The sequence below is a fragment of the Pseudoalteromonas ulvae UL12 genome, assembly GCF_014925405.1.
GTDB lineage: Bacteria > Pseudomonadota > Gammaproteobacteria > Enterobacterales > Alteromonadaceae > Pseudoalteromonas > Pseudoalteromonas ulvae.
The window spans coordinates 57,672-255,040 of the sequence record NZ_AQHJ01000033.1 but is presented as its reverse complement, the minus strand read 5'-3'; the positions used below and the strand labels follow the sequence as shown (position 1 = coordinate 255,040).

Below are 197,369 nucleotides of genomic sequence, written 5' to 3'. Positions count from 1 at the left end.
TTGGAGCGGCACACGAGGCTCGAACTCGTGACCTCAACCTTGGCAAGGTTGCGCTCTACCAACTGAGCTAGTGCCGCTTCATAAAATAGTCAGTATTTTGACCGTTGGAGCACAACCTTAGGTTGTGTCTAACATTCTGGCAACTGAGCCAGTGCCGCTTCATAAAATAGTCAGTAATTTGACCGTTGGAGCACAACCTTAGGTTGCGTCTAACATTCTGGCAACTGAGCTAGTGCCGCTTCATTTGTCAGTTAAAGTTTATTTAGCAGTGCAGTTAAACAAACAGGTTATTTAAAACCTTTTTACTGACGGTTATCTTATTTATTTGGTATTAAATAAGATAACTGCTTATAAAAACGCCCCGCAGGGAGTCATCCTAAGCGGGGCGAGATTCTACAATAAAGAAGTTGCTTTGCAAGCACTTTTTTATAAAAAATTAAAGATTGAAAAATTCTGTACGATAAACCTTCAATTCAGCAATTGATTCATGAATATCTTCAAGTGCTAAATGTACACCTTTCTTTTTAACTTTCTTTAAAACGTCAGGCTTCCAGCGTCTGGCTAATTCTTTAATTGTACTAATATCTAGATTTCGATAATGAAAATAATCTTCAAGTACTGGCATATACGCATTTAAAAAACGGCGATCTTGACCAATTGAATTACCACACATCGGTGATGCACCTTTAGGCACCCACTTTTCTAAAAACTTGATAGTTTGCTCAATTGCATATTGCTCGTCAAAAACACTTTGGCGACAGCGCTCTGTTAAACCTGATTGCCCATGCTGATTAACACACCATTCATCCATGCCATTAAGTAATTCATCAGATTGATGAATCGCTATTACAGGCCCTTCAGCTAATATATTTAAATCACAATCCGTAACAATCGTCGCGATCTCAAGTATTTTGTCTGTTTTTGGTTCTAAACCCGTCATTTCGAGATCTAGCCAAATCAAATTTGATTCATGAAAAGACATAAATTACCTTAGCGGTGCTTTCCTTTCGATTTAATGCAATTACATATATCATATTACGCTTCGAGCATGGATAAAACGCTTTTTTTAAAAGCAAACCATTTATTTAAGTTATAGGCGAAAAGTGACAAAACGAAAGAAACTAAGTAAAGGCCAATCCCGAAGGATTCAAGCTAACCATGAAAAGCGCTTAAATACGGCAAAACAAAAAGCCCCGAGTAGTGATATTTCATGGCAAAACGATAATTTAGGCGACACAGAAAATGCGTTAGTTATCAGTCGTTTTGGTCAGCACGCCGACATTGAAGCATCCAATGGTGATGTGCTGCGTTGTAATATTCGCCGTACTGTCAGTAACATTGTATGTGGTGATCGCGTTGTTTTTCGCCGCGCCAAAGTAAGTACAGGAGATTTAGCCGGTGTTATTGAGGCGGTAGAAGATCGTACCAGCCAACTTACCCGCCCTGACTTTTATGATGGTGTGAAAGTAGTTGCCGCTAATATTGATCAAATTTTAATGGTTTCTGCTGTTTTACCAGAGTTCACACCCAACATCATCGATCGCTACCTCGTCGCATGTGAAGACATGGGGATTGAACCAATTTTAATTCTCAATAAAACCGATTTACTCGATGACGAATCATTAACGTATATCAACTCTATACTCGATATTTATCGAGATATTGGTTATCAAGTATTCCTAATTAGTACAAAAACAGGGCAAGGTATTGATGAACTGAAAAAAGTTCTGGTCGATAAAAACAGTATTTTTGTTGGCCAAAGTGGTGTTGGTAAATCAACATTGGTGAATAGTTTATTACCTGATAGCCAAATCCTGACTCAAGATGTATCACAAAACAGTGGACTGGGTCAGCACACTACCACCGTTTCCCGCTTGCATCATTTACCCAGTGGCGGCAACTTAATTGACTCTCCAGGGATCCGTGAGTTTGGTTTATGGCATTTAGAACCTGATCGCGTCACTTGGTGTTTTAAAGAGTTTCGAGCGTTTTTAGGCGGTTGTAAATTTCGCGATTGCAAACACCTGAATGATCCTGGTTGCCTATTAATCGAGGCCCTTGAGAGTGAGAAAATTACTGAGCTGCGGTTTGATAGTTACCATCGCATTTTATTATCGATGGAAGATGGCCGTGCAGGAGCGCGAAACCCTCGAGTCTAAAATACATTGGTCTAGCGCAGATTTTTCGCTAGTATTAGCAAAATTTTATTTGGAATGAACGACGTGAGTTTGGATAAATTTAAAATAGCAATGCAGTATGCAATGCCAAAGCACTTAGTGTCACGTGTTGTCGGAAAATTAGCCGCAGCAGAGGCTGGCTTTGTCACCACTGCATTAATCAAAGCATTTATTAAGCAGTATAAAATTGATATGTCAGAAGCAGAGCAAGAAAGCCCTTCTGCTTATAAAAGTTTCAATCAATTTTTTACTCGCCCGCTCAAGCCAGGCTTACGTCAGATTGCATCTCAGAGCGACATCATTGCTCACCCTGTTGATGGTAAAATAAGTCAATTAGGGGATATTTTAGATGACCGCCTGATACAAGCTAAAGGCCATGACTTTAGTTTAGAAACCCTGTTAGGCGGTGAAGCAAGTGTTGCCACTCCTTTTCAAGGCGGAAAATTTGCCACTATTTATTTAGCACCAAAAGACTATCACCGCATCCATATGCCGATGGATGGCACACTCAGTAAAATGATTTACGTCCCAGGTGACTTATTTTCAGTTAACCCGCTTACTGCGCAAAATGTCCCTAATTTATTTGCCCGAAACGAGCGGGTTGTAGCCATATTTGAGACTGAAATTGGCCCACTTGCCATGGTATTAGTTGGCGCTACGATTGTGGCCAGTATTGAAACCGTTTGGGCTGGTACTGTTACTCCACCAGCAGGGAAAAAAGTCTTTAGTTGGGATTACCCCACATCAGGTGCGGACACTATCACTCTGAAAAAAGGTGAAGAAATGGGCCGGTTTAAACTGGGCTCTACCGTGATTTTAGCTTGGCCTCAAAATGCCGCTGAATTCTTACCTTCTGAAGTCGCAGAAACAGTCACCCGAATGGGTCAGCCCTTTGCTAAAATCACCGAAGCAGGCCCTGCAGAAGTATTGCAAGAGTCTTAACACGCGTTTTAACATCCATAAAAAAGGTCTGCAGATGCAGACCTTTTTTATGGATAATTTAAGCTTATTTTCGTAATCGAGAAAACACAGCCAAAAAACCAAGAGCTAACCAACCAAATGATCCCCCTGACTTTTTCTCTGGAGGCTCCACCACAACAGGAGGCTCTACGATGACCACTGGAGCTGTTAGCACCACTTGTGTTTCTTTTAGTGATATTTGGCCATGCTCATCAGTGACTTTAAGCTGTACATCATACGTACCTGCTTGGCTAAAGTCATGGCTGAATGAAGCGGCTTCAGATTCCACTTTCGCATTTATTTTCCACTCGTAGTTAAGCCCTAAACTATCTTCATCCGTACTCAACGCACCATCAAATTGACACACATATTCCTGACATGACTCACTGTAATCAGCAACCGGTTCAAATAATTGATCGACAAGGACATCAAGCTCTTTACTTTGCGTCACTCCAAATTGATTGGTTAATTGATACGTCACTTTGTTCACACCAATTTGCGGCATAACAGCTAAAAACTCAGCTTCAGTGCGGCTGTCACTGTCACTTAAACGCCACAAGTATGAGAAGCCCCCTAGCGAATTGCCCGTCTTAAACGCACACTTTGCCCCAGTACATTCAACTTGTGCATTTAATTCAGGCAAACGAGTGTCAACTTTAAACGCAGAAACAGGCCCAACTTGCCCACCACTATCTTTTGCTTGGACATACAAGGTAACTTGCCCGTCAATCAAATCAGTTTCATCAAAAGTAATAATTGCATTTTCAGTTGGAGAATCAGCACTGCCATCACTTATTTCAGCTATTCGAGTATTGTCTGCCTCAGGATAAGCATTAAGGCTAAAATGAACCTGCGCAATATTATCAGTCGCTAAATTTCCATTTAATCGACTAAAACGCTCCTCTGTCGCCCGAGCTTGAATACGAATCTGACCATTTTCGGTACTGAGTCCTTCGATGGATTCGATATCAGGGCCTTGGCTCAATAAATAAGGTGCTTCGACCACTTTCGCTGCATAAAGTAACGCTTCGATATTATCAGGCTTTAGTACGGTGTCGTAATAACTGCACGATTGAAAAAACTCAGTACCTAACTCAAAAGTAATGTGCGCAACCCCGAGTTCACCATAAGCTAAATTATCCGACGTACCATCAGTTGCATACAAGCCAATGGACTGCTGCGGCATGTATTTATTGAAATACGCTAATTTTTTGCCCAATGCTTCAAGACCAGCTTGATTTGGCGCAGGTGCATTGGTATGCCCCCATGGCCATAAAATTAATCGACTATAGCTGTGAATATCTAAATATAAACCTGGTGTTGTTTCAGGGGCTGCATCGCTGTCATTTGGACCTCGTACATCAGGGTAGAGACTTCTAACATAATTTTCGATAGCCGCGACTTCAGGTTCAGATCCCGCACTGGGCCCTCGATATGTTTCTTGGCAAGCTTGCCCACTTGAACCACCCGAGACAGAGTTCCAACCAAACGAATAATTACGGTTAAGATCAACACCTACGTTACCATTCGCACAATGGTTTTCGTTGTTGTTTTTTCGGTGTAAGAACCCTTTTTCGGCGATTTTACGTCCGTCAGGATTGCTTTGAAATAGAATATGTATTTGATGGCGGTCTAAAATCCAAGCAATGTCGGCATCGACTTTCGCATCTTCCAATAACAATTTAGCAAAATCTAATGTCAATCCAGCTGTCGCCAGCTCGCGTGCATGCAGACCACTTTGGATAAATAACACAGGTGGATTAACTAAGTTTTTATTTCCGATTTTTAGCACATTAAGATCGTAGCCTTCACCGCCATTCTCTTTTTGCCAGCTGTCACCAATATCTTGCCAGTCGGTTAAATCCGGATATTGTTCAAGCAACATTTGCAACTGTGCAAATGTTTCTTCTACCGTACTGTAACAAGGAAAACCGGGGATTCCAGCTTGTTGGATATTCAGGGAAGTCTGCTGATAACTTAGCTCTCTTGCTTTTCGTTGCCACAAATCATCAGCGGCGCTCAGTGTGATCCCTTTACTTTGTAACTTGAGCACTTCATCATTTGTTAATTGCAGTAATATGCCATTTTTTTCATCCGTCAATAATGCATGATGAAAGCTAATACGCGTTTGTATTTCTTGTTGTTTATTATCAAACTTTGCCAAATAAACGGGGTTTTCGACTCCCGCCATAAACAAGGTGCTTGCCAATAAAAGTGGGCTGAGCAACGCCATCCTAGAGAACCAATGTTATAGAAATAATTATTAATGAAAATATAACATTTAAAGAACAATTAAAACATTCTGTTACCAGTTAATTGTCAAAAATTGTAAAGCTACTTCTTATTACATATCTTACAGGCTGGATCTTGCTTAAAATCAAAGCGAGACTGCTGAAAATTTAGTGCATCAAACGCAATAAAGCAGTTTGAAAATGCATGCCCTAACAAATAGTTTAAGCATTGCTGTGCTTGCATCGAGCCTATCACACCGAGTAAAGGCCCAAATACGCCAGCATTACTACAATTGAGGGCTGTCTCAGCATCTGAAGGTGGAAAAACACATTGGTAGCACCCACCCACTTGGTCAGATTGGCGGTTATCCACACAAATCAACTGCCCTTTATTGGCAATCGCCGCACCTGAAATCAGAGGAATGTGCGCAGCAACACAAACCCGATTAACTAAATAACGAGTGTTGAAATTATCGCTGCAATCGAGAACAACATCATGATCACCAATCAACGAATGTGCATTTTGTTCAGACAAGCGCTCTGATACGCTCGTGATTGTTATTTGATTATTCACACTGGTCAACGTTTTTGCTGCTGCAGATACCTTCCCTTGTCCAAGGTGATTAATTTTATACAGGATCTGTCTTTGCAGATTGGATAAGTCCACTTTATCATCATCAACCAAGCTTAAATGACCCACCCCCGCAGCAGCCAAATATAAAGCAACGGGCGAGCCGAGCCCTCCCACACCAACAATCAGTACACGACTTTGCTTGAGGCGTTGCTGCCCTTCAAAGCCGACATGCGCCAGCATCAACTGGCGACTGTATCTCACTTGTTCTTTATCTGATAATACTGTCATCAACGTTAGTGCTGTCTTTTTATAGCTGCTTGTAACAAATTGATTGCCTGCGAAGGATCTGCCGCTTCTGTAATGGCACGGACCACGGCAACACTACCAACCTGAGTAGCCGCCACTTCTGGCGCTCGTGCCAAGTCAATTCCGCCAATGGCGACGGTTGGATAGTCCTCCATGAGTGGTACAAAATGTTTGAGCTTTTCAAGCCCCTGTATTTGACCTGTCATATCTTTAGTCGTTGTTGGGTAAATCGCGCCAAACGCTAAATAACTCGGTTGATAATTATGCGCTCTGAGCATTTCGAAAAAACCATGAGTCGATAACCCAAGTCGCAAACCAGCTTGTTTAATCGCCGCTAAATCAGCGCTATCGAGATCTTCTTGGCCCAAGTGCACTCCATACGCACCGTGCTCAATAGCCAGTTGCCAATGATCATTGATATAGACCTGTGCGCTAAACTCTTCCCCTAACGCTATGGCGGTTTTCACTTGCTCGGATAAATCTGGCGCCTCACTATTTTTAATTCGCAGCTGAGCGGTTTTAATGCCGTTTTCAAGGCATATTTTGAGCCATTCACAACTATCAACCACAGCATATAACCCTAGTTGCTGGGTTTCTGATGCCGCAAAACCTGAAATGACAGGGCGATCCCAAGGCTCTAACTCCAACTCTTTACCTAACCAACTTCCCGCCTCAATGACTTCGGGGAAATCAGCTAAATTTTGGGGAAACCCACAGTGAGATACAGGGCCAATACCTTGACCGATACGAACCGATACTTTTAATCCTTGATTAATATAGGCTTTAGCTAAAATAAACGCATCTTTGAGCGGATAACCTAACCCCAAGCAAGCTGCAACACTTGATGCAAAACTACACCCTGTACCATGGCTATGGGGCGCAATAATTTTTTCATTTCCTAACCAATACTCTTGACCTGGCACTGCGCAATAATCAATACAATAACCTTGCGGATAATCCCAATGTCCGCCTTTAATCATAGCGGCACCAACACCCAGATTAAAAAACGCTTCACTGGCATCACGTACAGCACTGGGACCGATTAAGTAATGCCCAGTCAGAATTTGTGTTTCTTGTGTATTTGGGGTAATCACATCCACCAGCGGTAACAAAGTACTTTTGAGTGTAGGAATAATGTCGTCTTCAGTCAGAGCTTCGCCGCTTGATGCCACTGCAACAGGGTCATATACCACAAGAGGAGGTGTTTCCCATTGCGCTTTAAAATGCGCCAATTTAGCGGCAATAAACTCAACCTGTTGAACATTCGCCAGCAAGCCTATTTTAATGACGTTAGCAGGCATATCACTTTCTAGGGCTGAAAATTGTGATTCAAGTACCTCAATACTCACCGCATTAATCGCGTCGACACCCATGCTATTTTGCGCTGTTAACGCAGTAATAATGGTACATGCATGACCACCAAAGCTTTCGATTGCTTTGATATCAGCCTGGATCCCTGCACCACCGCTACTATCTGAGCCTGCGATTGTCCAAATAATACTTTTCAAAATTAACTGCTCACTCTTACCAATTTGATCATATAAATACGACGTTAATGCTGTTTAATTCTGATGCCAAAATGGCATGCCCAATGTTGGCGTCGATGGTTTTGCGAGTTCTTTTTCTGGCATCGCTTGCGCTAAATACCCTGCGCGACCAGCAGCTACCGCTGCAGCAAACCCTTTTGCCATCATAACCGGATCGCCCGCTTGTGCGACGGCAGAATTAAGTAATACCGCATCATACCCTATTTCCATTGCTTGGCAGGCATGCGATGGTAAACCTAACCCGGCATCAACCAATAAAGTGGTATTCGGCAAGCGCTCGCGGATCACTTTTAAGTTATAAGGATTCAGCAACCCTTTACCTGTACCAATCGGCGCGCCCCATGGCATGAGTACTTCACAGCCCAGCTCAACTAATTTTTGGCAAATAACTAAATCATCCGTGCAATAGGGCAATACTTCAAACCCATCTGCAATTAAAATCCGTGTCGCTTCAAGCAGTGCAATGGGATCGGGCTGTAAGTTATATTCATCGCCCAGTAACTCCAACTTAATCCAATTGGTTTGAAACACCTCCCGGCACATTTGCGCTAGGGTTACTGCCTCTTTAACGTTGTAACACCCGGCAGTATTAGGCAAAATATCGCGCTTTGTTTGTTTGATCAGCTGCCAAAAATCAGCCCCAGCCTCAACGGTGCCTTGACGACGCAATGACACAGTTACTACAGAAGCATTCGATGCCTCAATTGAATCAAGCATAACTTGTGGAGAAGGATATAAAGCAGAGCCGATAAACAAGCGGCTGCTAAGTGTTTTACCATAAATTGTCAGAGGTTTATCCAGTAACGCCATCGTTATCCCCCTTGGATAGGCGAAAGAAGTTCAACGCTATCACCAGCTTGGAGCTGATAGCCATCACATTGACTGCGTGGCACAAATGTTTGATTGACCGCAACAGCAAACGGCTCTTGCGCCCCTTGCTGTTGGAGTAACTGAGTTAAATTAATCTCTGATGTCGCCAAAGTCAGCACTTGGCCGTTAAAGATAATATTCATGTTATTGTTTACTTTATCCATGTTACCAACTCAGCGATATGCTCACTGGCTGGCACAAAATCTGATTCGAGCAACCGATGACGAGCTTGACGCACTACTTCATCCACTAGCACAGGCGCCAACAAATACCCATGCCGATAGAGACCATTGATACAAATTAACTGCTGATCGAGCGTGATCTGTGGTCGGTTATCGACAAAACTCGGTCTTAGGCCACTTTTTAAACTCAAGATCTGCGCTTCCGCAAACCCTGAATCTATCGTATAAGCTGCAGATAACAGCTCTAGGGTTGAGCGCACCGTCACAGCACGTTCATCTTGAGATTCTATTTCTGTCGCACCAATCACAAACTCATGATTCGGTTTGGGGACTATGTAAATAGGATAACGAGGATGCATCAAGCGCACAGGCCGTGATAACGTTACTTCTGGAGCATGCACGCGGGCGACTTCGCCCCGCACTCCTCGAAGCCCAGAACATTGTGATTTTGCTCCCAAGCCTCGACAATCAATCACTAAATCAAAGCTTTTTCCTGCAACCTGCTGACCATCGATGGCCACCTGCTGACCAAAAAACCATTCAATCTCTTTTTGCAATAAGGTCTGGTAGCTCGCTTGATAAAAAGCAGTATTATCGAGTTGCCCCTCGCAAGGTAAAAACATCCCTTTTTGAAAACGCAGACCCAATCCAGGTTCTAATTGATTGATCTGCTCGCCGTTCAGCCATTGTGCTTGTTGCTGCTGCAGAGGCTTTAAGCGATTGGAAAAGAGTTGTAAGTCGGCAAAATCTTGTTGATGCGCAACAATCAGCGCACCTTGTTGTTGAAAAAACACATCACCATTTAAGTGCTTGATAATCTCAGGCCAACGGGCAATAGATTGCAAACCAAGTTCCGCCAAATCAGGCTCACAAAGCACAGATTCAGCCAGTGGTGCAAGCATTGCGGCAGCTACTGCTCCTGCGCTTTGGCTTGCATCAAAGTCACTGGCTTCAAAAATACTGAGCGAGAACTCATCCGCTAACTGCAGCGCAGCTAATCGCCCCGTTAAGCCAAAACCAACAATCGCAATGTGTTTTTTCATCGTTTTGCTCGCTTAGTTAGCCAACTGGGTGATAAAGCTCAGAGCCAGTTTGTTTAAACTCTTCTGATTTAGCTTTCATTTCCGCTTCAACATCAATCATTTTAATGGTGATGGCGTCCCCTGCATTATTAGGATCTATGCCACGGGCTTCGAGATCATTAGCGTAATCACGAACTTCTTGTGAGATTTTCATTGAGCAGAACTTAGGCCCACACATCGAGCAAAAATGCGCCACTTTACCGGACTCTTGCGGCAAGGTTTCATCGTGATATTCTCGGGCGCGATCCGGATCAAGTCCAAGATTAAACTGATCGTGCCAACGAAACTCAAATCGCGCCTTAGATAACGCATTATCACGCACTTGCGCCCCCGGATGGCCTTTGGCTAAATCCGCCGCATGAGCCGCTATTTTGTAGGTTATAAGTCCTTCTTTTACATCTTCTTTGTTCGGTAAACCTAAATGCTCTTTTGGCGTGACATAACACAACATCGCACAGCCATACCACGCAATTTGCGCGGCACCAATGCCTGAAGTGATGTGATCATAACCCGGCGCTATATCAGTCGTCAGTGGACCAAGAGTATAAAACGGCGCTTCGTCACAATGCTTAAGTTGCTCTTCCATGTTGGCTTTAATCATGTGCATTGGCACGTGACCAGGCCCTTCAATGAACACTTGCACATCATGTTTCCATGCAAGCTTTGTTAATTCACCTAAAGTACGCAATTCAGAAAACTGCGCTTCATCGTTTGCATCGGCAATTGAACCCGGGCGCAGGCCATCACCAAGGGAAAAACACACATCGTATTGCTTCATGATTTCGCAAATGTCTTCAAAATGCGTATAGAGGAAGTTTTCTTTATGATGCGCCAAACACCATTTAGCCATGATTGAACCACCACGAGAAACAATACCGGTCACCCGTTTTGCGGTCATTGGCACATAGCGCAATAACACCCCAGCATGAATCGTAAAGTAATCAACACCTTGCTCCGCTTGCTCAATCAAGGTATCGCGGAAAATCTCCCACGTTAGGTCTTCTGCCACGCCATTTACTTTTTCAAGTGCTTGGTAAATTGGCACGGTACCAATTGGCACTGGCGAGTTACGCACCACCCATTCACGGGTTTCGTGAATATAACGACCGGTTGATAAATCCATCACGGTATCGGCGCCCCAGCGGGTTGACCAGACTAGTTTTTCAACTTCTTCTTCAATTGATGAAGTGACTGATGAATTACCAATGTTAGCGTTTACTTTGACTAAAAAGTTACGCCCGACAATCATCGGCTCTGATTCTGGGTGATTGATATTGTTTGGTAAAATCGCGCGACCACGGGCAATCTCATCACGAACAAATTCAGGGGTAATAAATTCAGGAATACTGGCACCAAATGATTCACCAGCATGCTGCTGCGCCAAAATTTCCTCGCGCAATTGTGCACGGCCCATATTTTCACGGATCGCAACATATTCCATTTCAGGCGTGACAATCCCTTGGCGCGCATAGTGCATTTGCGTGACATTTTTACCCGCTACAGCGCGGCGAATTTTTGGTAAATGTTCAAAACGAATATGATCGAGCCCTTCGTCAGCCATACGTTGCTGCGAAAACTGTGAGGTGACTGAATCGAGTAACTCGGTATCGTTGCGGTCTTGTATCCATTGCTCACGAAATTTGGGTAAACCATGGCGAACATCAAGGGTAAAATCTGGGTCGGTATACGGGCCTGAAGTATCATACACACGCACCGGATCGTTTTTCTCTAAAATTGGATTGTCTTCTGTACCACCTTTGAAACTATCGCCTAAGGTGATTTCGCGCATACCAACATTCACCCCTTTTTGCTCACCAGCGACATACACTTTGGCAGAATTTGGGAAAGGTTGACCGGTTAAGTTATAGATAAAATCTGACGCAGCCTGACGCGTTTCGCGACGAGAAGGCTTGCTTGCATTGCTGTTATTTTGTGACATGACGCACCTCATTAAATATGAATGACGGTCTTGTCAGAGATCTTTGGCTTTCAAGATGTGTGCATAAACACTGAAAAAAGGTTCAAGGTGACCGAAGTCATTGCATCATTTTAGTGGAGAGTGCACGTTTTTCGAGTGCACAAACACACCCGAATGAGGGCAGCTTGTTTCCTACGCAGATATGAGTCTGTTCAGGTTCACGGATCCCGCTTTCGCGATCTCAGCCTCCGTTAGATTACTAACATTGGCACTCCGACAAGTAACTGACCTTAGTGTACTGATCCTCAATTTGAGACGCAAGGGAGAAAAATTCAATTATCCAAATAATCTTTTACTACTAGGTTAGGGGCTGTTGATCTTTCGTGGTTAAATTTTGTTCGAGATAAAAGCGTTTTTATCGCCCCGAGCTGTGTGTAGCCTAGTCATTCTAAGCAAATACTGCTCAACAAAGAGAAATGCGCTTTTAGCCGAATCCTTCGGGCAGCGTTTGTTGGCTATTTCTACGGCGTTATCGCTTTTTCGTGTAGCTCGCTACACCACAAAAGCGCTGCCTTGTATAAATACCCAACAATTCGCTGCAAAAATCATCACGAAAGATCAACAGTCCCTAAATAATTGCTGCAAATCATTAACTAAATTGCCACAGCAGAAGGATGAAAAAGTTGCTATGATCTAATTTCGTTCCAATTTTGAGTCTTTTCATGAAATTAGCCGCCATTATTGTCTGTTTTTCTCTGTTTTTTTTAATCGGTTGCCAATCGACTCAAACGACTATCACGCAACAGTTAACACCGCACACTTTTCAACTAATGAGTGTTGATCAACATACTCTCGCTAATCCAACACTCACATTGCGTTTTAACGAAGGCATGCGAGTCAATGGTTTTGCAGGTTGTAATCAATTTTTTGGCCAAGGCATTATCAGTGATGATGGTTTTCGTGTTGAGCAACTGGGTATGACTCGAAAAAGTTGCTCTACAGAGATAAATGAGTTGGAGCAATTGTTTTTTTCAATGTTGAGTCACACCTCAACTCTTAAACTCAACCAAGACACCTTAATGCTTAATGGCGATAATCAGCTTAAGTTTATAAAAGTGACGACTCACACTGAATAATCACAGATATTCAATCACTCTATCTGCAATGGAAAAACCTGATCGATTTCGGCTGAAACAAACGGACGCCCTCGCTCATTCACCGAAGTACCAATGATCACAGCCGAAACCACCAGCTTATCGTCACGAGTGCGATAAATCTGCTGCTCAAACGCAAATTTCAATTTCGATGTACGCTTTGGTGTCACAAGGATATAAAACTCATCACCCGGCATTAACGACGCTTTAAAATCAATTTCACTGCGGATCACCACTAGATTAATTTTATCGGCTGCAAGTTTGGCAAAATCAATTTGATTGGCATGTAAAAATTCATGACGAGCATGCTCTAAGTAATTAAAATACACTCCATTATTTACAATCCCTTGTAAATCACATTCATAATCACGCACTTTTAAGTCTATTCGGAAGCTCATTAGGGTTCTCTGTTTGAGTTTTTAGGCTTTATAACACACTAATTGATTGCACATGGTATGACGACTGTATAGCAACGACTCAAAAAGCAATCCATAATCATTGCTAATGAGTATAATGCTAACAATACGTTTTAATTATATAACATAGCCAGACAAGCTCTGAATTGGGTATGCATTACCTTTATAAAATACTGACTTTTTAATACACTACAGCCCTCAAATAAGGACAAGTGAACTTTAATGAATCTACGTACCTCTTTAATAGCCATCGCGATCAGTCAAGCAATCTCATTACCACTCCTTGCTGATGAAAGCGAAATTGAACGTGTTGTAATTAATGGTGATTTCAAAAATGAAAGCATCCAAACGCTTAGTGCCAGCGCATCTTTGTTTACTGACACTGAAATTAACCAACGCAATGCGACTTATTTGGATGAAATTTTAGCTGCCGCTGCAAACGTTAACTTTACCGCGGGTGCATCACGTGGTCGTTTTGTGCAAATTCGCGGTGTCGGTTTGCGTTCTCAATTTGTTGACCCGATCAATCCTTCCGTCGGCGTGATTATTGATGGCATTAATTATTCAGGATTAGGTGGCGCGGCACTATTATTTGACGCGCAACAAGTCGAAATTTATCGCGGCCCTCAAGGCACACGCTTTGGTGCCGATGCACTAGCTGGCATGATTAATATCACTACCGCCGAACCAACCCAAGAGCAGCACCTGAAAATTAAACTGGGTGCCGGCACATACAACAGCTCAGAGGCAGGCTTTGCATTTGGCCAAGGCCTAACAGAATCAACTGCGGCACATGGTAGTGTTTACCAATCAAAAAGTGATGGCTTTGTTAGCAACCCGTACTTAGGTGTTGAAGATAGCCAAGGGCGCGATGAGGTCGTTGGCCGCTTTAAAGTCGCCCAGCAGTGGAGCGATGAGTTTTCGAGCTTAGCAACGGTACATTACACCGACATTAATAACGGCTACGATGGCTTTACCCTTGATAATAGCCGCACCAGTGTGGCTGATGAGCCAGGGCAAGATAATCAACTCAGTAAAGCGCTTGCATTAAATAATGTGTATACGGGTTTGGCCTCTGCCGATATCGCATTTAACCTGACCGCAATGGATTCAGAACTTCTGTACAGCTACGATGAAGACTGGGTCTGTAATGATGCAGCGCAACCTGTGTTATGTGAAGCGGGTTTACATGATTGGGGTTATAGCTCTACAGATGCGTATTATCGCGATCGTACTGATCACACGGCTGAACTCACCTTCTCTGGCAAAGATCAAAGTTGGATTTCGGGGCTTTATTACCAAAGCCGTGATGTTGATTTAACGCGTCAATATACTTGGCAATCGCAAGATTTTACTTCAGCTTATAAAACAGAAAACTTTGCTTTATTTGGTCAATATATTCATAACCTTGATGAGCAAACCCGCTTAATTTCAGGGCTGCGCTTGGAGCATTACGAAGGGAACTATCAAGACAATAATACTGTCAACGATACGACTTCTGATACTATGCTTGGCGGAAAATTAGCGATTGAACATGATGTCAAAGACCGCACCATGATTTATACCAGCCTATCACGCGGCTATAAAGCTGGCGGAGTCAATGGAGAAGCATTAGCCAAAGCACAAGACGAAGGCCTCGAAATTGATCCGAGTAATCATTACTTTGATCCTGAATACCTCTGGAATGCCGAGTTTGGTGTCAAAGGTACCTCTCGAGATAATCGCACAGTCCTGCGTTTAACTGCATTTTATATGTACCGTGAAGACATCCAGCTTAAAAATTGGAAAGTATCAGGGCAGAAATTTGCAGGTTACCTCGATAACGCAAGCTCAGGCACAAACTACGGCTTAGAAATTGATGGCTCGTACCAGATCACCGACCGCATCAGTCTCACAGGCAGTGTCGGCTATCTCGAAACCAAAATTAAGGACTTTGTCACTTCATCTGGTTTAGATAAAGATGGTGACGAGCAAGCGCAAGCGCCTAAATATCAATATGCCTTCAATGCTCATTACATCTTAACCGATCACATATCAGCGAATATTGGCATCGAAGGGAAAGATGATTATTACTTCTCTGATAGCCATTATTCAAAATCGGATAGCTACAACCTCGTCAATGCGCGAGTCGCCTATCAACGTGACGATTGGGAAGTGAGTGTTTGGGCACGCAACGTCTTTGATAAAGACTATGCAGTCCGTGGCTTTGAGTTTGGTAACGATCCGCGAGATGGCTATGAAACCCATACTTATGTTCAGTATGGCGAACCTCAAGTCGCAGGAATTACCTTCAACTATGGCTTTTAAAAGCCTATAACCAGAATAAAGAGGTAAGGTTCGCTTACCTCTTCTTTTAATGAGAATAACGATGCAATTATCTGTCGAAATCAGTAAATACCCCCTTCACCAAGATTATATTCCATTTATCAAAGGGTTTATCGATCGCTTAAACGAGCACACAGAGCTCAAAGTGCTCACCAACACCATGTCAACCCAAGTATTTGGCGAGTATGATTTAGTGATGAATGTCCTTAGCCAAGAAATTAAACGCTCTTATCAGGAATTTGGTAAAGCCATTTTTGTCTGTAAATTCATCAGTGGTGATTTATCACCCGAGCAAGAATGAACGACTTTTTAACTAGTACACTCAGCGGGTTTACCGCCATGTCTTACTGGGAATACCTCGCGGTTGCCCTATCGATGGCTTACCTGCTGCTGGCGATAAAAGAAAGCTTATGGTGTTGGCCTGCGGCCTTTTTTAGCACCATCATTTATACATTACTGTTTTGGAATGGTGCGCTGCTAATGGAGTCCGCACTCAATGTTTACTACATGCTGATGGCGATTTATGGCTGGGCTATTTGGCGCTATGGTAATCAACATAGTAAGCAAGGGAAACTCATTCAAAGCTGGTCAGTCCATCGCCATGTCAATATTATTTTGGTGACGTCACTGGTGTCAGTGATATTTGGTTTTATAATGCAAAATTATACCCACGCGGATTTTGCCTATCTCGATAGCTTTACCACCTGCTTTGCCGTAGTGACCACCTACTTAGTGGCACAAAAAGTACTTGAGAATTGGATTTATTGGATAGTCATTGATGCCGCATCGATGTATTTGTACTTCGAAAAAGGATACTACCCGACTCTGGTGTTATTTATCTTTTACACGATAATGGCTGCATGGGGCTTTAAAACTTGGCATCAACAATATCACCAACAAGACCGGATTAATGCACCCATTTAATTGCTCTGAAACAGGGCCTTTTCCTGCCATTGTTACTGAAATTTTCACTGAATACCTACCCCAAGAGTCAGTGCAAAGCCTCACTTACCAGCCTCAAGGACTCAGTAACGACAACTATTGTTTAGTCACCGATAAGCATACCTATTTGCTGAAGTTTTATCGTCACCCCCTACCTGCGGCGCAATTAAAAACACAACAAACCTTATCGCAACTCGATCTTTGCCCTCAGGTCATCGCCGTTGATACGCACAATAATGCTGCATTATTTGACTACTTCGAAGGTGAAAAATGTACTCACTTTGAAGTAAATAAACTGGTAAACCTACTCAGTACCCTTCACAAACATCGGGATTCGGGCCAACCCTTAATTGTCTGCGATAACTTTAAACACTATCAACACCTTCCTGAATACGCATTTTTTAACGAATTAATCTCTGAACTGAAAAGCTCTCTCAGCCAATATCCGGTGCAGATTGGTTATTGCCACAATGATTTAGAGCTCAGCAATATACTCAGATATCAAAACGGACACCATGACAGATGGTTTTTAATCGATTTTGAGTATGCTCACAATAATGATGTTTTTTTTGACTTAGCAGCAATGAGTGTGAGTTTTTCACTCACGGATACTCAAAAAGATGAGTTTCTAAGGGCTTATTTAACTGCTAACAATATTGAGTTGGATTTTCTGCAGGCACAAAAAAAGCTGGTAACATACCAACTGATTTATTTATTGCTGTGTTATTTTTGGTATGTATCACGTCAACTTGATAGTCAAGCAAAGCTGACGTGGACACAAATCACACAACTGCAAAATGCGCAGAATTAAATCCCACCGATGCGTTCGGCTAACTCTTTGTAACGCTGTACATCTTGATCGTTAAACATTGGGTTACCAGCATCGTCTTTGTCTTTGCTGGTTAATAAGCTCTCGCGCTCTAAGCGCTTTACACGTTCTACTTGTACACCTAAAAACTCAGCCACTTGTTCAATTGTCATTAGTGCCATTAGGCTCTCCTTCAATAAAAGTCATAATTAGAGATCTCTGTTCTCATAATTAAAGCCCAATCGGCTAAAATTGCGAGCAATTATACTAACATAGCAAATAAAAATTGAAATATCGCCGAATTATTAAGCATCTAGCATTTTCACGCTAGTAATTCCCAGAAGATAGATTTATTATTGCCCCTGAGCTTATCGCTCATCATCTCGACTCGCTCTCGTGGTGAAATGGATATCACGTGGCCCTCCGGAGGCCAAGTTCTAGGTTCGATTCCTAGCGAGAGCGCCAGTATAATAACCCCCTACAAGCGCCCTTTCAAATAAAGACCTATATATTCTACAAGCCTTCCTTGTCTGAACAAGCGAGATGGCTGGCTGAGCAATCTATATAGCCATTCCAAATTTAGCAATCTAAACATTTTTGGAGCTCGTTTCACGTTATTCGTAAATACATCATAAGTACCGCCTACACCCATAAAAAATACATCAGGCATAAACTTTTTACATTCAAATATAAAAAGCTCTTGTTTTGGAGAACCTAGTGCTACTGATACTATTTTTGCTCCCGAATCTGAGATAGCCTTAATAACCGATTCAGGATTTGAATGATCAAAAAAACCATTCTGATAGCCGACAACATTAACCCCTTGTGAAATAAGCTTTTCTTTTGTAGTAGAAATAACCTCTTCACTCGCACCAAGAAGATATACGGGCACTTGTGTTTCGGCAGAGCGATACATTAGTCGTTCCCACAACTCACAACCAGGGATCCGGGGAACTTTTTTATTAAGCTTTTTACTCATAACAAAAGCGACACCAGCACCATCTGGATATTTTAAAGTAGCCTGATTAAGAATCTGCATGATCGAGAAATCATGTCTTGCAGCGATCACTTTCTCTGGGTTAATTGCTATCGCCACCCCTGGTTTTATACCGGTATCTAAGATAATTTCTTTTTCTATTAAAGAGTCTATTGAATCAAAACTTGAAACCTCAATTTCACCAATATTCACATTATTCGTCATTGTCATTACTTTATAATAAGTCGTTATAAATAGTTATCAATTCATTCGTTATGTTTGATAATTTATGTCGTTGTGCCGATTCGGCGGCTTTTTGAGATAAAATTTTATACTTCAGCTGATTGCTATTAAGCACTTGTTTGATAATTGCCACACCATCATCTTGTAACCATTTGCAGTCATTTTTTAATAAGAAGCCATTCTCATTATCACTAATTTGTGTTGCAGCACCATCTGTCTGAGTAGCAATTACAGGCACTCCTTGAGCCATCGCTTCAGTTAAAACGAGCCCAAATGACTCATTTCTTGATAAATTAAGTAAGAAACGGCTTTGCGAATAGATTTCCTTCAACCTATCGGGCGTTTGGGGGCCTAAATATGCAATGCTTCCATTATTAATATACTGATCTAAAACAGTAGAATCACCTTGACCAACAACTGCAATTCTAACAGAATTTTCCAGGCTATCAGCAAGCTTTAAAAGACGGTCAATTCCTTTGTTAAAATCTAAATGACCAACAAATAATAAGTCATATTTTTTATCTTTCTCACTCGTTAATTTATAAAATAGGTCGAGTGCACCTGCCGAAATAACTCGCCCATCAACTGCTTTATAAAAGCGCTTTTTAAGTTCTGAGCTCACAAAAATATATTGATCAACAAATAGAGAGAAAAAACGATAACTGCTCTTCGCAGGAGTATAGTAATAAATATCGCTGCCATGAAATGTCACGACAATACGCAGCTTTCTGTTTCGCAATAACTTATACAGTGCAGCCAATATAATATTGGGATAATAAAAATGCACATGGATTAAGTCTATTTTTTTGTGATTAAAAATATACTTAGAAATAAACTGCCATAAAAATAAAGGGTAACGCAAAATCTTTGCTAAGCCGTGCTTTTTATCTTGAGTTAAATAAAAATAATCAAAAGATAACTCTTTATTTTTTCTAAGTTCATTATATTGATTTGCAATAAAAATACCTGAATTAGGGTGCTGTTCACTAGGCCCCATATTGGAAATTAATAAAATTGATTTCAATTACTCACCTTTTTTTATATCTCGGCTTAATTTAACACCGTAGTTAGCTCTAGATGGAATAAAATGAAACATCATGCGGTAAGTAATTTGAACAATAGGAATCAAAAAACGATTACTTCGAGGTGTGTAACCAGACTCAACTTTTACCTCACTATACTTTTTTGCTACCTTTGACCAAAGTTGATGCATTGTTTTATAACTTAATGCATTTTTGAAGTCATGATTTATTAGTGAGTTAAATACTGATATATCAGCAAACGGCGATACAACAGTAAATAGCTGAGCTGCAAGCACATTGCTGCCGAAAATAGTGTAGCGCCCTCCCCGCCCAAACAAAAACTCATAATAAGTCACTTTCTGTAAATCATTTAATTTAAGGGATTCAGTCCACTTCAAAAAATCAGCGTACACTAGGTCAAACTCTAATGCAGATAACTCTTTATATCGCCACTGCAAAATACGTTTTGCACTAAAAGGGTATAATCGGTAAATAAATGGGAAAATTTTGAATAACTCCCCTAACTTACCTTTAAAACCGACATAAGTTCCCCTTTGGAGCACATCTCCTAAATAACCATCAAAAAAGGCGTTCGATTGCGGGAACAGCTCCTTCGCATAAATATAATTCGTTAATAGCCTCGGTATCGGAGTTAAGATACCAAAAGACAATTCATCTAAAATAGCGGGTTCATCGTCATGTAAAGGTTGCTCACTATAGTCGAATGATTTGTATTGCGAAAAACAAGCTCTGAAATGTCCGGCAATGTTTATCTCTGGCGAGTTTTCGGGGCCATATGTAAAGCCTGATTTGAATCGACCATTCGCTAATAGAAATCGCGAGTCTAAACCACTACTTAAGGGTAAAATTCTAGAGTCATAGGGCCAATTTTCGACTAACTTTTGAACCTTCCCGCCAAGTAAAGCAATAGGTTCAAGCTCTGTTTCAAATGAATAATAAAAACACGCTTCTTTAGTTGATTCTTGCTTATAAGAGCCTGGAGACAACCTCTCAATGCCATTATAAAGCGTATAATTACCAAACAAATGATGTTTTTTTCCTAAGATAGAGTTAAGTGTGTCATTTAATGTATGAACACTCTCTTTGTACAAGACCTTTACACTCGGTGCGACTGTAATTCTATCTGACTGCGTATCAATAAAATGAGTTGATAACCCGAAAGGATCTACAATAACAGTTTTCTCATCAGGGCTTACCCATAATAAAACAAAAGAACCTGATGTAATGTGACGTAATACTTCATAGCCACAATCCACTAAATCACTGGCTAGTAGTGATAGATTATTTCGTTGATTCTTATAAATAAACCATCCTGATAAAACAAAATGATTACTTCCAAGACTCAACATAGGTGCATTGTGCCACTCTTGAGGATTGTAAATAAGCATCCCATTTCCGTATTGCTCTGGCAATACTATTTGCTTGCTATAAACACTCGCTAGTTGAGAAGAAAGGCGTAGTTTTGAGTTGTCACAATTAATATATAAGCCTCTCATTCTGAAACCTTTTTAGATGATTTATCTTGTCTATATTGTAAATATGACTCCAATGGTTTTTTACCACACAATCCACCAATTAATAACTTACATAATAATCTTGGATTAAATGGTGATAAGCATAGCCCTTTCCAGTAACTAGATATTGCTTTGATACGCTGTGAACTGCGCAACTGAAAATCACCTAAACTCTCAAACTGGCGCGATAACCCTTTATGAAGGCCCAACGATAGATACTCTGCTTGGTACTTATTTATTATTCCTTGATGGCCTTTCACTTTTGAGTCAGGGTTACATGAAATACCATCTTCAGCCAACTGATAAATTAATAATGCTTCTGGTATATGAACCGCATCAAAGGCCTTACTCAATCGCAGAAGTAAATCATAATCTTGCATACTTGGAAGTGAATCATCAAAACCACCAATTGCATTGAGCGCTTCCCTTTTGATTAATAGCGCTGAAGTACAAATACCAAACCCTTGATTCAAAAGACGTAAGTAAAGATTTTTATCTGGGACACAGGAAAAGTATTTGATTCTCCCCTGATAAGAAAGCTCCATATCTGAGTAACAAAATGAAACTTGCGAAGCAAGTAAGGCATTAACTTGCTTTTCTAACTTTTCTTGATGCCACAGATCATCGTCATCTAAATAAGCAACATAAATACCGCTTGCATGGTCCAACCCAGTATTACGCGCAGTGCATGCACCAAGATTTTTTTCATGCTGGATATAGCGGATATTAGCATCGTCAGTAAATCCAGCCATTACACGTTCAGTTTCTAATCGCTCAACAGACTCAGGATGGTTATCATCTACAATCAATAGCTCCCAATTAGAATATGTTTGCGCTTTAACACTCGAGATAGCTTGGGGCAATGCGCTCGCACGCTTGTATGTAGGTATAATAATGCTGACTAACTGAGCCATAATGAAAACGCCATTAAATTTAATAATAATTCCACATATTACTTATTTCTGTAACCATCGTAATAAGTAATATCTTCAATAAGATAGGTTTTAAAATGCCTTACATGATCTACACCATTAAATTCTAATGGGTGTTTTTCCAAAGGGGCAAGATAATAAAAGTTACTTTCATTTATCCAAATGACATAAGTAAATGCAAATAGCAGGAAACTAATCAATCCAACAATAAAAACATATAACAGAGGCTTTGGATTTAAATACTCACAGGCATAAAAAAGCACTAAGGGGTAAAGAAGATACAAAGGTAATAAAATACGATGCAGCTCATCCCCAATTACAAAAATGGCACACAAGCACAAAAAATTAATGAAGCTGAAAATGTTAAATACTCTAAAAAAGTGAATATTTGAAGTGCGTAAGTAACCAGGTATTGCAGCAATGTTGATTATCAACATAAACAGGAAGGTTGGCGCTTTAGCAAAGCTCGGCTCGAATACCAGCCGTGTTGCAATTTTATTGAGCATATAATTACTTGTTGTAGCGCTAAGGAGCTTAACTGATAATACAACACCTATTACAGCCCCAAAAAAGAGTACTAAAAACTTAATAATGTCAGCAGCCTGCCACTTTTTGTCTAAATAGCGACCTAAAAGTAACAGAGGAAACAACATAAAAAATGTCGAGAAATGAAATAAACCACCAATTATAAATATCAAAAAACCTTTCTTAAAGTTATTCCTTGCGAGCAAAATTCCAGATAACAGAATTGGAATAGCCATACAGGCACGAATTAAGTGCCACTGACTTTGGAAAAGCTTATAAAACAGGACTGTTAATAAAAAACACAAAAAGGGGTTTGCTACACCTGTCATTTTAAAAAAGCACCATATCAGCACATAAGTAAGGAATAACGTTACGAAGTAATATATAAACGCATGATTATCACTTACTGCGGCAACAGCCCAACTAAACAAACCAAACAAAAAATCCGCATGTTTTGCATAAATTAGCGAAGTAGCCAGCATACCTGAATAGTCTCTATAATTCTGATAGGCCATAAAATAGGAAGGCATATCATCAGCTCCTCCCCATAAAAAACCAACATACCGACTAGAAACTAAAAATGCTAAGGTAGCAGATACCACCAAAGCAAGCGTGTTGCTTCGATAAGATTGATGAAAAGATAATGCAAATAGGAATGTTAAAGCGAGCCAAAGAATAGTAGGGACAATAAACCATAGAATAAGTAATACCGAGACCCCAAAGCCACACAACGCCAACCTGTTACGGATACTATCAACAGGGCTTAATTCTCGGATAGCAAGATTATTCACAAATATTACTTATTATAAAAATTTGATAAACGCTCATATTAAGCTGTTTTGAAACTTCTATAAAAATGAAGCACCAAACAAACTAAACAACTAATTAAGCCGCCAAATAACAGTGATGCGATACAAATAATAGCTCTATTAGGTGAAGACTTTCGCTCCTCAACAATTGGACTATCAATGACCTTGAAAACAAAGTCTTTTCGTACTTCAGCCAAAAGCATCAACTTAGTTTGCTCTTCTATAATGCTGTAAAATACATTTTTCATTTCAGCTATGCTGGTTTTAGTTAGCTGCATACCTAAAAATTCAATGCTTTTTTGCTTATCATTAATCTCTGTTTGTCGCATGAGTTCATTAATATCAGCAACAATTAAGTCTAGAATATTTTTTGCTACGCTCGGTGATTGATGCTCGAACTCAATCGTAACCAAACCCGTCGTTTTATTTTGGAAGATAGATAAGAGCTTTAAAAATCGCTCATAAACATCATATTGTGAGGGCTCAAAACTTTCATTTTTCTCATTATTGATTTGCCAAACATGCAATTGGCCATCATAACGCAGCTCATCAAAAATTAATTGTTCAGTATTTTTATCCCACTCTTTGACCGCAAACAGCAAAGGTGCAATATTATGCTTATTAAAAAAGTCATATAAGAAGTCTTTTGACTTAATAATTTCAATATGCATCGCAGTATCATTATTGCCACCTGCCAAATTTATTCCCGCAACACTTGCCAATCCACCAAATTGCCCAGCTAAACCAGACAGACCTGAATCCTGAGACTCCTGAGGTGACAGTAAAACACTCGATTTATAAATATTTGGTAACTGAAGTGAATATACGACCGCAGCACAAGTAAAAGCTATCGTAAAACCGATAATACTCCATTTACTGCGCCAAAGAACTAACCATAGTGCAATTAAATCTAGAGGCTGATGATCAGCTTGTTCTGCCGAGTTGTTTGCTTGACTCATTAACAGTGATTCCCTTTGACTAAATGCAATAAATATTGGCCATACTCTGTTTTAGCGAGTTTTTTTCCTTGTGACTCGACTTGCTCTTTTGTTAGCCAATTTTGCAAGTAAGCGATTTCCTCTAAACAAGCAATTTTAAATCCTTGTCTTTTCTCAACCGTTTGCACGAATAATGAAGCTTCCATTAAGCTATCGTGAGTGCCAGTGTCAAGCCAAGCAAAGCCACGACCTAAGATTTCTACTTTTAAATTCTTTTGCTCTAAGTACGCTTGATTAACCGCGGTAATCTCAAGTTCCCCACGAGAAGAGGGTTTCACCTTTTTTGCTATTTCTATCACCGAGTTATCATAAAAATATAAGCCAGTCACAGCATAGTTTGATTTTGCATGAAGTGGTTTTTCTTCAATAGAAAGCGCATTGAAGTCGCTATCAATTTCAACAACACCAAAACGTTCAGGATCATGCACCTGATACGCAAAAACTCTTGCACCAGTTTCAAGTTGAGCAGCAGCTTTCAGTTTTGGTGAAAAATTCGCACCATAGAAAATATTATCCCCTAAAATCAAGCATACATTGTCAGAACCAATGAAGGACTCGCCAATTGTAAACGCTTGAGCTAACCCCTCTGGTTTTTCTTGAATCGCATAACTGATTGATATACCAAACTCACTACCATCACCAAGTAAATTTATGAACTGAGATTTATCATCAGGGGTTGTAATAATTAATACTTCACGAATGCCAGCCAGCATAAGAACTGATAATGGATAATAAATCATCGGCTTATCATAAACAGGCAATAACTGTTTAGATACACCTTTCGTTATAGGAAACAAGCGAGTACCACTGCCACCAGCAAGAATAATTCCTTTCATTTTATTGTGCTCCTAAGCGCTCTCGTTGATATTTCCCCGACTGAACATTTTTACACCACTGCTGGTTACCTAAATACCATTGAACTGTTTTGAGCAACCCTGATTCAAATGTCTCTTCAGGTTGCCAATTTAGTTCCTGTGATATTTTACTTGCATCTATTGCATAGCGTAAATCATGGCCGGGTCTATCAGCCACAAAGGTAATTAACTCATTGAAAGAGCTAAGACCATTAGGTTTTTCGGTGACTAGCTCATCTAAAATACTACAAATAGTTTCTACTACTTCGATATTCTTTTTCTCGTTATGTCCGCCAATATTGTATGTTTTCGCAATATCCCCTTCCAATGCAACTTTAACCAAAGCCCGAGCATGGTCTTCAACAAATAACCAATCTCTGATTTGAGAACCGTCACCATATATAGGTAAGGGCTTCCCTTCTAATGCATTAAGAATAACTAGAGGAATAAGCTTTTCTGGGAAATGAAATGGCCCATAATTATTTGAACAATTAGTAATGACAGTAGGTAAACCATAGGTTCTTTGCCATGCCCTCACTAAATGATCTGAGCTGGCTTTACTTGCTGAGTATGGTGAGCTGGGATCATAAGAGGTCTCTTCAGTGAAGAGCAAACCAGAGTCAGCTAGATCACCATAGACCTCATCTGTTGAAATATGATGAAAACGAAAGGCTGTTTTATTATTCTCGTCTAACTGCATCCAGTATTTTCGAGCGACCTCTAACAATGTATATGTTCCTACAATATTAGTTTGAATAAAGTCACCCGGTCCATCAATAGAGCGATCAACATGTGATTCAGCAGCTAAATGCATAACAATATGAGGCTGGAAGTCCAAAAATACCTGCTCTATTGCAGCTCGATCACAAATATCAGCTTGAATAAATTCATATCTATCGTGAGTACTCACACTCTCAAGAGATTCTAAATTCCCAGCATAAGTGAGCTTATCAACATTGATCACTTTATTCGGAGTCTCATTTATTAAATAACGAACGACTGCACTACCAATAAAGCCTGCACCGCCTGTTACGATGATTGTTTTCATTAAAAATCCTATTAGTGTCTATTTAGCTGCTAAGTGAGATATAAACAGAAGAAAACAGCAAAAATCGCTGCGAATTATCGCAAAATAACAACCATTTTGCTATTAAAGACATCGCTAAATGGTTATTTATATACCTAAAAACACAGGTCAATTACACCGTTTTTTTGCGTAGAGACAATTGCTTGAAGTAGATTTCTAACGTTAATAAGCTGCCAATTGTCTCAGCTTTTAGATCTTCTTTGCCGCTATAAAACTGCTGCAAGATGAGTTCGATTTTATCGCGCCCTAGCAATGTCGGTAACATAGCCTGCTCTGCGAGTAATAGCTGGCGTGTGTACTCCTTAAACTGCGGGCGTCGTAACCAATCATCATAAGCAACATAGTGGTGCTTTTTTGATAGTTTGCGATATAGACGCCTAGCCACACTTTCAACAACAGAGCCGCGAATAATATTTTTTAGCTGCTGCTTCAATCCTGATGCAGCGTGATAACTTTCTGAATCCGCTAGGCTGATCGGTTTTCCTGTCTGCTGCCAAGGGATCTCAGCAAAAAAATCAGGATAATACTTTAAGAGCATATGATGATAAAGGCGTCCATTCTCACGCATTTCTTGAGGAAGCGAATACAAAAAATCCACAAAATCATTGTCCATAAATGGTTTAAAATTATTGAGGTGATTGCTCAACAAATCACTACCGACCGAAATAAAACGCATACCACGGTTGAAAATAAAAACTCCATCGCTGCTCGAGCCTTCAAAATAATCAGGATCAAACAGAGCTTTACTAGCGTGCTTTCCATAACGAATAGTGGCCATATCAAGTAAGTTAGTCTGTGCTTTATTTGCAATCAGATAGCTACCACCTGCTGTGACGTCACCTAAAAAACCATTCAATAAATAATTAGAATGTGTCGCAATACTCGAGACAGAACTAAGAGCATGCATATGCAATACATTTTTTAGCCCATCAGTAAGCCACACACCTTCTTCCCTACCATCAAACCAATTTTGACCATCAATAGGAGTGAATTGATTATCCACCCCTGCAAAATCAGCGACCTGAGCAGCAATTAAGGCATCCGCACAGCCCTGCTCGCCAAATGTATAAGTTTTGATTTCACCGTCAAAATGCTGTCTTGCAGCTGCAAGTAAAACCCGAGAATCAAGACCACCACTTAACGTGATAGCCAACTGCTTGTTTTCACATGTCGCTAATGCGCGCTTAATTGCCTGATCAAAAAGCTCATAAGCCTTATCAATAGCGTGATCAAAATCGATTTCTTTATCGATGCCTATCTCGGACCACTGCCAATACCGTTGTTTGGTCATCAGCCCAGAAGTTAACGAAACAGTCAGCACTGTTGCCGGAGGCATGCGTTTGACATCAGTGAATAAAGTTTCTAACCCTAAGAAATGCCCAACATCGATAAATGTCTCAAGTGCTGAACGATCTACCTGTTGTTGATGCTTCGGGTGTAAAATAATCCCTTTAAGCTCACTCGCAAAACCATATAACAACGAATCCTTAGACCATATATAAAGAGGTTTCATTCCATAGCGATCATTAATCAACGTGAGTGTATTGTTTCGTTTATCCAGCACACTAATTACGAAATAGCCATTAAGTTTTTTGGCAAAGCTGGCCACTTCATCACTTAAAAGTGCATGCTCTATGATGCGAAATAAATCGTCGAACCCACTACTATCGAAGGACAACACATCTCCCCAAATATCGACACAAAAAAAGTCATTTGAATAATTGTGATGAGCAATAGAGGTTTTTTGCGCGTTCATTTGTACTTGGCAGCCCAACTCTTGCCATTGAGACACCTTTTGACCAGCTAACTGCGTGAAACAATCTGCAGTCCAATTGTTTATTTGCATCTCATTGATAAAGCCAACAAAACCGGGCATTAGTAAGACTTCCTTATAAACTTAAAAATTCTAAATAAAATAGGCGAACTCGCAACACAGTAAAAAAATGCGATCACCATTAAAACCCAAACAGTATCGAGTAAGTTAAAATATTCGCCGAGTAACAATGTCAAAAATAGAGCTATTGTGTAAGTTATCACTGGCGGCATTACAACAGATATAAAACGGATAAACGAAAGTGAAATAATGGGGCGGATTAACACTATGTAATGCAGGCAGAAAAATAACACTTGAGTCACCACCAATACCTGCACTAACGTCACAATGCCAAATGAAATTGATGCAAAAATCGCTATTGGTCTCACAACAGTGACAAACATATTCCACCAAAACCCTCTTTTGACTTCACCAGTCGATCTCAGCAATACACCTATCGGATTCATGACCGAAATGATCAGCATATACAAAGCTAACCAACGTAATAACTCGGCTTGCTTTACCCAGTCTTCACCGAATGCAAACAACAGGACTGGCTCAGGAAAATAAGCAATTGTTAAATATAAAGGCACATTAATTAAACTCAGAAGCGCGATAATATTACAATAAATATCTTTTAAATCATGACTCGATTTAAAGTTAACCATCAAGGGAAAAGCGACTTTATTGACTATCGGATTGATCAATTGCAATGCAGGCCTAAACACTAACGCTTTGATATAAGCATACACACCCAACACTTCAGCCCCGAGTATCTTACCGATCAATAGCTGATCAAATTGTGCACTTAGGAAATTAATTAAACTCTCACCACTTTGGTATAAGCCATACCTGACCGGTTCAATGATTTCATGCATGTTTAATCGAGTATATGAAGGACGTAATTGAGCATAAAGACAAAACAGCATGGCTGAAATCATACATGCACCGGCTAATTGAGACCAAATCACAGCCTCTAAACGCACATCAAATTCAAGCAACACAACCAATAAAATAAAGCTACTCACAGCAGCCAGCACTTCTACTTTAGCGATTTGATTAAATTGCATTTGTTGCTGCAATAAGGCCATTTGTTGCTGCGCCAAGCTGCGGATTAAAAATATCGGTGATAACATCATTAACAAGAAGCTTAAGCCATCCATTGCAAAGAATAGCTCTATCGGGTACGCCAATAAAACAACGAATAAAGAGACGCACACCCCTAACAAAACATTAATTACATACAATTGATTGAGTTGTCGTTTTTCTAAATCTTTATGAAAAATTAGCGCATTGGATATCCCTGCATCACCAAAAATTTGTGCAAAACCAACGACCAGATTAATTATCGCTAATAAGCCCAGTTCTATAGGAGTTAACACCCGCGCAAGAATAATTAACTGCGCAAGCTGCAAGCCGCCTTTAATCAAGGTCGCACTAGCCGTCCACGACAATCCTGACAATGCAGACTTTACTATCAACATTATTTGCTTCCCAGCAATTGATTGAGCATATCGCTCCACTTTGGCGCCAATGCTTGCTCAGTAAAATGCTGTTGCATCAATCGTTGATTTTGACTATTTATCTGTGCAGTCAACACATCGAGTTGATTAAATTGATACTCTGATAAACTTTGTGATGCAAACACCTCAAACCCTAAAGACTGTAGATTAGAGTAGCTAGTCGTATTATCCATCAAAAACATCGGCTTGCCCATTAAGAGCATCGCATAGGCAACATACAAACCTTGCTGCCTATCTTGAGCAAAGACGGTACAAGAGACATCATTTAATAACTGATCATACTCAGATTTAGGTAGCATGTGTGTGATAGGCTTAAATCTATCAGCAAAGAGCTGCGTTCCTAGCGAGATTATTTCTTCAATATATTGCTGGGTTCCTGCATAGTTTAGGGGTACAATCACTTCAATATTCTCATTACCTAAATGCTTTATTTGCTCAAAAGCCAGAGCGTGATTATTACTAGCTGAAGCAGAATTGCCGACCAGTATTTTTATCGGATCGCTGTTTTTACGAGGCAATGAACTGGTCGCTTCTACGCCAATGAGCGGGTAAGGGAGTACATTTGCATCGCTGCGTTTTAAAAGCTTACTCACTAGATCAGCATCACCTGGTGTCAACGTGTACACACCAGCCAAACGGCGCATGAGTAATATGTGCAAGCCATGAACTAACCACTCTTTCCAATTTCGATCTGCTTTCCCATGTCGGTACAATTCGGCCCCCCAAATCACACAGGAGCTGCGCTTAACAATTGGATTGACCAGCAACTTGCGCCAAATGTGCATATCAAACAAGCCATGAAATACAATTTGGGCATCAGCTGGCAATAAACTCAACAGCTGAAATAACTCAGTGTTATTAGCATAAACCGTAAAGTGTTCGGCCAATTTACTTTCTTTAGTGGGGGATTTAACCCAAAATTGTTGTTCAGCATTGATGCTACAACGCTCTGAAAAAAAACGCCTCATCGGTTCAAAGTGATGGGGCGTATCAGCAAAAACATGAATAATCATAGATACTAATTTAGTTAAACAGCGCATTCCAGCGCTGGTAAGGGTTATAAATAAGTGCTTATAAGCAAGTAGTTATTAAAACTTAACGCGATTGCTGTAAAAACGCATCTGCGAGCATTAATAAATCATTTTTCCGGTGTTTAATAAATTTAGCAGGCTGTCCTGCAACAATTTGCCATGGTTCAACACTGCGATTAACCAAGCTTAGCGCACCAACAGCAACACCCAACCCTAATTTAACCCCAGGCAATACTACTGAGCCACTGCCAATAATCACATGCTCAGCGATTTCAACGTCCGCATGCTCAACACCAGTAAATTCAGCACTCACCATTGGATTGGTCATGTACTCACCGGAATAATCATCACTGCTCGAGTAAATCGACACCCGTGACGAGATATTAGCAAAATCAGCAATACCAATATGACCCGCACCAATTAAGCATGTATAAACAGCAATATGAACATACGAGCCAATCTTGATCCCCCCCGCACCTGCCGACAATACACAAAAGTCATCAATACGCACATGATCACCTAAATGAATCCGCGAAGCACCATAAATAGAAGCTAAACGGGACACCCGCACATCCTCACCGATACTAGCAAATCCAAGCGCACGTAATTCTTCGACAGAATAAATCGCCATTAACGATTTCCTTCAGCTAAAATCGTCGTTAAGGCATCGCATATTTCACGCACGCCATCCAGCGTTAAATCGGTATAAAGCGGCAAACACAAAATGCGCTTACTAATATCATTTGCAACAGGGGTTACTCCGCATTGACCATATGCAGGTACTTGCGACAAGCTCGGATAAAAATAACGGCGTGTTTGAATCCCTCGTTCAAGCAAAGTGGCACTAACACGCTGTAACTCCATCTCCGATGGCAATACAACAGGCATGTAGGCGCCATTGTTCAGCCCATCAGCATGCCACTGTTGCAGCTGAACCACACCCGATAATAACCGCTGATATTCTTGCACTAAGGTTTGACGATGAGTTAATACTTGCTCAAACTCATTAAGTACGCACAAACCCATTGCCGCGTGCACCTCACTCATTTTCGCATTAATACCAACATACTCTGGAAACTGCTCAGCATCAAAGCCAAAGTTAACCATTTGCTTAGCTTTAAGGTAAGTGGCTTTATCTTTAAAAATAATCGCCCCGCCTTCAACGCTATGAAACAGTTTAGTGGCATGCAAACTGAGTGTTGCAGCATCACCAAAACACAGCGCACTTTTATCGCCTACAGGGCTTGCAAAAGCATGGGCTGCATCATAAATCACTTTCAGTTGATTTTGCTCCGCAAACTCATCAATGGCGATGACATCACAGGGGTTACCAAATACATGCACCCCTAAAATAGCACTGGCCTTTGCAGCTTGTTCTGCCGTTATTAAACTCACATCAAGGTTGTAGGTGGATGCATCAATATCAATGAATTGCGGGGTTAACTTTTCCCAGCATAACGTACTGGCCGTGGCGGCAAATGAAAAGGGCGTAGTCAATACAGCTCCCTGAATGCCAAGTGCAGCATAAGCCAACTGCAATGCCACAGTGCCATTACTAACCAACAATAAGTACTCAACCCCTAAATAGTCAGTTAACTGTTGCTCAAGCGCTTGAACACATGGCCCATTATTGGTTAACCAATTGCGCTGATAAATAGATTCAAGCTGCGCTTGATAAGCAGCAAAGTTAGGCAAAAAAGGTTTATTGATTGGGTAGTTCACGGCGCACTCAACATTCAAATTCGATGCGCAATCATAGCAAACTCACCGACTAGGCGCTAGCGTGTAACTAATGAGGATACCAGCAAAGTATTGAATCAAGCAGGAAGGCAAGTAAAAAACATCAAACTGTAGAGAAGCACTCGCCACACTAAGTAGCACGCAATAAAAAAGCGAGCCTAAGCTCGCTTTTAATCATAAATCACACTGATTTATTGGTGAAAACTCAGTATTAGTGAGTTAATACGCGGTCAGCAGATGCTTTATGGTAGTAAACACCTTTAACACCAATGTTAGCAGCTGGAGCATTAACAACAACATTTACATGTGCATTACCAGTGATACCTGAAGCAGCAGCAAAAGCAGCAACTTCAAGACTGATGTTAGTTACAGTGTTAGCTGTAGCTACTGCATCTAAAGTCTTAACATAAGTTGAACCATTTGCTTTAAGAGTAACAGTGATAACACCTTCAACAGAGCTAGTATTAGCTACAGTGATAGACTGAGCGTACTCAGAACCGAAAGGCATTAACTCGATGTTATCTGATGAACCATCAAGAGTCCAAGAACCAGCTGAAACAGTTGCTTGAGCTGCAGGAACAGTTGCACTTGCAGGTGTAGATTGAACAGTGAAAGACTGTGGAGCAACTAGTACAGAACCTTTCGCTGTATTACCAACTACATTGAATTGAACAGTAGTTGATGCTGATGGAATATCAGCGTCAGAAATCGTAATTGTATCTAGCGCTGTGTTCACTGCTAAAGTTGGAGTAGTCATACCTGTAATAGTTAAAGCATTTGCTAATTCAGCAGCTTCAACAACACCATCAGCATCACCACCGTTGGCAGCTAAATCATAATCCGCAAGGTAAGAGAAGTTACCTTTGATTACGTGAGTTTCTTTAGTGAATGTAATTGGATCAACACCACCAGTAGCATTATCAGTATAACCAAGAGTTAAAATATCTTTTAAAGTTGAACCTGTGTTTGTAAACTCAGCACGGCCTTTAGAAGTTGAAACTTCACCATCAAGCTTAGTAATAGCATAAGTTACTTGGTTTACGAACTTACCAGCTTCAACGGCAGGAGAAGCATCGTAGTTACCGATTAATGGGTTAACTGAAATTGCATTAGAAGCAAATTTAACTAAACCATTGTTTGCAGGAGTACCAGACTTAAGTACATAACCAGCAAAAGTGATATCATTAGCAGCTAAATGATTAGCTGTAGATACACGGAAACGAACAGTGTTGTCATCAGAGAAGTCAACAAAAGTAAACGTTGCACCACCAGCAGTAGGAACAGCTGTAGGTGTTGCTGTTTTATCGAAAGTAGCACCAGACACTGTGAATACAACTAAATCGTTAACGATATAGTCAGAACCAACGTTTAGAGTAACAGCACCAAAATCGGCAGCTTGAATTAAACCATTACCAAGTGTTGCAGCGGCATTACCTTCGATAGAGATATTTTTTGAACCACCAGTTACAGTGATTACACCTGCGTTAGCAGCACCAGCAACAGCAGTTACTGCTAAAGCTAATAGAGTTTTCTTGAACATTTTCCATTCTCCAAAGTTTCATGAAACAGGAACGCAATTATTTTTGTTCCATTTTAGTTTTAAATGATCTCGCACTAAGGCCGTCACCTTAGTGACATCCGATCAAATCAATCGTTAGTCTAATCAAAGCTTGTATATTGTCAAGCATTTACATCGAGTTAAACCAACATTTCTATGTTTATTTTCAGGGGCTTGTCAATCATTGTCAAGCCCAATTTGGCGCATTATAAAAAACACCAACACACACCTTAACACACTGAAAAAAAACATAAAAAAACAAGCTAAGCACTTATCTATTAAATATCTTATAAGCTAACATACGCCTAAAAATCGCCATTAGATGTAAACATTTAGCTAACATCTAAGCCTATAGTATTAACATTTTTTCTAATTTTCCACTGCATACTTATTATTAATTTTAATGTTAAGCTTTTTGCTTATTTTTCAATCTGTAAATCAGAAAGAGTTTGCTGAAATTGCCCAAATACCGCCTGCCACTCGTTGGTTGATTCGATTATTCGTGGCGTCACTAACACAACCAATTCTGTTTTACTGCTATTATTATCAGTACCATCAAATAAATTACCTAAAATAGGAATACTAGAAAAGAACGGTACGCTGCGATCGTTTTCTGTGCTGCGTTCGCTAATGAGCCCACCTAACATAATAGTTTGCCCATTGCCTGCAATCACTTCGGTGCTAATTGAACGTTCAAATAAGGTTGGATTACCTTCAAGGCTTGAGCCGCCACTGGCTTGATTACTAATTTTTTGGGCTATTTCCATTAAAACTGCACCTCGCGCATTGACCGTTGGCGTCACTTGTAACTCAATACCTGTATTAAGATAAACAACCGATGTACGTGATCCATTAACGGGATCGGTCACAATTTCACCGACGGTGGGAATTCTATCACCCACGGTAATCGAGGCTTTAACGCCATCTCGTACTGCAAGTGAAGGTCGAGAGAGTACATTGACATTTGAATTGGTTTCGAGCAAATTCAAATTAATATTACCCATCGTGCCAGTTAAAATATAACTTAAACCGGTTTTATCAACCCCTAGCTTATACCCACCGACTTTATTCGCTCCTTGATTGGTCAATGCAAACTCAACCCCTTGCTGAAATACATCCGTTAAGCTTACCTCTGCAATCATCACTTCAAGCACCACTTGTTTTGGCATTAAATCAAGGCGTTTAATCAGAGGTAACAAGTCACGATAACGAGCACCAGAAGTATAAAAAATTAGCGAGTTTGAACGCTCATCAACCACCATTTTTAAATCATTGCTGTTGACACTCACATTGCTGGCTTGTGTTTTTGTTTGTGACGCTGGGCTATTACTGGCACTATTTTGTTGCTCTGCAGACGTACTATTTGATAAACCTGCGCCTTGGCCTAGCAGAGCTTGTAAGCTTTGCCCTAAATCAATGGCACGGGCAAATTGTGGTACAAACATAAAATATTGTTGCTGGTTACCATCGGCCGGTTTATCAAGTTGTTTCGCCCAAAAATCGACTCTACTGAGTAGTTGTTGGTTGTTAGTAAAAAAAACTAACGAATTGGTGCGCTCAATTGGCACCATAGTCACCGCTTGCTCTGATGAGGTTTGAATACTAACGCTAATACCTTCCTGTTTTAACAACTCTGACAGTTGCTTGCTCAACTCATCAACAGAAATATACGCAGCTTGAAATAAGCCTACTGAACGATTTTTAAATACCGGTTGATCCATCAACTGCATAAACTCAAGCGCCTTAATAACATCTGCTCGTTTGCCTCGGATCATAATAGCTTGCTGCTCGAACACTTGGCGAACATCGACATTAGTCAATTGTTTAATTGTATTTGCTAGAGAGGCCTGAACACCATTATTAAACGGCGCAAGTTGGATAATGTCATTTGAGGTATTCGGCACATCGTCATAACGATTGCCATAGCCATAGACTATTTGCCCTGCCGCACCGCCTTCACTTTGGTGGATGTAATACACATCGTCGGCCAAACGTACGGTGATGCCACGCTCTTGTAATAATTGCTCGCTTAAAGCAAATAACTTTTGTTTACTGATTTTTTCTTGTAGGTTCAGTGTAATGGTTTGGTTGCTGGCGGTCACATCGTCAGCGACGATATAACTGACCTTTAATACTTCACCAAGCACATAATGAAGGTAGTCCGTTATCGGAAGTGCATCTGCTGTTAGGCTGACTAATTCAGAACGGCTAAATTGAGTGGCTAATTCAATATTTTGCCCTGTCACTAAAGTATTTGCACGCAATGCTGGTAAAACTTGTAGTTCACCCGCTTTTTTATCCGACTCACTCACTTGATTCGATTGGGTTAAGAGTTGCGCTTCATCTGCTTGGCCGTCTGCGCTAACCAAGGTTGTATTATTATTTAAATATGATTTTTGCGCTGTGAATTTACTCGGTGAGCTGTTACAAGCGGTCAATAAGCCCACCGATAAAAGGGTCAATAAAATAGGATTAAGCTGTTTCATGTTTTTTCCAGAATCCGATGCCAATAGAGCCATTATGCAGCACCTTTATACATCATTAATGAGATATGTTGATTGTTATTTGTAAGTTCAACTTGAGTGTTTGATTGTACGCTGATTACATATCCAGACAGCTCAGCGCCATTGGCATACTTGACGACCTCTTGCTGACCTGTTTTTAGATTTTTCTGAGCAATCAGTACGTATTGTTGTGCATCATTAATGACTGCTTTTAACGTCAGTGCATTATCACCTGCAAATACAGTTAACAGTCGCCCTTGTTGAGCTGCTTGTTGCTCTGCTGTTGGTATGGCAGTGCCTGGCTGTGTATTTTGCTCTGTCTCTTCACTTTGAAAAGAGCCATACATTAACTGTAAAGCGTCAAAACTTGCTTGACTTAATAGAGGAACTTGCAACGCCTGAGGTAATTCAATCTCGATCGTTGTGGTTTTATGTTGATCTGTTGAAATAAATCGTTGATTAAAATCGTTCAAAATCAGTAGCGCCGAGATACTCGCAATACATAACGTTAGCTTATTCATTCCCCCTCCCGCGCTTGCTGTTTAGCCGTGTGAGTTTGCTGGACATAATAAATCAGCCTGAGACTACCATTCACTCGTCCAAGAGATGTGTCATTTTGCCCTTTTAAACTGACATTAAACTCAGCGACTTCAATATAAGGCTGCACGCGTTCTAGTTGCTGTATAAATCCGACAAAGTCTATCGATTTACCACTTACATTTAATGTCAACTGCTGACGTAGTAAAGGTGTATTCGGTAAAACAAAAGCGGGTTGCCAACCAATATTCGTTAACGATAAATGGGACTGTGCAATGAGCTTTTCAATCGCTTGCTGCTGCGTTAAACGAAATTGAGATTGTTCTTGGTAAGGGTAATAAAACTGTTGCAGCTGTACAAGCTCTGTTGATACTTGATCGGCTGCGCTCTGGAGTGCAGTTTGCTGATTAAGTAACTGAGCCGTTTTATGCACTTTTTTCGCTAATGTTTGATTATCTACTAACTGTTGATTTTGCCAGTTAATAATAGGTTCAACCAATAGCTTCGCAATTAATAACACTGCTAATATTATTAATAACAGTTGGTTATTTTCGATTTGCTCTTTGAATGATGACATAGATTACTGACTCACTTGTTGTAATGAGGCTAATTGGTGAGTATCTTGCTGGCTATGGAGCACAAAACTAATCACAAACTGTTCTCGCCCACGTTGACTTCGCGTTGGAAAATCAAACTTTGCATCCTTAACACGTGAGTTGTTTGCAACGGTTTGTAAAACCTGTGTCGCTTGCTGAGCATCACCTCTTAAAACAAAGCGCTCATTTTCGAAACGAATATTATCAAATCGCGCTAAAACAAATAAATCTCGCAATACATAAAAAACCGGCGATAAAATACTTTTTGCTTCGGTAAAATCAACCAGCTGAGTAAAAGTGAGCTTATCGCTTTCATATCTATCAAGTAAATCAAACACCTGATTGACTTTATCTTTTTGCATTTCAGCTTGGGTCGATAACTGGTAATGGGTAAATTGTAAATAACCACTTGTCAGTGTGAGGTAGCCAAGTAACATTGCGGCAATCACTTTGCTGGGACTTTTGAGATCTTTGGCTTGAACTCGTAAAGATGCAGGATTAATAAATGCGACTAATTTGTTTTTAGGTAACGCAGCCAAACCGCTGAAAAGAGCCTTAATATAATCAGCTCCCTCTGCAATGACTGTACTTGTTTGGTGTGGGATCCCGACAGTATTAGCAAATCGCGCGGCTGAATTTATTAGCTGGCTTTTAAGTGCGCTATACGTGGTATTTTGTAAGCGGGCAACAAAATATGGTTGTTTACTCTCGACCTCTTGAATGCAACCGCTACTTTCTTCGTTAAGAATATAACTTAATAATAACGATTCAGGTAACTGTATGAAGGCCTTTGGGACATTTGTACTGATTTGCCACATATTGACTTCACTTTGCCCAGCATCAATTTGTGTTACCAAATGATAACTCTGAACGTTATCATTATTTGACACGTTCAGCTTTAATAATGTGTTTAACTCTTTTTTATTATCTACAGGAAAACGTTGATTAAATTCACTGTAATGCTTACGCGCTATAATTTGAATTAACGTTGATTTAGCCTTAGGTTCCGCATCAACTAAAACAAATTGCCCTTGCTGATTGAGTTCGAAATGATAAGTTTTGTCGGCATAATAACTGACAAAATAACAAATACTTTTTTTAAACCACGTTGTAAGCTTATGTTGTAACATGTCACTCTTCTATTGATTTTCTACGGCAGCCACATTAACGGGTTGACCTTTGGTTGGTTCTAATTGCCACGTCACTTTTTTTATTACTCTCGCATTCCCAACTTGACTGTTTATTTGTGCAACAAACATGTTAGAGGGGTATAAAATAATTTTTTCACTGTCGTAAATACCAGTCAATTGTGAAAATAACTGCGGTGTAAGTTGTTTATTTTTTCGTAATCTTAACACATGTTCAGCGACTTCAGGCGCTAAAATCGACCTAAGTAAAAACTCAGGTGAGTTCATAGGATTAAACCCACCCTTTTTATAAATTGTTGTATTATTGGATAACTCAGTTAACAGCTCTGAAGGGATATCTAAATGCATTAATTCAGAGGCATCTTGTACTGCGCCATTTCTATAAGCTTGCTCAGCCAGCCCATAACGACTGCGCTGATCGGTATCTTGCCAATCCAAAATTTTATTTGTTAGTAAATCAGCATCATAATTACTTAAGCCGTAGAAGGTCAATAAACCTTTTAACCTTTGCGAATTCGGGTAATGTAAATTCAATACCCCTCGTAAATCTTGCAAGGTAATGGTTATACCATTTTTGAACTCAAACGGGACACCATAAAAATTCCACATCATAAAAGGGTGATTTATTTTCTGTTGCGCTTCTAAATTTGGGTTTTTATCTTCAGTTAACAATGCAAATAACAGCTTGGCTTCTGTATCATGTAAATTGATGATTGCTTGGGCGTGCTCAACTGCGGAGCGCGCTTGATATATCTGCAAACGCGCTGTTTGACTAAAATACAACGCCAGTACAGACAACACAGCTGTAATAATCAACACTTGCACCAACGCGATGCCTCTAGACTGGATAATAGTCAAAATCCAACCTCAATATAATGTTTGTACCAATCATTTGCATTTATGTCTAAGATTGAAAATAAGTTAAGCTCTTGACCATTTTTTACTAAAGTTAACTTAATTTTTTCAGGTGTAATTAGGTTATCAATGCCAGAATAACGAGAAAACCAAGCAGGTTTAATTGCAGGATCCAAACTGGTTTTAGCCGCCAGATCCGCCCAACCAAAATAGCTAAATCTCACTTCATCTAAGTCTGTCAATAAAGTTAAGCGATGAGAGAATTCGATTTCTTGATCACTGGTGAGTAACAATAAGTCCTTAGTGCTTATTGCTTGGTAAACCAAATCAAACTTTCTATTTTCATTTTCTAGAGCGCTAATACGAAAAAATTCAGGGTATTTATCTGAAATAATGCCTCTTTTAGTACTGGCTAACAAACTCGTATTTGCGCCGATAAAGAGAAAAACAGGTTTTTTCTGCTTATTTCGAACAATATAAGGCTCGACGCCTTGTAACGCGTGTTGCAGCCAATTTAAAGACTGAGCACGCTGTGCTGTTTTGTCAAACTGACCTAACTCTTTGTCCCACCGTGAAGCTAACTGACTATAAACGTAGTTACCTGTAAACATAAGTAAAGATAACAAGGTAATACTAATTAATAACTCTATCAGGGTAAAACCTTTATTATTCATCTAACCAGCTCACTTCAGAGAATAAATACTCACGAACGATGCGCCCTTGACTAAGCTCAAGTTCAACTTGCCATAACTTAAACTCTTTTTTTACTGCATTACTTTCACCAAACTCAAGGCTTGATACGTTATCGATGACACTTTTAGTTTCAATAACTTTCGCTTTCCATTCATAATGAACCTGCCACACTTGCCCTGAAGCTTCGGTATGACTTAGCTCAAAAGGCAGTGCTCGAATGTGGTACTGAATTTCACTCAGTAACGCAGGTAAAACCCCTACTATATCCATGTGATTATTTGCTTTTTCACTCGCAATAAAGGCGCCGCGATAAATCAATGAAACCGTAGTGATGACGGAAAACAAGATAAGACTGGCCACAAGCAACTCAACAAGAGTAAAAGCGCGATGTTTATTCATTCGCTATCTGCTCTGTTAAGCTTAGCTGCCAAATTTGTGACCGATAGCGCCCTTCTAGTATCGTTGGTTGAGCGACACCTTTAGAGTTAATGAATATCGTTTGCTGTGGAAAACTCAAAGACAAAAACTCTTTAATTTGGATAGGAGTGGTTAAATTATTCGCCGAAAAAACCTTAACCTGATTGTCATTTAGTTTCAAAATGACAGTATTTGAAGAAATATACGCTTGGTAAGACAGTTGTTTCAACCACTTTTTAGCTGATAACAACTCAGTTTTTGCTTCTGATTTTTCTAATGTACTGATCGATACTGGGGCTACCACGGTTAACAACAACCCAACCAAACTCAATACTACAACGAGCTCAAGCAATGTGAACCCATACATAGGAGTGCACTTTGTCATTACAGAGACTTGTTTGTATTTAGTTCGCTTAGAGTCCAATATCATTAATCGACACCATGCTCATTAGCATCATTACCACCACCCCACCAACGAAACCTCCCATGAATAAAATCATTAAAGGTTCAATTAATGTGGTCATATTATCCGTCCAAGTCTCAAAATCTTGTCGTGAACGATTAGCTATCTCATCAAACACACGCTCAAGATTCCCTGATTCTTCACCTACTTCTAACAAGGAAATATAAAATGCAGGATATAAAGAGGTTTGCTGTAATGCCGGTGTTAATAAATTACCTCTTTTTACTTTTTGTCGAGCAATTTGCATTTCTCTATTTAAATATTGATTTTTTATATTGCCTGCTGATAGCTCTAACGCTTGATCAATAGGTACCCCAGCCTTCACCATTAAACTCAAACCACTATTAAAACGGATTCGCTCAACAGTAATAATTGCTTTGGCCACGACAGGAAGTGTTAATGCAATGCGCTGCCACCACTTTTGAAAACCACTTTGTTTTGAGAGCCAAATAGAAAATACAACAAGCGCTATCATTGCCAAAATGAGTAACCCCTGATATTCAGTCATCCAAGCACTAATCGACAACATGGCTTGAGTGTACCAAGGTAGCAATTCAGCATCACTGAACATATCAGCCATTTTTGGGATTATAAAATTAAAAATAAAAAATATACTTAATAAGCAGACACTTAAAATAACCAAGGGATAAGTTAAGGAGCCTATTATTTTTCTCTGCAGTTCCCTTTTAAATTTTAGGTCTTTAGCCAAGCCAGCAAAAATTTCACTTAAATTCCCAGATGCTTCACCTAATTCAATAAGATTACAATACAGGCCATCAAACACATCGGGATGAGCACGACAAGCAGCTGATAAGCTAGCTCCTTTTTTTATGGCATGACTGATTTCTGACAACATTTTCGCAAGCGCTGGTTTAGCTTTAGTTTTACGAATAATATCTAAACCACGGTCGATTCTTACCCCAGACTCCAGTAAGAGACTCAACTCAGAAGTTAGGAACTCTAAATCAGCTAGATTAATTTTTTGCTGAAAAGCAAACAATCCAACCCCTGAGTCATCAAAGGCTTTTATTTCATAGGCTAATAAGTGTTGCTTTTTTAATAATTGAATTGCATTTGATTGATCTGCTGCTTCTATTTGGCCATCAACTTTTGCACCCGAATTATCATATGCCTTATAAATGAATAACGGCATTAACCTGCAACCCTTACAACTTCTTCAATTGTAGTATGTCCCAAGATAGCCTTAAACAAACCATCTTCTAACAAAGTTCGTCTGTTAAGGCTATTATTATGTGCTTTAGCTTTGGGTATAAAATCAGAATCTTTTGGCATGCCCTTTATTGCATCATCACAACGCAGATACTCAGTCACAGCCATTCGCCCTTTGTAACCTGTATGTGAGCAAGCGTTACAACCAACGCCTTTACTTAATTTAATATTTTCTATATTGAATTTTTTGGCAAAGTTAATGAGATCGTATTTCGCGATAAGGTGTTCTTGATCAGGATGCGGCTGGCTGCAGTGTGTGCAGACTTTACGAGCCAAGCGTTGGGCAACAATAGATACTAAGGCAGCATTGAGTAAAAATTCTTCTACACCTAAATCAAGTAGACGTGTATAGGCACTGGCTGCATCGTTAGTGTGCACGGTAGAGAACACTAAATGACCGGTTAATGCTGACTGCAATGCAATTTGAGCGGTTTCTTTATCACGTATTTCGCCAAGCATAATAATGTCAGGATCTTGCCTCACGATACTTCTTAAACCAGCCGAAAAATCAAAGCCTATTTCACTTTTCACTTGGACTTGATTAATACCTGGTAGTTGGTACTCAACAGGATCTTCTAGCGTGATAATCTTAACATCGTTATTATTTAAGGCATTTAAAAAAGTATAAAGTGTAGTCGTTTTACCTGAGCCTGTTGGCCCAGTTAAAAGCACAACACCAGCTGTCGTTTTAATATCCTCTCTTATCATAGATTCAATGTCAGCCGATAAACCAAGCACACTCATATCATATTGAACGTTTTCTTTTCGTAGAAAACGCATCACCATTGATTCACCATCATTTAAAGGAAGCGCAGACACACGGATATCCAACTCTTGATTTGCAATTTTCATTTCAATCTTACCGTCTTGCGGGCGTCGCTTTTCAGCAATATCCATTCCTGATAAGATTTTTAATCGAGTGACTATTGGTAACTGCATTCTCGCAGAAATAGATTCAACTTCATGCAACACACCATCTATCCTAAAACGTGCTCGATAGCGCCCTTGAAATGGCTCTAAGTGCATATCTGATGCACCTTGTCTCAATGCGCGGCTAATTAAAGAGTTCAATAAATTCACTGTAGGTGCTTCTGTCGCAAGCTCTTTTAGTCGCTCTTCTTCATCTCCCGAAAAGTTATCTTCTAAATTTGTTAAATCTGATTGTTCATATTTGCTTATTAAAAACTGAATATCACTTTCTGAAGCTATAAATAATTCACAAGTTTTATTGTGGAGAGTTAGCCATTCATTAATTTGTAAATTCAGAGGGTCTTTACAAACAAAGACAAAACCATTCTCGATTACTCTGATTGGTACCCAAGCATTACTGATAAACAAATCTCTGTCTTCGTCAGATAATTCAATAGGTTCAAAATCAACATTTTGCTTGTAAATAGGCACATCTAGATACTGACTGAGTAATGGGGCGACTTGGTCATCAGGTAAACTCCCCATGTTGACCAAGATTTGCTCTATGCGTCCGCCATATTTTTTTTGATAGCTTAAAGCTCGTTCAATATCATTCGGTGGAACTTTGAACTGCTCTTGAAGTAGTGATTGAATTTTCATTATTGATGAATAATATCTGCGTTATTATCCGCACCACCTTCTTTACCGTCACTTCCATAGGATTTTAACTCGTATGGATTATTATCAGTGCCTGGGACTTTGTAAATATAAGGATTTCCCCAAGGATCAAGCGGTATATCTTTTGGTAGATATGGGCCATCCCAGCGAGGCTCGTCACTTTTTCTTAATTGCGATAACTCAGTCGGGTATTTACCTAAGTCTAATCGATAAGTATCGATTGCTGTTTCAAAAGCAGCCATTTGTGCCGCAGCTATTTTTCTTTCCGATGAACTTAATTTTGAAAAGAACTTTGGCGCAACCAAAGACATTAATAATCCCAATATAACAATAACAATCAGAAGTTCCATCATAGTAAAACCTGACTGCCTACAACTTTGTTTATTTTTCATAATACAAATTAATCTTTAAATATGAATTGAAAGCGATGGGCTTGATACTATCAACATTGATAATTGCTGTCGATGGGAGAAGAATCATTGAAACAAGTTTCTACTATTTAATATATGCCCTTACCTATAGCTAAAGCACGTTACAAAAACCTATTTTTTGTAACGTCTTAAAAAACGAGCTACTCTCCAGCAATGTTGAATGCACGCTGAGTACGCGATAAAAACTAATACAAAAAAGCTCAACATGATTATATCAGGAATCAACAGCAACTCACCGAGAATACCAATGCCACTCATCACCATGGAAAACATTATAATCACAGAAAGCGCTCTGCGTGGGCTAAACCCAATACGCATAAAGACATGATGTAGATGATCTCGGTCAGCCATAAAAGGAGATTGCCCTTTGCGCAACCGGCGAATTATGATTGCCATCATATCCATCAGTGGAATTGCAATAATCCATAATGCGGTAACTGGTCTAAAAGCAATGCTTTCTCCCTGAGTACAAACCATCAAAAACCACACCACGCTCAAGCCAATAAACATTGAGCCAGCATCACCCATAAATATTTTTTTATTCCGATGGCCTTTTACACCTAAGTTAAAAGCCAGATAAGGAACTATCGTGGCTATAATAATCAAAGGAAGCGATGTAATAGAAAAGCTACCGCTAAACAACATTAATAAAAATACAGATACAAGGGTTGAAATACTTAATGAGCCAGCTAAACCATCAATTCCATCGATCATATTAAATGCATTGATAGCCGCGATAACGCTAATAATAGTGAATGGAATACCGATCCAAGCAAGGTCTATATCACCTGTTGCGAATAAATCACCTAAGTTATGGATATAAATATCTGAACCCCACATCATTACAAGTGCAACTAAAGTCTGAATACATAATCGAATCTTCACACCTAATTGGCGGTAATCATCAATCACACCCAACATTACAATCGCACCTGCACAAACGAGGTAGCTAACTAAAGGCTTATCAAGAGGAAAAAAAATCAAAACGGATATTAATACCGATGCAAATATACTTACTCCACCGATTAATGGAATTGACCCGATATGCTTTTTTCGACTGCAAGGCTCATCAACAAGGCCAACTTTTATTGCCAAAGGTTTGATAGTAATGATCGCGATATATGATGCAAGAAAAGCAAAAAAGACCGTTAATGTTTCTGTAAACATAATATAAAATACAATTCCAATTGTGGTTAATATTGTAATGCAGGTAATGAGAAATACAAATTTATAAAATAAAATTAGTAAAAAACAGCACCTTAAAGTACCTAAATAGAGACTAACGCACGAAAAAACCATTAATCTCTATTTAATCGAACAAAAGTTTTAAAGCCTAGAATACTCTTAACTCAAATAACCTTATTCATCGTTTTTAAAATGCCTGTAACCTTATTTTATTAGTACTGATAACGACGCAGCTGCAGTACCTAAGTTATAGATAATACTCGTTACAGTACTCCATAATGTAAGGCTATCCATATGTTCCGCATCGAGCGGAACAACAATTGTATCACCAGCTGCAAGTGTATAATTTGAAGAGACAGAAAACCAACGCCCTTCATTTGGCATTTGTACCGACCCATTAGCTTTTATAATATAGACTCGCTCTTCATCAGCTCTCTGTTTGAAACCACCACTAGCTGCAATATACGATTCTAAGGTCATCTCTTTATTATATAAGTGAGAAGTTGCTAAATTAACCTCGCCAATCACATTAATCGTATTTTGAACCGCTGGTACATATAAAGCATCGCCATTTTCAAGTTCAAGTGATTGCGAACCGTTGTAAATCTCATTAATATCTATAACTAGACGCCCTAGAGCCTCCACTTCAGATAAGTCTTCTAAAAGTTTATTGGTATCATCATAGCTCAATGATGAATCTGTCACTGAATTTTGAAAACTTCGTGATGCAATTTCGCGGCGTAAATCCTCTGATAATTTTTTTAGCTGTGCCCGTTCTTTTAAACGTATTGATTCTCGAGTAAAAATAGCACCTTCCGGAGCCGAAAACTCGGTAAAACCGCCAGCCCTGTTCAGCACACTATCAAGCGTTTCACCACGTTTAATTGAATAAGTACCTGGAAAACGAACTTCACCAATCAACTGTACTGACACTTCCTCTTGCCAATTGGGCACTGAAAAAACATTCAGTGAATCCTTACTCTGAAGACGATATTGATTATCTGACTTATTGTTAAGTGCGGATTCAATACTGAAGTCAATGTGTTGTACTTTATTAACGCTATTTTGTGATAAGCGAGTTATTTCGGCTCTATCTAAAAACGCAGATTCTAGTAATCCACCTGCGGCAGATATAGCATCTGCAACATGAGCATTTTTTACTAGCGGGTACACCCCTGGAAAACGCACTTTGCCATTCACTGCAATCAATTGTGCTTCATTTCCTGAGGAAGCTTGTTGTTGCAACTTAAGTAAAATCGGTTTCAATAATAACTGACGGCTAAAGAGAGAGTATTCATCTTCTTTCAGCTCTTCTTTTTCACCCTTTAATAACTGAGTCAGGCTATCTACATCTTTTTCTTTAAGCTCTTTCTCTTCAATATAAATACCAATGTACTCTTGAAATTTTCGATTTTCATATTGCTGCCAAAGCTCAACTTTTTCTTGTAATGCTATTTGATCTTCGGTGTATGCCATATTTGAAAGCACGCGTTTTTCATCCACTTTCTCTTCAAAGCGACTAAGAACTACAATCACATCTCGAGGCTGTAATTCTATATCAAATGAAGGATCTTTGTTTGCTTCCAACAATGAAAATTGTAAAACCTCTATTTCTCCATTGATATTTTTCTCGCGAACAATTAAAGAATAATCAAAATCAGCAATAGGCAGTACATCAGTCTTTAAAGATGAAATAAGGCTTGATACACGATCTCCTTTTTGCCAAGCATAATTTCCAGGATGTGCCACAGCTCCCATTAAGGTGACTGCGTTTTCAAGTTCTTTGGATGAAGCCTGAATTTTAATGGCATCCCCATCTTGCGGATAATAATCAACTGGTTTTTGTGAGAAATCGAGAGTTAAAACCGTTTTAAAACTATTGCCAGTGTAGCGCTCCACCAAGGTTTTTTGCGGGAAGGCCTCTGCTTTAAACCCACCAGCCATTTTAATTAAATCTTCAGCTGTTTCATTGTCTTTTAATTCAAAAATCGCAGGGCGTTTCACCAAACCTGAAATAGTAACTTGCTTACCAACAGCTGGCACAAAAACCACATCACCGGCTTTAAGCATCACGTCATTTGAACTATCACCTCGGATTAATAAATCATAATAATCCAATGTTGTAATCGTTACTCCAGCACGTTTTAGTTGAATGTTTCGTAGCGACCCAATATCACTGACGCCGCCCGCAACAAACAAAGCATGACTCAAAGACGACAAAGAAGAAACAGTATATGAACCAGGTTTATAAGCTTCGCCTAAAACCATTACTCGCATTGAGCGTAATTTACCAAGCGATACAAAAGCCTTTACACCGATTATTTCTTGAGTGATTTTAGTTTTTATCAGCTCTTTAACTTCAGCAAAACTAAGCCCAGCTACGTGGACAGGCGTTAAATCAGGAATGGCTAAGCGTCCTTCCCGATCAACAGCCACGTCATACATTTGATTTTCTTTACCGTATAAGTTTATTTGAAACTCATCACCACGTCCCACAATGTAAGTGTCTGGTACAGCCGCTGTCTCACTTGGTGTAAAAGACATCGGTTCACCTGCAAAAAGCTCATACCCAAATGGCTTCAACTCTTCGACTTCTGGCTTAAATTTTTTATCTAGCTTTTCTTCTTCTGTATCGAGCTCTTCGATTCGAGGAAAAACAGTTTGAGTATCAACTCCTGACCCAGGTTCATCGCCACTTGATTTTTTATTAAGCGAATCTAGGTCAATACCATATTGCTTTGCGAGAACTTTTTGTTGAGATTTCGGTAACTTTTTAAACTGTTCTAATTGCTGTGGTGTAGGTGATGCAGCATAAGCGCTATTAATTGTACCTATGAGTACTAACGTAGAAAAGATTAAGCTTAAAAATTTCACGCAAACCCCTTATATCAAGAATAAAAGTCAAAACAAAGGCAGCCATTCTACCTGACTTTGAATATAAAAAAAAAGGGAGCTAATGCTCCCCATTACAAATAATAACAATTTATAGCTTAGAAATTGTAAACTAAGGTTAAAACAGTCTCTGTATCTGTGTTTTCTTTGTCATCAGATACATCACTATTGTGAGTCACGTTAAAGCCAACTTTCATTTGCATTGAGCCATTGATCTTCGTGAGCAACGCTGTTTCTGATTTAGTTTTAGTATTGGTGTCACCATACTCAACTTGCACTAGTTGCGTGAAACGAGCACCTTCACTAATTTGCCACTTAAAGTTAACCATACCTAGCGCAATCGCTTCGCCATCAGTTTCACCGGCGACTAAATTACCCTTAGAGTCTTTCGCTGTACTTGTCTCTGAGTGTTTGAAATATTTATAACCAGGACCAATTTCAGCATCAAGTTTCATTGTGCTCGTTTCATAAAAACGCGCGCCATAACCGAGCGATGCTAATGTTTCATGGCGGTATGCACCAAAATAATCAGACACGTGCGATCCATACATGAAAAAATGAGAGTGTTTTTCGCCTACTTCATAGTTTCCTTTCGCAGATGCTGAGTATTTTTCATTGGTGCGCTGAGTTTCTTTTGCACCAGAATCAAGCGTCACTTCATCTTCTTTGTATAAACCATCAAGCTTATACTCATTGATCCAGTTTTCTAAATTATGTTGCGCGGTAATCGCGCCTTTTAGTGTGTTGGTTTTTGTATTACCACTTGTGGCAATTAGACCTAACTCACTGGATACTTCCCACGTTTTGTCAGCTTCTTCAGCATAAACGGATGTCGCAGAGGCCAAAATTGCTGTGGCTAATAATAACTTTTTCATTTAAAACCTTTTTAAATCTAAATTGAGTCTATGCGTCTTTATGTACATGCACATCCATTTGAGGATATGGAATTGCAATGTTGTTCTCGTCTAAAGCAATTTTGATATTTTCCATTAATGCAAAATAAGTTGGCCAGTAATCACCGCTATTCACCCAAGGGCGCACAACAAAGTTAACACTAGAATCAGCCAGCTCTAAAACAGCAACTGTATAAGCAGGCTCTTTTAGTACACGCTCATCAGCGTTTAATACATTCTCTAGCACTTGCTTAGTTTGCTTTAAATCAGCTTCATAGCTCACACCAATCACTAAATCGATACGACGTGTTGCTTCACGAGAAAAGTTTGTGATTGCTCCCCCCATAATTGCTGAGTTCGGCATAATAATGACTTTGTTATCAGGCGTACGTAATTCTGTAGAAAAAATTTCGATTTTTTGTACGCTACCTGACTTACCACCCGCTTCAACAAAATCACCCGCTTTAAATGGTCGAAGAATAATAATTAATACACCAGAAGCGAAATTAGACAGTGACCCTTGTAGCGCCAAACCAACCGCCAAACCTGCAGCACCTAAAATAGCCACAAACGATGTTGTTTGAATGCCCAGCTGAGATAAAGCCATCAAAATGACAGCTGCAAACACTAATGCATAAATAATGCTTGATAAAAAGCTCGATACAGCTTTGTCTACATTGCGTTTTTCTAATCCTTTAGCGGTTAGTTTACCGGCAAAATGAGCTACTTTATTACCAATAATAAAGATAACTATTGCAAAGATAGCTTGAATACCATAGTGCAAGAGTAAATCCGAGTTATTCGTTAACCACTCAATCGCTTTATCCATGTTTTATTCCTGATGTATCAAATTTAGGGATGGTAATTATATCGAACTTTATTTATGCAGTAATGAAAAAAACAATAAATTTTTATTCTATTTTTAAATAAATCATCAATTCAGTCAGCGAAGGTTCACAATCCCCCTCTAGTACCTTAGTGTGAGCTCGGTCGAGTCCAAATAAATAACAGCACCAATAACATAACAATAGAGACAGCAATCTTTAACCACAACGCAAATGGCAAGTAAAATAAAGGATACGAAATCATCGCCACCATCGAAAACGTAGCGATTAACTTCGCCCGAAAGCTAATCACACCATATTGCTGCCAATCAGCAATCAGCTGACCGAATAAACGATGCTCCAATAACCATGTATGTAAGCGAGTTGAACCTTTTGAAAAACAAAATGCAGCCAATAATACAAATGGCGTGGTCGGTAATAACGGTAATACAACCCCAACGATACCAAGCATCAGGCTCAATAAGCCAAAAAACAACCAGAGTGTTTGTTTTACCACCAAATAAATACCTTTATCTATTTTATTTAAAAAAAGAGTATCACAACTCTTCCCATCTACTGTTATTTTATGTATTATGCGCGCCACACCAAACATGGTGTTAGTGGCGGTTGTAGCTCAGTTGGTAGAGCCCCGGATTGTGATTCCGGTTGTCGCGGGTTCGATCCCCGTCAATCGCCCCATTATTTACTCCCTCTCTAGAAATAAAATTCACCTTATTAAATATCTCATTTTTACTACAAAACCATTCGCTAAATGATATTATCTGCCAAATTTATTTTTTGGACAGTTATCACCATGTTAAAGACCCTAATTCTTCCTGCACTCTGTCTGCTGAGCACCTCAAGTTTTGCCCATTGGCAAATTGATAACGCGCAAAGCCGTGTAAACTTTGTATCGATTAAGAAAGATACCATTGCAGAAACCCATTTTTTTAAGTCGCTCTCAGGTGAAATAAAAGATAACGGTCAGTTTAGTATGAATATTGATCTCACTAGCATCGAAAGCAACATCGCAATCCGCAACACTCGTATGCAAGAGTTTCTATTTGAAACAGCTCAGTTTCCTCATCTTACACTTTCAGCCAATGTTTCATCTGCCCTAAGCAGCGTCAAAAAAGGCCAATCAACGATGATGAGTCTGCCAGCGAATATTTCTCTGCACGGGGTTGATAAAACGATCAATGTCGATGTATTGATTACACATCAGATCACAGGTGACTTAATTGTGGCTTCAATGATGCCTGTATTGATCAATGCCGCTGATTTTGGCTTAACGGCTGGCATTGATAAATTACAGCAGCTTGCTGGTTTGCCCTCTATCGCAAAAGCAGTGCCTGTGTCATTCGTATTGACGTTAGAAAAACATTAATCAATGGATTTAGTCGCGCTCAGTCATCATATTGAAGGGAAACGGCCCGATTTAGACAATTGGCATCCTCCTTTTTGTGGTGATATCGATATACATATTCAATCAGATGGGCGTTGGTACTTTCAAGGTACTGAAATTAAGCGAATAGAAATGGTAAAACTATTTGCATCTGTGATGATCAACGAAGGAAATCAATATTTTTTAAAAACCCCAGTCGAAAAAGTCAGAATAAAAGTTGATGATGCACCTTTTTTAATTGTTGATTACACCGAAAAGCACACAGATCAAGGATTAGCGTTATGTTTGCTCGACAATCTCGCGCGTACCTTTGTATTATCTCCAAAGCATCCTTTAGTTTTACAGCAGCATTCTGGGCAAACACTCCCCTACTTGCTACTTGACCATGGCTTAAGCGCTAAATTAAACAGAAATGTTTATTATCAATTGGCCCAACAAGCCACCGAGGAAGATGGGTTATTTATGATTAAATCTGGTAATCACGCCTACCGCTTGGGTTAAATTAACGAAGGCGTCGCTTAAATAAACATTTAATCACAAATGACGAGCACAAAAAAAAGCACCCTTAGGTGCTTTTTTTTGGACAATAACAACAAATTATTTTTTGCTGCTAAGTGCGCCAAAACGCTTGTTAAAGCGATCAACACGACCACCTGTATCAAGAATTTTTTGCTTACCAGTGTAAAACGGGTGACACTCAGAACATACGTCTAAGTGAACGTCTTTACATAAAGTAGAGCGAGTAGAAAAACTGTTACCACATGAACAAGTGGCATTGATTAATTCGTACTTAGGGTGGATATCTTTTTTCATAGTAACCTCAGGTAAGGCCGTATCGCTCTCCAAACCCGAAGTCTGGCACCATACGTAGTTAAACAAATGTAGTTAGGGCGCGTATTTTAGACAAATCAGTACACCGACACAAGCGTTATCTTCCATCAAACAAACATTATCTCTCTCACTTTGATTCTTTTAATTAAAATGCACAAGCGCTGCGCGCAAGTATTTTGCGGCAGGTGCTCTAATTACTATCGATATTCAGCCAGTATCATACTCATGAACCCAAATCATTTTCGAGTTAACGGCTACCTCAATGCAACTCGCATCTTGCGCTATGTTAGGTATATAATCACGCTAAGTGATTGGTCAGGCTGATTTTCAAATCAATGAACATAGTAGAAGTTGCAATTAAAGTTCCACTCAATCGAACGTTTGATTACCTAGTGCCTGATACAGTGATGGAGCAGATTGCACCGGGTATGAGAGTGGAAGTCAACTTTGCGAATCAAAAGAAAATTGGCATCGTTTTAGCTCAAAAAGATCACAGCGAATTTGCTATCGAAAAACTTAAACCCATCAATAGCCTGCTCGATACAACACCAGTATTCCAAACACAAATTCTCAACTTACTTAAATTTGCAAGCCAATACTATTGCTTTCCCTTGGGAGAAACGCTGCAGCTGGCCTTGCCCAGCTTACTCAGAAAAGGCCAATCACCAGACAAAACCAGTGTCACTTACCTAGATCTAACCCAAATAGGGCAAAACACTGACTCACTGCGTGGCGCAAAACAGCAGGCGTTACTGACTCACTTAAAAGAATCAGGCAAAACACCGCTTACAGAAATGAAAACGCTTGGTTTTGCTAGCCCCACAATCAAAAGTTTATTAACGGCCAACATTGCTCATCAATTCATTGAATACGACAATCAATGGCAACAACACGCCCTAGAAATCCACAACCCACTGACCCTCAATGCCGAACAAGCTGTGGCATGTGCCGCAATTAAACAAGCGAAGGGCTATCAGACTTTTCTGATTGAAGGGGTAACGGGTAGTGGAAAAACAGAAGTGTATTTGCAAGTACTGGCCGATATTCTCGCAGCTGGAAAGCAAGCATTGGTATTAGTACCCGAAATAGGCCTCACACCACAAACCGTTAATCGCTTTCGACGCCGTTTTCCAAACACGCCAATTATGCTTTGGCATTCAGCACTGAACGATAGTGAGCGCCTGCAAACTTGGCGTTATTGTGAACAAGGTAGCTGTGCGATAGTTATTGGGACTCGCTCTGCTATTTTTACCCCTTTTCAGCATTTAGGCATGATCATTGTTGATGAAGAACACGACAGCTCATTCAAACAGCAAGACAGCCTTCGTTACCACGCCCGAGATTTAGCCGCATTTCGGGCTCATCAAGCAAATATTCCTTTGGTACTTGGAACCGCGACACCCGCACTAGAAACATTGCACAAAGCACTCACTAACAAATACCAACTTTTAAGCCTTAATCAACGCGCACAAACAAGTACCGACAACCACTATCAACTAATTGATATGCGCGGCCAAAAAGATCAAGCGGGCATTGCCAATAGTTGCCTTCCCGTTATCGAGCAACATTTAGCTAAGCAAAAACAAGTGATGATTTTTTTAAACCGAAGAGGGTTTTCACCTACTTTAATTTGTCACGAATGCAGCTGGGTCAGCAATTGTAATCGCTGTAGCACCAGTGCAACCTATCATAAAAACTCTCGTGCTTTGATTTGTCACCACTGCGGAGAGCACGCCTCCCCACCAATGCAGTGCCCTGATTGTGGTAGCACGCAAATATTTCCCGCTGGCAAAGGAACCGAACAAGTCGAAGAGTTTTTAGCTCAGACATTTCCTGATATCCCACTTAATCGCATCGACCGAGATACCACTCGTAAAAAAGGCAGCCTTGAAAGCGCCTTAAATGACATCAATACCCCCGGGGCTCGGCTGCTAATTGGCACACAAATGCTCGCAAAGGGACATCACTTCCCAGATGTCTCATTAGTGGTTATTTTAGATGTCGATTCAGGCTTATATTCATATGATTTTCGAGCCACAGAGCATTTAGCTCAATTGATTACGCAAGTATCAGGACGCGCAGGACGAAGCGGTGAGCCAGGTACCGTTTTACTTCAAACCCATTTTCCTGAGCATCCATTGTTACAAGACTTAATCAATAACGGTTATCAAGATTTTGCCCGCTACGCCTTAACAGAAAGGGAGCTTACGACATTTCCTCCCTACTCGCAGATTGCTTTGATCCGTGCGCAAGCTCACAACTCACAGCATGTCTTAGCATTTTTACATGATCTTGTTCCAAGCGAGCTACCTGAAGGGATTGAATTACTGGGCCCACTCCCCGCTCCACTTGAAAAAATTGCGGGGCAATACCGCTATCAACTCCATATCCAAGCGAAAAATAGAACCTCATTACACAGCTATTTACAACAACTCACCGCTTACCTAAATAAAAGTAAGCTTGCAGCTAAAGTGAGATGGCACATAGATGTCGATCCCATAGATCTCAATTAAGAGCCTGTGCAGTACATTAATTACGCTTTACTTAAAAAAGTAAGCTTTCATTTCAAATGCACTAATACATACGCATAGAAATGTATTAGACTATCGGCCTAATCCCACGCTCTTGTACTAATTTTTTAATAAGTAATATTTTTTATGGCTCAACACGACTTCATCAATAAAAAGCGACCTAGTAAAAAAGCCCCCCCTCCAAAAGCAAAACTTCCTATTGGCTTATTGTTATTAGCCATCGTTTTAGTGAGCGGGCTGAGCTATGGGCTTTGGTATATCACCCATAATAAACCGACAGTTAAAACAACTGAGCAACCGAAGCCGACCGTCAAAGCGCAAAAACAACCTGAAGTGAAACCACAACCACCTAAATTCATTGAAGAAATAAAAAGCCACGAAGTAGAAGTAGAAGTAACAGAACAAGAACAAAAAGGGCCTTATGCATTAATATGTGGTTCGTTTAAAACCAGTGAACGTGCTGAAGCGCAAAAAGCCATGATTGCATTTCAGGGGATCAGCTCAGATATTCACTTATCAAAAAATGGCTATTATCGAGTCAAATTAGGCCCATACAGTACCAAACGCTTGGCTGAAAGTGATCGCAACAAATTAAAACGAGCTAACGCAGCGCGGTGCCAAATCCTTAACTGGTCTTGATTTTAATTCAACAACCCCCATCTCCCTCCTTAAGATAAATAAACGAGTGGCATCACTGCCACTCGCGTTTAAGGAATAACTATGACCACGATTGTGTCAGTTCGCCGAGAAGGCAAAGTAGTCATCGCTGGAGACGGTCAAGTCTCACTTGGAAATACAGTCATGAAAGGCAATGCACGTAAAGTGCGTCGTCTTTATAACGGCAAAGTACTCGCAGGGTTTGCTGGCGGCACTGCAGATGCATTTACATTATTCGAACGATTCGAAAGCAAGCTTGAGATGCATCAAGGTCACTTAACTAAAGCTGCCGTTGAAATGGCCAAAGACTGGCGAAGCGATCGCGCCCTTCGCAAACTTGAAGCATTGCTAGCCGTGGCCGACCATACCGCGTCCTTTATTATTACGGGTAATGGTGATGTTGTTCAGCCAGAAAACGATTTAATCGCAATTGGTAGCGGCGGAGCCTTTGCCCAATCAGCCGCAACAGCACTTCTTGAAAATACAGAATTAAGCGCCAAAGAAATTGCTGAAAAAAGCTTAACTATCGCAGGTAATATCTGTGTATTTACCAACAACTTCCACACAATTGAAGAGCTTTAAGAGGATTTATACATGTCTGCGATGACCCCAAGAGAAATAGTCCACGAACTGGATCAACATATTATTGGCCAAGCAAGCGCCAAAAAAGCCGTCGCTATCGCCCTTCGTAACCGCTGGCGTCGTATGCAATTACCTGAAGACTTACGTGCCGAAGTTACGCCAAAAAATATTTTAATGATTGGCCCAACAGGTGTAGGTAAAACTGAAATCGCCCGCCGCTTAGCCAAGCTCGCCAATGCGCCTTTTATTAAGGTCGAAGCGACTAAATTCACTGAAGTAGGTTATGTGGGGAAAGAAGTTGAAACGATCATCCGTGATTTAGCGGATATCGCAATCAAAATGACTCGCGAACAACATACTAAAAAGGTAAAACACCGCGCTGAAGAAGCCGCTGAAGAACGCATTTTAGAAGCTTTATTACCTAGCGCAAAAGACAACTGGGGAGACAGCCAAGAAACACGTGATTCTTCCACGCGCCAAGTGTTTCGTAAAAAGCTTCGCGAAGGCCAGTTAGACGACAAAGAAATTGAAATTGATATTGCCCAGCAGCCTATGGGCGTTGAAATCATGGCTCCTCCTGGAATGGAAGACATGACTAATCAATTACAAAGCATGTTCCAAAACCTCGGTTCTGATAAACGCGCCAAACGTAAATTGAAAATTAAAGATGCCTTTAAGCTGTTAATTGAAGAAGAAGCTGCAAACTTAGTAAACCCTGAAGAGTTAAAAGAGCAAGCGATACACGCAGTTGAGCAAAATGGCATTGTATTTATTGATGAAATCGACAAAATTTGTAAACGCGGCGACTCATCAGGCCCAGACGTAAGTCGCGAAGGTGTACAGCGTGATTTACTGCCACTGGTTGAGGGTTCAACCGTCACCACAAAACACGGCATGATTAAAACTGATCATATTTTATTTGTTGCATCTGGTGCATTCCAGATGTCAAAACCTTCAGATTTGATCCCTGAGTTACAAGGCCGACTGCCTATTCGTGTTGAATTAGAAGCTCTAACCGCTAATGATTTCAAACGAATTTTAACTGAACCTCATGCATCTTTGACAGAGCAATACCATGCACTGATGGGCACAGAAGGTGTCAAAGTTGAATTCAGTGACGATGCAATTGAGCGCATTGCTGAAGCTGCTTGGCGTGTAAATGAGAAAACTGAGAATATTGGAGCCCGCCGCCTACACACTGTGATGGAAAAACTCATGGAAGAAATTTCATTTGATGCCTCAGAAAAATCAGGTGAACATATGCGCATTGACGCTGAGTTTGTTAACAAACATTTAGGCGCATTGGTTGAAGATGAAGATTTAAGCCGTTTCATTCTTTAATTTTTAAAGGGCTAAGGGTCAAACCTTAGCCCTTGAACATTGCTTTAATAGGAACCTTTCATGCTCGTTCGCAAAGTGCATTATCATCAACAAGCCAAAACCTTAGATGTTTATTTTGATAATGGTGCTATGGTCAGTTTTAGTGCTGAGTTTTTAAGGGTTCTTTCTCCCTCTGCTGAAGTGAAAGGCCACAGCCCTGCAACAGCAACGTTAGTCGCCAACAAAAAACAAGTCGTTATCAGTAAAATTAACCCTGTGGGTCATTATGCATTACGGTTAGTGTTTGATGATGGGCACAATTCAGGATTGTATAGCTGGCAATACTTTGAGCATTTAGCCAATAACCAAGAGGCTCTTTGGCAAGATTACTTAAAAAAACTCTCCAGCAGCAATGCCACTAGAGAGTCCTTGATTAATATTAAAACCCTTTAAACTTTAAATTTAGCTATCGCACTGTGGAGTACTTTAGCTTGCTCTGAAACCTCTTCGCTGGTGTGAGCATTTGTTTCTGAGTGACTCGCGGCTTGCTCTGCAATATCTCTGATGCGAACCACATTTTTATTTACTTCAGAAGCGACTAAGTTTTGCTCATCTATCGCTGTGGCAATTTGAGTACTCATATCCATGATAGTCTGCACATTTTCAGTAATGAATTCCAACAACTCACCGGCTTTTCTGGCTTGATTGGCACTTTCATCACCTTGAGTACGACATTTGTTCATAAGACTCACCACTTCTTGAGTACGTTGTTGCAAGGTATGAATAATGCCTTCTATTTCTTGAGTTGAATCTTGCGTTCTTTGTGCAAGGGAGCGCACTTCATCTGCAACAACTGCAAATCCTCGCCCTTGCTCACCCGCCCGAGCAGCCTCAATCGCCGCATTTAACGCCAATAAATTGGTTTGTTCAGCAATTGCACGGATTACATCCAATACTGAGCCGATTGTTTCGCCATCTTTTTCGAGCAAAGAAACAACCTCTGACGCGCCTCCTAATGAGTCAGTTAATTGCGATATTTGCGCAACGGTTGAATCAACTTCTTTTTTACCGGCTAAGGCACTTTCATTGGTTGTTTCTGCTTTTTTAGCGGCTGCTTCAGTATTAAAAGAGATATCTTGAATTGTGGCTTGCATTTGTGTCGCCGCAGTGGCCACCATATCCGCTTCGTGTAACTGTTCTCTCATCCCATCACTGGTTGCTGCTGTCGTGTTCGCTAAGTTTTCTGTTGCGACTCCTAAAATACCCAGCGCCGTATTCACTTCGAAAATAAGGGTCTTGAAATCACCAATCAAACTGTCAAAATCATCGGTCATGATTGATATTTCATCTTGACCTGACGACTTCACATTAATAGTCAGGTTATTTTCGCCACGTATTTTATTAATGGTCTCACACACTTTGTTAATCGGTGTAATGATGGATCTGCTGGTAAAGAAAACCAAAAACATCACAATTGCACTGGCAACAACGAACACAGCGATACTTAAAAATTTAGCCGCAGCAAGGCCATCATCAATACGTTGCTCATTAAGCTTTACTAGACCCTGAATAAACTCATCATTATCATTGGCACTTGCAGTTAACTCACCCAGTTTGGCACTTTCTAAGGTTAACCCTAACGCTCGTTGCGCCTGAACTAAGTCAGAAAATTTTTGATGGTACACTTTGAGCAATCCATTTAACTTAGTTTTATAATCAGAAGGTAAATCACTCTGTGCAATTGCTTTTGAAAAGCTCGCTACATTATCGTTAAATTTTGCTAAGTATTTATCATCCAAACGGAGCATGAAGTCTTTTTCATTTCGTCTTAATTGCAACATCGCACTGAGCAACTCAAAATTACTTTGCTCTTTGAGTAGCGTTTCGACTTCATGCACTGCGGCTCTCAGTTGCCCATAAAGTGCATCTTTAGGGTGAAGCCCGATTGTTTTTTGTAGCTCAACAACTTCGGTAAAAACTGTATTGTATTGTGTAGTTAAGCTATCTAGCTTTTTAATATCACTAATGTCATAACTTAAATCAGATAAAATTTGATTTAATCTGGCAGACTTATCCTCTAGCTTTTTGAATTTTTCTGAAAATAATGCTAATTCGTCTTCTGACTTAAAAAACAGGAAGTTTTTTTCGTGTTTACGTAACTCAAGCTGAGTAATACTCAGCTCTTCAGTGACTTTAATCGCTTCGGTTAATTTGGCCATACTGTTCGTTTCATAAATCAATACAGCCAGCATAACAATCATGGCGATCGCAATGACCAAAGCATTTAGTTGTAACCGCAGCTTAATTGAAAATCGCTGTAACAAATCCATAGCACTCTAACCTGTTTTATTGATATTAGATAAATTATAGAAGGCTCTGATAAAACTGCGAATTCGGGGCGCTATAATTTCACGTCCTGCCATAACTGAGCACTTAAATGGCCCATATCATGCCATTGTTTTTGCTTAAGCCATTCGATTAATGGGTGGGGATCTGACGGGAAGTTTACTTGCTCTCTATTTGGAATAAGCAACCAATCTTCGAGTGCATCTGGATCTAAAAACTGCATCACTTTTGCCAAACCGATATTGCTTAACATATACGCATTAGAACTTTGCTCAAATTGCCCCTCTAACGGCTTTAGCAATAATTTTTTACCAAAACAAAGTGCCTCACTAGATAGCTCAAATCCGGCGTTGGCAATCACACCGCTTGAACTACATAAATCGGTTAAAAAACCACTACGAGACGGTTTTCGTAAATGAATATGCGTCACTGACTCTTCTTGAGCGTCTGGGTGATAACAATAAAATTCAAAGTGTGGGAAACCTTTAAGCAATTCAACCACTTTGCCCAATGATTCAAACGGAAGATAAACAAGCACTTTATTTTTGATTGTAATTGGCGTACTTGCATGGTGATCCTGACTAATAAAAGGAGGAATAATATTGCTAGCAAAAGGTTGCCAATGCACTCCTAAATAAAAATCAGCAGGTGCAAATTTACGGATCATGGTACGTGTTAAAATATTGCTCCCTATCACTGGTACTTTAGGTGACAAAAATGCCGCTTGATGACTCATGCCAATGACTGGTACCTTTTGTTTTTTCGCTGCCCAAGCAGATATAGGCTCAAAATCATTGAAAACAAAATCATACTCACTTAAATCAAGCTCTTTAATATCTTTAAAAAATTGCTTAACTTTTGCTTGTTTTACGGTTTGCCAACCGTTTACTTTCCCCGCTTGAGTAACGAATGTAAGACCTGTCCTTGTTTGATAGTTCCCGAATGCTTCCATATCAAAATAGTCAGATGCCTCTCGGCCAGAAAAGAGATAGTCAACTTCGACATCATGCTGCTCGAACGCTTTGGCCATGACTCTTGCACGCGTGGTGTGGCCATTACCAGTCCCTTGTACTCCATATAAAATTTTCATAACACTCCTGTGATTTGCATACTTAAGTGTGCGCATCCATAACCCATAAATGAACCAAGCACGATATCTAAAGGGTAATGCACCCCCAACATCACTCGTGATAAAGCCACCAAACTCGCCCAAGTAAACAACAACACTTCATACTGAGGCAAAAAACAAGCCACGGACACGGCAAACACCCAGGCGGCGGCACTATGACCTGAGGGTAAACTAAACTGATCGCTGGGAATGATAAACGATATCCCTCCCTGCCAATGGCATGGCCGCGTTCGTTTAAATACATTTTTAAGTGCATAATACAAAGGACGTTCAATCAGAAAGCCAAGCAGTAACACATTGAGCAAACTCAAAGACTGCGGGCTGTTGAGGTAGAGTAATATCCCAGCAAACGCGATATAAACGTAGCCATCGCCAGTTTTTGATAGGTTAACAAATAAAATTTGCCACCATTTTGGGGCGTTTGGCTTAAATAGCCCACGAAAAATTGCGTGGTCCAACTCAGTGATTTTGACAAATATCATGACTCACTCCCTTGTGTTTTACTTAAGCCTAATTGGGTCAAGTAACAATTACATGAAGATTTCAAGACATTAATATTTCTATCGAAAATCGGGATTTATTTGATTGTATTGCGTCCAGACAAATGTATACTGAGACACAACCTCATTAGCTAACACCTAAGGATCAGCTCATGCAATACAATACATCTGAGTTATGTGACCAATTTGCCGAAGTAGTCGATGTTCTCGAACCTATGTTCGTGAATTTTGGTGGCAGAACTTCATTTGGCGGACAAATAAAAACCATCAAATGTTTCGAAAGCAACCAACTGATCCGTGATGCACTAGCTAATGATGGCACAGGATTAGTGCTGTTAATTGATGGCGGCGGTTCAACAAGACGAGCACTCATTGATATTGAACTCGCAGAAATTGCACTCGAAAATAACTGGGAAGGCATTGTCGTGTACGGTGCGGTCAGACATGTTGATGAGTTAGATGAACTCGACATAGGGATTCAAGCTATTGCGTCTATTCCTGTCGGTGCAGATGATAACAATAATGGTGAATATTCAGTCCCAGTAAACTTTGCTGGCGTCTCTTTTTACGAAGATGATTACATCTATGCCGATAGTACGGGGATTATAATCTCAGGTGAAGACCTTGAAGCAGATGACGATGACTTTGACTCTGAAGATGACTTTGATTCTGAAGACGAGCTTGATTCAGAACTTCGCTAAATTATGCCCTACAAGTTAAACATCTATTCAGAAAGTGATATTGCGCCATTTTTCAGCCTCCGTGAAGGAGAGCAGAAAATTGGCCAATCTCTCTTTTTTATCAATACCCAAGTCGATTTTAATCAAGCTCTGAATGATGCCGCTCAATTTGGCATTAAATATGTCTTAGTTGGTATTCCTGAAGACATTGGTCCTCGGGCAAATTGTGGGAATGGTGGCTCAGAGTTAGGTTGGCAAGCATTTTTGAGTCGCTTTTTAAATATGCAGGCAAACCGCTTTTTTGCTAGTGAGCAAATCTTACTGCTCGGTGAAATCGATGTTGCCAGTATTCAGGCTCAAAGTATAAACCTTGATGCACGCTCAACTCAAGATTTAAGTAAATTAAGACAACTTTGCGGCGAGGTTGATGATGCTGTAGAGCCCGTATTAACTGCAATATTTAATGCTGGCCTCGAACCAATTGTAATTGGCGGCGGCCATAACAATAGCTATCCTTTATTACAAGCACTTGCGAGCAGTACACATTCTCAAGTCAACGCGGTTAATCTCGACCCACATGCTGATTTTCGTTCACTGGAAGGTCGTCACAGCGGTAATGGGTTCCGTTATGCCTATGAAAATGGCTATCTTAGCAATTATCATGTCATTGGTTTGCACGAGCTGAAAAACAATGAAGCTATTTTTAACGCCCTAGAAAAAGCACATTTCACTTTTGATTCCTATCAGGCTATTAAAGTGCGCCAATCTCTGACTTTGCAGGACAGCTGCAGCCGCTTTAAATCAAAAGCGATAAAACAAGGCTTGCCATTGGGGATTGAAGTTGATGTCGACAGCATTTCACATATGCCGGTGAGTGCATTTACAAATTGCGGTTTTAGTGTCAGTGAAGCTGAGCAATTTGTGTATAACATGGCAACGTTGCCATTGAGTCGATATTTACATTTGTGTGAAGCCGCACCTCAAACTCACCCAGTGAGCCTCAATCAAGGAATGAATGAAGCAGGGCAAATCTTAAGCGCCTTGGTGTATGCATATTTAATGGGTAAACAAGCTGGCTAGCCACACTTATTTAGTATGGCAACTGTTCGGCATCTAACTTATGCTGCCACTGGTTTAACCAAGCAGTGATGCCAACAACGCTTAAAGGCCGAGCAAATAAATACCCTTGAGCGCCGTCGCATTCTAAGGTTTCTACAAATTCAAGTAGCACATTAGAGGCGACGCCTTCTGCAATCACCTTAGTATCTAAATTGTTGCACATACTGATAATGCCACGCAAAAGGTTACGTGAATTAGTATTTTGACTAAATTCAGCAATCAAAACATCATCTAGTTTTACATAGTGCAATGTTAATTTAGGTAGCTGAGTTAACAATAACGGACTGACCCCTAAATCATCTAAACACACCGGTGTGCCAACATTCTTGAGCCTTTTCAATATCGCCGCCCCTTTGTCTTCTAAATCAAGCAAAACGCCTGCAGGGCATTCGATAATTAAATATTTAGGGTTTAAATGATGGACAGCGATCAATTCAGCCAAGTACTCAACCATTTCGTCTTGAAATAGTTCAGGGCCAAATAAATTCACACTGACTGGTACTTGTATGTTTTCGACTTTAAGCATTAACGAGATCTCTGCTGCTTTTTCCAAGACCCAACGTGTTACCTCGTATGATAATCCTGCCATGCGTATTTCATTCACAAATGCAGCCGCATCAAGCAGCCCTTTTTCTGGGTGTTGCCAGCGCAATAATAACTCGATAAATAAAACCTTATTGGTTTTTAAATCAATGACTGGATGGAAATATAACTCAAATTCTTGGTTAAAATCAGCGTTCGATAAACGCATAATTTTTTCTAACTGCGCTTCTCGCGCATCAGACAGTTCTGCATGGTAATCAACAAAGGTTGCTTGCTGCTTCACCGCCATTTCAAGTGCTAAATACGCGTGTTTAAGAGTTTGTTCTGCATCGATAGGCTCTTGCGTTTGAGCAATCGGCACCATAGCTGCTTTTAGCTCTGTATTGAGCGTACAGCCCTTAATAATCACTGGTTGACTTGAAATACGGGCAAGCTCATTTATTAATTGTTGATAACGATACTGCTGAGATAAGTCTTTAACAATAAATGCAAACTCAACACTGTTAAGGCGAGCAAATCTGAAATCTTGGGTTTGACTCAACACTAAAAGTGCTTCGTCACTCAAGACTGCCTTAATGCGAGCAACAAGCTGAACCAATAACAAATCACCAAATTCATGCCCAAGCTTATGATTAATGTCACTAAAACCATCAAACTTAAACAGCACTAGCTGACAGCTCGTCAAACGAGACTGTGCCATTAAGCATTGTTTGAGTATCGCCCGATCAGGCACAACATCATGTTGGATTACTGGTTCAGGCAAATGGGTGTCTGTCGAAGTGGTCACATCCTGTTTAATGCTCAAATCGATTAATAAACATTGCGATAAGAAAAATGCGATTGGCCCCAAAGCCAAATAATCAATACTGAGTGAAAAACCAACCACCCCAATTGCAACAAGCAACATGCAGCCCAAAGCGATATAACCTGCAACAGCACTTTGACTATACCGTCGGTTATCTTTTAGCTGAAAAATTAACTCGGCAATAATGGCGAAAATAGGTAAAGCGATGAGTTCTATTTTATGAAAGCTCAAAAAAGCCAGCGATGTGACCCCCGCGGCTATATTTAAGACTCGAGTGATTACTCCCTGATTCAGTTGCGTACACAACAACCAAGAAATCAATAACATACCAGCAACAAAGCTTGTAGGGTTAAAAACATTTAGCTGCTCACTTGCCGATAACCCCAAAGAGCAGAGGCCTAACGCAGTAATTGTGAACCATTTCAAAAGACTCATGTTTCTTCCTATTCAAACTATGTTGCATGTATAGATGCACGTTGGCATGTTGGCCGTCAACTTAGAGTTAGACGTTCAAACGATGCTTGTACAAAAGTATCAGTATAAGATCTACAACGTTAACCAATCATGAACAGACAATTAACGAATGACCATCGATTGCCCTTCAATCCAAAGATCAGACAAAGGGTTAACTCCATACTGATAAGCAAGCTCTGCTGGGTGCTCAATATCCCATAAAGCTAAATCGGCATTCATGCCCACTTTTAGTATCCCGCGGTCATGTAAACCAAGTGCCGCTGCGGCATGCTTAGTGACTCCCTCGAGCACTTGTTCGGGTGTCATCCTAAAAAGAGTACATGCCATGTTCATCATCAATTTTAATGAGCAAATAGGTGACGTACCCGGGTTAAAGTCTGTCGAAATCGCAATTGGTACTTGATATTGCTGCAAGAGCGCTAAGGGGGGAAGCTGCGTTTCTCTTAACACATAAAATGCACCAGGTAACAAGACAGCCACAGTACCCGCATCGGCCATTGCTTTGACACCCGATTCATCTAAGTATTCAATATGATCGGCAGATAACCCAGAAAACTCAGCCACCAGCTGCGCACCAGCTAAATTAGACAACTGCTCAGCATGAAGCTTAACAGGTAAGCCTAAGGCTTTTGCTTTCTCAAAGACACGTCGTGTTTGTGCATTACTAAAACCTACACCTTCACAAAAAGCATCAACAGCATCTGCTAAGCCTCGCTCTGCGACCTCAGGTAACATGACCTCGCATACATAATCTATATACTCATCCGCTCGGTCTTTAAATTCAGGTGGAACAGCATGGGCACCTAAAAATGTCTTTTGCACATTTATCGGGTGATGTTGATCAAGCAACTGCGCCACTTCCAACATTTTGAGCTCATTTTCAAGATCTAAACCATAACCTGATTTGATCTCAACAGTCGTCACCCCCTCTTTAAAAAGGGTCTGTAAGCGCTTATTAGCAGCCACAAAAAGCGTCTCTGTACTTGCACTGCGCGTGGCTTTTACGGTTGAGATTATGCCTCCGCCTTGTGCGGCAATCTCTTGGTAAGAAACACCTTGTAGTCGCATTTCAAACTCTTGCGCTCTTGAACCACCAAAAACTAAATGAGTATGACAATCAATGAGGCCCGGCGTCATCCATTTACCTTTCGCCGATAAAACAGGTGTCGATAACGCATCAAAATCAGGTAAATCTTGCTGCTTTCCCAACCAAGCAATTTTCCCGTCTTTTAACGCGATAGCGCCGTTCGTAATAGCGCCATATGCGGCATCAACCGTGTTATCTAGCGTCGCAAGGTTCACGTCAATAATGACCTGATCGAAAATATGCATGTGAGAAATCCAAAATAAAAATAATTTAATCAAGTCTAACAACACGCCTTGTATATACAAGATCTCTGTGTCATCTTTGTTAACTAAGCTTCAAGTATATGGCAAGTTCGCCAATTAAACACAGGAAATCCTATTATGTTGGAACCTAAATTTGCTCAAATAAAACAACACATTATTAGCAAAATTAAGTCAGCGCAATGGGAAGAACACTCTAAAATTCCATCTGAAAATGAATTTGCAGAACAGTTCTCTGTCAGCCGCATGACCGCTCGCCGTGCCTTAACTGAACTCTGTGAGGCCGGTGTTTTAACCCGTAATCAGGGTTTGGGAACCTTTGTTGCCAGCTTTAAGTCACAATCCTCATTACTGGAAATTCGCAATATTGCCGATGAAGTAAAAGAGCGCGGCGGCCAATACAGCTGCTTACCCATTACTCTTGAGTCAATGTCAGCCATTGCGCCTATTGCGATTGCTTTAGGTGTTGAAATCGATAGTCAAGTCTATCATTCGGTTTTAGTGCATCTCGAAAATGAAATCCCTCTGCAAGTGGAAGAGCGCTTTGTGAACCCAGAATTTGCACCTGATTATTTACAACAAGATTTTGAATTAACAACACCACATGAATATTTATGTAAAGCAGCGCCTCTGACTGAAGCTAAACATACCGTGGAAGCCATCAGCCCCAACACTGAAATGTGTAATTGGCTCGCCCTTTACAATGAAGAACCGTGTTTACAAGTGATCCGCCGCACTTGGTCATCAAATGGCATTGTCAGTTTTACCCGATTAGTTTCGCCTGGCAGTAAATATCGCCTGGGTGGGCATTTAACGTTTAAAAGAAATAAATAAAAAAAACCCATCGCGTATTCTCGCCATGGGGTTTTTTATCTTTCAATCAATTAAAAACTATAATTGATTCCAACATAAAGGCGACGACCCGCCCCCACATAATTAGAGGTGATTTCACCTGTTTGCCAGTTAGTTCCCGCCACATTAGTGACATAATCTTTATCAAATGCATTCTCTAAACGCGCATTTAGTTTGATGTTGTCAACAATGTTATAGTTTGCACTGACATTCCAAAGCGTATATGACTGCAACGGCGTTTGGTAATAACTTAAACGATCTGAACGATATTGCATTTCAACTGCAAGATATAAAGCATCAATTTGTTTTGACACTGTCCAATTCACCGCATGCTTAGGTCGTAAGACTAACTGCGTACCAGTATGCTCATCTTTAGCATCTAAGTAAGTAAAGTTCGCATTGTTGTCGAATCCAAATAAGCTAAACTGACCACTGATTTCAACCCCTTCAAAGACGGCTTTAGCGACATTTTCAGGCCCTTGTACCCACTGGATAAGGTTGTCTATATCATTTTTAAATACCGCAACATCAAACTGGCCTTGCGCTAAATTCAGATTAAAACCAAGCTCAGTATTGGCTGATTCTTCTGGCTGTAGATCTGGGTTTGTGCCCCAAATTGAACTGGCATTGTTAAATGTCGGCGCCTTAAAACCTGTGCCATGGGTGGCTCTAAACATACCAATATCAGAAACAGGCAAACCAACCGCTACATTGTAGGTATTATTCACCCCAAAATCAGAGTTATCATCACGACGTACAACCGCGTTCACATTCAAAGCTTGCGAATCAAAATATCCGCCCACATACACACCTAAGTTGTCACGTGTTTCATCGGTAAAGCCTGATTTTGGTTGTTCTGGGCCAGCCCATGCATTGACTGAGTCACTTAAATCTTCATGGTTCCAATCGATACCACCAGCTAGATCCCATTGAGAATTAACATTAACAGCGAGCTGATAGTTGGCTTCTTCACGATTAGTTTGATAGTTACTCGGCTTATGCCACGCTGTTGGAACCTGCATCGTATTGAATTCTTTATCTTTGCTTTGACTCAATTGCAATTGATGATCAAACGAACCCACGGATTTTGTCCAACCTAATAAAGTGTGAAACTTTTCGAATTCTTGAAGATCGTCGCCACTGCTATCATATTCAACTTCACCTTCGCTATATTGCGTAATGAATTTGAATTCACCAAAGTCAGCGGTTTGAAAACGCGCATTAATACCCACATTTTGATTTTCATAGCCGTCGCGGTCTAAATCTTGATTGGTTGTTACATCAAAACCATCGGTTTTTTCAGCACCCGCATTTAAGACAACAGCGTAATTCTCACCGTTAAGGGCACCTGAAAATTGCAAATCGGTGTAATTATCCGCACCACTGGTAAATGCCACTGATGAGCTATCACCCGTGCGAGTGATAATATTGATGACCCCAGCTAATGCGTCAGAACCATACCAAGCAGCACGTGAGCCCTTCACGATTTCAACGCGTTCAATTGAATTAAGCGGCACAGTCGATAATGATTTATAACCCAAAGAAGCTGAGCCGACACGGATACCATCAATCAACACTAAAGAGTGGCTAGAGCTAGCACCACGAATAAACAAGCTCGTATTTTGACCTTGACCGCCGTTACGGACAATATCAATGCCACCTAGGCTTTGTAATAAAGTGGGTAAATCACGCGCATTCGCTTTATCGATATCGTCACGAGTAATAACATTTACAGTGGCTAAAACATTTTCAATTGATTGCTCAATTTTATTGCTGGTCACTGTGATCGTTTCGATTGCGTCTTGCGAAAATACAGAAGTTGAAAAAAAAGAAGTAATGGCGGCCGCCACTGCTAAGGTAGCTTTTGATTTGTAAAACATGGTATCTCCTTGTGCCCACCGCACAAATGGTAAGTAACTGAATGACAATTAAGGCCGGTCTCCGGACTGTCGGATAAATATTTATTTATCACGCTCACCGTTGCGGGGGCAGTGTTGGATATGAACTCACCAACTTCCCGATTATCCTCAAAAGCTTACATAATAAAATGAAGCTTCATTGGCACCTTAATTAAAGGTTCTGCTTAACTATCAGCATCCAATAAATAACTAATAGTGGCAATTTACGCGTATTGTGATGATCTTAAGGAAGAATGTCAACGGACGTATAGAAGTCCAAAACAGAAAGGCAAGCTAAGTAAGTTAACTTGCCTTTTGAGTAGCAGGTAATTTAATCGCGAAAGTTCTTAAATTGAAATGGCTGACCTAAATCAGCAGTACGAATAACTTGCATGGCTTCTTGCAAATCATCACGTTTTTTACCTGTCACGCGCACTTCTTCACCTTGGATAGAAGCCTGAACTTTGATTTTCGAATCTTTAATCGTTTTGACTATTTTCTTAGCCATCTCTTTTTCGATTCCTTGCTTTAGAGCAACATTACGCATTACATTTTTACCTGCTCGTGTAATATCTTGTAACTCTAAGCTTGCGACATCTAAACCACGTTTAGAAATTTTATTTGCTAAAATATCAAACAATTGCATAACTTGTGGATCAGCTTCAGCTTTTAGCTTAATCACTTTATCGTTTAATTCGATTGATGCATCCACGCCGCGAAAATCAAAACGCGTTTCTAATTCACGGTTAGCATTATCAACCGCATTCTTCGCTTCACTCATTTCAACTTCAGATACAATGTCAAAAGATGGCATAGTTTTCTCCTCAAAAATATTGCAGCGATTATACCCAAGTCACGTTGAAATGCGAATATTCCGGCATGTACGCGTCAAATGATTATTGCTAATTGAGTTACAAAAAAGCAGCAGCGTCGCTCACTTAGTTTGATATACTGACCCATAAGTTAAATCAAGAGCCAAAATTGTGAGTCGTCGAGTTTACCAATTAGTGTTTTTTATTGCTGTGCTATCGTTTACAGCGTTATTTGCCAAGGAAGTAAAAGGTGGGATCATGTTATTCCCACACATAGATAAAGTGGCACATTTTGGCATATTTTTCATTTTAGCAGGGTTGCTTGCCCATGCGATCAAAGCTCCGATTTGGGTGTATATTCTCGTCCTTGCAAGTTATGGTGGCATTGTCGAAATCATGCAACATAACCTACCCCATCGCCAAGCCTCAGTCGCTGATTTTATTGCCGATACTTTAGGTGCCTTAAGCTATTTTGCAGCTTCTTATTGCTGGCACAAATATGTGAAAAAAGATGCCTGATATTCATATCATAGGTAAAGGTGCGATTGGCTTATTATATGGTTACTATTTACAACCACATTATGCCGTTACACTGTGCTTACGCGCTCAGCTGCCACATTCTCACTTCAATTACTGGCGTAATGATGAATGCACAGCCTTTACACCCAAGATTGAAGATATTGAAAGCCAAGATAAAATAGAATGCGTAATTATTCCGACCAAAGCCTTTAGTGTTTTAGATGCTTTTAACGCAATTAAACCTAGATTAAGTAAGCACGCAGTCATTATTTTAAGCCACAACGGTATGGGCAGTATTGAGCTTATCGCGCCTTTACTAAGTGGTCAGCAACAATTGTTTTTCCTCACTACCACGCAAGCAGCCTATAAACGCTCACAGCAAGACGTGATTCATACTGGCCATGGAATGAGTAACCTCGGAGCGGTCAATGCTGCCGCCAAAGCGAATCAAGCAAAGGTGTTTAAAAATTTAAGTGTGGCTATCCCTGATTTACACCTTGTTGATAATATCGAACAACTTTTGTGGCAAAAACTCATTATCAATGTTGCGATTAACCCGCTGTCTGCCATTAATCAAGTGAAAAACGGCCAGCTCACCCAGCCCAAATACGCTAGCCAAGTGTTGCATTTAGTCCATGAAGCCTATCAACTGGCTTTAGTCCAAGGCGTGAAGATAGAACTGCATAAAGTTCTGTATTTAGTCTACAAAGTGATGCGCGACACTGCAGACAACTTTTCATCTATGAATCGAGATATCGCAGCCGGGCAGCCATCAGAAATAGAAGCAATCTGCGGTTACATTGTGCAATTAGGGCAACAATATAATCTAGCAACACCGTACAATATGGACATGCTCAAACAAATTAATCATGATGCAAATGCAAAAAAAAGCGCACCAGATGGTACGCTTTTACATTGATATTTAACTCTTTAGCGTGTCTTCCTGATATCGAAAACACGCTGATATGTAAGCATTTTTATGGACGATATACTTTCACATTTCCATAGCCATTTTCATGTAAAATCAACGCTTGCAGCTGACTCATCACACCTTTGGCACAATACAAATAATATTCTTTATCTTGAGGTAAATCCCCAAACTTAGTGGCTAAGCGAAAAAACGGCACATGGACAACTTCAACCCCTTCAAGTTCTAACGGGTTGGCATCTTCTTCTTCTGGAGAGCGAATATCAACAACCACAGCGTCAGCAGGTAAATCAGACACTGATTCAGCCTCTTTAACCTCTTGCTTAGCTTCAACTTCAATATCTCGAATATCCATGATCCGTGCGTTATAAACAACGGTATCTAAAATCTCAAAATCAAATTTTGCCTCTTCTTCAATGATTTTTTCTAGCTTCGCCTTCACCGTTGGCTTTTTAGAAATCACTCCACAATATTCAGGCATGGCTTCTGCCATTTCAGAAGTGCCTATTTGCCGAGCTATATTGATGATTTCTTGTTTATCATGCTGAATAAGCGGTCGTAAAATTAAGGTATCGGTTACTTGGTCAATCACACTTAAATTCGTCAGTGTTTGACTCGACACTTGCCCTAAACTTTCCCCCGTGACTAATGCTTCTACACCCATTTTTTTAGCGACCATGCTGCCTGCACGCATCATCATACGTTTGAGCACCACACCCATTTGGCTATTTTCAACATTTTCTAATATTTCAGCGACAACAGGTTCAAAATCAACACTGATAAATTTCACTTTGTGCGTTGAACTAAATTGCTTCCAAATATAGTGGCTTGCTTGCTTAACACCGATTTCATGCGCAGCGCCCCCTAAATTAAAAAATAAGAAGTGTGTGCGAGCTCCTTTACGGATCATTTGATAACTGGCAACACCCGAGTCAAAACCACCTGACATCAGTGAAATGACATCTTCTTGTGTCGGCAGAGGGAATCCAGCCATACCAAAGTGAGTTTGGGTAATAATGTAGGCCCGTTGATCTTTAATTTCGATTTTTACAGTTTCTTGCGGAGCCTTTAGTTTTACTCTGGCACCCGGTACATTTTGATTTAGCCCACCACCGACATAACGCTCCACATCGCTAGAAGTAAAATCATGCTTACCTTGGCGTTTACAACGTACACAAAACGTCTTTCCTGCTACCACGTCATAATTAAGTTTCAAGGTCGCTTGGTAAATATCGTCGAGAGTCTCGAAGGCAACTTCTTGCACTTCAATAAATTGCACAATGCCCGGAATGCGCTTTAGCCCGCCAATGAGTGCATCTCGTATCGCTAAATCTTCACTATTTGATACTACACTCACGTTATCGTAGTTATTCACAATTTTGACTTTTTCGTCAATTCTACGCATAACGATTTTAACGTTATTTTCTAATAATTTAGTAAAACGCTTTCGGACTGAACGACTCTTAATAGAGATCTCAGGGTGCAATTTAACAATAAATTTAAACATCTCATTTACTCACTCGGCGACAAGCGCGCGATTATAGCAAATATGGCCCTGCGTAGGAAATATGTTGTGCTATATAAGCCAACTCCCTCCCTCTTGAACATTTGCTTAATACTTTCTATTACAATCTATTCAGTTATTAAATACAGACCGCATGTCAAAATCTATTTACATCGAGGGAGGTATAACACAACGACAACTTGAACGTTTTTCATACATAACTAATTAATTGTTCCTATACTGATTATTGGAACAAACATTAGATGTATTCAACAAAAAGGGAATTGGCATGTTTCACTTCTTCAATCAACTGACATTACAGAAAAAACTAACCTCTTTACTAATTTTTATTGGTGTATGCCCTGCCATTTTTTTAGCCATAATGGCACTTTATAATTCAACAAATGCAATACACAACATCAAAGGGGAAAACCTTTCTGCCATTGCTAGCCTCAAAGGGGACGCTATAGAACGTTATTTTACTCAAGCCACCCAACAACTTAAAAACCTTTCACATCAATCTTCACTTAAGCAAGCCATCACTGATTTTCAAGCCGGATTTGCACAAAACAAACTTATCGATGATTCATCTTTAAATCAGTTTTATACACAAACGTTTGCTTCCTCATACCAAAATAAGACTAACCAAGCAATTGATGGCAACAGCTTGTATTCTGCACTCTCCCCCGAGGCAAAACAGCTGCAAAGTACATATATTAGTGCGAACCCATACCCTCTTGGCAAAAAAAATAAATTAGTTCAGACCAATCAAACTGGGCTCTATGAACAAGCCCATCAGTTATATCATCCCGACTTTTCTACATTTGTGAGTGATTTTGGTTACTACGATTTATTTTTAATTGATGCCGGCAGTAGTAATGTGATTTACAGCGTGTATAAAGAAGTCGACTTTGCGACGAATTTAGCCAATGGTCCATATCAAACAAGTGGTTTAGCGCAAGCTTTTAAACAAGCATTAACAAAAAAACCAGATGAAATTGTAATGATTGACTACCAACCTTACATCCCATCATATTCAGCTCCGGCAAGCTTTATAGCCACTCCAATTTATCAAAACTCAACTATTATTGGTGTACTTATTCTGCAACTGCCATTAGATCAAATCACCCAAGTAATGCGTTCTGATTATGGGTTAGGGAAAACAGGTGAATCCTACTTGGTTGGGGCGGATATGAAATTGAGATCAGATAGCTTCTTTGATCAAACCATGACTGTGACTCAGTCTTTTTCACAACAACAAAATAAACTCGAAAGTTTACCCAGTATTCGCAATGCGTTAGCTGGTAACAATGGCGTGTTAAATACTGTGAACTATCAAAATCAAGATGTCATTACTGCGTATCAAAATGTTGATGTTGCTGGCACCCAATGGGCGCTCATAGTCGAGCAAAGTCAATCTGAAGCCTTTACTTTAGTGAATAACCTCACCACTATTTTTGTGATTAGTTTATTAGTCGTGACAGGATTAATTGCTCTTTTAGCCTTCAAGTTTGCCGCAAGTATTGCAATGCCAATCAAACAGTTGGCTGAATTTTTACTCACGCTCAAAGAAAAATGGCAGTTCTCGATGCGCGCGCCTGTGCATGGTAACGATGAAATAGCTCAAGCAACCAAAGCCTTAAATGAAATGCTCAGCTCTCTACACAGTGCCGTTGGCGATATAAATCAAACTATGTCTCAACTGGCTGATGGTGAATTTAAATCCCGCGTTACTGTCGAGGTCGATGGCGATCTCAATACACTTAAATCAACCATAAACACCTCAGCTGCCAGCATTGATTGCGCTATCGATGAAATCAACGATGTAATGAAGACGATGCGAAATGGTCACTTTGACAAAACCACTACAATCCAATGCCAAGGTCAATTAGCGAGTCTGACCAATAACGTTAATTTAACCGCGCAAGCGCTCGGACAATTTATTAAGCAGGGATCTTTTGTCATGCAGCAAGTCGAACAAGGACTTTATACTCATCGAGTTGAGTTATCTTGTCAGGGCGACTTAATGCATTTTAAAGAAGCCATCAATTTATCAGTTGCCAACACCGAGCGCGTGATCAAAGAGATTGTGAACGTGATGGCAGCCATCGAGCAAGGCGACTATAGCCAATCAATCACCTGTGAAGCGAAAGGTCAGTTAGCACAGCTAAAACAAGCGATTAACGAATCAGCAAGTAGTACTTCTACAGTTATTTCTGGGGCGGTTAATGTGATGCAATCTCTTTCACAGGGTGACTTTAATGTCAGTTTAGATACGCCGTGTAAAGGGGAATTAAAAACCCTGCAAGATTGCATTAATCGAGCGGCCCATGATACCGACAAAGTGATCTCGGATATTATTTCTGTCATGAAAGAAATCGAGAATGGCCACTTTGATAGCCAAGTAGAAAGCCCAGCTAATGGACAACTGGCAGAATTAAAAATTGCAATTAATACCTCAGCTTCCGCGACATCATCATTCATTACTGATGCAGTGATTGTGATGCAATCATTATCGCAAGGAAACTTTACACACCACTTAACCGTCCCAGCCAATGGTGATTTAGCGACTTTAAAAGAGTGTATCAACACCGCCGCAACCGACACAAATACGGTGATATCTGACATCATTAGTGTGATGCAAAAAGTATCCAAGGGCGAATTCGAGCAACAAGTCGCTGTTGCAGCAACAGGTCAATTGCTCGATTTAAAAAACAATGTCAATCATGCGGCGGCACAATGCGATAAAGTCGTTCATGCCGTATCAGAGGTGATGCAGGCTCTGGCAATAGGCGAACTCGATAAGCGTATTCACATCCAAAGCGATGGGGATTTTGACAAACTATTTACCGCGGTAAATACCACTTCAGATACTCTTTCAACCGTATTTGGCCAAACAAAACAAGTGATGGAAGCGGTCGCTAAGGGTAATCTGACTCACACCATCTCATATAACAGTCACGGTGAATACAACGCGGTTAAACAGAGTATTAATGAAACAGTGACAAATCTCGTGGCGATGATTGAAGACATTCATCATACCGCCGACATTGTGACCAAAAGCGCACAGCAGTCTTCTCATGAAACAGCAGAAATAAACCAAAGTGTCTTTCAACAAGTCGAAAATCTTCAAACTATCAGTAATGCCATGAACGACATGAACCAAGCAATCAACAATACCGTGGCGCAAACCGAGCAATCAATGAACTTGTCTATTAAAGCCTATGACTATGCAAACAATGGTGAGCTGGTTGTTGCAAGAGTGGTTGATGCTATGCAAGATATCAATCAATCAGCTCGTAAAATGTCGAGCATTATCAGTACCATTGATGAAATAGCCTTTCAAACCAATTTACTCGCTTTGAATGCGGCCGTTGAAGCAGCTCGCGCAGGAGAGCAAGGACGAGGATTTGCGGTGGTGGCCTCTGAAGTAAGAAACCTCGCGCAACGATCAGCAGCGGCCGCAAAGGAAATATCTGTCTTAATAAAAGAATCTGCAAGTAAAGTTAAACTTGGCGTTGAGCTTGCTACTGAGTCCGGCAGTATCTTAAAGCAAATAACGGTTTCGAGCCATGAAGTTAAGGATGTGATTGACTCAGTAACACGCGCTATGCAACAGCAATCAGGCCAAGTTGCATCCGTTGCACAATCGGTTGTTAGAGTAGACAGTGGCGCACAAGAAAACGCATCTTTGCTTAATAATTTAGCTAACAATTTTGAACAAGTACAAAGCCAAGCTGACGCATTACAAGCATTAATCAACAAATTTAAGCTGATGGAGCATGACGTTATTTCGCTCGATTCCCCTCGTTTGAGCCACACGCAAAAACTCTTAGCCTAATTGGATTTATCCACATGGCGTCAGTTATGGCGCCATTTTTTTGCTTACTGAACACTTTAAAACCATACTTACTATTCACTCACCCAAGTGCATCGTTAGTAAAAAGCATGCGCTATATTTAAATTCAACATTCAATAATGAGGAGAAAAAATGAAGTGGCTATTTTCTCTGTTATTTATTCTCAGCTCATCAGTCTCCTTAGCTAAAGAGCAAATAAATTGGTTGATTATTGATTTTCCTCCTTATTATTTTAATACCGATGATAAAAAGCTTTTAGGCCGAGATAGAAGTGTCATTGCGTTGTTGCAACAGCAATTACCTAACATAGATTTTACTTACCAAACTATTCCAGGAAGTCGATTAATTCATGATCTCACTAACCCTTCTAATCAATTTTGTTTTTTGTCGTTATATAAAACACCTGAGCGACTACAAAAGATTGTATTTACACAGACCTCATCGACATTTGGTATGGCTCCAACAGTCATGATGCTGAAAGAAAAAGCGGTGAAATTAAACTTAATGTCGCACACGCACGTTTCTTTAAAAAAGCTACTCATTATTGATCAACTGACACTCGGATTATCGCCCAACCGATCATTTGGGAATAATCTTGATGTGATTATAAATCAAGCTATATCTGCTCAGATCATTAACCGAGCTGGAATGGATATTTTAGAAAATCTAGTCATGATGCTGCACAAAGAGCGGCTCGATATTGTACTAGGTTACCCCGATGAAGAAATGTATCTTGCTCAAAAGCATCTTATCAATGAAGACCTACGGATATTTCAATTAGATGAAGCCCCTACTTATAGCCGTGGTTATATTGGCTGTACTAACACACCTAAAGGAGCCGAGCATATCGCATTATTGGACAACGCCTTGCTGAATATTTATCAAACGGATGATTACCAACGCGTATTAACGCGCTGGCTTCCACCGTTATTCCACCAGCAGTTTAACGAATTTTTATTAAAAGCGACCCGAACGGCCCCCACCAAACAATAAGTAGGTGACCCTCGTTACTGAGTCATCGACTTACCTATTACTGCTTTATTCCTTCAATATGCAACTCAATATCAACGTGAGTGGATGCAGACCCTAAATCATAGTCAATACCATAGTCGGCAAGCTTTAAACGTGTTTGCCCCATAAAGCCAGCACGATATCCCCCCCAAGGATCTTGACCTTCTCCTACTTTTTCAATCTCAAAGTCGATTGATTTACTCACACCATGCAAGGTAAACAAGCCTGTTACGACACCTTTTTGCTCGTTATCAAATGTGATGCTTGTACTTTTAAATGTGGCCTTTGGATATTTACTCACATTCAAAAAATCTTTCCCTCTAAGATGCTTGTCACGTTCAGCATGATTAGAGTCAATACTCGCTGTATCTATTTCTATCGAAATGGCCGCTTCATTCGCCTTGCTGACATCGTAACTAAATTGGCCATCAAAAGTATTAAATCGACCATGTAACCAACTGTAGCCCAAATGCTTTATTTTAAAATTTATAAAAGCATGCGCCCCTTCTGTATCAACTTTGTATTGCGCACCATAAGCTTGCTGGCTGTTAAGGCCCAATAATGTGACTGCCGCTAACGATAGTCCTACTAAGGTATTTTTCATTACAATCACTCCCACTTATTTTGTTTTATATTTACCATTCGCAGCAATGTGCGATCTTTATCAAAAAAATGATGTTTAAATGCACCTAAAGCATGAACTGCAATCAATGTCATTAAACTCCACGCCAACCAAAAATGAATCTCACCAGCCACATCTTCTTGTTGTTCAATCGAAAAAGGCAGCGCTGGTATGGATAACACGCCAAACACGTCAATTGCTCGCCCGTCAGCTGTCGAAATTAAAAAGCCTGTTAGCACAATTAAAAACATTAACGCATATAAAAGCAGATGAACATAATGAGCAACACTTGCGAGTACCTTTGCAGAAGGTTGCTCAGAATGGATGGGCTCGGGCACGACATTAAAAAAACGCCAAGCAACTCGTGCTAGTAATAGTAAAAAAACACTAATCCCAATACTTTTATGTAAATCAAGAGAGCCTTTATACCAAGCGTCGTAATAAGTTAGTTCGACCATATACAGACCCAGCGCAAATAAAAATACGATGGCAGCAGCCATTAACCAGTGCAATACAATTGCAACTGTTCCATATTGGTGTGATGAATTTTTTAACATGTCCCCTCCCAAGTTTATATAGCCAGTTTACGGAGATAAAATATTAAAAAAATAGCGAAATTAGAAAAACAATTGTGCATATTTGCACAACTATTTACACTGATGTTATTCATTTTGATGAGGAGTTCCCATGCCACAGGTTAGCTGGGATGATTATAGAATCGCTTATCAGGTTGCCTTAGATGGCAGCTTAAGCAAAGCTGCGATTAGCTTAAACATTAATCACAGCACAGTGTTACGTCATATCAATCGCTTAGAAGAGCATTTAAAAGTGACTCTTTTTATCCGCCACCAGCGAGGCTACCAGCTAACAGATGCTGGGTTTGTTTTACTCAACAAAATGCCGACCTTTGAAAGTAACTTCGCTCAGCTTCATAATTTACTCAATGAATGCGAACATGAAATTAGAGGAAAGCTGCGCATAACGACAGTGTTAACTTACTCCACTGAGCTCAATCCTGCATTGAAAGCGTTTATTGAAGCGCACCCTCACCTGCGTATCGAGATCATCGCTACAGATGAAATTGTCCCCTTAAAAAGTGGCAGTGTTCATGTATCAATCCGGATAGGTAAAAAACCCAGCGAACCCGATATTATTGCCAAACATTTAGCTGATATCGAAATTGGCTATTACGCAGCCCAAACTTATATTGATAAACATGGTACACCCAGTCAGCCTGATGAATTTCAAAATCATGCTTGGGTTTTACCCAGCGGAGGAAAGCGTGCTATTCCATTTGTAGATTACATCAATCAACACATTAAAGAAGATAATATCATTTATCAAAGTAATCATTTTCCTGATGTACATCAAGCTGTTATTGATGGTTTTGGGATTGGCCCTCTGGATAAAAAACAAACTATTTTACATCCTCATTTGCAACCAATCCAATCAATAAACTTGGCACCTGCTGAGTCTGTATGGTTTGTTTATCATCGAGATTTAAAGCACAGTCATCGTGTAAAATTGCTCTACCAATTTTTGCAAAGCCACTTATTTACCTAAGATGTACTGTGCTCTCCCTTAAGTATGGAGATTTTACCTGTTCGCTATTTGCTGGCTTACGTATTGTATAAATTTAAGAGGCTAACCTCTTAAATTTATCACCCAATCTAAGGTTTACTGTTTATAATTTATTATCCCTCAGCTTACTTCCAAGGAAGACATTGAAGATGAACCTTATTAAATCTTTAGTTATTTGTTTCTTTGTCTTTTTAAAGTGTGCGCCTGCAAACGCGATTTCAGTGGTATTTATAAACCCTGGGCACCAGCAAGAAAATTCGACTGGCCACTTCTGGCTTAATGTTGACCGTTTTATGCAAGCTGCTGCGGATGATTTTAATATCGATCTCAAAACTTTTTTTGCAAATCGCGATCATATTTATATGAAATCTCTGCTGCTGCAAGCTATTCGCTTAAAACCCGACTTCATCATATTGGTAAATGAAAAAGGGGTCGGTTTAGAAATGCTAAAAATGACCAATCAAGCAAATATTCCCACCTTGTTTCTATTTAATGGCTTAAGGGATGAAGATTGGAAAAATCAAAGCCACAATATCACCGAATACCCTTTTTTAGTGGCCAGTATTGAACCCGATAATTATCAAGCAGGGTTTAAGCTGGCACAAGAACTCCTCAAACAACACCAAATTCGTTCGAATGACCCAGCAAAAATATTAGCCCTTCATGGTGACTACAATACTTATGCCGCCATCGATCGGAAAAAAGGGATGACAGATGCTTTTAATGCAGCAACAATTGCTGTGGAAATAGTTGGTGAAGATGTTGCCAACTGGTCACAAGCTCAAAGTGACACTCTCAGTCAGGCTTGGCTAACACGATTTTCTGATATTAATCTCATTTGGGCAGCCAATGACCCGATTGCATTCGGAGCCAAAAAAGCGTCATTAGAAAATTATCAAAGCCGAGTGATCGGGGGAATTAATTGGGATAAAAAGCCTGACTTTGCCAAAGATCTCATTTCAATAGGAGGTCATGTCACACTTGGGGGATATGCGATGGCTTACATTAATGATTACTACCATCAACTCCTACCACGACAAGAAATCGCATTACAAGTGGATATTTTTGAAAGAGAGTCGAAGCAATCGAGTAAAACCCTCATTTCACTGCAAAATAAACAGCAACTACACAAAATTGATTTTACAAAGTTTAGTTTACAACACCGCACTAGACTAATTTATACAATCGATAACCTAGTGAAGGCTTACAAGCATTAATCAGTTATTCTACGCTGCTGTAATTTTAGCATTTCTGCCTTTATTTCTTGTAGATAGGGGTCATCATACCCGAGCTTTTCAAATTCGTTTATACAGGCTTGATATTGCCCTATCACATCATTATCGAGTACGGTTGGCTTATCTGCCTTTGGGTTAAATGTAAAATCCATCTCACATATCCATCTTGTTGTTTGTGCTGTAATTATATAAAGCTGGGATAGGTAAACATAGGCATGATTATTTAAGTTTTTATGACAGTACTAAATATAAAAGCAGACGATAATGAAAAATAGCTAATATAAACAGTTTGATAGGGAAATAAAAAGAGTTTTGACTCTAAAATAATATTGCTATTTGTACACATTGCAACAACAAACTAAGACAATGTCTCACACTGAATGTAGCTAAATCGGCACTGTTGATAAGCAAGAGTTAGTTTTAAACACAATAAAAAAGAGCAATCACTCCAAATGACTAACAATTTCCCTTCTTGACCCGACTAAGCAATAGCGACTCAAAACCAGCATCCCCAATAACAATTACTTTTGGTCTGGTAAGGCGGTCTGATAAAAATCATATTTATTAATCAGTGCTTGGTAAGCAAGAGTGGTTTTGAAGTCAATTAATGCGCGATTGAATTGTGCTTTTAAGGCTATGTCTTTAAACCCTAAATGATAATGACTGGTTGCAAAAAGTGGATGGATATCAACATTGTCGATATGAGCTTGCTGCATAACAGAACGGCTTATGTAATTAAATATATTCACATCCATCACCACTGCATCAACACGCCCCTTAAGTAACATTTCGACTTGGTGAGTTTGATCGGGTAACTCAAAATAAAATGGACTACGAGTAGTCACTTTGGCATACCTTTCGCCCAACACTATGCTTGCATTTTGGAACCCCACAAACGAAATAGAAGCTAAATCATCAATCGACGTAAAACTAAACCCCCTTCCTTTTAAGGTGATAACCGCATTGTGATAATTAATGTAGCTTTCACTTAATTGCTCCGCACTAATTTTCATACGAGGGCTCAATGTCATCGCAACATCAATTTTACCTTTTTCAAGTAAGTAATGGGAACGGGCAAACGGAACGTAAATAAAATTCAGTCTATAGCCCATTTTGTTAAAAATGGCACGAATTAATTCAATTTCAAATCCTGTATCGTTTTCTTCTATTACATAAGGGGGTTTGTTCCAGCCCACACTGACAGCTAAGGTCGCACCATTGGCTTTACCACTTAAACTAACAGCAAGCACAAACATTAAACTCAATAACCAACACAATCTGAGCATCAACCAAAACCTAATCACGTAACCTTATATGCAGTGTAGCTAATAAAATCTTATCACTGTGATTTTTGATGTTCGAAAAATAGCTCTCTTGCTATGTTTTGATCACTCAGCCAATAGTTTATCTAGAATAACCTGATTAGCTTCTGGAAATTGATAATTCTGTAATTCATGCAAATCTACCCACAATCCTTGCTGGCCTTCGAGTCCTTTTGCTTCGCCGCTAAAATCCTCAACTAAATGAACATCTAAGAACACCGCTTTATCACCATAATCATGGTGGATTTCCATAAATGGGGTTGAGCATCTCACGACTAAATCAACTTCTTCTTTTAACTCTCGCTGGAGAGCTTGTGTTACTGTTTCAGCAGCTTCGACCTTCCCACCTGGAAATTCCCATTTCCCGCCTTGATGCTTATCCTCAGGCCGTTTACAAATAAAGATAGCGTCATTTCGCTTAATCACTCCAACTGCTACATGAACAATTTTTTTCTGTTGAACACTCATTATTCCCTCTCATATTTTTGTTAATCGGTATTTATAGCCCATACACTGACTGAACCAATTAATGTTCAAAAACTAAAAAAGCGACTTTACGTCGCTTTTTTAGTGTTACCACAGCTAATTACTTTAATTTGCCGTGACATTGCTTGTACTTAAGCCCTGAGTCACAAGGACATGGATCATTGCGACCAACTTTGGCTTCAGCTCGAACCATACTTGGTGCAGCAGGTGCTTCACCACCTACTTGCTCGGCTTCTGCATGTTGATATTGTTTTTCAACATTTTCAGCGCGACGACGTTGCTCTTCAACAGCTTCAACATCTTCTTCAGCACGGACTTGTACTTTACTTAAAATGCCCACTACATCGACTTTTAAGTTTTCAAGCATTTCGGTAAAGAGTTCGAACGACTCACGTTTATATTCTTGCTTCGGATTCTTTTGCGCATAACCACGTAAATGAATACCTTGACGAAGATGATCCATAGCCGCTAAATGATCTTTCCAGTGCTGATCTAAGCTTTGCAACATAATCGATTTTTCGAACTGGCGCAGTACTTGTGCACCCACCATTTCTTCTTTTTGCTTATAAGCATTATCGATTACTTCTTCGATACGCTCGCGTAGCTTTTCTTCAAACAATTTATTGTCTTCATCAAGCCATTGCTGTACCGGAATTTCAATTAAGAAATCTGCTTTTAAGCACTCTTCCAAGCCAGGAATATCCCACATTTCAGCTAGAGATTGTGGCGGAATATACAAATCAATCTTGTTATTAAGCACATCTTTACGAATAGCAGTAATTGTTTCTGAAATATCCCCTTCATCGAGTAACTCGTTACGCTGGGCATACACAACTCGACGCTGGTCGTTTGCAACATCATCAAATTCTAATAATTGCTTACGAATATCAAAGTTTCGCGCTTCGACTTTGCGCTGTGCATTTTCGATCGCACGGTTAACCCACGGATGCTCAATCGCCTCACCTCGTTCCATCCCTAATTTACGCATCATATTTGTCATGCGCTCACCAGCGAAAATACGCATCAATGAATCTTCCATTGATAGGTAGAAACGGCTTGAACCTGCATCGCCTTGACGACCAGAACGACCTCGTAGCTGATTATCGATACGACGAGACTCATGGCGCTCGGTAGCGATGATATGAAGACCGCCTGCAGCAATAACATCATCATGAGTTGCTTGCCATTCTAGCTTAATTTGAGCAATTTTTTCGTCAGATGGATTATCTAACTTCGCAATTTGAGCTTGCCAGTTACCACCTAAAACGATATCAGTACCACGACCAGCCATATTGGTCGCTATCGTTACTTTGCCAGGTAAGCCTGCATCAGCAACTATATCGGCTTCTTGTGCATGGAACTTCGCATTAAGCACATTGTGCTGTATTTTTTCTTTGCGTAAAAACTGCGATAAATACTCAGAGCTTTCGATAGAAATGGTACCAACTAACACTGGCTGACCGCGTTTTTGACAATCAATTATGTCTTTTAAAATGGCTTCGTACTTTTCTTCTTGTGTTAAATAAACAAGATCAGCACGATCATCACGGATCATTGGCTTGTTTGTTGGAATTACGACCGTATCCAGCCCATAAATAGATTGAAACTCAAATGCTTCAGTATCAGCTGTACCTGTCATACCTGACAGAGTGTTGTATATTCGGAAGTAGTTCTGGAAAGTGATTGACGCTAATGTTTGGTTTTCATTTTGAATGTTTACCCCTTCTTTTGCTTCAACAGCTTGGTGTAAACCTTCAGACCAACGACGGCCTTCCATTGTACGGCCGGTATGTTCATCAACGATGATAATTTCGTTGTCTTTTACAACATAATCAACATCTTTTTGGAATAATTTGTGTGCACGTAATGCAGCATAGATATGGCTTAACAGTGTAATATTAGCAGCTGAGTACAATGACTCACCTTCTTGCATTAATCCGCGCTCAAGAAGTAATTCTTCGACCTTAACTTGGCCACGCTCTGTTAAATGGATTTGCTTACCTTTTTCATCAATAGTGAAATCACCATCGCCTTCTATACCTTCTTCGTCTTCTTTTTCTTGACGTTCGAGTAACGGAACGATTTTGTTAATTTCAATATACAGTTCAGAGCTATCTTCTGCAGGGCCAGAAATAATAAGAGGAGTACGTGCTTCATCAATCAGAATCGAGTCAACTTCATCGATAACAGCAAAGTTTAGCTCACGCTGAACACGCTCTTCCGGTGAGAAGGCCATGTTATCGCGAAGATAATCGAAGCCAAATTCGTTATTGGTTCCATAAGTAATATCAGCTAGGTATGCTTGCTTTTTATCATACGCATTCATACCCGGTACATTACAGCCAACCGATAAGCCTAAAAACTCAAATAAAGGTCTATTTGTTTCAGCATCACGTTTAGCAAGGTAATCATTCACAGTAATAACATGGACACCTTTGCCACTTAAACCGTGTAAATAAGCGGGTAGTGAAGCCGTTAAGGTTTTACCTTCACCGGTACGCATTTCAGCGATACGACCTTGATTTAGTACCATCCCACCGATCATTTGCACATCGAAGTGACGCATATTAAATACACGCTTAGATGCTTCACGAACAACAGCAAACGCTTCTGGCAGAATATCGTCAAGCGTTTCCCCATCATCAAAACGCTTGCGGAATTGTGCCGTTTTTGCTTTTAATTCTTCGTCTGTTAATGCTTCTATTTGTGATTCTAGAGCATTGATCAACGCCACTGTTTTTCTTAAATTTTTAATGGTGCGATCATTGCGACTACCAAAAATTTTGGTAAGTAAATTAGCTATCATGATAAAACCGTTACAACCCTTGTTTTTGTCAGCCTATGCTAACGCCTAATTTGCACGTGTGCGATATACAGTTCGTAGTGGATTGGTCTGAATGCCTTTGTTGAGCACCTCATAATGCACATGCGCGCCAGTCGAACGGCCCGTATTGCCCAATTCCGCTATCGTCTGCCCTTTTTCAACTACATCACCTACTTTGACTAATAAAGTACGATTATGGCCATATCGAGTTGAGATCCCATTGCCATGGTCAATTTGGACTAAATTACCATAACCTGAGCGCTCTGCAGACCATGTTACCACACCTGCGCCTGTTGTGATGACTGGATCACCCTCAGAACCTGCAAAATCAAGTCCCTTATGCATTGCTGCTTGACCGGTAAATGGATCGTTTCGCATACCATAGTACGAAGATAACCATCCCTGCATAACCGGTTTACCAGAAATTTGTGAACTTTCTTTTATATGGTGATTCATTAACACAGATTCAAGTAGCGACATTTTATGCGCTTGATCTGTCAGCGCCAAGTCTATTTGATCAATTTCTGCCAATACTGACCCAAGCTTTGCTTCTAATGATTGATATTGATCACTGACAGGACCACCTTGGGCCATATTTTGCAACACATCGTATTCATTTTCAGGAATGTTGGCAACCTTTGCAAGTGTCAAACCCAACGCGTTAAGTCTATTCACTTCGCTGTGTAATTGAGCTAACTTTACTTGATAGGATACGAGGTGATCGTCAGCTTTATGACGTAAATCACTCATCATTGCTTGTTGCTGCTGGTAATCTAGCTTGACTTTTAACAAGCTTGCGGCAACATGCTCTCGGTCTGATTGATAGTGATGCCACTGATACAGATTAAGTACTACACTTACAGACAGTACGGCTAAGCTCAATACAGCAAGTGCCATACCTTTATTAAAGCGACATTCAGTCACTTTATTTATTTGATTAACTTTCATATTAACTACTAATACCCACTATGGCTAAAGACAGATACGCACCAAAAACCTTGGATGATTTAATGGCAAACATGTCTAGCCGAATGTCATCTTATGTTGGGAAAAGCCAACAGCTTAACCAGCATCAAGAACTACTGACACAGTGTGTCGGCGCTACTATGGCGCAAAAATGTCGCATAAGCAACTACCGTGATTCTATCTTAGTTATTGAAGCAGAATCGGCAGCCGTGGCAATGCGTTTAAATTATATGAAGATGAGCATCTTATCTGATTTACGAAAAAATGGACTGGCTGATTTATGTCAAATAAAAATCCAAACCTCTCCTCGCGCTGCCGCAGATCAACAAGCACAAAAAAAACGCTCCGAGCCAATTCATAACTCTAGAATACTCAGCCAACAAACTGCCGATGCTTTACTTGAAGTCGCCGAGCATGCTCCAGCTTCTTTAAAAGCAAAACTCGAAAAGCTCGCAGCTCTGAGCAAAAAAAATAAATGACCATATTTTAGATATAAAAAAAAGCTGACTAAGTCAGCTTTTTTTTATATGTCTTTGTTTATGCTTTTACGAGCTCTAAACCTGGCGCTGGCATCGAGACCGTCTCATCAAACGTAGCCCATTGCCAAGCTGATTCTGTTGCCATTAGTTTACGCAATAATTTATTGTTCAAGTCATGGCCTGATTTAAACGCTGTTACTTTGCCCAATAAGTTATGACCTGTCATAAACAAATCACCCACACAATCTAAGATTTTGTGTTTTACAAACTCATCAGGGTAACGAAGGCCATTCGGATTAAGTACTTTGTACTCATCCAAAACAACCGCGTTATCCATGCTACCACCTAGCGCTAAATTATTGGCATGCATATACTCGATATCTTTCATAAAACCGAAAGTACGCGCGCGACTAATTTCTTGAGTAAAGCTTTGCGCAGTAATATCAAGGCCAATGCGTTGACGGCTATCATTGATTGCAGGATGATTAAAATCGATTTGAAAATCGATATGAAAACCATCATATGGTTCAATTTCAGCCCATTTATCACCATCTTCTACGCGTACTTTTTCAGTAATACGGATAAAACGTTTTGCAACTGCCAATTCTTTGATTCCCGCTTTTTGCAACAGGTAAATAAACGGCAATGCACTGCCATCCATGATCGGCACTTCAGGACTATCGAGTTCAACAACTAAATTGTCGATTCCTAATGCAGCAATAGCTGCAATTAGATGCTCTGTAGTCGATAAGCGAACACCGTCTTCGTTAATCAAACAGGTACATAGCTGAGTATCGCCCACGGCTTCAGGTGTCGTGTAAAAATCCACAACCGGATCAAGGTCCACGCGACGAAATACAATCCCAGTATTCGCAGCGGCAGGTCGGAGAGTAATAGAGACCTTTTCTCCCTTATGAAGCCCAACTCCAACGGCACTTACTAACTCACCAATCGTACGTTGTTTAATCATAGGCAATGCTTCGCTTATATTAATTAATAAAATGACGGCAGATCTTACCACAAGTAAGACCAGCTGACAATTCGATTGATTACTTATTAATCAGCTTGTTTACGTAAAAAAGCTGGAATGTCAAAATAATCGCCTTCTGCTGGTTTCTTTGCAGCTGGAGCATGCTCTTTTGCTGCCGTTTGTTCCGTATGATTTTGCGTCACAGCCTCATCACTTTGTGATGTTTGGTTAGCAAAACTCGGTACAAACACACCAGGATTAGTTGCTACATTGCTCGCAACATCTGAACCCGACGCTTTCTTTAAGTTATTTTCAACAATCCCAAATTGTGGACGACGATCGCCACCTAGGCCTGTTGCAACAACAGTTACTCGTAATTCATCGCTCATATCAGGATCAATTACCGCACCAACAACCACAGTCGCATTTTCAGATGCGAGTGCTTTCACATGATTACCGACCGTTTCAAATTCTTCGATCGCAATATCCATACCGGCAGTGATATTAACCAAAATACCTTTGGCACCAGTTAAATCAACATCTTCAAGTAATGGGCTTGAAATAGCAGCTTCCGCCGCTTCTTGAGCACGATCAGGGCCTGAAGCCGAAGCTGTTCCCATCATCGCCGTACCCATCGCTGACATAACAGTACGTACGTCCGCGAAATCCACATTGATCAAACCTGAGCGAGTGATAAGTTCTGCAATACCTTGTACCGCACCATATAAAACATCATTCGCTTTTGCGAATGCGTCTAATAATGTCGTACCTTTACCCAAAACTTTAAGTAATTTATTGTTCGGAATTGTAATTAAAGAATCAACAATCTCAGAAAGCTCAGCAATACCTTGGTCTGCAGCTGCTGCACGTTTCTTACCTTCGAAATCAAACGGGCGTGTCACAACTGCAACAGTCAAAATTCCCATTTCTTTGGCCAGTTTAGCCACAACAGGCGCTGCACCTGTACCTGTGCCACCACCCATACCAGCAGCAATAAAGATCATGTCAGCCCCTTCAAGGCTTGCACGAATTGTTTCTGCATCTTCTTCAGCTGATTCTCGACCAACAGCAGGGTTTGCACCGGCACCTAGGCCTGATGTAATTTTAGTCCCAAGCTGCACAGTGACATCTGCAGACGACTTACGTAATGCTTGCGCATCCGTATTTGCTGTTATAAAACGCACGCCTTCAATTTGGCGCGTTACCATGTGCTCAACAGCATTACCGCCACCACCACCGACACCGATGACTTTAATGACAGCTTCTTCGCTGTGCTGCTCCATATAATCAAACATATTCACTCTCCGACTAGAGTTTAAAATTCACCTTGGAACCATTTAGTAACGCGGTTCCACCAATTTGTGCTAACACTCTCTGTTGACTTTCTTGCATTTGCGACTTGCATTGTTCGGCCATATTGTAACAAGCCTACAGCTGTCGCGAATGAAGGATCATCAACATAGTCAGACAGCCCAACCATCCCGATTGGACTACCAACACGTGCTGGCATCTGAAAAATTTCTTCTGCTACTTCCAACGCATGGGCCATTTTTGCTGTACCGCCAGTTAATACAACCCCAGCAGCAATTTGTTCTTCGAGCCCAGAACGACGGATTTCTTCCATTGCTAATTCAAATAATTCTCTAAAGCGAGGTTCAACCACCTCCGCTAACGTGTGGCGGGACATAATTCGAGCAGGTCGACCACCAACACTAGGAACCTCTATAGTATCCTCTGTGCTAGCCCTTTGGCTACTTGCACATGCATATTGCACCTTAATTGCTTCAGCGTGCGAGATAGGGGTACGGAATATCTTCGCGATATCACCTGTTACCTGATTACCTGCCACGGTAATAACCGCTGAATGGCGTAAAGAACCATTGGTATAAATCGTAATATCCATGGTCCCTCCACCGATATCAATCACCGCTACACCTAGTTCTTTTTCGTCTTCCGTTAACACTGAATAGCCAGACGCTAACGCAGAAAAAATCAGCTGATCAACATGCAAACCACAGCGTTCAACACACTTTTCAATATTTTTTGCCATGTCATTTGAGCAAGTAATAATGTGTGCACGCGCTTCCATTCTTACACCACTCATACCCAAAGGGTTTTTAATTCCCTCTTGCATATCAATGCTATATTCTTGCGGCAAAGCATGGAGCATTTTTCGTTCAGCAGAGATAGGTACAGATTTAGCAATATGAATCACATTTTCAACATCTTCAGAGCTAACTTCTGCATTATTAATCGCGACAACACCATTCTCATTTTGACATTGAATATGCTTACCAGAAATTCCTAAGTAAACAGAGCTAATCCGACAATCTGCCATGATTTCAGCTTCATCAACAGCACGCTGAATCGACTCAGATACTAGGTTTAAGTCATTCACACCACCTTTATCCATGCCGTGCGAAACTTGAGTTCCAACACCAACAATACTTAATTTGTTATCTGCTGTTATTTCGCCAACCGTTGCAACGACTTTTGATGTACCTACATCAAGTCCAATCACTAAATTGCGTTCTGCCGACTTTGTCATGCTTTACTCTTTTGTTGTTGTAATTGTTGTGACTGAAGTTGCTTCCAACTCACTGCCAGCCCAGTATCATATCTTAAATCGACCACATCGACCTCTGCATCCTTGCGTTTTAATAAATAAGGGTATAAATCAATAAATCGTTGTACCCTTTGTGCTTTTTCTTCACGGCCTAAATTTAATTTAATGCCATTATCTAACCAAAGTTGCCATGAAAATCGCTCTGACAACGCTAAGCTGGTTAACTTAAAATTATTGATGTAAAACAATTCATGAAATTGCTGAAATGTTTGCCATGCCTCTTGCTCACTCCCCTCAGGACCAAATAAATCGGGCAGTGGCTGAGTAATATTTTTTTTAGGGGCTTGAAATGCCTCCCCTTTATCATTCAATAGCTGATCGTCATTCCACACCGCTACCGGCACATGCTCTACCACAAAAACCTTTAATGTGTCAGGCCACTGTTTACGAATAGATGCACTAGCAACCCAAGGTAAATCAACCACTAAATCTTGAACTTGATTGACATCAAGTTCAAAAAAGCTCGATAAATCAGCTTTTCTAATCGCTGACAAAATCTGTTTTTCACTGGTGTAAACAGGCGCTCCGAGCACGACCACTTGTTTAATTTGGCTGTTCTTTTCACTTGCCATCCAATTACTTACGGAGACAAAGCTGTGTACTAATCCAATCAACACCAATAAAAAGAAACCTAAGCCAAAAAACAACGACCAATTAATGCGTTGTTTTATCTGACTCAGTGTTTCCAGAAATTGTTTCATACTAAAGCGTTTGCTCCAATATATTTATAACTAATTGGTTGAAATTTATACCATTCGCTTTCACAGCCATCGGTACAAGTGATTTTTCAGTCATGCCCGGTACAGTGTTTACTTCTAGCAAATAAAACTGACCGTCTTTGTCTTGCATAGCATCAACGCGCCCCCAACCAGATGCGCCGACTAGCTTAAAAGCTTGCTGTGCGAGCTGTTGCAAATAATCAGTTTGATCCGACGTCAGATCTGCTGGACAAAAATACTGCGTGCTATTCGCTTGATATTTTGCTTCGTAATCATAAAAACCACGAGGCGTAACCATTTCGACAATCGGCTGTGCAATTCCTGCAATCACAGTCACAGTAAACTCTCGACCAGTAATCCACTTTTCAAGCATCACCGTATCATCAAAACGAAATGCATCATTAATTGCTTGATTCAGCTGCGCTGCAGTATCAGCCTTTGCCATCCCGATACTTGAACCTTCATGGGCAGGCTTAACCATAACCGCACCGAATTGAGCAATAATTTGTTCAACGTCAAAATGCGCGCCTTGCTCAACAACTAAAAAATCCGCAGTGCTCAAATTTCGTGCTTTGAATAATTCTTTGCAACGCACTTTATCCATGGCCAAAGCCGAGCCTAATACGCCACTTCCTGTATAAGGCAATCCAAGAAACTCTAGTGCTCCTTGAATCGTGCCATCTTCGCCACCTCGGCCATGCAAGGCGATAAAAGCACGATCGGTGTGCAAACTTTTTAAATCAAATAAATTACGCTCAGCGGGATCAAATGCAAATGCATCTACGCCTTGCTCTGATAACGCATTAAGCACTGCTTGACCAGAACGAAGGGACACTTCGCGTTCTGCTGAACTTCCGCCCATTAACACGGCCACTTTACCAAACTGCTGTGGATTCATGCATTCACCTGCTTTAACTTCTCAATATCTAACTGGGTATCAGCCAGTACTTTAACTAATTGGCCGATATTACCGGCACCTTGTGTCAGCACTAAATCATCGCCATGTAACACTTCACTAAGCACTTGTGGTAAATCCGCAGGGCTAGCAATATAAAGAGGCTCTTTACCTCTTTGACGTAAGCTCCGACAAAGACTTTTACTATCAGCTCCTGGAATGGCTTGCTCTCCTGCAGGATACACCTCAAGCAACAGTAATAAATCAACATCCGCTAACACCTGCACAAACTCTTCGTAAAGATCACGGGTTCTGGTATATCGGTGTGGTTGATACGCCATCACTAAGCGTTTTTCAGGCCAGCCCTCTCTTACCGCTTTGATTGTCGCGGCCACTTCTGATGGGTGATGACCATAATCATCAACCAGCATCACGTCACCACGCTCAGTTGAAAATTGCCCATAATGCTGAAAGCGTCGACCAATTCCTTCAAACTCACTTAACGCTGCGATAATAGCGTCATCCGCAATCCCTTCATCTTTTGCGACAGCAATTGCCGCCGTAGCATTAAGTGCATTATGAAGGCCAGGCATATTCAAGTTAACAGCTAAGGCATGCCCTGATTTATCTGTGACAGTAAACGTACTTGTATTACCTGATTGGCTAAAGCCAGTCATTCGATAATCAGCATTTTCAGCTTGACCATAGGTTAAGAACTTGCGGCCAAATCTTGGCTGTAATTCTTCAATCACGGCATCGTCTGCGCAAACAACCGCTAAACCGTAAAATGGTAAGTTATGGATAAACTCAATGTAGGTGTCTTTCATATTTTCAAAGTCACCTTGGTACGTATCCATATGATCAGCTTCAATATTGGTTATCACTGACACCATAGGCTGAAGATGCAAAAATGACGCATCGCTTTCATCAGCTTCAGCAATCAAAAAGCGGCTTGAGCCCAATTTTGCATTAGTCCCAGCACTATTTAATAACCCACCGATTACGAACGTTGGATCTAATTCAGCCTTTGCAAAAATGCTGGCGATTAAACTGGTTGTCGTTGTTTTCCCATGCGTTCCAGCAATGGCAATTCCATGGCGAAAGCGCATTAATTCAGCCAACATCTCTGCACGACGTACAATAGGTGTATGATTTTGCTGGGCCGCTATAATTTCTGGGTTGCTATGATCTATCGCACTTGAGACTACTACCACACTCGCATTTGCTACATTACAGGCCTCATGGCCAATATAAATTGTCGCCCCTAACGCAGATAAGCGCTCTGTCATTGAGTTTGCAGCGATATCTGAGCCGGTAATTTTATAGCCTTCGTTCGCTAACACTTCAGCAATTCCACCCATACCCGCACCACCTATACCAATAAAATGGATAGATTCGACACGTCTCATTGCGGGTAACTTACTTATTTGATTCACTAAATTCTCTTTATTTACTTAATTGTTCACAGTACATAGCCATTTGCTCTGTCGCATCTAGCTTTGCTAGCGCTTTGGCTTGTTTAGCCATGTCACTGATTAATTCTTTATTCTCAACATATGGTTGCAATAGCGCAACCAAACGCTCTGTATTCATTTCGTGCTGCTGGATTAGCAAAGCAGCATGACTATCGACTAAATAGCCCGCATTTGCCGTTTGATGATCATCCACAGCATGAGGGAACGGCACAAATACGGCCATTTTACCTGCCGCTGCAATTTCACTAACGGTTAATGCACCTGCTCGGCAGATCACCAGATCCGCCCATGCATAAGCTTGATCGATATCATCAATAAACTCACTCACATTAGCGGTCAATGCAAGCGATTGATATTGCGCTGTTACGCCACCAACATGCCCCTTGCCTGTTTGATGCCAAACAGACATCGGCTTAATCTCATTTAATTTTGCAAACACTTCTGGCAGTGCATCGTTAAGCGCAGCAGCCCCAAGGGATCCACCTACGACCAAGACTTTGCATTTTTGTTCATCAAAGTGGTGAATGATCTGGCTAACACTGGTGCGTACAGGATTTCCCACCAGTGTGGCTATACCTTGTTCAAATGCAGCCGGAAACGCCGCACATACTCGGTTAGCAAACTTGGCGAGCAGCTTGTTACTCACTCCAGCAACCGCATTTTGCTCATGAATAATTAACGGAATGCCAAGAGTTTTTGCTGCTATACCAGCGGGGCCGGTTACATACCCCCCCATCGCTAGCAACACATCAGGCTGCTCTTGTTGCATAATTTTACGTGCTGTAAAAATCGCTTTTAACACCATAAAAGGAGCGGTGAATAAGCGTTTTAAACCATTTCCACGTACGCCTTTAACCTTAATAAAGCGAATATCAAAGCCATGTTTTGGTACTACGCTTGCTTCCATTCTGTCAGCGGTGCCAAGCCACACGACTTGCCAGCCTTGTGCTTTTAAATACTCAGCCACAGCAATACCAGGAAAAATATGCCCGCCCGTTCCACCAGCAACCACCATCAGCTTCTTAGTCATTTTTTTCGGCCTCCTGTGGCTTGTTTCGTGGCCATTTTAACTTCAAAATCAACACGTAATAAAATCCCTGCGGCGAGCGTCATGATCATTAAACTTGAGCCACCATAAGACACAAAAGGAAATGTCAGCCCTTTGGTCGGGAGCATTCCTGCGCTTGCGCCAACATTAACGATGCTTTGAAACGCAAACCAAATACCGATTGCCAAGGCAAAGTAGCCTTCGTACTCTTTACCAGCTTTAAGCGCCCGCTGCCCAATAGAAAATGCGCGATAAACCAAGGTCGCAATGACCAATAAAATACTTAACACGCCAATAAAACCAAGCTCTTCGCCTATCACTGCAAAAATAAAATCATTATGCGCTTCAGGTAAATATTGCAGCTTCTGCACACTGTTGCCGAGTCCCTGACCAAACCAACCACCGCGGCTGTAAGCCATTAACGACTGAACTAATTGATAACCCTTGCCAAAGGGATCATCCCAAGGCTCTAAAAAGCCGACTACTCTCGCCATTCGGTATGGTTCAAAGACAATTAAAATCACCACCAAAAAAGCCGCGGTTACAAGCAATGCAAAGAACTGCCATAATTTAGCCCCGGCAATAAACAACAATCCTAGAGTCGTGACAAACATCACTAACACAGTCCCTAAATCCGGCTGTTTAAGAATCAGCAAGGCATAAATAGCAAACACAGCTATTGGCTTCGCAAACCCTTTTAAGTTCTCTTGTACCTCAGCACGCTTTCGAACTAAATAGCCCGCGATATAACTGAAAAAGCATAATTTTGCGACTTCAGCGGCCTGCAAACCAACCGGCCCAACCGGGATCCAGCGTTTCGAACCATTCACTTCGCGACCGACAATAAGCACCAACACTAACAAACCAAGCCCGATAAATAACAACGGCATATTGGCTTTTTTCCACCACTCCATTGGCACAGTTGTACTAAACCAAAATAACAAAATACTCATGCCTAAAAACATGCTGTGGCGAATGGTGATATGAAACGGGTTATCATACAAACGCTCAGCCACTGGCATCGACGCACTGCTGACCATTACAAAACCCAAACCAATCAAAAGCAGCACGCAATATAAAAGTTTGATATCAAACAGTGGCTCGGGTTTATCCGAGCTAAATCGCCGTTGAAATTGCTCTACAAGCGTCATAGAGATGCTCCTGTCACGCACTGCACAAACTCTTTTCCTCGTGCCATGTAATTAGGATACATATCTAAACTGGCACACGCTGGTGCCAATAAAACTCGGTCGTGATGAGTCGCTAACGACTTCGCAAGGCTAACGGCTTCAGCCATGCAGGTCACTAAATGCGCCCCATCTTTTAACGCTGCGATTTGCTTGGCATCTTTACCAAAACAAATGAGTTCCGCAACGTACTGATTGAGGTAGTGAGTCAATGGCGAAAAATCCGCCCCTTTACCTTCGCCGCCCGCGATTAAAATTAATCGTCCAGTTTTTCTGGCTAATCCTTCAATTGAGCTAATCGTCGCCCCAACATTGGTGGCTTTTGAATCATTAAAAAACTCCACTCCATCTTGCTCAGCAACAAATTGGCAGCGATGCTCTAAACCTTGAAAAGACTGAAAAGCTTTATGGAAAATATCACTGCTTAACGTAAATGGTGACAGTAAGGCCATCACAGCTAATGCGTTGAGTTGATTATGTTTACCCACAGCACGCAGCGCCGATACCGGCAACACAACTTGAGAATGAGCACTAAAAAAGGACTCAGTATTAACCTCACTTAAATGAAAATCAGCATCATAAGCACCAAAGCTGACACTTTCTTGCTGATTAAGTGGGTGAGTTAGCACATCATCAACATTAAATACCGCTAATTGGGCACCTACATAGATGCGTTGCTTGGCAGCGCAGTAACTTTCCATTCCTGTATAACGATCCATATGATCTTCACATAGATTCAAAATACAGGCGGAGACTGGCGTTAAACTGGAGGTTGTTTCTAACTGAAAGCTCGATAACTCCAGTACAAAAATATCAATGTTTTCATCAATCACATCTAGCACTGGGGTGCCAATGTTACCTGCAAGCGCAACTTTTTTACCCGCAGCTTCAAGCACTTCGGCAGCTAATGTAACCACTGTCGATTTACCATTCGAGCCGGTCACAGCAACAACAGGCTTAGTATTTAAACGTGCAAATAATTCGATGTCGCCAATCACTTCCACTTCGGCGGCAAGTGCTGCTTGAACTTGTGGTGTGGCAAGCGCTATACCTGGGCTTATCACTATCAAATCACAGTTAGCTAAATCAGCACCATCAAGATCGCCAAAATACGTGTCTAAATGTGGCCACTGTAGCGCTAGTTCCTCACTACCAGCAGGATTTGGACGACTATCGACCACTTTAAAGTTGATATTTTTGCTTTGCAGAAAACGCACAGTGCTCAGGCCGGAAACTCCGAGCCCAAGCACAATAATTCGTTGTGATTGTAACTGCGTTAAATAACTCATTTATCGTATCTTTAAAGTCGCTAAACCAGCCAAAACTAACACCACCGAAATAATCCAAAACCTTACAATTACACGAGGTTCAGGCCAACCTTTAAGTTCATAATGGTGGTGGATCGGTGCCATTCTAAATATTCGCTGGCCACGCAATTTATACGAGCCAACTTGTAAAATTACAGATAACGCTTCCATAACAAAAACTCCGCCCATAATGATGAGTACTAGTTCTTGTCTTACTAAAATCGCAATAATCCCCAGCGCTCCACCGAGTGCTAGCGAGCCCACATCACCCATGAAAACTTGTGCTGGGTAAGTGTTAAACCATAAAAATCCTAACCCTGCGCCGACAATCGTCATGCACACAATCACTAACTCACTTGTCAGAGGAATATGTGGCAGGTGTAAATAAGTCGCATAATTAATGTTACCCGTCACATAAGCAATGAGCGCTAACGCAGCTGCCACTAAAATGGTTGGCACTATTGCGAGTCCATCAAGACCATCGGTCAAATTGACGGCATTAGAAGTACCGACAATGACAAAATAACTCATCACAATGAAGAAAATACCCAGTTGTGGTAAAAGCTCTTTAAAGAAAGGCACCACTAATGATGTTTCTGCGCTTAAGGTTGCCGTGCTGTATAAAAAGACCCCCGTTGCGATGGCAATAACGGATTGCCAAAAATATTTCCAGCGAGCGATTAGGCCTTTACTGTCTTTACGTACAACCTTGCGGTAATCATCGACAAAACCCACAACCCCCAATGAACCAATCACAAATAACGTGACCAACACATATTTATTGCTCAAATCTGACCACAACAAAGTACTTGAGAATATCGATACTAAAATCAAAACCCCACCCATTGTCGGTGTGCCCGATTTAGATAAGTGCGACTCGGGGCCATCATCACGAACCGTTTGTCCGATTTGCATGCGCTGCAAATAGCGGATCACTTTAGGACCGAAATACAAAGAGATAAATAAAGCGGTCAACACCCCTAAAATAGAGCGGAATGTCAGGTAAGAAAAAACATTAAACCCTGAATAATACTGTGTTAAGTATTCCGCTAACCAAACTAACATGACTGTGCTCCATTATTTTTATTTTGAGCATCTGCGACAATCTCTTGCACCAACAACTCCATACGTGAACTACGCGATCCTTTTACTAAAATGGTAATTGGACCCTCAACGCCAGCCATATCTGATGCTATGGCTGCTAATAACTGACTGCGTGATGAAAAGTGCAATCCAGGTTGTTCGTAAACATCACTGGCATAACGACTTAACACCCCTAAACTATAAAACGAGCTAATGCCTTTTTGTTTAGCATATTCACCCACTTCTTGATGATATGAACGCGCCTCTTCACCCAGCTCTCCCATGTCACCAAAAGCAAAAATTTTATGCCCATCAATGCCAGCCAATAAATTTATCCCAGCTTTAACTGACTGAACATTGGCGTTGTAAGTATCATCAATTACTGTTAAATCTTGATTGACTTCAATGAGATTTACACGCCCTTGAACCATTGGCATTGTCGCTAAACCTTTAGCGACTTGTGCTAAAGTCACCCCAAAAGGCAGTGTTAAAGAAGCAGCGATTAACGCGTTGGTGACATTATGCTCACCTGGGATCGTTAATTTAACTGCAACTTGCTCGCTACCGCAACATAAGGTAAACGATGCTCGGCCAAATCGATCGAGTGTGATCTGCTCAGACCAAACATCTTTTTGCTCGGTCGCTGAGAACTGAGTCACTTGGCTCTCACCTAAGCTGCTGAGCCAATAGTCAGCATAAGGACTATCGGCGTTTACTACGGCGATTCCATCTGGTTTTAAACCGGTGAATATTTCACCTTTGGCTTGCGCCACACCGTCTAATGAACCAAACCCTTCTAAATGCGCAGCTGCAACATTACACACCACCGCAACATCAGGCTTAACCAATGAAGTGGTATAACCGATTTCACCAATGTGATTCGCTCCTAACTCTATCACTGCATATTCATGCTGTGGCTCAAGTCGTAATAACGTCAGTGGCACGCCAATGTCATTATTGAAGTTCCCTTTTGTTGCGAGTACGTTGCCGTGATTTTCCAAAATCGCTGCACACATTTCTTTGACAGTCGTTTTACCAACACTGCCTGTGATCGCTATTGTTTTTGGTTTAACTTGCGCCATGACAGCCGCACCTAACTGACCTAAGGCTAAACGAGTGTCGGGCACAATAAACTCAGGAACTTGAACCGTCACTGAATGATCAACAATCACTGCGATTGCGCCTTGTGCTATGGCTTGTTCAACAAACTTGTGGCCATCAAAATTAGGCCCTTTTAAAGCTAAAAATACTTCACCCGGTTTGATCGTTCGAGTATCCGTATTGATATTAAGCACCGTATCGTTTTGACCTTCATACGATGTTGATAAAACTTGTTTAATCCAATTAAAATCCATTGGGATCATCAGCATTGCCCTTTTAACAGCTGTTGGACCCACGCCCTATCACAAAAGCGTAAAACCTGATTTGAGATGATTTGATAATCCTCATGACCTTTTCCGGCGATTAAAATAACATCATCAGCAGAGGCCTGAGTAATGGCTATTTCAATGGCCTTTGCACGATCGGCTTCTAAAACAACCTGACTGAGATCGCTCAGTCCTGCTGCTACATCAGCAATGATGTGCATCGGATTTTCACTACGAGGATTATCACTTGTTATTATTATTTTATTGGCATATTGCGCCGCAGCTTTTGCCATCAGTGGGCGCTTACCTTTATCTCTATCGCCACCGCAGCCAAACACACACGTCACTTTACCAGGCACGTGCTGTTGTAATGCTTTGAGTGCCAGCGCGAGGGCATCGGGTGTATGAGCATAATCAACTACGCAAGTTGGTTTATTTGGGGCACTAAATGCCTGCATGCGCCCAGAAACAGGCGCTAAACACTTAATTGCGTCAACTAACGCGCCCAACTCAAACCCTAAACTTAATAATGTCGCGATAGCTGCGCTTACGTTGTATAAATTAAACTCACCAAACAGCGGACATTGGATAGCAATATTTCCCCAACTAGTGATCAATTGGGCATGTAATCCTGTTGCGTGGTATTGCACTGATGCAAACAGCACATAATGCTCAGATTCAAGGCTTGAGATATCTAGATCGTGCGGCGCTTTTCCATAGACAACACAGCGATTAAACTCGTTATTAGCTAACCATGCTTTTGCGGTGAGATCATCGCGGTTAAATACGCAGATTTCTGGTTGGTAAGATTTAAACAGCGTCAGCTTTGCATCAGCATAACTATCCATATCACCATGATAATCAAGATGATCACGCGACAAATTACTAAACACAGCGACTTTAAAGCGATTTTCAGCGGTGCGACCTTGCACTAAACCATGTGATGACACTTCCATCGCGACTAACTGGGTATGTTGCTGATGGAGCTGACTCAAAATTTGCTGAAGTTCAACACAGGAAGGCGTGGTATTGTCTAAAGAAGTTAACGCATCTGGCTGACCCCACCCTAAGGTACCAATTACAGCACTTGATGAATGACACGCTTTGGCTAAGTGAGCGATCATGCTCGTTATAGTCGACTTTCCATTGGTGCCGGTTACCCCAATTAAGTCTAATTTTTCACTCACTCGTCCATAAAAATCAGCACTAATAATTGCGAGCTTTTCATTTAGATCATCGATTAATACGATTTTTTCATCCGTAATGCTAAGCGAGCAGTGACTATCGACCAATGCGAGCACGGCTCCTTGTTCAAATGCTTTTGCGACATATTGACCGCCATCTTGGGCATGACCCTGAATAGCGATAAAAACATCTCCGGGCTTAACTTTACGACTATCGAGTACTAAGTCCTGTACATTTACATCAGGAATTTCAATGGCAAACTGCGCCATAATTTGCTTAAGATCAGACATCATTACTCTCCTGATCTTCTAATGTGGCATAATTTTCAAGGTCTGGTGCTACATTTAAAATACGTAACGCGCCCGACATAATTTCTGCAAATGCAGGTCCTGAAACCGCGCCACCATAATACACATCGCCACCTGGTTCATTGACCATCACAACAACCGCTAAACGCGGTTCTGACACCGGTCCAACCCCTGCAAAATAACCAACATATTCGTCACCATAACCGCCGGCTATCGCTTTTTTAGAAGTACCCGTTTTACCTGCAACACGATAACCATCCACTTTTGCATTCGGTGCCGTGCCGCCTTTTTCAAAAACACTTTCCATCATCTCAACCACGGCTTTGACATTGTGCTCTTGCATAATGCGCTCGCCAGGCATTGGCTCTGATTGCTTTAAAATAGTCAACGGACGTGAAATTCCCCCCGAGCCAAGCGTGGCATAAACTCGCGCTAACTGTGCCGTACTTACAGAAACCGCGTATCCATACGATAATGTCGCAATTTCAAAATCAGACCAACGACGATCGGGGCGATATAAACCGCTGCTTTCTCCGACCATATTGGTACCAGTATCTTCACCAAAACCAGCTTTTTGATAAAAGCGGACTAAGTAATCTTTTGGTAACGTTTGTGCGATTTTGGCAACACCCATATTGCTCGATTTTTTTAAAATCTCACGCAGGCTCATTTCTTTATTATTACGAGGATCAGTCACCACTCGACCGCCCACACGCATCCAGCCTGGGTGGGTATCAATCACTTCGTCTGACACAATCGACCCATATTCGAGACCCGCCAATACAGCCAAAGGTTTTACCGTTGATCCAGGTTCAAATAAGTCAGTGATAGCACGATTGCGGCGTTTATGTGGGGCCGCATTGGTTAAATTATTCGGATTAAATGAAGGGCTGTTTACCATAGCTAAAATTTCACCCGTTTTAACATCCACCACCATCGCCGATCCTGACGTCGCTTTATAACTTAATACTGCTGATTTTAACGCTTTATAAGCAATACCTTGAATGCGTTGATCAATGCTCAGCGTTACATCTTGTGGTTCGACTCGTTCACGCTCGTCGAGTACTTCAATTTCGCGGCCTCTAGCATCTTTTCTAACTGTTCTGCGCCCATCCGCTCCGGTTAGCGCTTGATCGAATAAGTTTTCAATTCCTTCAATACCCTCACCATCAATATTGGTAAAGCCGACGACATGGGCTGCAACTTCACCAGCTGGATAGTAACGTTTTGATTCATCGAGTAAGTGAATACCTGACAGTTTTAAATTGGCGATATAATTGGCGACCGCAGGAGTGATTTGACGCTTGAGGTACACATAACGGCGACTTGGATCATCACGAAGACGTTGATTAATTTCACTTTGAGAATCATGCAACACATCGGCAAGCTCGCGCCAACGAGGATCGTTTTGATAAACAATGTTTTTACGTTTATCAAGCTCAGCCTGATCTTTTTGCAATAGCTCCATATTTTCGCCTTGCTTACGCGCAGCTTTTAAAACTTTCTGTTCAAGTGATTTATCGAGTGCCTTAGGATCAGCATAAACACTCACCACAGGCACGCTCACTGCCAACTCGTTGCCATGACGGTCAAAAATCATCCCTCGTTGAGCATGAAGCGCCTCAACACGTAATGTGCGTTTATTGCTTTCATCAATAGCCATATCCGGCTCAATGATTTGAATATAGGCCGCACGAGCAGCCAGTGCGATAAACACTGCAAGCATAACAAAGCAGACGAGAAAAAATCGCCAAGCGATAAAGCTATTTCCTACCTTTTTCCTTTGACCATCCGTCATGGTAAAATCACCACTTGTTCATCTTTGCTGTCTGGGCGTTTCATTTGTAATTTTTTACTCGCGATATCTTCAATGCGCGCATGCTGAGCGTAAAACTCTTGCTCCACCAGCAAGTATCGCCACTGCAAATCATACTCATCACGTTGTTGTAATAATTTATCTTGCTGAATCAACTCTTGGCGTGACAAGTGTGTCACTTGAACCACAGCCAACGCTGATACCAAAATAAGAAAAAGCAGCCCCGAAGTGAACTTCTCCCTAAAAAGTCCCCCCACTATTTCAGCAAAGAGATTGGGTTGCCTCATTATAGGTTTTTGGCTCACCCTAACCTCTGTGCTATGCGAAGGACGGAGCTGCGCGCACGGCTATTTCGGGCAAGCTCTTCAGCGCCCGGTTTAATGGCTTTACCTACCGCCTTTAACGTCAATTTTTGTTGTAACTGCGCATCCGTTAATGGCAAACCGCGAGGTAAAGCTTCGCCTTTACTTTGCTTTTTAATAAATTGTTTAACAATTCGATCTTCTAGTGAATGAAAAGAAATCACCACCAAACGTCCACCAGGCTTAAGCACTTCAAGTGAAGCATGTAACGCTGTTTCAATTTCTTCTAATTCGCTATTGATATAAATGCGAATGGCTTGAAACGCGCGGGTTGCAGGGTGTTTGTGCTTATCTTTGACCGGCACAGCTTCATCAATTAACTTCGCTAATTGCGCTGTTGAAGTGATAGGCGTGTGCTCACGTGTTTCAATAATTTTATGAGCAATGCGACGGCCAAACTTCTCTTCACCGTAGGTTTTTATCACCCATGTAATATCTTCTAATTCAGCTTCAGCCAACCACTGTGCCGCACTTCGCCCTGCATTGGGATTCATACGCATATCAAGGGGGCCATCTTTCATAAAACTAAAACCACGCTCCGCATCATCTAGTTGCGGTGAAGACACGCCTATGTCGAGCAAAATGCCATCGACTTGACCAATTAAACCCGCTTCTTCAGCAACTTGTTTGATTTCAGAAAAGGTGTTGTACGCAATAGAAAAACGGTCATCATCGGCATATTTCTCAGCAGCTTTAATCGCTTGCGGATCACGATCAATGGCTTGTAAACGACCTTTCTCGCCTAACTTTTTCAGTATTTCACCCGAATGGCCGCCACGGCCAAAGGTGCCATCGATATAAATGCCATCTGGTTTGATTGCCAATGCATCAATGGTTTCATTCATTAATACTGATATATGTTCAAAGTTATCTGACATTAGTCGTTTTAAGCCTTATTTATTAATGTTTGTTATGTTTGACTGTGTTAAAAAGAAAAGTCTTGTAACCGCTCTGACAGTTCAAAACTCCCCTGCTGCTCTTGGGCGATATCAGCCTGCATTTGCTGCTGCCAACTATCTTCATCCCACAGCTCAAATTTGTTTAATTGCCCTACCAGCATGAGTTTTTTATTTAATCCTGCATGGGCTCTTAACGGTGAAGACAATAAAATTCGACCATTTTTGTCAAGCTGACAGTCCATCGCATTCCCGAGAAGTACTCGCTGTACTCGACGCTCATGTGGATTCATACTCGACAATTTTAATAGTTTACTTTCAATTAGTTGCCACTCACTCAGTGGATAAAGTAATAAACATGACTGCTGTAAATCAACGGTACATACCATTTGGCCTTCACAATCTGCTTGCAGCAAAGCGCGGTACTTGGTCGGTATTGCCAAGCGCCCTTTATCATCAAGACTGATTGAGTACGCACCACGGAACATAGATTGATCCAATTAGTTATTATTTGATCCCTGAAGATCCACTTTTACCCACATCTTACCACGAAACTACAGTTTAGGGCTTGACAAGCTTATTTGTCAAGCAAACAAAAAGCTTAAATCAGCCTGCTAAGCCAGAAAAAATAAGGGCTAGAACGAAGTTTATGAATTCTGTGGGAAAAAGTGGAAACATGATGAAAAAGGAAACATTAATTACTTATTTGCTCTTTAAAGCCCGTTTTTAAGATTCTGCTAGCAGCTTTTAACACCTATTTAGCTAATCAATTGTAAATAAACGTGAATAAACAATTACATTGCGATTACACAACTTTTTACATTTATTATGTTTCTAGTAATATACAATTTGAACTGGTTATAAAAGTATCGAATTCATTGTACCGGCTTTCATAAAGGGCCATTTTGAGAATTCGACCCAAAAGTAATGCAAAGGAAGTACGAATGTTTAAAGTCTATCGTTTAACAAAAATAGGTGCACTCATAGCAAGTGCATTTGCATTAAGTGCATGCGGAGGCGGAAGCAATAATGAGACGACCCTCCCTGATTCAGGAGTCGCGCCTGATACAACTTGGACAGCTGGCAACTTCAGTCCTGCCTCAACATTCAAAGATTATTGCGATAGTCCGCGCACAGGTAACGATCCTTATAACAGTAACCAACCTTATCCGGACAAATTAGGCGCGGCCGATCATGAAAAAATGTGGTTACGCAGTTGGACGAATGAGACTTACCTTTGGTATGACGAAGTTCCTGATAATAATCCTGTCAATTTCACTGTCTCTGAGTTTTTTAAACAACTGAAAACAACTCAATTGACCGATTCTGGCGCAGCAAAAGATCAATTTCACTTTGCTCAAAATACAGCTGATTATAAAAAAGAAACTCAAGCAGGTGTCGTTTCTGGGTATGGCATAGAGTGGAGTGCAATAGCAAGAAGTGCCCCTCGCGATTTCAAAGTGGCTTTTACAGAGCCCAACTCACCAGCAGCTAATGCAGGCATTGAACGCGGCTTTAAACTCACCTATGTCAATGGCGTAGACTTCATCAATGATAATACTCAAGCTGGCGTTAACACCATTAACGCTGCGTTATTTCCAAGCGGAACGGGCGAAACCCATCAATTTACATTCTTAAATCGCGCCAACCAAACAGTCACTGTCAACCTGACTTCTGCCGATCTCGAATCATCACCAGTGCAAAACATTAAAATACTCGATAGCGCTCAAGGCAAAGTCGGCTATGTGCAATTCAATGCTCATATCGCCAAAGCACAAGATGGCTTAATTTCCGCAGTCAAACAATTCTCTGATGCAAATGTGTCAGATTTAGTGGTTGATTTACGTTATAACGGCGGTGGTCTACTTGCTCTGGCATCTCAGTTTGCTTACATGGTCGCAGGTGATAATGCCACTGCAAGCCGTACATTTGAGCAAACGGTTTTTAACGATAAAACTACGCCAAGTGCCCCAACCCCATTCTACTCAAAGCAAATTGATTACTCTGCCAGTGTGCTGACGAATACCAATTTGCCAAGCTTATCACTTAATCGCGTGTTTGTTTTAACCACATCACAAACTTGCTCTGCCAGCGAAGCGTTTATAAATGGCTTACAAGGTATTGATGTTGAAGTGATCCAAATCGGTGGACAAACCTGTGGTAAGCCTTATGGTTTTTACCCAACAGATAATTGTGCGACGACGTATTTCAGTATTCAATTCTCAGGCGTCAACGCGAAAGGCTTTGGTGATTATGCTGATGGATTTAAACCTTCTTTAGCACCACAATATGACGATCAAATCAAAGGCTGCGACCTCAGCGATGACTTCAGTAAAGTACTTGGCGATCCGAGCGAAAGATTACTCAATGGAGCTCTGACCTACATAAATACGGGCAGTTGCCCTGTCAATAAAACACAAATGAGATCGGCACCCAAACCGTCTTATACTCATAATAAAGAAGATGTATTTGATATACGCTATCAATCCTTCTTGCTTGAAAACAAAATTAATGCCCAACCCATCAAGCAGGAGCAATAGATGAAAGCAATGTCACTCAAACGACTCACACCTGTCTTATTTGGCACTTTATTAATAATGACAGGTTGTCAGCAAACTCACGCACAATTACAGCCTGCGCGAATTGCAGATGTTAGCGCCCAAAGTAAAGCACAGTTACAAAAAGCCATACAAAACTTACTTAATCGCGATATCAAAATTGCAGATAACGCGTTTAGTCAAGCTAATGAGATCCTCGTTGAACGCGCAATCTTAAAAGATGACCGAGGTTTGCCCATCATAGGGCGGGAATTTGGCAATGTGTTAAAACTATCATTACTCACAGATGGCAGTAGCTGCTTTTTACAATCAAGTGAAACCGCTGAATTGCAAGTCACTGTCGAAGGTGTCCGCTGCATCGCCCTGTAGCAAAAACCAAGTTATAAAAACCAAACTAGAAAAAGCCCCTCAAGGGGCTTTTTCTATCTAACCTACAATCAGATTATTTACAAACCTCTCGCCTATTTTTATTTAAAATGAAAAAAAAGACTACTTAACATGAGTAGATATGATTATTAAGCATACCAAGTTAAGCTTACACTTAGCTCTTCTTAGTAAAAGAAAGTAAAGTGCAAACAAACGAATCAGCTTACCCAGTCGTGTTCATCATGCACTCCCTTACTGTTACTCTGAGCACGCAGTGTTTTGTATACCTTTTAATAAAATCCAAAATGCATTAGGACTAAATCAGATTCATGAATAACTATAAATTATTGCCTGCGCTGATGTCGCTTTTAAATACGCGCAACCTGACCGAATCAGCAAAGCAGCTGAATGTTAGCCAGTCTGCAATGAGCAAAACACTGATTTTAATTCGCCAGTCTTTTAACGATCCTATTTTAATTCGTGAAGGAAATAGCTTTCGCCTTACGCACCGTGCTGAGCAATTAAAACAACAATTACCAACTCTTTTGAGCAGTATTGATGCATTGTACCTCCCTGAATCGTTTGATTTAGCACTCTGTGACCGCCAATTTAATTTAGCTTCTAGCGATTATGTCGCTCAATTTGTACTGCCAGAAATTTGCCATCAAATGCAACATCAAGCCTCTCACGCAACAATTAATTACCAACTTTGGCAAAGCGCTTGGCTAAGTGAATTAGCTGATCAAAACATAGACTTAGTTTCGACCATCGCAGATGGCATTCCCGAAAACTTGTACGGGATACAAATGACTGAAGATCCACTGGTTGTTGTCATGCGAAAAGGACATCCTTTAAGTCAATTTGATTTAGATTTGAAACTGTACTGCGATGCTCGCCACATTGTGATCAGTGGTGGGGGAGATAAAGACAGCGCACTTCACATCGCGTTAAATAAACTCAATAAACAGCGAAAAATTTTTGCTAACGTGCCTTTTTTTCAAACTGCAATTGAGCTGTTGAGCACAACAGACACTATATTAACCACCCCGTTACACATTGCTGCCACGTATGCCAAAAGAAATAATCTTGTAATTAAACCTTTACCCCTGGTGGTGAAAAATAATCACTACTACGTACTTTGGCATGCTAAATACCATCATGACCCAGCACATAAATGGTTTCGTGAACTTTGTTTTCCCTTGTTCAAACAACATATATTAACGACCGTCCAACTAGGGCAAACTTTGATCCATCAAAATAAGTAATAAAACACTTATTCCAATACATGGTTGGCATTAACATCACTCAATACAGGATTATATTTATGGAATTAACAGCTTGGTTATCTTTAGCAAGTATTTGCGTACTGGGCGCCATGACTCCAGGCCCCAGTCTTGCCGTGATATTGAAACATACCGTAGCCGGCGGTCGCAGCCACGGTTTGTGCGCAAGTATTGCTCACGGTTTAGCGATTGCCCTATATGCACTACTCACCGTACTCGGCATGGCGCTCATTATTACCAACACACCTTGGCTGTTTAATATTATTAAATATGCCGGAGCCGCATTTTTACTCTACCTCGCTTATCAAGCGCTCACAGCCAAAGCAGGAAACGACAAACTCACGATCAATAAAGAAACGGTCACCTTGTGGCAAAGCGCCCAAGAAGGATTTTTAATCGCATTTTTAAATCCTAAAATTGCACTATTTTTTATCGCCCTGTTTAGCCAATTTATTGATATTGATGCCAACTGGCCTGAAAAAATGTTGATGGTTGCCACTGTTAGCGGCATTGATACGCTGTGGTATTGCTTGATCTCTGTGCTACTTTCGCAATCAAGCATGCTGGCAAGTTTACGAAAAAACAGTCATATCGTAGATAAAATAACAGGGGTTGCACTGCTTTTGGTCACTGCAAGAGTATTGCTTTAGTTTGATGAGTCATCTTTCAAACAAAAAACCGGCGCCATACGCCGGTTTTACCTTTAAACTTCACTCTATAACGCTTTTATCAGTCTATGTGTGGGTTACAGCTTTAACTGTGCTTTTAAAGCGGCAACTCGCTGTTGTGACATTTGCGCGTTTGGGTTGAGCCTTACAACGGCTTCATAATTTTTTAATGCGTCTGAATAACGCTCTTGCATGTCGTATGCTTTTGCTAAACCAAAATAATAAAAAGAGTGCGGATCATTATTGGAAATCGAAAACTGAAATATCTCAATTGCATCCTCCACTCGCTGTGCGGCTAATAACTCAAATCCCCATTCTGCGATGATATCAATATCAAAGGTGACTCCTGTATCCTGCTCAGCTTTTTTAAATGTCTTCGCAAATTCTCCAAAACCATTTTCTGTTGTTAATTTGTCTAAATACTCCATCGGCCTATATGAGCTCACTTTGTCAGGATGATTAAAGTTAGGAATATAATAAGCCGCGATATCATCAACAAAAGTAATCGGTAACGCCCCGAGTAAGTTAGTTAACACAATCACTGAGACATCATCTTCTGGGTAAGTAATCAATGTACTGGCATTGGCGCCACTGGCGCTGATGCTGGGATGATATTTACGTTGTCCAACTTGCCAACCCATCGCATAACCATTTTCTTTGTTATTAAAGCCTTCGGTTCTATTATTGTTGAGCTTAACGGGTTGCCATAATTGCTCGACCTCTTTTATTAACTGACCACTTTGCAACGCAATAATATAATCAGCTAGCTCTAGTGCGGTCGAACTCATCCCAGCTGCAGTTCTTAACATATGCGCGAATTCACCATAAAAGTTTTTATACTCACCACTTTCTAGATAAATATATTGTCTTGATTGATTGGGGATCACCAACTCAAGGTTACTGAATCCAGCTTGGGCTGTTTGTTTCATTCCAACAGGTTTAAGCTGAAAATCGGTGATAAAATGAGTGAATCCCTCTGGAATATAGCGTTCTATCAGCTTACCTAGGACGATGTACCCTGTTTGATTGTAACTAAAGCGGCTGTTTGGATTGAATAAAAATGGGCGCTCCTGAACAGCCTGCCAAGACGCATCAATATTGCCAGGTACAATTAACTCCAGCGAACTGGTAGAAGCCAAAATCTCAGGTAACCCTGTGGTGTGCGCCATCAACTGCTTAATAGTTAATTCATGCCACTTGAGTGGTAATGAAGGCAAATGCAGACCGATTTTATCATCGAGTTTAATCACTCCTTGATCTACCAACTGCAAAATAGCCACACCAGTGAATGCCTTAGTCATTGAATTAATAGCAAAGAGCGTTTTATCTGTCACTGGCACATTATGCTGTAAATCAGCCATACCATAACTTGCCTGCTTAACGACCTTGTTACCTTTTACAACAGCTAATTGTAAACCTGGGATGTTACGCTCTTTCATAACCATCTCTATAAACTGATCTAAAGAAGGTTCAGCATAGGATGCAAACGCAGAGAGTGGCGAGAAAACGAGCCCCATCATGAAAAAATATGTGGAAAATAGATTTTTGTTATTTTTGGTCATTATAAACCCTTGTTTTTATATCGCTTTAACTAATATTAATGTTGCTAAAGCATGACACATGCCAAAATTAAAAGTTATTTATTTCAATAGCTTACATTAATTCCACTTTTATAAATAAGTGAAAGAATGAAGCTTTTAATCAAACTTGCTAATAAGTCGTGATTTTTACTATCAAAACACAACGCAACCAATAGTTATTAATAACAGGTAACAACCGCAACTTGGTATTTAGCAAAATGACTTTATTATTTGGTATCGGATTGAATTTAGTATTAGTGAGCAGCAGGATTTTACCTCTTATCAACCAGAGAGGCGTTTATTTAACTTGTAATCAATCAAGAAACAAAAAAAGCCCGATGCAATGCATCGGGCTTTTTTATAATTTAGTGAGTCAGCCAATAAGCCGGGTTCTGTCGTGGATAATCATTCGTCTAGGCCTAAAATCGCTCTTAGGCTCAAGCAACCTACCCGGTTCCGATGTGGGCCACACCATAAGGAACCCTATTTGGTCTTGCTCCGGGTGGAGTTTACCTTGCAACCAACTGTTACCAGTGGCCCGGTGCGCTCTTACCGCACCCTTTCACCCTTACCAATCCGAAGACTGGCGGTCTCCTCTCTGCTGCACTTGTCGTAGGCTCACGCCCCCCAGCCGTTAGCTGGCACCCTGCCCTATGGAGCCCGGACTTTCCTCCCCCTGATCATTTTCGTCACAGGCAGCGATTATCTCGGCCGACTCGGGCGGCATTATACGCAATTAGCTTCCTAGTTACAGTTTTATTTCGCTTTTTAACGACGTCCAACATGAAGGTGCGCTACAGAAAGAGTTCATGTAGTGACATGAGCGCTGCGCTTAGTCGTCTTTATCTGCTAATACTGCTTTGTATAAGGCATTTTTTTTGATATCAAAGTAATCTGCTACGATGCCACAGGCTTTTTTCATTGGCATGTGTTCTTCGAGCAAACCCAGCATGCGCCGTGCATCAGCGGGTATTTCATCTTGCTGTTTTGCTTTACCTGGTAACATCAACACTATTTCGCCGCGTTGACGCGCAGGATCATCGGTGAGAAACGCTCGCAGTTCAACCACAGTGCCACTAAAAAAGGTTTCAAAGGTTTTTGTGAGCTCTTTGGCCAACACCACGGATTGTTCTGCACCTAACACAGCTTCTATATCGTCTAGGCTTGCCATGATTCTATGAGTACTTTCATAAATAATGCTGGTCATACCGCTTTCAAACGCAGATAAAAAGAAATCTTGTCGCGCCTTACTTTTTGCAGGGCTAAACCCTAAAAATTGAAAACGGTCAGTGGGCAATCCTGAGCAACTCACCGCGGCAATAGCCGCACATGCACCAGGCACTGGTGTCACTTTGGCGCCCTGCTCACGGCACAAACTCACTACAGAATAACCAGGGTCGCTGATCAGTGGAGTGCCTGCATCGGACACCAAAGCCACATCGAGTCCTTCATTGAGCCAATCAACGATTTGTTGTGCTTTTTGCTTTTCATTGTGATCATGCAAAGCAAATGTTTTTGCTTTGATTGCCAAGTGACTCAACAATTTACCCGTATGGCGTGTATCTTCGGCTGCAATTAAATCCACACTTGAAAGCGTCGCAATGGCGCGCTGACTAATATCATCTAAATTACCTATCGGGGTTGCTACCACGTACAAGGTACCAATTTTGTTCGATTTATCCCCATTTAACATTGAGGTCTCCTACATCAGTCAGTAATATACACACATCGCTTACTAGTTGAGAAAATTCTGTGCGACTTAAACATTCTAGCTTTATTTTGTTATTTTCCTTGTTATCGGCATGTAGTACAACAGAGAAAACCACTATAGAGCAACAAACCGTGGTAAAACCTGTCGAAAAAGTCGCGCCTCAGATCCTTGATGCTCAAACCCTATACGATAATGCCCGTTTAAAACGGGGCGTAGATAAAATTCAAATGCTCTATGGCGCTCGCGACAAAGCGATCAGTGAGCACAATTGGTCGTTGCTGCAAACCATTTGCCAAGACTTACTCAGCCGACAAGGGGTTGATAGAGTACAAAACAATCTTTATTTATCGTTGGCTCAATTTAAACAGCGCAGCTATTCTCAGGCTTTGACATCCCTTGACACCTTGCAAGATAAGCTCACAAGCCCGATTCATTTTTATTGGCATCAATTTATCAGCGGTCAAATATATGCCGAGCAAGTACTGACATCGCAAGCTTTGCCTTATTTGTTTCGAGCCTCAGAAACCGCTGTAAAACATCAAATCGAAGCATCTGATTTGAATCAACTGATTTGGCAACAACTTAATCAGTTACCCGCATTTACGTTAAAACAAATCAAAGACGGTTCTCTCATTCAACAAGGCTGGGTCAATTTAGCGCTATACAGTCAATTATATATTGGTGATCCCGTTGCGTTGCACAGCGCTATGAATAATTGGCAGCGTCGCTACCCTCGCCACCCTGCAAGTTTTGCTTTGCCTGAAAAAATGCAAACTTTAATGGCTATCGAGCCATTTAACGTCCAAAAACTAGCTATTTTACTACCAAAAAATAATCAGAAAAATGAGCGCAATACCGAAGCATTAACTGCGGGCATTCTTGCTGCTGTTGAGTTTAATAGCTCGACTAAGCTGCAATTTATTGACTCAGAACAAACTAGCGAACAAATTAAAAGCCAACTTGAGGAGTTTTCGCCTGATTTCATCATTGGCCCACTGCTGCGCGAAAACATTGAACGTTTAAAGCAAGATAATGTACTGGCCAACTACCCTGCGTTATACCTTAATAGCAGCATTCAAGAGCGCACTTCTTTGGAACACTTTTATTTTGCTCTTGCACCTGAGCATGAAATAAACCAAGCAATTGAGCACTTTTTATCTCAACCATATAAAAAACCACTTATTCTAGCGCCGCAAAATCGCTCAGGAACCCGATTAGTCGAGCATTTTAACCAGCAGTGGCAAATGTATTCTGAAGTGGCACCTGAAATAGCGTTTTATAGCAACAACCAAGATATGCAAAAACAAGTCAGGCAATTACTTGAAGTGGATAAAAGCCAACAACGAATTGCACAAATAAACTTAATGTTCAAAGAAAAATTACACAGCGAAGCCCGTTCACGCCGCGATTTCGATGTTATTTATTTAATCGCAGATGCCGTCAAAACAAGACTTTTAAAGCCTTATTTTGATGTCAGCATTAGTACATTTGCAGATCAACCTCCTATTTATGCAATGTCACGCAGTCACAGCCTGCTAGTAGATAAATCTGATAAACGAGACTTACAAGGGCTTTATTTTACTGATATGCCTTGGATGCTCCCTATCAAACAAACAGCACCAGAGCTTCGTGGTCAATTTGATCAGTTATGGCCTGATCAGGCAGATTTACAACAGCAACTATTCGCCATGGGTTATGACGCCGTACGTTTAATTCCTGAGTTGCGCCAACTTAATGCGCTGCCAGGTAAACGTGTGCAAGGCTTAACGGGTCGCCTTTCGGTCAATGAGCTTGGTGAGATTGAGCGCCAATTACAATGGGCACAATACCGCCGGCAATCGATCAAAGCCGTTTCTTTGAAACAAGAAAAACCGACGCCATTGTTTATGCAAACTCAATTTATCGAGACTTCTTCTGAGGTGTCTGAGTAATCAATTACACCTGTTTTCAAATCAACGCTATGCTTTTATTAGTCTTTATTTTGAAAACAGGGGTCAAGGATGAACTGGTTTACTCAAAGCTTTGCCAATACACGCCAAAAAGGCGAATTTTATGAACTTGAAGCCGAGCACTATTTGGTTGAGCAAGGGCTCACGCCTGTTGAACGGAATTTTTGGTGTAAGTTAGGTGAAATCGACCTCATCATGAGAGATCAACAAACCTGGGTGTTTGTTGAGGTAAAATATCGAAAAGGTCAACAATATGGAGGAGCCAATGCTGCATTTACAAAACAAAAGCAACAGCGGCTACATCGAGCCATTTCGGTCTACATTCAACAGCATCAACTACAAAATTCGCCGTTAAGAGTCGACTTTATGGCAATAAATGGGCAAAATCCCTATCAATTTAATTGGTTCAAAAATGTTCTGTGAGCGTCGCGTATGCAAGAGATAGTCAAAGAAATTTATACTGAAAGTATTCAAGCCCAAATCGCTGCAGGTGAAGTTTTACCAAGTGCCTTAGAAACGGCCGCTTTTACTATGGCGCAAAGCCTAATCAATGGTAACAAACTCCTGTGTTGTGGCGCTCAAGGATGCCATATGTTAGCGCAACACATGGCCAATTTACTGGTGAATTTTTATGAAACAGAGCGTCCATGTTTACCTGCAATTGCCTTAGGCTCTGAGCTGACACATTTAAGCAGCTACGCTGAACAAAGTGATACTGATGCATTTGCTCGCCAAGTACGTGCGTTTGCACAACAAGGTGACTTACTGATGGTCTTTGCAATCAATGGTAATGAAAAATCAGTTATTTCTGCCATTGAAGCGGCACTAACTAAAGATATGAGAGTCATAGCTTTAGTTGGCGATGATGGCGGTGAGCTTGCTGGTTTACTTGGGCCTAATGATGTTGAGATTCGAGTGCCTTCTAAGCGCCCAAGCCGCATTGTGGAATCACAACTATTTAATATCCACTGTCTTAGCGAGTTAGTCGATATGACACTTTTCCCACAGGATGAAAGTTAATGTTACAAAAACTAATAATAATTATAAGCTTACTTATTTTACAAGGCTGCGCGGCTGCAATTGTTGCAGGTACTGCAGGTGCGGTATCTGCCGCGACCGACCGACGCACACTGGGTACACAAATTGATGATAACAATATTGAAATCAAAGCAACGCTCGAAATAAAAGGTCAGCCACAATTAGCAAAATTTGCCAATATCAGTGTTGTGAGTCTCAATGGAGTCGTTTTACTTATTGGGCAAACCCCGACTGATGAAATGCGCACCGCAGCTGAACGCGCTATCAAAGATGTTGCTGGTATCGTTAAAGTACATAATCAAATTCGCATCGGCAGCAACGTCGGGATCAGCACTCGTACCCATGATTCATGGTTAACATCAAAAGTAAAAACTCGCTTACTCACAGAAGAGTCAATCAGTGCGAACGATATTAAAGTCATTACTGAGAATGGAGAGGTTTTTCTGATGGGCTTAGTCAGCGATCAAGAAGCCAATACTGCCGTTGACTTAGCACGTAATATTTCTGGTGTTGTAAAAGTCATTAAAGTCTTCGAATATCTATAAACTTTAGGGCTGAACTTTCAGCCCTCCCTCCTTTTGATATAGCCATCAGTTAAGTGTTTATTTTTGCTTGCTGAGATGATTTACTGTTCACAGAAAAAATCACTATAAAAATAATAATGAGAAAATTTTTTGTTTTTGCTTGCTTAATGTTTACAAGCTCGCCGAGCCTTTGTTTGGATTTGGTCACGCCCTATGGTGATTCAATTTTCCATACTCAAAACCTACGTGAGATGGCGCACTCTCTTAAACAAGACAATATTGCTATAACGGTTCATTCTGGTGCCAGCTTGTACAAACATGCTGAGATTTATCGCGCTGTACGCACCGGGCAAGTCGCGATGGGAGAGATTTTTATTGGCTTACTCGGAAACCAAAATCCTATTTTCCAGCTCGATAATTTGCCTTTTTTAGTGGCAAACTTTGCTGATGCGCATTTATTGTGGCAGTTATCTCGTCCCTATTTGGCAAAGGAACTTATCAAAGAAGGGGTTATGTTGTTGTTTGCTGCACCTTGGCCACCACAAGGTATTTACAGTCAAGTTGAGCTGACAGATTTGAGCCAATTGCATAATAGTAAAATGCGGGCTTATAGCGCGATTACCGCAGATTTAGCCACCCTAATGAAAGCGAATCCTACATCGATACAAGCCTCAGAAATCGCACAAGCCTTCAGTACAGGTATGATAGATAGTATGATCACTTCTCCTTCAACAGGCGTCAGTAGTCGAGCGTGGGAGTATGTAAAACACTACTCTGATAGCCAAGCATGGATCCCTAAAAATATGCTTGTTATGAATCAAGAGATATTCCTTTCGCTCACGGCATCACAACAAACAGCATTACTCGAACAAGCCAGAAAATACGAAGAACGAGCTTGGCAGCTCGCCGCCCAAGAAACAAAACTAAAAACACAGCTGCTAGCTGACAATGGGCTCACGATCACCAAACCCAATCAGGTATTGGTAAATCAACTTAATACTATTGGTACCCAAATGCTTAATGATTGGCTGGAGATTAGCCCTCAAAGTAGTCATGAGTTGATTAAGCAATTTTTAAATCAAAGAGTCCAACATGACTAAGCGCCCTTCTTTAGCATTAATCATCGCGATGAGCTGTATTGTGCTTATTTTCACCTTAGTGTTAGCACAAATTTTACTGCGTTTATTGAATATTCAAATTCCTTCAGTGGAAGATTTTGCAGGCTACTTGCTAATCACTAGCTGCTTTTTAGGGCTTGCCTATACCTTTGAAGAGCAAGGGCATATCAGGGTAACCCTATTACTACACACCCAACACCCTCGCCTGAATGTTATTATTAATTATCTTAGCCATATCGCGGCTTTATTGATAAGTGCCTTTGTGGTTTATGCATGCTGGCAATTAGTCAGTGACTCTTATCATTTCCATGAACTAACCACAGGACAAATACCGTTACCACAATGGCCATTACAATTGCCTATGTTAGTTGGATCTGCGTTATTACTGTGCAGCATATTTAAAGCGATTCTTTTATTAGGTAAAAAACATGGATAGTTTGTTTATTGCATTGTGTTTAGCGATTTCACTATTAACCTTTTTAGCTATTGGTTTGTGGGTTGGTTTTAGCCTTATTCTGATTGCCTTAATTGCATTATTTCTCAATGGTAACCAAGCTGTCGGGCTTATTTTTTCGACTACCGCTTGGGGACATCTTACTAGCTGGTCATTGACAGCACTTCCTTTGTTCATTTGGATGGGGGAATTACTTTATCGAGCCCATATCGGCAAGGATTTGTTTGATGGCCTCAGCCCTTGGCTCAAAAGACTTCCAGGGGGCTTACTGCATATCAATGTATTCGGCTCGGGGATTTTCGCTGCCGTCTCTGGATCTTCTGCTGCCACTGCTGCGACTATGGGTCGCATGACACTGCCTGAATTAAAAAAACGTGGTTATTCAGAACGTCTTAGTATTGGCTCTTTAGCAGGCTCAGCAACCTTAGGTTTACTGATCCCACCATCAATTATTCTGATTGTCTATGGAGTTGCCAGTGATGTCTCTATCGCTCAACTTTTTTTAGCGGGTGTGATTCCAGGTCTTGTCTTAATGCTGCTATTTTCTCTATACATTATTGCCAGTCATTTACATAAACCAAGAGCGAAGACAGCTGACATTTCTAGCCTCAAGAAGCGTCACACTGTCAAAAAGTTACTACCTATCACATTGTTAATGTGTTTAGTCATTGGTTCTATTTATTCAGGACTCGCTACCCCAAGTGAATCTGCTGCATTAGGTGTATTAGGGGCGCTTCTTATTTGTAAGTTTAAAGGGTTACTAACATTAAACTTAGTTAGTGACAGCCTAATCGCCTGCGTCAAAACCACGACTATGATCTTGTTTATTCTGCTCGGTGCCAGCTTTTTAACTATGGCTATGGGTTTTTTGCAAATACCTGCATCTTTGGCAATCTGGGTGGGTGAACTTGCCTTATCACCTGCAACGCTGCTGATTGCGTTGACTGCTGTATTTATTATTTTGGGATTATTTCTGGATGGGATTTCAATTGTTATTTTAACCTGCTCAATTTTAATGCCTCTTATTCATCAAGCCGGCTTTGATCCTATTTGGTTTGGTATCTATTTGGTTGTGGTGGTTGAAATGTCGCAAATAACCCCGCCAGTTGGATTCAATTTATTTGTTTTAAAAGGGATTACAGATAGACCTCTGCTTGAGATAGCGTATGCGGCAATGCCATTTTTTATCATTTTATTGCTCAGCTTGGTAATTTTTTACCACTTCCCAGAAGTAGTATTGTACTTAACTCGCTAATGTAAAAAACCTGCTGATTTTGCAGGTTTTTTATTTAAGCTCTGGTTAAGAGATTCACTCTCGTATTGATTTAATTGATATTGAACCTACAAACTCCTCCAGTATTACAACTCAATTCAATGTAGTTATCTTTAAATGAGCGACTGGAGATAGCTAAATTATCCAAAGCGCAGGTTATTTAATCACGCGTAAATGCGAGGCTTTTTTCTTAACTTCTGGTTCTGGAGCAGGCGCTTCAGGCTCAGAAATAGATGCATCGAATTCATCAGCAAAGATCTCGTCATCTTCATCTATTAAATCGGGTGTAAACACCGTCCCTTCACCATTTTCACGCGCATAAATTGCAAGCACGGCACCAATTGGTACTCTAACTTGCATTGGTTGACCGCCAAAACGAGCATTGAAGCTTATCTCATGATTATCCATAGAAAACTGTGCTACCGCATTGGGGCTGATATTTAATACAATTTGACCGTCTTGTACAAACTGTGTCGGGATAACCACTTGTGGATACGTTGCATCTACCACTAAATGAGGAGTGCATTGGTTATCGACAATCCAATCAAAAAAAGCTCGAAGTAAGTATGGGCGATTAGGCGTCATTGAGTCGCATTCCTTGGTTAATCAGATCTTTGTCATATTGTAAATGCAATATGATCTGTATTCATTGTAAATATGCTCACGAGGGTAACGTGTCACCTTGACTGATGCAAGATTACGGACAAAAAAATAGCGCTTAATCTACATTAAACGCCATTCTAGGATGCGGTTTTATCTAAACCAATTTATTACAAGCGAATCTCACGTTCCGCTTCAGTCAATGAAGCTTGGAATGATTCACGCTCAAATAAACGCATCATGTATTCTTTTAGCTCTTTGCTTCCCGCACCCACTAGCTCAATACCAAACTCTGGTAAGCGCCATAATAGTGGAGCTAAGTAACAATCAACTAAGCTAAACTCTTCACTCATGAAATACGGAGCTTCAGAGAAAATAGGTGCAACACTTAACAACGCCTCTGTTAGCTCTTTACGAGCTTGCGCTGCATCAGCACCACCTTGATAGATTTTTGCTGCTAGCGAATACCAATCAGTATCAATACGGTGCATCATTAAACGACTACGACCGCGCATTACTGGGTAAACTGGCATTAATGGAGGATGTGGAAAACGCTCATCAAGGTATTCCATGATGATGTTTGCCTGGTACAGTCCTAACTCACGGTCGATCAATGTCGGTACCGTGCCATAAGGGTTAATCTCGTGTAGCGCTTCTGGCAGGTTTTCCTTTTCCGCCATATGGATATCTACACTTACACCTTTTTCTGCAAGTACAATACGTACTTGGTGGCTATACATACAGTTTTCGCCAGAAAAAAGAGTCATTACAGGGCGTTTATTGGCAGCAACAGCCATGCCTTCCTCCGTTTATTATTGCTAGAGACAGCAAAAGGGGCTTAGGCCCCTATTGCTCATATTTACTCGAAAGTGTCCAAATTAATGAACATCTCTCCAGTATTCTTTCTTCAGTAAGAATGCCAAGATAAATAGAATAAATAAGAATCCAATTACCTTGATACCCAGCGCTTCTGATTCTAAGCGAGATGGTTCACCGACATAAGCTAAGAAATTAGTAATATCTCTTGCTGCTTGATCGTATTCATCTGTACTCATTTCACCAGAACCGTCTGTTTTTGTACCGACGACTTTAGTTACAGTTTTACCATGCTCTTCCACTTGTTCAGTGATAGGGGTTGGTAAACCTTGCAACTCTTGTAGCACATGTGGCATACCGACTAATGGAAACACAGTATTATTAACGCCGAATGGGCGCGAGTCATCTTTATAGAAAGACTTCAAATATGTATAGATCCAATCAGTACCACGAACTCGGCCTACTAAAGTTAAATCTGGTGGTGTTGCACCAAACCATTTAGCAGCATCATCCGAATCCATTGCATTTAAGATATGGCCGCCCACTTTCGAACCGTCAAAAATTAGTTGCTCTTGACCAATCTCAGTAGGAATACCGATATCACGAAACGTACGTTCATAGCGTTGATACTGCATTTGGTGACAACCAAGACAGTAATTCATGAACAGTTTAGCGCCTCGCTGTAACGATGCTTTATCTGTTAAGTCATTATTAGCTTTCATTAATGGTACAGCAGGACCTGCTGCAATAGCGAAAGTAGAGGCAACTGACGCAGAAAGAGCAAATAAACCGATAGCTAGTTTCTTGATCATTTCGTTAACCTCTCTGGCAATGGCTTAGTTTTTTCATTTTTACTATAAACAAACAGTAAAACAAAGAACATAAAGTAAGTTACAGTCGTAATTTGCGACAAGATCGTTTTGAAATCAGTCTGAGGAGTTGCACCCACCCAGCCTAAAATTACAAACGTGACAACAAATTGAGCGATATTCCATTTATGGAAGCCACAACGATAACGAATCGAACGAACTGAACCACGGTCAATCCAAGGCAATAACGCCAGCACAACAATTGAAGCACCCATCGCCGCAACACCGATTAACTTATCAGGGATTGCACGTAAAATCGCATAGAATGGCGTAAAGTACCAAACAGGGAAAATATGCTCTGGTGTTTTCAGTGGATTTGCCGCTTCAAAGTTTGGCGCCTCTAAGAAGAAACCACCCATCGCAGGAGCAAAGAACACCACCCAGCAGAATAAAATTAAGAAACCAACCACACCCACAATATCTTTTACGGTGTAATAAGGGTGGAAAGGTATCGCATCAACGATGTCTTTCTTATCTGTATAGTATTCATGGAATTTGAATTTAGGTTTATCTTCTTCAGCTACAGAGCCTTTTTTACGTTTAATTTCAACACCGTCAGGGTTGTTTGAACCCACTTCATGTAAAGCTACAATGTGTAAGAAAACTAAGATCACAATAACAAGAGGTAAAGCAATAACATGTAATGCGAAGAAACGGTTTAACGTTGCACCTGAAATTACATAGTCACCACGGATCCACTGTGTAAGGTCATCACCTATAACCGGTATCGCACCGAATAGAGAGATGATTACCTGTGCACCCCAGAATGACATCTGACCCCACGGCAATAAGTAGCCCATGAATGCTTCAGCCATTAATGCTAAGAAGATGAACATACCAAATAACCACAGTAACTCACGTGGTTTTTGATAAGAACCATAGATCATGCCGCGGAACATATGTAAGTACACAACAACAAAAAAGGCAGATGCCCCCGTTGAGTGTAAGTAACGCAGTAACCAACCATATTCAACATCACGCATGATGTATTCAACAGATGCAAACGCACCTTCAGCAGAAGGAACATAGTTCATAGTTAACCAAATACCAGTAACAATCTGATTAACAAGTACTAACATGGCTAAAGAGCCAAAAAAGTACCAAAAGTTAAAGTTTTTTGGCGCAGGATACTGTGCAATATGCATGTTCCATACACGTGTCATTGGAATGCGTTTATCAATCCAATCAACCAAATTTGCAAACATTAGGCAGCCCCTTCTTCAGCACCCACAACAATCGTGGTTTCGTCTGTAAAAATATAAGGCGGGATTTCTAAATTTAATGGTGCAGGAACCGCTTGGAATACACGGCCAGCCATATCAAACTTAGAACCATGACACGGACAGAAGAAACCATCATCCGTTCCCTCAACTTTTTCACCAAAGCCACCTTGAAGGAAACTTGGAGAACAACCCAAGTGAGTACAAATACCCACAGCAACAAAGATTTCTTCACGCACAGAACGGAAACCGTTTTTGGCGAATTCAGGTTGTTGAGGCTCATCTGATTGCGGGTCACGAAGTTGTCCTTCATGTGCTTTCATTTGCTCAAGCATTTCTGGTGTACGATACACAACCCATACAGGTTTGCCTCGCCACTCAACACGAATTAATTGTCCTGGCTCAAGTTTACTGATATCCACTTCAACAGGCGCACCTGCAGATTTGGCTCTCTCACTTGGATTCCATGACGCAATAAAAGGAACAGCAGCTCCGGCCGCACCAACACCACCTACAACAGAGGTAGCGATGGTTAAAAAGCGACGTCGGCTATTGTCTACAGGCGCATTGCTCATCCACTCATCTCCACTATGATTCTCAACACTTGCTATATCGAGAATTCAGTTACAGCAGGTTAAATTTTGAAGTTACAAAATAGAAGCGATCATAAATAAAACCCTTGATTAAAACAAGGATATTGAAGGTCAAGCAGCCGAATAAAGCTATATTTACGTTAGTTTTTAACTGACTTAAACTCGATTCACTACAGACCTAACCCTGATCAACCCATCATATCCTTTTACAGGCTGCGTTGTACTGACCAAGATCAATTATCACTTACCCTTTTGAGCATTCTATAACCAAGAAAACATCCAAAAAAATTTTTGCATCACGGCTAACATGATCCCGACAATTGTAGCAAAAATTAATCCGCTTTACTGACTGATTTATCTAAATAAATAATAATTTGTTGAACTTTTTTAATTCATCTATCTGATCAGACATTGAAAAAACAATATTTAGCCGAAAAATATTTAGCTAAGCACTTAATTGAATAGATATTTTTAGATAAAAACAAAAAACCCGACACAAGGTCGGGTTTTGGTATTCTTTGAAACGTAAAAAATTAACGTTTTGAGAACTGTGGACGCTTACGTGCTTTATGTAGACCCACTTTCTTACGCTCAACTTTACGAGCATCGCGAGTAACAAAACCAGCTTTACGTAGAGCTGGACGAAGAGACTCGTCAAACTCCATAAGTGCACGAGTGATACCGTGACGAATTGCGCCAGCTTGACCAGTGTTACCACCACCAGAAACAGTGATGTATAAGTCAAACTTTTCAATCATTTCAACTAGCTCTAATGGCTGACGAACAACCATGCGAGAAGTTTCGCGACCAAAGTATTCTTCAATAGAACGCTTATTGATTACGATGTTGCCAGTGCCTGGGCGTAAGAACACGCGAGCACTTGAACTTTTACGACGACCTGTACCGTAGTATTGATTTGCCATGAGTGTGCTCCTTAAATGTCTAGAACCTGAGGCTGCTGCGCAGCATGGTTATGCTCAGTACCAGCGTAAACTTTAAGTTTACGGTACATTGCACGGCCTAAAGGTCCGCGTGGCAACATGCCTTTAACTGCTTTTTCGATAATCATTTCAGGCTTGTGAGCTTGAAGCTTATCAAAAGTAGTTGACTTAAGGCCACCAGGAAAACCTGAGTGTGCATAGTACATTTTGTTTTTAGCTTTGTTACCTGTAACAGTAACTTTCTCAGCGTTGATAACGATGATGTAATCACCAGTATCTACATGCGGAGTGTATTCAGCTTTGTGCTTACCACGTAAGCGAGAAGCAATCTCAGTAGCGATACGACCTAAAGTTTTACCTTCAGCGTCAACTACGTACCAGTCACGTTTTACAGTTTCTGGCTTAGCAACAAACGTTTTCATTTATTAAAAATCCAATGTTTACAATTAAAACCACAGGCAGTATAAACTGCCGCTCTAAGTTGATGCTTGAACCCCTTCGAGTAAAAGACTTTGAGTCAAAATTAGTGGCTAAGCTAATTAAGACAATAGAACGCAACGTGGCAGAGGCGGGATTATAGCAGCGCTTTTTGAAAAATGCATGTTTTTTCTACGCCAAATGCCAGTTTAGCTTAATTAGTTAAAAACTAAGCTAAATGAGGTTGCGACAAATATTCCAGTGACTGCATTTCCTGTAGCCGACTAATGCAGCGTTTAAACTCAAAACTGAGCAAACCATCACTGTATAGTTGTTCGATTGGCATTGCCGCTGAAATGATTAAAGTGACATTTCGTTCATAAAATTCGTCGACTAATGCAATAAAGCGTCTTGCGGCATCATCATTGTTGTGCCCCATTTGTTTTACGTTTGAAAGCAACACCGTATGATAGATACGGCTGATTTCCATGTAATCGACCTGACTACGAGCTGTTTCACACAATTCACTAAACTCAAACATAACAATACTATCAGCTTCCATGCGTGTTTTTAGCTGGCGACCTTCAATCTCAATCTTTTTATCCGCATGGCCAAGTTCTGGCGACAATTTAGCAAAATACTCAAATAAGTTTTTATCTGCTTGCTCATCTAGAGGACTATGAAATATCTCTGCCTGCTCCAAAGTACGCAGTCGATAATCAATACCTGAGTCAACATTCACAACTTCAGTATTGGCAATGACTAACTCAATCGCAGGTAAAAATCGCGCTCGTTGCAGCCCATTTCGATAAAGCTCGCTCGGAATGATATTCGATGTGGCAACTAACACGATATGACGTTTGAACAATGCTTGCATCAGACCACCCAATAACATTGCGTCAGTTATATCTTGAACAAAAAACTCATCAAAACAGATAATATCCACTTCTGATTTAAATTTGTCTGCTATCGTTTCAAGAGGGTTCGCAACACTTTTTAATTGAGCCAATTCTTGGTGCACACGGTGCATAAAGCGATGAAAATGAACGCGCATTTTGCGTTCACCCGGCAAGGCATCAAAAAAGGTATCGACTAAATACGTTTTACCGCGCCCAACACCTCCCCAAAAATAAAGTCCTTTAATTGTTGGGGTTTCATTTTTCTTAAATAATTTTGCAAAAAAACCAGTTGTTTCAGGCTTGGATGTTGTAAGATCATCATAGAGACGCTGCAAATGACGCACAGCATTTTCTTGCGCTGCATCATAGTGAAAATCGTCACGAGTGAGGTCTTGCTGATATTTTTGCCAAGGAGTCATATTAAATTACATTGAGCAACCGTTAATTTAGCTCTCTATATTAACACGAGCCGGTAAAAAGCGTACATTGAAATCCATATAAATACAGGCCAATCCCCTATCAGGAGAATTTTATGACAACAGTGATTTGGTTAACCTTAGTTTTATTCACAGCCATTGGCTGTTTCTTCCTCGGTTCTATTTATACCAAGCGTCAATATGAACATGATGAATTAGAAAAAGAAGTCGAAAAAGCTCAGTACAACCTCGAGCAGTACAAGCAAGATGTCGCAGATCACTTAGCAAGCACAAACAAGCTGGTATCAAAAATGCGCGATAACTACGAGCAGCTTGTCAATCATGTGGAAGAAACCAACAAAATTCTCCTAACAGATAACCGCTCCGAGTCCATGCCTTTTTTCTCAAAAGAAACCACTGAACATTTAAAAGCATCACTTAACTCATTAGAGCAAAACAAAACTAAGCGAGAGTCGTTATCGAGCCAACCTGTCGACTACGCAGATAGCAAATCAGGCATTTTTGCCGACAATCGTACAAATAAAAATCAAACAGAACAGGCTTGAGGAACTTTTTTTTGACCCCATAGTCAGTAAAGGTAACCAATTAATCTGGAGTATCTTTCTGACTATGAAAACAAAATTAACCATTCTTAGTGCAATTATGCTTTCTTCAAGTCTGTTGATTGCACCCTCTTTCTCGTATGCAAAATTACCCGTAGCAGTGGATGGACAACAACTTCCAACACTGGCTCCTATGTTGGAAAAAGTCACCCCTGGCGTTGTCAGTATTCAAGTATCTGGCGCGAAAGAAGTTCGCCGCCAAGTTGATCCGTTTGAATTTTTCTTTGGTAATCCACAACGTCAACAACGAAGCCAAAAGCAACCTTTTAGCGGGCTTGGGTCTGGCGTGATTATTGATGCCAGCGAAGGCTATGTTGTTACCAACAATCACGTTATTCAAGATGCTGAAAAAATCACGATCACGCTCGAGGATGGCCGTGAATATGAAGCTAAATTGGTTGGAACAGACAAAGAATCAGACATCGCGCTGTTACAAGTGAAAGCGCAAGATTTAGTTGAAGTGAAATTAGCCAACTCAGATTTACTTCGCGTCGGTGATTTTTCGGTGGCTATTGGTAACCCATTTGGGCTGAGCCACACCGTAACGTCAGGTATTGTAAGTGCATTAGGCAGAAGCGGCCTCAACATTGAAGGTTTTGAAGACTTTATTCAAACTGATGCAGCAATTAATCAGGGGAACTCAGGGGGTGCATTAGTTAATTTGAATGGCGAGTTAATTGGTATTAACACCGCTATATTAGGTGCCTCTGGCGGTAATGTCGGGATCGGATTTGCAATTCCATCTAATATGATGAAAAACTTAGTCGATCAAATCATTGAACATGGTGAAGTACGTCGTGGCTCGCTAGGAATTGAAGGCCGCACCCTCGATGCAGGGATTGCCAAAGCACAGGACATAGATTTAAAACAAGGCGCTTATGTTCTTAGAGTGGTTGAAGATTCTGCCGCATCTGAAGCGGGCATTAAAGCGGGTGATGTCATTGTCAGTATTGATAAGGCTGATATCCACAGCTTCCCAGAACTTCGCAGCAAAATCGCCACTATCGGTGAAGGCAAAAAAGTAAAACTCGGTATCTATCGTGATGGCCAAGTAAAAACAGTTAAAGTTACTCTTCGTGGAAACAACCAAGCATCTGCTGCGGCCGATAAAATGCATCCTATGCTACAAGGTGCAATTTTAGAATCCAATAGCGACGTGCAAGGTGTTAGAGTAAAAGAAGTGGCTGAACGCTCACCAGCAGCTCGCGTAGGTTTAGAAGAAGGCGATGTCATCATGCAAGTAAATCGCAAACGTGTTAAAACAATTAACGAGCTTGCCCGCGCAGTTGATGACATAAACGGGAATATCGTCTTTGGCGTTAAAAGAGGTGATGATTCTATCTTTGTGTTAATTCAATAAAATTGAGCGCTTAGAAGATAAATATCAACAGCGGCACTTGCCGCTGTTTCTTTTTATATGCCATGATAGCCCATAATTTCTTATAAAAATAAACTGACTGCTGTGCTAACAAAAATAAAATTTCTCTTAGTCCCTATTTTCGCAGGCCTTGCGGCAGCGTTTGTCGTATTACTCCTAGTTCCTTCTTTGCGCCCTGTTGAATGGCAGTCGAAAATCAGCATCAATGACTTTAACTCCAATCATTTAAGTTTCGCCACTGCGGTGAAACGCGCCTCACCTGCGGTTGTTACTATTTATTCCGAAGGCTTTACAAACCAGCCACGCTATTTAAGAAGACAAAACACCATTCAAGAACTTGGTTCGGGTGTCATCATGTCTGATAAGGGGTATATTTTAACCAACTACCACGTTATTAATAATGCTGATCAAGTGATTGTTATTTTGACAGATGGCCGACAGTTTACTGATGTACAACTAATTGGCTATGACACTGTAACTGATTTAGCTTTATTAAAAATCGAGGCACAACACCTACCCGTTATTCCCATGGATGATACCTTTACTCCTCAAGTGGGCGACGTTGTTTTAGCGATTGGTAATCCACTCAATCTAGGTCAAACCATTACTCAAGGGATCATCAGCGCCACTGGAAAACAAAATATCTCTCAAAGTGCTCATAACAACCTGTTGCAAATGGATGCAGCGATTAATGTTGGCAATTCAGGAGGTGCTCTGGTCAATTCTAACGGTGTGTTAGTTGGCATAAACTCAGCACAATTTAAAGCACAACGTAATATTGATATCCAAGGTATATTTTTTGCTGTGCCGTATTGGTTAGCCAAAGATGTCATGAATAAGCTAATCAAACACGGTCAGGTGATTAGAGGCTATTTAGGTTTTAATGCCGAACCTGTCGATAACACAGGAAAACGCCTCAGCAATCAACTCACCCCGATGTTTGGGATGCAACTGGTCTCTATCGATCCATTAGGGCCGGCTTGGCAAGCTGGATTAGAAGAAAATGATATTGTTGTAAAAATAGATGGCAAAGCCGTGACAAACTTACAACAAACCTTAGAACAAATAGCCAATACACTCCCTGAGTCTGTTATCAATTTTGATATTTATAGAAATGGCAAACCACATAGTATTGCGGTCAAAGTAGGTAAGCTGGAACCTATTAAATAACAGGATTGAAGGATTGCTAATAAATAAAAAAACCGCCTAGGCGGTTTTTTTATTTGCTTATGCTTTTTTTCGTAAGATATTGGCACCCAGCGCACTGAGTTTATCTTCAATCCGCTGATAGCCGCGATCGACATGATAAATACGATCAACGACCGTCTCACCACTTGCGATAATCCCCGTTAAAATAAGGCTCGCCGATGCTCTTAAATCTGTCGCCATAACTTGCGCACCAGATAAGCTTTGGGTTTCGCCACAATACGCTGTATTTCCTTCTAGGCGAATATTAGCTCCCATTCTTTGTAATTCAGGCACGTGCATAAAACGGTTTTCAAAAATAGTCTCTGTAATCGTTGCACTTCCGTTAGCAACAACGTTTAAAGCAGTGAATTGCGCCTGCATATCGGTTGGAAAACCAGGGTGAGGCATGGTTTTAATATTCACAGCTTTGAGTTCACGCTTGCGCATATCAAGGTAGATAGAGTCTTCTTTGATCTCTAGGTAAGCGTTGGCCGCTTTTAACTTTTCTAACACAGGCTCTAAACTGTGGTGATCTGTATTTAAACACAACACTTCACCTTGGCTCATCGCTGCTGCCACTAAAAACGTACCCGTTTCTATTCTATCTGGTAAAATTTTATGCTCACAACCGGTTAGATGCTCAACGCCTTCAATTTCGATTCGATCAGAGCCGGCCCCTTTTATTTTAGCGCCCATATTAGTTAAATACAGTGCCAAATCAACAATCTCGGGCTCGCGAGCGGCATTTTCTAATATAGTAACACCATCAGCTAACGCTGCTGCCATCATAAGATTTTCAGTCGCTCCGACACTGACTGTATCCATAAAAATCGGAGCCCCAACAAGGCGACCTGGCGATTTTGCATGGATATAACCATTTTCAACACTGATCGTCGCGCCCATTTTCTCTAGACCCGAAATATGCAAATCAACAGGACGAGCACCTATTGCACACCCTCCTGGTAATGAAACTTTTGCCTCGGCAAACCTGGCAAGCAAAGGCCCTAACGCCAAAACTGACGCGCGCATTTGTTTTACAAGCTCATAAGGAGCAACAATTTGGTCAACTGTGCCACCATCAATAATCAGCGTATCTTGTTGCCATGAACAACGCGCGCCCAATTGGCTCAATAAAGCTTCAGTGGTTTGAATATCACGCAACTTAGGCACATTTAGGAAGGTACTTTTACTTGCTGCAAGTAATGAAGCAAATAAGATAGGCAAGGCAGCATTTTTTGCGCCTGAGATAGTCACTTCACCAGCCAGTGAAGTGCCACCTTGAATAATAAATTGGTCCATATTACTGCCCCTAAATTATAGGAACATTAATTTACGTTCACGTTCCCACTCACTCGGAGTGAAAGCACGAATCGAGACTGCATGAATGGTGCCTGCTGCAATTGTTTCCATCAATGGGGCATATACTAATTGCTGCTTTTTAACTCGACTCACCCCTTCAAAACAATCACCAACCGCTATGACCTCATAATGGCTACCATTTGCTTTAACTCGGACATCACTTAAAGATAAGGCGTCTTTTAAAATACTTTCGACTTGACTCGGTTCCATTAGGATATTCACTCAAATAATTGGCTAACCTGAACCAATTGCATCAACCTTTGCAACTGTTCAGGTACATGATGCAGCGATAAATTAATATTTTGCTGCTGTAATTCAGATAAGGTGTGAATTAACCAAGCTAAGCCCGCCGTGTCAACCCTAGAAACGTCTGACAAGTCAAAAATGATACAATTTGACGAAATATCTGGAAATTTTTGCATAAAAGTGAAATTAGCAACGGTTTCAGCACTCAATTCACCTGAAACCACAAACTCTCCAGAAGCCTTTAATTCAAGGTTAAGCTGGGTCATCGCCAGATTTCCCTCTAAATTGGATAGGTAACTTGCTTTTCTTATCGAGTAAATCGATAACATAGTCTAAGCCTTCGGTACGTAAAATACCGTGCAGCTCACTTTGTTTAGCATCTAACAAACTAATGCCTTCAGCGACCATATCAAAAGCACGCCACTGTCCTTGGCTATCTTTTTTAACTTTAAAAGCAATATTAATATCAGGCTTACCTGATTCAATAATTTTAGTGCGGATCATTGCAATCTTGTCATCGCCAATATTCTGAACAGGCTCAAACTCGACTTTTTGCTGGTTATATTGTGTAAAAACACCAGCATATGTTGCGACTAGGTAATTTTTAAATACCTCTATAAATTGACGTAACTTCGCAATTTCTTGCTTCTTCTCTTGCGCGTCTTCAATATTGCGGATTTTTTGAATGTAACTGCCCAACACTTTATATGCCGCATAGTTGTAATCGATATAGGGCAATAATTCTTGCTCAACAACAGCACGTAAATGCTCAGCATCTACTTTAATTTTTTCTTGATCAGCAGAGATACGATTAAATGTGTTTTCTGCAACTTGCTGAACCATCGCATATGGCTCATCCATTTTTACCTTGTTATTTGCGCTTGCACTGGCTGCACTAGAAACAAAGAACAACGCGAGAAGTAATTTTTTTAACATGGTTTATTCACCACCTTGATTGAAAAGGAATTGCCCAATGAGTTCTTCGAGCACTAATGCGGATTTAGTATCCGTAATTGTATCGCCATCTTTTAGCGTACGAAGCTTCTCTTGACCAAACAAATCACCGATATCATCAGCAAAGTCATTATTATTACTGGCCAACACTCCAGGGTTTAGCCCTAAATACTGCTCACCTAAAATTCCTGCAGTCAGGATATTAACCGACGTTGTTTCTGAGAACTGGTTAAACTCACTGGCAATTTTCATATGTACTATTGGGGTGTAATCTTTTGGATCAAGGTTAATTGCTTCAACTCGACCCACCACCACACCACCTACCTTAATTGGTGAGCGAACTTTAAGAGAGCCAATATTATCAAATTTAGCATATAAGCTATATGATTCACCGCCACCACTAATGCCTGCGTTGGCCACTTTCAACGCCAACAAAATAAGCGCTAAAATTCCTAACGATACAAAAAAACCAACTAAAACTTCTATTTTCCGTGACATAAAATTAGTTACCTTTAGCTGCTGAACATTACAGCAGTCAATACAAAATCAAATCCCAATACAGCCAATGAAGATTGGACAACTGTTTCTGTTGTTGCCTTACTTATCCCTTCAGATGTCGGTACACAAAAATACCCTTTATAGAGTGCAATCCAAGTCACGACAAAGGCAAAGACAATACTTTTGATCACACCATTTAAAACATCTTTTTCAAAAGAAACTTGCGCTTGCATAACAGACCAGAAACTTCCTGAATCAATTCCCAACCAATCGACGCCAACGATATGCGCACCCAATATAGCCACGGCTGAAAAAATCAACGCCAGTAAAGGCATGCTTATCATGCCAGCCCAAAAACGTGGAGCTATGATGCGCTTTAACGGATCAATCGCCATCATTTCTAAGCTCGTTAATTGCTCAGTCGCTTTCATTAATCCTATTTCTGCCGTTAATGCACTGCCTGCACGACCGGCAAATAATAAAGCGGTCACTACAGGGCCCAATTCTCGCAGCAGACTAAGCGCCACTAACGGTCCCAAACTTCCTTCAGCACCATAACCCACTAAAACAGTATAACCTTGCAAAGCGAGCACCATGCCAATAAACAACCCAGAAACAACAATAATAATCAGCGATAAAAAACCAACCATGTAGAGTTGTTTTATAAGTAAAGGCGTGCCTTTCTTGACATTTGGTACACTAAATATTGCACCAATCAACATCACCAAAGCTTGGCCAATGGCCGCAAAGCGATCGAGAGTTTGCCGGCCTAAACCTTGCCAAAAGTCAATCATGCCTGCTCTCCTGACAACAATTCACTCATAAATGGCTGCGCTTCAAAATGAAATGGAACGGGCCCATCGCTCATTCCACCAAGAAACTGCTGAACTAAAGCTGAATCATGATTGCGCATTTCTTCAGGTGACCCTTCACCTATCACGCCTTTATCAGCCACAATCACAACGTGATCTGCAATACTCATGACTTCTGCAACATCGTGAGTCACGACCAGCGAGGTGATACCCAAGACCTCATTGAGTGATTTAATCAATTTAACAAGCACCCCCATCGAAATAGGATCCTGACCTGCAAAAGGCTCATCATACATAATCAATTCAGGATCGAGCGCAATAGCGCGAGCCAAAGCCGCTCTTCGGGCCATACCACCTGATAGCTCCGATGGCATCAAATCTTTTGCACCACGCAAACCCACCGCTTCTAATTTCATTAAAACAATGATGCGTATTAATTCTTCACTTAAGTTGGTGTGTTCTCGAATAGGGAAGGCAATATTGTCAAATACAGACATATCCGTGAACAAAGCCCCGCTTTGAAAGAGCATGCTCATTTTTTTACGAGCTTGATACAATTCTTTACGGGACATTTTTGGAATACTTTGATTCTGAAAGAGGATATCTCCAGCATCGGGTTTAAGTTGACCACCAATCAAACGAAGCATAGTTGTTTTACCAATACCGCTTGGGCCCATAATCGCTGTGATTTTGCCTTTAGGTACAGTGAAACTCATATTTTTATAAATCAAACGCTCACCACGAGAAAAGGATAACTCTTTGATTTCAACTAAGTTGTTTGACAAGCCACACTCCAAATCCATTAACTAGTAAGTTATTTTATGCTTTTTCAGATGCAAAAGGATAAATAAAAACGTAAAAATTTGTAATAAACCGCTGTGATACTAGTATTTTTTTATACATTTAGTACGGTCTTTGTTACTATTCGCGATCAGAAATTTCTTATTTGGTTTTAATAATGTTGCTGTCTTTTGTCATTTTGGTGTTGGGGTTTGCAGCCCTTGTTTGGAGCGCAGATCGCTTCGTTTTTGGTGCTGCTGCATTAGCGAAAAATTTCGGAGTCCCGACCCTTATCGTTGGTTTGACGATTGTCGCTATGGGCTCTTCAGCGCCTGAAATGATGGTGTCTGCTTCTGCAGCACTGGCAGGAAAGACCGACACTGCAGTTGGCAATGCTGTGGGTTCGAATATCACCAACATCTTACTTGTCCTTGGTTTAACCGCACTACTTAAACCTTTAAGTGTCTCATCTGGCATCCTCAAACGTGAGATGCCAATCCTGATTCTTGTGTCTGTTGGTGCGTGGTATATTTTTTCTGATAATTATTTTTCCGCTCTCGAAGGCTACGCGCTATTAATCGCTTTTGTTATTTTCATTGGCGGCCTGATTTTTATTTCCACTCGCCAAAGCGAAATTGATGATCCGCTGGTCGCTGAAGCTTGTGAAGATGTCCCTCAAGATGTGAGCAATCTTTCTGCAATTGCTTGGCTTGTGGTTGGTATTATTATGCTCCCAATTAGCTCCCACTTTTTAATTGAGTCCGCAGTCGATATTGCTAAATACTTTGGTTTAAGTGATTTAGTCATCGGCTTAACCATTATTGCTATCGGCACCAGCTTACCTGAGCTAGCGGCTTGTATTGCTGGAATACTAAAGGGGGAAGATGATTTAGCGTTAGGAAATATCATTGGCTCTAATATTTTCAATATATTGGCTGTATTATCCCTTGCAGGCATCATTAATCCTTCAATAATTGACCCAGCAGCTGCCAATAGAGATGCCATTATCATGTTACTGGCGACGTTTGCACTGGTCGCTATGAGCTTAAGCATTCGAGGCACACGCCGCATCAATCGTGCTGAAGGCGCAATTCTTGTGATAAGTTTTGCCGCCTATCAATATTTCATTTTTTCTCAAGTTGCGTAAAGGCACTAAATCATGGCTGCAGAATTTATCGCCTGCGCGCAGCGGGTACTCAAAATTGAACAACAAGCAATTGAGCAATTAGCACAATATTTAAACGCTGATTTTGAACAAGCATGTGAAATAATGTTCAAATGCACGGGCCGCATTATTGTTGTCGGTATGGGCAAGTCGGGTCACATTGGCAACAAAATCGCGGCAACCCTTGCTAGCACAGGTAGCCCTGCATTTTTTGTTCACCCTGGGGAAGCAAGCCATGGTGATTTAGGTATGATCACTAAAGAAGATGTGGTTTTACTGATTTCAAATTCAGGCGAGACAAACGAGATACTCAGCATAGTACCAGTAATCAAACGATTAGGCGCCTCAATGATTGCCATGACAGGCAATACGACCTCTTCACTCGCCAAGCTTGCTAACGTACACATTTGCATCAAAGTTGAACAAGAGGCCTGCCCTTTAGGTTTAGCGCCAACAGCGAGCACAACTGCAACATTAGTGATGGGCGATGCCCTTGCTGTTGCATTGCTTGAAGCGAGAGGGTTTACTGCTGATGACTTTGCACTTTCACACCCTGGTGGCAGTTTAGGCCGACGTCTATTATTGACCGTAAAAGATATTATGCATGCAGGCGATAGCCTACCTGTGGTCAATGAGCATGATATTATTCGAAATGCATTACTAGAAATTTCAGCCAAAGGGCTCGGCATGACCGCAATCGTTAATACTCAGGGTGAATTGACTGGGTTATTTACCGATGGTGACTTACGCCGTATTTTAGAACAAAGAATAGATATTCATACCACTGAAATCTCGACCGTAATGACCAAACGGTGCACCACCGTATATCAGGATATACTCGCAGCAGAAGCACTTAATATTCTTGAACAAAAACGCATCAATGGCCTATTAGTGATTGATAACTGCAATCGACCTATTGGCGCATTTAATATGCAAGACCTACTCAAAGCTGGGGTGATTTAATGACTTTTGATCAGCTGTACCAACCCATAAGTTCAGACGTATTCAATAAAGCATCACACGTTAAACTCTTAATTTGTGATATTGATGGCGTATTCTCTGATGGCCGTATTTACCTAGGCAATCAAGGCGAAGAGCTCAAAGCCTTTAACACCAAAGATGGTTTTGGCATTAAATCACTGATAAACAGTGGCGTTGCAGTAGCTGTTATTACTGGCAGACAATCGACTATTGTCGAGCAGAGAATGAAAAGCCTCACAGTTCCTTACATCTACCAAGGCCAAGAAGATAAAATTGTTGCTTATGAAGATTTAAAAGCACGGTTAAACCTTACTGATGGCCAAATCGCCTATATTGGTGATGATAGTCCCGATTTACCAGTCATGGAAAAAGTTGGCTTTTCTGTTGCGGTGCAAGATGCCCACCCGCTCGTTAAATACCAATCTGACTATACCACCTTACTTCCTGGTGGATTTGGGGCTGTTAGGGAGCTCACCGACTTATTGATGCTTAGTCAAGGCATTAGCTTAGGTGTAAAAGGAACCAGCGCATGAATTCGGCTCGCCTAATCATTAGTGTCTTATTTTTAGTCCTAATGACGTGGCTTTGGTATCCATATTTTACTCAGCCGCAACAAAAACAAACACACAAAAAAGCACAGGTAGCCACACCTGATTACATTGCCACTGAACTTAGGCAAACAGTGTTTGATATTAATGGCAAAATTAGTCATAAAGTTGCAGCCACTAAGATGGAACAATATCAAGAGTTAGGGTTTACTCACTTTAGCCTGCCTATTTTCACGCTTTATTCAGAAAAAGGGGTCTGGACAATCAACGCCTCTGAAGCAACACTCTACGATAGTAAAATACTCATATTGGAAGGGAATGTTGAGGCAATTAATTTAGATAAAACCGCCATGCTACAAACAATACAAGCCGACTATTTTGAAGTGGATATTAATCAATCGACCATGAATTCAGAGCGGCCAGTGACCATTACAGGACCGAATATCTTAATCAAAGGTAAAGGACTAATCGCTAACTTTGAAACCGAAGTTATTGAACTCATTAACCATACACAGACCATTTATTATGACCAATAAAATCATACTCATGCTTACATTGTTGGGTGTGAGCTTGTTTACTCAAGCCGCACAACCTAATTCAAAAGTAATCATTGATGCAGACAACCAAAAAGCAGATATAAAACGAAATGTGATTATATTTGATAAAAACGTTGAAATTACCCATGACAAACGAAAAATTAAAGCTGATTTTTTAGAGGCTTACCGCAGAGCTGAGCTAGGAGAAAATAAACAACTGCTTGTCGCTAAAGGCAACCCAGCATCCTACGTTGAAACACTTGAAGATGGCACAGTGATCACCGCAAGTGCAAATGAAATCAGCTACGATGTCGCTACTGAAATATTACTTATCTCAGGTAATGCAACCATCACTCAAAGCGGCCAAAAAATGAGTGCAGAAAAAATCACCTATGACATAAAACAGCAGCTCATTAGTGCCGTCAAAGACGAAAACTCCTCACAACGCGTTCGCACTATTTTAACGCCGTCTGAAAAGGATAAAAAATGACCACTCTCAACGCCAAGCAACTTGCCAAAAGTTATAATGGCCGACAAGTGGTCAAAAACGTAGGGCTAAGCGTTAAAGCTGGCAGCATTGTCGGATTACTTGGTCCCAATGGTGCTGGAAAAACCACCACTTTTTATATGATCGTTGGTTTAGTTCCTAGTGATAAAGGCTTGATTACAATCGATGAAGAAGATATCACTTTACTTCCCATGCATAGCCGAGCAAGAATGGGCATAGGTTACTTGCCACAAGAGTCCTCTATATTCAGGAAGTTAACTGTTTATCAAAACATCATGGCTATTTTGGAAACACGTAAAGAACTCAACAGAGCGCAACGAGAAGAACAACTCGATAACCTATTAGAAGAATTTAATATCTGTCATATTCGAGATAGCCAAGGCATGGCTTTATCTGGTGGAGAACGCCGTCGTGTTGAAATTGCACGCGCGCTGGCCGCTAACCCTAAGTTTATCTTGCTCGATGAGCCCTTTGCCGGTGTCGATCCGATATCAGTGATAGATATAAAGAAAATTATTCGTCATTTAAAAAATCGTGGCATTGGTGTGTTAATTACAGACCATAATGTAAGGGAAACTTTAGATGTTTGTGAAACAGCTTACATTGTTTCTCACGGTGAGTTAATCGCAACGGGTACTCCTAAAGAGGTACTTGAAAACCAAAAAGTACGTGATGTTTACCTAGGTGAACAATTCAAGCTATAGTTAATTTACTTCATAACTAAGTGCCATTTATTTTAATAACCAAAAGGATTGTTAGACGTAAATGAGGCAATCATTACAACTTCGTCTTGGGCAACAACTTACAATGACCCCACAGTTACAACAAGCAATCCGCTTGTTGCAACTGAGTACTTTAGATTTACAACAAGAAATTCAAGAAGCACTTGATAGCAACCCTCTGCTTGAAGTTGAAGAAGCAGAATATGGCAATGACAATAACAACGATTCAGCCGACTCCCAAAAAGACTCTTCTGACGATCATGAACACACCGCTGAAGTTGAAATAGAATCATCAGATGCATTAAATAAAGACTCCCTTACTGACGAACTCCCCATGGATGTTGGTTGGGATGAATATGTCAGCGCCGGACCCTCTACGTCATCCTCAGGTCCCGCTCCCGACAACGACACTTTATACCAAGGCAGCACATCTGAATCACTGCAAGACTACCTCATGTGGCAACTTCGTTTAACGCCTTTTAGCCCAACAGATGAAGCCATTGCCACAGCGATTGTTGAAGCAATCAATGATCAAGGCTACTTAACCTTATCAACAGAAGATATCTGTGAAAGCATTGGAGAAGGCAGTGATGGCCTTGCTGTAGAGTTAGATGAGGTAGAAGCCGTATTAAAACGTATTCAAGTCTTTGATCCTATCGGTATCGCCGCGCGGGATTTTCCAGAATGCCTGTTAATTCAACTCAATCAGTTTGATAAAAGCACCCCTTGGTTGTCGCACACTAAAGAAATTGTAAAAGAACACATTGAACTTTTAGCTTCTCGCGACTATCGAACCTTAATGAAGAAAACCAAGCTTAAGGAAAATGAGCTAAAAGAAGTCATGGCACTGATTCATAGCCTCAATCCAAAGCCTGCAGATAGCATCAATACCGAGCAACCAGAATATGTTATTCCTGATGTGTCTGTAAAAAAAATAAAAGGTCGTTGGGTGGTTGAGCTAAACTCAGAAAGCATGCCAAAAATCAGAGTAAATGATCAATATGCTGCAATGAGCCGTTCTGTTAAATCGAGCGAAGACAGTCAGTTTATTCGCTCACATTTACAAGAAGCTAAATGGTTTATTAAGAGTTTAGAAAGTCGCAATGATACTCTTTTAAAAGTATCAAACTGCATCGTTCAGCAACAACAAGCTTTTTTTGAACATGGCGATGAAGCGATGAAACCTATGGTACTCAATGATGTTGCTGAAATGGTCGAAATGCACGAGTCTACGATTTCACGTGTCACGACTCAAAAATTCATGCATACGCCACGTGGTATCTATGAATTAAAATTTTTCTTTTCAAGCCATGTCAGTACAGAGAATGGTGGAGAATGCTCATCAACGGCTATTCGAGCATTAATTAAAAAGCTAATCGCTGCAGAAAATCAGGCTAAACCTTTGAGTGATAGTAAAATTGCAGATATATTGGCAGAGCAAGGAATACAAGTGGCGAGACGCACGATAGCAAAATATCGTGAATCTCTCTCTATCCCCCCGTCAAATCAGAGAAAACGTTTGATCTGAGACGTAAAATAGAAGGAAAATGCTTATGCAACTAAATTTAACTGGTCGTCACGTAGAAATAACAGATCCTTTAAGAGACTATGTCACTAACAAATTTGCTAAGCTCGAAAGGCACTTTGATCATATAAATAACGTTCATGTTATTTTGGATATCGAGAAATTAGTCCAAAAAGCAGAAGCAACTCTCCATGTCACCGGTGGTGAATTATTTGCAACGTCCGAGCATCAAGATATGTATGCTGCAATCGATGGCTTGATTGATAAATTAGATCGCCAAGTAATTAAACATAAAGAGAAACTTTCACGCCATTAATCATGAAACTAAATTCTTTTATTTCCAAGGACTGCACCAAAGCCGCAGTCCTTTTTCATAGCAAAAAGCGAATTTTAGAGCATATTAGCTTTGTTGCTCACCAGCAACGCCCCGACTTTTCTGAGCAAGAAATCCTTGGCGCGTTATTGAATCGTGAAAAACTTGGTAGCACAGGCATCGGGCGTGGTATCGCTATACCCCATGGCCGATTAGCTGGACTCGATAAAAGCCTGGCTATTTTAATCGTCAACCAAGAGGCGATTGAATTTGATGCAATAGATAATAAACCTGTCGATATTTTTGTGGCACTGCTCGTACCTGAAGACGAATGTCAAGCTCACCTAAAGACGCTCGCTGCGATAGCTGATAAACTAAAGGACAAGTTATTTTGCAAACAATTACGTCATGCGACTTGCGATGAAGAACTCTACGCGATAATCGATGCAGCGTAATCATCAAGGAGATGTACCGTGCAACTTATTATTATCAGTGGCCGCTCAGGATCAGGAAAATCTGTAGCGTTAAGAGTACTTGAAGATCTTGGCTACTATGCTGTCGATAATATCCCAGTCAACTTACTTCCCTCCCTCGTACGCAGTGTATCTGATAGTTACGATAAGATAGCGGTGAGTATAGACGTACGGAACTTGCCTAAAGATCAGCAAGAGTTTAATGAGATTCTTGAGTATTTACCTGAATTTGCCAACTCATCATTATTTTATCTTGATAGTGACGATCACACACTCATTCGTCGATTCTCTGAAACCAGACGACTACATCCATTATCAATGAATGCACAACCGCTCGATTCTGCCATTAAACAAGAAAAAGTACTGCTTGATGTCGTGGTCAGCCGTGCCGATGTCATAATCGATACAACCGATTTAAGCGTCCATCAATTAGCCGAGTCGATACGCGAGCGTGTGTTAGGCAAAAAAGACAATCAACTTATTATTACGTTTGAATCGTTTGGCTTTAAACATGGTATTCCTAAAAATGCAGATTATGTATTTGACGCCCGGTTTCTGCCGAATCCGCATTGGGAGCCTGAACTAAAACCATTAACAGGCTTAGATCAACCCGTAAAAGATTATTTAGCCAGCCATAGCATAGTGCAAAAATTCACTTGGCAAATCCAAACTTTTTTACAAACGTGGTTACCGCATCTAGAACGAAATAACCGTAGCTATTTAACCATTGCGATTGGCTGTACCGGTGGTCAGCACCGTTCAGTTTATTTAGCCCAAACTCTTGCCGATAGCTTCAGTCGCAGCCACAAAAATGTCAAAGTCCATCATCGCGAACAAGAAAAATAACATGCACTGTGAAGATACGTTTTTAATTCAAAACAAATTGGGTTTACATGCCCGAGCTGCCACAGCATTAGCACAACTAGCTCTGAGTTTTGACGCCAATATTATTTTAGAGCAAGATACTAAAACTGCCGAAGCAGACAGCGTGCTTGCATTAATGTTACTCGAAAGCAGCCAAGGAAAAGAAGTCAAAGTCACCTGTGAAGGACCTGATGCAGAACAAGCGCTGAAAGCCATCGGAGCTTTGATTGCAGATAAATTTAACGAACAAGACTAACTGAAAGTTGATAGCAAATACGCTATACTTAACCAAAATCAATTACTTGCTTAAACACTAATCGCAACATTGCACAACATCAACCTGTTTGACTACACACTAACACTATTACAATAAAGAGCAGCCATGCCAGAAGCCATTGAACAAGATAACACCCAACTAAGATTGCACGAAATAACCCGTGCACTTAACAGTGGTATGTTTGTTCATGTTAGGCGCATGTTGGCACATATGGCCCCGTGTGACATCGCCCTATTACTTGAGTCCTCCCCTCATAAAGGCCGTACTGTACTGTGGCAATTGGTTGACTCAGATCTACAAGGTGACATCCTCGAAGAGCTTTCTGAAGATGTGCGTAATGGCATTATCTCCCAGATGGATCCTGCATTAATCGCAGCCGCAACAGAAGATATGGACGATGATGACCTCGCAGAAATGTTGCGAAGTCTTCCTGACACTATTTATCAAGAAGTTATCGGCTCGATGGCCAGCCAAGACCGAGAGCGTGCTGCATTAGCGCTATCTTACCCAGAAGAGTCTGCTGGTGCCATAATGAACACAGATACTGTGACCATTCGCCCAGATGTCACACTTGATGTTGTTCTTCGTTATTTGCGCCTCAAAGGAGAGCTGCCAGAAGGAACCGATGAATTATACGTTGTTGATAAAGATAATTGCTTTATTGGTGCCGTTTCACTCGCTTTACTCTTAACTCGCAGCCCCGACCTCACCGTTCGAACGGTCATGGATGATCATTGTGAATCTATCCCTGTGACAATGGACGAATCAGAAGTGGCGCAACTGTTTGAACGTCACAACTGGATTTCAGCACCCGTTGTAGATGAACATCAACACTTGCTGGGTCGTATCACTATCGATGATATCGTTGACGTAATCCGTGAAGATGCTGAGCACAGCATGATGAGTATGGCAGGTCTCGATGATGAAGAAGATACATTTGCTCCTGTTGTAAAAAGTACTAAGCGTCGTTCAGTTTGGCTCGGGGTAAACTTAATTACCGCGCTTTTAGCTGCGTTTGTGGCCAGCTTTTTTGAATCAACCCTCGATATTTTACCTGTGCTCGCCGTGCTAAATGGCATTGTTCCTTCCATGGGTGGTGTCGCTGGCAGCCAAACACTGACTCTTGTTATCCGTGGTATGGCTGTCGGTCATATCAACCAAGCTAACCAACGGTTCTTATTAGCAAAGGAGTTTGCGATTGGCGCTTTAAACGGTGTGCTGTGGGCGTTGTTAATTGCAGGAGTCGTCGCATTGTGGAAATGGGACTTCACCTTAGGCTGTGTGATTGCTTTTGCCATGTTTATGAATCTGCTGGCTGCAGGTATTGCTGGGGCGAGTATTCCGCTATTCCTGAAGCGATTAAACATAGATCCAGCATTAGCCGGTGGCGTAGTGCTCACGACAGTCACAGATATTGTCGGTATCTTCGCTTTTCTTGGCACTGCGACTTGGTTTTTACTCCCTTAACTATCGAAACCAAGCTTTAGTAAGTATTATTGATAAAAAAAGCACCTTTCGGTGCTTTTTTATCAAACTAGATGTTAGTTTCCAGCTACTTGCATTTGCTCTATCAAAATAGATCCAGTTTTAACGCTGCCTCGTAAATCAAAGTCACCGCCAATTCCTGCAATTGCTTTAAACATATCTTTTAGATTACCTGCTATCGTAATTTCACTAACTGGGTATTGGATTTGACCATTTTCAACCCAAAAGCCAGCCGCACCACGGGAGTAATCACCATTGACGGTATTCACTCCTTGCCCCATTAGCTCCGTCACTAATAAACCCGTCCCCATTGTACTGAGTAAAGCAGCTAAATCAGGCTCAGTTTCGTTAACTAACCAATTATGGATCCCACCTGCATGGCCTGTAGCGGTCATGTTCAGCTTTCGAGAAGCGTATGTACCGAGCAAATAGGTTTGCAGCACTCCCTTGTCAATAATAGTGCGGTCTTGTGTTTTGACGCCTTCACTATCAAACGGAGAAGATGCGAGACCTTGTAAAATATGCGGTCTCTCAACCACATTCACTAAATCACTGAAAATAGGCTGACCTAACGTATCTAACAGGAAACTCGACTTTCGATACAGCGCACCGCCACCGATCCCCGAAACTAAGTGGCTAAATAGTGAGCTTGCAATATCAGCTCTAAAAATAACCGGATACTTACCTGTTGGAATTTTTCGGCTATTAAGCTTGGCTATCGTCTCGCTTGCGGCTTCGATGCCGACTGATTGCGCCGATTTCAGGCCGCTTTGCAAACGAGAAAGCGTATAAGCAGACTCGCGCTCCATAATTTCGCCATCTTGACCAATAACCATGCAACTAATGCTATGACGGGTACGAGGAAAACCGGCAAGTAAACCATGGCTATTACCATAAATACGTAAACCTTGATGAGAACTAAAACTGGCACCATCTGAGTTAATGATGCGCTCATCATAATTTAATGCAGCTTCTTCAGCCTGCTGGCATAGTGCTATCCCTTCGTCAGGCGATACATCCCAAGGATGAAACAAATCTAAATCAGGTGGATTAAACTCAAGTAACGCTTTGTCAGCAATGCCATTACAAGGATCTTCAGACGTGTATTTAGCAATCTCAATTGCTTTTTTAACCACAGACTGCAGAGCATCAGGACTTAAATCCGCGGTCGATGCAGATCCTTTTTTATTCCCTACATAAACGCTTATCCCTAATGCGCCGTCTTGATTAAACTCAATGGTTTCAACTTCACCCAAGCGGGTGGTCACAGACAAACCAGAAGTGCTAGACATCGCAGCTTCAGCAGCTGTTGCACCTAATGCTTTAGCCTCGCTTAAAGCTTGCTCAACTGCCGTTTTTATTTGTGCAATTTGATTATAAACAGTCTCTTCACGGGGTGAATTCATGAACTCTACTCGAAGGTTTAAATTAATTTAAGGATATCATAAGGCTCAGCGCTTGAGCCTATTTTATAAAGAAATTACTGACAAATTTGACCATTAAAAGCCGCTTGCTGATCTTATTTTACTTTTAAGAAAAGAAAAAACAGTATCTATGAGCATTAAAACCAAGCTATTGATATAATCACACTATTATTACTACATATATTAAAAGCGAGCTTTGACACCATCATGGCAAAAAAAGGCAAAAAAATACCTGAAGAAGAAATTATTTACATCTCAAAGAGTGAGTTAAAGCGTGAAGCGCAAGAGATGCATGATTTAGCAGCAAAGATATGCAAACTGAATAAAAAACAACGTGAAAAACTGCCTTTAAATGAAGATTTAAAAGAAGCGCTAGTCCTCGCTGATAAACTCAATACTAAAACCGAAGCGTTTCGCCGCCATCTCAATTATGTTGGTAAACAGCTACGTTTAGCTGAAAATTCGGATGAAATCCAAAAAGTACTTAACGCCATTTTAGATGTTGGTAAAGAATCAACCGTTTTATTTCATAAATTAGAACGAACTCGTGACCAAGTGATTGATCAGGGTGATAAAAAAATTAATGAGTTACTGGTTGATTATGATAGTTTAGATAGACAAAAGCTGCGTCAACTTGTTCGACAAGCCAAAAAAGAACAAGAATTAGGAAAACCCGCTAAAGGTTACCGCGAGCTATTTCAATATTTAAAAGAGTATATTCTCGACTAAGGAATATTCATGCTTGATATACGACACTCTCTAAGCTTACTAACTATTTGCTTTTTAACAGCCTGTAACGGTTCATCTGGTAAAAACGACGAAGTCATACCTCCAGACCCAGATGCACCCATCAGTATCACACTCAATTTACTCGATGAAAATTGCTTGGCAGTGGCAGCTCCTAGTTTTAAAGCTGGCGAAACGGTGTGTGTTCAAGCTCTTTTGAATAAAAATGGTGAACCGGTAAATGCTTCTTCGGTGAGCTTTTCCACACCTTTAGGTACTTTACGACAATCCTCTAAGCTCAGTGATATCAATGGCGTCGCACAAATATTCCTTGATAGTGATTTGGCGAATGTTGGTGCTGCAACCCTTAGCGCAACAAGCCAATCAATCACCGCCAGCACTGATTATGAGTTTATTAATAACGAGAGTGTTGGCTCGCAATTACCGCAGCTTGCGGTCGCGATGTTTAAAGATGGCAATGCGAATAATCGCTTTAAGCAAGGTGAAACGGTCAAAGTACAAGTTAAACTCACAAACGCTGACAATGACCCGCTAGAAAATGAGATCGTGTCATTCTCTGCCGAGCTTGGTGCACTTTCGGCCAATACGGGCCTGACAGATCAACAAGGTTTAACGACCATTGAACTTGCAGCTGCTGTCGACAATACCATCGGAGCAGCTTCGTTGACGGCAACATACAACCCCGATACCACAGGGGGAGTGACTCAACGATTTAACTACCAAATACTTGACCGCGATGTGATTGATCAACCACAAATCCAAGCCGGTTACTTTGATAGTAATAATACTTTTATCCCGAACCAAATCGGCCTAACGCTCGCTAAACAGCCTGATAATAGCGTGCAGTTAAGTGCTGGCGGTACTTTAGGCTTGAAAGTCGCTCTCGTAGATGAAAACGGTCAACGTTTAAGCAACCCGACGGCTATTTCGTTTAGTTCTAATTGCGTGACTAACGCACAAGCTAATATCGATCAACAAGTCCTGACCATTAATGGCGAAGCAAGTGCGACGTATGAAGATATTAGCTGTGCAGGCAGTCAGGGCAATCAAGATCAAATCATCGCTACAATTAACGGTAATGGCGATACCCTCACCTTAACGCAAACGATCAATTTGCAAGCGGAAGATCTGGGCGCTATTGAGTTTATAGCTGCAGAACCTGAATCAATCGTTTTAAAAGGCACTGGCGGTCAAGGTAAACAAGAAATTTCCACACTGAGTTTTTTAGTTAAAGGTGCGCTTGGCAATCCTTTGGCTCAACAAGAGGTGACCTTTGCACTTGATAGTGACTTAGGTGGATTAAAGCTTAGCCCTATGACAGCCTATACAAACTCTAAAGGCGAAGTCGGCACAAAAGTGACTGCTGGCAACGTACCCACAGTGGTACGAGTCACAGCATCAGCGAAAACAAGCTCTGACGCATTAATTCAAACTCAATCAGATTTATTATCAGTCAACACAGGACTTGCTGACCAAAATAGTATCACTCTTGCTACTGAAGTCATCAATCCTGAAGCCGACAATATCAATGGTGTCGAGGTACCAATTACAGCTTGGCTAGCCGACAGCTTCAACAACCTGGTTCCCGATGGCACGACAGTAAACTTTACCACTGAAGGCGGCCAAATTACGCCATCATGTACCACCACAAACGGTAGCTGTACAGCCACATGGCGAAGTGCTGAGCCGAAAGTTTACAATCACCGTATTACCATACTTGCAACCGCTATCGGTCATGAAACATTTTTTGATACCAATGGTAATAACGTCTTTGATGACGCAGATGGTGAGCCCATTTTGAATAATCAAGTGGCCAGTGGCTTTGGCAGAGCTCAGTATCAATCGTCTGGCTTTATTGATATGCCTGAAGCATGGCGTGATGATAATGAAAATCTCGTACGCGATCCGGGTGAATTGTTTTTAGATTTTGAGCGCGATAGCCTAATCGATCAGGATGACAGTAATTATACGCCACAAGATGGTAAGTTTAATGGCCCTCAGTGCACCAGTACTTTGAAATGTGGTGCGACAATTAGCCGCTCAATCAATGTGCGTAAAGCGATTAAAATGATCATGGCCTCATCACACAGCTTGTGGTCTTTATACGACACCACAGTAACAAATCCACTTATCAGTAATTATTCAGGAGAGAATGCCGTAGGTATCAGCTCTGCGATTCCCCGCAATACTACGCGTACTTTCCAGCTCTATTTTTCTGATTCAGCACTGCAAACTATGCCACTCGGTACATCGGTCAGCATTAATACTAGTAAAGGTTCAATCTCGGGCACTACTTCATTTGTAGTGGGCAACACATTGGGCACAAATTTAGCGATTAGCCATGCCCAGCTTGATGCTAATATCAGCTTTAAAGATGCGAATAATAACGCGTTGTTTGGTGGGAATATCTTACAGTTTGCGATTGAAAATGACTTACTTGCTACTGAGCCTGCCACTGAAACTATTGTCAGTTTTTCTATCACAGCACCAAGTGGTATTGTATCAAGTGGCCTAATCAACATTCCACTGCTCTAACCTTGATTTTATTCAGGCAGCCCATCAATGGGCTGCCTGACTACCCCCCTACTGTTTAAGTATTTTGCCATCTTTGAGCACGAAACCAACTTGTTCCATAAGTGTTATGTCTGCAATTGGATCACCTTTGATTGCAATAATATCGGCTAACTTGCCAACTTCAATAGATCCTAATATTTGATCTTGCTTCAGCAATTTAGCAGCATTAATGGTCGCTGCCTGCAGCGCTTGTTCTGGGGTCATACCAAATTTGACCATCCGAGAAAACTGTTTCGCATTTTCGCCATGAGGATACACACCAGCATCAGAACCAAAGACCATATTCAGGTTTGCTTTTACCGCTCGGTTAAAGCTATTACGTTGCTTAGCCCCCACGACTCGCTCTTTATCTAAACTCTCTTCTAAAATCCCCGCTTTTTGACCTTCTGAGAGAATATACTCAGTATTGTAAATATCCATCGATAAGTACGTACCATGCTTTTTAGCCAATTTAATAGCTTCGTCATCTAAAAAGCTCGCATGCTCAATCGAGTCAACTCCGGCGCGAATCGCAGCCTTAATACCGTTGGTTCCATGCGCATGCGCAGCCACAGTAAGTCCACGCAAATGCGCCTCTGCCACCAAGGCATTCATTTCTTCTTGTGCGTATTGCTGTGCACCGACTTGCGTCCCTTTTGATAAAACACCACCTGTTGCACAGAATTTAATTACATCTGCGCCAAATTTAATATTTTCCCGTACTTTTGCTCTCACGGCCCACGGTCCATCTGCGACACCCGCAGCCTTAATCGCAATTTCATGAGGTAATAAATTATTATCACAGTGCCCACCAGTAATTCCGAGTGAGGGTCCTGCGGCAAACACCCTAGGCCCAATGACATCTCCTGCGTATATCGCATCTCTTAGTGCAATATCAGCATAACCAGGCGCGCCTAAATTTCTCACCGATGTAAAACCCGCATTGATTGTTCGCTGCGCATTTCTTACCCCTGTAATTGCTGCGCGTGGTGAGGTCACTTGTAATCGCTTATAGCCATGAATATGTGCATCACTGGTTAAATGAACGTGCATATCAAACAAACCAGGTAAGAGTGTGTGCTCGCGTAGATTAATTTTTTCTGCCGGTTTATTGTATTTTGCTTTACCGTGAGAGCTTATTTCTACAATCTGATTATTTTCAATCACAACGGTAGGATTGGCGATTAACTTGCCACTTTTAGCATCAAACATAGCTTTCGCTTCGATAATATAAGCACTCGCCATTGCGTATGGACTGACAATTAGCGCGCTTAAAAGTAATGGGATATGTTTCTTCATTTTTGACTCCATTGTTTTTATTTTTTACGGTACTTACCCTAGCATGATGCAATACTGTACCTGCACAGCTATTTTTAGTAATGCTGATGATCACGATTACTGCTCACTTTCAGGCATAAAAATAGAGGCTTAAGCCCCTATTTTTATGCCTTTTTAACCCGTTTATGTTTTAAGTTTGGCCAATTGTGAGCTTTGCTCATTGACTAAGCTTGCTAACTCAGTACTGCCACTTCCTGCTTGAGTCGATAAATCCGCAAGGTGGGCTGCCGCATCCGAAATACGTGTTAAATTGCGGTTGATTTCTTCTGTTACCGCACTTTGCTCTTCAGCAGCAGTTGCTATTTGCGTTACTTGATCGCTAACAGCTTGTACTTTTTCAACAACATCATGCAATGTTTCAAAAGCGTGCCCCGTTTCTTTTACTGCATTATCAGCTCTGCTCACCCCTTTTTCTATGATTGATGATGCACTTGCGACCTCAACCTGCAAAGATTCAATTAGACGACTAATATCATCCGTCGATGATCGAGTTTTAGATGCTAACGCCCTAACTTCATCGGCGACCACAGCAAAGCCGCGGCCTTGCTCACCCGCTCTTGCCGCTTCAATGGCGGCATTGAGAGCCAGTAAATTAGTTTGTTCTGCAATCGAACGGATCACTTCGAGTATCTGATTAATATCACTACTGCGGGCTGAAACTTTACCGACAGCCTGATTAGCATCTGATATTTCTTGTGACATGACTTCAACCTGTTCAACTGCTGAAGATAGGTTTTTCTCACAATTTAGCACATCATTGGTTATTTCATTGGTTTGCCCAGCTGCAAATTCAGAAGCATTTGCCACTTCTTGAGCAGTCGAGCTCATTTGTGTCATTGCAGTTACGACACTTTCAATTTCTCTAAATTGCTCTGCTATATAGCGCTCCGACTCTTGCGCTAATGCCGCTGAGTTTTGTGACTGTAAATTGCTTTGCTCTGCAATATCTTTCAAATGAGTGATGAGTTCTTTTAACCTTAAGATAAACCGGTTAAAACCACCAGCAAGGGCAATTAACTCAGCATGGTCTTCAACAACGATACTTTGAGTCAAATCTCCCTCAACACTAGCCAAATTATCGACTCGCGTTTGAATTAACGTTAAAGGTGCAATGATGGTTTTGATTAACCCACTCATGATAATTGTCGCGACTAACGCCACCGCTATTCCGACTAAAAATATCGTCTGTCCAAGGGACGCAGTATTATTATCAAGAGTCTGTTTGAGTTCATTTGCTCCCGCTAATGCCAACTCTTTAGGGACCTCAATTAACAGCTGCCACTTTACACCCGGCAACGCAATAAAGACTTCAGCTGATACTAAATAGTCTGTCGAAGTAGAAAGCAGTGCATTGCTTTGCTTTAATTTTTCGTACAGTGCGAATTGTTCATTATCAATCGCTTCTTTAAGTGGCCGACCTAATTTTTTATCATAATGACTACTACCCGCGATCAGATCTAACTCACTTAACAAAGTGACCCGAGCTTGACCATTGTATAGCTCTTTTGAAAGCTTTTTTGTGATCTCTTGCAGTACAGGCAAATTAAGATCTGCCCCCATCACTCCAATAAATTGATTACGCTTTAAAATAGGCACTGTTAGTGAGGTCATCATCTCAGAGTTGCCTGGGGTGATTTCATATAAATAAGGTTCCATGATACAAGGTCGCTTTGTATCTTTTGCACACAAGTACCACTCAGCTTCTCGTTTGCCAAATTCATTCACTTTATCGAGGTATTTTTCTGAAGAATCTTCTACAGCATGCTGAGTAATACTGCCGTTTTTGTCGCGAGTCATATAGACTTCTAACGTGCCAGATGTTGGTACTGAGTGACTTTGTCCGTTTGTATACTCTTGATCTCGATTATCGTAGCCATTTGACTCAAATTGAGAATAAATGGAGGAAATATTGTCACTTTGTGCAAGCACAGCACGGTCAATAATCTGCACCATTTCTCGCGATAATGGCTGCGTTTCTGCTGTCGCACTTAACTCTGCCGCCACAGTATACGGGATACGATAGGCCTCATTTATAAAACCTTGAATATGCGCGGCTTCTTGTCCTGCTTTGGCGTGTAACTTCACTTCAATTTCTTGAAGGATCGCCTCCTGCGCCTGTACTGATAACTCGTCATTTGTTGCCTGCAATTGAACGAGTAATACACTGACTAAAATCACAACAGTCATTAAAACAGCTAAAGTGCTTAACCATAATAATTTTTTACTTAATGCTACTTCTCGCATAACAAAACCTTCTTTTTATTGCTAATGGGCGACTTTTCACCAACAAATCGCCTTTCAAAGCATAGTTGAAGATTATTGCTCTGTGCTAAATAAAGCTAAATGTTTTAAAAAACTAAGTTCTGATTAACAGATTCACTAATGCATTGATTTAATTTATATAAATGATGTAAATGCGCTCCCTCAAGAATCGCCACAGCTAATAGGTTTATTATCCAGATTTCAGATGAGTGAATTTTTTACACTTAAGTGCTTGCCCAAAATCGTTAAACTACATGTTTGACCTGCCATATTCGCTATATCTGGCAATACTCCCCACTGGCTAAAGCCATTTTGTGTAAACAAAGCAATACTGGGGTGGTTATGGCTAAAAATAAAAGCGAGCAATACGTTAATGTTTATTTGTTCACTATGATGCTCTGCAAATAACAATAACTGACGACCCACTCCCTGTCCTCTGGCTGATTCTGAAACATAAATACTAATTTCAACTGTCCCATCGTAGGCCGGTCGGCCATAAAAAGACTTGAAACTCAGCCAACCTATCACTTGCTCATCGTGGCAATAAACAAAAATAGGACGCCGTGTACTGTGAGATTCAAACCACGGCTTTTTATCTTCATAACTGACAGGGTCAAGATCGGCCGTCACTAAACGGCTAGCAATGGTCTGATTATAAATATCAACGACTGAATATAAATCATGGGGTTGGGCAATTCTTATCATGCAAGATCTCTGAAATGACTGATGGAATAATACGCTTGCCTAATTTAGCAGTGTCGATACACTGGAACAAGCCGCGTATGCTTAGATCAAATAAAATTGATCGAGACCATCATTTAGTTCGTAAATTACTAGAACTTAAACAGTAAGGATTTGACGTGTTAAAAAAATTACTTATTCCTTTAATGCTTTTTTCTGGGACTGCATTCGCTGAACAATGCAATGATTTCACCAATGTTGAAATGCGCAAACTTCGTTCAGACAAGACCATAGATTTATGCCAGTTTAAAGATAAACCTCTGTTAATTGTAAATACAGCAAGCAATTGCGGGTTTACGCCTCAGTTTGAAGGACTCGAAAAAATCCATCAGCAATACAAAGATCAAGGGCTTGTGGTGCTGGGATTCCCTTCAGATGATTTTTTCCAAGAAGAGGATGACGAAAAAGACACAGCTAAAGTTTGCTTTATTAACTATGGCGTGACATTCAACATGTTTTCTCCCATTTCTGTGCGCGGTAAAAATGCCCATTCTTTATTTAAGCATTTAGGCGATAAAACCAGCTCACCAAAATGGAATTTTTATAAATATATTGTCAGTAAAGACAGACAAACAGTCACTAAATTCAATAGTAAAACTACGCCAGATGATGCTGAGTTCATTAAAGTTATTGAACAATCACTCTAAAGTAGCTATAAGTTAATGGTCACTTTTATCTTGTTTGTCATAAAACTTTAAAGAGAGGCCATTATTTTATAAGAAAATCGAGGAGATTAAGATGCAAATGGATCAAAACCAACATACAGCGATACATCATCCTATAAGCTTTGTTTCAATTAACAAATGCAAAGTTATTTATGAAGACCAATCGGGTCATGTGGAGAAAAACTTCAGCAATTCTGCTCAAGCGAGATTGTTTGTGCAGCACCTAACGACAAATAACTAACACAATAGAACATGGAAGAAGGTAAGTTAATATAATTTAGCATCTTTTAGATTATGATTTAAACTTGCTATTTACCTCTCATAAAAAGGAATAAATCATGACTCTTGCGAGTGCTCGTCACATCTTAGTCGACAGCGAAGAACAGTGTAACGAATTAAAAAAACAAATCGAATCCGGAGCTGACTTTGCGCAAGTTGCTAAAGAATACTCAAACTGTCCCTCAGGACAAGATGGCGGTCAGCTCGGTGAATTTGGACCTGGTATGATGGTACCTGAGTTTGACACTGTTGTTTTTTCAGCGCCGGTTAATACCATTCAGGGCCCAGTTCAAACTCAATTTGGTTATCACCTACTAGAAGTAACTAGCCGTAGCGAATAACACATCTTTTGTGCCAGCCAGCTGATTGGCTGGCTGCTAACCTAAAAATACCTTTAGCTATGAAACTATACGGTTCAACCACATCACCCTACGCACGCCGCATTCAAGTGTATTGCCTTGAAAACAAAATAGACGTGCAATGTGTCTTTTTAGACATCTTTGACCAACAAGATCGCAACACTCTTATTTCGCTCAACCCAACGCGTAAAATTCCGATGCTTGAAGATGACCAGCATGTTATTTTTGACTCTGGCGTCATCCAACATTATTTGGCTGTAAAGTACAACTTACCAATATTAACTTGGACACAGCATAATCAACTGTCAATTATCAATAGCTGTAATGACTCCTTTGTAGAGCTACTCTTATCTCAACGTTCAGGGTTAAATATTCACGACGACGTCTTATTTTTTAATCTGCAACACGAACGGACAATTGAAACCCTCCTAGTCTTAGAAGAGCAAGTAGCAAATAATCAATTTAACACTTTTGATTATCCTGCAATCAGTTTATATTGCCTGCTCGACTGGATCTGCTTTCGTAAACTATTTGATTTGACTCAATTTGAGCATCTCAGCAAATTCAGGCAGTGTTATCAAACTCACTCACACGTGATAATTAACGATCCACGACAATAATTCACATCTATAGTTAATATTGACTGCGCCATCTGGTGGCATCCAAATTAACTAAAGATATAAATTCCAAATATTGAGCATCAAACCATGACAGAGCAAACCTCACAACTCGCTATTTTTACGCAAGAAGTCAACCAAAATGAAGTCATTTGGGCATTAACAGCCCCTGATGGCGGTTATGTTGTCTGTGACTCAGAGCAATTCGAAGATGTCGATGTGCTTTTACTTTGGAGCAACAAAGAAACAGCTAAACAACATTGCTGCGACGAATGGGCCGATTACAGCCCAGTATCTATTAGCAAAGAAGAGTACTTAGAGTATTGGGTTGAAGATTTAAGCCAAGATAATACATTTGTGGGCATCCAATGGTCTGAAGAAGAGGCGTGTTTAGAGCTTACAGCCATCGATGTGGCCAAAGCTTTGCTTGATAGCTAAGAATAAACACGTTAAGTTACCTAGCTGTTAGTTAGCCGTTCAAGCCCTCTCAGCTAAGGTAACCATGAATATCACTATTGCAGAACTCTCACCATTCCATTTCGATCAAGTTATTGAAATAGGTAATTTAGTCCATGGTGACAATTACCTCGACCTAGCCACCCTCGAAAAAATTTACCGTTACTCAATCAAACAAGATATCAATGCAAGCTTTGTCGCCCTTGAAAACCAGCGTGTGATTGGCTTTCGTCTTACCTATGCCCCTGATCAATGGCCAATGGATGAATGGTGCAGTACCCATCTTTGGCCTGCTGAAAAACAACATGTCAGCTACTTCAAATCAAGCACCATAATTGAATCTGCTCGTGGTAATGGATTAGGTGGGCAGTTACTCCAAGCATCAATTACAGCACTCAAAAAACAAGGCGCGAAAGGTGGTGTCTGCCATATTTGGCAGCAAAGCCCAGGTAACGCAGCATTTAAATATTTTAGTAAAGCAGGTGGAAAAACCATTAAGATCCATCCTGATCGCTGGCTAAAAGATTGTATCGATTTTGGATATTCGTGTACATTATGTGGCTCTGAGTGTCATTGTGACGCTGTTGAAATGTTTTTAGAGTTTTAAACTATGCATTATGATCCTCTGATTTCGGCCATGTGCCATAACGCTCCACTTGCTCCAAGTTACTGGGCAAGCACTCATCCTTACCCGATAGCAACGGCTCCACTCGCACAACATCAACAAGTCGATGTTGCCATAATTGGCGGTGGTTTTACGGGTTTAACTGCCGCGTATTACTTATCAACTATGTTTAATATTGATTGCTGCGTGCTAGAAGCCAATCAAGTTGGGTTTGGAGCCAGTGGCCGCAACGCAGGGTTTGTGCTTAAAGGCTCTGGTCGTTTAAGTTATCGACAAATGGCTGATAAGTGGGGCCTTGCAACCACGCAAGGAATTTACGACGAGTTTAGCCAAGCTGTAAATCGAGTTGAGTCATTGATTGAACAACATCAGATTCAGTGCGACAAGCAAGAATATGGGTATTTAAAAATCGCCCATAACAAAAAAGCGCTGACTTCTTTGCAACACCAAAGCCAATTTATCAGCGAAAATTTAGGTGGCAACGCTGAATTTCTCACCCCTGATACGTTAAAAAACCAGTATATGATTAACCATCAAGCTTATGGTGCATTGCGCTTAGATGATGGGTTTGGCCTCAACCCATTAAAATTAGTCCACGGCTATGCCGATATGGTCAAACAAGCCGGGGTGAAAATTTATGAGCAGACACCTGTTGTCAATTGGCGACAAGATGAAAGCCATCATCACCTCGACACCCCCTCAGGCTCAGTGCAAGCTAAGCAAGTGATTTGCGCGGCTAATGCCTACAATAATAAACACACTCACCCAGCGATTGCGAAAAAGTACTTACCTATCTTAAGTAATATCATGGTGACTCGCCCACTCACCTCTGAAGAGCTCGCTCTGACCGGCTTAAAGACACATCAAGTGACAATGGATACTCGCACATTAAAATATTATTATCGGTTACTCCCTGATAACCGGATTTTATTTGGTGGCCGAGGAGCGGTACGCGGTCGCGATCAAGATAATCAACGCTACAAACATAATTTAATGACCGCTCTGACGGCGTGCTTCCCTCAATTATCCGGAGTGACCATTGATTATTTTTGGAGCGGATGGATTGCAGCAGCCTTAGATGACATGCCTCATGTAATTGTAAATAAAGGATTAGGATACAGTTTAGGTTACTGCGGATCCGGTGTCGCATTTAGTGCCCAAGCAGGTTTTCGTTTAGCTCAAATGATTGCCAAACAGCCTGTCCCAGCTTTGCCTCTTTACCAAACCCCTTTGCCGACATTTCCCTTTGCGGCTTTTAGACGGGTTGGCCAAGCGGCGTATTATCAATATGGCTGGATAAAAGATAAATATTTTTAGTAGGGTATTCCACCAATTTTGTTTAGAATAACAAAGTAATCAATTGATGTTGTGACATTTAATTTGAAAACTCATTTAGGTCGACGCCCATTTACAGCCATGGAACTACACGCTCTGTTCAATGGCTATATTTACTCTGATTATAAAGTCGCAAAAGAGCAACCAAAACATTGGCATTTTTGGCTCCCGTTAATCGCTTACTACACAGGCGCATTTAGTGATGAAATTGCATGTTTAACTAAAAATGACCTAAAAACAGTGGGTGAACACTGTTTTTTTGATTTTCACACCAATAGTAAATTGCAACCTCGCCTCATTCCAATTCATCCAGCACTGCGCCACGCTGGATTATTCGAGTTTATCGCCACCCTACCCGATGAAAACTCACGCCTTTTATATGATTTACCAGCCAAAAATGGTCGTTATAGTGAAAAAGCGCGAATTTGGTTCTCTGGAGAAGGTGAGCGACAAGGTTATTTGCAAAAATGCATGATCCCCAACATAGATCACGATGGTCGAAAAGTCGCTATCAGTTCATTCAGAATCAACTTTGAACAACAAACGCGTATTGCAGCGATTCAAGCTGGCAATAAAGATCTCTTTAACTATTTGCTTGGCTTTAATGAATTCCAAGGCGATATCACTCCGTTTATACCCGACTTACCGCTTATTATGCTTGGTGTGCGTTCATTACCACCTCAGTTAACCTGGACGCGATTCATTAACCGTCTAAAACCATGAATTCCTACAATTAATCCCTTTAGGTTTAAACACTTAATTGCATTAAAAAATGAGTCGCGCTCATTTATGAATCATATTAAGCTTAGATTAAGCTGCTTGCTATAAATTAGGGCTCATCAGACCACAAGGAACGCGACACTATGAACAACTCTTTTTTTAGATCCATTATTTTGGTTACAGGCTTATTTTCTGTTGCTGCGCTATTAGCTGGCTGCACACATTCTCATGCTAACACTGACACACATCAAGCCACTGATGAGGCTTTAACTATTAGTGTGCTCTATCGCGATAGAAGTATGCTGCGCCCAGGCTCTGAACTTCGTGTCACTCTGGAAGATGTATCTAAGATGGATGTCGCAGCAGAAGTGCTCAGCACCACTGTCATGTCGATTGATAGCGCTCCACCTTATATCGTCTCTTTGCCTTATCAAAAAAATAAAATTAAAAGTAACATGCGCTACAATGTTCGCGCCCAAATCAGTAATCAGGGGCAGCTAATATATACCTCTACGCAACATTACGACCCTTTTAATCAAGTAGTAAGTGGCCCTTATAGTATTCAAGTAGAGCGTGTTCACAACCGTACCCCCGATGTCGCTCTGACCAACACATACTGGAAAGCAATGACACTTGGTCAGCAGGCAGTCATTAACCAAGAAAACATCAAAGAGTTATTTTTACAATTAAGAGAGGGAAATAACATTCGAGGTTTCGCGGGCTGTAACAACTTTCAAGGTTCATTTGAACAACATGACTTTGCATTAACCTTTACGCAAATAGCCAGCACGATGAAAATGTGTGCAGATTCGACAGAGCAAGAGCAAAAAATGTTTCACTCTCTCAACGAAACAGCCAGCTATTCAATTAAAGGGGAACATCTGACATTACTCGATAAAGACCAAACAGTACTCGCCACTTTTCAAGCGATGTATTTTTAAAGCAGCTCTGTACAAGCGCTCAATTTAAATAACAAAGGAGCCCAAGGCTCCTTTGTTATTCATCCACCAGCTGTTCGCTACGATAAAAACCATCATCATCACTGAGAAGCTGAACAAGCTCAGGCAACACTTCGCCCATAGTCTTTTTAAGTGTCCATGGAGGATTGATCACTATCATACCTGAAGCTGTCATACCAAATTCATCACTATCAGCACTGGTTGCTAACTCAAATATACTAATATTTCGGATCCCTGAATCAGTTAGACGCTGCTCCATACGATCAATACGCTCACGCTGAACCACTGGGTACCAGATCATATAAGTGCCACTTGAAAAACGTTTGTGCGCTTTAATAATGGTATCGACCACTTTGTCATAATCTGACTTTATTTCATAAGGAGGATCCATGAGGACACAGGCTCGACGTGAAGCTGGCGGCACTAAACCAATTAGCCCTTTAAAGCCATCCTCAAATTTCACCTTCACATTACGTTTTCGATTGAGGTTTTCATCAAGGTGCTTAATGTCTTGCGGGTGAAGTTCAAATAACCAAGATTTATCTATCGCTCTTAATACAGCATCGGCCACTGCAGGTGAGCCTGGATAGAAAGTTAAATTATTGCTGCCTAAATTAAAATTTTTAATTAGTTCCACATACTTTTCAATGGCTTTATTCGCACCTTGATAATGCCAAAGCTTTGCAATACCTTGCTCAAATTCTTGCGTTTTTTGCGCCTCTTCAGAAGCCAATGCATACAATCCAGCACCAGAGTGCGTATCAATGTAATCTAATGACTTATCTTTTTGCGTTAGGTACTCAAGCACCTCGCGTAAAACCAAATGCTTAATGACATCTGCAGGGTTACCTGCGTGAAAAGAATGACGATAACTCAGCACAATCAAACCCCCTCTAAAAACCAATTTTGCGCAGTGAAACACATGGCCAAAACAATAGCAAATAAATGTCTGAAACGAAGGTTATAACAAAATTAAACGCATTATATTGGATGTTAATCAGACAATAAAAAAGCCCAGCAAAATCGCAGATATCAGGGGATGTTGATCTTTTGTGATTAAATAGGCCAAGTTAAGGTTTGGTTACAAAAAAAAGACTAATAATCCATGGATTAAGGGCAATTGCTGTAGTATTCGATGCTTATTTAGATTAAATTGCACTTTTATTATAACCAGTTTAAAGAGCGCATTATGTCAGACAACACTCTTCACCAACTCGAACAACTGATCAACCAATTAATCGAGCAAAATAATACCCTTAAGCAACAAGTTGTAGAATTAAAGCAGCAAAATACGCAACTTGTTGATGAGAACGAAACCATGCAGCTAGAAGCTATTGAAAACGATGAAAAGCAAAAGCATGCGGCACACACATTAGAAAATCTGTTAACTAAGCTACAAAACGCGCAACAGGCTAACTAATGTCTCCCACCGATCCGCAAGGTATCGTGGTAGAAATAATGGGTCAGCAGCATCAATTCGCTTGCCCAGAAGGCCAAGAAGATGCCCTTTTACAAGCAGCCAATTTACTTAACGACAAAGTTGAGGAAATAAAGCAGCGCAGTGGTATCCGCAATAATGAGCGCGCCTTACTAATGGTTGCGCTCAATCTTAGCCATGAATTGATGGTCGCCAATTGCGCATTATCACAACAGCAACATGATATGGCCAACCTCGTTAATAAACTGAGCGATAACCTTAAATAAGCATGTTATAAGACTTTTTACTGGCAATTATTGCGTAATTAGTTTAAAAAAGAGTCACTTATTATTCCACTTTTGCAATAAATGGTCTCTTCAAAACGCATTTTAGGTATAAAGTTCATCATGGTCAGCATCATTTTACTGACCATTCTTCTCAAAGACGCTACTTTCTTTGCGCACTTACTTAATTTCAAAGAAGCCGCCAACCTGCGCAAGTTACAATTATTTGGCGCTGTACTTATTATTGGTTGTATTTTCCTTGGCTATTCCCTTTTAAGCTTAAAACATCAAGATACACAACGCTTCACTCTCTATTGTTTTATGGCGGCACTGTTTATTGTATTACCTTTTGCGATGGCCAGCTCTCCCTTTGCCATCTTGCATTTTTTTGAGTAAAGCAATGACTGATTTACTTTTAAGATTCACCGCGGTGATTCTGCTCTGCATACCCTTCTTTAGCGAAGCCGATGTGCAGTGGCATACCCTAGACAATCACACAGTTTTAGTACAACAAGCAGAAAAACTAAAATACTATGACTCGAATCAAATCATCATAACCGGCACACAATGCCTTGCGATTTTTGATGCCAGCGGCGACTTTTCACAGGTCGAAAATATGGCCAAGAAAATTAAACTACATTTCAAACAACCCGTATGTTATTTAATTGCCAGCCATCATCACGATGACCATTTACTAGGCATGGCAGTCTTACAAAAATTATTTCCAAGCGCGAAACTAATCACCCACCAAGCACTCTATGCTTCATTTACTGTGTACCAACAAGCGTTTGAAAAGCAATTGGCCACTTACCAACAATCAATTACTCTTAATGAGCAGCGCTTAAGCACCCTTGAACTTAAACCAGAACAACAGCATGAATGGACAGAAAAGCTACTCCAAGCAAAACGACGCTTAAAACGTTGGCAAACATTGTCGTTAAACCTTCCTGATATCGCTGTCGACACCGACACCGAACTTGATTTAGGTAATTTACGCATACAAATCATGCCGCGAAGTTCACACACTTTGGGCGATCTAATGGTGTATCTACCTCATTCTCAAACATTACTCGCATCAGATATCGGCGATCCTCTGCCTTACCTCGGAGATGCCAATATTCAGCAAACTATTCACACTCTCAACACTCTGCTTGATTTAGAGATCAAAACACTAATCCCCGGCCATGGTAGCCAAGTCACTAAAGAGCAGCTAAAAATAACCCAATCATTTATATTGGCTATTGATAACCATGCATCAGCCGCAGTCAAAAATGATCTCGACGAGCAAACAATGTTAGAGAGTTTCAAATTTTCACCGCTTAAAGAGATCGTGCGTACGCCTTTGGATGAAAAAGCCTATAAAATTTTTGTAGCAGCGGGTTTAAAGCAGGCTTATTCACAACATAAAAACCAAGAAATGCAAAAGCTTAATGATTCAAGCATTCCTTAAATCACTGCAAAAAGGAAAATTGCCTTATTTTAAGCTAACCTTAAGCTAGCAATGTCCAAAAGAAGTACTTTCCTATGACTCAATTGCTATATATGCGAAACACCTTAACTTTAACACTCTGCTTCATCTCACTTGTTGCATGCCAAAGTACAGAATCCTCACATGATGCTGCCTTTGTCGCGGCCGAGCCAATATTAGTACCCAAAAAAGCCATCGTGCTTGAACAACCAATGACATCAGCACCTCAAGCTTCTCTTCCCGCAAGCGCTCCTAAACCGATAAAAGCTGTAGCACCCAAAATAAAAACTCTGCAACCCTACGAAGTCACCAATTTATGGCAGCGCATTACCATGCAATTTACCTTGCCCGTACCAAATAACAGCATCATAAAAAAACGGATCAACTGGTATCGTCAGCATCCTAATTATATGGATACCATTTCGGCTCGGGCGCAACCGTTTTTTTATCATATTGTAAAAGAGATCGAACGGCGTAAACTCCCGCTAGAGCTAGCCTTGTTGCCTATTGTTGAAAGTGATTTTAATACCAAAGCATACTCAAGTGAGGGAGCCGCAGGGATTTGGCAATTGATGCCAGAAACCGCCAAGCACTTTAAGCTAAACCGTGAGGCTTGGTATGATGGACGCTTAGATACTCAATTATCAACTCACGCCGCGCTTGATTATCTCGAATACCTATACGAAAGATTCAATCAGGACTGGTTATTGGCCATTGCAGCTTATAATAGTGGTGAAAGCAGAGTATTAGCAGCAATTAAAAAGAATCGTAAAGCAAAGAAGAGCACTGACTTTTGGTCACTCAAATTACCAAAAGAAACCACTAATTACGTACCTAGGTTATTCGCTCTTGTTGAAATAGCGAAAAAAGAAGGCACTAAAAAGTGGCCCGTAATCGCAAATAAAGCCAATACAGTAACGGTCGATATTGGCCAGCAGTTTGATATGCTCATCGCCGCAAAACTAACTAAAACAGACATGAAAACCCTTTATCAACTTAACCCAGCTATTTTAGGTGAAAAAAGCGCAAAGCATGGCCCCTTTACCTTACAAATCCCTATCGAGAAAGCGCGCTACTTTGACCAGCGCTACGTACACCATTCAGAAATATTGGGACTTGACCATTATCAAGTGCAAAAAAAAGACTCGTTGTATCAACTAGCGAAACGATTTAAGACCACAGTCAATCAACTCAAAGACCTAAACCAACTCAACTCTGACGTCATCAAAATCGGCCAAACTTTAAAGCTTCCAGCTTTGGAGCCAATTCCCTTGACTATCAACTATCAAATCAGCCCATTTATAATGAGAAGTGCCCCGCCAGAAAAAATCAAAGTCAGTGTCAATTACATTGTTAAACCGGGCGATACTTTATGGAAAATAAGCCGCTTATATCATGTCAGCCATCGAGAGCTCGCAGAGTGGAATCAGTTAAATAGCCAAGCTGCGTTAAAACTAGGTAAAAAACTCACTATTTGGCTAGAGCAAACACCATCAGTCCCCATCGAAGACTCACCATCACAAAACAGCCTGCTCACCAACCCAACGTTATTACTGCAAAAGGTAACGAGTATAAATCCGATTTAGAGACTTCGTTATTTTAGGGCTTTCTTGTACACTACACATCTGTCCAACGAAGAGAATGAACATGTCTATCAGCAAAAATTCAGTAGTCGAATTCCATTACACTTTAAGTGAAGCCGGCCAAGAAATAGAAACCAGTACACAATCAGAACCTTTAACTTACCTACATGGCCAGGGCGCGATGTTACCGGGCCTTGAAAACGCGATTGAAGGTAAATCGGTTGGTGATAAGTTTGAAGTGACGCTGAGCCCAGAAGAGTCATATGGCGAACGCCGTGACGATGCTATCCAACGCATTCCTCTTAAGCACCTTCAAGGCGCGAAAGTATGGAAACCAGGCATGACTGCGATTGTAGAATCAAACCAAGGCCGTCATCAGGTCACGATTGTGAAAGTCGGCCGTTTTAACGCTGATTGTGATTTAAACCATCCTTTTGCAGGTAAAACACTGACTTTTGCAGTTGAAATCGCCTCTGTTCGCGAAGCAACTGAAGAAGAATTAAGCCATGGCCATGTGCATGGTAAAGGTGGTTGTGGTCACTAGACCTCATTCACTCAGAGCCAGTATTTACTATGCTGGCTTAATCCAAATTGTAGAGAGTAAGAATGAAAAAAATCGCAGTTGTTACAGGTGGCTCTAAAGGAATTGGCCTTGCTATTGTCGAAACCTTAATCGCCAAACACTTTGAGGTATTCAATCTCGATATCACTGCGAGTGATTCAGGCCAATTTATGCCATGTGATGTCAGCGACGTCTCACAAGTTGAGCGCTGTATCAAACAAATTGTTAGCCAAACAGGTCGAATTGACTGCCTTGTGTCCAATGCGGGCATTCATGTCAGTGCCAATATAGAAAGTACCAGTGAAGAAGAGTTTGATCGTATCTTTGCCCTCAATGTTAAAGGGGCTTACGCTGCAATCAAAGCCAGTTTACCAACCATGAAACAGCAAAGTTCAGGCAGCATCATTTTAATTTCTTCCGATCAAGCCCTTATTGCCAAACACAACTCCTTTGCTTATAACTTATCAAAAGCAGCATTAGCGTCTATCGCAAAAACCACCGCACTGGATTATGCAGCGTTTAATATTCGCGCCAATGCAGTCTGCCCAGGCACGATAGAAACTCCGCTTTACCATAATGCCATTGATAAATATTGCGCTCGTTCTGGTGCTGATAAAGCCAAAGTTCATCAAGAAGAAGCAGCATTACAACCATTAGGTCGCTTAGGTCAACCACAAGAAGTGGCCAACTTAGTCGCCTTTTTGGCCTCTGATGAAGCCAGCTTTATCACTGGCAGTCTACAGGTGATTGATGGTGGATATACCGCACAATAAGCGACCTACAGATATGGATTATCAAGATATAATCGACCCCCATGTGCATTTTTTTGCCCTTGAAAAAGGTAATTATCAATGGCTAAAAAGCACACAGCCACCTTTTTGGCCTGATAAACACCTCATTCAAAAAAACGTTTCTGATGCGGATCTCACTTTATGCTCCGCATTACGCCTAAATGGCGTCGTGCATATTGAAGCTGGGTTTGATAATGAGTACCCAGAGCGTGAACTCGCTTACTTAAACGATACCGTTAAGCGTGTCTCTCATAAAGCCATCGCGTATCTTGATATCACTCTTGAGCCAACTTTATTCAGCGAGAAAATCAGGCAATACCAAACTCATGGTAATTTTGTCGGGATCCGCGATATAACCGAAGGTGAAGATGCTCAACGATTACACCACTCTAATGTAGTCAAAAACTTAGCGTTTCTGGCTCATGAAGGACTAATTTTTGAAGCACAGTTTGAAATCGCACAGTTAGCGACCACTCAAACATTACGAGCATATTGTGTTGCGCTCCCGAATCTGAAATGCGTCATCAATCACTGTGGTTTAGTGACTCCGGATACTTTTGCCTCGTGGCAATTGGCGCTTCACATCCTAAAAGGGCTCGATAATCTCTGGGTAAAAATAAGTGGCTTTGAAATGGCGCAAAGACAGTTTAATGCAAAGTGGGTACAAACAGTCACAGATGCATTATTGCAAACAATAAACTCTGAACATCTAATGTTTGCCAGTAACTTCCCACTTTGCTTATTGAGTCAATCTTACCAACAGCTCTGGCAACTTTATTCTGAACTAACCTTACCTGATCACGCATGGGCTTTGATGAGTTATCATAATGCACAGCGGCTTTACCAACTGGCATAAAAAAGCCAAACGAAAGTTTGGCTTATTAGAAGTCTGTGACTTTTATTTAATTTCCACTCGTTGAGAGCGCATAACCACTTCGTCGTTCAGTTCAATCCCAATCCCTGGCTCTTCTGAAACTTCAAAGAAGCCATTTTTTGGTTGCGGATCTTGTAGGCAAAGTTCTCTGTTCCACTTTTTAATCGCGTATGTATGATGTTCATGAATCAAAAAGTTCGGGATCGCCGTTTCTAAATGCAGCGATGCCGCTGTTGCAACAGGTCCACCACAAACATGCGCCTGAATACGCACATCAAAAATATCAGCGTAATCACATACCTTTTTCGTTTCGGTGAAGCCACCACACAGACCGATGTCAGGTTGTAAAACGTCAATACTCTGATCTTCTAAATATGGACGAACTCCCCAGCGATTATATAAACGCTCGCCACCCGCAATCGGAACCGCAACTTTATCGGCGACTTTTGCATGCAATGAATGATTTAAATAATTAACCGGCTCTTCGTAATACATACAATCAAATTCTTTTGCTATTTCACCAATTTGAATCGCAGAAGTCGCACCTGGTAAGCTATGGCATTCGAAAATAATATCCACTTCGTCACCCACCGCTTCACGGATAGCTTGCATACGCGCTCGGTACAATTTCATTTCGGCACGAGAAATAATATTCGTACGATCGTAGTAAGTATTGCCATGCTTGTCGTATTGGATCGGATCGACTTTAACAGCATCGTAACCTTGAGCAATCGCTTTTAATGCAGCTTCAGCATATTCTTGCGGCTGAACCAATGCTTTAAATTCATCATCCCAGTCAAATTGGAGCTGTGAGGCATATGTACGCAGCTTATCGTTTACCTTGCCGCCTAATAGCTGATACACAGGTAAACCCAATGCTTTACCTTTAATATCCCAAAGGGCTGTGTCAATCGCACTCATTGCAGCGTACACCACCGGCCCACCGCCTAAACCCCAAAAACTTTCACGCAACATGCGCGACCACAATTTTTCAGTTTGAAATGGGTCATGCCCGATTAAAAAGGCATCTGCCATTTCTTTAATCATTGCTGCGGCTGCACTATGACCTAAGTCATAGGCCAAACCAGCTTCCCCCACACCCGATATCCCTTCATCGGTATGAATTCGAACAAATACAGGAGTCCATGCTGGGCGATCTGGACAATGGATATCAAACACTTCGACGCGATTAACTTTCATATCAACTCCAATTGGTGATATTTAAAAAATAGGGCTTTGGATAATTCAACTAAGCAGTAAAGCTCGGATCTAAACGGTATGCCTTTCTGAGCATCGCCGGCCATGCTTTTTGGCCACCGGTTGTTCCGCTATGGACCACTTTCGCTTGTTTATAAATATTATCTAAGATTGGCTGAGGCACACGCGTTGCTTCTTGACCTGTTGATTGCAGTAACAATTGTACTTCGCAGGCTTTTTGCAAATCATAAAAGCGCATAAACGCATCACCAATCGTTGGTCCAACAGTTAAACCACCATGATTCACTAGCAACATATGATTATTGTCAGCTAAGTCATCTTGTAGCCGTTTTCGTTCATCGTCATTCACTGCAAGTCCTTCATAACCATGATAAGCAAGTGACGAAAGCGAAAACATAGAGTACTGACTATAAGGCTGCAACCCATCTTTTAATGTTGCAACAGCAATGGTCTCTTTTGTATGTAGATGAATGACACAATGTGCATCTTCTCGCACTTCATGTATCGCGCTATGAATCGTAAAACCGGCAGGATTAATAGTATAAGGTGACGCATCAACTACGTTTCCAGCTAAATCCACTTTAACTAAATTTGAGGCCGTAATTTCATCAAATGATAAGCCAAATGCATTCACTAAATAATGGTCTGTACCCGGTAATCTAGCTGATAAATGTGTATAAATTAAATCACCCCAGCCAAAATGCTCAACCAGACGATAACAAGCGGCTAAATCAACACGTAATTGCCACTCTTGTTCTGATACTTTGTTTTTTAAACTAAATTCTGGTAATTCAAACATAAGCTTTTCTCAATCTGCCAGCTATTTTTGACATGATTATAACGTGAATGCCAAACCTTAAATAGAAGTATAGAAGTCTAAAGTAAGAAATGTGAGGATTCAATGATCTTCGACAATAAAAAAGCCGCAATAGCGGCTTTATTCATGCTTTTGCTCAAAGCGCTTATTTGACTGCCGATAAGTATGCGGCAATTGCATCAATCTCTTCATCTGAGACATTCGCAACCATGGCTTTCATTGCCATAGACATGCCATTAGCACGGGCACCGGATTTAATATCTTTCATTTGCGCTGCTAAATACTCTTTGTTTTGACCATTTAGTTTAGGATATAAAGGCATAATTGGTGCTTTACCTTCTGCACCATGACAAGCCATACAACCTTTAGATGTATATAGCGCTGCACCATCAGCTGCAATAGCTGATTGAGACACTAAGCCAGCTAATGCAAATGCTGAACCTGCTAAGATCTTTGTCATTTTTTTCATTGCTTTTTACTCTTCTGTTTGACGGAAATAGATGTATTAGAGTGTAGCCTAATACTTAAAACACAGTTAAGCATAGATAGTAAAACGATACAAAAAATATCAACTTAACATGCGAAGACGCCTCAATTGATTCATCAAACCAATCAAAAACGTCCATCAATCATGAGTAGTACCGAAGCACAGGGAGCCAAGTTTTACTCACCTTTTTAATACGGATGATTACCAAATAAGATCGTCTGGCACTTCAAAATCTGCATAAGGGTCATCTTGATTTTTTTCTTCTTTATCGGTGACATGAAACACAATGTATTTTTCGTCAACTTCAGCAATTTTACGCGCTGGCTCATCTTCTAGGACATAAAATTTATCTTCAAAAACACAAATTGCTAAACGGCCACCTGCCAATGCTTTTTGCGTTGCGGCATTCACATCAAGCTCTTTAATTTTATTTAAATAGGTAAAATTAAAGGTCACTTCACCGCGAATAGTGTCTTGATTGTTATGCTGTAAAATCTGCTTAACTCGTGCAACTTGCTCTTTATTCTGTTGCTCAGCTAATTTTGCTTTATTGAGCTCTTCGGCCTTTTGTTGCTGTTCTTGACGTGTTTTTTGAATGTGCTTTTCTAATTCTGAAGGGTTGCTGGTTGCACCTTTCTTTTTCTTTTTTTGCTGTTTACGTTTTTCGGTTTTTGCTACTTTCATTTTATGTTCAGTCGTTAGGCCTGATTTTAGTAGCTGATCTTGTAATGAACCCATATCCGTCTCTCATCAACATCTTAATGAAGTTTATTTTAATAATGCTCTATGCGAATGAACAGCTTTATATCGGCGATTTTTCATAAAATAATGATCTAAATCCAACCTAAAGAGTCAATCTCAAGGCATAATGCCGAGAGCTTTCATCTTCTTATGTTTTAAATGAGCCGCCATGCGTTTTTATCAGTTATTAATTAGCTCTGTGGTTATCTTTTTTGTTTTATATGCACCCCAACCTCTTATGCCGTTATTAAGTCTGGAATTTAATGTGTCAGCGGCATCTGCTGGCAGCTTAATGACTGCCACTATGATACCACTCGCGATTGCGCCTTTAATTTATGGCTTTGTGCTTGCCAAAGAAAATCCATTAAAGATACTTAAGTTAAGCATGATAGGGCTCGCCTTAACTTGCTTGCTTGTTCCTTTTATCACTGAGTTTAATCACTTCTTTATTATTCGTATCTGCCAAGGTCTATTACTGCCTGCGGCACTGACATCCATGACAACTTACATCGCTTGTCGTTATCAGGGGCTCGAGTTACAAAAGAAAATGGGGATATATATTGCCAGCACCATTGCAGGCGGTTTTTTTGGTCGGGTCATTTCCGCCAGCTTCGCTGAGTTTTTTACTTGGCAAGATTTTTATCTTGTCATTGCTGTTACATTATTCGTACTTGCTGGATTGATTCGCATCAAAAAACAACTTGCAATCAGCGCAACCAGTTCAGTCTTCTCGCACCTCAAAGACATTCAAAACCCAACAATGCTAAAAACATACGGCGCGGTTTTTTGTATGTTTTTTTGCTTTGCGGCTATTTTGAATTATTTGCCATTTATACTGCGTGATAAGTTTGATATTCAAAGCACTCAACAAATTGGCTTTGTTTATATCGGTTATCTATTAGGGGCCTTAGCGTCATTATTAAGCCCTTGGTTAGTGAAAACCAGCGTGAATACTTTTAAGCTTTTAACCTATGTGTTTATCTTTTACAGCTGTTCAATTTTACTAATGATCCCCGCTGATTTGATTAGCTTTATGGTTGCGTTTACTTTCTTTTGTAGTGCCATGTTTATTATTCACTCCACTGCGGCACCATTAATTAATAAAATAAGTCCGGCCACTCCAAGTGTCACCAATGGCGTCTATGTTTCGTTTTATTATTGCGGAGGAGCGCTTGGTTCTTACTTTCCAGGATTAATTTATCAGCATTGGGGGGCGCTCTATTTTTTACTCGCGATCGTATTGGTCTGTTTAATCGGGGGGAGTTTGATTTACAGTGCGCGCTCAGGCACAGAGATTACAGCCACCTCGTGACCCGAATGCGTAAAAATTTGCTCTAGTTGCAATTTAGTGACAATCCAAGTTCGATCATTTACAAATGGATGGCACTGAAATAAGTGATTGTTTTGCCAAATATCTGTATCAAGTAATACGGCTACTGAATTGCTTGAGTTATTCAATACCGCCAACATTGACACACACCCAGGTTTAACCCCTAAGTGACACCACAAACGCTCAGCAGAGGCAAAACCCAGCCGCGCTTTGCCAATTTGATTTGATAACTTTTTCAAATCGACCTGTTTGTCTGGCCGTGTGATGAGTAAAAAATGTTCACGGCCATAGTTATCACGCAAAAATAAGTTTTTTAATCGTGCACCAGGGCGATTTAATTCTAGCGCATCAGCTTGTTTGCAATCAGCTAACGGTGGGTGGGCTATTTTTTCACAGTTAAATTGTTGCTGTTCAAAAAACAGCTCAAGATCGATGGGTTGCATATTGATTGTTTTACTTTACACAGCGACCGCTTAAGCGAACACTGTATTCTCGCCATAGCACTTCTTCGATAGTGTGTTGTGCTTGGCAGTATTTCTGCACCTTCAATTCTTTTTCAAGCAGTAAGACCGCCTCATCTTCAAGTTGCATTTTTAATTCTGGTGAATCGTCGAATACATCACGACTCATCATCTTTTTGTACTGGCTGCGCGTCATGTCTTTATCAAATTTAATAAACTCGCTGGAGGTCGGTTTAATCGACACCAAAAACGAGAAAAGCTTATCACCCTCGTCACCCGTTGCAGATGCAAACTTCTGATTCTTAATAATAAAGGGTTCAGGCTCTACTTTACTAACGCAGGCTGTTAACAAAACACTGAGAAAAATAATGAAATACTTGATAATCAAACCCTCTTGAGATGTGGATGCCTTTCAATGTGGCAAAATCCTACCACATGTTATTAGCCATAGCTTGTTTTGCGCTGTTATCTGCAAATTTTTGTGCACAAAACCAACAATCGCACTTTATTTTTATATTTTTTATCTATTTGCTTTAAAAACGGCTTGACGGCTTTTATAAACGTCATTATTATTCACCCCGATTTCGAGCGATGCTCGAAAGAAGGAAATGTGGGGCTATAGCTCAGCTGGGAGAGCGCCTGCCTTGCACGCAGGAGGTCAGCAGTTCGATCCTGCTTAGCTCCACCACTTTCTTTCTAAATTTTAGTTACTTCTTTACCTCCTTCTGTTTTATCTTAATTTATTTACTGCCCACTCATTCGATAAAAGTTTTTCTTCCGTTTATTTCTATTTTTTTAATTGCGCTTAAAGCCACCCTTTTTGCCTTGCTATACGCGCGGCATCAACACGATTAGTTGCATTAAGTTTTGCAATAGCATCTGATAAATAATTGCGAACAGTACCTTCTGATAAGTACAATTGTGCAGCAATTTCAGCTGTTTTGAACCCATCAGCAGCTAACTTTAATGCCTTGCGCTCTTTTTCGGTCAGAGGATCACGATCATCTAGTGCATTGATTGCTAACTCAGGATCGATAACCTTTTGTCCTTTCATGACTTTTTTTATTGCATCGATTAAGTACTCACTCGGCGCTTCTTTGAGCACAAAACCTTTTACACCCGCACTCAAAGCGCGACGTATATACCCTGCTCGCGCGAAGGTAGTCATTATCATGGTATGTAAATTTGGCTGGCTTTGAGCTAGTTTTTCAACCAATTCAATCCCACTGCATTGAGGCATTTCAATATCAGTTAAAACAAGATCTGGCCGTAAGGACTCTATTTTACTTAATGCATCTAAACCATTTTCAGCTTCACCGACCACTTCTATTTCTTCATCAAGGCCAAGTAATGCACTAATTGCCCCTCGTACTAACGCCTGATCTTCTACGACTAACACCTTAATCACTGCATACTCCTTGGTTCAGGGTAATCATTAACGCCATGCCATTGGTTGTATCAATCTCCACATGACCCAAAAACTGCTGACAACGCTCTTCTATTCCTTTTAAGCCGTTGCCTGGGATCAATTCTTCAACAAAACCGTTATCGGTTATTGCGACCTTCACTTCATCATGAACCGTTTCAACAGTAATCGTTACTTTATTGCCACGACTATGACGCAAAATGTTTGTCACCGCTTCTCTTAACATTAGAATCAGGCTCGACTCTAATTTGGCATTGCAAAGAGCGTCTTGGAGGCGCAATTCAACGGCAAATCCTTTACTCTCTAATTGCTGGCACAACTTGTGTATCTCTTCATTTAAGCCTTTGAGCTTGAGCCCAGAAACCGCCTGCCTAACTTCACTTAATACCTGACGAGATAATTCTGCGACCGCGTTTATTTCAGCTTGCGCTAAATCGAGCTTGCTGGCTTGGCAAAATTTTCCAGCCAACTCTGCTTTCAACGCAATCGAAGATAAAGAATGGCCAAGTAAATCATGTAAATCACGCGCAATGCGCTCTCGCTCTGCAATTGCGGCCAGTTGTTCAATTTGAGACTCGCTCTGCGCTTCTTTTAATTTGTGGATGCGACTTTGTCGCTCAGTCATGCCAAAAAAGAATAAGCCAATACTGACAATGAAGGATGAAAGCAAAAAAGAGCTATCGTGTATAATAAATAAGTTGGCAGCTGCAAACACACTCAGTGCAATGCCAATCATTCCTTGCCAAGCGTGCTGCTTGCTGAAATTAAACCCACATAAATAGGCTGCAAATCCAAAGAATGACTGCGTCCCCGGAGTAACCACTGAGCCAAACAACGAGACCAACACTATACCGAGTACCGGCAAAAACGCCTTATTTCCTTTACTGTACACACCCCAACTATACAAACCTAAAAATAAGGCATAAATAAAGACTGTCAGCACAACAGCCAATGCATCAAAATGCGCCCAGTTAAATACCAGCGGTAAAAAGTAAAAACAGGAAAAAACCAGTGACCCCCAATACCAGTATGGGTTGCCATCATCAGCCAAGCTTTGATTAAAGTTTTTCATTGTCAATTATTTATCCTTATTTTACAGAGAAATAAAAAAATCTCTGCCTCGTATAAAAATACCACGACATCACACATACCAGTTATTAACTTTTACTCATTAGCTTTAAGCCAGCAATCCCTATAACGATCAAGGCGATACATATAACCTGACCAAGTGTCATCGCCTCTTTAAACCAAGTGAAACTGACTATAGCGACCCCTACCGCACCGACTCCGACCCAAATTGCATAACTCATTCCTAACGGGAGAGTTTTCAGCGCATAAGATAAAAACGAAAAACTCAACCACATTGCCACAAACGTTGCAACCGATGGCCCAAGCTTACTAAATCCATCTGAGTACTTCATTGCGATAACCCAAACGATTTCAAATAGACCTGCAATTAACAAACACACCCACGCGATTTGATTCATCTTAACTCTCCTTATTCAAGTAAGGTGATTATCAGCACTATTAGAAGCTTTTGTTAGTCATAACTGTCAGCACATTGCACTGACAAATGTCATAAAACAACTTGGGTTCAGCCAGCTAGATGATAAGATGAAATCAACGACTTCAATTAGATAGCTAACATGCAAGCTCAACAGCAAAGCTTACTTTTTTTACATATTGCCGTTTTTTTATTTGGTGGCACTGCACTATTCGCCAAATTAATTAACTTGCCTGCAATTGATATCACGGTTTATCGCACTGCTATAGCGAGCGTGAGTTTGATGCTTTTAATGTGGCTCACAAAAAAAAGGATCAGGCTTAACTCAGTGTCAGACTATGGCATCGCAATTTTGCTTGGCATTATCATTGGCCTGCATTGGATCACTTACTTTGGAGGGATGCAGTTAGCCGGCGTAACCGTAGGAGTGATTGCTTTTTTTAGCTACCCTGTTATTACTGTTTTCTTAGAACCGTTGGTGAATAAAACAACCCCTAGACTAAGTGATTTAGTCAGCGCTGCGGTGGTTATTTTCGGTATTTATTTACTCATCCCCAGCGCAGATTTAGGCAATGATGTTACGTTTGGCATTATGCTTGGTGTCATTTCCGCGTTCTTTTTTGCGACTCGTAATATTTTACATAAGAACTATTTTTCTCAATATTCTGGCCCTCATACTATGCTTTACCAAACGTTGGTGGCTTGTTTAATGCTTTGCTTATTTGTTGAAGTGCCACCAAGTGATGTCACACAATATGATTGGCTGCTTTTATTACTTGTGGGCATTGTTTTTACCGCTGCCCCGCACTCTTTATTTGCAGCGAGTTTGCAAAACTTATCTGCCACCACCGCAGGACTTATTTCATGCTTGCAACCGCTCTATGGCAGTGTCCTCGCCTTTTTAATTTTACATGAGCAAGCAAACTGGCAAACCGTCGTAGGCGGTCTATTAGTTATCAGTGCGGCGTTTTATGAAACGTGGTCGGTCTCAAGGAAAAAAAGAAAATGATGAAAGTATTCGCCCATCGTGGCGCGAGTGGCAATCACCCCGAAAATACCCTGAGTGCGTTTCGCCGGGCATTAGACATCGGTGTCTATGGCATTGAAGTCGACGTGCAAAGCTGCCTCGATGACTATGTTATTATTCATGATGCATGGCTTGACCGCACCACCAATGGTACTGGCAAGGTATGTGACACCTCTTTGAAAACAATCAAAAGTCTCGATGCAGGCTTAGGGCAACAAGTTTCAACTTTAGATGAATTTATTCAATTCACCCAAAACCAAGTGGTGCTTAATTTAGAGCTGAAACACACCTCTCATCTTAATAAATTGGCCAAACAATTATTAACGGCTGTTGAATCCAATCTGGTCAGTCGAGACAATTTGTTAATTTCTTCTTTTAATCACCATCAACTACTCGAAATGAAACGGTACTTACCGTGGATAAAATTAGGCGCATTAACTAGCTCAATTCCGTTAGGTTATGCCCAATTTGCAAGTGACTTAGAGGCATACAGCGTCCACGTCGATAAAGACTTTGTCAATGCGGAGTTTGTTGCTGATGCACATAGTCGGGGGTTAGAGATATATGCTTACACGGTTGATAAATATGACGATATAAAACGCATGCATCAATTAGGCATTGATGGGATATTCAGTAACTTTCCCTGTAAAACTAAATCATTTATTGAACTCACCAAACTTGAATAATACTAAGCATAGCTAATACTTAAACTCAGTATTTAAAAACCTCATAATATAGAGGGTTATTTTATTGGAGTTTAAATGAATGAGCCTGATGATTTTTGCTTTCGTTTAGAAACACAACGCCTCCTGCAACTTTGTCGTGCACAAATGAAACTCAGCTTACAGCAAAGTGATACAGATGTTGCTCAATTGACTCAAAGCTTCCAAAACTTAGTTGATTTATGCCCGCAATTAGAAGCCATCGTTAAACGTTTAGATCTGTCGAGTGATGAAGAAATAGACGCTCTGCATCAAATAATGAGCACACACGTAACACAAAGCATTATCGCCTTTCAGTTTTATGATCGCCTTTCCCAACAACTGAACCATGTCATTGATAATTTAGACTTACTGGGTAAATTAATTCAAGATAATGGTACCTTAGCCGATGATAATAAATGGCTAGAATTGCGTTCACATATTCTTGCCAGCTACTCGATGGCATCTGAACATGTGATCCATCAAGCCATTATGTCTGGGAAAGGCATTGAAGAAGCATTAAGCCTGCATCAATCGTCTATTGATGAGCAAGACGACGAGATTGAACTGTTTTAAATTAAATAGGTAATGAAATGGCAACGGGATTTATGAATTTATATCAAAAGATAGAACAAACCTTTTTTTTCACTCTCTCACGAAAAATCTTTGGCAACCTGAGTTTTGTCTATTTATTTCAGTTGATTACACTTGCATGGCTCTATGACGTTTTAACGCATCAAAATGAACCTATGATGATGTTTTGGTTATTGTGCGCTTTAGTAGGCGGAGTATTCTTTTTCACTCTTTTTTACTTACGTTTTTTAATTGTGCGCCCCATCAAGGCAATGCGAGATGCCCTGCAAAATATCAACAATCAGCAAGCTGATCTTGCCAGCCACTTACCTCAGTTTACGTTTGATGAGTTTAGAGAGCTGAGCGAACAATATAATACCTTTGTCTCGCGTTTATCTGGGATTTTAAAAAACACTTATAAAACAGCTGAATCTGCGACACAAAGCAATTTAAGTGTCAATGAATCCATGGCCATTACAGCACAACTTGGTGAACAACAAACTCAAGTCAGCGAAGCGATTTTTGCAACCTCAGCAGATGTGACACAAAGTCTTGAGCAAATTGCGGGCAATACAGACCAAGTGTTTACCACAAATAAAGCCAATTTAGCCCGTATTCATGCCTCCGCACATTCATTACAAAGTATTGTCAGTCAAGTCGGTCAAATCACTTTATTATTAAACAGCTTTTCACAAACAATTGCTGGTCTGAAGCAAAACTCTGAAAATATCCGCAGTATTTTAAAAATGGTTGAAGAGTTTTCAGACCAAACCAATTTATTGGCATTAAACGCAGCAATTGAAGCAGCTCGTGCCGGAGAGGCGGGTAGAGGATTTGCGGTGGTTGCTGACGAAGTACGGACATTATCTGTAAAAGTAAATGACGCAACACGACAAATTAGCGAATTCATCAATCAAATGAATCACCTTGTGGGTGAGACAAACCAAGAATCAGAAAAGCTGATCGCACAATCAAGCGGAGCAGAACAAGCGATTGCGAATACTTCTTCTGTATTTGATGAGATGGTTACCGAATTTGAAAATAGCCAGCAGCAATTGCAAAACATTGTCGATGCGGTTCATTTGCTCGAACAAACTCAACAGCAAACCCATCAATATGTTGAGCAAATAGTATCGCTGCGCCAAGAGGCTAATCAGCAAATAACCGCGGCGGTGGCGGATAACCAATTATTGATGCAAAAAACAAGTGAAACACAGCAAGAGCTGCAACAATTTATCTAAATTATTGCAGCTCTTGGCAATTAGGCGCGCGTTACATCAAAGCTCAGTACTTCTTTAATATGAGTGCACTCTAAAGCGAGCATAATTAAACGGTCGACTCCAATGGCCACTCCAGCACAGGGCTCAATGCCACTTTCAAGAGCTGCGATTAAATTGCGATCGATTGGCACTTCATGACGACCCGCAGCACGGCGCTTGATATTATCTTCATTAAAGCGCTTTAATTGCTCGTCTGCATCAGTTAATTCGTGAAAGCCGTTAGCCAGCTCCATATTCTTATAATAAAGCTCGAATCGCTCTGCCACTTGATTATTTTCAGGACATAACTGAGCCAATGCCGCTTGCGTGGCAGGAAAATGATAAACAAAACACGGTTCTGTTTGCCCTATTTGTGTTTCTACACACATCGAAAATAACAGCTGCAGCAATGTATCTCGATCTGTTTCATGGGCCGCAATCTCGGCAAAACCTTGTTGTTGGCATATTTGCTGAAGTTGCTCCAAAGTAGCACTGAGAGGATCAACACTCAATACTTGCTCGAATGCTTGTTGATAAGTGAGACGCTGAACCTTTGTAGTGCCTAAAACTACGGTTAATAGTTCTGATATTTCCTGCATTAAATCAAAGTGATCAAACCCAGGTCGATACCATTCAAGCATAGTAAACTCAGGATTATGATGACGACCCGCCTCTTCATTCCTAAACGCCTTACCTAGTTGATAAATCGCGCCCAAATCAGCGGCTAACAAACGTTTCATGGCAAATTCAGGCGACGTTTGCAAATAGAGTGTCAACCCTTTAGCAAACCCAGGGCCGACAAACTCTGTTGAAAAACTACTCAAATGAACATCTGTCACACTCGCCTGAGACAGCAACGGAGTGTCAACTTCCAAGACATTGCGCTGATAAAAGAACTCTCTAATTTGGCGAATAATCGCTGCGCGCTTGCGCAAATGCTGATTAGAACTGCTTGGTTGCCAATGCTGCATAAATTGCTCCCATAAAAAATCCCAGCTAAAGCTGGGACTTTATATCTCTAAAAGTGAGGCTTATTTACCTACACGACTCACATATTCGCCACTGCGAGTATCTACTTTGATCACTTCGCCAATTTGAACAAATAATGGTACACGTACGACTGCACCTGTGCTTAAAGTCGCTGGTTTACCGCCAGTACCTGCCGTATCACCTTTTAAGCCAGGATCTGTTTCAGTGATTTCTAATTCAACAAAATTAGGTGGAGACACAGCAATTGGGCTGCCATTCCACAACGTAATAGTACATACGTCGTTTTCAACTAACCATTTAACATTCTCGCCAACAGCTTTCTCATCAGCGGCGATTTGCTCGAATGTCTCATTGTTCATGAAGTGCCAGAACTCACCATCTGTGTATAAATACCCTAAATCGGTATCCATTACATCAGCACCTTCTACAGAGTCACCCGACTTAAACGTTTTTTCTAACACTTTGCCAGAGATCAATTTACGGATCCGCACTCGGTTAAACGCCTGACCTTTACCTGGTTTAACCATTTCATTTTCTAAAATGTTGCATGGCTCACCATCCATCATTATTTTTAGACCAGCCTTGAATTCGTTAGTGCTATAATTCGCCATCGTGTCCTCTATCAATAAAATTCGAGTAATATACCGGCCTATGATACAAACAATTGAAGCAAATTTGCATACTGACTGGCAAAAAGAATTAAGTTTAGCTGTTTCTGAACCTAAAAAGCTATTAGAAATGCTCAATATTGACAGTAATTTGTACGTAGAAGATGCTGAGGCACGTTCTTTATTCGCTATGCGCGTTCCCCTGCCTTTTATTGCCAAAATGCAAAAGGGTAATTTCAATGATCCTTTGCTACAGCAAGTGCTGCCGTTGCGCCAAGAGTTTTTAAAAAAAGCAGGATATAGCTCAGACCCTCTTAAAGAACAAAAAAATGAAGTTCCAGGCTTATTACACAAATATTCTTCCCGTGTTCTTATTATTTTCAGAACTGGATGCGCGGTCAATTGTCGGTATTGTTTTAGACGCCATTTTCCGTATCAAGATAATCATTTAAATAAGCGAGCTATGCAGGAGCCGCTTGCTTATATTGCCGCCCACCCACAAATAAATGAAGTAATCCTAAGTGGTGGCGATCCATTAATGGCCAATGATGAGCAATTAAATTGGTTTGTTGAGCAGCTAGAAAAAATTCAAACCGTCACGCGACTAAGGATCCACACTCGCCTTCCCGTTGTGATCCCAAATCGGATAACCGAAACGCTTTGTCAAATACTGAAAAAAACACGATTAAAAACAATCATGGTCACACATATTAATCACGCCAATGAGATTGATAAGGCCCTCAGTGACAAAATTCGTCAGTTAAAAAGTGCTGGCGTGACGTTATTAAATCAGGCTGTGCTGCTAAAAGGCATCAACGATACGACGGCAGCGCAAGTAGCGTTAAGTGAGGCGTTATTCGAAGCGGATATTTTACCTTATTATCTGCATCTACTTGATAAAGTTGAAGGCGCCAGTCATTTTGAAATAAGTGATGAGCAAGCAAAGCAGTTGATGATAGACGTATTAAATCAGCTCCCAGGATTTCTGGTGCCAAAACTAGTCAGAGAGTTAGGTGGTGAGAAAAGTAAAACCCCTATTGATTTAGGGTTATAAAAAGTACTTTTAGCTAAACCCACACATCAACATTAGCTCCAAGCGTCGCTGAAGGAGGGCTACTAGGTAGGCTCGCGGTCACTTGTGCTGACGCTTGCAATAAAGCTAGCGCAGCTTGCCCTTCTAGCTTCTGATGTGATTTACTCAAAGCAGCGGTATAAACAGCAGCTCCTTCGGAGTGATTCATTGGTACTAAAGAATTTGAATTAATATTCATATCACACTGACTTTTTGGTTCTTAACCTTTATTATAGCGACCGATTTTGAACAAACTTTAGGGTTAATAATGAATTCCATCATTGAGCAATTAAATAACAATTTAAAGATTGTTTATCGTCAAGCATTAGATGCAGATCTGCAATTAGATGAACTAGCAAAGCAAGGTAAAGGTAAATTCGCAGCTTTATTTTCTAAAGACTCAGCTTTTAGCGTCGAAGCTAAACGTTTTAAACCCTATGTGCTTGATGTTGCTACTGATGTTGAAGCGCTCAGCCAACAAGAGACACTCGATCAGGAGCAGTTAAAAACGACTGTGCTAAAATTACAGCAGTTACATCGTTTATTGAGTGACTTTAAGACTGGCGTGTGAATATTCCTCGCCTTTAATGGCAGTAATCACGTTTACTGCCTATACTTTGTCTCACTTATACGAGAGTCTTTATTCGTGTAGGAGGCTCAAATGAATACATCTATCGCTCCAAGCACCAACACTCCTCAAAGTGCTGGTTCCGAGCGCCTGTCAACATCTCAAGCAGAACCCTTCAACCAGCTGCCATCGTTACAGCAATTAACAGCTGATGTCGTCTCTATTTCTGACCAAGCAACAGATTTACAACGCTTACCTCAAGAAGAACCCACTTCACAGCGTGAGCGTAATGCTGAGCAAGGTAATGAAGTCGTGCGTGTTAGTTCAACCATTGGGCAATCAAGTTCACAAGGCAAACTCAATGCTGATCAAGCAAGTAAACTCTACAACGAAATAGCGGCACTGTTGTAAGTGCCGCGATTGATTATTTATGAGCGAGAAAATAAAGAAGTGTTACTGAATCTTGGGCATAAGCTCTTTATCAAACCACTCTGTAATTAACCGTTTCTCATAGTGGAATTCTTCGTCTCTGCCGCGCTTTATTTTATCCATAAAGCTCATGTCTTTAATAGATACATCTGCTTTATCAATCAATTTTCCAGCACCATCTGTCAGCACATAATTAAACTCAACTCGTGGAAAAAAGATTGGCTTCACAATACGCATCTCACGAGAGCCTGAAAAATTTACATCACCAGCTAAGTCAATATCAGTCACTTTCACACCTAATTTATATCCATCAGGAAGTTGCGCAGATAATTCCATAAAGTGCTTTTCAAACTGGCTTTGAATACGTTTGTGGTAAGAGCCACGTACTTCATTACTTGGCCTAACATCTCGGAAATCTTTTAAATCTCCCCACGTAACCGATGCTTCACCAGCATTTACGATGAATGGGCTAGACATCGCAATCACACAGAATAATTTTTTAAAACCTGTCATGTTTTTCTCCAGTCACTTTAAATCTTATAAACACTTTAAACTCAATTAACTTAACTGCTTCTGAATAAATCATCATGAGCTAATTTTAGCCATAAAAAAACGGATCAATGATCCGCTTTTAGTGCAGGCTTTTAAGGTACATTAGTTCAATGCTAAAGGAAATAGCTCTGCGATAGACTCTTTCAAATCACCAGTCATGTCACCAATAAAGCAGACTTTTGACTGATCTGGGACTTTCGCCAAAATCTCTTCGATTTGCGCCTTAATCGAACCATTTTCGATTTTGAGCTCTTCGGCAAAATACTGCTCTTGCTCTGGTTTGATTCGCGTCAATGCTTCAAATGCACCTAACCCGACTGGGGTAAACATAATTTCATTGTTTTCAACGACACCACCAGACAAACAACAATACACTTCTTTGTTATCTGCAATGGTGTGATATACGTGATACTGAATATCACCTTGGTGCTCTTGCATACCGAGCATGGTTAAGATTTCTTGATTTGTTTCTGGACTTGCTGTTACACCAGTCATTAATTCACTGTTAATTTGCATGTTGCCTCCACTTGGCCAATTTTTTGTCATACTCAATTTATTAAACAAGAAGCATGCCAAGAGTGTTTTTTAAACAGCTTGGTCTTTAAGTATAGTATTTTTGCACGCCCCAGCCAGTAAAAAAGCCCTCATTTAAACTCTCGTCATTTATCCATCAACTTTTTAGAACACTACAATTCAATTAATCAATTTTACCACACAATCTAAATCTCATATTCTTTTCATCACAGCAGCACAACTGCTCCACATTTTATTAAACCTTAAAAAGGATAGAACAATGAATACAACTCTTATCAATACAAAACTTCTACCATTTAACGCAATGGCTTATCACAACGGTGACTTTAAAGCCCTTACTGAACAAGACTTACTAGGAAAGTGGTCAGTCGTGTTTTTCTACCCAGCCGATTTCACCTTTGTGTGCCCAACGGAGTTAGGTGATTTAGCAGACAACTACGCAAAACTACAAGAACTAGGTGTTGAAGTTTACTCAGTTTCAACCGACACACACTTTGCACATAAAGCATGGCATGACTCGTCAGACACAATTGGAAAAGTACAATTTCCTATGATTGGCGACCCAACTGGCCGCATCACTCGCAATTTTGGTGTGATGATTGAAGAAGATGGTTTAGCACTTCGCGGTACATTTGTACTCAATCCTGAAGGTGAAATCAAAATTATCGAAACTCACGACTTAGGTATCGGCCGCTCAGCAACTGAGTTACTTCGTAAAATCCAAGCTGCGCAATATGTTGCCGGTCACGATGGCGAAGTATGTCCAGCATCATGGCAGCCAGGTGAAGAGACATTAGCACCATCATTAGACCTAGTTGGCAAAATCTAACTTAACATATGCAGCCAAGTTGGCTTGGCTGCTCTTTTTCTCTCAAGGAGGTCATCATGTTAGACACTAAGATAAAATCACAACTACAAACTCATTTTTCGGCTATTTCACACCCTGTTCAATTGGTGATTAATCTTGATGAGAGTAAAAAATCCATTGAACTAAACCAGTTGGCAACTGAACTGAGTGAACTTAATCCACTGATTTCACTCTCAACCACACAGCTCTCAGAACGACGCTCTCCGATGCTCTCGGTCTTAGGACCTCGCAGTGAAATTAATTTTGCTGGTGTACCTATGGGTCATGAGTTTACCAGCTTAATTTTGGCTATTTTGCACACTGGTGGTCATGACAGCAAAATAGATCCTGAACAAATCGCTCAAATTCAATCTCTCGAAAATGAATTGAACTTCGAGATATATATTTCCCTCAGTTGCCAAACCTGCCCCGGCGTAGTGCAAGCACTGAACAGCATGGCGGCAATCAACCCGAACATAAAGGCGACCATGATTGATGGCGCACTTTTCCAAGATGAAGTGCAACAACGCAATATTTTATCTGTGCCTGCTGTGTATTTAAATGGCCAACCTTTCAGCCAAGGTGCTATTTCACTGACTGATATCTTAAGCAAAGTCGACTCGTCCAGTGCAGAAAAAACCGTTGCAAAGCTTAACGAAAAAGATCAATACGATGTGTTGATTGTTGGAGCAGGTCCTGCTGGTGCTGCAGCGGCCGTTTACTCTGCACGTAAAGGTCTCAAAACAGCACTTGTGGCAGAAAAATTTGGGGGGCAAGTGACTGAAACCTTAGGGATTGAGAATTTTCTATCAGTCAAGGCGACTCAAGGCCCGCAATTAGTCGCGCAACTTGAAGAACATGTCCGCGATTATGATGTTGATTTAATAACACACCAAAGAGCGCAATCACTTCGCTCAGATAACGGTTTCATTCTTGATTTAGAAAGTGGCGCGCACCTAACAGCTAAATCAGTTGTCGTTGCAACGGGTGCACGGTGGCGTGAAATGAATGTACCCGGAGAAAAAGAATACCGAGGCCATGGTGTTGCATACTGCCCTCATTGTGATGGTCCATTATTTAAAGGAAAGCGCGTTGCGGTTATTGGTGGAGGTAACTCAGGTATTGAAGCTGCGATTGATTTAGCCAATATTACCGATCATGTCACGGTTCTTGAGTTTGCTGAACAGTTACGAGCTGATGCGGTCTTAATTAAAAAGGCACGTAGTTTAGGTAACATTACAATTATCACTCAGGCACAAACCACCGAAGTACTGGGAGATGGTAACAAGGTCACCGGCTTAACTTACCTAGATCGAGCGACCCAACAAGTTCAGCACATCGAGCTTGCCGGTATTTTTGTACAAATTGGTTTATTGCCCAATACCGATTGGCTAAAAGATTCACTAAGTCTTTCGCCTCAAGGGGAAGTCATAACAGATAAGCATGGCGCAACATCAATGCCTGGCGTTTTCGCTGCGGGAGATGTCACTGACACACCATACAAGCAAATAATCATTGCAATAGGAAGTGGTGCAACGGCCAGCTTAGGCGCCTTTGATTATCTAATTAGACACGATGAGAATACAACAGAATTCGCAGCTTGATCTTTAATACACCCAATCAAGTTGAGTCTCCAAAGCCGCTATCGCGGCTTTTTTTTACAACATCACACTGGCACTATAGGCCACACCTTCACAATTCAACTGGCGCTGGCAACCACTTCTACGCTGTAGACTACAGTGCTCTAACACCATTGAATTTGCACCTAAATTATAAGCTTGGATTTTTAGGTCTTTAATCAGCTTTTTTTGCATGATATGAACACGCTGCGCTGCGCTTAAACACGCTTCACTGGCTATAAAACCCATTTTGATCGCGCCTAACTGTTGCGCTGCAAGAGTATTAGACAACATCACCAAATTAGATGGCTTAAACACCACCTGAGTGTTATTGACTGGTTGAGTATTTAACTGCTTTGGAGGATGTAGAACCGGAGGAGTCTGATCGTTTGACTCTGATACATTAGGGGCGATACACGCAGATAAACTTAGCAAACTAAAACAGGTCCATCCCCATCGATACCACATTGGCACTCTCTTTTTATTAAAAATCAGATAGTAGCAAATGAAACTGCCCTCAAACTATATTGGTTACACATAAATCACACAAAAAAAGGCCGTTAGTTACGACCTTTTCATATTTAAATGGCTGATTGCTTTATATCTGTAATTAAGCGGTGCCACCTACGGTCAATTCATCAATACGAAGGCTTGGTTGCCCCACTCCAACCGGGACACTTTGCCCATCTTTACCGCAGACACCAACTCCGTTATCTAACGATAAATCATTACCCACCATGGAGATTTTTTGCATCACCTCTGGGCCATTACCAATTAAAGTCGCTCCTTTTATTGGTCTTGTGACTCGCCCATTTTCAATTAAATACGCCTCAGATGCAGAAAAAACAAATTTTCCAGAAGTGATATCAACTTGCCCACCGCCAAAATTGGCAGCAAAAATACCGTTCTTAACACTCGCTATTATATCCTCTTGGCTACTTTCGCCTGCCAACATGTAAGTATTTGTCATCCGCGGCATAGGTAAATGTGCATAAGATTCACGACGTCCATTCCCTGTCGGAGCCACTCCCATTAACCGAGCATTCAACTTGTCTTGCATATAACCTTTGAGGATACCATTTTCAATCAATACGTTATAAGCCGCGGGTGTGCCTTCATCATCAATATTTAAAGAACCGCGACGATTTGCAAGAGTGCCATCATCAACCACAGTACATAATTCTGAAGCAACCTTTTCACCGACTCGTCCACTAAATGCAGATGCTTCTTTTCGATTAAAGTCGCCTTCTAAACCATGACCCACCGCTTCATGCAAAAGTACACCAGGCCAGCCACCACCTAGCACAACAGGCATCGCACCGGCTGGCGCATCAATCGCATCCAAATTAACGCGAGCTTGATGAATTGCATCCTCGGCGTAAGCCATCCACCGCGGTTTACCAGCCTCTAACTCATAAAAATAACCATAATCTAACCGTGCGCCGCCACCAGCACCACCGCGCTCACGACGTCCGTTTTTTTCTAACAGCACCGAACAATTCAAGCGAATTAAAGGGCGTTGATCCGTTGCGAAGGTACCATCACTGGCAGCAACTAACACTTCTTCATAAACGGCAGATAAAGACGTCACCACCTGACTTGCTTCGGGAGCAAGCTGACGAATATATTGCTCAATCTCTCGAAGTAGCTCGACTTTTTTATCATCCGACATACTTGAAATTGGTTTGGCTGCTTCAAATTGCAACGGACTGTCGATATCAGAAAAAACTTGTACGGTTTTATTTTGCCCTGCTTTTGCAATGCTTCTTGCAGCTGTTGCTGCCTGATTAAGCGCTTCTAAATTAATTGCATCAGAATACGAAAAACCCGTTTTCTCGCCACTGACAGCTCGCACCCCAACGCCACGCTCAATGTTATAAGAGCCTTCTTTGACTAAACCATCTTCCAACATCCATGATTCGTGGTAGCTCGACTGAAAATATAAATCTGCATAGTCAACCTGATGCTGAAGAATAAACGCTAAGGTTTTTTCTAAATCTTCACGACATAGCGAACTATTTTTTAACAGGTTATTTTCGACTTCAGAATTCATTTTTTAACTCACATGTGAACTTAGTGTGTGAAATTATAGGCATTTTCGCTCGAATTTGCTCTAGCATTGACCTATCTAGGGTATGGTAAATTAAACCACAGTGTTTTTTATTCTCTGCCATTATGTCGCCCCAAGGCGAAATAATAACACTATGGCCATAAGTATGACGACCATGACCATGATCGCCAACTTGCGCTGCAGCCACCACGTAGCATTGATTTTCAATCGCTCTGGCACGCAGTAATGCATGCCAATGTGCCTCACCTGTTGGGCAGGTAAATGCACTGGGAACCAGCAAAATTTCTGCACCTTCCAAACGCATTTTATTATATAAAGCAGGAAAGCGGACATCATAACAAACAGAGAGTCCTATCGGACCAAATGGAGAATCAACCACCACGACTTCATTACCGGCAGCTGTATAACGTGATTCTTGGTATTGACCCGTGCCATCGGCCACCTCAACATCAAACAAATGCATCTTGTGGTAACAACCGACGACCTCACCTTGCGCATTGAATAACAAAGAAGCCGCCCAATGCTGTGTCTGTGATGCCGGCAACGGGATCGTACCCGCCGAGAGCCAAATGTTATGCTCTTGACACAGTGCCACTAACTGTTTTATGACCTCATCAGCTTGACCATTATTCGCTAATTGCAGGTTTGCATCAGCAGCACCAGCAAAACAGGCAAAGCCTTCGGGTAAACACAATAATAAAGGGCGCTCTTTTGGTAAATTTAAGCATTGTTGCTTTAACTCATCCATATTTTGCGTCACATCGGGGCATGATGTCATTTGCAGGCATGCGATTATCATGGTTGAGGCTGCTCTATTGTTGGAGGATCATTGGCGACTTGCGGTAATGCCACTTCACGGCTTTTTCTGCCAAGTTCAGTGACGATAGGCTCATCCATGGTGCCATTAATTTTAAAGTTAATTTCCGAAATTACGCGAGCCGAATGTATCACTTTATCAATTGCCAGCGCCGCTAATCCTGTAACAGGATTCACCATCCAAGCGACAATAACCGGAATACTTGATGTAACTTCAGGTGCAACAGCAAGGTCATAATCAATTTTTTTGGTATTTAAATCCGCATAACCTTTTATGCTTATATCCGCTGGGACACCATCAATTTTTGTATCTGAAGTCCGAGCAATGCCTTTTTCAATCTGCAGGCTTCCTTTTAAACTGTTATAGAAAAAGCCTTTGGCGAATACATCCCTAAAATCAAGTTTTAGCTTTCGAACCAATGAATCAAGGCTTAACAACGAAAACACCCGCGCCCCACCATCACTCACTTCGCTTAAATGCCCTTCTCCTAAATCAAGCTTGAGATCTCCTGACAAGCTTGTGGTGTTAAACTCATAAGGAGTACCTTGCCAATTGAGATTCAATGACGCTTGTGCCCGAGAATCTTTGATTGATGATGTTAAATCAAATTCATCAAATAACTCACCAATATCATCGCTCGTAAATTGCCCAAAAAGCGAGGTAATGCCTGCCCGCCACTCACCTTTTGCTTTAAGGGTGTGCTCCGTCTTATCAATAATCAAATCACTAATTAAGATACCATCTTCACCGGGATCTAAATTTAAAATCACTCGGTCAAGCTGGTAACTGCCGACTTTACAATCAGCGCAATTAAAACGAATAGAAGGAAGCGATTTTAGCCAATCTGTGTTGGCATCAGGTTGGGCTTCAGATTCAGTGTTTGGTAAGTTAATTCTTAAGTAATCAGCTTCGACATAAATAGGTCGTTGTGCAAGTACTTTTGGGATACTGACTTCTGCTCGAAGCTCTTTTGCCATTAATTTCAACTGAGTCGATTGATCAAAGTTATCTAGTTTAAAATCAAGTTGATTAAACACGATCCCAGATAAATCTACCTCTGCGACATTGCCTTGGATTTTGCCCAAACTCGGCATAAAAGAGTGCTGCTGTGATTGCTGGCTCTTTTCTATTATGTGATCAATAAATGGGATCCACTGGTTTAAATTCGCATGGGGCAAGGCAATGGTCACATCAAAATCTTGCTGATTAATCCCTAAATCTTTTTGCGCCACCACTAAATGGGCGCGAGTAATTTTTCCAGTATCATTGGCCAAAAAGCCATTAAAAAATAGTTTGTCATCAATCCCGACCCGAATAAGGTTAGAAATCTCATCCCCGATAACCGTACCCGTTAAATTCCACTGCTGATCCGCTGACTTTGCATAAGGTGGCGGCAATAAGCTGGTTAACCCTTCAAGATTAGAATGAATGGTCGCTTGATAATTAAACCCTGATTCAGGGAAACTCAAATCTAAATTAGCAGCTAAAGGTAAATCATCAGTAAGATAGCCTGTCAGTAATCCACTCCCCTTGCCAATAAATTCTTCAACAGGCCAATTAGCGGCAAGTTGAACATTTAATTGATATTCTTTATCTTTTTGTACGCCTTCAACCGAAAAAGACAAAGGCAAACCTAACCAATTCGCCGTTGCACCTTGCAACTCAATCTGGCTATTCTCAAAACGCAATATGCCATTGACCTGCGTTAAGGGTAAACCGGGCTGGCTGATATACATATCGGCACTATTGAGGTCAACACTGCCACTGGCGATAACCTGAGGGTTGTCAAGGCCAATAGCTAAGTGCACTTTACCTTTAACGAGCCCATTACCTTGTACAACTTTTAATACAGAACCCAATGGCTTAGCTAATGGCGTCCCATCAAAAAAGGGCGCCAATGTCTGAGCCTGCGCTTGCGTATCAATATCAACGGTTAACAAAGATGCATCAGCTAAATCAGCAATACTGACGGTAACCGATTGACCTAAGGCTAAATTAACCAGTTCTCCTTGCTGGCTATAAATATCCATTCGCTCACCAGTAAAGACTAATTCAGCAACGAGATCATTAATCGTTGGCCAGTTGGGCTGAAACTGAAAAACTCCATCGACTACATCTGCTCGTACTTCAAACTTGCCATTATTGTCTGAGTAAGGAAAATCAGCGATTTTTCCTTGCCATAGCAGCCTGACCTTGTCGAGAACACCACCTTTAATTGCGCCATTCAAATAATCGATGGTTCCTTGAGGCATATACCCTCGCGGGTAATATTGGCGGGCTAATGTCGCCTGAGGTCCCATCACTTCAAGGTATAATTCGACTGCTTTGTCTTGGCCTAAATCAAGTGCGAGCTCACCGCCTAACGATAAATCTTGATTGTGTAACCAGATATTGTCACTGGTAACTTGCCAGCCATTTGATTGCTTTTGTAAGTCAAAATCAAGATTCAGTTGCTGGTAGGCTATGGCCTGACTAAACAGATTACCGGTTAACAGATAATTATCTTCGCCACTAATTTCGATGCGGCCACGTTCTGGACTCAAAGCTAACGTCAGTGATAACCCCTGCATACCTGGAATGTCTTCCAGATTATTCCAACCCAATTCAGCCCCTTTGAGCTGAATGAGCCAATCTGATTCATCTTTAAATTGCAGGTAAGTTTGCTCAAGCATGCCGCTAGGCTGACGAGCAATGAAGGGGGATAAACTATTCAGAGATTCAAATTGCGCAATTTGACGCAGTAATGCCAAGTTTAAATGATTAACTTGTGCTTGGTAGCCCGCTGCGGATTTGTCTAAGTGAATGCCTAAATCCGGCCACGCTTTTTGATTCGTACTTAACTTTAAATGTGAACTATCGAGCTGCCAGCCGCCAGTTTGTGGCTGCCAACGAAGGCTGCCAGATTCTATTGCTAAACGCTGCTCTTGCTGTTGATATTGCCAAGAAAGGCTACTAGGTTGCCATTCGAGCTGTAATGATTTAATCATTTGCTCATCAATTCGCGCCCATAGTTCAAAATTAACATCTGATTTGAGTTTAGTAATATGGTCAGGGGTGAGATCAGTCAATAAGGGCGCAAGACTGAGTGTCTTACCAGCAATATATAACTCACCAAACGCACTCGAAAACTGCTCGCCATATAAATCAATAATTACATCTAAAGAGTTTTCAGCGATGCCAGGTAAGCTAATACGGCCTTGACCTTGGTGTTTTTGATCTTTATTTTGCCAACTTACATTTTCGATCGCGATGGAGCGTCGCTGGCCATTTTGTAAATAGATTTCCAGTAAGCTATTTTCTAACGCAAAATGCCCAATATTACCGAGAAAAAGCCCCTCGATTAAATCAAGCTCAGAGGAGCCGCTCGTATCTGTTTGCGCTTTTTGTTGTTTAAGTAACTCGGTAGTATTGACGGAAGCAGTCACACCGTTTAAAACAAAATAACTTGAGCGCACTTGACGGTCGAGTAAAGACTGCCACAAATTAATCTGCAATCGGGTTTCGGCAATCAGTAAATCAACAGGTGCGATGTCGTTGGGCTGAAAAGAGATATTCTCTAAAACCAGTGCGGGTCCGGTATTTTGCCAAGCAGCAGTAATACTACCAATGTAAAGCTCGACGCCAAATTGCTGCGCGATAATCCCTTCAAAGTCAGATTTATACTGATTTGCATAAGGTAAACTGTATTTCAAAATGGATAGCAGTACAGCGACTAACACTAAGGTGATCGCTGTTACTTGCCAAATTTTTCTTAAACAAAAAAAACACCACGTTGAAATTTTTTGCACTACATCATTACCACATCAAATTGCTCTTGATTATACAAGCTCTCAATCTGTATTTTGATAGGTTTACCAATAAATAGTTCAAGTTCAGCTAGGTTATGATATTCATCATTTAACAATGCCTCACTGACGGATTGCGATGCATACACCACAAACTTATCTGCAGCATACGCGCGATTGACTCTGACAATCTCACGCAAAATTTCGTAACAGACCGTCTCTACCGTTTTCAGCGCTCCGCGACCGTCACACACAGGACACACACCACACAATATATGCCCTAAGCTTTCACGAGTGCGCTTTCGGGTCATTTCGACCAAACCCAGTGTGGAAAAGCCATTAATATTCGCTTTTGCGCGATCTTTTTGTAGTGCAACTTCCAAAGAGTGTAGCACCCTGCGTTTGTGATCGGCTGTTGTCATATCAATGAAATCTATGATGATAATACCGCCTAAATTTCGCAAACGTAATTGACGCGCAATCGCTTGCGTGGCTTCTGTGTTGGTATTAAAAATCGTTTCTTCTAAATTACGATGGCCAACAAACGCACCGGTATTAATATCAATGGTGGTCATCGCTTCTGTCTGATCGATAATCAGGTACCCGCCAGACTTTAGCTCCACTTTACGTTTCAGCGCTTTTTGTACTTCATTTTCTACATCAAAAAGATCGAAAATAGGTCGCTCACCTGGGTAATACTCAAGTGTCGGGGTCAGCTCAGGAACAAACTCTTCAGTAAACTCTTTGAGCTCCTGAAAGGCGAGTTTAGAGTCAACACGAATGCGCTCCATATCCTCACCAACATAATCTCTTAAAGTACGAAATGCCAAGGTCAAATCGCCATGAAGCAAGACTTCTTTTCGGGCCGCTTTGCGTCTGGTGACAATTTTTTGCCATAGTTTTTTCAAAAACTTCGCATCATGGGCCAGTTCAACTTCACTCGCCCCTTCCGCTGCAGTGCGAACAATAAAACCACCTTCTTCGTCATTGTATTCTGCAACAATTTCTTTTAAGCGCTTTCGCTCTTCATCCGTTTCGATGCGCTGGCTCACGCCAACATGTGTTGCATCTGGCATAAACACTAAGTAACGCGATGGGATGGTAATTTCTGTTGTTAGTCGCGCGCCTTTAGTACCGAGAGGGTCTTTGACCACTTGCACAATAATATGCTGCCCTTGGCGAACTAACTCTCTAATATCCTGAACTTTCTTTATTGGCTGCTCATCGACACCTTCAACAATTGACGCACTATTGACGATATCTGATGCATGTAAAAACGCCGCTTTATCAAGCCCTATATCAACAAAAGCAGCTTGCATGCCTGGTAGCACTCGACTGACTTTACCTTGATAGATATTCCCAACGATCCCTAGATTTCCTGCCCGCTCATGCTCAACTTCTTGTAATACACCATTTTCAATCAGTGCAACACGTGTTTCATTTGGCGTGACATTAATTAATAATTCACTGCTCATTGCTCGGTTCCTACCAATGATAATGCCTGTTCAAAGCGAAGTAACAATTGTTCGGTTTCATATAAGGGTAGACCGACCACCGCAAAATAGCTGCCATTTAACTGACTAACAAATCGACCACCTAACCCTTGAATACCATATCCGCCAGCCTTATCGTGCGGTTCACCTGAATGCCAATAGTCAGCAATTTCAGCCTCGGATAGCACTCGAAAAGTCACGTCTGTAATCACTACATCTGTCAGAGTCAATTCACTCGTCGCCACCGAAATTGCAGTCATAACTTGATGCGTGTTACCTGATAACAACGCCATCATTTGCGCTGCATCTTGTTGGCTTTTTGGCTTGCCTAACACGCGGTCATTAATCACAACAATCGTATCCGATCCTAAAACAGGACGATCATCATACCCCATAGCCACACCGGTTTGCGCTTTTAACTGAGCTAAGCGTGCCACATGCTCATAGGGTGTTTCATTTGGTAAAGCAGATTCATCTGCATCAACACTAAATTGCAAAAACTCAACATTAAGTTGAGTAAGGAGTTCTCGACGACGAGGTGATGCTGAGGCTAGATAAATAGGTTGAAGCATTAACGGATCCTAAAATTACGTCGATATTTACGCAATAGCAAGAATATCCATGGCCAACAAAGTGCGCCTGTTAGCACTGGCCATAAGTATTGCGGTAGAAAATAAATATCGATAAGAAAGTGGCTTAGCCAAAATTGAATAAGGTGGTAAAGCGCTAAAAATAAGGCGATTAAAAAAGCTTGCTGCCACACTGAAAAATTACGAATTTTTTGATAGTTACTGGCTGTAATGTAAATTGATATCGAATAGGCCAACGAATGCACGCCAAGTGGCGAACCCAAAGCTAGATCCATCAATAGGCCCGTTAACCAAGCGACCCCTATATTTACTCGATGCGGTAACGCAATCGACCAATACATTAATACCAATAACACCCAATCCGGTCGAAAAGCTTCGATGGCGATAGGGAGTGGCACTAATGCCATGACTAACGCTGAAAAAATAGAAAAACTAATAAGCCAGAAATGTCGACTAGTCATTTAGAGCAGCCTCATCTGATTGCCATAACAACACCAGTAAACGAATCCGATCGAGCTGAGCAACAGGTTCTGCAAACACTTGAGCAAAAGGCTGTCCTTCGTCACGAGTAATTTTAGTGACCGTCGCAACAGGGTACCCTTCCGGAAATACGCCACCTAAGCCCGAACTGTATAAGATATCTCCAATACGGATATCCATACTATGTGGAACATGAGAAAGCTTAACTTGATTAATTTTACCTATGCCTTCCACAACAGTTCGCACGTTATTACGTAAAATTCGAACCGGTGTTGCATGCATAATGTCCGTCATTAATAGCACTCTACTAGTCGTACTACCAACCTGCGTCACTTGACCAACGATCCCCATTTCATCAACGACTGCAACTCCCTCGACCACCTGATCAAGTAGCCCTTTATTGATTACGACTTGATGACTATATGGGTTAGAGTGGACCGACAACACTTGCGAAACGAGTTTTTTATTCTCTTGAACTTTTGATGATCCCAACAACGCTCGAAGCTTACGATTTTCTTGCTCAAGAAAAGCAAACTGCTGTAATCGCTCACTATTTAAAAGCTGCTGGGTTTTGAGTTGATCGTTTTCTTGATTGAGGTAACGACGACTTTGCAAGTTTTCTGAGCCCCAACTAAAGAGCTCATAGGGTAAATTCGCAAAATAAAACAGCGGACTAACAATGGTATTGAGACTGGTCCGAACGGCAGATGCGCCATCAGTATAACGATCTCCAAACATTAAAGCCGCACTCAAAACAACTGCGATAACTAATCGCAGGTGTAAGGGTGCGCTTCTTCCAAAAAGTAAGTTCATCAGTCGTAACTAAAAACATCACCACCATGCATATCGATCATTTCGAGTGCTTTCCCCCCCCCACGAGCCACACACGTGAGAGGATCATCGGCAACCACAACAGGGATCCCTGTTTCTTCCATTAATAAACGATCAAGATCTCTTAATAATGCACCACCACCCGTTAATACCATACCGTGAGCAGAAATATCTGAAGCCAACTCAGGCGGTGACTGCTCAAGTGCAACCATTACAGCACTAACAATTCCTTGTAACGGCTCTTGCAATGCTTCTAAAATCTCATGAGAGTTAAGAGTAAATGAACGAGGAACACCTTCGGCTAAATTGCGGCCTCGGACTTCAATCTCTTTAATATCGTCAGTTTTAAATGCTGAGCCAATTTCGTGTTTAATCCTTTCAGCAGTCGCTTCGCCGATTAAACTACCAAAGTTACGACGTACATAGTTAATAATCGCTTCATCGAACTTATCACCACCAATACGTACTGATGATGAGTAGACAATTCCGTTGAGTGAAATAATAGCCACTTCAGTGGTACCACCACCGATATCAACAACCATTGAGCCCGTTGCTTCAGAGACAGGTAGACCTGCACCTATCGCAGCAGCCATTGGCTCTTCAATTAAGTACACTTCTCGTGCACCCGCGCCCATTGCTGACTCACGAATTGCTCGCTTTTCAACTTGCGTCGCACCACAAGGCACACAAATCAGTACTCGCGGGCTTGGTCGTAAGAAATTATTGTTATGAACTTGCTTAATGAAGTGCTGTAACATTTTTTCTGTTACATAAAAGTCTGCAATAACGCCATCTTTCATCGGGCGAATTGCTTTAATATTACCAGGCGTTCGGCCTAGCATTTGTTTAGCTTCATGGCCGACAGAGGCGACGCTTTTTGGGCCACCAGGCTTATCATGGCGAATTGCAACCACTGAAGGTTCGTTAAGAACAATCCCCTGCTCTTTGACGTAAATTAACGTATTGGCTGTACCCAGATCTATGGATAAATCATTTGAAAAAATACCGCGTAGTTTTTTAAACATGGAACTGGCTAATCCTTGTATTTTCTTGTTCTTAGTGTCTGCGCTAACTCTACCAACGACTCTTTAAATCAGCAAGAATTACTACCAAGTTAGCACTATTTTTTTGAAATATGAGCACTGAATCGCGACAAAAAGAAACGGGAGGCTTAGCCTCCCGTCTTTTATCGTTCTCTGACTAGCCTAAAGCCAATATAATTGGCTCTAAAATCAGTGGACAAAATAAGGCGGGTTGATGAGCGAGCTAAGCTTGGTGCAAAGTTCCACGCACCTCCTCGAACTGCAACATCTGATTGTGCTGCTGTTTTCTGTGTCCATTCCCAGACATTACCGACCATATCGTAAAGGCCGTATTCATTTGGCTGAAAAGACCCAACTGGAGCCGCACTTTGATTCGACCAAGCACTGCCACACCAGCCACAATTAGCTAAATTACTACCAATGTCATTCCCCCAAGCATAATCACTGCTTGAACCTGCACGGGCTGCATATTCCCATTCAACTTCTGTAGGTAAGCGATACTGCTGGCCTGTTTTAGAGGTTAACCAATCAGCAAATGCTTTAGCATCATTATACGTGAGGCATACAACTGGAAAATCATCACTTTGTTCATAACCTGGGCTTTTCCAGTTTAAACCCGGCTCCCAAACAGGCTCACCATTTAGGTAGTAGGCACAGCCTTTTCCAGTTTCTGCTTCAGTGGTGTAATTCGACTCAGAGACAAATGTTTGATACTGCCCAACTGTGACTTCTTTTTTATGTATAACAAACGAATCACTGAGGATTTTGTTTGCTACCGGCAGCTCATTGGCTAAGCCATTTCCGGTTAAATCACCCATTTCAAACTCACCAGCTGGGATCACCACCATGTCAGAGGAAGTGTCAGTCGTGGTATTTAATACTGCTGGGGCGGCAACGATTTGTGTGAGTTCTGAAGATTCTTTACGCAGATTGGCGCGAATAGTTCGGGTACTACGCAGATTGACTGTTTGGCGAAATGGTTGATAACCCACTTTACGGATTTCGACGTCATGCAAACCTTGAGGTAATTCGACTTGTAGCTTAGTCGAGCCATAGCTCACACCATCGATGAATACTTCATCATCAAATACGTTAGAACGTAGTGTTAGCTCATGACGAAGCGATTGCTCTGGTTTAGCTAGCACTGACACTTGAGGTTGAGTGTAGCTTTCTTGTGATGCTTCCACAGGCATGTCACTGAAACTTACTACGGGCACTGAATATGTTTGTCCGACCGTTTGCTGGTAAGTATTGGTCAAAGACGCGCCGCCAAACTCACCGCAGAAACGGTTGTCTAAGTTTAATAGTTGGCATAAACGGCCATTATTAACCGCGCCGCGCATGGCAACACTTAAATTAACATTATAATTGCCTTGTCCACTAAACTCACTCGACACGACATGACTACTTAATACTTGCGCTTGCGCACCGGCCATATTTCGTTTTGGTTCAACCGTTCTAATCTCGCTTAAATTGGCGAAAATTTGATCCATAAACCGTTTTGTAGCTTTTTGTAACCCTAAGTGCTGGCCTCGTTGCTCACACGTAGCGAGTGTCTCTGTGCGCTTACAGTTGACCGTATGAGTGACTTCCACGGTTCCTTCACGTGTAAACTCGTTGCGTAAACGCTCGATTCTTGCGGTATTGCGCTGCTCTTTTAAACCCTCAAGGACATTTAATAAAGCATGCTTGGACACTCTGATTTTTTCTATTTCTTTACGGTGGGAAGCTATCGCTGACAGCTGCAGTGCAATATCATCTTTATTTTGTTTATGTTGCCCTATTGCTTCTTGATAGCGGGTTTTGGCTTCGCCAATATCGATAGAAGGGTCTTCAATCATGCGACGGTACATATCGTTCATTGCATCAAGCGCTTGATTTTTCTCCTTATCAAGCTTACTAGAACGGGCTCTTAGCAAGTCCAATTGCTGCTGCAATTGACTCTCTTCTTTTAAGTGCTTTTCAAGTACATCTGTAAAGTTGTCAAACTCAGTTTGCTTAATAGAGATATCAGATTCGATACTAGAGACGGTATTTCCATCTTGAGCTTGAGCATTTAACGCAAATAAACTGATTGATATTAATATAGATAAAGGAGCTAGTCG

At 40.9% G+C, this 197,369-nt stretch carries 196 protein-coding genes, 4 tRNA genes, 1 other RNA gene and 2 riboswitches (1 of these 203 only partly in view); of the genes, 81 read left to right on the top strand and 120 right to left on the bottom strand.

Going from position 1 to position 197,369, the window contains the following annotated elements:
* Position 1 precedes the first annotated feature (1 nt).
* Positions 2–77: transfer RNA gene (locus PULV_RS16650), tRNA-Gly, on the bottom strand.
* A 359-nt stretch (positions 78–436) separates the two neighbouring features.
* Positions 437–982: an oligoribonuclease gene (orn, locus tag PULV_RS16645; protein ID WP_086744249.1), complete on the bottom strand. Its 546-nt coding sequence runs from the start codon at positions 980–982 to the stop codon at positions 437–439.
* A 121-nt stretch (positions 983–1,103) separates the two neighbouring features.
* Here orn and rsgA point away from each other — a divergent pair, with 121 nt between their 5' ends.
* Together rsgA and asd are read left to right on the top strand one after the other, a co-directional pair.
* On the top strand, positions 1,104–2,159 hold the full coding sequence (gene rsgA / locus PULV_RS16640; RefSeq protein WP_193332289.1) for a small ribosomal subunit biogenesis GTPase RsgA: 1,056 nt from the start codon (positions 1,104–1,106) through the stop codon (positions 2,157–2,159).
* 63 nt (positions 2,160–2,222) lie between these two features.
* A complete protein-coding gene (asd, locus tag PULV_RS16635) occupies positions 2,223–3,119 on the top strand; it encodes an archaetidylserine decarboxylase (protein ID WP_086744494.1) in 897 nt (298 codons plus the stop codon).
* 64 nt (positions 3,120–3,183) lie between these two features.
* On the opposite strand, the gene PULV_RS16630 is transcribed toward asd, so the two are convergent.
* The 7 genes from PULV_RS16630 to thiC form a co-directional block, all read right to left on the bottom strand.
* Positions 3,184–5,370 (bottom strand): M14 family zinc carboxypeptidase, encoded by a 2,187-nt coding sequence (locus PULV_RS16630; protein WP_193332288.1) that lies wholly within the window; start codon positions 5,368–5,370, stop codon positions 3,184–3,186.
* 101 nt (positions 5,371–5,471) lie between these two features.
* Positions 5,472–6,230: a HesA/MoeB/ThiF family protein gene (locus tag PULV_RS16625; RefSeq protein WP_086744246.1), complete on the bottom strand. Its 759-nt coding sequence runs from the start codon at positions 6,228–6,230 to the stop codon at positions 5,472–5,474.
* A gap of 5 nt (positions 6,231–6,235) precedes the next feature.
* Positions 6,236–7,756: a thiamine phosphate synthase gene (gene thiE, locus PULV_RS16620; protein ID WP_193332287.1), complete on the bottom strand. Its 1,521-nt coding sequence runs from the start codon at positions 7,754–7,756 to the stop codon at positions 6,236–6,238.
* A 54-nt stretch (positions 7,757–7,810) separates the two neighbouring features.
* Positions 7,811–8,605, bottom strand: coding sequence for a thiazole synthase (locus tag PULV_RS16615; RefSeq protein WP_193332286.1), 795 nt, complete (start codon positions 8,603–8,605; stop codon positions 7,811–7,813).
* 2 nt (positions 8,606–8,607) lie between these two features.
* Positions 8,608–8,808 (bottom strand): sulfur carrier protein ThiS, encoded by a 201-nt coding sequence (thiS, locus tag PULV_RS16610; RefSeq protein ID WP_086744493.1) that lies wholly within the window; start codon positions 8,806–8,808, stop codon positions 8,608–8,610.
* Between the two features lie 8 nt (positions 8,809–8,816).
* Positions 8,817–9,890, bottom strand: coding sequence for an FAD-dependent oxidoreductase (locus tag PULV_RS16605; protein ID WP_086744243.1), 1,074 nt, complete (start codon positions 9,888–9,890; stop codon positions 8,817–8,819).
* A gap of 16 nt (positions 9,891–9,906) precedes the next feature.
* On the bottom strand, positions 9,907–11,868 hold the full coding sequence (gene thiC / locus PULV_RS16600) for a phosphomethylpyrimidine synthase ThiC (protein ID WP_227009430.1): 1,962 nt from the start codon (positions 11,866–11,868) through the stop codon (positions 9,907–9,909).
* Positions 11,869–12,019: 151 nt separating this feature from the next.
* Positions 12,020–12,133: riboswitch (TPP riboswitch) on the bottom strand.
* 436 nt (positions 12,134–12,569) lie between these two features.
* Between thiC and PULV_RS16595 the strand changes: the two genes are divergently transcribed.
* Positions 12,570–12,983, top strand: coding sequence for an META domain-containing protein (locus PULV_RS16595; protein ID WP_193332285.1), 414 nt, complete (start codon positions 12,570–12,572; stop codon positions 12,981–12,983).
* Positions 12,984–12,997: 14 nt separating this feature from the next.
* On the opposite strand, the gene PULV_RS16590 is transcribed toward PULV_RS16595, so the two are convergent.
* Positions 12,998–13,399: an acyl-CoA thioesterase gene (locus tag PULV_RS16590; RefSeq protein WP_193332284.1), complete on the bottom strand. Its 402-nt coding sequence runs from the start codon at positions 13,397–13,399 to the stop codon at positions 12,998–13,000.
* A 240-nt stretch (positions 13,400–13,639) separates the two neighbouring features.
* On the opposite strand from PULV_RS16590, the gene PULV_RS16585 reads away from it, so the two are divergent.
* The 4 genes from PULV_RS16585 to PULV_RS16570 all read left to right on the top strand — a co-directional run bounded on the left by PULV_RS16585 (position 13,640) and on the right by PULV_RS16570 (position 17,495).
* Complete coding sequence (locus PULV_RS16585; protein WP_193332283.1) at positions 13,640–15,724, top strand: TonB-dependent receptor; 2,085 nt, start codon at positions 13,640–13,642, stop codon at positions 15,722–15,724.
* A 61-nt stretch (positions 15,725–15,785) separates the two neighbouring features.
* Positions 15,786–16,043, top strand: coding sequence for a hypothetical protein (locus PULV_RS16580; protein ID WP_193332282.1), 258 nt, complete (start codon positions 15,786–15,788; stop codon positions 16,041–16,043).
* Positions 16,040–16,666, top strand: a complete 627-nt coding sequence (pnuC, locus tag PULV_RS16575) for a nicotinamide riboside transporter PnuC (RefSeq protein WP_193332281.1) — start codon at positions 16,040–16,042, stop codon at positions 16,664–16,666. Before PULV_RS16580 ends, pnuC begins: the two co-directional genes overlap by 4 nt.
* Positions 16,653–17,495 (top strand): phosphotransferase, encoded by an 843-nt coding sequence (locus PULV_RS16570; RefSeq protein WP_193332280.1) that lies wholly within the window; start codon positions 16,653–16,655, stop codon positions 17,493–17,495. Before pnuC ends, PULV_RS16570 begins: the two co-directional genes overlap by 14 nt.
* Here the strand turns inward: PULV_RS16570 and PULV_RS16565 are convergent.
* Positions 17,492–17,674: a MerR family transcriptional regulator gene (locus PULV_RS16565; protein WP_086744235.1), complete on the bottom strand. Its 183-nt coding sequence runs from the start codon at positions 17,672–17,674 to the stop codon at positions 17,492–17,494. The genes PULV_RS16570 and PULV_RS16565 overlap by 4 nt on opposite strands.
* A 208-nt stretch (positions 17,675–17,882) precedes the next feature.
* On the opposite strand from PULV_RS16565, the gene PULV_RS16560 reads away from it, so the two are divergent.
* A tRNA-Arg gene (locus tag PULV_RS16560) sits at positions 17,883–17,957 on the top strand.
* A gap of 13 nt (positions 17,958–17,970) precedes the next feature.
* On the opposite strand, the gene PULV_RS16555 is transcribed toward PULV_RS16560, so the two are convergent.
* The 30 genes from PULV_RS16555 to PULV_RS16410 form a co-directional block, all read right to left on the bottom strand.
* Complete coding sequence (locus tag PULV_RS16555) at positions 17,971–18,693, bottom strand: WecB/TagA/CpsF family glycosyltransferase (protein ID WP_227009429.1); 723 nt, start codon at positions 18,691–18,693, stop codon at positions 17,971–17,973.
* A 10-nt stretch (positions 18,694–18,703) separates the two neighbouring features.
* Positions 18,704–19,735, bottom strand: a complete 1,032-nt coding sequence (locus PULV_RS16550; RefSeq protein WP_193332279.1) for a glycosyltransferase family 4 protein — start codon at positions 19,733–19,735, stop codon at positions 18,704–18,706.
* Entirely contained in the window at positions 19,736–21,250 is a 1,515-nt protein-coding gene (locus PULV_RS16545; protein ID WP_193332278.1) for a hypothetical protein, read from the bottom strand.
* Positions 21,247–22,182: a glycosyltransferase family 2 protein gene (locus PULV_RS16540; protein ID WP_193332277.1), complete on the bottom strand. Its 936-nt coding sequence runs from the start codon at positions 22,180–22,182 to the stop codon at positions 21,247–21,249. Before PULV_RS16540 ends, PULV_RS16545 begins: the two co-directional genes overlap by 4 nt.
* Positions 22,183–22,220: 38 nt before the next feature.
* Positions 22,221–23,516: an EpsG family protein gene (locus PULV_RS16535; RefSeq protein ID WP_176365187.1), complete on the bottom strand. Its 1,296-nt coding sequence runs from the start codon at positions 23,514–23,516 to the stop codon at positions 22,221–22,223.
* 38 nt (positions 23,517–23,554) lie between these two features.
* Positions 23,555–24,493 (bottom strand): Wzz/FepE/Etk N-terminal domain-containing protein, encoded by a 939-nt coding sequence (locus tag PULV_RS16530; protein ID WP_193332276.1) that lies wholly within the window; start codon positions 24,491–24,493, stop codon positions 23,555–23,557.
* A complete protein-coding gene (gene rfbA / locus PULV_RS16525) occupies positions 24,493–25,368 on the bottom strand; it encodes a glucose-1-phosphate thymidylyltransferase RfbA (RefSeq protein WP_086744228.1) in 876 nt (291 codons plus the stop codon). Before rfbA ends, PULV_RS16530 begins: the two co-directional genes overlap by 1 nt.
* A 1-nt stretch (position 25,369) precedes the next feature.
* Positions 25,370–26,434 (bottom strand): dTDP-glucose 4,6-dehydratase, encoded by a 1,065-nt coding sequence (gene rfbB, locus PULV_RS16520; protein WP_086744227.1) that lies wholly within the window; start codon positions 26,432–26,434, stop codon positions 25,370–25,372.
* 151 nt (positions 26,435–26,585) lie between these two features.
* Positions 26,586–28,349 carry an asparagine synthase-related protein gene (locus PULV_RS16515; RefSeq protein WP_086744226.1) on the bottom strand — a complete coding sequence of 588 codons (1,764 nt, stop codon included), beginning with the start codon at positions 28,347–28,349 and terminating at the stop codon, positions 26,586–26,588.
* Positions 28,349–29,770 carry an MOP flippase family protein gene (locus PULV_RS16510; RefSeq protein ID WP_193332275.1) on the bottom strand — a complete coding sequence of 474 codons (1,422 nt, stop codon included), beginning with the start codon at positions 29,768–29,770 and terminating at the stop codon, positions 28,349–28,351. Before PULV_RS16510 ends, PULV_RS16515 begins: the two co-directional genes overlap by 1 nt.
* The gene (locus PULV_RS16505) at positions 29,770–30,822 is read right to left on the bottom strand and encodes a TDP-N-acetylfucosamine:lipid II N-acetylfucosaminyltransferase (RefSeq protein ID WP_193332274.1); all 1,053 of its coding nucleotides are present in this window, start codon (positions 30,820–30,822) and stop codon (positions 29,770–29,772) included. Before PULV_RS16505 ends, PULV_RS16510 begins: the two co-directional genes overlap by 1 nt.
* Before the next feature lie 82 nt (positions 30,823–30,904).
* Complete coding sequence (locus tag PULV_RS16500) at positions 30,905–31,471, bottom strand: acyltransferase (RefSeq protein WP_193332273.1); 567 nt, start codon at positions 31,469–31,471, stop codon at positions 30,905–30,907.
* Positions 31,471–32,562 (bottom strand): DegT/DnrJ/EryC1/StrS family aminotransferase, encoded by a 1,092-nt coding sequence (locus PULV_RS16495; protein ID WP_193332272.1) that lies wholly within the window; start codon positions 32,560–32,562, stop codon positions 31,471–31,473. Before PULV_RS16495 ends, PULV_RS16500 begins: the two co-directional genes overlap by 1 nt.
* 229 nt (positions 32,563–32,791) lie before the next feature.
* On the bottom strand, positions 32,792–34,120 hold the full coding sequence (locus tag PULV_RS16490; RefSeq protein ID WP_193332271.1) for a hypothetical protein: 1,329 nt from the start codon (positions 34,118–34,120) through the stop codon (positions 32,792–32,794).
* Positions 34,121–34,557: 437 nt separating this feature from the next.
* Positions 34,558–36,624 (bottom strand): secretin N-terminal domain-containing protein, encoded by a 2,067-nt coding sequence (locus PULV_RS16485; RefSeq protein ID WP_193332270.1) that lies wholly within the window; start codon positions 36,622–36,624, stop codon positions 34,558–34,560.
* Positions 36,625–36,656: 32 nt separating this feature from the next.
* Positions 36,657–37,163, bottom strand: coding sequence for a hypothetical protein (locus tag PULV_RS16480; protein WP_193332269.1), 507 nt, complete (start codon positions 37,161–37,163; stop codon positions 36,657–36,659).
* A complete protein-coding gene (locus PULV_RS16475) occupies positions 37,160–37,756 on the bottom strand; it encodes a hypothetical protein (RefSeq protein WP_086744220.1) in 597 nt (198 codons plus the stop codon). The genes PULV_RS16480 and PULV_RS16475 overlap by 4 nt, the downstream gene beginning before the upstream one ends.
* A gap of 3 nt (positions 37,757–37,759) precedes the next feature.
* Positions 37,760–38,905 carry a hypothetical protein gene (locus tag PULV_RS16470; RefSeq protein ID WP_193332268.1) on the bottom strand — a complete coding sequence of 382 codons (1,146 nt, stop codon included), beginning with the start codon at positions 38,903–38,905 and terminating at the stop codon, positions 37,760–37,762.
* Between the two features lie 9 nt (positions 38,906–38,914).
* Entirely contained in the window at positions 38,915–39,781 is an 867-nt protein-coding gene (locus tag PULV_RS16465) for a type II secretion system minor pseudopilin (RefSeq protein WP_193332267.1), read from the bottom strand.
* Positions 39,778–40,452 carry a prepilin-type N-terminal cleavage/methylation domain-containing protein gene (locus PULV_RS16460; protein WP_086744217.1) on the bottom strand — a complete coding sequence of 225 codons (675 nt, stop codon included), beginning with the start codon at positions 40,450–40,452 and terminating at the stop codon, positions 39,778–39,780. Before PULV_RS16460 ends, PULV_RS16465 begins: the two co-directional genes overlap by 4 nt.
* The gene (locus tag PULV_RS16455) at positions 40,445–40,870 is read right to left on the bottom strand and encodes a PulJ/GspJ family protein (RefSeq protein ID WP_086744216.1); all 426 of its coding nucleotides are present in this window, start codon (positions 40,868–40,870) and stop codon (positions 40,445–40,447) included. The genes PULV_RS16460 and PULV_RS16455 overlap by 8 nt, the downstream gene beginning before the upstream one ends.
* Positions 40,863–41,255, bottom strand: coding sequence for a prepilin-type N-terminal cleavage/methylation domain-containing protein (locus tag PULV_RS16450; protein WP_176365185.1), 393 nt, complete (start codon positions 41,253–41,255; stop codon positions 40,863–40,865). The genes PULV_RS16455 and PULV_RS16450 overlap by 8 nt, the downstream gene beginning before the upstream one ends.
* Before the next feature lie 46 nt (positions 41,256–41,301).
* A complete protein-coding gene (locus tag PULV_RS16445) occupies positions 41,302–42,504 on the bottom strand; it encodes a type II secretion system F family protein (RefSeq protein ID WP_086744214.1) in 1,203 nt (400 codons plus the stop codon).
* A complete protein-coding gene (locus tag PULV_RS16440) occupies positions 42,504–44,150 on the bottom strand; it encodes a GspE/PulE family protein (protein WP_176365184.1) in 1,647 nt (548 codons plus the stop codon). The genes PULV_RS16445 and PULV_RS16440 overlap by 1 nt, the downstream gene beginning before the upstream one ends.
* The gene (gene gspG / locus PULV_RS16435) at positions 44,150–44,560 is read right to left on the bottom strand and encodes a type II secretion system major pseudopilin GspG (RefSeq protein WP_086744213.1); all 411 of its coding nucleotides are present in this window, start codon (positions 44,558–44,560) and stop codon (positions 44,150–44,152) included. The genes PULV_RS16440 and gspG overlap by 1 nt, the downstream gene beginning before the upstream one ends.
* 150 nt (positions 44,561–44,710) lie before the next feature.
* Positions 44,711–45,766: a UDP-N-acetylglucosamine--undecaprenyl-phosphate N-acetylglucosaminephosphotransferase gene (gene wecA / locus PULV_RS16430; protein WP_086744212.1), complete on the bottom strand. Its 1,056-nt coding sequence runs from the start codon at positions 45,764–45,766 to the stop codon at positions 44,711–44,713.
* 222 nt (positions 45,767–45,988) lie between these two features.
* Complete coding sequence (locus PULV_RS16425) at positions 45,989–48,658, bottom strand: SLBB domain-containing protein (protein WP_193332266.1); 2,670 nt, start codon at positions 48,656–48,658, stop codon at positions 45,989–45,991.
* Positions 48,659–48,774: 116 nt separating this feature from the next.
* On the bottom strand, positions 48,775–49,551 hold the full coding sequence (locus PULV_RS16420; RefSeq protein ID WP_086744210.1) for a DUF481 domain-containing protein: 777 nt from the start codon (positions 49,549–49,551) through the stop codon (positions 48,775–48,777).
* 28 nt (positions 49,552–49,579) lie between these two features.
* Positions 49,580–50,398 (bottom strand): mechanosensitive ion channel family protein, encoded by an 819-nt coding sequence (locus tag PULV_RS16415; RefSeq protein WP_086744209.1) that lies wholly within the window; start codon positions 50,396–50,398, stop codon positions 49,580–49,582.
* Positions 50,399–50,544: 146 nt separating this feature from the next.
* On the bottom strand, positions 50,545–50,910 hold the full coding sequence (locus tag PULV_RS16410; RefSeq protein ID WP_217895801.1) for a YbaN family protein: 366 nt from the start codon (positions 50,908–50,910) through the stop codon (positions 50,545–50,547).
* 106 nt (positions 50,911–51,016) lie between these two features.
* Between PULV_RS16410 and PULV_RS16405 the strand changes: the two genes are divergently transcribed.
* The 3 genes from PULV_RS16405 to PULV_RS16395 all read left to right on the top strand — a co-directional run bounded on the left by PULV_RS16405 (position 51,017) and on the right by PULV_RS16395 (position 52,299).
* Positions 51,017–51,092 (top strand) — tRNA-His (locus tag PULV_RS16405).
* 115 nt (positions 51,093–51,207) lie between these two features.
* Positions 51,208–51,780 (top strand): YceI family protein, encoded by a 573-nt coding sequence (locus PULV_RS16400; RefSeq protein ID WP_086744207.1) that lies wholly within the window; start codon positions 51,208–51,210, stop codon positions 51,778–51,780.
* 3 nt (positions 51,781–51,783) lie between these two features.
* Entirely contained in the window at positions 51,784–52,299 is a 516-nt protein-coding gene (locus PULV_RS16395) for a DUF1285 domain-containing protein (protein ID WP_193332265.1), read from the top strand.
* A 96-nt stretch (positions 52,300–52,395) separates the two neighbouring features.
* Here PULV_RS16395 and rpmE read toward each other — a convergent pair whose 3' ends face one another.
* Entirely contained in the window at positions 52,396–52,611 is a 216-nt protein-coding gene (gene rpmE / locus PULV_RS16390) for a 50S ribosomal protein L31 (protein ID WP_086744205.1), read from the bottom strand.
* Positions 52,612–52,964: 353 nt separating this feature from the next.
* Here rpmE and priA point away from each other — a divergent pair, with 353 nt between their 5' ends.
* From priA to PULV_RS16365, 5 genes are all read left to right on the top strand, one after another.
* Positions 52,965–55,142, top strand: a complete 2,178-nt coding sequence (gene priA, locus PULV_RS16385; protein ID WP_193332264.1) for a primosomal protein N' — start codon at positions 52,965–52,967, stop codon at positions 55,140–55,142.
* A gap of 144 nt (positions 55,143–55,286) precedes the next feature.
* Positions 55,287–55,799 carry an SPOR domain-containing protein gene (locus PULV_RS16380; protein ID WP_193332263.1) on the top strand — a complete coding sequence of 171 codons (513 nt, stop codon included), beginning with the start codon at positions 55,287–55,289 and terminating at the stop codon, positions 55,797–55,799.
* Between the two features lie 81 nt (positions 55,800–55,880).
* Complete coding sequence (gene hslV / locus PULV_RS16375) at positions 55,881–56,399, top strand: ATP-dependent protease subunit HslV (RefSeq protein ID WP_193332262.1); 519 nt, start codon at positions 55,881–55,883, stop codon at positions 56,397–56,399.
* Positions 56,400–56,411: 12 nt separating this feature from the next.
* Positions 56,412–57,740: an HslU--HslV peptidase ATPase subunit gene (hslU, locus tag PULV_RS16370; protein WP_086744201.1), complete on the top strand. Its 1,329-nt coding sequence runs from the start codon at positions 56,412–56,414 to the stop codon at positions 57,738–57,740.
* A gap of 60 nt (positions 57,741–57,800) precedes the next feature.
* On the top strand, positions 57,801–58,172 hold the full coding sequence (locus PULV_RS16365; RefSeq protein ID WP_193332261.1) for a gamma-butyrobetaine hydroxylase-like domain-containing protein: 372 nt from the start codon (positions 57,801–57,803) through the stop codon (positions 58,170–58,172).
* On the opposite strand, the gene PULV_RS16360 is transcribed toward PULV_RS16365, so the two are convergent.
* The 3 genes from PULV_RS16360 to PULV_RS16350 form a co-directional block, all read right to left on the bottom strand.
* Entirely contained in the window at positions 58,169–60,049 is a 1,881-nt protein-coding gene (locus tag PULV_RS16360; protein WP_193332260.1) for a methyl-accepting chemotaxis protein, read from the bottom strand. The two genes, PULV_RS16365 and PULV_RS16360, sit on opposite strands and share 4 nt — an antisense overlap.
* 71 nt (positions 60,050–60,120) lie before the next feature.
* Positions 60,121–61,155 carry an MJ1255/VC2487 family glycosyltransferase gene (locus PULV_RS16355; protein WP_193332259.1) on the bottom strand — a complete coding sequence of 345 codons (1,035 nt, stop codon included), beginning with the start codon at positions 61,153–61,155 and terminating at the stop codon, positions 60,121–60,123.
* Positions 61,152–61,676 (bottom strand): phosphatase PAP2 family protein, encoded by a 525-nt coding sequence (locus PULV_RS16350; protein ID WP_086744197.1) that lies wholly within the window; start codon positions 61,674–61,676, stop codon positions 61,152–61,154. The genes PULV_RS16355 and PULV_RS16350 overlap by 4 nt, the downstream gene beginning before the upstream one ends.
* A gap of 170 nt (positions 61,677–61,846) precedes the next feature.
* Between PULV_RS16350 and rraA the strand changes: the two genes are divergently transcribed.
* Together rraA and PULV_RS16340 are read left to right on the top strand one after the other, a co-directional pair.
* On the top strand, positions 61,847–62,395 hold the full coding sequence (gene rraA / locus PULV_RS16345) for a ribonuclease E activity regulator RraA (protein WP_086744196.1): 549 nt from the start codon (positions 61,847–61,849) through the stop codon (positions 62,393–62,395).
* A 3-nt stretch (positions 62,396–62,398) separates the two neighbouring features.
* Complete coding sequence (locus PULV_RS16340) at positions 62,399–63,454, top strand: formimidoylglutamase (protein ID WP_193332258.1); 1,056 nt, start codon at positions 62,399–62,401, stop codon at positions 63,452–63,454.
* Positions 63,455–63,464: 10 nt separating this feature from the next.
* Here PULV_RS16340 and PULV_RS16335 read toward each other — a convergent pair whose 3' ends face one another.
* Positions 63,465–65,276 carry a GGDEF domain-containing phosphodiesterase gene (locus PULV_RS16335; RefSeq protein ID WP_086744194.1) on the bottom strand — a complete coding sequence of 604 codons (1,812 nt, stop codon included), beginning with the start codon at positions 65,274–65,276 and terminating at the stop codon, positions 63,465–63,467.
* Positions 65,277–65,417: 141 nt separating this feature from the next.
* Positions 65,418–66,647 (bottom strand): imidazolonepropionase, encoded by a 1,230-nt coding sequence (hutI, locus tag PULV_RS16330; protein WP_193332257.1) that lies wholly within the window; start codon positions 66,645–66,647, stop codon positions 65,418–65,420.
* 135 nt (positions 66,648–66,782) lie between these two features.
* On the opposite strand from hutI, the gene hutC reads away from it, so the two are divergent.
* Complete coding sequence (hutC, locus tag PULV_RS16325; protein ID WP_193332256.1) at positions 66,783–67,496, top strand: histidine utilization repressor; 714 nt, start codon at positions 66,783–66,785, stop codon at positions 67,494–67,496.
* A gap of 50 nt (positions 67,497–67,546) precedes the next feature.
* Here the strand turns inward: hutC and PULV_RS16320 are convergent, their stop codons facing one another.
* Together PULV_RS16320 and PULV_RS16315 are read right to left on the bottom strand one after the other, a co-directional pair.
* Positions 67,547–69,394: a TonB-dependent receptor domain-containing protein gene (locus PULV_RS16320; protein WP_193332255.1), complete on the bottom strand. Its 1,848-nt coding sequence runs from the start codon at positions 69,392–69,394 to the stop codon at positions 67,547–67,549.
* Positions 69,395–69,429: 35 nt separating this feature from the next.
* Positions 69,430–69,598, bottom strand: a riboswitch (cobalamin riboswitch).
* 145 nt (positions 69,599–69,743) lie between these two features.
* A complete protein-coding gene (locus tag PULV_RS16315; RefSeq protein ID WP_086744190.1) occupies positions 69,744–70,226 on the bottom strand; it encodes a YajQ family cyclic di-GMP-binding protein in 483 nt (160 codons plus the stop codon).
* A 169-nt stretch (positions 70,227–70,395) separates the two neighbouring features.
* Between PULV_RS16315 and PULV_RS16310 the strand changes: the two genes are divergently transcribed.
* Positions 70,396–70,743 (top strand): VanZ family protein, encoded by a 348-nt coding sequence (locus tag PULV_RS16310; RefSeq protein ID WP_193332254.1) that lies wholly within the window; start codon positions 70,396–70,398, stop codon positions 70,741–70,743.
* A complete protein-coding gene (locus PULV_RS16305; protein WP_193332253.1) occupies positions 70,736–71,662 on the top strand; it encodes a ketopantoate reductase family protein in 927 nt (308 codons plus the stop codon). The genes PULV_RS16310 and PULV_RS16305 overlap by 8 nt, the downstream gene beginning before the upstream one ends.
* Before the next feature lie 58 nt (positions 71,663–71,720).
* On the opposite strand, the gene thiI is transcribed toward PULV_RS16305, so the two are convergent.
* Entirely contained in the window at positions 71,721–73,178 is a 1,458-nt protein-coding gene (gene thiI / locus PULV_RS16300; protein WP_086744187.1) for a tRNA uracil 4-sulfurtransferase ThiI, read from the bottom strand.
* 286 nt (positions 73,179–73,464) lie between these two features.
* Between thiI and PULV_RS16295 the strand changes: the two genes are divergently transcribed.
* Both PULV_RS16295 and PULV_RS16290 read left to right on the top strand, forming a co-directional pair.
* Entirely contained in the window at positions 73,465–77,016 is a 3,552-nt protein-coding gene (locus PULV_RS16295; protein ID WP_193332252.1) for a methyl-accepting chemotaxis protein, read from the top strand.
* A 150-nt stretch (positions 77,017–77,166) separates the two neighbouring features.
* The gene (locus PULV_RS16290) at positions 77,167–78,027 is read left to right on the top strand and encodes a transporter substrate-binding domain-containing protein (RefSeq protein WP_193332251.1); all 861 of its coding nucleotides are present in this window, start codon (positions 77,167–77,169) and stop codon (positions 78,025–78,027) included.
* Positions 78,028–78,064: 37 nt separating this feature from the next.
* On the opposite strand, the gene PULV_RS16285 is transcribed toward PULV_RS16290, so the two are convergent.
* Together PULV_RS16285 and PULV_RS16280 are read right to left on the bottom strand one after the other, a co-directional pair.
* Positions 78,065–78,649 (bottom strand): YceI family protein, encoded by a 585-nt coding sequence (locus PULV_RS16285; RefSeq protein ID WP_193332250.1) that lies wholly within the window; start codon positions 78,647–78,649, stop codon positions 78,065–78,067.
* Positions 78,650–78,654: 5 nt separating this feature from the next.
* Entirely contained in the window at positions 78,655–79,224 is a 570-nt protein-coding gene (locus PULV_RS16280) for a cytochrome b (protein WP_086744183.1), read from the bottom strand.
* Positions 79,225–79,354: 130 nt separating this feature from the next.
* On the opposite strand from PULV_RS16280, the gene PULV_RS16275 reads away from it, so the two are divergent.
* Both PULV_RS16275 and PULV_RS16270 read left to right on the top strand, forming a co-directional pair.
* A complete protein-coding gene (locus tag PULV_RS16275) occupies positions 79,355–80,230 on the top strand; it encodes a LysR family transcriptional regulator (protein ID WP_193332249.1) in 876 nt (291 codons plus the stop codon).
* Between the two features lie 167 nt (positions 80,231–80,397).
* Positions 80,398–81,465 carry an ABC transporter substrate-binding protein gene (locus tag PULV_RS16270; RefSeq protein ID WP_193332248.1) on the top strand — a complete coding sequence of 356 codons (1,068 nt, stop codon included), beginning with the start codon at positions 80,398–80,400 and terminating at the stop codon, positions 81,463–81,465.
* Here the strand turns inward: PULV_RS16270 and PULV_RS16265 are convergent.
* The 5 genes from PULV_RS16265 to PULV_RS16245 form a co-directional block, all read right to left on the bottom strand.
* Entirely contained in the window at positions 81,462–81,635 is a 174-nt protein-coding gene (locus PULV_RS16265) for a hypothetical protein (protein ID WP_176365183.1), read from the bottom strand. The genes PULV_RS16270 and PULV_RS16265 overlap by 4 nt on opposite strands.
* A 369-nt stretch (positions 81,636–82,004) precedes the next feature.
* Complete coding sequence (locus tag PULV_RS16260; protein WP_193332247.1) at positions 82,005–82,769, bottom strand: substrate-binding periplasmic protein; 765 nt, start codon at positions 82,767–82,769, stop codon at positions 82,005–82,007.
* 102 nt (positions 82,770–82,871) lie between these two features.
* Positions 82,872–83,273 (bottom strand): 8-oxo-dGTP diphosphatase MutT, encoded by a 402-nt coding sequence (mutT, locus tag PULV_RS16255; RefSeq protein ID WP_086744179.1) that lies wholly within the window; start codon positions 83,271–83,273, stop codon positions 82,872–82,874.
* Between the two features lie 118 nt (positions 83,274–83,391).
* Complete coding sequence (gene secA / locus PULV_RS16250; RefSeq protein WP_086744178.1) at positions 83,392–86,097, bottom strand: preprotein translocase subunit SecA; 2,706 nt, start codon at positions 86,095–86,097, stop codon at positions 83,392–83,394.
* 45 nt (positions 86,098–86,142) lie between these two features.
* The gene (locus PULV_RS16245) at positions 86,143–87,063 is read right to left on the bottom strand and encodes a M23 family metallopeptidase (RefSeq protein WP_193332246.1); all 921 of its coding nucleotides are present in this window, start codon (positions 87,061–87,063) and stop codon (positions 86,143–86,145) included.
* Positions 87,064–87,083: 20 nt separating this feature from the next.
* Here PULV_RS16245 and PULV_RS16240 point away from each other — a divergent pair, with 20 nt between their 5' ends.
* Positions 87,084–87,560 carry a DUF721 domain-containing protein gene (locus PULV_RS16240; protein ID WP_193332245.1) on the top strand — a complete coding sequence of 159 codons (477 nt, stop codon included), beginning with the start codon at positions 87,084–87,086 and terminating at the stop codon, positions 87,558–87,560.
* Positions 87,561–87,618: 58 nt separating this feature from the next.
* Here PULV_RS16240 and lpxC read toward each other — a convergent pair whose 3' ends face one another.
* The 16 genes from lpxC to mraZ all read right to left on the bottom strand — a co-directional run bounded on the left by lpxC (position 87,619) and on the right by mraZ (position 105,292).
* Positions 87,619–88,530 (bottom strand): UDP-3-O-acyl-N-acetylglucosamine deacetylase, encoded by a 912-nt coding sequence (gene lpxC / locus PULV_RS16235; RefSeq protein ID WP_086744175.1) that lies wholly within the window; start codon positions 88,528–88,530, stop codon positions 87,619–87,621.
* A gap of 86 nt (positions 88,531–88,616) precedes the next feature.
* A complete protein-coding gene (gene ftsZ, locus PULV_RS16230) occupies positions 88,617–89,825 on the bottom strand; it encodes a cell division protein FtsZ (RefSeq protein WP_193332244.1) in 1,209 nt (402 codons plus the stop codon).
* 20 nt (positions 89,826–89,845) lie between these two features.
* Positions 89,846–91,078 (bottom strand): cell division protein FtsA, encoded by a 1,233-nt coding sequence (gene ftsA, locus PULV_RS16225; protein ID WP_086744173.1) that lies wholly within the window; start codon positions 91,076–91,078, stop codon positions 89,846–89,848.
* A complete protein-coding gene (locus tag PULV_RS16220; RefSeq protein ID WP_086744172.1) occupies positions 91,075–91,857 on the bottom strand; it encodes a cell division protein FtsQ/DivIB in 783 nt (260 codons plus the stop codon). Before PULV_RS16220 ends, ftsA begins: the two co-directional genes overlap by 4 nt.
* 1 nt (position 91,858) lies before the next feature.
* A complete protein-coding gene (locus tag PULV_RS16215; RefSeq protein WP_086744171.1) occupies positions 91,859–92,773 on the bottom strand; it encodes a D-alanine--D-alanine ligase in 915 nt (304 codons plus the stop codon).
* Positions 92,770–94,179, bottom strand: a complete 1,410-nt coding sequence (murC, locus tag PULV_RS16210; RefSeq protein WP_227009431.1) for a UDP-N-acetylmuramate--L-alanine ligase — start codon at positions 94,177–94,179, stop codon at positions 92,770–92,772. The genes PULV_RS16215 and murC overlap by 4 nt, the downstream gene beginning before the upstream one ends.
* A 37-nt stretch (positions 94,180–94,216) precedes the next feature.
* Positions 94,217–95,275, bottom strand: coding sequence for an undecaprenyldiphospho-muramoylpentapeptide beta-N-acetylglucosaminyltransferase (murG, locus tag PULV_RS16205; protein WP_193332242.1), 1,059 nt, complete (start codon positions 95,273–95,275; stop codon positions 94,217–94,219).
* Positions 95,272–96,444 (bottom strand): cell division protein FtsW, encoded by a 1,173-nt coding sequence (gene ftsW / locus PULV_RS16200; protein ID WP_193332241.1) that lies wholly within the window; start codon positions 96,442–96,444, stop codon positions 95,272–95,274. Before ftsW ends, murG begins: the two co-directional genes overlap by 4 nt.
* Positions 96,441–97,769 (bottom strand): UDP-N-acetylmuramoyl-L-alanine--D-glutamate ligase, encoded by a 1,329-nt coding sequence (gene murD, locus PULV_RS16195; protein WP_193332240.1) that lies wholly within the window; start codon positions 97,767–97,769, stop codon positions 96,441–96,443. Before murD ends, ftsW begins: the two co-directional genes overlap by 4 nt.
* Positions 97,770–98,852: a phospho-N-acetylmuramoyl-pentapeptide-transferase gene (mraY, locus tag PULV_RS16190; protein WP_086744166.1), complete on the bottom strand. Its 1,083-nt coding sequence runs from the start codon at positions 98,850–98,852 to the stop codon at positions 97,770–97,772.
* Positions 98,846–100,234 carry a UDP-N-acetylmuramoyl-tripeptide--D-alanyl-D-alanine ligase gene (locus PULV_RS16185; RefSeq protein WP_193332239.1) on the bottom strand — a complete coding sequence of 463 codons (1,389 nt, stop codon included), beginning with the start codon at positions 100,232–100,234 and terminating at the stop codon, positions 98,846–98,848. Before PULV_RS16185 ends, mraY begins: the two co-directional genes overlap by 7 nt.
* The gene (locus tag PULV_RS16180) at positions 100,234–101,712 is read right to left on the bottom strand and encodes a UDP-N-acetylmuramoyl-L-alanyl-D-glutamate--2,6-diaminopimelate ligase (RefSeq protein WP_193332290.1); all 1,479 of its coding nucleotides are present in this window, start codon (positions 101,710–101,712) and stop codon (positions 100,234–100,236) included. Before PULV_RS16180 ends, PULV_RS16185 begins: the two co-directional genes overlap by 1 nt.
* Positions 101,705–103,528: a penicillin-binding transpeptidase domain-containing protein gene (locus tag PULV_RS16175; RefSeq protein ID WP_193332238.1), complete on the bottom strand. Its 1,824-nt coding sequence runs from the start codon at positions 103,526–103,528 to the stop codon at positions 101,705–101,707. Before PULV_RS16175 ends, PULV_RS16180 begins: the two co-directional genes overlap by 8 nt.
* Positions 103,525–103,833, bottom strand: a complete 309-nt coding sequence (ftsL, locus tag PULV_RS16170) for a cell division protein FtsL (RefSeq protein ID WP_086744162.1) — start codon at positions 103,831–103,833, stop codon at positions 103,525–103,527. Before ftsL ends, PULV_RS16175 begins: the two co-directional genes overlap by 4 nt.
* Positions 103,834–103,847: 14 nt before the next feature.
* Entirely contained in the window at positions 103,848–104,786 is a 939-nt protein-coding gene (gene rsmH / locus PULV_RS16165) for a 16S rRNA (cytosine(1402)-N(4))-methyltransferase RsmH (protein ID WP_086744161.1), read from the bottom strand.
* 47 nt (positions 104,787–104,833) lie between these two features.
* A complete protein-coding gene (gene mraZ / locus PULV_RS16160; RefSeq protein WP_086744160.1) occupies positions 104,834–105,292 on the bottom strand; it encodes a division/cell wall cluster transcriptional repressor MraZ in 459 nt (152 codons plus the stop codon).
* A gap of 456 nt (positions 105,293–105,748) precedes the next feature.
* Between mraZ and PULV_RS16155 the strand changes: the two genes are divergently transcribed.
* The 4 genes from PULV_RS16155 (at position 105,749) to PULV_RS16140 (ending at position 109,661) form a co-directional block, all read left to right on the top strand.
* The gene (locus PULV_RS16155) at positions 105,749–107,344 is read left to right on the top strand and encodes a S41 family peptidase (RefSeq protein WP_193332237.1); all 1,596 of its coding nucleotides are present in this window, start codon (positions 105,749–105,751) and stop codon (positions 107,342–107,344) included.
* Positions 107,345–107,731, top strand: a complete 387-nt coding sequence (locus PULV_RS16150; RefSeq protein WP_086744158.1) for a hypothetical protein — start codon at positions 107,345–107,347, stop codon at positions 107,729–107,731.
* Positions 107,732–108,057: 326 nt separating this feature from the next.
* On the top strand, positions 108,058–108,993 hold the full coding sequence (locus tag PULV_RS16145) for a LysR family transcriptional regulator (RefSeq protein WP_086744157.1): 936 nt from the start codon (positions 108,058–108,060) through the stop codon (positions 108,991–108,993).
* Between the two features lie 59 nt (positions 108,994–109,052).
* A complete protein-coding gene (locus PULV_RS16140) occupies positions 109,053–109,661 on the top strand; it encodes a LysE family translocator (RefSeq protein WP_086744156.1) in 609 nt (202 codons plus the stop codon).
* Between the two features lie 95 nt (positions 109,662–109,756).
* Here PULV_RS16140 and PULV_RS16135 read toward each other — a convergent pair whose 3' ends face one another.
* From PULV_RS16135 to rsmI, 3 genes are all read right to left on the bottom strand, one after another.
* Positions 109,757–111,241, bottom strand: a complete 1,485-nt coding sequence (locus PULV_RS16135; RefSeq protein ID WP_193332236.1) for a serine hydrolase — start codon at positions 111,239–111,241, stop codon at positions 109,757–109,759.
* Between the two features lie 383 nt (positions 111,242–111,624).
* Positions 111,625–111,978, bottom strand: an RNA gene (rnpB, locus tag PULV_RS16130) — RNase P RNA component class A.
* 113 nt (positions 111,979–112,091) lie between these two features.
* Complete coding sequence (rsmI, locus tag PULV_RS16125; RefSeq protein ID WP_086744154.1) at positions 112,092–112,952, bottom strand: 16S rRNA (cytidine(1402)-2'-O)-methyltransferase; 861 nt, start codon at positions 112,950–112,952, stop codon at positions 112,092–112,094.
* 59 nt (positions 112,953–113,011) lie between these two features.
* Here rsmI and PULV_RS16120 point away from each other — a divergent pair, with 59 nt between their 5' ends.
* The 7 genes from PULV_RS16120 to PULV_RS16090 all read left to right on the top strand — a co-directional run bounded on the left by PULV_RS16120 (position 113,012) and on the right by PULV_RS16090 (position 119,308).
* Positions 113,012–114,901 carry a penicillin-binding protein activator gene (locus PULV_RS16120; RefSeq protein WP_140372849.1) on the top strand — a complete coding sequence of 630 codons (1,890 nt, stop codon included), beginning with the start codon at positions 113,012–113,014 and terminating at the stop codon, positions 114,899–114,901.
* Positions 114,902–114,970: 69 nt separating this feature from the next.
* The gene (locus tag PULV_RS16115; protein ID WP_086744152.1) at positions 114,971–115,342 is read left to right on the top strand and encodes a YraN family protein; all 372 of its coding nucleotides are present in this window, start codon (positions 114,971–114,973) and stop codon (positions 115,340–115,342) included.
* A 9-nt stretch (positions 115,343–115,351) separates the two neighbouring features.
* Complete coding sequence (locus tag PULV_RS16110) at positions 115,352–115,939, top strand: SIS domain-containing protein (protein WP_086744151.1); 588 nt, start codon at positions 115,352–115,354, stop codon at positions 115,937–115,939.
* Positions 115,939–116,502 (top strand): division/outer membrane stress-associated lipid-binding lipoprotein, encoded by a 564-nt coding sequence (gene dolP / locus PULV_RS16105; protein ID WP_086744150.1) that lies wholly within the window; start codon positions 115,939–115,941, stop codon positions 116,500–116,502. The genes PULV_RS16110 and dolP overlap by 1 nt, the downstream gene beginning before the upstream one ends.
* 146 nt (positions 116,503–116,648) lie before the next feature.
* Positions 116,649–117,581, top strand: coding sequence for a TRAP transporter substrate-binding protein (locus PULV_RS16100; protein ID WP_227009427.1), 933 nt, complete (start codon positions 116,649–116,651; stop codon positions 117,579–117,581).
* Positions 117,574–118,035, top strand: a complete 462-nt coding sequence (locus PULV_RS16095; RefSeq protein ID WP_086744148.1) for a TRAP transporter small permease — start codon at positions 117,574–117,576, stop codon at positions 118,033–118,035. Before PULV_RS16100 ends, PULV_RS16095 begins: the two co-directional genes overlap by 8 nt.
* The gene (locus PULV_RS16090) at positions 118,028–119,308 is read left to right on the top strand and encodes a TRAP transporter large permease (protein ID WP_086744147.1); all 1,281 of its coding nucleotides are present in this window, start codon (positions 118,028–118,030) and stop codon (positions 119,306–119,308) included. Before PULV_RS16095 ends, PULV_RS16090 begins: the two co-directional genes overlap by 8 nt.
* Positions 119,309–119,482: 174 nt before the next feature.
* Here PULV_RS16090 and PULV_RS16085 read toward each other — a convergent pair whose 3' ends face one another.
* The 8 genes from PULV_RS16085 to zapE form a co-directional block, all read right to left on the bottom strand.
* Positions 119,483–119,911, bottom strand: coding sequence for a ClpXP protease specificity-enhancing factor (locus tag PULV_RS16085; RefSeq protein WP_086744146.1), 429 nt, complete (start codon positions 119,909–119,911; stop codon positions 119,483–119,485).
* A 185-nt stretch (positions 119,912–120,096) separates the two neighbouring features.
* Positions 120,097–120,723 (bottom strand): stringent starvation protein SspA, encoded by a 627-nt coding sequence (gene sspA / locus PULV_RS16080; RefSeq protein WP_086744145.1) that lies wholly within the window; start codon positions 120,721–120,723, stop codon positions 120,097–120,099.
* An 81-nt stretch (positions 120,724–120,804) separates the two neighbouring features.
* The gene (locus PULV_RS16075; protein ID WP_086744144.1) at positions 120,805–121,554 is read right to left on the bottom strand and encodes a cytochrome c1; all 750 of its coding nucleotides are present in this window, start codon (positions 121,552–121,554) and stop codon (positions 120,805–120,807) included.
* Positions 121,551–122,816 carry a cytochrome b gene (locus PULV_RS16070; RefSeq protein ID WP_086744143.1) on the bottom strand — a complete coding sequence of 422 codons (1,266 nt, stop codon included), beginning with the start codon at positions 122,814–122,816 and terminating at the stop codon, positions 121,551–121,553. The genes PULV_RS16075 and PULV_RS16070 overlap by 4 nt, the downstream gene beginning before the upstream one ends.
* Positions 122,816–123,406: a ubiquinol-cytochrome c reductase iron-sulfur subunit gene (gene petA / locus PULV_RS16065; protein WP_086744142.1), complete on the bottom strand. Its 591-nt coding sequence runs from the start codon at positions 123,404–123,406 to the stop codon at positions 122,816–122,818. The genes PULV_RS16070 and petA overlap by 1 nt, the downstream gene beginning before the upstream one ends.
* Before the next feature lie 551 nt (positions 123,407–123,957).
* Entirely contained in the window at positions 123,958–124,347 is a 390-nt protein-coding gene (gene rpsI, locus PULV_RS16060) for a 30S ribosomal protein S9 (RefSeq protein ID WP_086744141.1), read from the bottom strand.
* Positions 124,348–124,358: 11 nt separating this feature from the next.
* The gene (gene rplM / locus PULV_RS16055) at positions 124,359–124,787 is read right to left on the bottom strand and encodes a 50S ribosomal protein L13 (RefSeq protein WP_086744140.1); all 429 of its coding nucleotides are present in this window, start codon (positions 124,785–124,787) and stop codon (positions 124,359–124,361) included.
* A gap of 224 nt (positions 124,788–125,011) precedes the next feature.
* Positions 125,012–126,100, bottom strand: coding sequence for a cell division protein ZapE (gene zapE, locus PULV_RS16050; RefSeq protein WP_086744139.1), 1,089 nt, complete (start codon positions 126,098–126,100; stop codon positions 125,012–125,014).
* Positions 126,101–126,213: 113 nt separating this feature from the next.
* On the opposite strand from zapE, the gene PULV_RS16045 reads away from it, so the two are divergent.
* The 3 genes from PULV_RS16045 (at position 126,214) to PULV_RS16035 (ending at position 129,268) form a co-directional block, all read left to right on the top strand.
* Positions 126,214–126,663, top strand: a complete 450-nt coding sequence (locus tag PULV_RS16045; RefSeq protein WP_086744138.1) for a ZapG family protein — start codon at positions 126,214–126,216, stop codon at positions 126,661–126,663.
* Positions 126,664–126,727: 64 nt separating this feature from the next.
* Positions 126,728–128,080 (top strand): Do family serine endopeptidase, encoded by a 1,353-nt coding sequence (locus tag PULV_RS16040; RefSeq protein ID WP_193332234.1) that lies wholly within the window; start codon positions 126,728–126,730, stop codon positions 128,078–128,080.
* 102 nt (positions 128,081–128,182) lie between these two features.
* Positions 128,183–129,268, top strand: coding sequence for a trypsin-like peptidase domain-containing protein (locus PULV_RS16035; protein ID WP_086744136.1), 1,086 nt, complete (start codon positions 128,183–128,185; stop codon positions 129,266–129,268).
* A 57-nt stretch (positions 129,269–129,325) separates the two neighbouring features.
* Here the strand turns inward: PULV_RS16035 and murA are convergent, their stop codons facing one another.
* The 7 genes from murA to mlaF are packed head-to-tail and all read right to left on the bottom strand — an operon-like array spanning position 129,326 to position 133,940.
* On the bottom strand, positions 129,326–130,585 hold the full coding sequence (murA, locus tag PULV_RS16030; RefSeq protein WP_086744135.1) for a UDP-N-acetylglucosamine 1-carboxyvinyltransferase: 1,260 nt from the start codon (positions 130,583–130,585) through the stop codon (positions 129,326–129,328).
* 15 nt (positions 130,586–130,600) lie between these two features.
* The gene (locus tag PULV_RS16025) at positions 130,601–130,855 is read right to left on the bottom strand and encodes a BolA family protein (protein WP_086744134.1); all 255 of its coding nucleotides are present in this window, start codon (positions 130,853–130,855) and stop codon (positions 130,601–130,603) included.
* A gap of 8 nt (positions 130,856–130,863) precedes the next feature.
* Entirely contained in the window at positions 130,864–131,157 is a 294-nt protein-coding gene (locus PULV_RS16020) for an STAS domain-containing protein (protein WP_086744133.1), read from the bottom strand.
* Entirely contained in the window at positions 131,144–131,827 is a 684-nt protein-coding gene (locus PULV_RS16015) for an MlaC/ttg2D family ABC transporter substrate-binding protein (protein WP_193332233.1), read from the bottom strand. The genes PULV_RS16020 and PULV_RS16015 overlap by 14 nt, the downstream gene beginning before the upstream one ends.
* Positions 131,828–131,830: 3 nt before the next feature.
* Positions 131,831–132,343: an outer membrane lipid asymmetry maintenance protein MlaD gene (gene mlaD / locus PULV_RS16010; protein ID WP_086744131.1), complete on the bottom strand. Its 513-nt coding sequence runs from the start codon at positions 132,341–132,343 to the stop codon at positions 131,831–131,833.
* Positions 132,344–132,357: 14 nt separating this feature from the next.
* Entirely contained in the window at positions 132,358–133,137 is a 780-nt protein-coding gene (gene mlaE / locus PULV_RS16005; protein WP_086744130.1) for a lipid asymmetry maintenance ABC transporter permease subunit MlaE, read from the bottom strand.
* Complete coding sequence (mlaF, locus tag PULV_RS16000; protein ID WP_405127500.1) at positions 133,134–133,940, bottom strand: phospholipid ABC transporter ATP-binding protein MlaF; 807 nt, start codon at positions 133,938–133,940, stop codon at positions 133,134–133,136. The genes mlaE and mlaF overlap by 4 nt, the downstream gene beginning before the upstream one ends.
* Positions 133,941–134,113: 173 nt before the next feature.
* On the opposite strand from mlaF, the gene PULV_RS15995 reads away from it, so the two are divergent.
* From PULV_RS15995 to mgtE, 12 genes are all read left to right on the top strand, one after another.
* A complete protein-coding gene (locus PULV_RS15995) occupies positions 134,114–135,082 on the top strand; it encodes a calcium/sodium antiporter (RefSeq protein ID WP_086744128.1) in 969 nt (322 codons plus the stop codon).
* A gap of 9 nt (positions 135,083–135,091) precedes the next feature.
* Positions 135,092–136,063 carry a KpsF/GutQ family sugar-phosphate isomerase gene (locus PULV_RS15990; RefSeq protein ID WP_405127502.1) on the top strand — a complete coding sequence of 324 codons (972 nt, stop codon included), beginning with the start codon at positions 135,092–135,094 and terminating at the stop codon, positions 136,061–136,063.
* Positions 136,063–136,614, top strand: a complete 552-nt coding sequence (gene kdsC / locus PULV_RS15985; RefSeq protein WP_086744126.1) for a 3-deoxy-manno-octulosonate-8-phosphatase KdsC — start codon at positions 136,063–136,065, stop codon at positions 136,612–136,614. The genes PULV_RS15990 and kdsC overlap by 1 nt, the downstream gene beginning before the upstream one ends.
* Complete coding sequence (gene lptC, locus PULV_RS15980) at positions 136,611–137,165, top strand: LPS export ABC transporter periplasmic protein LptC (RefSeq protein ID WP_086744125.1); 555 nt, start codon at positions 136,611–136,613, stop codon at positions 137,163–137,165. The genes kdsC and lptC overlap by 4 nt, the downstream gene beginning before the upstream one ends.
* Positions 137,155–137,655: a lipopolysaccharide transport periplasmic protein LptA gene (gene lptA, locus PULV_RS15975; protein ID WP_086744124.1), complete on the top strand. Its 501-nt coding sequence runs from the start codon at positions 137,155–137,157 to the stop codon at positions 137,653–137,655. Before lptC ends, lptA begins: the two co-directional genes overlap by 11 nt.
* A complete protein-coding gene (lptB, locus tag PULV_RS15970) occupies positions 137,652–138,377 on the top strand; it encodes an LPS export ABC transporter ATP-binding protein (RefSeq protein WP_086744123.1) in 726 nt (241 codons plus the stop codon). The genes lptA and lptB overlap by 4 nt, the downstream gene beginning before the upstream one ends.
* A 61-nt stretch (positions 138,378–138,438) precedes the next feature.
* Positions 138,439–139,923, top strand: a complete 1,485-nt coding sequence (locus tag PULV_RS15965; protein ID WP_086744122.1) for an RNA polymerase factor sigma-54 — start codon at positions 138,439–138,441, stop codon at positions 139,921–139,923.
* Positions 139,924–139,948: 25 nt separating this feature from the next.
* Complete coding sequence (hpf, locus tag PULV_RS15960) at positions 139,949–140,236, top strand: ribosome hibernation promoting factor (protein ID WP_086744121.1); 288 nt, start codon at positions 139,949–139,951, stop codon at positions 140,234–140,236.
* Positions 140,237–140,238: 2 nt separating this feature from the next.
* Positions 140,239–140,688, top strand: a complete 450-nt coding sequence (gene ptsN, locus PULV_RS15955) for a PTS IIA-like nitrogen regulatory protein PtsN (protein WP_086744120.1) — start codon at positions 140,239–140,241, stop codon at positions 140,686–140,688.
* 18 nt (positions 140,689–140,706) lie between these two features.
* Positions 140,707–141,552: an RNase adapter RapZ gene (gene rapZ, locus PULV_RS15950; RefSeq protein ID WP_086744119.1), complete on the top strand. Its 846-nt coding sequence runs from the start codon at positions 140,707–140,709 to the stop codon at positions 141,550–141,552.
* A gap of 1 nt (position 141,553) precedes the next feature.
* Entirely contained in the window at positions 141,554–141,826 is a 273-nt protein-coding gene (locus tag PULV_RS15945) for an HPr family phosphocarrier protein (RefSeq protein ID WP_086744118.1), read from the top strand.
* A 126-nt stretch (positions 141,827–141,952) separates the two neighbouring features.
* Positions 141,953–143,314 carry a magnesium transporter gene (gene mgtE / locus PULV_RS15940; protein ID WP_086744117.1) on the top strand — a complete coding sequence of 454 codons (1,362 nt, stop codon included), beginning with the start codon at positions 141,953–141,955 and terminating at the stop codon, positions 143,312–143,314.
* A 74-nt stretch (positions 143,315–143,388) separates the two neighbouring features.
* Here the strand turns inward: mgtE and pmbA are convergent, their stop codons facing one another.
* Positions 143,389–144,738: a metalloprotease PmbA gene (gene pmbA, locus PULV_RS15935; RefSeq protein WP_193332232.1), complete on the bottom strand. Its 1,350-nt coding sequence runs from the start codon at positions 144,736–144,738 to the stop codon at positions 143,389–143,391.
* 222 nt (positions 144,739–144,960) lie between these two features.
* Here pmbA and yjgA point away from each other — a divergent pair, with 222 nt between their 5' ends.
* Positions 144,961–145,485 carry a ribosome biogenesis factor YjgA gene (gene yjgA / locus PULV_RS15930; RefSeq protein ID WP_405127501.1) on the top strand — a complete coding sequence of 175 codons (525 nt, stop codon included), beginning with the start codon at positions 144,961–144,963 and terminating at the stop codon, positions 145,483–145,485.
* A 9-nt stretch (positions 145,486–145,494) separates the two neighbouring features.
* Complete coding sequence (locus tag PULV_RS15925) at positions 145,495–148,038, top strand: Ig-like domain-containing protein (protein WP_193332231.1); 2,544 nt, start codon at positions 145,495–145,497, stop codon at positions 148,036–148,038.
* Between the two features lie 48 nt (positions 148,039–148,086).
* On the opposite strand, the gene PULV_RS15920 is transcribed toward PULV_RS15925, so the two are convergent.
* From PULV_RS15920 to PULV_RS15910, 3 genes are all read right to left on the bottom strand, one after another.
* The gene (locus PULV_RS15920) at positions 148,087–149,355 is read right to left on the bottom strand and encodes a Xaa-Pro dipeptidase (protein WP_086744113.1); all 1,269 of its coding nucleotides are present in this window, start codon (positions 149,353–149,355) and stop codon (positions 148,087–148,089) included.
* A 162-nt stretch (positions 149,356–149,517) separates the two neighbouring features.
* Complete coding sequence (locus PULV_RS15915; protein WP_193332230.1) at positions 149,518–151,638, bottom strand: methyl-accepting chemotaxis protein; 2,121 nt, start codon at positions 151,636–151,638, stop codon at positions 149,518–149,520.
* A 219-nt stretch (positions 151,639–151,857) separates the two neighbouring features.
* A complete protein-coding gene (locus tag PULV_RS15910; protein ID WP_193332229.1) occupies positions 151,858–152,361 on the bottom strand; it encodes a GNAT family N-acetyltransferase in 504 nt (167 codons plus the stop codon).
* 155 nt (positions 152,362–152,516) lie between these two features.
* Here PULV_RS15910 and PULV_RS15905 point away from each other — a divergent pair, with 155 nt between their 5' ends.
* From PULV_RS15905 to PULV_RS15870, 8 genes are all read left to right on the top strand, one after another.
* Entirely contained in the window at positions 152,517–153,044 is a 528-nt protein-coding gene (locus PULV_RS15905; RefSeq protein ID WP_405127499.1) for a glutathione peroxidase, read from the top strand.
* Between the two features lie 356 nt (positions 153,045–153,400).
* A complete protein-coding gene (locus PULV_RS15900) occupies positions 153,401–153,682 on the top strand; it encodes a peptidylprolyl isomerase (protein WP_086744110.1) in 282 nt (93 codons plus the stop codon).
* A 59-nt stretch (positions 153,683–153,741) separates the two neighbouring features.
* Positions 153,742–154,320 (top strand): glutathione S-transferase family protein, encoded by a 579-nt coding sequence (locus tag PULV_RS15895; protein WP_193332228.1) that lies wholly within the window; start codon positions 153,742–153,744, stop codon positions 154,318–154,320.
* A gap of 87 nt (positions 154,321–154,407) precedes the next feature.
* Entirely contained in the window at positions 154,408–154,755 is a 348-nt protein-coding gene (locus tag PULV_RS15890; protein WP_086744108.1) for a DUF2750 domain-containing protein, read from the top strand.
* Between the two features lie 64 nt (positions 154,756–154,819).
* Positions 154,820–155,380 carry a GNAT family N-acetyltransferase gene (locus tag PULV_RS15885; protein WP_176365182.1) on the top strand — a complete coding sequence of 187 codons (561 nt, stop codon included), beginning with the start codon at positions 154,820–154,822 and terminating at the stop codon, positions 155,378–155,380.
* Positions 155,381–155,383: 3 nt separating this feature from the next.
* A complete protein-coding gene (locus PULV_RS15880) occupies positions 155,384–156,715 on the top strand; it encodes an NAD(P)/FAD-dependent oxidoreductase (protein ID WP_193332227.1) in 1,332 nt (443 codons plus the stop codon).
* Between the two features lie 63 nt (positions 156,716–156,778).
* Complete coding sequence (locus PULV_RS15875) at positions 156,779–157,456, top strand: site-specific integrase (RefSeq protein WP_086744487.1); 678 nt, start codon at positions 156,779–156,781, stop codon at positions 157,454–157,456.
* A gap of 140 nt (positions 157,457–157,596) precedes the next feature.
* Positions 157,597–158,394, top strand: coding sequence for an META domain-containing protein (locus tag PULV_RS15870; RefSeq protein WP_193332226.1), 798 nt, complete (start codon positions 157,597–157,599; stop codon positions 158,392–158,394).
* A 55-nt stretch (positions 158,395–158,449) separates the two neighbouring features.
* On the opposite strand, the gene PULV_RS15865 is transcribed toward PULV_RS15870, so the two are convergent.
* A complete protein-coding gene (locus tag PULV_RS15865; RefSeq protein ID WP_193332225.1) occupies positions 158,450–159,292 on the bottom strand; it encodes a 23S rRNA (adenine(2030)-N(6))-methyltransferase RlmJ in 843 nt (280 codons plus the stop codon).
* Positions 159,293–159,601: 309 nt separating this feature from the next.
* On the opposite strand from PULV_RS15865, the gene PULV_RS15860 reads away from it, so the two are divergent.
* From PULV_RS15860 to PULV_RS15825, 8 genes are all read left to right on the top strand, one after another.
* Positions 159,602–159,832 (top strand): cell division protein ZapB, encoded by a 231-nt coding sequence (locus PULV_RS15860; protein WP_193332224.1) that lies wholly within the window; start codon positions 159,602–159,604, stop codon positions 159,830–159,832.
* Entirely contained in the window at positions 159,832–160,116 is a 285-nt protein-coding gene (locus tag PULV_RS15855) for a cell division protein ZapA (RefSeq protein ID WP_086744103.1), read from the top strand. Before PULV_RS15860 ends, PULV_RS15855 begins: the two co-directional genes overlap by 1 nt.
* Positions 160,117–160,236: 120 nt before the next feature.
* Positions 160,237–160,509: a hypothetical protein gene (locus PULV_RS15850; RefSeq protein ID WP_086744102.1), complete on the top strand. Its 273-nt coding sequence runs from the start codon at positions 160,237–160,239 to the stop codon at positions 160,507–160,509.
* Between the two features lie 4 nt (positions 160,510–160,513).
* Positions 160,514–161,563 carry an MBL fold metallo-hydrolase gene (locus tag PULV_RS15845; RefSeq protein ID WP_193332223.1) on the top strand — a complete coding sequence of 350 codons (1,050 nt, stop codon included), beginning with the start codon at positions 160,514–160,516 and terminating at the stop codon, positions 161,561–161,563.
* A gap of 74 nt (positions 161,564–161,637) precedes the next feature.
* Positions 161,638–163,167: a LysM peptidoglycan-binding domain-containing protein gene (locus PULV_RS15840; protein WP_193332222.1), complete on the top strand. Its 1,530-nt coding sequence runs from the start codon at positions 161,638–161,640 to the stop codon at positions 163,165–163,167.
* 61 nt (positions 163,168–163,228) lie between these two features.
* Positions 163,229–163,708: an FKBP-type peptidyl-prolyl cis-trans isomerase gene (locus PULV_RS15835; protein WP_086744099.1), complete on the top strand. Its 480-nt coding sequence runs from the start codon at positions 163,229–163,231 to the stop codon at positions 163,706–163,708.
* A gap of 62 nt (positions 163,709–163,770) precedes the next feature.
* Entirely contained in the window at positions 163,771–164,499 is a 729-nt protein-coding gene (locus PULV_RS15830; protein ID WP_193332221.1) for an SDR family NAD(P)-dependent oxidoreductase, read from the top strand.
* A complete protein-coding gene (locus PULV_RS15825) occupies positions 164,477–165,373 on the top strand; it encodes an amidohydrolase family protein (protein WP_086744097.1) in 897 nt (298 codons plus the stop codon). The genes PULV_RS15830 and PULV_RS15825 overlap by 23 nt, the downstream gene beginning before the upstream one ends.
* A 42-nt stretch (positions 165,374–165,415) precedes the next feature.
* Here the strand turns inward: PULV_RS15825 and PULV_RS15820 are convergent, their stop codons facing one another.
* The 4 genes from PULV_RS15820 to PULV_RS15805 form a co-directional block, all read right to left on the bottom strand.
* A complete protein-coding gene (locus tag PULV_RS15820) occupies positions 165,416–166,591 on the bottom strand; it encodes a mandelate racemase/muconate lactonizing enzyme family protein (RefSeq protein ID WP_193332220.1) in 1,176 nt (391 codons plus the stop codon).
* Between the two features lie 49 nt (positions 166,592–166,640).
* Positions 166,641–167,408: a class II aldolase/adducin family protein gene (locus PULV_RS15815; RefSeq protein WP_193332219.1), complete on the bottom strand. Its 768-nt coding sequence runs from the start codon at positions 167,406–167,408 to the stop codon at positions 166,641–166,643.
* Between the two features lie 163 nt (positions 167,409–167,571).
* Complete coding sequence (locus PULV_RS15810; protein WP_405127498.1) at positions 167,572–167,886, bottom strand: c-type cytochrome; 315 nt, start codon at positions 167,884–167,886, stop codon at positions 167,572–167,574.
* A gap of 228 nt (positions 167,887–168,114) precedes the next feature.
* A complete protein-coding gene (locus tag PULV_RS15805; protein WP_086744093.1) occupies positions 168,115–168,651 on the bottom strand; it encodes a DUF2058 domain-containing protein in 537 nt (178 codons plus the stop codon).
* Positions 168,652–168,823: 172 nt separating this feature from the next.
* On the opposite strand from PULV_RS15805, the gene PULV_RS15800 reads away from it, so the two are divergent.
* The gene (locus PULV_RS15800) at positions 168,824–169,966 is read left to right on the top strand and encodes an MFS transporter (protein ID WP_193332218.1); all 1,143 of its coding nucleotides are present in this window, start codon (positions 168,824–168,826) and stop codon (positions 169,964–169,966) included.
* On the opposite strand, the gene PULV_RS15795 is transcribed toward PULV_RS15800, so the two are convergent.
* Both PULV_RS15795 and PULV_RS15790 read right to left on the bottom strand, forming a co-directional pair.
* Positions 169,924–170,427 carry a prolyl-tRNA synthetase associated domain-containing protein gene (locus tag PULV_RS15795; RefSeq protein WP_193332217.1) on the bottom strand — a complete coding sequence of 168 codons (504 nt, stop codon included), beginning with the start codon at positions 170,425–170,427 and terminating at the stop codon, positions 169,924–169,926. The genes PULV_RS15800 and PULV_RS15795 overlap by 43 nt on opposite strands.
* Before the next feature lie 10 nt (positions 170,428–170,437).
* Complete coding sequence (locus PULV_RS15790; protein ID WP_086744090.1) at positions 170,438–170,833, bottom strand: hypothetical protein; 396 nt, start codon at positions 170,831–170,833, stop codon at positions 170,438–170,440.
* A gap of 224 nt (positions 170,834–171,057) precedes the next feature.
* Here PULV_RS15790 and PULV_RS15785 point away from each other — a divergent pair.
* Positions 171,058–171,133, top strand: a tRNA-Ala gene (locus tag PULV_RS15785).
* 117 nt (positions 171,134–171,250) lie between these two features.
* On the opposite strand, the gene PULV_RS15780 is transcribed toward PULV_RS15785, so the two are convergent.
* The 3 genes from PULV_RS15780 to PULV_RS15770 form a co-directional block, all read right to left on the bottom strand.
* Positions 171,251–171,853, bottom strand: coding sequence for a response regulator transcription factor (locus tag PULV_RS15780; RefSeq protein ID WP_086744089.1), 603 nt, complete (start codon positions 171,851–171,853; stop codon positions 171,251–171,253).
* A complete protein-coding gene (locus tag PULV_RS15775) occupies positions 171,846–172,943 on the bottom strand; it encodes a sensor histidine kinase (RefSeq protein WP_086744088.1) in 1,098 nt (365 codons plus the stop codon). The genes PULV_RS15780 and PULV_RS15775 overlap by 8 nt, the downstream gene beginning before the upstream one ends.
* Before the next feature lie 85 nt (positions 172,944–173,028).
* Positions 173,029–173,358, bottom strand: coding sequence for a DMT family transporter (locus PULV_RS15770; RefSeq protein ID WP_319609003.1), 330 nt, complete (start codon positions 173,356–173,358; stop codon positions 173,029–173,031).
* A gap of 159 nt (positions 173,359–173,517) precedes the next feature.
* On the opposite strand from PULV_RS15770, the gene PULV_RS15765 reads away from it, so the two are divergent.
* From PULV_RS15765 to PULV_RS15750, 4 genes are all read left to right on the top strand, one after another.
* Complete coding sequence (locus tag PULV_RS15765) at positions 173,518–174,384, top strand: DMT family transporter (protein WP_193332216.1); 867 nt, start codon at positions 173,518–173,520, stop codon at positions 174,382–174,384.
* Positions 174,384–175,088 (top strand): glycerophosphodiester phosphodiesterase, encoded by a 705-nt coding sequence (locus tag PULV_RS15760; protein ID WP_086744485.1) that lies wholly within the window; start codon positions 174,384–174,386, stop codon positions 175,086–175,088. The genes PULV_RS15765 and PULV_RS15760 overlap by 1 nt, the downstream gene beginning before the upstream one ends.
* A gap of 75 nt (positions 175,089–175,163) precedes the next feature.
* Positions 175,164–175,679: a hypothetical protein gene (locus PULV_RS15755; protein ID WP_086744086.1), complete on the top strand. Its 516-nt coding sequence runs from the start codon at positions 175,164–175,166 to the stop codon at positions 175,677–175,679.
* Between the two features lie 32 nt (positions 175,680–175,711).
* Entirely contained in the window at positions 175,712–176,917 is a 1,206-nt protein-coding gene (locus PULV_RS15750; RefSeq protein WP_086744484.1) for a methyl-accepting chemotaxis protein, read from the top strand.
* A gap of 20 nt (positions 176,918–176,937) precedes the next feature.
* Here the strand turns inward: PULV_RS15750 and epmA are convergent, their stop codons facing one another.
* Together epmA and efp are read right to left on the bottom strand one after the other, a co-directional pair.
* A complete protein-coding gene (gene epmA, locus PULV_RS15745) occupies positions 176,938–177,906 on the bottom strand; it encodes an elongation factor P--(R)-beta-lysine ligase (protein ID WP_086744085.1) in 969 nt (322 codons plus the stop codon).
* A gap of 60 nt (positions 177,907–177,966) precedes the next feature.
* Positions 177,967–178,536, bottom strand: a complete 570-nt coding sequence (gene efp, locus PULV_RS15740) for an elongation factor P (RefSeq protein WP_086744084.1) — start codon at positions 178,534–178,536, stop codon at positions 177,967–177,969.
* Positions 178,537–178,576: 40 nt separating this feature from the next.
* Here efp and epmB point away from each other — a divergent pair, with 40 nt between their 5' ends.
* Positions 178,577–179,587, top strand: a complete 1,011-nt coding sequence (gene epmB / locus PULV_RS15735; RefSeq protein WP_086744083.1) for an EF-P beta-lysylation protein EpmB — start codon at positions 178,577–178,579, stop codon at positions 179,585–179,587.
* A gap of 13 nt (positions 179,588–179,600) precedes the next feature.
* Here the strand turns inward: epmB and PULV_RS15730 are convergent, their stop codons facing one another.
* Positions 179,601–179,804: a hypothetical protein gene (locus PULV_RS15730; protein ID WP_086744082.1), complete on the bottom strand. Its 204-nt coding sequence runs from the start codon at positions 179,802–179,804 to the stop codon at positions 179,601–179,603.
* A 69-nt stretch (positions 179,805–179,873) separates the two neighbouring features.
* On the opposite strand from PULV_RS15730, the gene PULV_RS15725 reads away from it, so the two are divergent.
* The gene (locus PULV_RS15725; protein WP_086744081.1) at positions 179,874–180,176 is read left to right on the top strand and encodes a prephenate dehydrogenase; all 303 of its coding nucleotides are present in this window, start codon (positions 179,874–179,876) and stop codon (positions 180,174–180,176) included.
* 90 nt (positions 180,177–180,266) lie between these two features.
* Positions 180,267–180,584 (top strand): hypothetical protein, encoded by a 318-nt coding sequence (locus tag PULV_RS15720; protein WP_086744080.1) that lies wholly within the window; start codon positions 180,267–180,269, stop codon positions 180,582–180,584.
* Positions 180,585–180,626: 42 nt separating this feature from the next.
* Here PULV_RS15720 and PULV_RS15715 read toward each other — a convergent pair whose 3' ends face one another.
* Both PULV_RS15715 and PULV_RS15710 read right to left on the bottom strand, forming a co-directional pair.
* Positions 180,627–181,115 carry a DUF3016 domain-containing protein gene (locus tag PULV_RS15715; RefSeq protein ID WP_193332215.1) on the bottom strand — a complete coding sequence of 163 codons (489 nt, stop codon included), beginning with the start codon at positions 181,113–181,115 and terminating at the stop codon, positions 180,627–180,629.
* 141 nt (positions 181,116–181,256) lie between these two features.
* On the bottom strand, positions 181,257–181,670 hold the full coding sequence (locus tag PULV_RS15710; protein ID WP_086744078.1) for a hypothetical protein: 414 nt from the start codon (positions 181,668–181,670) through the stop codon (positions 181,257–181,259).
* 277 nt (positions 181,671–181,947) lie between these two features.
* Between PULV_RS15710 and ahpC the strand changes: the two genes are divergently transcribed.
* Both ahpC and ahpF read left to right on the top strand, forming a co-directional pair.
* Positions 181,948–182,517 carry an alkyl hydroperoxide reductase subunit C gene (gene ahpC / locus PULV_RS15705; RefSeq protein ID WP_086744077.1) on the top strand — a complete coding sequence of 190 codons (570 nt, stop codon included), beginning with the start codon at positions 181,948–181,950 and terminating at the stop codon, positions 182,515–182,517.
* A gap of 56 nt (positions 182,518–182,573) precedes the next feature.
* Positions 182,574–184,139 (top strand): alkyl hydroperoxide reductase subunit F, encoded by a 1,566-nt coding sequence (gene ahpF, locus PULV_RS15700; protein WP_193332214.1) that lies wholly within the window; start codon positions 182,574–182,576, stop codon positions 184,137–184,139.
* A gap of 54 nt (positions 184,140–184,193) precedes the next feature.
* On the opposite strand, the gene PULV_RS15695 is transcribed toward ahpF, so the two are convergent.
* The 10 genes from PULV_RS15695 to PULV_RS15650 form a co-directional block, all read right to left on the bottom strand.
* Entirely contained in the window at positions 184,194–184,622 is a 429-nt protein-coding gene (locus PULV_RS15695; RefSeq protein WP_193332213.1) for a hypothetical protein, read from the bottom strand.
* Between the two features lie 142 nt (positions 184,623–184,764).
* A complete protein-coding gene (gene tldD, locus PULV_RS15690) occupies positions 184,765–186,207 on the bottom strand; it encodes a metalloprotease TldD (RefSeq protein ID WP_086744074.1) in 1,443 nt (480 codons plus the stop codon).
* Positions 186,197–187,024: a carbon-nitrogen hydrolase family protein gene (locus PULV_RS15685; RefSeq protein ID WP_193332212.1), complete on the bottom strand. Its 828-nt coding sequence runs from the start codon at positions 187,022–187,024 to the stop codon at positions 186,197–186,199. Before PULV_RS15685 ends, tldD begins: the two co-directional genes overlap by 11 nt.
* Positions 187,021–190,830, bottom strand: coding sequence for a YhdP family protein (locus tag PULV_RS15680; protein WP_193332211.1), 3,810 nt, complete (start codon positions 190,828–190,830; stop codon positions 187,021–187,023). The genes PULV_RS15685 and PULV_RS15680 overlap by 4 nt, the downstream gene beginning before the upstream one ends.
* Positions 190,830–192,302 carry a ribonuclease G gene (gene rng / locus PULV_RS15675; RefSeq protein WP_193332210.1) on the bottom strand — a complete coding sequence of 491 codons (1,473 nt, stop codon included), beginning with the start codon at positions 192,300–192,302 and terminating at the stop codon, positions 190,830–190,832. Before rng ends, PULV_RS15680 begins: the two co-directional genes overlap by 1 nt.
* Positions 192,299–192,892 (bottom strand): Maf family protein, encoded by a 594-nt coding sequence (locus PULV_RS15670; RefSeq protein ID WP_193332209.1) that lies wholly within the window; start codon positions 192,890–192,892, stop codon positions 192,299–192,301. The genes rng and PULV_RS15670 overlap by 4 nt, the downstream gene beginning before the upstream one ends.
* Positions 192,892–193,371 carry a rod shape-determining protein MreD gene (mreD, locus tag PULV_RS15665; RefSeq protein WP_193332208.1) on the bottom strand — a complete coding sequence of 160 codons (480 nt, stop codon included), beginning with the start codon at positions 193,369–193,371 and terminating at the stop codon, positions 192,892–192,894. The genes PULV_RS15670 and mreD overlap by 1 nt, the downstream gene beginning before the upstream one ends.
* Entirely contained in the window at positions 193,364–194,203 is an 840-nt protein-coding gene (gene mreC / locus PULV_RS15660) for a rod shape-determining protein MreC (protein WP_193332207.1), read from the bottom strand. The genes mreD and mreC overlap by 8 nt, the downstream gene beginning before the upstream one ends.
* Positions 194,203–195,246: a rod shape-determining protein gene (locus PULV_RS15655; protein ID WP_086744067.1), complete on the bottom strand. Its 1,044-nt coding sequence runs from the start codon at positions 195,244–195,246 to the stop codon at positions 194,203–194,205. Before PULV_RS15655 ends, mreC begins: the two co-directional genes overlap by 1 nt.
* Positions 195,247–195,407: 161 nt before the next feature.
* Positions 195,408–197,369, bottom strand: partial view of an SUMF1/EgtB/PvdO family nonheme iron enzyme gene (locus PULV_RS15650; protein ID WP_193332206.1) — the 3' portion only. 3 nt of this gene lie beyond the right edge of the window; 1,962 of the gene's 1,965 nt are visible here — the last part of the coding sequence; its start codon lies beyond the right edge, outside the window — the gene reads right to left on this strand; the stop codon is at positions 195,408–195,410.

Coding starts and splice junctions, on each gene's coding strand:
- orn (WP_086744249.1), bottom strand. CDS start 982: ATGTCTTTTCATGAATCAAATTTGATTTGGCTAGATCTCGAAATGACG.
- PULV_RS16630 (WP_193332288.1), bottom strand. CDS start 5,370: ATGGCGTTGCTCAGCCCACTTTTATTGGCAAGCACCTTGTTTATGGCG.
- PULV_RS16625 (WP_086744246.1), bottom strand. CDS start 6,230: ATGACAGTATTATCAGATAAAGAACAAGTGAGATACAGTCGCCAGTTG.
- PULV_RS16615 (WP_193332286.1), bottom strand. CDS start 8,605: ATGGCGTTACTGGATAAACCTCTGACAATTTATGGTAAAACACTTAGC.
- thiS (WP_086744493.1), bottom strand. CDS start 8,808: ATGAATATTATCTTTAACGGCCAAGTGCTGACTTTGGCGACATCAGAG.
- PULV_RS16605 (WP_086744243.1), bottom strand. CDS start 9,890: ATGAAAAAACACATTGCGATTGTTGGTTTTGGCTTAACGGGGCGATTA.
- thiC (WP_227009430.1), bottom strand. CDS start 11,868: ATGTCACAAAATAACAGCAATGCAAGCAAGCCTTCTCGTCGCGAAACG.
- PULV_RS16595 (WP_193332285.1), top strand. CDS start 12,570: ATGAAATTAGCCGCCATTATTGTCTGTTTTTCTCTGTTTTTTTTAATC.
- PULV_RS16590 (WP_193332284.1), bottom strand. CDS start 13,399: ATGAGCTTCCGAATAGACTTAAAAGTGCGTGATTATGAATGTGATTTA.
- PULV_RS16585 (WP_193332283.1), top strand. CDS start 13,640: ATGAATCTACGTACCTCTTTAATAGCCATCGCGATCAGTCAAGCAATC.
- PULV_RS16580 (WP_193332282.1), top strand. CDS start 15,786: ATGCAATTATCTGTCGAAATCAGTAAATACCCCCTTCACCAAGATTAT.
- pnuC (WP_193332281.1), top strand. CDS start 16,040: ATGAACGACTTTTTAACTAGTACACTCAGCGGGTTTACCGCCATGTCT.
- PULV_RS16570 (WP_193332280.1), top strand. CDS start 16,653: ATGCACCCATTTAATTGCTCTGAAACAGGGCCTTTTCCTGCCATTGTT.
- PULV_RS16565 (WP_086744235.1), bottom strand. CDS start 17,674: ATGGCACTAATGACAATTGAACAAGTGGCTGAGTTTTTAGGTGTACAA.
- PULV_RS16555 (WP_227009429.1), bottom strand. CDS start 18,693: ATGACGAATAATGTGAATATTGGTGAAATTGAGGTTTCAAGTTTTGAT.
- PULV_RS16545 (WP_193332278.1), bottom strand. CDS start 21,250: ATGAGAGGCTTATATATTAATTGTGACAACTCAAAACTACGCCTTTCT.
- PULV_RS16540 (WP_193332277.1), bottom strand. CDS start 22,182: ATGGCTCAGTTAGTCAGCATTATTATACCTACATACAAGCGTGCGAGC.
- PULV_RS16530 (WP_193332276.1), bottom strand. CDS start 24,493: ATGAGTCAAGCAAACAACTCGGCAGAACAAGCTGATCATCAGCCTCTA.
- rfbA (WP_086744228.1), bottom strand. CDS start 25,368: ATGAAAGGAATTATTCTTGCTGGTGGCAGTGGTACTCGCTTGTTTCCT.
- rfbB (WP_086744227.1), bottom strand. CDS start 26,434: ATGAAAACAATCATCGTAACAGGCGGTGCAGGCTTTATTGGTAGTGCA.
- PULV_RS16515 (WP_086744226.1), bottom strand. CDS start 28,349: ATGCCCGGTTTTGTTGGCTTTATCAATGAGATGCAAATAAACAATTGG.
- PULV_RS16510 (WP_193332275.1), bottom strand. CDS start 29,770: ATGTTGATAGTAAAGTCTGCATTGTCAGGATTGTCGTGGACGGCTAGT.
- PULV_RS16505 (WP_193332274.1), bottom strand. CDS start 30,822: ATGATTATTCATGTTTTTGCTGATACGCCCCATCACTTTGAACCGATG.
- PULV_RS16500 (WP_193332273.1), bottom strand. CDS start 31,471: ATGGCGATTTATTCTGTCGAAGAATTACGTGCGCTTGGATTTGCTAGT.
- PULV_RS16490 (WP_193332271.1), bottom strand. CDS start 34,120: ATGTTCAAGAAAACTCTATTAGCTTTAGCAGTAACTGCTGTTGCTGGT.
- PULV_RS16485 (WP_193332270.1), bottom strand. CDS start 36,624: ATGAAACAGCTTAATCCTATTTTATTGACCCTTTTATCGGTGGGCTTA.
- PULV_RS16480 (WP_193332269.1), bottom strand. CDS start 37,163: ATGAATAAGCTAACGTTATGTATTGCGAGTATCTCGGCGCTACTGATT.
- PULV_RS16475 (WP_086744220.1), bottom strand. CDS start 37,756: ATGTCATCATTCAAAGAGCAAATCGAAAATAACCAACTGTTATTAATA.
- PULV_RS16470 (WP_193332268.1), bottom strand. CDS start 38,905: ATGTTACAACATAAGCTTACAACGTGGTTTAAAAAAAGTATTTGTTAT.
- PULV_RS16460 (WP_086744217.1), bottom strand. CDS start 40,452: ATGAATAATAAAGGTTTTACCCTGATAGAGTTATTAATTAGTATTACC.
- PULV_RS16455 (WP_086744216.1), bottom strand. CDS start 40,870: ATGAATAAACATCGCGCTTTTACTCTTGTTGAGTTGCTTGTGGCCAGT.
- PULV_RS16450 (WP_176365185.1), bottom strand. CDS start 41,255: ATGTATGGGTTCACATTGCTTGAGCTCGTTGTAGTATTGAGTTTGGTT.
- PULV_RS16445 (WP_086744214.1), bottom strand. CDS start 42,504: ATGCCGTTATTCATTTATAAGGCATATGATAATTCGGGTGCAAAAGTT.
- PULV_RS16440 (WP_176365184.1), bottom strand. CDS start 44,150: ATGAAAATTCAATCACTACTTCAAGAGCAGTTCAAAGTTCCACCGAAT.
- gspG (WP_086744213.1), bottom strand. CDS start 44,560: ATGAAAAATAAACAAAGTTGTAGGCAGTCAGGTTTTACTATGATGGAA.
- wecA (WP_086744212.1), bottom strand. CDS start 45,766: ATGTTTACAGAAACATTAACGGTCTTTTTTGCTTTTCTTGCATCATAT.
- PULV_RS16420 (WP_086744210.1), bottom strand. CDS start 49,551: ATGAAAAAGTTATTATTAGCCACAGCAATTTTGGCCTCTGCGACATCC.
- PULV_RS16415 (WP_086744209.1), bottom strand. CDS start 50,398: ATGGATAAAGCGATTGAGTGGTTAACGAATAACTCGGATTTACTCTTG.
- PULV_RS16400 (WP_086744207.1), top strand. CDS start 51,208: ATGTTAAAGACCCTAATTCTTCCTGCACTCTGTCTGCTGAGCACCTCA.
- PULV_RS16395 (WP_193332265.1), top strand. CDS start 51,784: ATGGATTTAGTCGCGCTCAGTCATCATATTGAAGGGAAACGGCCCGAT.
- rpmE (WP_086744205.1), bottom strand. CDS start 52,611: ATGAAAAAAGATATCCACCCTAAGTACGAATTAATCAATGCCACTTGT.
- priA (WP_193332264.1), top strand. CDS start 52,965: ATGAACATAGTAGAAGTTGCAATTAAAGTTCCACTCAATCGAACGTTT.
- PULV_RS16380 (WP_193332263.1), top strand. CDS start 55,287: ATGGCTCAACACGACTTCATCAATAAAAAGCGACCTAGTAAAAAAGCC.
- hslV (WP_193332262.1), top strand. CDS start 55,881: ATGACCACGATTGTGTCAGTTCGCCGAGAAGGCAAAGTAGTCATCGCT.
- hslU (WP_086744201.1), top strand. CDS start 56,412: ATGTCTGCGATGACCCCAAGAGAAATAGTCCACGAACTGGATCAACAT.
- PULV_RS16365 (WP_193332261.1), top strand. CDS start 57,801: ATGCTCGTTCGCAAAGTGCATTATCATCAACAAGCCAAAACCTTAGAT.
- PULV_RS16360 (WP_193332260.1), bottom strand. CDS start 60,049: ATGGATTTGTTACAGCGATTTTCAATTAAGCTGCGGTTACAACTAAAT.
- PULV_RS16355 (WP_193332259.1), bottom strand. CDS start 61,155: ATGAAAATTTTATATGGAGTACAAGGGACTGGTAATGGCCACACCACG.
- PULV_RS16350 (WP_086744197.1), bottom strand. CDS start 61,676: ATGATATTTGTCAAAATCACTGAGTTGGACCACGCAATTTTTCGTGGG.
- rraA (WP_086744196.1), top strand. CDS start 61,847: ATGCAATACAATACATCTGAGTTATGTGACCAATTTGCCGAAGTAGTC.
- PULV_RS16340 (WP_193332258.1), top strand. CDS start 62,399: ATGCCCTACAAGTTAAACATCTATTCAGAAAGTGATATTGCGCCATTT.
- PULV_RS16335 (WP_086744194.1), bottom strand. CDS start 65,276: ATGAGTCTTTTGAAATGGTTCACAATTACTGCGTTAGGCCTCTGCTCT.
- hutI (WP_193332257.1), bottom strand. CDS start 66,647: ATGCATATTTTCGATCAGGTCATTATTGACGTGAACCTTGCGACGCTA.
- hutC (WP_193332256.1), top strand. CDS start 66,783: ATGTTGGAACCTAAATTTGCTCAAATAAAACAACACATTATTAGCAAA.
- PULV_RS16320 (WP_193332255.1), bottom strand. CDS start 69,394: ATGTTTTACAAATCAAAAGCTACCTTAGCAGTGGCGGCCGCCATTACT.
- PULV_RS16315 (WP_086744190.1), bottom strand. CDS start 70,226: ATGCCATCTTTTGACATTGTATCTGAAGTTGAAATGAGTGAAGCGAAG.
- PULV_RS16305 (WP_193332253.1), top strand. CDS start 70,736: ATGCCTGATATTCATATCATAGGTAAAGGTGCGATTGGCTTATTATAT.
- thiI (WP_086744187.1), bottom strand. CDS start 73,178: ATGTTTAAATTTATTGTTAAATTGCACCCTGAGATCTCTATTAAGAGT.
- PULV_RS16295 (WP_193332252.1), top strand. CDS start 73,465: ATGTTTCACTTCTTCAATCAACTGACATTACAGAAAAAACTAACCTCT.
- PULV_RS16290 (WP_193332251.1), top strand. CDS start 77,167: ATGAAGTGGCTATTTTCTCTGTTATTTATTCTCAGCTCATCAGTCTCC.
- PULV_RS16285 (WP_193332250.1), bottom strand. CDS start 78,649: ATGAAAAATACCTTAGTAGGACTATCGTTAGCGGCAGTCACATTATTG.
- PULV_RS16280 (WP_086744183.1), bottom strand. CDS start 79,224: ATGTTAAAAAATTCATCACACCAATATGGAACAGTTGCAATTGTATTG.
- PULV_RS16275 (WP_193332249.1), top strand. CDS start 79,355: ATGCCACAGGTTAGCTGGGATGATTATAGAATCGCTTATCAGGTTGCC.
- PULV_RS16270 (WP_193332248.1), top strand. CDS start 80,398: ATGAACCTTATTAAATCTTTAGTTATTTGTTTCTTTGTCTTTTTAAAG.
- PULV_RS16265 (WP_176365183.1), bottom strand. CDS start 81,635: ATGGATTTTACATTTAACCCAAAGGCAGATAAGCCAACCGTACTCGAT.
- PULV_RS16260 (WP_193332247.1), bottom strand. CDS start 82,769: ATGCTCAGATTGTGTTGGTTATTGAGTTTAATGTTTGTGCTTGCTGTT.
- mutT (WP_086744179.1), bottom strand. CDS start 83,273: ATGAGTGTTCAACAGAAAAAAATTGTTCATGTAGCAGTTGGAGTGATT.
- secA (WP_086744178.1), bottom strand. CDS start 86,097: ATGATAGCTAATTTACTTACCAAAATTTTTGGTAGTCGCAATGATCGC.
- PULV_RS16245 (WP_193332246.1), bottom strand. CDS start 87,063: ATGAAAGTTAATCAAATAAATAAAGTGACTGAATGTCGCTTTAATAAA.
- PULV_RS16240 (WP_193332245.1), top strand. CDS start 87,084: ATGGCTAAAGACAGATACGCACCAAAAACCTTGGATGATTTAATGGCA.
- lpxC (WP_086744175.1), bottom strand. CDS start 88,530: ATGATTAAACAACGTACGATTGGTGAGTTAGTAAGTGCCGTTGGAGTT.
- ftsZ (WP_193332244.1), bottom strand. CDS start 89,825: ATGTTTGATTATATGGAGCAGCACAGCGAAGAAGCTGTCATTAAAGTC.
- ftsA (WP_086744173.1), bottom strand. CDS start 91,078: ATGACAAAGTCGGCAGAACGCAATTTAGTGATTGGACTTGATGTAGGT.
- PULV_RS16220 (WP_086744172.1), bottom strand. CDS start 91,857: ATGAAACAATTTCTGGAAACACTGAGTCAGATAAAACAACGCATTAAT.
- PULV_RS16215 (WP_086744171.1), bottom strand. CDS start 92,773: ATGAATCCACAGCAGTTTGGTAAAGTGGCCGTGTTAATGGGCGGAAGT.
- murC (WP_227009431.1), bottom strand. CDS start 94,179: ATGAGACGTGTCGAATCTATCCATTTTATTGGTATAGGTGGTGCGGGT.
- murG (WP_193332242.1), bottom strand. CDS start 95,275: ATGACTAAGAAGCTGATGGTGGTTGCTGGTGGAACGGGCGGGCATATT.
- ftsW (WP_193332241.1), bottom strand. CDS start 96,444: ATGACGCTTGTAGAGCAATTTCAACGGCGATTTAGCTCGGATAAACCC.
- murD (WP_193332240.1), bottom strand. CDS start 97,769: ATGAGTTATTTAACGCAGTTACAATCACAACGAATTATTGTGCTTGGG.
- mraY (WP_086744166.1), bottom strand. CDS start 98,852: ATGTTAGTTTGGTTAGCGGAATACTTAACACAGTATTATTCAGGGTTT.
- PULV_RS16185 (WP_193332239.1), bottom strand. CDS start 100,234: ATGATCCCAATGGATTTTAATTGGATTAAACAAGTTTTATCAACATCG.
- PULV_RS16180 (WP_193332290.1), bottom strand. CDS start 101,712: ATGTCTGATCTTAAGCAAATTATGGCGCAGTTTGCCATTGAAATTCCT.
- PULV_RS16175 (WP_193332238.1), bottom strand. CDS start 103,528: ATGACGGATGGTCAAAGGAAAAAGGTAGGAAATAGCTTTATCGCTTGG.
- ftsL (WP_086744162.1), bottom strand. CDS start 103,833: ATGAGGCAACCCAATCTCTTTGCTGAAATAGTGGGGGGACTTTTTAGG.
- rsmH (WP_086744161.1), bottom strand. CDS start 104,786: ATGTCAGATAACTTTGAACATATATCAGTATTAATGAATGAAACCATT.
- mraZ (WP_086744160.1), bottom strand. CDS start 105,292: ATGTTCCGTGGTGCGTACTCAATCAGTCTTGATGATAAAGGGCGCTTG.
- PULV_RS16155 (WP_193332237.1), top strand. CDS start 105,749: ATGTTTAAAGTCTATCGTTTAACAAAAATAGGTGCACTCATAGCAAGT.
- PULV_RS16150 (WP_086744158.1), top strand. CDS start 107,345: ATGAAAGCAATGTCACTCAAACGACTCACACCTGTCTTATTTGGCACT.
- PULV_RS16145 (WP_086744157.1), top strand. CDS start 108,058: ATGAATAACTATAAATTATTGCCTGCGCTGATGTCGCTTTTAAATACG.
- PULV_RS16140 (WP_086744156.1), top strand. CDS start 109,053: ATGGAATTAACAGCTTGGTTATCTTTAGCAAGTATTTGCGTACTGGGC.
- PULV_RS16135 (WP_193332236.1), bottom strand. CDS start 111,241: ATGACCAAAAATAACAAAAATCTATTTTCCACATATTTTTTCATGATG.
- rsmI (WP_086744154.1), bottom strand. CDS start 112,952: ATGTTAAATGGGGATAAATCGAACAAAATTGGTACCTTGTACGTGGTA.
- PULV_RS16115 (WP_086744152.1), top strand. CDS start 114,971: ATGAACTGGTTTACTCAAAGCTTTGCCAATACACGCCAAAAAGGCGAA.
- PULV_RS16110 (WP_086744151.1), top strand. CDS start 115,352: ATGCAAGAGATAGTCAAAGAAATTTATACTGAAAGTATTCAAGCCCAA.
- dolP (WP_086744150.1), top strand. CDS start 115,939: ATGTTACAAAAACTAATAATAATTATAAGCTTACTTATTTTACAAGGC.
- PULV_RS16100 (WP_227009427.1), top strand. CDS start 116,649: ATGTTTACAAGCTCGCCGAGCCTTTGTTTGGATTTGGTCACGCCCTAT.
- PULV_RS16095 (WP_086744148.1), top strand. CDS start 117,574: ATGACTAAGCGCCCTTCTTTAGCATTAATCATCGCGATGAGCTGTATT.
- PULV_RS16090 (WP_086744147.1), top strand. CDS start 118,028: ATGGATAGTTTGTTTATTGCATTGTGTTTAGCGATTTCACTATTAACC.
- PULV_RS16085 (WP_086744146.1), bottom strand. CDS start 119,911: ATGACGCCTAATCGCCCATACTTACTTCGAGCTTTTTTTGATTGGATT.
- sspA (WP_086744145.1), bottom strand. CDS start 120,723: ATGGCTGTTGCTGCCAATAAACGCCCTGTAATGACTCTTTTTTCTGGC.
- PULV_RS16075 (WP_086744144.1), bottom strand. CDS start 121,554: ATGATCAAGAAACTAGCTATCGGTTTATTTGCTCTTTCTGCGTCAGTT.
- PULV_RS16070 (WP_086744143.1), bottom strand. CDS start 122,816: ATGTTTGCAAATTTGGTTGATTGGATTGATAAACGCATTCCAATGACA.
- petA (WP_086744142.1), bottom strand. CDS start 123,406: ATGAGCAATGCGCCTGTAGACAATAGCCGACGTCGCTTTTTAACCATC.
- rpsI (WP_086744141.1), bottom strand. CDS start 124,347: ATGGCAAATCAATACTACGGTACAGGTCGTCGTAAAAGTTCAAGTGCT.
- rplM (WP_086744140.1), bottom strand. CDS start 124,787: ATGAAAACGTTTGTTGCTAAGCCAGAAACTGTAAAACGTGACTGGTAC.
- zapE (WP_086744139.1), bottom strand. CDS start 126,100: ATGACTCCTTGGCAAAAATATCAGCAAGACCTCACTCGTGACGATTTT.
- PULV_RS16045 (WP_086744138.1), top strand. CDS start 126,214: ATGACAACAGTGATTTGGTTAACCTTAGTTTTATTCACAGCCATTGGC.
- PULV_RS16040 (WP_193332234.1), top strand. CDS start 126,728: ATGAAAACAAAATTAACCATTCTTAGTGCAATTATGCTTTCTTCAAGT.
- murA (WP_086744135.1), bottom strand. CDS start 130,585: ATGGACCAATTTATTATTCAAGGTGGCACTTCACTGGCTGGTGAAGTG.
- PULV_RS16025 (WP_086744134.1), bottom strand. CDS start 130,855: ATGGAACCGAGTCAAGTCGAAAGTATTTTAAAAGACGCCTTATCTTTA.
- PULV_RS16020 (WP_086744133.1), bottom strand. CDS start 131,157: ATGACCCAGCTTAACCTTGAATTAAAGGCTTCTGGAGAGTTTGTGGTT.
- PULV_RS16015 (WP_193332233.1), bottom strand. CDS start 131,827: ATGTTAAAAAAATTACTTCTCGCGTTGTTCTTTGTTTCTAGTGCAGCC.
- mlaD (WP_086744131.1), bottom strand. CDS start 132,343: ATGTCACGGAAAATAGAAGTTTTAGTTGGTTTTTTTGTATCGTTAGGA.
- mlaE (WP_086744130.1), bottom strand. CDS start 133,137: ATGATTGACTTTTGGCAAGGTTTAGGCCGGCAAACTCTCGATCGCTTT.
- PULV_RS15995 (WP_086744128.1), top strand. CDS start 134,114: ATGTTGCTGTCTTTTGTCATTTTGGTGTTGGGGTTTGCAGCCCTTGTT.
- kdsC (WP_086744126.1), top strand. CDS start 136,063: ATGACTTTTGATCAGCTGTACCAACCCATAAGTTCAGACGTATTCAAT.
- lptC (WP_086744125.1), top strand. CDS start 136,611: ATGAATTCGGCTCGCCTAATCATTAGTGTCTTATTTTTAGTCCTAATG.
- lptA (WP_086744124.1), top strand. CDS start 137,155: ATGACCAATAAAATCATACTCATGCTTACATTGTTGGGTGTGAGCTTG.
- lptB (WP_086744123.1), top strand. CDS start 137,652: ATGACCACTCTCAACGCCAAGCAACTTGCCAAAAGTTATAATGGCCGA.
- PULV_RS15965 (WP_086744122.1), top strand. CDS start 138,439: ATGAGGCAATCATTACAACTTCGTCTTGGGCAACAACTTACAATGACC.
- hpf (WP_086744121.1), top strand. CDS start 139,949: ATGCAACTAAATTTAACTGGTCGTCACGTAGAAATAACAGATCCTTTA.
- ptsN (WP_086744120.1), top strand. CDS start 140,239: ATGAAACTAAATTCTTTTATTTCCAAGGACTGCACCAAAGCCGCAGTC.
- PULV_RS15945 (WP_086744118.1), top strand. CDS start 141,554: ATGCACTGTGAAGATACGTTTTTAATTCAAAACAAATTGGGTTTACAT.
- mgtE (WP_086744117.1), top strand. CDS start 141,953: ATGCCAGAAGCCATTGAACAAGATAACACCCAACTAAGATTGCACGAA.
- pmbA (WP_193332232.1), bottom strand. CDS start 144,738: ATGAATTCACCCCGTGAAGAGACTGTTTATAATCAAATTGCACAAATA.
- PULV_RS15925 (WP_193332231.1), top strand. CDS start 145,495: ATGCTTGATATACGACACTCTCTAAGCTTACTAACTATTTGCTTTTTA.
- PULV_RS15920 (WP_086744113.1), bottom strand. CDS start 149,355: ATGAAGAAACATATCCCATTACTTTTAAGCGCGCTAATTGTCAGTCCA.
- PULV_RS15915 (WP_193332230.1), bottom strand. CDS start 151,638: ATGCGAGAAGTAGCATTAAGTAAAAAATTATTATGGTTAAGCACTTTA.
- PULV_RS15910 (WP_193332229.1), bottom strand. CDS start 152,361: ATGATAAGAATTGCCCAACCCCATGATTTATATTCAGTCGTTGATATT.
- PULV_RS15900 (WP_086744110.1), top strand. CDS start 153,401: ATGACTCTTGCGAGTGCTCGTCACATCTTAGTCGACAGCGAAGAACAG.
- PULV_RS15895 (WP_193332228.1), top strand. CDS start 153,742: ATGAAACTATACGGTTCAACCACATCACCCTACGCACGCCGCATTCAA.
- PULV_RS15890 (WP_086744108.1), top strand. CDS start 154,408: ATGACAGAGCAAACCTCACAACTCGCTATTTTTACGCAAGAAGTCAAC.
- PULV_RS15885 (WP_176365182.1), top strand. CDS start 154,820: ATGAATATCACTATTGCAGAACTCTCACCATTCCATTTCGATCAAGTT.
- PULV_RS15880 (WP_193332227.1), top strand. CDS start 155,384: ATGCATTATGATCCTCTGATTTCGGCCATGTGCCATAACGCTCCACTT.
- PULV_RS15870 (WP_193332226.1), top strand. CDS start 157,597: ATGAACAACTCTTTTTTTAGATCCATTATTTTGGTTACAGGCTTATTT.
- PULV_RS15860 (WP_193332224.1), top strand. CDS start 159,602: ATGTCAGACAACACTCTTCACCAACTCGAACAACTGATCAACCAATTA.
- PULV_RS15855 (WP_086744103.1), top strand. CDS start 159,832: ATGTCTCCCACCGATCCGCAAGGTATCGTGGTAGAAATAATGGGTCAG.
- PULV_RS15850 (WP_086744102.1), top strand. CDS start 160,237: ATGGTCAGCATCATTTTACTGACCATTCTTCTCAAAGACGCTACTTTC.
- PULV_RS15845 (WP_193332223.1), top strand. CDS start 160,514: ATGACTGATTTACTTTTAAGATTCACCGCGGTGATTCTGCTCTGCATA.
- PULV_RS15840 (WP_193332222.1), top strand. CDS start 161,638: ATGACTCAATTGCTATATATGCGAAACACCTTAACTTTAACACTCTGC.
- PULV_RS15835 (WP_086744099.1), top strand. CDS start 163,229: ATGTCTATCAGCAAAAATTCAGTAGTCGAATTCCATTACACTTTAAGT.
- PULV_RS15830 (WP_193332221.1), top strand. CDS start 163,771: ATGAAAAAAATCGCAGTTGTTACAGGTGGCTCTAAAGGAATTGGCCTT.
- PULV_RS15825 (WP_086744097.1), top strand. CDS start 164,477: ATGGTGGATATACCGCACAATAAGCGACCTACAGATATGGATTATCAA.
- PULV_RS15820 (WP_193332220.1), bottom strand. CDS start 166,591: ATGAAAGTTAATCGCGTCGAAGTGTTTGATATCCATTGTCCAGATCGC.
- PULV_RS15815 (WP_193332219.1), bottom strand. CDS start 167,408: ATGTTTGAATTACCAGAATTTAGTTTAAAAAACAAAGTATCAGAACAA.
- PULV_RS15810 (WP_405127498.1), bottom strand. CDS start 167,886: ATGACAAAGATCTTAGCAGGTTCAGCATTTGCATTAGCTGGCTTAGTG.
- PULV_RS15805 (WP_086744093.1), bottom strand. CDS start 168,651: ATGGGTTCATTACAAGATCAGCTACTAAAATCAGGCCTAACGACTGAA.
- PULV_RS15800 (WP_193332218.1), top strand. CDS start 168,824: ATGCGTTTTTATCAGTTATTAATTAGCTCTGTGGTTATCTTTTTTGTT.
- PULV_RS15795 (WP_193332217.1), bottom strand. CDS start 170,427: ATGCAACCCATCGATCTTGAGCTGTTTTTTGAACAGCAACAATTTAAC.
- PULV_RS15775 (WP_086744088.1), bottom strand. CDS start 172,943: ATGAAAAACTTTAATCAAAGCTTGGCTGATGATGGCAACCCATACTGG.
- PULV_RS15770 (WP_319609003.1), bottom strand. CDS start 173,358: ATGAATCAAATCGCGTGGGTGTGTTTGTTAATTGCAGGTCTATTTGAA.
- PULV_RS15765 (WP_193332216.1), top strand. CDS start 173,518: ATGCAAGCTCAACAGCAAAGCTTACTTTTTTTACATATTGCCGTTTTT.
- PULV_RS15760 (WP_086744485.1), top strand. CDS start 174,384: ATGAAAGTATTCGCCCATCGTGGCGCGAGTGGCAATCACCCCGAAAAT.
- PULV_RS15755 (WP_086744086.1), top strand. CDS start 175,164: ATGAATGAGCCTGATGATTTTTGCTTTCGTTTAGAAACACAACGCCTC.
- PULV_RS15750 (WP_086744484.1), top strand. CDS start 175,712: ATGAATTTATATCAAAAGATAGAACAAACCTTTTTTTTCACTCTCTCA.
- epmA (WP_086744085.1), bottom strand. CDS start 177,906: ATGCAGCATTGGCAACCAAGCAGTTCTAATCAGCATTTGCGCAAGCGC.
- efp (WP_086744084.1), bottom strand. CDS start 178,536: ATGGCGAATTATAGCACTAACGAATTCAAGGCTGGTCTAAAAATAATG.
- epmB (WP_086744083.1), top strand. CDS start 178,577: ATGATACAAACAATTGAAGCAAATTTGCATACTGACTGGCAAAAAGAA.
- PULV_RS15730 (WP_086744082.1), bottom strand. CDS start 179,804: ATGAATATTAATTCAAATTCTTTAGTACCAATGAATCACTCCGAAGGA.
- PULV_RS15725 (WP_086744081.1), top strand. CDS start 179,874: ATGAATTCCATCATTGAGCAATTAAATAACAATTTAAAGATTGTTTAT.
- PULV_RS15720 (WP_086744080.1), top strand. CDS start 180,267: ATGAATACATCTATCGCTCCAAGCACCAACACTCCTCAAAGTGCTGGT.
- PULV_RS15715 (WP_193332215.1), bottom strand. CDS start 181,115: ATGACAGGTTTTAAAAAATTATTCTGTGTGATTGCGATGTCTAGCCCA.
- PULV_RS15710 (WP_086744078.1), bottom strand. CDS start 181,670: ATGCAAATTAACAGTGAATTAATGACTGGTGTAACAGCAAGTCCAGAA.
- ahpC (WP_086744077.1), top strand. CDS start 181,948: ATGAATACAACTCTTATCAATACAAAACTTCTACCATTTAACGCAATG.
- ahpF (WP_193332214.1), top strand. CDS start 182,574: ATGTTAGACACTAAGATAAAATCACAACTACAAACTCATTTTTCGGCT.
- PULV_RS15695 (WP_193332213.1), bottom strand. CDS start 184,622: ATGTGGTATCGATGGGGATGGACCTGTTTTAGTTTGCTAAGTTTATCT.
- tldD (WP_086744074.1), bottom strand. CDS start 186,207: ATGAATTCTGAAGTCGAAAATAACCTGTTAAAAAATAGTTCGCTATGT.
- PULV_RS15685 (WP_193332212.1), bottom strand. CDS start 187,024: ATGATAATCGCATGCCTGCAAATGACATCATGCCCCGATGTGACGCAA.
- rng (WP_193332210.1), bottom strand. CDS start 192,302: ATGAGCAGTGAATTATTAATTAATGTCACGCCAAATGAAACACGTGTT.
- PULV_RS15670 (WP_193332209.1), bottom strand. CDS start 192,892: ATGCTTCAACCTATTTATCTAGCCTCAGCATCACCTCGTCGTCGAGAA.
- mreD (WP_193332208.1), bottom strand. CDS start 193,371: ATGACTAGTCGACATTTCTGGCTTATTAGTTTTTCTATTTTTTCAGCG.
- mreC (WP_193332207.1), bottom strand. CDS start 194,203: ATGAACTTACTTTTTGGAAGAAGCGCACCCTTACACCTGCGATTAGTT.
- PULV_RS15655 (WP_086744067.1), bottom strand. CDS start 195,246: ATGTTTAAAAAACTACGCGGTATTTTTTCAAATGATTTATCCATAGAT.